This is a genomic window from Lacinutrix sp. 5H-3-7-4, from assembly GCF_000211855.2.
Taxonomy (GTDB): Bacteria; Bacteroidota; Bacteroidia; order Flavobacteriales; family Flavobacteriaceae; genus Lacinutrix.
The window spans coordinates 1895001-2125686 of record NC_015638.1; the positions used below are offsets into that span (position 1 = coordinate 1895001).

Annotated in this window: 206 protein-coding genes, 7 tRNA genes, 2 rRNA genes and 1 other RNA gene (2 of these 216 only partly in view); 135 read left to right on the plus strand and 81 right to left on the minus strand. The window is 31.3% G+C overall.

Translation table 11 applies throughout. From position 1 onward, the window contains the following. From LACAL_RS08390 to LACAL_RS08400, 3 genes are all read left to right on the plus strand, one after another. Positions 1 to 1625: ribosomal RNA gene (locus tag LACAL_RS08390) — 23S ribosomal RNA — on the plus strand (it extends 1196 nt beyond the left edge of the window). A 124-nt stretch (positions 1626 to 1749) separates the two neighbouring features. Further along, a 5S ribosomal RNA gene (gene rrf, locus LACAL_RS08395) occupies positions 1750 to 1857 on the plus strand. A gap of 87 nt (positions 1858 to 1944) precedes the next feature. Further along, positions 1945 to 4380, plus strand: coding sequence for a helix-turn-helix domain-containing protein (locus LACAL_RS08400; protein WP_013870297.1), 2436 nt, complete (start codon positions 1945 to 1947; stop codon positions 4378 to 4380). A 75-nt stretch (positions 4381 to 4455) separates the two neighbouring features. On the opposite strand, the gene LACAL_RS08405 is transcribed toward LACAL_RS08400, so the two are convergent. Beyond that, on the minus strand, positions 4456 to 5598 hold the full coding sequence (locus LACAL_RS08405) for an acyl-CoA dehydrogenase (protein WP_013870298.1): 1143 nt from the start codon (positions 5596 to 5598) through the stop codon (positions 4456 to 4458). Between the two features lie 93 nt (positions 5599 to 5691). Between LACAL_RS08405 and LACAL_RS08410 the strand changes: the two genes are divergently transcribed. From LACAL_RS08410 to LACAL_RS08460, 10 genes are all read left to right on the plus strand, one after another. Beyond that, a complete protein-coding gene (locus tag LACAL_RS08410; protein ID WP_013870299.1) occupies positions 5692 to 6756 on the plus strand; it encodes an anhydro-N-acetylmuramic acid kinase in 1065 nt (354 codons plus the stop codon). Positions 6757 to 6910: 154 nt separating this feature from the next. Next, positions 6911 to 8137 (plus strand): Glu/Leu/Phe/Val dehydrogenase dimerization domain-containing protein, encoded by a 1227-nt coding sequence (locus tag LACAL_RS08415; RefSeq protein ID WP_013870300.1) that lies wholly within the window; start codon positions 6911 to 6913, stop codon positions 8135 to 8137. Positions 8138 to 8166: 29 nt separating this feature from the next. Beyond that, a complete protein-coding gene (gene nhaB, locus LACAL_RS08420; RefSeq protein WP_013870301.1) occupies positions 8167 to 9636 on the plus strand; it encodes a sodium/proton antiporter NhaB in 1470 nt (489 codons plus the stop codon). A 72-nt stretch (positions 9637 to 9708) separates the two neighbouring features. Then, the gene (locus LACAL_RS08425; RefSeq protein WP_013870302.1) at positions 9709 to 10410 is read left to right on the plus strand and encodes a MotA/TolQ/ExbB proton channel family protein; all 702 of its coding nucleotides are present in this window, start codon (positions 9709 to 9711) and stop codon (positions 10408 to 10410) included. Positions 10411 to 10420: 10 nt separating this feature from the next. Beyond that, positions 10421 to 10813 (plus strand): biopolymer transporter ExbD, encoded by a 393-nt coding sequence (locus tag LACAL_RS08430; RefSeq protein ID WP_013870303.1) that lies wholly within the window; start codon positions 10421 to 10423, stop codon positions 10811 to 10813. 1 nt (position 10814) lies between these two features. Beyond that, a complete protein-coding gene (gene tolA, locus LACAL_RS15025) occupies positions 10815 to 11912 on the plus strand; it encodes a cell envelope integrity protein TolA (protein WP_013870304.1) in 1098 nt (365 codons plus the stop codon). 52 nt (positions 11913 to 11964) lie between these two features. Beyond that, entirely contained in the window at positions 11965 to 12843 is an 879-nt protein-coding gene (locus LACAL_RS08445; RefSeq protein WP_013870305.1) for a hypothetical protein, read from the plus strand. Positions 12844 to 12847: 4 nt separating this feature from the next. Then, positions 12848 to 14065, plus strand: a complete 1218-nt coding sequence (locus LACAL_RS08450) for a folylpolyglutamate synthase/dihydrofolate synthase family protein (protein WP_013870306.1) — start codon at positions 12848 to 12850, stop codon at positions 14063 to 14065. A gap of 64 nt (positions 14066 to 14129) precedes the next feature. Next, positions 14130 to 14204 (plus strand) — tRNA-Val (locus LACAL_RS08455). A gap of 136 nt (positions 14205 to 14340) precedes the next feature. Continuing rightward, positions 14341 to 15906 carry a hypothetical protein gene (locus LACAL_RS08460; RefSeq protein WP_013870307.1) on the plus strand — a complete coding sequence of 522 codons (1566 nt, stop codon included), beginning with the start codon at positions 14341 to 14343 and terminating at the stop codon, positions 15904 to 15906. An 18-nt stretch (positions 15907 to 15924) separates the two neighbouring features. On the opposite strand, the gene murF is transcribed toward LACAL_RS08460, so the two are convergent. Together murF and gldJ are read right to left on the minus strand one after the other, a co-directional pair. After that, complete coding sequence (murF, locus tag LACAL_RS08465; protein WP_013870308.1) at positions 15925 to 17208, minus strand: UDP-N-acetylmuramoyl-tripeptide--D-alanyl-D-alanine ligase; 1284 nt, start codon at positions 17206 to 17208, stop codon at positions 15925 to 15927. A gap of 82 nt (positions 17209 to 17290) precedes the next feature. Continuing rightward, on the minus strand, positions 17291 to 18967 hold the full coding sequence (gldJ, locus tag LACAL_RS08470; RefSeq protein WP_013870309.1) for a gliding motility lipoprotein GldJ: 1677 nt from the start codon (positions 18965 to 18967) through the stop codon (positions 17291 to 17293). Positions 18968 to 19233: 266 nt separating this feature from the next. Here gldJ and porU point away from each other — a divergent pair, with 266 nt between their 5' ends. The 7 genes from porU to LACAL_RS08505 all read left to right on the plus strand — a co-directional run bounded on the left by porU (position 19234) and on the right by LACAL_RS08505 (position 29605). After that, complete coding sequence (gene porU / locus LACAL_RS08475) at positions 19234 to 23112, plus strand: type IX secretion system sortase PorU (protein ID WP_013870310.1); 3879 nt, start codon at positions 19234 to 19236, stop codon at positions 23110 to 23112. A gap of 32 nt (positions 23113 to 23144) precedes the next feature. Further along, entirely contained in the window at positions 23145 to 24395 is a 1251-nt protein-coding gene (gene porV, locus LACAL_RS08480; RefSeq protein WP_013870311.1) for a type IX secretion system outer membrane channel protein PorV, read from the plus strand. A 95-nt stretch (positions 24396 to 24490) separates the two neighbouring features. Continuing rightward, positions 24491 to 24973 (plus strand): cytidine deaminase, encoded by a 483-nt coding sequence (gene cdd / locus LACAL_RS08485; protein ID WP_041301850.1) that lies wholly within the window; start codon positions 24491 to 24493, stop codon positions 24971 to 24973. 188 nt (positions 24974 to 25161) lie between these two features. Beyond that, on the plus strand, positions 25162 to 26163 hold the full coding sequence (gene pdhA / locus LACAL_RS08490; RefSeq protein ID WP_013870313.1) for a pyruvate dehydrogenase (acetyl-transferring) E1 component subunit alpha: 1002 nt from the start codon (positions 25162 to 25164) through the stop codon (positions 26161 to 26163). Positions 26164 to 26166: 3 nt separating this feature from the next. Further along, positions 26167 to 27831 carry a pyruvate dehydrogenase complex dihydrolipoamide acetyltransferase gene (locus tag LACAL_RS08495; protein ID WP_013870314.1) on the plus strand — a complete coding sequence of 555 codons (1665 nt, stop codon included), beginning with the start codon at positions 26167 to 26169 and terminating at the stop codon, positions 27829 to 27831. A gap of 99 nt (positions 27832 to 27930) precedes the next feature. Continuing rightward, positions 27931 to 28929, plus strand: a complete 999-nt coding sequence (locus LACAL_RS08500) for a M20/M25/M40 family metallo-hydrolase (RefSeq protein WP_041301852.1) — start codon at positions 27931 to 27933, stop codon at positions 28927 to 28929. Continuing rightward, the gene (locus LACAL_RS08505) at positions 28919 to 29605 is read left to right on the plus strand and encodes an SDR family oxidoreductase (RefSeq protein WP_013870316.1); all 687 of its coding nucleotides are present in this window, start codon (positions 28919 to 28921) and stop codon (positions 29603 to 29605) included. The genes LACAL_RS08500 and LACAL_RS08505 overlap by 11 nt, the downstream gene beginning before the upstream one ends. A 66-nt stretch (positions 29606 to 29671) precedes the next feature. On the opposite strand, the gene LACAL_RS08510 is transcribed toward LACAL_RS08505, so the two are convergent. Then, positions 29672 to 30094, minus strand: a complete 423-nt coding sequence (locus tag LACAL_RS08510) for a hypothetical protein (protein ID WP_013870317.1) — start codon at positions 30092 to 30094, stop codon at positions 29672 to 29674. A gap of 214 nt (positions 30095 to 30308) precedes the next feature. Between LACAL_RS08510 and LACAL_RS08515 the strand changes: the two genes are divergently transcribed. Continuing rightward, on the plus strand, positions 30309 to 30863 hold the full coding sequence (locus LACAL_RS08515; RefSeq protein ID WP_013870318.1) for a thioredoxin family protein: 555 nt from the start codon (positions 30309 to 30311) through the stop codon (positions 30861 to 30863). Positions 30864 to 30949: 86 nt separating this feature from the next. After that, on the plus strand, positions 30950 to 31882 hold the full coding sequence (gene ctlX, locus LACAL_RS08520) for a citrulline utilization hydrolase CtlX (RefSeq protein ID WP_013870319.1): 933 nt from the start codon (positions 30950 to 30952) through the stop codon (positions 31880 to 31882). Position 31883: 1 nt separating this feature from the next. Here ctlX and LACAL_RS08525 read toward each other — a convergent pair whose 3' ends face one another. Then, on the minus strand, positions 31884 to 33950 hold the full coding sequence (locus LACAL_RS08525; RefSeq protein WP_013870320.1) for an ATP-binding protein: 2067 nt from the start codon (positions 33948 to 33950) through the stop codon (positions 31884 to 31886). A 491-nt stretch (positions 33951 to 34441) separates the two neighbouring features. On the opposite strand from LACAL_RS08525, the gene argS reads away from it, so the two are divergent. From argS to LACAL_RS08545, 4 genes are all read left to right on the plus strand, one after another. Next, the gene (gene argS, locus LACAL_RS08530) at positions 34442 to 36229 is read left to right on the plus strand and encodes an arginine--tRNA ligase (protein WP_013870321.1); all 1788 of its coding nucleotides are present in this window, start codon (positions 34442 to 34444) and stop codon (positions 36227 to 36229) included. A gap of 147 nt (positions 36230 to 36376) precedes the next feature. Continuing rightward, complete coding sequence (locus tag LACAL_RS08535; protein WP_013870322.1) at positions 36377 to 36970, plus strand: SprT-like domain-containing protein; 594 nt, start codon at positions 36377 to 36379, stop codon at positions 36968 to 36970. 149 nt (positions 36971 to 37119) lie between these two features. Then, entirely contained in the window at positions 37120 to 38205 is a 1086-nt protein-coding gene (locus LACAL_RS08540) for a mannose-1-phosphate guanylyltransferase (protein ID WP_013870323.1), read from the plus strand. 21 nt (positions 38206 to 38226) lie between these two features. Further along, on the plus strand, positions 38227 to 39723 hold the full coding sequence (locus LACAL_RS08545) for a DUF389 domain-containing protein (RefSeq protein ID WP_013870324.1): 1497 nt from the start codon (positions 38227 to 38229) through the stop codon (positions 39721 to 39723). Between the two features lie 2 nt (positions 39724 to 39725). Here the strand turns inward: LACAL_RS08545 and LACAL_RS08550 are convergent, their stop codons facing one another. Both LACAL_RS08550 and LACAL_RS08555 read right to left on the minus strand, forming a co-directional pair. After that, positions 39726 to 40484: an ABC transporter ATP-binding protein gene (locus tag LACAL_RS08550; protein WP_013870325.1), complete on the minus strand. Its 759-nt coding sequence runs from the start codon at positions 40482 to 40484 to the stop codon at positions 39726 to 39728. Next, positions 40484 to 41221, minus strand: a complete 738-nt coding sequence (locus LACAL_RS08555; RefSeq protein WP_013870326.1) for an ABC transporter permease — start codon at positions 41219 to 41221, stop codon at positions 40484 to 40486. Before LACAL_RS08555 ends, LACAL_RS08550 begins: the two co-directional genes overlap by 1 nt. Positions 41222 to 41414: 193 nt before the next feature. Here LACAL_RS08555 and pafA point away from each other — a divergent pair, with 193 nt between their 5' ends. Next, positions 41415 to 43079 (plus strand): alkaline phosphatase PafA, encoded by a 1665-nt coding sequence (gene pafA / locus LACAL_RS08560; RefSeq protein WP_013870327.1) that lies wholly within the window; start codon positions 41415 to 41417, stop codon positions 43077 to 43079. Between the two features lie 51 nt (positions 43080 to 43130). Here pafA and LACAL_RS08565 read toward each other — a convergent pair whose 3' ends face one another. The 6 genes from LACAL_RS08565 to rsfS form a co-directional block, all read right to left on the minus strand. Further along, on the minus strand, positions 43131 to 43397 hold the full coding sequence (locus LACAL_RS08565) for an acyl-CoA-binding protein (protein ID WP_013870328.1): 267 nt from the start codon (positions 43395 to 43397) through the stop codon (positions 43131 to 43133). A 5-nt stretch (positions 43398 to 43402) separates the two neighbouring features. After that, positions 43403 to 44053, minus strand: coding sequence for a phosphatidylserine decarboxylase family protein (locus LACAL_RS08570; RefSeq protein WP_013870329.1), 651 nt, complete (start codon positions 44051 to 44053; stop codon positions 43403 to 43405). Next, on the minus strand, positions 44043 to 44864 hold the full coding sequence (locus tag LACAL_RS08575) for a phosphatidate cytidylyltransferase (protein ID WP_013870330.1): 822 nt from the start codon (positions 44862 to 44864) through the stop codon (positions 44043 to 44045). The genes LACAL_RS08570 and LACAL_RS08575 overlap by 11 nt, the downstream gene beginning before the upstream one ends. 3 nt (positions 44865 to 44867) lie before the next feature. After that, a complete protein-coding gene (locus LACAL_RS08580; protein WP_013870331.1) occupies positions 44868 to 45476 on the minus strand; it encodes an LUD domain-containing protein in 609 nt (202 codons plus the stop codon). Positions 45477 to 45592: 116 nt separating this feature from the next. Further along, positions 45593 to 47539 carry an ATP-dependent zinc metalloprotease FtsH gene (ftsH, locus tag LACAL_RS08585; RefSeq protein ID WP_013870332.1) on the minus strand — a complete coding sequence of 649 codons (1947 nt, stop codon included), beginning with the start codon at positions 47537 to 47539 and terminating at the stop codon, positions 45593 to 45595. Positions 47540 to 47548: 9 nt separating this feature from the next. Continuing rightward, positions 47549 to 47920 carry a ribosome silencing factor gene (gene rsfS / locus LACAL_RS08590; RefSeq protein WP_013870333.1) on the minus strand — a complete coding sequence of 124 codons (372 nt, stop codon included), beginning with the start codon at positions 47918 to 47920 and terminating at the stop codon, positions 47549 to 47551. Between the two features lie 107 nt (positions 47921 to 48027). On the opposite strand from rsfS, the gene LACAL_RS08595 reads away from it, so the two are divergent. Next, positions 48028 to 48759, plus strand: a complete 732-nt coding sequence (locus LACAL_RS08595) for a biotin--[acetyl-CoA-carboxylase] ligase (RefSeq protein WP_013870334.1) — start codon at positions 48028 to 48030, stop codon at positions 48757 to 48759. On the opposite strand, the gene LACAL_RS08600 is transcribed toward LACAL_RS08595, so the two are convergent. Next, on the minus strand, positions 48756 to 49151 hold the full coding sequence (locus tag LACAL_RS08600) for a hypothetical protein (RefSeq protein WP_013870335.1): 396 nt from the start codon (positions 49149 to 49151) through the stop codon (positions 48756 to 48758). The two genes, LACAL_RS08595 and LACAL_RS08600, sit on opposite strands and share 4 nt — an antisense overlap. A 54-nt stretch (positions 49152 to 49205) precedes the next feature. Then, positions 49206 to 49850 carry an orotate phosphoribosyltransferase gene (pyrE, locus tag LACAL_RS08605; protein WP_041301858.1) on the minus strand — a complete coding sequence of 215 codons (645 nt, stop codon included), beginning with the start codon at positions 49848 to 49850 and terminating at the stop codon, positions 49206 to 49208. Positions 49851 to 49980: 130 nt separating this feature from the next. Here pyrE and LACAL_RS08610 point away from each other — a divergent pair, with 130 nt between their 5' ends. Both LACAL_RS08610 and LACAL_RS08615 read left to right on the plus strand, forming a co-directional pair. After that, a complete protein-coding gene (locus LACAL_RS08610) occupies positions 49981 to 50562 on the plus strand; it encodes an NUDIX hydrolase (protein ID WP_013870337.1) in 582 nt (193 codons plus the stop codon). A gap of 230 nt (positions 50563 to 50792) precedes the next feature. After that, entirely contained in the window at positions 50793 to 52667 is a 1875-nt protein-coding gene (locus LACAL_RS08615; RefSeq protein WP_013870338.1) for a T9SS type A sorting domain-containing protein, read from the plus strand. Positions 52668 to 52719: 52 nt separating this feature from the next. Here LACAL_RS08615 and LACAL_RS08620 read toward each other — a convergent pair whose 3' ends face one another. After that, positions 52720 to 54450, minus strand: coding sequence for a M14 family metallopeptidase (locus LACAL_RS08620; RefSeq protein WP_013870339.1), 1731 nt, complete (start codon positions 54448 to 54450; stop codon positions 52720 to 52722). 98 nt (positions 54451 to 54548) lie between these two features. Here LACAL_RS08620 and LACAL_RS08625 point away from each other — a divergent pair, with 98 nt between their 5' ends. Continuing rightward, entirely contained in the window at positions 54549 to 56210 is a 1662-nt protein-coding gene (locus LACAL_RS08625; RefSeq protein WP_013870340.1) for a SulP family inorganic anion transporter, read from the plus strand. Positions 56211 to 56241: 31 nt separating this feature from the next. On the opposite strand, the gene coaD is transcribed toward LACAL_RS08625, so the two are convergent. The 3 genes from coaD to LACAL_RS08640 are packed head-to-tail and all read right to left on the minus strand — an operon-like array spanning position 56242 to position 58363. Next, positions 56242 to 56697 carry a pantetheine-phosphate adenylyltransferase gene (coaD, locus tag LACAL_RS08630; protein ID WP_013870341.1) on the minus strand — a complete coding sequence of 152 codons (456 nt, stop codon included), beginning with the start codon at positions 56695 to 56697 and terminating at the stop codon, positions 56242 to 56244. 39 nt (positions 56698 to 56736) lie between these two features. Continuing rightward, positions 56737 to 57342, minus strand: a complete 606-nt coding sequence (locus LACAL_RS08635; RefSeq protein WP_013870342.1) for a zinc-ribbon domain-containing protein — start codon at positions 57340 to 57342, stop codon at positions 56737 to 56739. 43 nt (positions 57343 to 57385) lie between these two features. Beyond that, positions 57386 to 58363 carry a D-alanine--D-alanine ligase gene (locus tag LACAL_RS08640; RefSeq protein WP_041301419.1) on the minus strand — a complete coding sequence of 326 codons (978 nt, stop codon included), beginning with the start codon at positions 58361 to 58363 and terminating at the stop codon, positions 57386 to 57388. A gap of 179 nt (positions 58364 to 58542) precedes the next feature. Here LACAL_RS08640 and LACAL_RS08645 point away from each other — a divergent pair, with 179 nt between their 5' ends. The 3 genes from LACAL_RS08645 to yaaA all read left to right on the plus strand — a co-directional run bounded on the left by LACAL_RS08645 (position 58543) and on the right by yaaA (position 61166). Then, positions 58543 to 59097: a PASTA domain-containing protein gene (locus LACAL_RS08645; protein ID WP_013870344.1), complete on the plus strand. Its 555-nt coding sequence runs from the start codon at positions 58543 to 58545 to the stop codon at positions 59095 to 59097. A gap of 2 nt (positions 59098 to 59099) precedes the next feature. Continuing rightward, positions 59100 to 60137 (plus strand): RluA family pseudouridine synthase, encoded by a 1038-nt coding sequence (locus LACAL_RS08650; RefSeq protein WP_013870345.1) that lies wholly within the window; start codon positions 59100 to 59102, stop codon positions 60135 to 60137. A 270-nt stretch (positions 60138 to 60407) separates the two neighbouring features. Next, on the plus strand, positions 60408 to 61166 hold the full coding sequence (gene yaaA / locus LACAL_RS08655) for a peroxide stress protein YaaA (RefSeq protein WP_013870346.1): 759 nt from the start codon (positions 60408 to 60410) through the stop codon (positions 61164 to 61166). Here the strand turns inward: yaaA and LACAL_RS15185 are convergent, their stop codons facing one another. After that, positions 61167 to 61298 carry a 30S ribosomal protein THX gene (locus tag LACAL_RS15185; RefSeq protein WP_013870347.1) on the minus strand — a complete coding sequence of 44 codons (132 nt, stop codon included), beginning with the start codon at positions 61296 to 61298 and terminating at the stop codon, positions 61167 to 61169. It abuts the gene before it with no gap. A gap of 79 nt (positions 61299 to 61377) precedes the next feature. On the opposite strand from LACAL_RS15185, the gene LACAL_RS08660 reads away from it, so the two are divergent. Next, complete coding sequence (locus tag LACAL_RS08660) at positions 61378 to 62100, plus strand: hypothetical protein (protein WP_013870348.1); 723 nt, start codon at positions 61378 to 61380, stop codon at positions 62098 to 62100. Positions 62101 to 62127: 27 nt separating this feature from the next. After that, positions 62128 to 62805: a uracil-DNA glycosylase family protein gene (locus LACAL_RS08665; RefSeq protein WP_013870349.1), complete on the plus strand. Its 678-nt coding sequence runs from the start codon at positions 62128 to 62130 to the stop codon at positions 62803 to 62805. A gap of 15 nt (positions 62806 to 62820) precedes the next feature. Here LACAL_RS08665 and LACAL_RS08670 read toward each other — a convergent pair whose 3' ends face one another. Next, positions 62821 to 63846, minus strand: a complete 1026-nt coding sequence (locus LACAL_RS08670) for a serine hydrolase (RefSeq protein ID WP_013870350.1) — start codon at positions 63844 to 63846, stop codon at positions 62821 to 62823. 216 nt (positions 63847 to 64062) lie between these two features. Here LACAL_RS08670 and LACAL_RS08675 point away from each other — a divergent pair, with 216 nt between their 5' ends. The 3 genes from LACAL_RS08675 to LACAL_RS08685 are packed head-to-tail and all read left to right on the plus strand — an operon-like array spanning position 64063 to position 65876. Beyond that, entirely contained in the window at positions 64063 to 65397 is a 1335-nt protein-coding gene (locus LACAL_RS08675) for a DEAD/DEAH box helicase (RefSeq protein WP_013870351.1), read from the plus strand. Positions 65398 to 65443: 46 nt separating this feature from the next. Next, positions 65444 to 65653, plus strand: coding sequence for a DUF6500 family protein (locus tag LACAL_RS08680; protein WP_013870352.1), 210 nt, complete (start codon positions 65444 to 65446; stop codon positions 65651 to 65653). Position 65654: 1 nt separating this feature from the next. Next, positions 65655 to 65876, plus strand: coding sequence for a VF530 family DNA-binding protein (locus LACAL_RS08685; RefSeq protein WP_013870353.1), 222 nt, complete (start codon positions 65655 to 65657; stop codon positions 65874 to 65876). 156 nt (positions 65877 to 66032) lie between these two features. Here the strand turns inward: LACAL_RS08685 and LACAL_RS08690 are convergent, their stop codons facing one another. The 13 genes from LACAL_RS08690 to LACAL_RS08745 all read right to left on the minus strand — a co-directional run bounded on the left by LACAL_RS08690 (position 66033) and on the right by LACAL_RS08745 (position 75337). Then, a complete protein-coding gene (locus tag LACAL_RS08690; RefSeq protein WP_013870354.1) occupies positions 66033 to 66290 on the minus strand; it encodes a hypothetical protein in 258 nt (85 codons plus the stop codon). 7 nt (positions 66291 to 66297) lie between these two features. Beyond that, entirely contained in the window at positions 66298 to 66612 is a 315-nt protein-coding gene (locus LACAL_RS08695; RefSeq protein ID WP_013870355.1) for a cytochrome c family protein, read from the minus strand. A 308-nt stretch (positions 66613 to 66920) separates the two neighbouring features. Further along, entirely contained in the window at positions 66921 to 67517 is a 597-nt protein-coding gene (locus LACAL_RS08700; protein ID WP_013870356.1) for a DNA alkylation repair protein, read from the minus strand. Between the two features lie 10 nt (positions 67518 to 67527). Further along, the gene (locus LACAL_RS08705) at positions 67528 to 67986 is read right to left on the minus strand and encodes a tRNA (cytidine(34)-2'-O)-methyltransferase (protein ID WP_013870357.1); all 459 of its coding nucleotides are present in this window, start codon (positions 67984 to 67986) and stop codon (positions 67528 to 67530) included. A gap of 70 nt (positions 67987 to 68056) precedes the next feature. Continuing rightward, a complete protein-coding gene (locus LACAL_RS15435; protein WP_013870358.1) occupies positions 68057 to 68200 on the minus strand; it encodes a hypothetical protein in 144 nt (47 codons plus the stop codon). A gap of 95 nt (positions 68201 to 68295) precedes the next feature. After that, positions 68296 to 68712, minus strand: coding sequence for a DUF805 domain-containing protein (locus tag LACAL_RS08710; RefSeq protein WP_013870359.1), 417 nt, complete (start codon positions 68710 to 68712; stop codon positions 68296 to 68298). 43 nt (positions 68713 to 68755) lie between these two features. Then, entirely contained in the window at positions 68756 to 69520 is a 765-nt protein-coding gene (trpA, locus tag LACAL_RS08715) for a tryptophan synthase subunit alpha (protein ID WP_013870360.1), read from the minus strand. 109 nt (positions 69521 to 69629) lie between these two features. Further along, the gene (trpB, locus tag LACAL_RS08720) at positions 69630 to 70811 is read right to left on the minus strand and encodes a tryptophan synthase subunit beta (RefSeq protein WP_013870361.1); all 1182 of its coding nucleotides are present in this window, start codon (positions 70809 to 70811) and stop codon (positions 69630 to 69632) included. A gap of 3 nt (positions 70812 to 70814) precedes the next feature. Next, positions 70815 to 71450: a phosphoribosylanthranilate isomerase gene (locus tag LACAL_RS08725; RefSeq protein ID WP_013870362.1), complete on the minus strand. Its 636-nt coding sequence runs from the start codon at positions 71448 to 71450 to the stop codon at positions 70815 to 70817. A gap of 4 nt (positions 71451 to 71454) precedes the next feature. Continuing rightward, positions 71455 to 72240, minus strand: coding sequence for an indole-3-glycerol phosphate synthase TrpC (gene trpC / locus LACAL_RS08730; RefSeq protein ID WP_013870363.1), 786 nt, complete (start codon positions 72238 to 72240; stop codon positions 71455 to 71457). 36 nt (positions 72241 to 72276) lie between these two features. Further along, positions 72277 to 73272 (minus strand): anthranilate phosphoribosyltransferase, encoded by a 996-nt coding sequence (trpD, locus tag LACAL_RS08735; RefSeq protein ID WP_013870364.1) that lies wholly within the window; start codon positions 73270 to 73272, stop codon positions 72277 to 72279. A 31-nt stretch (positions 73273 to 73303) separates the two neighbouring features. Next, complete coding sequence (locus LACAL_RS08740) at positions 73304 to 73867, minus strand: aminodeoxychorismate/anthranilate synthase component II (protein WP_013870365.1); 564 nt, start codon at positions 73865 to 73867, stop codon at positions 73304 to 73306. Positions 73868 to 73942: 75 nt separating this feature from the next. Continuing rightward, positions 73943 to 75337: an anthranilate synthase component I family protein gene (locus LACAL_RS08745; protein ID WP_013870366.1), complete on the minus strand. Its 1395-nt coding sequence runs from the start codon at positions 75335 to 75337 to the stop codon at positions 73943 to 73945. A gap of 316 nt (positions 75338 to 75653) precedes the next feature. Here LACAL_RS08745 and LACAL_RS08750 point away from each other — a divergent pair, with 316 nt between their 5' ends. From LACAL_RS08750 to LACAL_RS08765, 4 genes are all read left to right on the plus strand, one after another. Continuing rightward, complete coding sequence (locus LACAL_RS08750) at positions 75654 to 76163, plus strand: TlpA disulfide reductase family protein (protein ID WP_041301425.1); 510 nt, start codon at positions 75654 to 75656, stop codon at positions 76161 to 76163. 7 nt (positions 76164 to 76170) lie between these two features. Next, entirely contained in the window at positions 76171 to 76779 is a 609-nt protein-coding gene (locus LACAL_RS08755) for a thioredoxin family protein (protein ID WP_013870368.1), read from the plus strand. A gap of 118 nt (positions 76780 to 76897) precedes the next feature. Beyond that, positions 76898 to 77209: a rhodanese-like domain-containing protein gene (locus LACAL_RS08760; protein WP_013870369.1), complete on the plus strand. Its 312-nt coding sequence runs from the start codon at positions 76898 to 76900 to the stop codon at positions 77207 to 77209. Between the two features lie 22 nt (positions 77210 to 77231). Then, entirely contained in the window at positions 77232 to 77630 is a 399-nt protein-coding gene (locus LACAL_RS08765; RefSeq protein ID WP_013870370.1) for a rhodanese-like domain-containing protein, read from the plus strand. Here the strand turns inward: LACAL_RS08765 and LACAL_RS08770 are convergent. Next, the gene (locus tag LACAL_RS08770; protein ID WP_013870371.1) at positions 77620 to 78456 is read right to left on the minus strand and encodes an alpha/beta hydrolase; all 837 of its coding nucleotides are present in this window, start codon (positions 78454 to 78456) and stop codon (positions 77620 to 77622) included. The two genes, LACAL_RS08765 and LACAL_RS08770, sit on opposite strands and share 11 nt — an antisense overlap. A gap of 226 nt (positions 78457 to 78682) precedes the next feature. Between LACAL_RS08770 and LACAL_RS08775 the strand changes: the two genes are divergently transcribed. From LACAL_RS08775 to LACAL_RS08850, 16 genes are all read left to right on the plus strand, one after another. Further along, entirely contained in the window at positions 78683 to 79597 is a 915-nt protein-coding gene (locus LACAL_RS08775; protein WP_049791486.1) for a polysaccharide lyase family 7 protein, read from the plus strand. Between the two features lie 23 nt (positions 79598 to 79620). Further along, positions 79621 to 81924 carry a chondroitinase-B domain-containing protein gene (locus LACAL_RS08780; RefSeq protein ID WP_013870373.1) on the plus strand — a complete coding sequence of 768 codons (2304 nt, stop codon included), beginning with the start codon at positions 79621 to 79623 and terminating at the stop codon, positions 81922 to 81924. Between the two features lie 86 nt (positions 81925 to 82010). Continuing rightward, a complete protein-coding gene (locus LACAL_RS08785) occupies positions 82011 to 83039 on the plus strand; it encodes a polysaccharide lyase family 7 protein (RefSeq protein WP_013870374.1) in 1029 nt (342 codons plus the stop codon). Positions 83040 to 83041: 2 nt separating this feature from the next. After that, positions 83042 to 85321, plus strand: a complete 2280-nt coding sequence (locus LACAL_RS08790) for an alginate lyase family protein (RefSeq protein ID WP_013870375.1) — start codon at positions 83042 to 83044, stop codon at positions 85319 to 85321. Between the two features lie 61 nt (positions 85322 to 85382). After that, complete coding sequence (locus LACAL_RS08795; RefSeq protein WP_013870376.1) at positions 85383 to 85757, plus strand: cupin domain-containing protein; 375 nt, start codon at positions 85383 to 85385, stop codon at positions 85755 to 85757. A gap of 365 nt (positions 85758 to 86122) precedes the next feature. Further along, entirely contained in the window at positions 86123 to 89203 is a 3081-nt protein-coding gene (locus LACAL_RS08800) for a TonB-dependent receptor (RefSeq protein WP_013870377.1), read from the plus strand. Between the two features lie 27 nt (positions 89204 to 89230). Beyond that, positions 89231 to 90652 (plus strand): RagB/SusD family nutrient uptake outer membrane protein, encoded by a 1422-nt coding sequence (locus LACAL_RS08805; RefSeq protein WP_041301863.1) that lies wholly within the window; start codon positions 89231 to 89233, stop codon positions 90650 to 90652. 16 nt (positions 90653 to 90668) lie between these two features. Next, entirely contained in the window at positions 90669 to 91535 is an 867-nt protein-coding gene (locus tag LACAL_RS15595) for a PKD domain-containing protein (RefSeq protein WP_013870379.1), read from the plus strand. 24 nt (positions 91536 to 91559) lie between these two features. Then, on the plus strand, positions 91560 to 92477 hold the full coding sequence (locus tag LACAL_RS08815; protein ID WP_013870380.1) for a polysaccharide lyase family 7 protein: 918 nt from the start codon (positions 91560 to 91562) through the stop codon (positions 92475 to 92477). A gap of 134 nt (positions 92478 to 92611) precedes the next feature. Further along, positions 92612 to 93313, plus strand: coding sequence for a FadR/GntR family transcriptional regulator (locus tag LACAL_RS08820; protein ID WP_013870381.1), 702 nt, complete (start codon positions 92612 to 92614; stop codon positions 93311 to 93313). A 29-nt stretch (positions 93314 to 93342) separates the two neighbouring features. Next, positions 93343 to 94644: an MFS transporter gene (locus LACAL_RS08825; protein WP_013870382.1), complete on the plus strand. Its 1302-nt coding sequence runs from the start codon at positions 93343 to 93345 to the stop codon at positions 94642 to 94644. 72 nt (positions 94645 to 94716) lie between these two features. After that, positions 94717 to 95481, plus strand: a complete 765-nt coding sequence (locus tag LACAL_RS08830; protein ID WP_013870383.1) for an SDR family NAD(P)-dependent oxidoreductase — start codon at positions 94717 to 94719, stop codon at positions 95479 to 95481. A gap of 126 nt (positions 95482 to 95607) precedes the next feature. After that, on the plus strand, positions 95608 to 96630 hold the full coding sequence (locus LACAL_RS08835; protein WP_013870384.1) for a sugar kinase: 1023 nt from the start codon (positions 95608 to 95610) through the stop codon (positions 96628 to 96630). Between the two features lie 9 nt (positions 96631 to 96639). After that, on the plus strand, positions 96640 to 97308 hold the full coding sequence (locus tag LACAL_RS08840; RefSeq protein ID WP_013870385.1) for a bifunctional 4-hydroxy-2-oxoglutarate aldolase/2-dehydro-3-deoxy-phosphogluconate aldolase: 669 nt from the start codon (positions 96640 to 96642) through the stop codon (positions 97306 to 97308). A gap of 7 nt (positions 97309 to 97315) precedes the next feature. Then, positions 97316 to 97825, plus strand: coding sequence for a LacI family DNA-binding transcriptional regulator (locus tag LACAL_RS08845; RefSeq protein ID WP_013870386.1), 510 nt, complete (start codon positions 97316 to 97318; stop codon positions 97823 to 97825). 24 nt (positions 97826 to 97849) lie between these two features. After that, complete coding sequence (locus tag LACAL_RS08850; RefSeq protein WP_013870387.1) at positions 97850 to 98704, plus strand: DMT family transporter; 855 nt, start codon at positions 97850 to 97852, stop codon at positions 98702 to 98704. A gap of 163 nt (positions 98705 to 98867) precedes the next feature. On the opposite strand, the gene LACAL_RS15570 is transcribed toward LACAL_RS08850, so the two are convergent. The 10 genes from LACAL_RS15570 to ssrA form a co-directional block, all read right to left on the minus strand. Continuing rightward, the gene (locus tag LACAL_RS15570; protein ID WP_237700982.1) at positions 98868 to 99035 is read right to left on the minus strand and encodes a transposase; all 168 of its coding nucleotides are present in this window, start codon (positions 99033 to 99035) and stop codon (positions 98868 to 98870) included. 189 nt (positions 99036 to 99224) lie between these two features. Further along, entirely contained in the window at positions 99225 to 99518 is a 294-nt protein-coding gene (locus LACAL_RS08855) for a type II toxin-antitoxin system RelE/ParE family toxin (RefSeq protein WP_013870388.1), read from the minus strand. Further along, on the minus strand, positions 99509 to 99736 hold the full coding sequence (locus LACAL_RS08860) for a hypothetical protein (RefSeq protein ID WP_013870389.1): 228 nt from the start codon (positions 99734 to 99736) through the stop codon (positions 99509 to 99511). The genes LACAL_RS08855 and LACAL_RS08860 overlap by 10 nt, the downstream gene beginning before the upstream one ends. A 160-nt stretch (positions 99737 to 99896) precedes the next feature. Next, a complete protein-coding gene (locus tag LACAL_RS08865; RefSeq protein ID WP_013870390.1) occupies positions 99897 to 100748 on the minus strand; it encodes an IS3 family transposase in 852 nt (283 codons plus the stop codon). A 5-nt stretch (positions 100749 to 100753) separates the two neighbouring features. Beyond that, positions 100754 to 101119, minus strand: coding sequence for a transposase (locus tag LACAL_RS08870; protein ID WP_013870391.1), 366 nt, complete (start codon positions 101117 to 101119; stop codon positions 100754 to 100756). Between the two features lie 163 nt (positions 101120 to 101282). Next, on the minus strand, positions 101283 to 101807 hold the full coding sequence (locus LACAL_RS08875; protein WP_013870392.1) for a hypothetical protein: 525 nt from the start codon (positions 101805 to 101807) through the stop codon (positions 101283 to 101285). A 2-nt stretch (positions 101808 to 101809) separates the two neighbouring features. Then, positions 101810 to 102292: a hypothetical protein gene (locus LACAL_RS08880; protein WP_148256134.1), complete on the minus strand. Its 483-nt coding sequence runs from the start codon at positions 102290 to 102292 to the stop codon at positions 101810 to 101812. Positions 102293 to 102438: 146 nt separating this feature from the next. After that, positions 102439 to 102900: a hypothetical protein gene (locus LACAL_RS08885; RefSeq protein WP_013870394.1), complete on the minus strand. Its 462-nt coding sequence runs from the start codon at positions 102898 to 102900 to the stop codon at positions 102439 to 102441. Positions 102901 to 103055: 155 nt separating this feature from the next. Beyond that, positions 103056 to 104036, minus strand: a complete 981-nt coding sequence (locus LACAL_RS08890; protein WP_013870395.1) for a hypothetical protein — start codon at positions 104034 to 104036, stop codon at positions 103056 to 103058. A gap of 430 nt (positions 104037 to 104466) precedes the next feature. Then, positions 104467 to 104863: a transfer-messenger RNA gene (gene ssrA / locus LACAL_RS15195) on the minus strand. Positions 104864 to 105168: 305 nt separating this feature from the next. On the opposite strand from ssrA, the gene LACAL_RS08895 reads away from it, so the two are divergent. The 7 genes from LACAL_RS08895 to LACAL_RS08925 all read left to right on the plus strand — a co-directional run bounded on the left by LACAL_RS08895 (position 105169) and on the right by LACAL_RS08925 (position 110875). Next, positions 105169 to 105381 carry a DUF2945 domain-containing protein gene (locus LACAL_RS08895; RefSeq protein WP_013870396.1) on the plus strand — a complete coding sequence of 71 codons (213 nt, stop codon included), beginning with the start codon at positions 105169 to 105171 and terminating at the stop codon, positions 105379 to 105381. 60 nt (positions 105382 to 105441) lie between these two features. Further along, on the plus strand, positions 105442 to 106650 hold the full coding sequence (locus LACAL_RS08900; RefSeq protein WP_013870397.1) for an NAD(P)-dependent oxidoreductase: 1209 nt from the start codon (positions 105442 to 105444) through the stop codon (positions 106648 to 106650). Then, on the plus strand, positions 106637 to 107476 hold the full coding sequence (locus LACAL_RS08905) for an SDR family oxidoreductase (RefSeq protein WP_013870398.1): 840 nt from the start codon (positions 106637 to 106639) through the stop codon (positions 107474 to 107476). The genes LACAL_RS08900 and LACAL_RS08905 overlap by 14 nt, the downstream gene beginning before the upstream one ends. A gap of 75 nt (positions 107477 to 107551) precedes the next feature. After that, positions 107552 to 109753 carry a carboxypeptidase-like regulatory domain-containing protein gene (locus LACAL_RS08910; RefSeq protein WP_013870399.1) on the plus strand — a complete coding sequence of 734 codons (2202 nt, stop codon included), beginning with the start codon at positions 107552 to 107554 and terminating at the stop codon, positions 109751 to 109753. A gap of 83 nt (positions 109754 to 109836) precedes the next feature. After that, complete coding sequence (locus tag LACAL_RS08915) at positions 109837 to 110196, plus strand: hypothetical protein (protein WP_013870400.1); 360 nt, start codon at positions 109837 to 109839, stop codon at positions 110194 to 110196. Between the two features lie 59 nt (positions 110197 to 110255). Beyond that, entirely contained in the window at positions 110256 to 110510 is a 255-nt protein-coding gene (locus tag LACAL_RS08920) for a hypothetical protein (RefSeq protein ID WP_013870401.1), read from the plus strand. Continuing rightward, positions 110507 to 110875 carry a DUF1801 domain-containing protein gene (locus LACAL_RS08925; protein ID WP_013870402.1) on the plus strand — a complete coding sequence of 123 codons (369 nt, stop codon included), beginning with the start codon at positions 110507 to 110509 and terminating at the stop codon, positions 110873 to 110875. Before LACAL_RS08920 ends, LACAL_RS08925 begins: the two co-directional genes overlap by 4 nt. On the opposite strand, the gene LACAL_RS08930 is transcribed toward LACAL_RS08925, so the two are convergent. Both LACAL_RS08930 and kdsA read right to left on the minus strand, forming a co-directional pair. Continuing rightward, on the minus strand, positions 110872 to 111732 hold the full coding sequence (locus LACAL_RS08930; protein ID WP_013870403.1) for a hypothetical protein: 861 nt from the start codon (positions 111730 to 111732) through the stop codon (positions 110872 to 110874). The two genes, LACAL_RS08925 and LACAL_RS08930, sit on opposite strands and share 4 nt — an antisense overlap. 21 nt (positions 111733 to 111753) lie before the next feature. After that, on the minus strand, positions 111754 to 112572 hold the full coding sequence (gene kdsA, locus LACAL_RS08935) for a 3-deoxy-8-phosphooctulonate synthase (RefSeq protein WP_013870404.1): 819 nt from the start codon (positions 112570 to 112572) through the stop codon (positions 111754 to 111756). 273 nt (positions 112573 to 112845) lie between these two features. On the opposite strand from kdsA, the gene typA reads away from it, so the two are divergent. Both typA and LACAL_RS08945 read left to right on the plus strand, forming a co-directional pair. After that, positions 112846 to 114645 (plus strand): translational GTPase TypA, encoded by a 1800-nt coding sequence (typA, locus tag LACAL_RS08940; RefSeq protein WP_013870405.1) that lies wholly within the window; start codon positions 112846 to 112848, stop codon positions 114643 to 114645. 168 nt (positions 114646 to 114813) lie between these two features. After that, entirely contained in the window at positions 114814 to 115062 is a 249-nt protein-coding gene (locus LACAL_RS08945; RefSeq protein WP_013870406.1) for a hypothetical protein, read from the plus strand. A gap of 3 nt (positions 115063 to 115065) precedes the next feature. On the opposite strand, the gene LACAL_RS08950 is transcribed toward LACAL_RS08945, so the two are convergent. The 4 genes from LACAL_RS08950 to LACAL_RS08965 form a co-directional block, all read right to left on the minus strand. Beyond that, entirely contained in the window at positions 115066 to 116364 is a 1299-nt protein-coding gene (locus LACAL_RS08950) for a hypothetical protein (protein WP_013870407.1), read from the minus strand. A gap of 3 nt (positions 116365 to 116367) precedes the next feature. Further along, positions 116368 to 116559: a hypothetical protein gene (locus LACAL_RS08955; protein ID WP_049791489.1), complete on the minus strand. Its 192-nt coding sequence runs from the start codon at positions 116557 to 116559 to the stop codon at positions 116368 to 116370. A 590-nt stretch (positions 116560 to 117149) separates the two neighbouring features. Then, positions 117150 to 117899, minus strand: coding sequence for a bifunctional 2-polyprenyl-6-hydroxyphenol methylase/3-demethylubiquinol 3-O-methyltransferase UbiG (locus LACAL_RS08960; RefSeq protein WP_013870409.1), 750 nt, complete (start codon positions 117897 to 117899; stop codon positions 117150 to 117152). An 11-nt stretch (positions 117900 to 117910) separates the two neighbouring features. Beyond that, positions 117911 to 118522 carry a trans-aconitate 2-methyltransferase gene (locus tag LACAL_RS08965; protein ID WP_013870410.1) on the minus strand — a complete coding sequence of 204 codons (612 nt, stop codon included), beginning with the start codon at positions 118520 to 118522 and terminating at the stop codon, positions 117911 to 117913. Positions 118523 to 118623: 101 nt separating this feature from the next. Between LACAL_RS08965 and LACAL_RS08970 the strand changes: the two genes are divergently transcribed. The 5 genes from LACAL_RS08970 (at position 118624) to LACAL_RS08990 (ending at position 124805) form a co-directional block, all read left to right on the plus strand. Next, positions 118624 to 120393, plus strand: coding sequence for a hypothetical protein (locus tag LACAL_RS08970; RefSeq protein WP_013870411.1), 1770 nt, complete (start codon positions 118624 to 118626; stop codon positions 120391 to 120393). Positions 120394 to 120424: 31 nt separating this feature from the next. Next, positions 120425 to 121384 (plus strand): glycosyltransferase family 2 protein, encoded by a 960-nt coding sequence (locus LACAL_RS08975; protein ID WP_013870412.1) that lies wholly within the window; start codon positions 120425 to 120427, stop codon positions 121382 to 121384. Positions 121385 to 121495: 111 nt separating this feature from the next. Further along, a complete protein-coding gene (locus LACAL_RS08980; RefSeq protein ID WP_237700983.1) occupies positions 121496 to 122371 on the plus strand; it encodes a GNAT family N-acetyltransferase in 876 nt (291 codons plus the stop codon). After that, on the plus strand, positions 122368 to 123471 hold the full coding sequence (locus LACAL_RS08985; RefSeq protein WP_013870414.1) for a DegT/DnrJ/EryC1/StrS aminotransferase family protein: 1104 nt from the start codon (positions 122368 to 122370) through the stop codon (positions 123469 to 123471). Before LACAL_RS08980 ends, LACAL_RS08985 begins: the two co-directional genes overlap by 4 nt. Next, positions 123468 to 124805 carry an O-antigen translocase gene (locus LACAL_RS08990; protein ID WP_013870415.1) on the plus strand — a complete coding sequence of 446 codons (1338 nt, stop codon included), beginning with the start codon at positions 123468 to 123470 and terminating at the stop codon, positions 124803 to 124805. The genes LACAL_RS08985 and LACAL_RS08990 overlap by 4 nt, the downstream gene beginning before the upstream one ends. Here LACAL_RS08990 and LACAL_RS08995 read toward each other — a convergent pair. Then, the gene (locus LACAL_RS08995; RefSeq protein ID WP_013870416.1) at positions 124781 to 125917 is read right to left on the minus strand and encodes a glycosyltransferase; all 1137 of its coding nucleotides are present in this window, start codon (positions 125915 to 125917) and stop codon (positions 124781 to 124783) included. The two genes, LACAL_RS08990 and LACAL_RS08995, sit on opposite strands and share 25 nt — an antisense overlap. 35 nt (positions 125918 to 125952) lie before the next feature. On the opposite strand from LACAL_RS08995, the gene LACAL_RS09000 reads away from it, so the two are divergent. After that, positions 125953 to 127044: a glycosyltransferase gene (locus tag LACAL_RS09000; protein WP_013870417.1), complete on the plus strand. Its 1092-nt coding sequence runs from the start codon at positions 125953 to 125955 to the stop codon at positions 127042 to 127044. A 1-nt stretch (position 127045) separates the two neighbouring features. Then, the gene (locus LACAL_RS09005; RefSeq protein ID WP_013870418.1) at positions 127046 to 127462 is read left to right on the plus strand and encodes an FdtA/QdtA family cupin domain-containing protein; all 417 of its coding nucleotides are present in this window, start codon (positions 127046 to 127048) and stop codon (positions 127460 to 127462) included. On the opposite strand, the gene LACAL_RS09010 is transcribed toward LACAL_RS09005, so the two are convergent. Beyond that, positions 127459 to 128343, minus strand: a complete 885-nt coding sequence (locus LACAL_RS09010) for a glycosyltransferase family 2 protein (RefSeq protein WP_013870419.1) — start codon at positions 128341 to 128343, stop codon at positions 127459 to 127461. The two genes, LACAL_RS09005 and LACAL_RS09010, sit on opposite strands and share 4 nt — an antisense overlap. A 110-nt stretch (positions 128344 to 128453) precedes the next feature. Here LACAL_RS09010 and LACAL_RS09015 point away from each other — a divergent pair, with 110 nt between their 5' ends. Both LACAL_RS09015 and LACAL_RS09020 read left to right on the plus strand, forming a co-directional pair. Further along, on the plus strand, positions 128454 to 129869 hold the full coding sequence (locus tag LACAL_RS09015; RefSeq protein ID WP_013870420.1) for a hypothetical protein: 1416 nt from the start codon (positions 128454 to 128456) through the stop codon (positions 129867 to 129869). A 4-nt stretch (positions 129870 to 129873) separates the two neighbouring features. Then, positions 129874 to 131334, plus strand: a complete 1461-nt coding sequence (locus LACAL_RS09020; RefSeq protein ID WP_013870421.1) for a glycosyltransferase family 39 protein — start codon at positions 129874 to 129876, stop codon at positions 131332 to 131334. Position 131335: 1 nt separating this feature from the next. Here the strand turns inward: LACAL_RS09020 and LACAL_RS09025 are convergent, their stop codons facing one another. After that, the gene (locus LACAL_RS09025; protein WP_013870422.1) at positions 131336 to 132019 is read right to left on the minus strand and encodes a cell division ATP-binding protein FtsE; all 684 of its coding nucleotides are present in this window, start codon (positions 132017 to 132019) and stop codon (positions 131336 to 131338) included. Between the two features lie 245 nt (positions 132020 to 132264). Between LACAL_RS09025 and LACAL_RS09030 the strand changes: the two genes are divergently transcribed. The 4 genes from LACAL_RS09030 to LACAL_RS09045 all read left to right on the plus strand — a co-directional run bounded on the left by LACAL_RS09030 (position 132265) and on the right by LACAL_RS09045 (position 139422). Next, the gene (locus LACAL_RS09030; protein WP_013870423.1) at positions 132265 to 135282 is read left to right on the plus strand and encodes a tetratricopeptide repeat protein; all 3018 of its coding nucleotides are present in this window, start codon (positions 132265 to 132267) and stop codon (positions 135280 to 135282) included. Positions 135283 to 135375: 93 nt separating this feature from the next. Then, complete coding sequence (locus tag LACAL_RS09035) at positions 135376 to 137142, plus strand: TonB-dependent receptor (protein WP_013870424.1); 1767 nt, start codon at positions 135376 to 135378, stop codon at positions 137140 to 137142. A 97-nt stretch (positions 137143 to 137239) separates the two neighbouring features. Then, the gene (locus LACAL_RS09040) at positions 137240 to 138862 is read left to right on the plus strand and encodes an amidohydrolase (RefSeq protein WP_013870425.1); all 1623 of its coding nucleotides are present in this window, start codon (positions 137240 to 137242) and stop codon (positions 138860 to 138862) included. A 32-nt stretch (positions 138863 to 138894) separates the two neighbouring features. Then, positions 138895 to 139422 carry a DUF2059 domain-containing protein gene (locus LACAL_RS09045; protein ID WP_013870426.1) on the plus strand — a complete coding sequence of 176 codons (528 nt, stop codon included), beginning with the start codon at positions 138895 to 138897 and terminating at the stop codon, positions 139420 to 139422. Here LACAL_RS09045 and LACAL_RS09050 read toward each other — a convergent pair. After that, positions 139419 to 140117 (minus strand): bifunctional 2-polyprenyl-6-hydroxyphenol methylase/3-demethylubiquinol 3-O-methyltransferase UbiG, encoded by a 699-nt coding sequence (locus tag LACAL_RS09050; protein WP_013870427.1) that lies wholly within the window; start codon positions 140115 to 140117, stop codon positions 139419 to 139421. The genes LACAL_RS09045 and LACAL_RS09050 overlap by 4 nt on opposite strands. A gap of 87 nt (positions 140118 to 140204) precedes the next feature. Between LACAL_RS09050 and LACAL_RS09055 the strand changes: the two genes are divergently transcribed. The 3 genes from LACAL_RS09055 to LACAL_RS09065 all read left to right on the plus strand — a co-directional run bounded on the left by LACAL_RS09055 (position 140205) and on the right by LACAL_RS09065 (position 142944). Continuing rightward, positions 140205 to 140699 (plus strand): YkgJ family cysteine cluster protein, encoded by a 495-nt coding sequence (locus LACAL_RS09055; protein WP_013870428.1) that lies wholly within the window; start codon positions 140205 to 140207, stop codon positions 140697 to 140699. Between the two features lie 69 nt (positions 140700 to 140768). After that, complete coding sequence (locus LACAL_RS09060) at positions 140769 to 141599, plus strand: sterol desaturase family protein (RefSeq protein WP_013870429.1); 831 nt, start codon at positions 140769 to 140771, stop codon at positions 141597 to 141599. 298 nt (positions 141600 to 141897) lie between these two features. Beyond that, positions 141898 to 142944 (plus strand): hypothetical protein, encoded by a 1047-nt coding sequence (locus LACAL_RS09065; RefSeq protein ID WP_013870430.1) that lies wholly within the window; start codon positions 141898 to 141900, stop codon positions 142942 to 142944. Here the strand turns inward: LACAL_RS09065 and LACAL_RS09070 are convergent. After that, entirely contained in the window at positions 142941 to 144209 is a 1269-nt protein-coding gene (locus LACAL_RS09070; protein WP_013870431.1) for an exo-beta-N-acetylmuramidase NamZ domain-containing protein, read from the minus strand. The two genes, LACAL_RS09065 and LACAL_RS09070, sit on opposite strands and share 4 nt — an antisense overlap. A gap of 8 nt (positions 144210 to 144217) precedes the next feature. Between LACAL_RS09070 and LACAL_RS09075 the strand changes: the two genes are divergently transcribed. Further along, positions 144218 to 145456: an ABC transporter permease gene (locus tag LACAL_RS09075; RefSeq protein ID WP_013870432.1), complete on the plus strand. Its 1239-nt coding sequence runs from the start codon at positions 144218 to 144220 to the stop codon at positions 145454 to 145456. Between the two features lie 176 nt (positions 145457 to 145632). Beyond that, complete coding sequence (locus LACAL_RS09080) at positions 145633 to 146613, plus strand: PLP-dependent cysteine synthase family protein (protein WP_013870433.1); 981 nt, start codon at positions 145633 to 145635, stop codon at positions 146611 to 146613. Positions 146614 to 147064: 451 nt separating this feature from the next. Here LACAL_RS09080 and LACAL_RS15030 read toward each other — a convergent pair whose 3' ends face one another. Further along, a complete protein-coding gene (locus tag LACAL_RS15030; protein WP_013870434.1) occupies positions 147065 to 147736 on the minus strand; it encodes a hypothetical protein in 672 nt (223 codons plus the stop codon). Positions 147737 to 147865: 129 nt separating this feature from the next. Between LACAL_RS15030 and LACAL_RS09090 the strand changes: the two genes are divergently transcribed. From LACAL_RS09090 to LACAL_RS09205, 24 genes are all read left to right on the plus strand, one after another. Beyond that, the gene (locus LACAL_RS09090; protein ID WP_013870435.1) at positions 147866 to 149137 is read left to right on the plus strand and encodes a DUF2851 family protein; all 1272 of its coding nucleotides are present in this window, start codon (positions 147866 to 147868) and stop codon (positions 149135 to 149137) included. Positions 149138 to 149189: 52 nt separating this feature from the next. After that, positions 149190 to 149417, plus strand: a complete 228-nt coding sequence (locus LACAL_RS09095) for a PspC domain-containing protein (RefSeq protein WP_013870436.1) — start codon at positions 149190 to 149192, stop codon at positions 149415 to 149417. 4 nt (positions 149418 to 149421) lie between these two features. Next, entirely contained in the window at positions 149422 to 150447 is a 1026-nt protein-coding gene (locus LACAL_RS09100) for a TrkA family potassium uptake protein (RefSeq protein WP_013870437.1), read from the plus strand. Positions 150448 to 150538: 91 nt separating this feature from the next. After that, positions 150539 to 152155 (plus strand): sodium:alanine symporter family protein, encoded by a 1617-nt coding sequence (locus tag LACAL_RS09105; RefSeq protein ID WP_013870438.1) that lies wholly within the window; start codon positions 150539 to 150541, stop codon positions 152153 to 152155. Positions 152156 to 152191: 36 nt separating this feature from the next. Further along, positions 152192 to 153067, plus strand: coding sequence for a helix-hairpin-helix domain-containing protein (locus LACAL_RS09110; RefSeq protein WP_013870439.1), 876 nt, complete (start codon positions 152192 to 152194; stop codon positions 153065 to 153067). A gap of 11 nt (positions 153068 to 153078) precedes the next feature. Continuing rightward, positions 153079 to 154251 (plus strand): acyl-CoA dehydrogenase family protein, encoded by a 1173-nt coding sequence (locus LACAL_RS09115; RefSeq protein WP_013870440.1) that lies wholly within the window; start codon positions 153079 to 153081, stop codon positions 154249 to 154251. A 238-nt stretch (positions 154252 to 154489) separates the two neighbouring features. Next, entirely contained in the window at positions 154490 to 155908 is a 1419-nt protein-coding gene (locus LACAL_RS09120; RefSeq protein ID WP_013870441.1) for a carboxypeptidase-like regulatory domain-containing protein, read from the plus strand. A 191-nt stretch (positions 155909 to 156099) separates the two neighbouring features. Continuing rightward, positions 156100 to 156990, plus strand: coding sequence for a tyrosine-type recombinase/integrase (locus LACAL_RS09125; protein ID WP_013870442.1), 891 nt, complete (start codon positions 156100 to 156102; stop codon positions 156988 to 156990). Between the two features lie 34 nt (positions 156991 to 157024). Further along, positions 157025 to 157327, plus strand: a complete 303-nt coding sequence (gene hpf, locus LACAL_RS09130) for a ribosome hibernation-promoting factor, HPF/YfiA family (protein WP_013870443.1) — start codon at positions 157025 to 157027, stop codon at positions 157325 to 157327. 101 nt (positions 157328 to 157428) lie between these two features. Next, positions 157429 to 157502: transfer RNA gene (locus tag LACAL_RS09135), tRNA-Thr, on the plus strand. A 67-nt stretch (positions 157503 to 157569) separates the two neighbouring features. Next, positions 157570 to 157651 (plus strand) — tRNA-Tyr (locus tag LACAL_RS09140). 50 nt (positions 157652 to 157701) lie between these two features. Continuing rightward, positions 157702 to 157774: transfer RNA gene (locus LACAL_RS09145), tRNA-Gly, on the plus strand. 9 nt (positions 157775 to 157783) lie between these two features. Then, positions 157784 to 157855: transfer RNA gene (locus tag LACAL_RS09150), tRNA-Thr, on the plus strand. A gap of 67 nt (positions 157856 to 157922) precedes the next feature. Continuing rightward, a complete protein-coding gene (gene tuf / locus LACAL_RS09155; protein WP_013870444.1) occupies positions 157923 to 159110 on the plus strand; it encodes an elongation factor Tu in 1188 nt (395 codons plus the stop codon). Between the two features lie 65 nt (positions 159111 to 159175). Beyond that, positions 159176 to 159248, plus strand: a tRNA-Trp gene (locus LACAL_RS09160). An 84-nt stretch (positions 159249 to 159332) separates the two neighbouring features. Further along, positions 159333 to 159530 (plus strand): preprotein translocase subunit SecE, encoded by a 198-nt coding sequence (gene secE / locus LACAL_RS09165; RefSeq protein ID WP_013870445.1) that lies wholly within the window; start codon positions 159333 to 159335, stop codon positions 159528 to 159530. 7 nt (positions 159531 to 159537) lie between these two features. Continuing rightward, on the plus strand, positions 159538 to 160092 hold the full coding sequence (nusG, locus tag LACAL_RS09170) for a transcription termination/antitermination protein NusG (RefSeq protein WP_013870446.1): 555 nt from the start codon (positions 159538 to 159540) through the stop codon (positions 160090 to 160092). A gap of 72 nt (positions 160093 to 160164) precedes the next feature. Next, positions 160165 to 160605: a 50S ribosomal protein L11 gene (rplK, locus tag LACAL_RS09175; RefSeq protein WP_013870447.1), complete on the plus strand. Its 441-nt coding sequence runs from the start codon at positions 160165 to 160167 to the stop codon at positions 160603 to 160605. Between the two features lie 20 nt (positions 160606 to 160625). Further along, positions 160626 to 161315 (plus strand): 50S ribosomal protein L1, encoded by a 690-nt coding sequence (gene rplA / locus LACAL_RS09180; RefSeq protein WP_013870448.1) that lies wholly within the window; start codon positions 160626 to 160628, stop codon positions 161313 to 161315. 20 nt (positions 161316 to 161335) lie between these two features. Next, complete coding sequence (rplJ, locus tag LACAL_RS09185; RefSeq protein WP_013870449.1) at positions 161336 to 161857, plus strand: 50S ribosomal protein L10; 522 nt, start codon at positions 161336 to 161338, stop codon at positions 161855 to 161857. A gap of 53 nt (positions 161858 to 161910) precedes the next feature. Beyond that, positions 161911 to 162285, plus strand: coding sequence for a 50S ribosomal protein L7/L12 (rplL, locus tag LACAL_RS09190; protein WP_013870450.1), 375 nt, complete (start codon positions 161911 to 161913; stop codon positions 162283 to 162285). A 124-nt stretch (positions 162286 to 162409) separates the two neighbouring features. Then, positions 162410 to 166222 carry a DNA-directed RNA polymerase subunit beta gene (gene rpoB / locus LACAL_RS09195; RefSeq protein ID WP_013870451.1) on the plus strand — a complete coding sequence of 1271 codons (3813 nt, stop codon included), beginning with the start codon at positions 162410 to 162412 and terminating at the stop codon, positions 166220 to 166222. Positions 166223 to 166293: 71 nt separating this feature from the next. Further along, positions 166294 to 170595: a DNA-directed RNA polymerase subunit beta' gene (rpoC, locus tag LACAL_RS09200; RefSeq protein WP_013870452.1), complete on the plus strand. Its 4302-nt coding sequence runs from the start codon at positions 166294 to 166296 to the stop codon at positions 170593 to 170595. Positions 170596 to 170669: 74 nt separating this feature from the next. Beyond that, positions 170670 to 170990 (plus strand): DUF3467 domain-containing protein, encoded by a 321-nt coding sequence (locus LACAL_RS09205; protein ID WP_013870453.1) that lies wholly within the window; start codon positions 170670 to 170672, stop codon positions 170988 to 170990. A 221-nt stretch (positions 170991 to 171211) separates the two neighbouring features. Here the strand turns inward: LACAL_RS09205 and LACAL_RS09210 are convergent, their stop codons facing one another. Further along, positions 171212 to 172801 carry a peptide chain release factor 3 gene (locus tag LACAL_RS09210; protein WP_041301432.1) on the minus strand — a complete coding sequence of 530 codons (1590 nt, stop codon included), beginning with the start codon at positions 172799 to 172801 and terminating at the stop codon, positions 171212 to 171214. Between the two features lie 582 nt (positions 172802 to 173383). Between LACAL_RS09210 and LACAL_RS09215 the strand changes: the two genes are divergently transcribed. The 10 genes from LACAL_RS09215 to LACAL_RS09265 all read left to right on the plus strand — a co-directional run bounded on the left by LACAL_RS09215 (position 173384) and on the right by LACAL_RS09265 (position 190787). Then, positions 173384 to 179653 carry an Ig-like domain-containing protein gene (locus LACAL_RS09215; RefSeq protein ID WP_041301433.1) on the plus strand — a complete coding sequence of 2090 codons (6270 nt, stop codon included), beginning with the start codon at positions 173384 to 173386 and terminating at the stop codon, positions 179651 to 179653. Beyond that, a complete protein-coding gene (locus LACAL_RS09220; RefSeq protein WP_013870456.1) occupies positions 179650 to 181521 on the plus strand; it encodes an Ig-like domain-containing protein in 1872 nt (623 codons plus the stop codon). Before LACAL_RS09215 ends, LACAL_RS09220 begins: the two co-directional genes overlap by 4 nt. Positions 181522 to 181540: 19 nt before the next feature. After that, on the plus strand, positions 181541 to 182812 hold the full coding sequence (locus LACAL_RS09230; RefSeq protein WP_013870457.1) for an Ig-like domain-containing protein: 1272 nt from the start codon (positions 181541 to 181543) through the stop codon (positions 182810 to 182812). 38 nt (positions 182813 to 182850) lie between these two features. Next, positions 182851 to 186231, plus strand: coding sequence for an Ig-like domain-containing protein (locus LACAL_RS09235; protein WP_013870458.1), 3381 nt, complete (start codon positions 182851 to 182853; stop codon positions 186229 to 186231). 57 nt (positions 186232 to 186288) lie between these two features. Continuing rightward, positions 186289 to 187218, plus strand: a complete 930-nt coding sequence (locus LACAL_RS09240; RefSeq protein ID WP_013870459.1) for a type IX secretion system membrane protein PorP/SprF — start codon at positions 186289 to 186291, stop codon at positions 187216 to 187218. A gap of 18 nt (positions 187219 to 187236) precedes the next feature. Next, positions 187237 to 189153, plus strand: a complete 1917-nt coding sequence (locus LACAL_RS09245) for an OmpA family protein (protein WP_013870460.1) — start codon at positions 187237 to 187239, stop codon at positions 189151 to 189153. A gap of 144 nt (positions 189154 to 189297) precedes the next feature. Then, positions 189298 to 189837 carry an isopentenyl-diphosphate Delta-isomerase gene (idi, locus tag LACAL_RS09250; RefSeq protein ID WP_013870461.1) on the plus strand — a complete coding sequence of 180 codons (540 nt, stop codon included), beginning with the start codon at positions 189298 to 189300 and terminating at the stop codon, positions 189835 to 189837. After that, entirely contained in the window at positions 189818 to 190225 is a 408-nt protein-coding gene (locus LACAL_RS09255) for a 6-carboxytetrahydropterin synthase (protein ID WP_013870462.1), read from the plus strand. The genes idi and LACAL_RS09255 overlap by 20 nt, the downstream gene beginning before the upstream one ends. 164 nt (positions 190226 to 190389) lie before the next feature. Next, positions 190390 to 190656 carry a hypothetical protein gene (locus LACAL_RS09260; protein ID WP_013870463.1) on the plus strand — a complete coding sequence of 89 codons (267 nt, stop codon included), beginning with the start codon at positions 190390 to 190392 and terminating at the stop codon, positions 190654 to 190656. A 57-nt stretch (positions 190657 to 190713) separates the two neighbouring features. Then, positions 190714 to 190787, plus strand: a tRNA-Thr gene (locus tag LACAL_RS09265). 132 nt (positions 190788 to 190919) lie between these two features. On the opposite strand, the gene LACAL_RS09270 is transcribed toward LACAL_RS09265, so the two are convergent. The 5 genes from LACAL_RS09270 to LACAL_RS09290 form a co-directional block, all read right to left on the minus strand. Next, the gene (locus LACAL_RS09270) at positions 190920 to 191624 is read right to left on the minus strand and encodes a DUF4369 domain-containing protein (RefSeq protein ID WP_013870464.1); all 705 of its coding nucleotides are present in this window, start codon (positions 191622 to 191624) and stop codon (positions 190920 to 190922) included. A 54-nt stretch (positions 191625 to 191678) separates the two neighbouring features. Then, entirely contained in the window at positions 191679 to 192989 is a 1311-nt protein-coding gene (locus LACAL_RS09275; RefSeq protein WP_013870465.1) for a DUF819 domain-containing protein, read from the minus strand. A 433-nt stretch (positions 192990 to 193422) separates the two neighbouring features. After that, the gene (locus LACAL_RS09280; protein ID WP_013870466.1) at positions 193423 to 194349 is read right to left on the minus strand and encodes an alpha/beta hydrolase; all 927 of its coding nucleotides are present in this window, start codon (positions 194347 to 194349) and stop codon (positions 193423 to 193425) included. 375 nt (positions 194350 to 194724) lie between these two features. After that, the gene (locus LACAL_RS09285; protein ID WP_013870467.1) at positions 194725 to 195324 is read right to left on the minus strand and encodes an alpha-ketoglutarate-dependent dioxygenase AlkB; all 600 of its coding nucleotides are present in this window, start codon (positions 195322 to 195324) and stop codon (positions 194725 to 194727) included. A gap of 3 nt (positions 195325 to 195327) precedes the next feature. Continuing rightward, a complete protein-coding gene (locus LACAL_RS09290) occupies positions 195328 to 195687 on the minus strand; it encodes a MauE/DoxX family redox-associated membrane protein (protein WP_013870468.1) in 360 nt (119 codons plus the stop codon). Positions 195688 to 195729: 42 nt separating this feature from the next. On the opposite strand from LACAL_RS09290, the gene LACAL_RS09295 reads away from it, so the two are divergent. Continuing rightward, on the plus strand, positions 195730 to 196395 hold the full coding sequence (locus LACAL_RS09295; protein ID WP_013870469.1) for a M15 family metallopeptidase: 666 nt from the start codon (positions 195730 to 195732) through the stop codon (positions 196393 to 196395). 18 nt (positions 196396 to 196413) lie between these two features. Here LACAL_RS09295 and LACAL_RS09300 read toward each other — a convergent pair whose 3' ends face one another. Next, on the minus strand, positions 196414 to 197214 hold the full coding sequence (locus LACAL_RS09300) for an RNA methyltransferase (RefSeq protein WP_013870470.1): 801 nt from the start codon (positions 197212 to 197214) through the stop codon (positions 196414 to 196416). Between the two features lie 217 nt (positions 197215 to 197431). Between LACAL_RS09300 and LACAL_RS09305 the strand changes: the two genes are divergently transcribed. The 3 genes from LACAL_RS09305 to LACAL_RS09315 all read left to right on the plus strand — a co-directional run bounded on the left by LACAL_RS09305 (position 197432) and on the right by LACAL_RS09315 (position 203552). Further along, positions 197432 to 201805, plus strand: coding sequence for a T9SS type A sorting domain-containing protein (locus LACAL_RS09305; protein ID WP_013870471.1), 4374 nt, complete (start codon positions 197432 to 197434; stop codon positions 201803 to 201805). A 97-nt stretch (positions 201806 to 201902) separates the two neighbouring features. Further along, the gene (locus LACAL_RS09310) at positions 201903 to 202718 is read left to right on the plus strand and encodes a DUF6503 family protein (protein WP_013870472.1); all 816 of its coding nucleotides are present in this window, start codon (positions 201903 to 201905) and stop codon (positions 202716 to 202718) included. A gap of 36 nt (positions 202719 to 202754) precedes the next feature. Beyond that, positions 202755 to 203552, plus strand: a complete 798-nt coding sequence (locus LACAL_RS09315) for a DUF6503 family protein (protein ID WP_013870473.1) — start codon at positions 202755 to 202757, stop codon at positions 203550 to 203552. A gap of 75 nt (positions 203553 to 203627) precedes the next feature. Here LACAL_RS09315 and LACAL_RS09320 read toward each other — a convergent pair whose 3' ends face one another. The 4 genes from LACAL_RS09320 to LACAL_RS09335 all read right to left on the minus strand — a co-directional run bounded on the left by LACAL_RS09320 (position 203628) and on the right by LACAL_RS09335 (position 209545). Then, a complete protein-coding gene (locus LACAL_RS09320) occupies positions 203628 to 203993 on the minus strand; it encodes a hypothetical protein (RefSeq protein WP_013870474.1) in 366 nt (121 codons plus the stop codon). Positions 203994 to 204046: 53 nt separating this feature from the next. Next, positions 204047 to 205345 (minus strand): amidohydrolase family protein, encoded by a 1299-nt coding sequence (locus LACAL_RS09325; protein WP_013870475.1) that lies wholly within the window; start codon positions 205343 to 205345, stop codon positions 204047 to 204049. Positions 205346 to 205417: 72 nt separating this feature from the next. Next, positions 205418 to 208408 carry an amidohydrolase family protein gene (locus tag LACAL_RS09330; RefSeq protein WP_013870476.1) on the minus strand — a complete coding sequence of 997 codons (2991 nt, stop codon included), beginning with the start codon at positions 208406 to 208408 and terminating at the stop codon, positions 205418 to 205420. 69 nt (positions 208409 to 208477) lie between these two features. Then, on the minus strand, positions 208478 to 209545 hold the full coding sequence (locus LACAL_RS09335; RefSeq protein ID WP_013870477.1) for a DUF3810 domain-containing protein: 1068 nt from the start codon (positions 209543 to 209545) through the stop codon (positions 208478 to 208480). A gap of 97 nt (positions 209546 to 209642) precedes the next feature. Between LACAL_RS09335 and LACAL_RS09340 the strand changes: the two genes are divergently transcribed. Further along, on the plus strand, positions 209643 to 211103 hold the full coding sequence (locus LACAL_RS09340) for an aminoacyl-histidine dipeptidase (RefSeq protein WP_013870478.1): 1461 nt from the start codon (positions 209643 to 209645) through the stop codon (positions 211101 to 211103). 116 nt (positions 211104 to 211219) lie between these two features. Here LACAL_RS09340 and LACAL_RS09345 read toward each other — a convergent pair whose 3' ends face one another. The 4 genes from LACAL_RS09345 to LACAL_RS09360 all read right to left on the minus strand — a co-directional run bounded on the left by LACAL_RS09345 (position 211220) and on the right by LACAL_RS09360 (position 215112). After that, positions 211220 to 212146, minus strand: coding sequence for a PD40 domain-containing protein (locus LACAL_RS09345; RefSeq protein ID WP_013870479.1), 927 nt, complete (start codon positions 212144 to 212146; stop codon positions 211220 to 211222). A 172-nt stretch (positions 212147 to 212318) separates the two neighbouring features. Further along, positions 212319 to 213518: a peptidylprolyl isomerase gene (locus tag LACAL_RS09350; protein ID WP_148256136.1), complete on the minus strand. Its 1200-nt coding sequence runs from the start codon at positions 213516 to 213518 to the stop codon at positions 212319 to 212321. A 39-nt stretch (positions 213519 to 213557) separates the two neighbouring features. Then, the gene (gene gldI, locus LACAL_RS09355; RefSeq protein WP_013870481.1) at positions 213558 to 214100 is read right to left on the minus strand and encodes a gliding motility-associated peptidyl-prolyl isomerase GldI; all 543 of its coding nucleotides are present in this window, start codon (positions 214098 to 214100) and stop codon (positions 213558 to 213560) included. Next, complete coding sequence (locus tag LACAL_RS09360; RefSeq protein WP_013870482.1) at positions 214093 to 215112, minus strand: bifunctional oligoribonuclease/PAP phosphatase NrnA; 1020 nt, start codon at positions 215110 to 215112, stop codon at positions 214093 to 214095. The genes gldI and LACAL_RS09360 overlap by 8 nt, the downstream gene beginning before the upstream one ends. Before the next feature lie 87 nt (positions 215113 to 215199). On the opposite strand from LACAL_RS09360, the gene LACAL_RS09365 reads away from it, so the two are divergent. Both LACAL_RS09365 and LACAL_RS09370 read left to right on the plus strand, forming a co-directional pair. Then, a complete protein-coding gene (locus LACAL_RS09365; protein WP_013870483.1) occupies positions 215200 to 215619 on the plus strand; it encodes a nucleoside-diphosphate kinase in 420 nt (139 codons plus the stop codon). 102 nt (positions 215620 to 215721) lie between these two features. Further along, positions 215722 to 218295: a M4 family metallopeptidase gene (locus LACAL_RS09370; RefSeq protein WP_013870484.1), complete on the plus strand. Its 2574-nt coding sequence runs from the start codon at positions 215722 to 215724 to the stop codon at positions 218293 to 218295. A 76-nt stretch (positions 218296 to 218371) separates the two neighbouring features. On the opposite strand, the gene LACAL_RS09375 is transcribed toward LACAL_RS09370, so the two are convergent. The 5 genes from LACAL_RS09375 to LACAL_RS09395 form a co-directional block, all read right to left on the minus strand. Beyond that, positions 218372 to 218563 (minus strand): cold-shock protein, encoded by a 192-nt coding sequence (locus LACAL_RS09375; protein WP_013870485.1) that lies wholly within the window; start codon positions 218561 to 218563, stop codon positions 218372 to 218374. A 172-nt stretch (positions 218564 to 218735) separates the two neighbouring features. Continuing rightward, on the minus strand, positions 218736 to 218927 hold the full coding sequence (locus tag LACAL_RS09380) for a cold-shock protein (protein ID WP_013870486.1): 192 nt from the start codon (positions 218925 to 218927) through the stop codon (positions 218736 to 218738). Between the two features lie 103 nt (positions 218928 to 219030). Continuing rightward, positions 219031 to 219327, minus strand: coding sequence for a DUF721 domain-containing protein (locus LACAL_RS09385; protein ID WP_013870487.1), 297 nt, complete (start codon positions 219325 to 219327; stop codon positions 219031 to 219033). A gap of 19 nt (positions 219328 to 219346) precedes the next feature. Next, positions 219347 to 219763 carry a hypothetical protein gene (locus LACAL_RS09390; RefSeq protein WP_013870488.1) on the minus strand — a complete coding sequence of 139 codons (417 nt, stop codon included), beginning with the start codon at positions 219761 to 219763 and terminating at the stop codon, positions 219347 to 219349. 2 nt (positions 219764 to 219765) lie between these two features. Continuing rightward, positions 219766 to 220845, minus strand: a complete 1080-nt coding sequence (locus LACAL_RS09395; RefSeq protein WP_013870489.1) for a DNA replication/repair protein RecF — start codon at positions 220843 to 220845, stop codon at positions 219766 to 219768. A 125-nt stretch (positions 220846 to 220970) separates the two neighbouring features. Between LACAL_RS09395 and LACAL_RS09400 the strand changes: the two genes are divergently transcribed. The 8 genes from LACAL_RS09400 to LACAL_RS09435 all read left to right on the plus strand — a co-directional run bounded on the left by LACAL_RS09400 (position 220971) and on the right by LACAL_RS09435 (position 227506). Continuing rightward, positions 220971 to 221747, plus strand: a complete 777-nt coding sequence (locus tag LACAL_RS09400) for a tetratricopeptide repeat protein (protein ID WP_013870490.1) — start codon at positions 220971 to 220973, stop codon at positions 221745 to 221747. Positions 221748 to 221774: 27 nt separating this feature from the next. Beyond that, positions 221775 to 222257, plus strand: a complete 483-nt coding sequence (gene ribH / locus LACAL_RS09405; protein ID WP_013870491.1) for a 6,7-dimethyl-8-ribityllumazine synthase — start codon at positions 221775 to 221777, stop codon at positions 222255 to 222257. 204 nt (positions 222258 to 222461) lie between these two features. Next, the gene (locus LACAL_RS09410; protein WP_013870492.1) at positions 222462 to 222659 is read left to right on the plus strand and encodes a hypothetical protein; all 198 of its coding nucleotides are present in this window, start codon (positions 222462 to 222464) and stop codon (positions 222657 to 222659) included. A gap of 5 nt (positions 222660 to 222664) precedes the next feature. After that, complete coding sequence (locus LACAL_RS09415) at positions 222665 to 222940, plus strand: hypothetical protein (RefSeq protein ID WP_013870493.1); 276 nt, start codon at positions 222665 to 222667, stop codon at positions 222938 to 222940. Positions 222941 to 222946: 6 nt separating this feature from the next. Beyond that, on the plus strand, positions 222947 to 224809 hold the full coding sequence (mutL, locus tag LACAL_RS09420; protein ID WP_013870494.1) for a DNA mismatch repair endonuclease MutL: 1863 nt from the start codon (positions 222947 to 222949) through the stop codon (positions 224807 to 224809). A 26-nt stretch (positions 224810 to 224835) separates the two neighbouring features. After that, the gene (locus LACAL_RS09425; RefSeq protein ID WP_041301446.1) at positions 224836 to 225624 is read left to right on the plus strand and encodes a rhomboid family intramembrane serine protease; all 789 of its coding nucleotides are present in this window, start codon (positions 224836 to 224838) and stop codon (positions 225622 to 225624) included. Further along, the gene (locus LACAL_RS09430) at positions 225624 to 226484 is read left to right on the plus strand and encodes a rhomboid family intramembrane serine protease (protein WP_013870496.1); all 861 of its coding nucleotides are present in this window, start codon (positions 225624 to 225626) and stop codon (positions 226482 to 226484) included. Before LACAL_RS09425 ends, LACAL_RS09430 begins: the two co-directional genes overlap by 1 nt. A 2-nt stretch (positions 226485 to 226486) precedes the next feature. After that, the gene (locus LACAL_RS09435) at positions 226487 to 227506 is read left to right on the plus strand and encodes an endonuclease/exonuclease/phosphatase family protein (protein WP_013870497.1); all 1020 of its coding nucleotides are present in this window, start codon (positions 226487 to 226489) and stop codon (positions 227504 to 227506) included. Between the two features lie 15 nt (positions 227507 to 227521). On the opposite strand, the gene LACAL_RS09440 is transcribed toward LACAL_RS09435, so the two are convergent. The 4 genes in view from LACAL_RS09440 to dapB are tightly spaced (at most 60 nt apart) and all read right to left on the minus strand, a layout consistent with a single transcriptional unit that may run on beyond the window. Next, positions 227522 to 227836 (minus strand): DUF6122 family protein, encoded by a 315-nt coding sequence (locus LACAL_RS09440; protein ID WP_013870498.1) that lies wholly within the window; start codon positions 227834 to 227836, stop codon positions 227522 to 227524. Further along, on the minus strand, positions 227836 to 228453 hold the full coding sequence (locus LACAL_RS09445; RefSeq protein WP_013870499.1) for a WbqC family protein: 618 nt from the start codon (positions 228451 to 228453) through the stop codon (positions 227836 to 227838). Before LACAL_RS09445 ends, LACAL_RS09440 begins: the two co-directional genes overlap by 1 nt. A 30-nt stretch (positions 228454 to 228483) precedes the next feature. Next, positions 228484 to 230220: a signal peptidase I gene (gene lepB, locus LACAL_RS09450; protein ID WP_013870500.1), complete on the minus strand. Its 1737-nt coding sequence runs from the start codon at positions 230218 to 230220 to the stop codon at positions 228484 to 228486. Between the two features lie 60 nt (positions 230221 to 230280). Beyond that, positions 230281 to 230686: the 3' portion of a 4-hydroxy-tetrahydrodipicolinate reductase gene (gene dapB / locus LACAL_RS09455; protein ID WP_013870501.1), read on the minus strand. Its footprint extends 299 nt past the window's final position; only the last 406 of its 705 coding nucleotides appear in the window; its start codon lies beyond the right edge, outside the window; the stop codon is at positions 230281 to 230283.

A 230686-nucleotide genomic window follows, 5' to 3' on the forward strand; every position in this document is an offset into this window, starting at 1 on the left:
AAAGTGGTAGGGGAGCATTGTAGTGGCGTTGAAGGTGTGCTGTGAGGCATGCTGGAGTAGCTACAAAAGAAAATGTAGGCATAAGTAACGATAATGCGGGCGAGAAACCCGCACTCCGAAAGACTAAGGTTTCCTCAGCTATGCTAATCAGCTGAGGGTTAGTCGGGACCTAACGCGAACCCGAAAGGGGTAGTGGATGGACAACAGGTTAATATTCCTGTACCTGCTCACACTAAAAGTGACGGAGGCGAATAGTTAGTGCGCACAGACGGAATTGTGCGTTGAAAAGAGTGGTAACACCTTGATAGTACACTAAGACTACGGTCGCGGTGATAATCTAGCGAATCGACTTCCAAGAAAAGCGAGTGAAGCAGCCCGTACCCTAAACCGACACAGGTAGTTGGGATGAGAATTCTAAGGAGCTCGAGAGATTCATGGCTAAGGAACTAGGCAAAATAGACCTGTAACTTCGGGAGAAAGGTCGCCACCCTTCGGGGTGGCCGCAGTGAAAAGGTCCAGGCGACTGTTTATCAAAAACACAGGGCTATGCTAAATTGAAAGATGACGTATATGGCCTGACACCTGCCCGGTGCTGGAAGGTTAAGTGGAGTTGTTAGCTTCGGCGAAGCAATCAAATGAAGCCCCAGTAAACGGCGGCCGTAACTATAACGGTCCTAAGGTAGCGAAATTCCTTGTCGGGTAAGTTCCGACCTGCACGAATGGTGCAACGATCTGGACACTGTCTCAGCCATGAGCTCGGTGAAATTGTAGTATCGGTGAAGATGCCGATTACCCGCTGTGGGACGAAAAGACCCCGTGAACCTTTACTATAGTTTAGTATTGGCTTTGGATAAGTAATGTGTAGGATAGGTGGGAGACTTTGAAGCAGCATCGCTAGGTGTTGTGGAGTCATTGTTGAAATACCACCCTTTGCTTATCTAGAGTCTAACCCACAGAGTGGGAACAGTGCTTGATGGGTAGTTTGACTGGGGTGGTCGCCTCCAAAAGAGTAACGGAGGCTTCTAAAGGTTCCCTCAGCACGCTTGGTAACCGTGCGTAGAGTGCAATGGCATAAGGGAGCTTGACTGAGAGACCTACAAGTCGATCAGGTACGAAAGTAGAGCATAGTGATCCGGTGGTTCCGCATGGAAGGGCCATCGCTCAAAGGATAAAAGGTACTCCGGGGATAACAGGGCTGATCTCCCCCAAGAGCTCACATCGACGGGGGGGTTTGGCACCTCGATGTCGGCTCGTCACATCCTGGGGCTGGAGAAGGTCCCAAGGGTTGGGCTGTTCGCCCATTAAAGTGGCACGCGAGCTGGGTTCAGAACGTCGTGAGACAGTTCGGTCTCTATCTACAGTGGGCGTTAGAAATTTGAGTGGATCTGACTCTAGTACGAGAGGACCGAGTTGGACTAACCTCTGGTGTATCTGTTGTTCCGCCAGGAGCATTGCAGAGTAGCTACGTTGGGAAGGGATAAGCGCTGAAAGCATATAAGCGCGAAACCCACCACAAGATGAGATTTCTTTAAAGGGTCGTGGGAGATTACCACGTTGATAGGTCATAGGTGTAAAGGCAGTAATGTCATAGCCGAGTGATACTAATAACCCATAGGCTTATTGTACGCCTGTTTTTTTATTAAGTTCAATATTATTATTAATTATTATCATGTTTTAACACTTAGTGTTCTTTTTTCAATATGTTTTATATACGGTTAAGTATAATTATTATACATACACCGAAAGATTTAAGGTGATTATAGCGATAGGGCTCACCTCTTACCATTCCGAACAGAGAAGTTAAGCCTATTAGCGCCGATGGTACTACATTTGTGGGAGAGTAGGTCGTCGCCTTTTTTATAAATCCTCAACGTTTATTCGTTGAGGATTTTTTTTTGCCTTTTTGTAAGATTATATTTAAAAATCTTATTAAATTTATAATTTATGTTTATAAATAAGGAAATTGATTTAGCTTGGGATTTTATTAATAACACTGATAGAAATATATTTTTAACAGGTAAAGCAGGTACAGGAAAAACTACATTTCTTCATAAATTAAAAAAAGATTCTATAAAAAGAATGGTTATAGTTGCACCAACAGGTGTAGCAGCAATTAATGCTAAAGGAATGACAATTCATTCTTTTTTTCAAATGCCTTTTGGACCAATTGTTCCTGAAGATTATAACGTAAATTCTTCTGCTTTTAATAAGAAATTTAGTAAAACAAAAATCAATATTATTAAGTCTATGGATTTATTAGTTATTGATGAGATTAGTATGGTACGAGCTGATTTATTAGATGGTATTGATAAGGTTTTACGAAGGTTTAAAAACAGAGAGTTGGTTTTTGGAGGTGTTCAATTACTTATGATTGGTGATCTACAGCAGCTTTCTCCAGTAGTTAGAGATTATGAATGGCACATACTAAAGCCTTATTATAAAAATGCTTTCTTTTTTAGTAGTATTGCTTTTCAGACTAGTAATACTATAACTATAGAATTAAAGCATATATATAGACAAGACAATCCTACATTTATCAATATTCTTAATGAGATAAGAAATGACACATTATCTCATCAATCTGCTAAGGAACTTAATAAAAGATTTAAGCCAGACTTTAAACCTTCAAAGGAAGATGGGTATATTTCTTTAACTACACATAATAACAAAGCAGAATCTATAAATAATGAAGCTTTAAAAGCTATAAAAGAAAAAGAAGTTGTTTATAAAGCAAAAATAGAAGGTAAGTTTCCTGAGGTTTCTTTTCCTAATAAAGAAGAGTTAATATTAAAAATTGGAGCTCAGGTTATGTTTATTAAAAATGATAGTTCTGTAGAGAAACGTTATTTTAATGGAAAGATAGGGACTGTTATTTTATTAGATAAAAATGAAGTTGTAGTTAAATGTCCTGATGATGATTTCAATATTAATGCTAGCCATGAGATATGGGAAAATATAAATTATTCTGTAAACAAAGAAACTAATAGCATTACTGAAAATAAAATAGGTTCTTTCTCTCAAATTCCATTAAGATTAGCATGGTCTATAACAATTCACAAAAGTCAAGGTTTAACATTCGAAAAAGCAATTATAGACGCTCAAGGAGCATTTGCTCATGGACAAACTTATGTTGCGCTTAGTAGGTGCAAAAGTTTAGAAGGCTTAGTTTTAAAAACAAAAATAGGTTCTAATCAAATTATAAGTGATAGTAATGTAATAACGTTTAATAAACTTGCAGAACAAAATCAACCAAACGAAACTATTTTAATAGATAGTAAAGTAAATTTTCAACTTAAATTAATTTCTGAAATATTTGATTTTTTTAAATTTATATATCCAATAAACAGAATTTTAGATATTTTTTATAAAAATAGAAATAGTATTCAAGGCGATATAGAAGCACCTTTATTATTAATTAAGAAAACAATTACTACTTTACTAAAAGTAGCAAATACATTTAAAATTCAACTTCAAGAAATATCTCAAAACTCAATTTTACCAGAGAATAACAAAGTACTTCAGGAGCGCTTTTTAAAAGCATTAGATTATTTTTTAAAAGAATTAAACAATAATATTATCGTATCTTATAAAAGTTTAAGTTTTACTACAGATAATAAAACTATAGACAGTGACTTGTCTAAAATGTTAGATGTTATAGAGGAGCAAATAGAAGCAAAGAAATTATTTTTCAATAAACTGTCTAAAGGCTTTAATGCAGAAAAGTATTTAAATTTGAGAGCTAAATCTGTCTTTTTAGCTAAAGAGGCTCCCAAGAAATCAAGAAAATCTATTGTAGATGGCACCACAAATGTTGATTTATTTGAATTACTTAGAGAATTAAGAAATGAATTGGCCCAAACTAATGATTTAATACATTATCAAATATTTACTCAAAAGTCTCTTTATGAGATGTGCGAAACACTACCAACTAATAAAAAAGAATTATTAAAAGTAAATGGTTTTGGTAAAACTCGAGTTGATAAATATGGCAATGAAATTTTAAAAATTATTAGAGAATATTGTGATGAAAATAATATAGAAACATCTAAAGACATAGAAATATTTGAAGAAAAGAAGCCTAAACGAAAAGTAGGAGAAACAAAAACAATATCTCTAAATTTATTTAAATCTGGTAAAACTGTTGAGCAAATTGCTATGGAGCGTGATTTAAATTTAAATACTATAATTGGGCATTTGGCTAGTTTTATTCCTTCAGGAGAAATTAAAATTTTAGATTTAATGTCTAAAAAGCATTTTGATGAATTAATGGAAATTATACCAACTCACAAATTTGAAAACCTTTCAGATTTAAAACATCAAATAGACGATAAATATACTTTTGGCGAGTTACGTTTAGTGTTAGATAATATGTCTAAATAATTAGTATTTAAATTCTAAATACATTACATAAAAAAAGCAGCCATTTGGCTGCTTTTTTTATAGGTAAAAAAGATATTAACCTTTTATAACACCTCTTGATATTACAATTTTTTGAATTTCAGATGTTCCCTCATAAATTTGAGTAATTTTTGCATCACGCATTAAACGTTCAACATGATATTCTTTTACAAATCCATTTCCACCGTGTATTTGTACAGCCTCAACAGTATGTTCCATAGCTACTTTAGAAGCATATAGTTTTGCCATAGCACTAGACATATCGTAATTATTACCTTGATCTTTATCCCAGGCAGCTTTCATAACTAAATGTCTTGCAGCCGAAATATCTGTATACATATCTGCTAATTTAAAAGCAATAGCTTGGTGGTTACAAATTTCTGTACCAAAAGCTTTACGTTCTTTAGAGTATTTTAATGCTAACTCGTAAGCACCAGATGCAATACCTAAGGCTTGAGCAGCAATACCAATACGACCACCAGATAATGTTTTCATCGCGAATTTAAAACCAAATCCATCTTCACCAATTCTATTTTCTTTTGGTACTTTTACATCATTAAACTGTAAAGTATGCGTATCACTACCTCTAATTCCTAGCTTGTCTTCTTTAGGTCCAACATCAAAACCAGGTGTTCCCTTTTCAACAATAAAAGCATTAATACCTTTATGCCCTTTTTCTTTATCTGTTTGAGCAATTACAAGATAAACATCTGCTCTGCCACCACTAGTAATCCAGTTTTTAGTACCATTAATTATATAGTGATCGCCTTTATCTTCAGCCGTTGTTCTTTGTGAAGTAGCATCACTACCTGCTTCAGGCTCACTTAAACAAAATGCACCAACAAATTCACCAGTTGCTAATTTTGTTAAATATTTTTGTTTTTGTTCTTCAGATCCGTACGCTTCTAAACCGTAACAAACTAAAGAGTTATTTACAGATACAATTACAGAAGCAGAAGCATCTATTTTAGATAATTCTTCCATAATTAATACGTAAGAAGTAGCATCCATACCGCTTCCTCCATATTTTGGATCTACCATAATTCCCATAAAACCTAAATCACCCATTTTTTTAACTAACTCATCTGGAAAATGTTGTTTGTCGTCGCGCTCTATAACGCCAGGTAATAATTCAGTTTGTGCAAAATCACGAGCTGCGTCGCGTATCATTAAATGCTCTTCAGTTAAGCTAAAATCCATAGTTAAAGTTATAATGTTGATTTGATAAAATAAGAGTGCAAATATAGCTTTTTATTGTCTTTTTTTCAATAGATATTTCTATTTTTACTTTATATGATAAAAAATGAATATAATGTTGTTGGTGTCATGTCTGGTACCTCGTTAGATGGTATAGATTTAGCTTTAATTAATTTTAAATTTGAAGATTCCTGGACTTTTAAAATTATAACAGCTGAAACTGTTGATTATACTAAAGATTGGACAACTAAATTAAAAACTTTAGTAAACTATACAAAACCAGAATTAAAGTCATTAGATATAGAATATACAGCCTACTTGGCAAATACAATAAATGTATTTTTAGAAAAAAATAATATTTTTAGTGTTGATGCAATTTGCTCTCATGGACATACAGCACTTCATAAACCAGAAAACAAATTAACCTATCAAATAGGAAATTTACCTTCAATTGCAAAAATTACAAACCAATTAATTGTATGTGATTTTAGAGTTCAAGATATAGAATTAGGAGGTCAAGGAGCGCCATTAGTGCCAATAGGCGATGAGTTATTATTTTCAAATTATACCTTTTGTATAAACTTAGGTGGGTTTGCAAACATATCTACAACATTAAACAAAAACCGAATTGCTTTCGATATTTGCCCTTTAAATATTGTATTAAATAAATATGTATCAAATTTAGGGTTCAATTTTGATGATAAAGGTGAAATAGCAAAAAGTGGCTCCATAAATAAAGCTTTACTTAAAGAACTTAATGCGTTATCATTTTACAAAAAAAACTATCCTAAATCTTTAGGCTTAGAATGGGTTAACAAAAATATTTTTCCCTTAATAGATAGTTACAAACTTAGCACTCCAGATATATTAAGAACATTTGTAGAGCATATTGCAATACAAATAGAAACAGTAATAAATACAAAAACAAAAGCTTCAATACTATTAACTGGTGGTGGAGTGTTTAATTCATTTTTAATAAGTAGAATAAATTCACGCACTAACAATAAAATAGAAATACCATCTAAAGAAATAATAGAGTTTAAAGAAGCATTAATATTTGGTTTTTTAGGAGTTCTAAAACTTAGAAATCAAGTTAATTGTTTAGCTAGTGTAACTGGTGCAAAAAAAAATCATGCTTCAGGAGTAATATTTCATCCTTAAAAAAATATTAATTTTAAGAGTGTACATAATTTGTTTTTTATATTTGTTAAATCAAACTAACTAAAATTTCTTCTAAAATGAATCAGCTTTAGCTTTACTTACAGAAAAACAAAAAATGAAAATAAAAGTTATAACAAGATTCAATAGAATTTAAATGAAAGAATTACTAAAAAAGTACGAAAATAAAGAGCCAGAAATAATTTTTAACTGGAAAGATTCAGAAACAGAAGCCGAAGGCTGGACAGTTATAAACTCATTACGTGGTGGCGCTGCAGGTGGAGGAACACGAATGAGAAAAGGATTAGACATGAACGAGGTCCTATCTTTAGCTAAAACAATGGAAGTAAAATTTACAGTTTCTGGACCAGCAATTGGCGGTGCAAAATCTGGTATAAATTTCGACCCAAGTGACCCTAGAAAAAAAGGCGTTCTTGAGCGTTGGTACAAAGCAGTATCTCCATTATTAAAAAGCTATTATGGAACCGGAGGAGATTTAAATGTAGATGAAATTCACGAAGTTATTCCAATTACTGAAGAATCTGGTGTTTGGCATCCTCAAGAAGGTGTTTTTAATGGACATTTTAAACCTACCGAAGCCGATAAAATTAATAGAATTGGTCAACTACGCCAAGGTGTTATTAAAGTAATAGAAAATCCAGGGTTCTCACCAGATGTAACAAGAAAATATACTGTTGCAGATATGATTACGGGTTATGGCGTTGCCGAAGCGGTAAAACATTATTACGAAATTTATGGTGGTAGCGTTGTAGGTAAACGTGCAGTTGTTCAAGGCTTTGGTAATGTAGGTTCTGCTGCTGCATATTATTTAGCACAAATGGGAGCTAAAGTAGTTGGTATTATAGATATTTCTGGAGGCGTTATAAACGAAGAAGGTTTCTCTTTCGATGAAATAACAAACTTTTTTTTAAACAAAAACGGTAACACTTTACTAGCAGATAACATGATTCCTTTTGAGGAGATGAACCAGCGCGTATGGTCACTTCAAACAGAAATTTTTGCTCCATGTGCCGCTTCAAGATTAATAACGCAAGACCAAATCAATCAATTAATTAATACAGGATTAGAAGTGATTTCTTGTGGTGCAAATGTACCATTTGCAGATAAAGAAATTTTCTTTGGTAGTATTATGGAACATACAGATGAGAAAGTTAGTTTAATTCCAGACTTTATTTCAAACTGTGGTATGGCAAGAGTTTTTGCTTACTTTATGGAGAGAAAAGTACAAATGACAGACGAAGCTATTTTTAACGATACTTCAGAAATTATTAAAAAAGCATTACAAAATACATACGATAAAAACCCAAGCAAAACCGAAATTAGTAAAACAGCCTTCGAGATTGCATTAACACAATTAGTTTAATTCATTTTAAAACTTAATACTTCAAAATTATGATAAATCAGTTTTTAGGAAACAGTCCTAAATGGTTCAAATTCACGATGATTGCTTTTTTAATCATTAATATTCCTATCTTCTATATAAACCCTACTATATGCGCATGGTTGTTTATTGGTGAATTTATTTTCTGTTTAGCAATGGCATTAAAATGTTATCCATTACAATCAGGAGGATTACTGGCTATAGAAGCTTTAGCTTTAGGGCTTACAACTCCAGAAAATGCTTATCATGAAGTAGATGCCAACCTAGAAGTTATATTACTTTTAGTATTCATGGTTGCAGGTATTTATTTTATGAAACCTCTATTAATGTATATATTTAGTAAGGTTTTTACAAAAATTAAATCAAAACTAGTATTGTCAGTACTATTTGTAGTTTTATCTGCAGTACTTTCAGCTTTTCTTGATGCACTTACGGTAACAGCAGTATTAATTAGTGTAGCTGTAGGTTTCTATGGTGTATACCACAAAATACATTCTAGTGTTGATGCAGATTATGATGACGATAACATTCTAGATAGAAAAGAATTAAGTGGTGAAACATTCGAACAATTTAAAAGCTTTTTAAGAAGTTTAATAATGCATGGTGTAGTAGGTACGGCATTAGGTGGCGTTTGTACATTAGTAGGAGAGCCACAAAACTTATTAATTGGAGAACGTTTAGGATGGGATTTTGTTCAGTTTTTCCTAAAAATGGCACCAATTACAATTCCTGTTTTATTTGCAGGTATTATTACAACTATAATTTTAGAAAAAACTAAAATATTTGGTTATGGTGATAAATTACCAGAAGTAGCACGTAGAATAATTGAAAATTATACAGAAGAGCAAGACAAACAAAGAACCGAAGCTCAAAAATATGGATTAATAGTTCAAGGAGTTTCAGCATTATTATTAATAGCAGGTTTAGCATTACACATCGCTCCAGTAGGATTTATAGGGTTAGCTCTAATTATTGTTCAAACTGCATTTATGGGTATTACAGACGAGCACTCATTAGGTAAAGCATTCGAAGAAGCATTACCATTTACAGGTTTACTAGTAGTGTTTTTTGTAATCGTAGCCATGATACATGATCAACACTTATTTCAACCAATTATAGAATGGGCACTTTCAAAAGATCCTTCACAACAACCAGCAATATTTTATGCAGCAAATGGTTTGTTATCTATGATTAGTGATAACGTATTTGTAGCAACAGTATATATAGGAGAAGTTCAAAATGCATTTACAGCAGGAAACATTTCAAGATTACAGTTTGAGCAATTAGCAATAGCAATTAATACAGGTACAAATTTACCAAGTGTAGCAACACCTAATGGCCAAGCCGCATTTTTATTTTTACTAACATCATCAATAGCACCATTAATTAATTTATCTTACGGTAAAATGGCAAAAATGGCATTTCCATACACAATTGTTTTAGGTATTATGGGACTATTAGGCGTTATATATATGCTATAGTTTTAAACTTCTAAAAAGGAAAATATATTAAATTTTAAAAAAGCACGTTATACAGTTATCTAAACCTAGAATATGTTAAATACAATCTTACAAGAAGCAGCTCAAAACACTGACGGATTAGCCGAAGGAGAATCAGTTGAAAAAACACTCTCAATTATAGAATTAATAACAACTGGAGGTACAGCAGGAATAATTATTATAGCGTTGTTATTTGTGCTATTTGTAGTAGCATTATACATTTATTTTGAAAGAATTTTAGCCATAAAAGAAGCCTCTAAAGTAGACTCAAATTTTATGAATCAAATTCGAGATTACGTAAGTAATGGTAAAATAGATTCAGCTCAAAATTTATGTGCTCAAACAAACTCACCAGTATCAAGATTAATAAGTAAAGGCGTTTCAAGAATAGGAAAACCTTTAGACGATATTAATACAGCAATAGAAAATGCAGGACGTTTAGAAATTTATAGCTTAGAAAAAAATATTAGTGTTTTAGCAACCATTTCTGGAGCCGCACCAATGATTGGGTTTTTAGGTACAGTAATAGGTATGATTCTTTCAATTTTCGAAATAGCAAATTCAGGCGGTTCAATAGATATTAAAACCTTAGCAGATGGTTTATACACAGCAATGACAACAACCGTTGGAGGTTTAATAGTTGGTATTATAGCTTACATTGCATACAACCATTTAGTAGTAAAAACAGATAAGGTAGTATATAAAATGGAAGCTAATTCATTAGAGTTTTTAGACCTTTTAAACGAACCTAGCTAAATAAATATTTATGAATTTACGCGGAAGAAATAAAGTAACACCAGAATTCAATATGTCTTCAATGACAGATATTGTATTTCTATTACTAATATTTTTTATGATTGCTTCAACATTAGTTTCAGCTGAAGCAATAGATCTGTTATTACCAAAATCATCAAGTAAAACAACCCAGACAAAAAACATTTCGGTAAGCGTAGATAAAAACGTTAACTATTATATCGATTTAAAACAAGTGTCTAAAGAAACACTAGAATCAGAGTTGTTATCAAAATTAGGCAGTGCAGAATCGCCAACAATAACAATACGTTCAGATCAAGATGTAGAAATGAAACACGTAGTATATATAATGGATATTGCTAACAGAAATAAAATAAAATCTACCTTAGCAGTAAAGTCTCAGTAAAATGAAATACTTCGAAACAAAACACGAAATAAATTCGGCAAAAATCACTACTTTAATAGTAGTGATTATCGTTTTATTATGTTTTGTTGTTGGACAAAACTATCAAGATCCACCAGAAGAATATGGAGTAGCCATAAATTTTGGAAGTTCAAGTGTAGTAGATGAAAATATTAATTCTAATCCTCCAGAAAAACTTCAAGAATCAGAACCAGAACCAGAAGAAACAACACCTGAAGATATTGTTGAAGAAGAAACTATAGAAGAAGAAGTACAAGAGGAAGTAGAAGAAGAAACTATAGAAGAACTTGAAAAAGCAATAGAAGAATCCAAAGCACAAGAAGCCGCAGAAGCAGCTAAAGCAGAAGCTGCAGAAAAAGCTGCCGAAGCAGAAAAACTTTTGCAACAAGAACGCGAAGAAGCTTTAAGAATTAAAAAAGAAAAAGAAGAGCAAGAAGCTAAAGAAGCAAAAGAGAAATTAGAAAAAGAGCAAAAAGAAGCTGCAGCAAAAGCAAAAAAAGAAGCCGAAGAAAAAGCTGAAGCCAAACAAAAAGCTCAAAAATTAGCCGCAGAAAAAAAAGCAAGAGCATTAGAAGCCAAAAAGAAAGCCGAAAAAGCAGCGTCAGATGCTAGAAAAGCCGAAGCAGCACGAATAGCAAAAGCTAAAGCACAAGCAGCAGCCAAAAAAGCAGCAGCAGACGCAGCAGCAGCAGCGGAAGCTTCAAAAGAAAAAGGAAGTGGTAATCAAACCGTATCATTTGCTTTAATAGAAAATGTACCCGTTTACCCAGGTTGTGAAGGCGGTAATAATGCTGCTAAGAAAAAATGCATGAACGATAAAATCAAACAATTTCTAGGACAAAACTTTAATAAAAGTTTGGCCTCGAATTTAGATTTAAAAGGCATTCAAAAAGTAAATATTTTCTTTAAAATAGATAAAACAGGTAGAGTAGTTGGTATTAGAGCAAAAGCACCACATCCTAAATTAGAAGATGAAGCAAAACGCGTAACAAAATTATTACCAAAAATGAAACCAGGTATGCAGCAAGGCAAACCAACAACAGTTTCTTTTTACTTGCCATTAAACGTAAAGGCAAATTAGATTTTAAAAATATTCTGTCAAATTTTTCGTTTTAAAAGTAAATAATACAATAATGAAATATTTAGAAACAAAACACGAACGTAATTCAGCAAAAATAACAACCCTAATAGTTGTCATTTTAGTACTACTGTGTTTTGTTGTAGGACAAAGTTATCAAGATCCTCCAGAAGAATATGGAGTTGCCGTTAACTTTGGAAACTCATCTGTAGGTAGTGGAAATATACAGCCAGATCAACCTGTAAAATCTAAAAATTTAAATATTAATAAACCACCGCAAGAAGCTCAATCTCAGCCTACAGAAACTCAAGAAAGTGAAACTTCAGAACAAGTAGAAGAAAAAATTTTAACTCAAGAAACAGAAGAAGCAGTAGCCATAAAAAAGGCTGAAGCAAAAAAGAAAGCAAAAGCACAAGCAGAAGCTAAAGCAAAAGCCGAAGCAGCACGTATAGCAAAGGCAAAAGCTGAAGCTGAAGCTAAAAAGAAGGTAGAAGAAGCAAAAAAGAAAGCCGAACTTGATGCTATGATGGGCGGCATGAATAATTCTAATGGCGAAGCTGCTGGAAGTGAGGGCAACGATAATATTGCTGGAGATAAAGGGCAATTAAACGGTAATCCATATGCTCCAAGTTATTTTGGTAGTGGTAGCGGTAATGGTGGTGTTGGTCATGGTCTTAATGGTAGAGGTGCGCCAACTAAAACAGTTTATAAGCAAAACTGTAACGAATCCGGTTTAGTTGTAGTTAGAATAGAAGTAGATAGAAACGGTAAAGTTGTTAAAGCAGAACCTGGTGTCAAGGGTACCGAAAACACAGCATCATGCTTATTAGAACCAGCAAGAAAAATAGCATTATCTCATAAATGGAAAGCAGATTCTAAAGCACCTACAAGACAAGTTGGGTTTGTGAGTATAGATTTTAAATTAGGACAATAATATAATGACATATCAAGATACTGTAAAGTGGATGTTTTCTCAACTTCCTATGTATCAAAAAATAGGAAACAAAGCCTACAAAGTAGATCTAAGTAATACTCATTTACTAGCAAAACATTTAAAAAATCCAGAAGCAAAATTTAAAACCATTCATGTAGCAGGTACAAATGGAAAAGGTTCAACATCTCATATGTTGGCTTCAATTTTGCAAGATGCCGGTTATAAAGTTGGTTTATATACTTCTCCACATCTTAAAGACTATAGAGAACGCATTAAAATTAACGGCAAAGAGATTAGTAAACAATTTGTAATTCAATTTATAAAACGAAATAAAACATTTTTAGAAACTAACGCTTTATCTTTTTTTGAAATGACAGTAGGGTTGGCTTTTGAGTATTTTGCCAAACAACAAGTAGATATAGCAATTATAGAAGTTGGATTGGGAGGAAGATTAGATTCAACAAATATAATAACACCAGAAGTATCAGTAATAACTAATATAGGTTTAGATCACACACAGTTTCTAGGAAACACTTTAGAAGCCATTGCCAAAGAAAAAGGTGGAATTATAAAACACAATGTTCCTGTTGTAATTGGTGAGACTCATATTAAAACTAAAGAAATATTTAAAACACTAGCAAAAAATAATCAAAGTGACATTTTTTTTGCAGATCAATTAAGTGCTCATAATTATAAAAGTGATTTAAAAGGAGATTATCAAAAAAATAATATTCAAACTGTAGTACAAACTGTAAATCAAATTATAAAAAAAGGGTTTAAAGTATCTAATCAAAATATAAAAAATGGGCTTGGAAACGTTGTAAAAAATACAGGTTTACTTGGTAGATGGCAAATACTACAAAGCAATCCCAAAGTAATTTGTGATACTGCTCATAATTTTGAAGGATTAAATTTTACTATAAATCAACTCAAAAAAGAGAATTTCGAGAATTTGCACATTGTTTTTGGAGTAGTAAATGATAAAGATTTAAGTTCAATTAGTACAATTTTACCCAAAAATGCCAAATACTACTTTTGCAAACCAAATATTCCTAGAGGTATGAGTGAAAAAAAATTAAAATCAATTTTATTACAAAGTAATTTGGTTGGAGAGAGCTACAGTTCTGTAAATGAAGCTTATAAAAGTGCCTTGTCAACTGCCAAAGCAGAAGATATTATCTATATTGGAGGTAGCACTTTTACCGTTGCAGAAATTATTTGAAAATTTTTTCAAAAAAGTTTTTGCAAATCCAAAATCTGTCTTATATTTGCACACCTAATAATTAGGGCGCGTAGCTCAGTTGGTTCAGAGCACTTGGTTTACACCCAAGGGGTCAGGGGTTCGAATCCCTTCGCGCCCACAACATCAAAAAAATCCCGATAATTTTTTATCGGGATTTTTTATTTTAAAAAACTTCTTTTTTAGCTCTTAAATAGCGGTTTCTATTTTTAGTCTATTTAATTTTATAACCTAATTGTTTTTTATAACTTAAGTAAATGAAAAAGTGGTTGCGTAATAGTTTATTTGTCTTTTTAGGAATTCTATTTATAGTTTTTGGTGTGCTTTTCGCTTCAAATACTATAATTAAAAATAAAGTAGAATTTTTTCTTGAAAATAGATTGCCAGATTATATTTCTCAATCTTATTCAAACATCGATTTAGATTTGTTTGAAGGTACTATTACTGTAAATAAACCTATAGTAAACCTTAAAAATAGAAATGATAATAATATACATACTACTGTAAGTTTAGATAAAATTATTATTGAAGATTTAAGCTATTGGGATTATCTTTTTAAAGCTACCATTACAATAGAAGACATAAAGTTGTTTAAAGCTAATATTACTTATTTTAAAGACGTATTTAAGCCTTCTAAAGATCAAGATAAAACAAAAGGCTTAATTAAGTTATATAAGCCAATTTTAATTGAGGAATTAAGCATTGATAACGCCATGCTTCATATTTATGATAAAGCGTCAGATTCACTTTTATTATATGTTAAAAATAGTACTACAGAGATTGATGATTTAGTTATAAATAACGAAACCTTAAAAAAGCGTTTACCAGTTAATTTTAGTGAATACGAGTTTAAAGCCGATTCTGTGTTTTTAAAAGCTAATGATTTTGAAAATTTAGCCACTTCAAGTATTAGACTAAAGGATAATAAAGCAACTTTTAACAATGTTCAATTTAAAACAAAATATTCTAGAACAAAATTATCTAGAGTAATCAACAAAGAAAGAGATCATTTTAATTTAAAATTGGACAGTTTAAACATTTCAGGTCTGGATTTTGGCTTTATAAATAGGCAGTTATTTATAAACTCTAAAGCAATAACAATAGCAAACCCTAATTTAGAAATATTTAGAGATAAGTTGGTTGAAGATGATTTAACTATAAAAAAATTATATAGCGAATCTATAAGAGAAATTCCTTTTGATTTAACTGTAGATTCTGTATTAGTTAAAGATGCTAATATAGAATATACAGAAAAAGTTAAAGAAGAAAACAATGGCGGTAGTATTTCGTTTCAAAAATTTTATGCTTCTATTTACAATGTAAGTAATACCTATAAATCACCTATTAAAACAGAATTAGATATAACTGGTAAATTTATGAATGTCACACCTTTTAAAGCATATTGGAGCTTTGATGTCAACAATATTAATGACAAGTTTATATTTAAAATGAATATGGATGCTATAGCATTTAATGAAATAAATGAATTTACAGAACCTAATTTAAAGGTGCGCTTATCTGGAAATACTAATAAACTGTTTTTTACAATTAACGGAAATAAAAACAATGCTACAGTAGATATGAAAGTTAATTATGAAAACTTAGAAATTAATGTTTTAAATAAAAACGGAAACAAAAAAAACTGGCTACTATCTAAAGTAGCTAATCTATTTGTGTCTAAAGATAGTAAGGATAAAAAAGATAATTTTAGAGCAGCAAAAACTAAAGTCGATAGAGATAAAACAAAATCTGTATTTAATTTTATTTGGCTAAATACAAGCGAGGGATTATTAAAAAGTATGGCTGGTGATGGAGAAAAATAATACTAAAATTATAGTATTTTAAAACAAATCTACAATACGCTCTAAAGCCATGCCTCTTGAGCCTTTTATTAATAACGTAGCATTAGTTATATCAATTGTATTAAAACTCTTTTTTAAAGCTTCAAAAGTTTTATATTGCTTTATTTTTTTATTTTCAGTTTTTGTACTATTAAAATTCGTTCCAATTAAATACACGGTATTTATATTTAATGTGGTAATTAAATCTGTAATATTTTGATGTTCTGCTTGTGCTTCGTCTCCTAACTCAAACATATCTCCTAAAAAGGCAATTTTATAAGTAGCGTTAAGATTGCTAAAATTTTCTAACGCAGCCTTCATACTTGTTGGGTTTGCATTATATGCATCTAAAATGATTTTATTAGAATTCTTATTAATTATTTGAGAGCGATTATTAGTAGGTGCGTAATTTTCAATAGCCGCTTTTATATCACTAAATTTTACATTAAAATAACTACCAATTGTAATGGCCGCACTAATGTTTGTAAAGTTATATTTTCCTATAAGTTGAGATGTAATTATTTGGTCTTGAAATTTTAGTGTTACAAAAGGATTAGCTTCAAGAAAATTAATATTTAGTTGGTTTTGTGTTTGATTTGAAAATCCGCTTTTTAAATTATAGTTACTTAATTTTTCATTTTGAATAGTATCATCAGCATTAAAAAAAATATGTTTTTTATATGTAATTAGATAATTATAAAGTTCACTTTTTCCGTTAATAACTCCTTGAATACTTCCAAAACCTTCAAGATGTGCTTTTCCAAAATTTGTAATGTAACCAAAATCTGGTTTAGCGATATTGCTTAAAAACTCAATCTCTTTTAAATGATTTGCACCCATTTCTACTATTCCAATCTCTGTATCTTTTGTCATGGATAATAAAGTTAGTGGTACACCAATATGATTGTTTAAATTTCCTTTAGTAGCGGTAGTATTGTATTTTTTTGAGAGAACTGTATTTATTAATTCTTTAGTTGTGGTTTTTCCATTACTTCCTGTTAAACCAATAATAGGTATGTTTAAATACTCTCTATGGTATGTAGCAAGTTGTTGTAGAGTTTCTAAAACATTTTCAACTAAAATTGTTTGAGATGAAGTGTTATATTCTAATTCATCTATAATAACATACTTGGCACCTTTTTTTAAAGCTTCAGTAGAAAAAGTATTGCCGTTAAAGTTATCTCCTTTTAAGGCAAAAAACATTATGTTTTTTTTAATTGTTCTGGTATCGGTAGATACAGATTTACACTCTAAAAAGAGTTGGTGCAGTTGTTCTATTTTCATAAAATAAAAATATAAAAAAAGTCCTAACTAAGCGTTAGGACTTTTAATATTATTAATAAAAACTGGTTTTAGTTTTTAGTTTTTAGTTTTTAGTTTTGTTTTTAGATTTAGATTTAGAACCTACTCTAGACATCGCACATCTAAAGCCAATATAATCTGTAGCCATAGTTTGTGGGAAATAACGTCTTTGTGCTGGGTCTAACCAATATTCTCTATCTCTCCAAGATCCGCCTTTGTATACTCTAACTTCGTCGTTAATTAAAGATGTTCTCTTGTTAGATTTATCTCTTTCTCTTATTAAAGTTCCTGTAGAATCATACTCAACAGAATGCTTAGGTGAGTTGTACATTTTTCTTGTAACATTAGCATTATCACCATCTTCAGATTCATCAAAACCATCATCGTACATACGAGAAGATTGTCTATCACCATCTCTAAAGTTTCTATTGTCTGCTCTGTCAAAGTTTGTTCTTAAGTAAGTTTCATTTTCATCAACAGGTTGTTGTGCAATTTCTCCTGGTAATACTCTTACTACTAATTTTCCTGTAGGCAAAGTATCGTACTCAACTTCATCTGTTGTTACAACTTTAACAGTACCATCATCATTTAATACATTTTTAGTATAAACGTTACCACGGTAGTAGTTAAAATCATTAAATTCATCATCAACAATTGGTCTGTAAACATCTGCAACCCATTCTGCAACATTACCAGCCATATCGTAAAGACCGTAATCATTAGGAGCATAAGTTTTTACTTGAGCAGTAATATCTGCACCATCATCAGACCATCCAGCTATTCCACCGTAATCACCTTTACCTTGTTTAAAGTTAGCTAATTGGTCACCACGTACTTGGCGTTTTCCAGAACGAGTGTATTGTCCATCCCAAGGATATTTTTTACGACCTCTATATACATTGTAACTTCTAACTTCAGATAATCCTAAAGCAGCATATTCCCATTCTGCTTCTGTTGGTAGTCTATACTTTGGTGAAATAACACCAGTTTGTCTAGATGCAAAAACATTAATTTCGTTACCTTCTTTATCTGTTTGAGGTTTTAATTTCCCTCCTTTAAGTATCTCTTCATTACCTCCAAAAGTTTGTGTTGGAGCATTAATGTAAGTATCTGTGTTAAAGTTAGCGTCTGCAGTTGCTTCATACTGGCTATCTTGTTTTAAGTAACCTTCTTGCTGTAAATACATTTCGTTTACACGATCTGTTCTCCAGTTAGCAAACTCAACAGCTTGAATCCAACTTACACCAACTACAGGATATTCTGCATAACCTGGGTGACGTAAATAGTTTTCTGTCATTACTTCATTATAACCTAAACGATTTCTCCATACTAAGGTATCTGGAACAACACCTTCGTAAATTGCTCTAAAGTTTTCTTCTTCTGGTGGATAAACTCGTTTAATCCAATCTAAGTATTCCATATACATTAAATTGGTAACTTCTGTTTCATCCATATAGAATGATTGTAAGTGTTGTTGATTTGGAGTGTTATTCCAATCATGCATCACATCATCTTGTACACGACCCATGGTAAAGGTACCGCCTTCAACGAATACTAAACCAGGAGCAGTTTCTTGCTCTTTAAATTTTGTGTTGTATTGGAAACCTCCTTCTTTAGAGTTAATATCCCAACCAGTAGCTCTTGAAGTATTAGATCCTCCAGAACGTCCACAACTAACCAAGGTTAGCGAAATTGCTAATACTATTAGTATCCTTGATACGATTACTTTTTTCATATTCATACGTTTAAGTAAGATAAATTATGTTTTTGGAGACGCAATATAAGAATTAAAGCCAACTCTACAAGAGATTTTGTGAAAATTGATAAAAAAAATATTACAGTTCATCCTGTTTATTTACGTTACATCGATTCTTTTTTTGTCGTTTATCGACGTTTTGAATCACTATAACGTGCGTTTTTTTAATTTATTATTGTAATTTTGAAGTCTTTTTAAGAAATTTTTAAGAACCTAATAATAACAATGAAATAACTCCGTTATTAAAAGCAATGAAAAAGATTCTATTTGTAATTACAATGCTAATTTGTGCTGTAGTTTTTGCACAGCAAAAAAAGTTTAACCTAAATTGGCAAGGAGTAAAAACCTTTCATTCGGGAACTCATACCATTCAAGTTCCTGAGTTTTTACCTAAAAAAAACTTTAAATTTAGTTTAGCTCAAGGTATTCAGTTTGTATCACAATGGGAGTCGCCTACCTTAATAAATGAAAATAGTGTTAATCTTACTAATGTAACTTACAGTAATATAACTAAGTCTCAATTAAAAGGTATTAACCTTTCTACAGTTCCTTCCACTATACAAGTTGTATTAAAAAATGTGAGCGATAGAAATAAAAATTATGCGGTATTGCAAGTGTCTGCTATTGTTAAATCTGGTAATTCTTATAAGAAAGTTACTGGTTTTACAATTAATTATAACAATTCAAATTCTGGAAGATTGGCTAATAGAAATCCTTTAATATTTAATTCTGTTTTAAATACTGGAAGTTGGTATCGTTTTGCTGTAAAAGATACGGGAGTATTTAAACTGTCTAAGTCTTTTTTAAATCAATTAGGTATAAATGTTGAAAGCTTTGATCCTCGTACTATTAAAATATATGGTTCTGGAGGACAAATGTTACCTTATGAAAACTCAGCAAACTATCCTTATGATCCAGAAGAAAATGCAATTCAGGTTATTGGTGAAGATGATGGTTTTTTTCATGACAGTGACTATGTTTTATTTTATGGTGTTGGACCAAAAGGTAGAGTGGAAGACTCTAGTATAAATACAAATTTAAATCCATATATAGATACTGCTTTTTATTACATATCTATTGGTAGTGGTTTGGGAAAACGTATTTTGCCTTTTCAAGAACCTACTGGTGCAGCGACATTAACAATAAACAGTTTTCAAGATTACAAATTTCATGAGGTTGATGATTTTAATTTAGCATTTGTTGGTCGTCGTTGGTTTGGTGATAAATTTGATATAGAAACGTCTAAAACTTTCGATTTTAATTTTCCAGATTTAGATACTACAACCCCAATAAATCTTAAACTTATAGGCGTAACAACTTCTACTAGTGCAGCTAGTATGGCTATTAATATTAATGGCGCTCAGGTTTCAACTTTAACAATACCTTCAGCCACAGGAGCCAATGTAGCTTCAGAAGCTCTTTATCAAGATAATATTCCAGTAGCGAGTGAAAATGTTTCGGTTCAAATAAATTATGATAATCAAGGTGTTCCTGGTGGTGCTGGTTATATAGATTATTTAGCAATTGAAGCTACTAGAAATTTAAATTATAACGGTAATCAATTTCAGTTTAAAAATAATCAAACAGCACAATCTTCAGGAATTGGCGAGTATGTAATTACAGGAGCGGCAAATTTACCAGAAGTTTGGAATGTAACAGATAATTTAAACGTAACTAAAAAAGTAAACACTAGCAATGCAGCAACCTTTAGTTTTAAATCTACATTAGGAACTCTAAAAAAATATGTAGCGGTATCAACTTCAGATTTTAAAACACCTATAGTACCAGCATCTACAAAAGTTAATAACCAAAATATTAAAGGCACAATTTTTAATAACTCTCAAGGTGCTTTTCAAGATATAGACTATGTGATTGTAACTCCTACATCACATTTAAGTCAAGCAGAAAGACTGGCACAAATTAATAGAACAAAAAATAATTTAAATGTAAAAGTTGTTACTGCAGAAGCTATTTATACAGAGTTTAGTACAGGTAACCAAGATATTGCAGCAATAAGAAATTTTGTAAAATATGTTTATGAAAATGCTAGTTCTACTCAAAATAGATTAAAATATTTATGTCTTTTTGGAGATAGTTCTTTTGATTATAAAGCTAAAATAGCATCTAACACCTATAATTTACCACTTTGGAATGCGTATAGTAGTTTTAATTACACCAATTCATATATATCAGACGATTTTTATGGATTGATGGATGATAACGAAGGTGATATAGATGATGCCTCATCACTATACAAATTAGATGTAGCAGTAGGTAGAATTCTTGCAGATTCACCACAAAGAGCTAAAGAAATGGTAGATAAAGTAAATACTTACTACTCACAAGAAGCTTTTGGTAGCTGGAGAAATAATTTAATATTTGTTTCTGATGATGTTGATGAAGCCTTTGAAAAAATTCTTCAAGAAACAACAGATGAAATTGCAGATGAGATTACTACCGAAAAACCTTTTTTCAATGTCGTAAAAATTCATTCTGATGCATACCAACAAGAATCATCGGCTGGTGGAGACCGCTACCCATCTGTAAGAAGTGCCATTATAGATGCGGTAGAAAAAGGAGCATTAGTTGTTAATTATTTTGGTCATGGAGGCGAAGATGGTTTTGCTTTTGAAAGGATCTACGAAAAATCTGATGCGCCAGAACTTCGTAACGATTGTAAACTAACCACTTTTGTTACAATAACCTGCGATTTTACGAGATTTGATAATCCGTTAAGAGAAACAGCAGGAGAATTAACATATTGGAACAAGAATGCAGGAGCAGTAGCGTTAATAACTACAACAAGAGAAGTTTTTGTAAGTGTTGGTACAACATTTAATAAAAAATTAGAAGAATATTTATTCTCATATAGCGATAACGATACTTTTAGTGATTTTGAGTACCCAACAATGGCAGAAGCATTAAGGCTAACCAAAAATGATAACTCTATAAATGCACAAAAAGAATTAGTCTTTTTTATAGGTGATCCAGCAATGAAATTAGCAATACCAGAACCTAATGTTGTATTAACACATATTAACGATGTACCAGTTCAAGGTAATACAGAAGTTCTAGAAGCTTTGAGTTATGCAAAATTAGCAGGACAAGTAACAGATGTTAATGGTAACTTATTGTCAAATTATAATGGTAAGCTAGTAACAACAATTTACGATAAACCAATAGAAAGAGAAACACTAGCAAACGATGGTGTAGTAGAAAACGGTCAACTAATAAAACTAGAATACGAAACATTAGGCGAAGTAATCTTTAGAGGTCAAGCAACAGTAACAAATGGCATGTTTGAGTTCGATTTTATTGTACCTAGAGATATTGGAATTCCTGTAGGTTACGGTAAAGTAAGCTTTTATGCATCACGAGAAACACCATTAAGCGACCAAACAGGAGCAACAACTACAACATTACAAATTGGAGGCGTAAATGAAAATGCAGCAGAAGACAATCAAGGACCAGATATAATTTTACATATGAATGATGAAGCTTTTGTCTCAGGAGGCATAACAAATGCGTCACCAACACTATTGGTAAAGTTACAAGACGAAAATGGTATTAATACAGCCAGTGGAATTGGTCATGATATAGTAGCAACATTAGATGGAGACGAAGTAAATCCCTTTATATTAAACAGTTATTATGTAACAGAATTAGATGATTATACACGCGGAAGCCTAAGTTTTCCATTTAGAGATTTGGAGCCAGGATTACACACATTAAAATTAAAAGCTTGGGATGTCTACAATAACTCATCAGAAACAGAAATTCAATTTAGAGTATTTAACGAAGATGAAGTGCTTGTAATAGAAAACGTATTAAACTATCCAAATCCTTTTGTAAATTATACAGAGTTTTGGTTCTCTCATAATAGTTCAGAAACACTAAATATATCAGTTCAAATTTTTACTATATCAGGAAAATTAGTAAGAACTCTTAATGGACAAACAACAGGAGTTGGCTCTAAAATAACTAGCTCTACATCAAGAGATATTATTTGGGACGGAAGAGACGATTTTGGAGATAAAATAGGAAAAGGAACCTATGTTTATAAATTAACAGTACACTCACCAACAACAAATAAAACAGTCGAAAAAATAGAGAAACTTGTAATCCTCTAATAAAAAATTATATTTGCCTAATAAATTTATATATGAAAAATAGAATAATTTTTATAATTACCGCCATTTTTACCTTTAATTTAAATGCACAAAACCCTACAACTATAGTTCCAGATGCAGATTCTAGAGTTATAACAACAGGAATGCCTTTTTTATTAATAGCACCAGATGCCAGAGCAGCAGGTATGGGAGATATGGGTGTAGCAACCTCAGTAGATGCATTTTCTCAAAAATGGAATCCAGCAAAGTATGTGTTTTCTGAAGCTAAATCAGGTGTGTCTTTAAGTTATACACCATATTTAAGTAAATTAGTAAATGATATAGGTGTTGGTTATGTTTCGTACTTTAACAGAATAAATGAGCAAAGTGCTGTTGGAGCAAGTTTAACTTATTTTAGTTTAGGTGAAATTGAATTTAGAGAAACAGCAGACGATGTACCTTTAATTCAAAAGCCAAACGAATTTGCTTTAGACTTATCATATACTTTACGATTAAGTGATCAATTTGGTATGGCAGTAGCAATGCGTTATTTACGTTCAGATTTAAAAATTAGAGATAATAGTAATGTAGAAACTGATCCAGCAAGTACTTTTGGTGTAGATATTACAGGTTTCTATCAAAGTGAAGAAGAAGCTTATAACGATTTTAACGGCCGTTGGAGAATGGGATTTGCTTTACAAAATTTAGGTCCTACATTTACTTATACAGATGGAGGTCCAGATAACTTTCAACCTACAACCTTACGTTTAGGTGCAGGTTTCGATTTTATCTTCGACCAATACAATACATTAGCAGTAACAGCAGAGTTTACCAAATTATTAGTACCAACACCACCAGTAACAGGTACAGAACGTGAATTTAATGATGATAATGGAAATGGCGTTTACGAGCCAGAAGATGGAGAAACATTAGGAGCAGTGGTAGACGATCGTGTTATAATAGATGGTCAAGAAAATAGAGATGTAAGTTTTATCTCGGGAATATTTCAATCCTTTGGTGATGCACCAGGTGGTTTTAAAGAAGAATTACAAGAATTTACATACGCTTTAGGAGCAGAATATAAATATCAAGATGCTTTTGCATTTAGAGCAGGATATTTTAATGAGCATGAAGAAAAAGGAGCTAGAAAATTCTTTGCTTTAGGAGCAGGATTTAAATACAATGTTGTTAATGTGGATTTATCATACCTATTTTCAGCATCAAAAATTCAAAGCCCGTTAGAAAGTACATTACGTTTCTCACTAACATTTAATTTAGGAGCAGGTACATATAGCGAGTACTAATTTTAATAAAATAAATAATAAAAAAACTATTGCCAACAGCAATAGTTTTTTTGTCTAAAACCATTTCTAAAATAGTTTATATATTAGATTTTAATATGAAAGAAATAAAAATAGAATCAACACTTTATGCATTCAATTCGTTAAACGAAACGCCTAAAGAGATACAAGACTTAATGGAAATAGCTATAGAAGCTAGAAAAAAGGCTTACGCTCCATATTCAAAATTTAAAGTAGGAGCAGCAATTTTATTAGAAAACGGTGAAATAGTTTCAGGAAGTAACCAAGAAAACGCATCATATCCATCAGGTTTATGCGCAGAGCGAACAGCAATTTATTATGCTGGAGCCAAATACCCAAATGTAAAAATTGTTAATATGGCTATTACTGCTGCATCAGAAAATCAAGAAACATTAGAGCCTATACCTCCTTGTGGAGCATGTAGACAAGCCATAGCAGAATATGAAAACAATCAAGAAAATGCTATAGAAATTTATTTTATGGGCGTATCTGGAAAAGTGGTAAAGTCTAATTCTTTGGCTAATTTATTACCATTTGGTTTTAATAAATCCAATCTATAACGTTTTCGTAATTCTAACTTAAGTATTATACGCATTTTAGTTAATTTTCACTTTTGCTATACCAAATCAAAGTATTACTTTTGTTAGTGAAACTCAATTTTAAAAATAAATTGTACTCTTAATAAATTTTATAATTTATTTAATCATATAAATAAGGTTTATTATTTCTTTTAAAGAAACACCAAAATATGCAAAAAGTAACTAAAGAAGTGTACCTAAAATGGTACGAAGACATGTATTTCTGGAGAAAGTTTGAAGACAAACTTGCCGCAGTTTATATCCAACAAAAAGTAAGAGGATTTCTTCACTTGTATAATGGTCAAGAAGCAGTATTAGCAGGAGCTTTACATGCAATGGACTTAACAAAAGATAAAATGATTACCGCATATCGTAATCACGTACAACCAATTGGTATGGGTGTAGACCCAAAACGTGTTATGGCAGAATTATACGGTAAAGCCACAGGTACATCTAAAGGTTTAGGTGGCTCTATGCATATTTTCTCAAAAGAGCACCGTTTTTACGGAGGTCATGGTATTGTTGGTGGTCAAATTCCCTTAGGAGCTGGTATTGCATTTGGTGATAAATACCACGATAAAGACGCTGTAACTATTTGCTGTTTTGGTGATGGAGCTGCAAGACAAGGTTCTTTACATGAAACATTTAACTTAGCAATGTTATGGAATCTTCCTGTAGTTTTTGTTTGTGAAAACAATGGATATGCTATGGGAACTAGTGTTGAAAGAACAGCAAACCATACAGATATCTGGAAACTAGGTTTAGGGTACGAAATGCCATGCGGACCAGTAGATGGTATGAACCCAGTTAAAGTAGCCGAAGCTTTTGATGAAGCTATTTCTAGAGCACGTTCTGGTGGTGGACCAACTTTTCTTGAGTTAAAAACATATAGATATAGAGGACACTCAATGTCTGATGCGCAACACTATAGAACAAAAGACGAAGTAAACGAATACAAAAAAATAGATCCTATTACTCAGGTTAAAGAAGTTATTTTAGATAAAAAATACGCTACCGAAGATGAGTTAAAGGAAATAGATAAACGCGTTAAAAATTTAGTTTCAGAGTGTGAGAAATTTGCAGAAGAATCTCCATACCCAGAAAAAAATGTAATGTACGACGCCGTATACGAGCAAGAAGATTATCCTTTTATAGATCATAAAATAAAGTAAGCCATGGCAGAAATTATTAACATGCCGCGATTAAGCGACACGATGGAAGAAGGTACTGTAGCTTCTTGGTTAAAAAATGTAGGAGATAAAATTGAAGAAGGAGACATTTTAGCCGAAATTGAAACAGATAAAGCAACAATGGAGTTTGAGTCTTTTAACGAAGGTACTTTGCTTCATATTGGAATTCAAGAAGGAGAAACTGCAAAAGTAGATTCGCTTTTAGCTATAATTGGTGAAGAAGGTGAAGATATTTCAGGTTTGCTTAATGGCGATTCTCAAGATGATAAAACAAATGAGTCTTCTTCTGAAAAAACTGAAGATACCTCAAATAAAACGTCTAAAGAAGAAAGCCAAGATACTAACGAAGAAACAAATACAGAAACCCAAGATTTACCAGAAGGTGTAACCGTAGTAACAATGCCACGTTTAAGTGATACTATGGAAGAAGGAACTGTTGCAACGTGGCTAAAAAATGTTGGTGATGAAGTTGAAGAAGGAGATATTTTAGCCGAAATTGAAACAGATAAAGCTACAATGGAGTTTGAATCTTTCCAATCAGGTAATTTATTACATATAGGATTACAAGAAGGAGAATCAGCCAAAGTAGATGCTTTGTTAGCTATAATTGGTCCTGCAGGAACAGACGTATCGTCAATTGCTAAAAACTTTAAAGTTGGAGGTAGTGATAGTGCACCTAAAGAGAAAAAAGTAGAAGCACCAAAACAAACAAAAAAAGAAGATGCTCCTAAAGCTGCAGCTAAAACTGAAGCACCTAAAAAGGAGGTATCAACGTCAAACAATAATTCTAGTTCACAAAGAATTTTTGTATCTCCATTAGCTAAAAAGATGGCAGACGAAAAAGGCATACAACTTAACCAAGTAAAAGGTTCTGGTGAAAACGGAAGAATTGTAAAACGTGATATAGAAAACTTTACAACATCTGTAGCATCTTCTGCATCAGCAGCTAAGTTTGTGCCAACAGGACAAGAAGATTTTGATGAGAAATCTAACTCGCAAATGCGTAAAGTTATTGCTAAACGTTTAGGAGAATCTAAATTTACAGCACCGCATTACTATTTAAATGTGGAGTTTGATATGGAAAATGCCATTGCCTTTAGAGCACAGTATAATTCATTACCAGATGTAAAAATATCTTATAATGATATGATTATTAAAGCGTGTGCGCTAGCATTACGCCAACATCCACAAGTTAACTCACAATGGTTTAGTGATAAAATTAGAACAAATAATCACGTACACATTGGTGTTGCTGTTGCAGTAGACGAAGGTTTAGTAGTACCAGTTGTAAAATTTGCTAATGAGCAAAGTTTACCTCAAATTGGAGGAGAAGTTAGAGATTATGCAAAACGTGCAAGAGCAAAAAAATTAACTCCAGCCGAAATGGAAGGTAGCACATTTACTATTTCAAACTTAGGTATGTTTGGTATAGAAAGCTTTACATCTATTATAAATCAACCAAACTCAGCGATACTTTCAGTTGGAGCTATAGTTGCAAAGCCAGTAGTTAAAAACGGTCAAGTTGTAGCAGGTAATACAATGAAACTTACTCTAGCATGCGATCATAGAACAGTAGATGGAGCTACAGGAGCTCAGTTTTTGCAAACCCTAAAAGGTTTTGTAGAAAATCCAGTAACTATGTTAGTGTAAAAAAACCTTTTGCTAAAAGGAACTTTATATAATAATAAACCTGATTCAATAGATTTTGAATCAGGTTTTTTTATCTTTAAACTTCAAACAAAATATAATATGAAAACACTAACAATTTTAAGTGCTTTAACTTTATTAATAGGTTGTGGTACAGCACAAAATAACAACAAAAGTACTACTGTTAACAAGGGTGAAACCATTACTAAAGCAGAAGAAATAAAAAAAGATTTTGTAAACGCGTTAGAAATAAAAGAAGTTGTTTCTTTTTTAGCATCTGATGATTTACAAGGAAGAGATACAGGCACAGAAGGAATTAATGAAGCAGCAAACTATATAGAAACACAGTTTAAATCGTTTGGCGTAGAACCATATTTTGAAACTTATAGAGATAATTTTAAAGTAGAAAATATGGATGCTTATAATGTTGTAGGGTATCTAGAAGGTACAGATGCCAAACTAAAAAACGAGTTTATAATTATTGGAGCGCATTACGACCATATTGGTACAGCAAAAGATGTAAATGGTGATACTATTGCAAATGGAGCAAACGATAACGCAGCAGGTACAAGTGGTGTGTTGTTTCTAGCAAAATATTTTGCAAAAGAAAAAACAAACAAAAGAAGTATAATTTTTACAACATTCACAGCAGAAGAAAAAGGGTTGCTAGGTTCTAAACACTTAGCCGAAAGACTAAAAGAAAAAAATATTAATTTATATACAATGATTAATATTGAAATGATTGGTGTACCATTTAAAGACAGAGACTATCAAGCATTTATTACAGGACACGAACTGTCTAACTTAGGAGAGAAAATGAATAGTTATGCAGGCGAGAAACTTATAGGAGCATCAAGTGTTTCTAAAAAATATGGATTGTTTAAAAGATCAGACAATTATGCTTTTTACCAAGCTTTTAAAGTGCCAAGCCACACTGTATCGTCTTGCGATTTAACTAATTTTGATTTTTACCATCACGTTGATGATGAGGTAGATAAATTAGATTATAATTTTATGGCTAGTTTAATAAACAAATTAGCACCTGTAATTCAAGAAATGGCTAATACACCATCACAAGAAATAAAAATGAATGAAAACTAAAAATATAATAATAACAGGAACAAGTAGAGGTATAGGTTTTGAACTTGTTCACCTTTTTGCAAATCAAGGTCACAATGTTTTAGCTCTATCTCGAAACGAGCAAAAAGTGAGTAATTTAAACTTTGATAATATAGAATCTTTTTCTTTTGATTTAGGTAAAACCGAAGACTATAAACAGGTTGAAGAATTTATTAAAACCGAATGGAAACAGGTTGATGTTTTAATTAATAACGCAGGTACTTTATTAAACAAACCATTTGCCGAAACAACAATGGAAGACTTTGAGTATGTTTATAGAACAAATGTATTTGGGGTAGCAGAAATGACACGTACAGTAATTCCTTACATGAAAAAAGAAAGCCATGTAGTTACAATAAGTTCTATGGGTGGCGTTCAAGGCAGTGTTAAGTTTCCAGGATTAGCAGCTTATAGTTCAAGTAAAGGTGCAGTAGTAACACTTACAGAGTTGTTAGCTGAAGAATACAAAGAAACAGGACCAAGTTTTAATGCTTTAGCTTTAGGCGCAGTACAAACCGAAATGCTAGAAGAAGCATTTCCTGGTTATCAAGCACCAACTACAGCATTAGAAATGGCTAATTATATTCTAGATTTTTCATTAAATGGAAACAAATATTATAACGGCAAACTATTACAGGTGTCTAATTCTACACCATAAAATATAATTTAAGTTATAAAAAAGCCTGAAAAATATTAATGTTTTTCAGGCTTTTTTAGTAATATCTTATATCTGCTCTAAAGCAACATAGGCTTCGGCACTAGAAAATACTTCAGTTGGGAATACATTATATTCTAATATTTCAACAACTTTTATAAGCTGTTCAAAATCTTTCTTTTTGTAAATGCTTTTTAAGTTGTCATCGGCTTTAAAAAACATTTCAGATTTGTTGTTTTCTGTATCCATTCCGTAGAAAAACAAAATTTCGTTAGTCTTTGGGTTGAAAAAATGATAATCTTCAACAATACTCGAATCTTTTAAATAGTAAATTTTTAAATTTATTTTTTCGGCATTTATATCTTGCTGTAAATTTAATTCTTCAGGCTGTAGTTTGTAACGCGTAACTTGTAATTGGCTATCATTACTAAAGTTTTGAGAGAATGAGACATACGAGAATACAGAAAAAAGGAGTACAAGGGAATACTTCATTTTAAGGGAAAATATTAAGGGTTGCTATTAATCCTTGTCAATAACGTAATAATTTTCTTGTTTTTCAAATTATTTGATAGAAATTATGCTAAAACACCTATAATTTATAGGTTGATTATTGAGGTTTAACATTTTATGAAAAAATTAGTAAGTAAATATTTAATTGCCGTAGCTTTTTATCTAATTTTATTTTTTTTATAAAACACTTTATATAATGGCATTAACAGAATCTAATAGTTTTAAAAACGGAACATTGGCACCAAATTTTACTTTACCAGATGTAGTTTCAGGAAAAACCTTAGAATTACAAGACTTAAAAGGTGATTTAGCTACCGTTATTATGTTTATATGTAATCATTGTCCTTTTGTATTGCACGTGAACCAAAAAATTGTAAACCTTGCTAATACATATAAAAATAAAGGTGTAAATTTTATTGCAATTAGTAGTAACGATGTAGATAATTATCCACAAGATAGTCCAGAATTAATGAAGCAGGTTGCTTTAGATTTAGATTATCCATTTCCTTATTTGTATGACGAAAGTCAGGAAACAGCAAAAAGCTATGACGCTGCTTGCACTCCAGATTTTTATGTTTTTGATGCAGCTTTAAAAACAACCTATCATGGGCAATTAGATAATTCTAGACCTGGAAATAATATACCACTAACGGGAGAAGATTTAAAAGCTGCAATAGAAGCTATATTAAACAATAAAGCACCTTTAGAAAACCAAAAACCTAGTATAGGCTGCAATATAAAATGGAAGTAATTACTATTTTTAGTTTTTGTATTTAATTAAAATGAAATATTAATAATTGAACATAAATTTCAATTACTTTTGTGAAAAAATTGAATATGAAACAAACAACAAATACCATTTTAATGATTCGTCCAGTTCAGTTTAGAATGAACGAACAAACAGCAGTAAATAACTATTTCCAAGAAGATTTAGAGCTTAAAAATGCCGAAATAAATACAAAAGCTCAAGAAGAGTTTGATGCTTTTGTTGAAAAATTGAGAGCTGTTGGTATAAATGTTATTGTTGAAGATGATGATAAGTTACTAGATACTCCAGACTCTATATTCCCAAACAACTGGGTAAGTTTTCATGAAAATGGTAACGTAGGTTTATACCCAATGTTTGCAGAAAACAGAAGAAGAGAACGTCGTGAAGAAGTTTTTACTCGTCTTGAAAAAGAAGGTTTTAAAATAAATAATATAATAGATTATACTGAAGCTGAAGAAGAACATGTTTTTTTAGAAGGAACAGGAAGTTTATTATTAGATCGCGTAAATAGTAAAGCATACTGTGCATTATCACCAAGAGCAGACGAAACTTTATTTATAGAGTTTTGTGAAGATTTTGAGTATACACCAATTGTTTTTACTGCAAACCAAACAGTAGATGGTAAACGTATGCCAATATATCATACTAATGTGATGATGTGTCTTGCAGAAACTTTTGCTGTTATTTGTTTAGATTCTATAGACGACAAAAAAGAACGTAAAAACGTTATAAAAAATCTTCAGGATGATGGAAAAGAAGTTATAAGAATTACTGAAGCGCAAATGCATAATTTTGCAGGAAACATGTTACAAGTTAGAGGTAAAGATAATAAGCTTTATTTAGTAATGAGTCAAGCAGCACATGATGCTTTATCTCCGGCACAAGTGAAATTAATAGAAAATCATTGTGAAATACTTTCAAGCTCTCTAGAAACTATTGAAACTTGTGGAGGTGGAAGCGCTCGCTGTATGATGGCTGAGGTATTTCTACCGAAGGTGTAGTTCAAGTGTTTACTGGATTTTGAACTCTAGTTTTAGGAAGCTCCACAAAAAAGGTGCTTCCTTTATTTATTTCACTATCAACCCAAATTCGGCCTTCGTTTAACTCTATTAATTCTTTACAAATAGTTAAGCCTAAACCAGTTCCTTTTTCATTGCTAGTGCCAATAGTAGAGAAAGTGCTACTGTTAAAAAGTTTGTTTTGGTTTTCTATAGATATACCAATACCAGTGTCTGAAACACTAATAATAGCATTTCCATTACTTATAGTATTAGATATTTTAATTGTGTCTCCTGTTCTACAAAACTTAACGGCATTAGCTAGTAAATTTTGTATAACAATTTCTATCATGCTTCTGTCTGCATAAACAAAATCTCTTAGTGTATTGTCTATTAGTAAAATGCCTTTAATTTGCATTTTTTGTTCTACAAGTTTTATTTTATCTAAAAATACTTCCTGTACATCAAATAATGATGGTTTTGGCTCTAAAGACTGCATTTGCGATTTAGACCAGTTAAGTAAATTAAAAAGTAATAGTGATGCATTATTAGCGTTCTCACTTAATTCTGGTAATAAATTATGAAACTCTTCTTGAGATAATTGGCCTTCCTTTAATAAATCAATAAAACCTTTTGTAGAAGTTAAAGAATCTTTTAAATCATGAGAAACAATAGAAAATAATTTGTCTTTAACCTTATTAATACTTTCTAGATGTTTACTCTGCTCAAGTATGGCTTCGTTTTGTAATTCTATTTTTTTGTTTTTAGCTTCTAAATCTCTTGTGTATTTAACACGACCTTTACGTTTCATGTAAAAAAGTACAAAGAAAACCAATACTACTGCAAATGCTGCTAATAAAGCATAGAATACTAGTTTAAGTCTGTCTAAGCTTTTTTTGTTAACCATACCTTCTGTGGGTTGATTAACTATAATAGAGTTATTATTAGCGGTTAAAACTTCTTCTATAATTTCAGGTTCTTCAACAACAGGCTTAAATTGTATTTTCTCGGCATCAAGGCTATTTTTAATTTTAAAATACTCTCTTTGCCAAGCAAAAGCACTTTCAAAATCACCTTTAGTAGAATCAAGAGATTTCATTAACCTGTAATTTTGCAGTAAAGCGACTTTGTTATTTGATGATCGTCCAATTTTTCCTGCCTCTAATAATTGGTTTTCGGCAGTTCTAAAGTTTTTCTTTAAATAATTTAATTCTCCTAAATTGTTTAAAGACATTAATATGCCATTAGTCTTATTTAAGCTTCTATTAAGTTTTATGGCTTCAGCTAAATTATCTGCAGCTATTTTATAATTTTCATTTTTTATATAAGCGCCACCTAATTCTGGAAGAATTTCTGCTTTAAGTTCTAAATTATTTCCATTAGCATAATTAAGCGCATTTTCAAAATATCTAATAGCTTTATTGTAGTCTTCTTTTTTTAAATAAAGTTGAGCCAGATTTTTGTTAGAAATAATTAAGCCATTTTTATCGTTTGTAAGTTCTTCGATTTCTAAACTTTTTAAATTGTAGTCTATAGCTTTTTCAATAGATCCGTTATTTTGGTATGCTTTAGCTAAGCTTTTATAAGTACTAGAAAGTTCGCTGTTTAATTGTTTTTGTTCTAAAATTTTAATTCCAGAAAGCGCATATTTTAAACCAGTATTGTAATGACCACGTTCTATTTCTATAACGCCTAATTGGCTATTAACTTTGGCTATAGAAATAGTGTCTTGTAATGTAGTGAATAGAGATTTTGCTCTTTTGTATTGGTTTAAAGCGTTTATATAATCGTCTTTTTTATTATAAATTAAAGCTTTATAATAAATAACATTAGCAACACCTTTTTGGTAATTTAATGCTTCAGATATTTCTTCGGTTTTTCTAACAAATTTTAAAGCACGATCATAATCTTGCGTGTCGTATAAAATTTTAATAATTTTTAAAGACGTATTAACTTTTGTAGTATCATTCTCTTGAAAGGTTAAATCCAGCATAAGACTTTCTAGCTCATCACTTTGTGAGTGACCAGAACAAAAAATAATTAAGCAAAAAAGAACAATCAATCTTTGCATACTAGTTATAACTTATGTTAAAACTAGAGTTCTCGAAAGCATGTAATTTTTTAATTACAAGGGATTCAAACATTATTAGTTTTGAGTTAAAAAAAATAGTTAATTAGCGTAGCAACAAAAATTCAAAAAAGACCTTAAATAAACTAATTTATAGGATTTAAAGTCAATAAATTAGTTGAATTGAGAAGCCCATATTACACAAGTGCAATATACCGATAAAGTTGATTTGCTGTAGGAAATCACTCGGTTTTTCGTTAAAATGCACTTGTGAAGGATAATTACAGGTAATTTTCTGTTAATTAATTAGTTGTGAGTTGTTTTATATCAAGTTCAAAAAAGAAAATAAATAATTATTAATACTGCATTTTTTAATTTAAATATTAAAATTTTGTTTAATAGATAAAATAATATTGGTCTGTTTTCCTTTGTTTTAAATGTTAACATTTAACAAGATAAATACTATCTTTGTCCGTCTAAAAAAACAACTATAAATGAATTTGCAAGACACTTTATCACATCATGTAAAACAAGCGCTAAAAACTACTTACCAAGCGAATTTAGAAACAGTAGAATTTCAAGCCACTAGAAAAGAGTTTGCAGGAGATATTACTGTAGTCGTATTTCCAATGCTACGTGTTGTAAAAGGAAACCCAGTACAAATAGGAGAAACAATTGGTCAATACCTGATAGAAAATGTAGAGGTTGTAAAAGCATTTAATGTAGTAAAAGGTTTTTTAAATATAGAAATAGAAGATGCATATTATATTTCTTTTTTTAATGAGATAAAAGCTGATAATAAATTTGGTTATAAAACGCCAGATAGTACTAGTGCTGTAATGGTCGAATACTCTTCACCAAATACAAATAAACCTTTACACTTAGGTCACGTGCGTAATGTATTGTTGGGTTATAGTGTTTCAGAAATTATAAAGGCATCAGGAAAAAAAGTATATAAAACCCAAATTATTAACGACCGAGGAATACATATTTGTAAAAGTATGTTAGCATGGAAACGTTTTGGTAATAATGAAACTCCAGAATCTACAGGATTAAAAGGAGATAAACTTGTAGGTAACTATTACGTAAAGTTTGATCAAGAGTACAAAAAAGAAATTGAAACTTTAAAAGCTGAAGGTAAAACCGAAGAAGAAGCTAAAAAGAAAGCACCAATTTTAATTGAAGCACAACAAATGCTACAACAATGGGAAGCTGGAGAACCAGAAGTTGTTGCTCTTTGGGAAAAAATGAACCAATGGGTTTATAAAGGTTTTAATGCTACCTATGAAAATATTGGAGTTAATTTTGATAAATTATATTACGAAAGTCAAACCTATTTGTTAGGAAAAGAATTTATAGCTGAAGGTTTAAAAACAGGTGTGTTTTTTAAAAAAGAAGATGGTTCTGTTTGGTGTGATTTAACTAGCGATGGTTTAGATGAAAAAATTGTACTAAGAAGTGATGGAACAGCAGTTTACATGACTCAAGATATTGGTACCGCTATACAACGTGTAAAAGATTTTCCAGATATTGATGGTATGGTTTATACCGTTGGTAATGAACAAGATTATCACTTTCAGGTTTTATTTTTAATATTAAAAAAATTAGGTTTCGATTGGGCTAAAAATCTATTTCATTTAAGTTATGGTATGGTAGATTTACCTAGCGGAAAAATGAAAAGTAGAGAAGGAACAGTGGTTGATGCAGATGATTTAATAACAGACATGGCAGAAACAGCACAAACAATCTCTGAAGAATTAGGCAAACTTGATAGCTATAACGAAGAAGAAAAAAATACACTATATAAAACCATAGGTTTAGGCGCACTTAAATATTATATATTAAAGGTGGATCCCAAAAAGCGTATTCTTTTTGATCCAAAGGAGTCAATAGATTTTCAAGGCAATACAGGTCCATTTATTCAGTATACTTACGCTAGAATACAATCTATTTTACGTAAAGCCAAAGCTAATGGGACAGTGTCTTTAAATGCAATTGAAAGTAGTTTTAAATTACATGAAAAAGAAAAAACCTTAATAAAACAACTTCAGGTCTTTCCAGAAGTTATTCAAAATGCAGCCGAAAATCATAGTCCAGCATTAGTAGCTAATTATACTTACGAGTTGGTGAAAGATTTTAATTCATTCTATCAAAATGTTTCTATTCTTGGAGCAGATAACCAAACAGATAAGAATTTTAGAATCCAGCTTTCTCAAGCAGTATCCAATACTATAAAAAATGCATTTATCTTATTAGGGATTACAGTACCAGAACGAATGTAATAACATTATTTAATACAGTAATACTAAAAAAATCCCAAAACTAAAGGTTTTGGGATTTTTTTTAGTATTACAAAAGCACATAGATATTAGTAAATAACATGTAGTAATTATTAATAAAAATAAAAGACATTTATTATTTTAGCCTTAATGCAAAGCACATTTCAAAAATATATTCCAGTTCAAGCAGTACCAAAAGTAATAGAGCTTTTAAAACATGATAGTTTAGTTGTTTTAGTAAAAAAGGAACGTAAAACAAGACATGGAGATTATAGAATGTTGCCTAATGGTAAGCACCAAATTACAATAAATAACACGCTAAATAAATACCGTTTTTTAATTACGCTTATACATGAAATAGCACATTTTGAAGCTTATAATAATTATGGGAAATTAATAAAACCTCACGGTAAAGAATGGAAATATACATTTCAGCATTTAATGCTGCCATTTATAAATCCAGAAATGTTTCCTAAAGAAATTCTACCACTTTTAGCAAAACACTTTAAAAACCCAAAGGCAAGTAGTGATACAGATGTTGATCTTGCGAGAGCACTAAAACAATTTGATGCACCTAATGATAAAAACTATATTTTTGAAATACCAATTGGGACCATTTTTAAATTTAGAAACAATAGAATATTTAAAAAAGGAAACAAAAGAGTTAAACGCTACGAGTGTATAGAGGTTTCTACAGGAAAAATGTATTTGTTTAATGCCAATGCAGAAATAGAAAAAATATAATCTACAACATCAAAATAGCGTAAATAGAAAAAGATATTTTATATATTTAAGAACAAATTAGGTGAATATTGTATATGTAGCCTAAAATTGTATTCTAAAAAATGTTATTAAATTAAAAAACTACCTGTATTAGCAGGGTCACAAAACAGATGAAAAAAAACAAAAATTATTACGCAATTTTAATGGCTGGTGGCGTTGGTTCTCGTTTTTGGCCAGTAAGTACTCAAGATTTTCCTAAGCAGTTTCATGATATGCTTGGTACAGGAGAAACATTAATTCAAAAAACATTTAACCGTTTAACAAGTTTAATTCCAGAAGAAAATATTTTTATTTTAACAAACGAGCGTTATAACGATTTAGTTTTAGAGCAACTACCAAGTGTATCAAAAAGACAAGTTGTTTTAGAACCAGCAATGCGTAATACTGCACCTTGTATTTTATACGCTGCAATGAAAATTGAAAAAGAAAACCCAGACGCCGTAATGATTGTGGCACCAAGTGACCATTGGATAGAAGATGAAGACGCTTTTACAAATAATGTAGAACAAGCTTTTAATTATTGTGAAAACAACGATGCTTTAATGACATTAGGTATAAAACCTACATTTCCAAACACAGGATATGGTTATATAGAATATAATAAAGATGCTACAACACCAATTAAAAACGTAAATCAATTTAGAGAAAAGCCAGATTACGAAACAGCAAAAAGTTTTATAGCACAAGGAAATTTTTTATGGAATGCAGGAATTTTTATGTGGAGTGCTAAAAGTGTTATAACCGCATTTAAAAATAATCAGCCAGGATTGTTTGAGCTTTTTAAAAGTGGAATAAATGTTTATAATACAGATCTTGAAGACGAATTTATACGTGATAACTATGGTAAAGCCGAAAACATATCTGTAGACTATGCCATAATGGAAAAATCTAAAAATGTATTTGTATTACCAGCAACTTTCGATTGGAATGATCTTGGTACTTGGGGAAGTTTGTATGATAAATTAGATAAAGACCAAAACAAAAATGCTATTGTAAATGCCAGAACTCTAGTAGAAGACGCTTCTGGAAATATGATTAGAACAAAAACAGATAAAATTGTAGTTGTTGATGGCTTACAAGATTATATAATAGTTGATAAAGATGAAGTTTTACTTATATTTCCAAAAACAAAAGAACAAGATATTAAAGTAGTGCTAAAGCAAGTAAAAGAAAAATTTGGTGAGCACTACGGGTAATACGATTTACTATAAAATTATATGAGCGAAGAAAATAAGTTCAATTTCTCTGAAGATACACAGAAAAATGAGTCTGAAATAAAAGATGAAGCAGTAAAGCAGTCTAAAGAAACTGTAAAAAAAGATGCTTTAAACTTTTATGAAAGTATAAAAAAATTCTTTAAAGAATTATTAGACTTTAGGCATGATACAGACCGCGATGCAACAATAGAAGCTATCAAGGCAGATATTCCTTTTAAAGGCGCAACAGCCTGGATTTTAGTTTGCTCTATATTTGTAGCCTCTATAGGTTTAAATGCAGATTCTCCAGCAGTAGTAATTGGAGCCATGTTAATTTCACCATTAATGGGACCAATTTTAGGTATAGGATTAGCAATTGCAATAAACGATATAGATACATTAAAACGCTCATTAATAAACTTGGCAACCATGATTGGTTTAAGTTTACTAGCAGCATTTTTATTCTTTTATTTCTTTCCTTTAAGTGAAGATACATCAGAACTTTTGGGTCGTGTACGACCAGATATTAGAGATGTTTTAATTGCATTTTTTGGTGGTTCGGCATTAATAATAGCTAGAACTAAAAGAGGTACAATAGCTTCAGTAATATTTGGTGTTGCTATAGCAACAGCATTAATGCCACCATTATGTACAGCAGGTTATGGTTTAGCAAAAGGGAACTGGTTGTATTTTAGAGGAGCAATGTATTTATTTACAATTAATACCATTTTTATTGCTCTTGCAACATTTTTAGTTTTAAAAATATTACGTTTTCCAATGCTTAAATATGCAAATTCTGCAAAAAGAAAACGTATTGCTAGGTTTGCCTCTTTAATAGCCATTATAGTAATGATTCCTGCATCTATGACATTTTATGATGTGTTGCAAGAAAGCAGATTTGAAAGAGATTTTAACAACTTTGTTGCAAATGAAATTAGAGCAAATGAGAGTTTATGGTTAAATAGAGATCCTGTTTTAGATAGAGAAAATAAAAGAATTAACGTATATTTTTATGGAGAAATATCTGAGGCTACTATTACAGACTTAGAAAATGAATTAAAAAAAGGTGATGACTACGGAAATATTAAAGATTTTGATTTAATAATTAATGCAAATAAAACAAGAAGTGTTGATCGCTTATCAGAATCTTTAGATCGTGCTTATAAAGATTTAGATAGAAGTGATAATGTGATTTCGGGACTTCAAAAAGAAATTGAAGAACTTCAGGCAAATATTAATAAATTAAATTTAGAGTTAGAAAGTAGTAATGGTAAGTCTCAATTTTCGTTTACCACAATTGCTAAAGACGCTAAAATATTATTTAAAGACTTAGAGTATTTTAGTTTTGCTAAAATGTTAGAATCTAAAGATTTTATTAGAATAGATACTGTATCTGTAGCTAGAGTAACTTGGAGTAAAAGTTTAAACGACAGTTTAAGAACTGTAAAAGAAAAAGAGCTTAGTCAATGGCTTAAAAAGGAAGTAAAGTCTGATACTATTTTTATAAGCCGAAACTAAACTTAACTATTTAAAGATTCTCTAACTTTTTTAAATAAGTTTGAAGAGTAAACAAAATCGGTAACAATTTCGTTATCGGTTTTAAATATATTATGCTTAGTACCTTCCCATTCTTTTAATCCGTTTCTTAGAAATATAATTTTTTCACCAATTTCCATTACAGAGTTCATGTCGTGAGTATTTATAACAGTTGTTATATTATATTCTTCGGTAATTTCTTTTATTAAATTATCTATTACAATTGCAGTTTTTGGGTCTAAACCAGAGTTAGGTTCATCACAAAATAAATACTTTGGTTTATTAACAATAGCTCTTGCAATAGCAACACGCTTTTGCATACCACCAGAAGCTTCACTAGGCATTTTGTTATGTGCATCTTCTAGATTTACTCTTTTTAAAACAAAATCAGCACGTTCTTTCATTTCGGCTTTTTTCATTTTTGTAAACATACGAAGCGGAAACATTACATTTTCTTCAATAGTCATAGAGTCAAACAAAGCACTACCTTGAAAAACCATTCCTATTTGGGCGCGCATATCTCTTTTTTTGTCTTCGGTTAAATTAGAAAATATTTCACCGTTATATTCTATGCTACCTTTTTCATAATTAAAAAGACCTAAAAGGCATTTTAAAAAAACAGTTTTACCAGAACCACTAGTTCCAATAATTAAGTTAGTTTTGCCTTCTTCAAACGTTGCGCTAATACCTTTTAAAATATGTGCGTCTCCAAAAGATTTCTCTAAGTTTTTAACTTCAATCATTAGCTTAGTAGCATTTGGGTTAGTAAATAATTTAATAATATAATAGCAACACTTGTCCAAACAAACGATGTGGTACTGGCTTCACCAACCTCTAGAGCTCCACCTTTCATAAAATAACCATGATAAGATGGAATAGTCGCTAAAATAAAAGCAAAAATTATAGTTTTTATAAAGGCATAAGCAACATGAAAAGGTATTAAATCTATTTGTACACCAGTAATAAAGTCTTCTACAGAAGAGTAGCCGCCTAAAACACAGGCTGTAAGTCCGCCAAATATGCCTAAAAACATAGCTATAGATATTACAAAAGGATACAGCATCATCGCCACAAATTTAGGAAACACTAAATAGTTTATAGAGTTAATTCCCATAACTTCAAGAGCATCAATTTGTTCGGTAACACGCATAGTTCCAATACTAGAAGTTATAAACGAACCAACTTTACCAGCCATAATTATTGAAATAAAAGTAGGTGCAAATTCTAAAATTATAGATTGCCTTGTAGCAAAGCCAACAAGGTATTTAGGAATTAAAGGATTGTCTATATTTAGTGCTGTTTGAATGGTGATAACGCCACCAACAAAAAAAGCAATAAAAGCTACAATGCCTAAAGACCCTATTATTAAATCGTCTATATCTTTTAATATAAGTTGTTTCATTACCGACCATTTGGTAGGCTTTCTAAACATCTCTACAATCATTAAAAAATAAGAGCCAATATTGTGTAGGTACTGCATATCTAAATTTATAATGCTAATGTATAAAAATCTAATGCCATTTTAAATATAAAATTACGTTTTAAAAAAGAAACTATTGCATTGATAAAAATCAATTTTTGGAGCACTTAAATTTTATGTGTGAATTTAACGATTAATTGATATTGAGATAAAGTAAAAAATGTACTTTTAAAGCTTAAAAAAATATAATAAAATGAGATTTCTTTTAGCGTTATTAGTAGTACTGTCATTTACAAGCTGTAAAGCACAAGATAAAGTGTTAATAGATGATAATAAGCCTAATAATATTTCAATAAACACACAGCCAAAACTAGTAGTAGGTATAGTTGTAGATCAAATGAGATACGATTATATAACACGTTTTTATGCAAAATATGGTGAAGGTGGATTTAAGCGTTTAATTAATGATGGGTTTAACTGTAAAAACAATCACTATAATTATGTGCCAACTTATACAGGTCCTGGTCATGCATCAGTTTACACAGGAACAACACCAAAATATCATGGTATTATAGCAAATAATTGGTATAATAAATTTACAAAAGAAACTGTGTATTGTGCAGGAGATAAAAGTGTTACTGCTGTAGGAAGTGATACAAATAGAGAGCGTATGTCTCCTCATAGAATGAAAACTACAACATTTGCAGACGAAAATAGATTATTTACACAAATGAAAGGAAAAACCATTGGTATTTCTATTAAAGATCGTGGTGCAATATTACCAGCAGGACATTCTGCTAATGCGGCTTATTGGTTTAGAGGAAAAACTGAAGGTAATTTTATTACAAGCACATATTATATGTCTAATTTACCAAAATGGGTAAAAGATTTTAACACATCTAATACGGCAGAAAGTTATATTAAAGTATGGAATACATTATATGATATATCTACATATACCGAAAGTGGTACAGATTTAAATGCGTTTGAAGCAGGTTTTAAAGGTAAAGAAACAGCTGTTTTTCCTTATGATTTAGCAGCACTAAAAGATAATAATGCTGGTTTCGATATAATTAAAGCAACACCATATGGTAATAGTATTGTAACAGATTTTGCTATTGCAGCAATAGATGGAGAGCAATTAGGGCAAGATTTTATTACAGATGTATTAGCGGTAAGTTTTTCTAGTACAGATTATATAGGTCACAATTTTGGTGTAAACTCAAAAGAGATTCAAGATACTTATCTTAGACTTGATAAAGATTTAGAACGTTTATTTAAAGCTTTAGATACTAAAGTTGGAGCAGGAGAATATACTGTGTTTTTAACTAGTGATCATGGTGCAGTAGAAGTGCCTGCTTATTTAAAAAGTAACAAAATACCATCTGGGTATTTTGATAGAAAAGGCTTTAGAAAAAAACTAGATAGTTTTATGTTTAAAACTTTTAAAGCATCTAACTTAATAGAAAACATTAGTAATAGTCAAATATTTTTAAATAAGGAAAACTTAGCCAGTTCAAATATTAAAATAGAAGAAGTTCAAAAAGCACTAGTTAAAGAGCTTATTAATTATAAAGATATAGATAAGGTTTATGCATCTTCAACTTTTCAAGAAGCAGATTTTACTAAAGGAGTAGAAATGTTATTGCAAAATGGTTATAACCAAAAGCGTTCTGGTGATATTATTTTAGTAAATGATCCAGCAGTAATAAGTTACCCAAAAACAGGATCTACTCATGGTTCAAGTTTAAATTATGATACACATGTACCTTTATTGTTTTATGGAAAAGGTGTAAAAAAAGGAAGTACTTATTTAAGAACAGAAATTACAGATATTGCGCCAACAATTTCGGCATTATTAGGAATTAGTTTTCCTAATGGAGCAACTGGAGGCGTATTAGATTTTGTAATTGATTAATAAAATATAGGGTAAAAAGAAGTTATTGTTTTTATATAGAAAGTAGTGTTTCTATTTTCTATATAAAAAATAATTATTTACTAGATCTATATAAGTTTGTTTTGCTTCATCTTCCGTAATACCTTGTATTTGAAATAAAGCATTTGTTTTAAAAGCATTAATTATTGGTGTACGACTACTAGGACGTTCGTAGTTATTGGTAGCTTTTTTATAATAAGCATATAGCCGTAGTAAAAAATCTGCAGGAAAAGGTTCTGTATGATCGTTTATACGGTTTACTGCTTCATTAAAAGCTATGTCGATTTCTTTAGAGTCCATAAGTATTACATTTCAGCAATTATACTTTCGCCACCACGTACTTTTTGGTTTAATTCAACTTTAATATTAGTATCTAAAGGTAAATATAAATCTACTCTAGAGCCAAATTTTATAAATCCAGAATCGCTTCCTTGGGTAACATTTTGTCCTTCTACAGCATAGTTTACAATACGCTTAGCAAGAGCACCAGCAATTTGTCTATATAAAACTTTGCCATAGCTTTCACTATTAACTACAACTGTAGTACGTTCGTTTTCTTCACTAGCTTTAGGGTGCCAAGCTACAAGGTACTTTCCAGGATGGTATTTACTATATTCTATTTTACCTGCTATAGGATATCTTGTAACGTGAACATTTAGAGGAGACATAAATACACTTACTTGTAAGCGTTTTTCTTTAAAATATTCAGGTTCAAAAACTTCTTCTATAACTACTACTTTACCATCTACAGGAGAAACAACGGCATGGTTACCACTAAATAAGTTACGTTTTGGATTTCTGAAAAACTGAAGTATTAAATATAAAAATACAGCTAGAGTAGCGAATAATAAATACTGTAGCCAAGGTATGTTTATAAAACTATCTACAACTAGATATAAACCTATTACAATTATAAATGTAATAACAATTATTTTGTGTCCTTCTTTATGAAACATATTGTAAAATTCTTAAAAATAAATAAATAAAAGGTGCTGTAAAAATAATACTATCAAAGCGGTCTAACAAACCACCGTGACCTGGCATAATTACACCACTATCTTTTACACCTGCTTGTCTTTTAAACTTAGATTCTATTAAGTCTCCAAGAGTACCAATTACACTAATTATAACACTAAGTACTAACCAATTATTAAATGTAAGTGTATTTGTAAAAGTAAATATAAAGTAACTCGCTATACAAGAGAATAATAGCCCGCCAAGAAAACCTTCAACTGTTTTTTTAGGAGAGATTCTTGGAAATAATTTTTGCTTACCAAAGTTTTTTCCTACCAAATATGCAAATGTATCGTTTACCCATACAATAATAAAAGAACCTAATAATAACTTAGGAGTGAATTCATTTTTGTAATTAGAAATTAATATTAAAAAAATAAATGCACTAGAGATGTAAAATGTTGTAAGGATGTAGCGTTTAGATTCGAATAAAGGAATTACTTTTTCTGAAAATAAATCTTTTATTAAAAGTAAATGAACAAATATAGTAACTACTTGTAAAATTTGCGTTGCTTCGTCAAGTCCAACAGAAGAGTTCATAAACAGTCTCCAATATCCAAATACAAAGTATAGAATAGTAAAGATTACGTATGGTAAAATACTTTTAAGTTGTATTAACTTTTTAAATTCTGCTAGACAAATAATACCAAATACAAAGAATAATATTATTAATGCGTGCTGAAAAAATAGTGAGCCAACTAAAAGGGTTATATAAAGTAAACCAGAAAGTGATCTAGTGAGAGTTTCTTTCATTGCTTATAAATCTTCTAAAAGCAGCAAATATAGGTTTTTTGAAGCACTACCATAGGTTAAAAAATCTTTTTCCTCAACTGTTTTAAAATGCTTGATTGTTGTTATGTTAGTTGGAAGTTTTTGCTTGTTTTTAGTTTTAATTTGGCGTAAACCTTCGCCTATATTTGTAACTATTTGACTAGTTGTTGCAAAAACAATAAAATTATGTGGGAATTCGGCTAATTTTTTTTCGGCTATTTGATTTGACGATATCAACAGCGATCCATCATCAGCTATAAGGTTTTCGCAAGTTGTAATAAAAAAAGTAGATTCACTAAGATTATTAGATGTTAATAGCGCATTTTCCTTTAAGCGGCTCTCTAAATTTTTATCGTAAAAATATGCAGCTTCATTTGACCAGCCATTTTCTTTAACAATAGCATTTAAATTTTCTAATATTTCGTCAAAATTTTCGCAATACAAGAATTTGCCTCCATTAGATTTAAAGTTTATAGTAAAACTTTCATCTATTGGTAGCTTAACTTGAGGCATGTATTTACCTCTTTCGTCATTTTTAATTTCTTCTTTCTCTTTACTAGATTTAGAACGAAAAATGTTTCTAAATATACTCATTTATGGATTGCTATTATCAAAAAACTCAAAGGGAATTTCGTAAATATAAAAAATCTCAAATTAACTAAGCCGTTAATTTGAGATTTTTACTCTATTTATTATTGAACTAATGTTATTTACTCTTCTTCAGTAGAGATTACATGATCTTTTTTAAAGGCTCTTTTTCCAAATATTTTTTCTAAATTGTCTTTAAATATTACTTCTTTTTCAAGTAAAACTTCTGCCAGTTCTGTTAATTTATCTTTATTCTCTTCCAGTAATTTTACAGCTCTATCGTACTGTTTTTCTATTATTGCAGAGATTTCTTGATCTATAAGTTCTGCTGTTTGCTCACTGTAAGGTTTTGAGAAGCCATGCTCATTTTGTCCTGACGAATCGTAATAAGTTAAATTTCCTAGCTTGTCGCTAAGTCCATAAACAGTTACCATTGCTCTGGCTTGTTTTGTTACTTTTTCTAAATCACTTAAAGCTCCAGTAGAGATTTTATTAAAAATCACCTTTTCTGCAGCTCGACCTCCAAGTGCTGCACACATTTCGTCAAGCATTTGTTCTGGTCTTACTATTAATCTTTCTTCTGGTAAGTACCAAGCTGCACCTAACGATTGCCCACGAGGTACAATTGTAACTTTAACTAATGGTGCTGCGTGTTCTAACATCCAGCTTACGGTTGCGTGACCAGCTTCATGAAAAGCAACGGCACGTTTTTCTTCTGGAGTTATTATTTTGTTTTTCTTTTCTAAACCACCAACAATTCTATCTACCGCATCTAAAAAGTCTTGTTTATCAACAGCTTTTTTTCCGTTTCTTGCTGCAATTAAAGCTGCTTCGTTACATACGTTAGCAATATCTGCACCAGAGAAACCTGGTGTTTGTTTAGATAAAAATTCGATATCTAAACCTTCGGCCTTTTTTAAAGGTCTTAGGTGTACTTCAAAAATTTCTTTACGTTCTCTAACGTCTGGTAAGTCTACAAAAATTTGTCTATCAAAACGTCCAGCACGCATTAATGCTTTATCTAAAATATCTGCTCTATTGGTTGCTGCTAATACAATTACATTTGTATTTGTACCAAAGCCATCCATTTCTGTTAAAAGTTGGTTTAAGGTGTTTTCACGTTCGTCATTACTTCCAGACATGGCGTTTTTTCCTCTTGCACGACCAATGGCATCAATTTCATCTATAAATATAATAGAAGGTGATTTTTCTTTAGCTTGTTTAAATAAATCTCTTACACGTGAAGCTCCAACACCTACAAACATTTCTACAAAATCTGATCCAGATAGTGAGAAGAAAGGTACTTTTGCTTCTCCTGCAACTGCTTTTGCTAATAATGTTTTTCCAGTTCCTGGTTGTCCAACTAATAATGCTCCTTTTGGTATTTTACCTCCAAGCGATGTGTATTTTTCTGGGTTTTTAAGGAAATCTACAATTTCTTGTACTTCTTCTTTCGCTCCTTCTAAACCAGCAACATCCTTAAAAGTTGTTTTTACATCTGTTTTTTCGTCAAATAATTTGGCTTTAGATTTTCCAATATTAAAAATTTGACCACCAGCGCCTCCACCAGCTCCACCAGACATACGTCTCATGATAAAAATCCAAACACCTATTAAAAGTACAAATGGTAAAAGACTAATTAAAAAATCTGTCCAATCGCTACTTTCTGTATCGAAATCGTAATCAACAGTAAGATTATTGTCTTCTATAGTTTTTTTGAAATCGTTTTCAAAAATTGTTTCGTCACCAAATTGGTAATAATAGTTTGGAGCTCTAGAACTTAAAAAAGATATAGATTTTTGTACTGAGTTTTTATGAGCAGCAGTTTCTTCGGCTTCTTTTGTTAAAAAAACTTTTACTTTTCTAGTATTGCTAACAACATCAAAACTTTTTATATCACCATTTTCTAAATAGGTAAAAAATTCTTTTGTGTTAATCTCATTAGCGTCTGTAGTGTCGCTGCTTCCAAATATTTGAGCCGCAATAATTGCTGCTATAATAGCACCGTATAACCAATACATATTGAATTTTGGTTTTTTAGGTGCGTCCTTTTTTTTATTTTCTGCCATGAAATGGGTTTAAAATTTTGATTCTATTACTGTTGTTTTTGCGTCTCCCCAAAGACTTTCTATATCATAGTATTCGCGTATATGTTTTTGAAAAACATGTACTACGACATTTACATAATCCATTAAAACCCATTCTGCATTGTCTTCACCTTCAATATGCCAAGGTTTGTCTTTAAGTTCTTTACTTACTTTTTTTTGTACAGCACTTACAATTGCATTAACTTGAGTGTTAGATGTACCTTCACATATTATAAAGTAATCGCAAACTGTGTTTTCTATATCTCTTAAATCGAGAATATTTATATCTTTTCCTTTTACATCTTCTATGCCACTAATAATTGTAGTTATAAGCGCATCAGCATTAACTTGATTTTTAACCATTAATTAGATTTAAATTTGTGCAAAGTTATTATTTTTTAGTTCTTTATACTCTAAATGAAATCTAAAAGATTTTATAAAATATATTAGTACGAAGATAACCAATTTATATGCGTATAATCAAACTTGATGCCATCGATTCTACAAATACTTTTCTAAAACAAATTAGTAGTGCAGATGTTATTGAAGATTTTACAGTTGTTGTTGCCAAAGAGCAAACAAAAGGTAAAGGCCAAATGGGTAATGTTTGGAGTACAACACGTGGTGAAAACCTTACGTTTAGCGTGTTTAAAGATGTTTCTTTTTTAAATTTTGAACAAAACTTTTTTTTAAGCCTAATTACTGCATTGGCTTTAAGGCAAACTTTGCAAGGTTTTAATGTGCCTAAATTAACAGTAAAATGGCCTAACGACATTTTGTCAGCAGACAAAAAAATAGCTGGAATTTTAATAGAGAATGTCATAAAAAACAATAAACTGGTATCTTCTGTAATTGGTGTTGGTTTAAACGTAAACCAAACAACATTTATAAACTTGCCTAGAGCAAGTTCTATGAAATTATTAGTAGGTGCTAATTTTGATTTAGATGAAGTGCTTCAGAAGTTTTTATGCCAATTAAAATTGTATTTTAAAAAACTTAAAAATGGTGAGACTAAGGCATTAATGAAAGAGTATAATTCTAATTTATTTAGAAAAAATAAACCTTCAACATTTAAAAATATTGAAGGTTCTACATTTTCTGGTTTTATACAAGGCATTTCTAATAAGGGAAACCTTCTCGTATTATTAGAAGATAATATTATTAAAGAGTTTGCTTTAAACGAAATTACTTTAATGTATTAAACTGCTTTAGGCATATTAACAGCTAAAGTATCTATAAATTTACTTATTGGGCCTTTTATCATCATGGCCATCATAGCATTAAACTCGCCATTAAAAACTAAATGAACTTCGCTGGTATTGGCATCTATACTATTTATATGTCCAGTTAAACTAAAATCTATTTTTCCACCTGCAGCACCCAATACTATTTTACTATATTCAACTGCTTCTTTCTTTTTTAAAACAATTTCGGGCATACCTTTTAAGGCAAATAAAAACTTGTCTTCGCCTAAAACTTCAAATTTACTTATGTTTTCTGGCATTAAGTTTTCAAAGTTTTTAATGTCGCTTAAATAGTTAAAAGTGTCTTCGGCAGATTTTTGTACTGTTACTTTTTGTGATTCTAAATTCATTGTATTTTTTAATATATTAAATGTAATAGTATTACATTATTTTCTTTGTTGGTTTCAAAAAGCGTTCCATTCGCTTGGGTTAGCATTCCATTGTGATAATGTTTTTAGTTGCTCTTCTGTAATATAGTTAGTTGCAACAGCTTCATCTAAAAGATTTTCGTAATTACTTAATGTTTGTAATTCTATGTTTTCTGCTTTAAAATTTTCTTTTGAAACATCAAAACCGTAAGTAAATATGGCTATCATGCCTTTTACATTTACATTGGCTTCTTTTAAGGCGCGTACAGCATTTAAGCTGCTTTTGCCTGTGCTAATTAAATCTTCAACCACAACTACATTTTGCCCACTTTCAATAAAACCTTCAATTTGGTTTTGCCTGCCATGACCTTTAGCCTCTGGTCTTACATAAATAAATGGTAAGCCCAAATATTCTGCTACTAACATACCTATTCCTATTGCTCCTGTTGCAACACCAGCAATAGCATCTGGTTTACCATAATGAGCTTCTATAAATTTACCCATTTCTTCTCTAATATAATTTCTTATCGGAGGAAAGGACAAAATTATGCGGTTGTCACAATAAATTGGAGATTGCCAACCAGATGCCCATGTAAATGGATTGTTAGGTTGTAATTTAATAGCGTTTATTTGCAATAAAACCTTTGCGGCTTGTCTTGCGATGTGTTTATCAAAAATCATAGTAGCAAAAATAAGCATTAATTTAAATTTTTAACATACATGATTAACAAAAAAATATTTTTTTAGAATGTAGTTTCGTAAAATAAAAATGATATTTTTACATCAACCTAAAAGTCTCTTAAAACTATCCATGTATTGTATTTTTGTTGGCGATAAGCCTATAATTTTAACCACGAATATTGAGAAAGAAACTAATTTTAAAAATTTCTTACTTAAAGATGTGTCTATAGATGCTGTATTAGATACACTATCTAAAAAGAAAATAGAATCTGTTAGACTAATACACCATAATCCAAATACTATTTTAAAAAAGTTTTTATCTAAACTTCCTAATGTTATTGCAGGAGGCGGAAAAGTTTACAATAAAAATAATGAAGTACTATTTATATTTAGAAACAATAAATGGGATTTACCAAAAGGTAAAGCAGAAAAAAAAGAAACTATAGAGGAAACTGCAATTAGAGAAGTAGAGGAAGAGACTGGAGTTTCTGGGCTTAAAATTGAAAAACCTTTACAAACTACTTATCATATATTTAAGCGTAACGGAAAGCTTAAAATTAAAATTACTTATTGGTTTAAAATGAAAACCAACTTTGAAGGCGAACTTTTTCCTCAAGAAAATGAAGGCATAACTAAAGTAGCATGGTTAAAGGAAAAAGAGATTGAAGAAGCTATTGAAAACTCTTATGCCAATATTAAACTTTTAGTTTAATTTATTTTGTGCTAAAATTACAAATCTCTGTTTTTTAGAGGTTTGGTATATTTTAGTGTGTTTTTTGTCGAATAGTTGATTATTTATTCGATAGTATTTTCTTACAAGTTTTTTTAACAGAATTTTATCACTTAATCGAATATTCTCGTAAGTAAGCTAATATAATTTAAGGTAAATAATGGTTTAATTAATTTTCAACCGTTATTACCAAATTAATCCAATTTACAATTATGAGAAGAATTTTACTTAATCCAACTTGGAAAGCAACAATTTCAGCAGGTCTGTTTTTAATGTTTGCTTTTCTTTTTTCAACGTCTGCTATGGCTTACACACATTGTGGTAACATTTCAGGCTTTAAATTTTCTAATGGAAGTTCCTCGACTACCATTACAAACAACGGTACTTATACTATAGGAGATTTACCAAACAACTTTTTTGTTGATGTTAGAGTTAGCGGTTATTCTCAAAGTGCCAGAATTAGAGTTAAAAACCTTAATACAGGACAATACATAACTATACAGGAAAACTATTTACCATATACTTTTCCAGGTGGAAATGGAGCATGGAATTATGGTCCTGGAACTTATGAGGTTAAAGCAAAATTATATAAATATAATGGTTGCAAAAGTTATTCTTGTGATACAGAAACTATTCGTTTTACTTTAACAAATACTCCAACCTGTGGGCAAATTGATGGTTTAGCATTTTCTAACGGAACAAACACTGTAAACATATCTAACGGTGGAAGTTATGATATTTCTACTTTGCCTTATAATTTTTATGTAGATGTTTTAGTATCTGGAATGACCGAAAGTGCATACAATAAAATTATAAATTTAGATACCGGTGCTGTTTATACTAATGGAGAAAATGTTTTACCATATACATATCCAAGCGGTAATACGGCTTGGACTTTAGGTACAGGAACATTTCAGTTTTATTCTGAAGTTTATAAATACAATAATTGCTCAGGTACAAAATGTGATCATATATGCATAACATTTACTATTTATGAAGATACTTGCGGCGATATTACAGAATTTCAATTTACAAATGGCTCAGATCCTGCAACTACAATTGTAGATGGTGGTGTTTATAATTTAAACGATTTACCTAACAATTTTTATATAGATGGAATTGTAAACGGAGACTCAGATAGCTTAAGATTTGAAGTGACTAACACCACTACAGGACAAACTTATAGTACAATAGAAAACTATTTACCTTATACTTTTCCAGCAGGAAACGGCGCTTGGTTTTTAGGAGAAGGAACTTACCAAGTTAAAGGTTCGTTATTTACAGGAAACTATTGTAATGGCTCATTATGCGACCAAGATGTAGTAACCTTTACATTAGTAGATGCTGTAAATGAAGTTTGTGAGGCAAATGCAGGAACAACAAATACAGATGGTTCTATATTTTTACTTTCGCCATTTTTTAACCCAACAGTACAAGTAACACCAGGACCAAATGCTGTATTACCAGAAGGTTACAATTACTGTACGGTAATATCTACAGGTCCTAATAAAACTATTGTGTCTTGGGATACAGGATTATCTGCAGAGCTAACTCAACCAGGAATTTATGGTGTACACTTATTAGTTTACAAACCTTCTTTATTAGATTTAAATACAGTTACAGTTGGAATAACTACTGCATCAGATATTTTAAATACAATAACTAACAATAATGTATGTGCTTCTTTAGATGATGTTGGAGCTCAAATATCTGTTATTACTGGTGGCGTTAACGAAAGAGCAGCAAGCCAAGATGTTAAACAACCTTTAAAATTGAATACAGAAAAAGAAACAGTTGAAGTTGTTGCTAAAACAGAAGAGATTTTTGAAGATAAGAATGTTGATATTAAATTATACCCTAATCCAGTTGTAAATCAATTAAATGTAGAATTACTTTTATTAGATGCAGAGGTAATGCATTACCAAGTGTATGATTTAAACGGAAGACAAGTTATTAAAGGTATGTTTGATAATTCTACTTTTGGAAAAACACAAGTAAATACAAACGCATTATCTGCTGGACTTTACATTGTTAAATTCCAATCTAACTTTAGAAGCTTTAGTAAAAAGATTCAGGTTAGTAAATAATTTTTTTAAATAGTTGGTAAAAAAAGCCGTTGCACTTTGCAACGGCTTTTTTTTATTTAAGTTTATATATAGGATAATTTAAATGAGCCGATTCGTAATGTTCACTCTGTTTATGAATCCAATCCAGTTGCTGGTACCAATTCTTATTAAAGTTTATGTCTTGAGATTTTTTATTTTCAAAGTTCTGTTTTAATTCAGGATTGTTTTCTAAAATCTCTAAAGCTTTATCTTCCCACACATAAGGAGAAAAACCTTCTTTTTGTTGTAAAATAGTATCGAAAAAATTCCAATTAAAAAATGAATCTGGAGCTTGAGGTTCTAGTACTTCAATTAAATATCTTACGCCTGGTTGATTAGTAGTTGCAATATAATCTCCTTTTCTAAAAGTAATTGTTTCAGTTGTACTTGTAATAGTTGTATTGTAGTGAAGATAATGACCTTCGTAAGGTGATTTTCGACTTTTAAAATCTTTTATTTTATAACTTTCAACTTGTATTGTAGAATCTTTATTTAGTTCAATAAGTGCTATTTTATTACGTTTTAATCTTGCTATTACTTCATGCCATCCTTGTGGGATAATATATGCTTTAGGAATTGTAATGCTTAAAGTAGGTTTAAAGTAATTGTTGTAAGTTACCTTTTTAGTAAATGGTTGGTTTCTATCGTACTTTAATCTATTGCTTCCTGTAATTTTACTGGTTATTTGGTTTCCTTTGTAACCTTTAAAATTTAAAACCGTATTTTTTAAAGTATCAATTTCCCATTGTAAAGGATATTTTGAATTTGCTGTATAATTAGTATTCGCTTTCTCTCTTAAGTTTTTAATTGTTTGTCCGTTTTCTTCGGTGATTTCAATCATGCTTTTCATTAATTCGTATGTACCTTCTACACGCTGTTTGTAAGGTTTTAGCATGTGTGTTTCTACCATCATACCCAAGGTGTTAAATAGAGAAGTGTATCCGGTAGAGTAGCGAGGATAGTCCATAAATTGACTAAAACCTTTTTCGGGAACATTATTAAAAACATTAACATATGGTGTAATATCCCATGCTTTATCTTTTAATTTTTTTTCTAATTCAGGCATCATAAAAGTTTGTATATAATTACCCAATTCGCCACCCAGTTTGTTATGTTGCGTAAATAAATGTGTTAATGTGTATTGGTAGTCTGCTCCATTACTTACGTGGTTATCTATAAAAACATCAGGTTGTATTAGGTGAAAAATATCAGCAAATGTTTTTGCATTTTTGGTGTCAGTTTTAATAAAATCTCTATTCAAGTCGTAATTACGAGCATTACCTCTAAAACCGTAAGATTTTGGTCCGTTTTGGTTTGTTCTAGAATGAGAATTTCGGTTTAAACTACCACCAATATTATATATAGGTATGGTTGTTAAAACTGTGTTTTTTGGTGTATTAATTTTTCCATTAGCAAGGTCTCTGTAAAGCATCATTGTTGCATCTATACCATCACTTTCTCCAGGATGAATACCATTATTTATTAAAATAGTACGTTTGGTATTTCTTATGGTTTCAAAATTAAAATTCGCGGCTTTATTAAATGTGACTATATGTAATGGTTTTCCAGAATCTGTAGCACCAATAGAATCTATAGAAATCGTATTATATTTTTTAGCTAAGTTTTTATAAAAATTAATAGTTTGAGAGTAAGTTGCGGTTTCAAAACCTTTAGTTTTTTCAAACACTGTTGTAAAGTCGTATTCTTTTTTAGAGTCACAACTTAAACCAGATATTAGTAGTAAAGTGGCTAATATTTTCTTCATTTCAAACGATTTAGTAATTTTTAGTTTAACAAATATAGGAATATGCGTTTGTGAATCTCTTAATAATCGTACTTTTGCACCTTTAAAAAATAGAAATAATGACAGAGTTTGTTAGAAAAATTACACCAAATATAAAAGACGATGTATTAGCAGGAATCACTGTGTCTTTAGCAATGATTCCAGAGGTTGTTGCCTTTGCTTTTGTAGCTCAAATAGATCCGTTAATGGCTTTGTCTGGAGCATTTATTATAGGTTTAATTACTGCTATTTTTGGAGGTCGACCAGGATTAATTTCTGGAGCAGCAGGAGCAGTAGCCGTAATTTTTGTAAGTATGATTGCAGATGGTCATACAAAAGGTATGTTAATGGATACGCCTATAGAGAATATGGGTTTCTTTTACCTTATGGCTTGTGTAGTTTTAATGGGGATTATTCAAATTTTTGCAGGTGTATTTAAGCTTGGTCGCTTTGTAAGGTTAATACCGCATCCAGTAATGATGGGATTTGTTAATGGCTTATCTATAGTTATTTTTATAGCTCAGGTAAAAATGTTTTCTCATAAATCTTTAAAAGTTTCAGATGCAGGTGTAAAAGAATATGTAGGTACTTATATGCAAGGTACCGAGTTGTATACCATGATAGGTTTAGTGCTATTAACTATGGCTATTATTTGGTTATTACCTAAGCTTACAAAAAAATTACCAGCAGCTTTAACAGCAATTCTAGTTACTAGTTTAATCGTTATTGGTTTTAATATGGATGTTTCTACTGTTGGATCTTATATAATTGAAGGTGGTGGAACAGGTTTAAAAGGAGAATTTCCTACGCCAAATATGGAGCTTTGGGAAAAGCTTCCGTTTAATTTAGATACTTTAAAGTTTATTGCGCTACCTGCTTTTTTAGCTGCATCTGTTGGATTAATAGAGTCTTTAATGACAATGAATTTAGTTGATGAGTTAACCGAAACTAGAGGAAATGGAAATAGAGAATGCGTTGCACAAGGCGCAGGAAATATAGTTTCTGGATTATTTGGTGGCACTGGTGGTTGTGGTATGATTGGTCAAACTGTAATTAATATTAATGCTGGTGGACGTGGTAGATTGTCTGGTATAATGATGGCAGTAACGCTATTGTCGTTTATATTATTTGCAGATAAATTAATTGAAATGGTACCAATTGCAGCTTTAGTAGGTGTAATGTTCATGATGGTAATTGAAACTTTTGCTTGGTCTAGTTTTAGAATACTTAAAAAAATACCAATGTCTGATGCTTTTGTGTTAATCACCGTATCTTTAGTAACTGTATTTGTAGACTTAGCAGTTGCTGTTTTTATTGGCGTAATAATATCTGCATTAGTATTTGCTTGGGAAAACGCCAAGAAAATTAGAGCAAGAAAACGTTTAAAAGCAGATGGAACTAAAGTTTATGAAATTTGGGGACCATTATTTTTTGGAAGTATTCAAGCTTTTAATGAGAAGTTTGATGCTAAAAACGATCCAGAAAATATAGAAATTGATTTTGTTGAATCTCGAGTTAGTGATCACTCTGCAATAGAAGCTATTTTTAATTTAGTAGAAAAATATGAAGCTGAAGGAAAAAACATTAAGCTAAAACATTTAAGTGAAGATTGTAAAATCCTGTTATACAAAGCTAGTCCAAAATTTAGAGGTGTTATTTTAGAAGATGTTGATGATCCTCGTTATCATTTAGCGGCAAATCCAGAAGATTTCCCAAAACCGCTTTCAGAATATAAATTCTAATAAAAAAAGCGAGCCATTTGGCTCGCTTTTTTTATTTTACTCTTACACTATCTGGAACCAAAACGGTGTAGTCGCCATTATTTCTAATAACTTCTCTAACTATACTAGAACTTATAAATGATGTTCTTGCAGCGGTTAAAAGAAAAACTGTTTCTATTTTAGATAGTTTTCTATTGGTATGTGCAATAGCTTTTTCAAATTCAAAATCTGCTGGATTTCTTAATCCACGCAATATAAATTTGGCATCCATAGCTTTACAAAAGTCTATGGTTAAACCTTTATAAGTTACTACCTTTACTTTAGGTTCATCCTTAAAGGCGTCTTCTAAAAAACGTTTTCTATCTTCTAAAGAAAACATATAATTTTTTTCAGAGTTTACACCAATGGCTACAATAACTTCATCAAAAAGTTTTACGCCACGTTTAATAATATCGTAATGTCCAAGAGTGATTGGATCAAAAGATCCCGGAAAAAGTGCTCGTTTCATTGTGCTTTTGTTATCTACATTATAAACTAATGTATTTATTTAATCTCTATCTATATCGTAGATGATATTGTCTTTAAAAAGAGCTAAAATTTCGGCTCTAGAATAATTAAATCGACCTACAGTATAATTTTCATCTTTATCAATTTTATTAACACCTGTACGTTTATCGGTTTCATAATCGTTAAATATAAGGTGTAAACTATCGTTAGTAACTTTAGTTACTTTTGCTAAAGTATAATAACCTTCTTGATTACCTTTAACTGAATATACATCACCAACTTGTGGTGCGCTAATATAATCTTCATTATCTAAATCATTTTGTTTAGATAGCCAGAAAGCAATAAAAATAAGACCTATAATTATTGCTACGCCACTAAAGTACCAAATTGGAAAGTTGGGCTTATTTTCTAGGTCAAATTTATGTTTAATTTGTTGGGTTAGTTCTTTTTTTTCAAAGGAGCGTTTGCAGCTTGTACATTCAAAAACACTTTTTTTGCCAATAGGAAATGTTGGAATCCAATAAATATGCGCGTATTTACCAAATACAGAATAATCCATACTAGTTTGCAAATTACAACTTGGGCATTTTACATTGCTAATTCTTCCATCTTTTAGTTTTGAAGCTTTTCTTCCAAAAAATACCATTGACTTGCTGGTTAGGGTTATTGTTTTATAAATATAAACAATATTAACTTTTTAAAGCCTCTTCAATAGCACTATCAAATAAAGCTTCCATTGTTATACCAGCTTCAGCGGCTTGTTGAGGTAAAATACTTTCGTTGGTTAACCCAGGAATTGTATTCATTTCTAATAAATGAGGTTCACCATCTTTAAAAATAAATTCGCTACGTGTATAGCCTTTCATTTTCAAAACATTATATATCTTTTTTGCAACAGTAGTTACTTTGTTTTCTTGTTCTTTAGTAATTCTTGCTGGTGTAATTTCTTGAGACTTACCAAGGTATTTGGCTTCATAATCAAAAAAATCATTTTCACTAACTATTTCTGTAATAGGCAAAACTTTAGTTTCACCTTTATAAGTTATAACACCAACGGAAACTTCTGTACCATCTAAAAACGATTCTATAATTATTTCATTGTCTTCTTTAAAAGCAATGTCTATAGCTGCATTTAATTTCTCTTTTTCATGTACTTTAGAAATCCCAAAACTACTTCCGGCTTTATTCGCTTTTACAAAACAAGGTAAACCAACTTTGTTTATAATTTGGTCTTCATTAATTATATCACCTAAATTTAGGTAGTAACTCTCTGCAGTTAAAATGCCATAAGGTTTTAAAACACTTAAACAGTCTCTTTTATTAAAGGTTAATGCAGCTTGGTACGCATCGCAACTGGTTTGTGGTAAATTTATTAGTTTAAAGTACGATTGCATAAAACCATCTTCTCCAGGCGAACCATGTATGGCATTAAAAACACAGTCAAAAGTAATTTTAGTTTCGTTTACTAAAACCGAAAAATCGTTTTTATCTATGGCGTATTCTTTATCGTTAGCATCTACATAAACCCATTTGTTTTCAAAAATATGAATACGGTAAGCATTATATTTTTCTTTATTCAATGTATTATAAACCACATTTCCACTTTTTAGTGAAATTTGGTATTCGCTAGAGTAGCCACCCATTATAATGGCGATATTTTTTTTCATCTTAAAATTCCGCGAAAGCGGTAAAACTGTTTAATTATATAAATGTACTTGGGTTTTTATTGTAAATACAATAACTCTATATAAAATTGAGTTTGGTAAAAATATCATTTATTTGTATCAAACAAAAAACCTTTTAGTTTTTATATATTTGTCTCACTATTTTTAAAATAAATTCGTCAATGAGTATTGTTAAATTTTTAACCAGTAAAGTTTTTTTTAAGCAACTAGCTTTAGCTGTAGTCGCTATAGTTGTTTTGTGTTTTATCATACTTAAGTGGTTAAACATATCTACAAATCATGGTAATTTTGAAACGGTTCCAAATTTAAAAGGAAAATCTATAGACGTTGCTAAAATAGAATTAGATGAAAACAATTTGGTAATGGAAATTCAAGACAGTGCTAATTTTAATCCAGATTACCCAAAATACTCTGTAATTGATCAAGATCCCAAACCAGGATCAGACGTTAAAAAGAATAGAAAAATTTACATTACATTAAATCCATCTGGATATAGAAAAATAGCAATACCAAGTTTAGTAGGTAGAACGTTTCGTCAAGCCAAACCAACACTTGAGGCATTAGGATTTAAAATAGGAAAAATAACATATATAGACCACTTAGGAAAAGACGAGGTAAGAAGCATTCGTTATAAAAACCAAAGTGTAAAATCTGGCGAGTTACTCCCTAAAACATCAACGTTAGATTTGGTGTTAGGTAACGGTAATCGCTCATAATAATGGCAGACTACACACCACAATTACCAGATGAAGATACTGGTTTATACGAGCACCACTCTTTTATTGCAGATAAAGGTCAAGCACCTTTACGCATAGATAAATGGTTAATGAATAAAGTTGAAAACGCAACACGAAATAAAATACAAGCCGCAGCAAAAGAAGGCAATATTTACGTTAACGATCAACCAGTAAAATCTAACTATAAAGTAAAACCGTTAGATGTTATTAAAGTACTTTTTGAGCATCCACCATTTGAGAATTTATTAGTTGGAGAAGATTTACCATTAGACATAGTGTACGAAGACGATACATTATTAGTAGTAAACAAACCAGCAGGAATGGTAGTGCATCCAGGACATGGTAACTATTCAGGCACCTTAATAAACGCATTAATATATCACTTCGATAATTTACCAAAAAACTCTAGTGATAGACCAGGATTGGTACATAGAATAGATAAAGACACCAGTGGTTTGCTAGTAGTAGCAAAAACCGAACACGCCATGGCGCACCTCTCAAAACAGTTTAAAGACAAAACCAGCGAGCGAGAATATGTAGCCATTGTTTGGGGAAATATGGAAGAAGACGAAGGTACAATAGAAGGAAATATTGGCCGTCATCCAAAAAACCGACTTCAAAACACGGTCTATATGGATGACGACGCAGACAAAGGAAAACCAGCCGTAACACACTACAAAGTATTAGAGCGCTTAACCTATGTAACCTTAGTATCCTGCAAACTCGAAACAGGTAGAACACACCAAATTCGTGTGCACATGAAACACATTGGGCATACCTTATTTAACGACGAGCGATACGGCGGCGAGCGCATACTAAAAGGCACAACCTTTACCAAATACAAACAATTTGTAGACAATTGCTTTAAAGTATTGCCACGTCAAGCCTTACACGCAAAAACACTAGGATTCGAGCATCCAGAAACAGGCAAAATCATGCAATTTAATACACCAGTTCCAGACGATATGCAAGCCTGTATCGAGAAATGGCGCGGTTATGCTTCACATTTAGAACATTAGGGCGTTACCAAAACAAGCAGAAAAAACTTGTTTTGGTCGCGCTTTACACTATATCTTTTTTTGCCATATATGGCAGCAAAAAAAGGATGCCGTTGCAATCGCTAACGCAAATAAAATAACGATAATAAATTCAAATTTCATTATTAAAAAAAACGATAAGCACCATTTTTTTTAAGCTTATACTATTTGTAATTTAGTGCTATAATAAAAGTACATAATAAATTTAAAATTAAAACCCATAGTAAAAACTAGAGGTTACAACGTATACATATGAAATTAGTTATATCACCAGCAAAGTCATTAGATTTTGAAACCAGTTTGCCAACAACACAAACAACAGAATCTTCATTTTTAAATCAAGCCGAAAAACTAAATAAAGTTTTAAAAAAGAAATCTGCTAAAAGTCTATCTAAGCTTATGCATATAAGCGACAACTTAGGGCAATTAAACTACCAGCGTAATCAAGATTGGCAATTACCATTTAATAAAGACAATGCAAGACAAGCCATTTATGCCTTTAATGGTGATGTTTACAGAGGTTTAGATGCATATACAATACCAGAAAATAAAATAGAAACCTTACAAAACACTGTAAGAATACTATCTGGTTTATATGGCGTTTTAAAACCATTAGATTTAATACAAGCTTACCGTTTAGAAATGGGAACAAAAATGCCAGTTGGAACCAAAAAAAACCTATACGAGTTTTGGAAAAAAGACATAGTTGAAAATTTAAATAATGAACTAGAAGACGATGAGGTGTTTGTAAACTTAGCCAGTAAAGAATACTTTAAAGCCATAGATACAAAAGCATTAAAAGTACCAGTAACCAATATAGAATTTAAAGAATTTAAAGACGGTAAATATAAAATTATAGCCATTTATGCCAAAGTAGCAAGAGGTTTAATGGCAAGATATATTGTAGATACAAATGCAAAAACAATAGAAGATTTAAAAGGCTTTACAGTAGAAGGTTACGGTTTAAGTGACGAGTTGTCAAGCGAACACAATTTAGTCTTTACAAGGTAATTAAGGTTTAATTTTTTTATCGATTTCTATTTTAGTTTCAGGACGAACACGTTTTTTAATTTTAGGTCTGCGAGCACCAAAAGTACCACGACTAATTTTACCACGTTTCGATTTTTTATCTCCTTTTCCCATAGTTTTTGCTTTTTATAAAGGTAATAAATTAATTAGGGATTTGTTTTATTATCTTTAGACTTTAAACTTAATTTAACTAATGGCATACTACCTTATTGTTGCGTTTCAAGCGTTTTGTATATATCATCTTATTAAAAACCGTAACGATTATTACTGGATTTTTCTTATTATATTTTTACCATTAATAGGTTGTATAATTTACTTGGTAACCCAGGTTTATAACAAGCGAGATGCTAATAAAATTCAAGAAAACATTACTAATATTTTAGTGCCAACAAAACGGGTAAACGATTTAAAAAAACAATTAGAATTTTCAGATACATACCAAAATAAAGTCAATTTAGCCGATGCTTATTTCGAGATGAATGATTTTGAAAATGCTATAAAATATTATGAAGATGCTATAAAAGACGAAAGCCAAAACAATTATTTTTTAAAAGCCCAATTAGTTAAAGCAAATTATCATGCTAAAAATTATAAACAAGCAGTCGCTTACGCAAACGCTATAAAAAAAGACGCACAATTTAAAAAATCTAAAACTCAATTTACATACGGCTTAGCTTTAGAGCAATTGGGAGAAGTTAATGCTGCAGAGCAGCAACTAAAAGCAATAGATGTTCGTTACGATAATTACAACGAGCGCCTAGTATTGGCAAAGTTTTTAATTAATAGAAATAAAACAAACGAGGCAAAAGTGTTACTAGAAGAGATTTCAGACGAAGCAAAACACATGACAAAGCCTAACAAGCAAAAATTTAGAAGCACAGTTGCAGAGGTAGAGAAGTTGCTTAAAAACATGTAATTTTCCTATTGTCTCTGCTTAAATAATATGTTTAAACATAAACATCCATATAAACCATTTATAAAGCACGATACTACAAAATTAATAGTTGGTACTTTGCCACCGCCAAGATTTTCAACAGGCGAATTGTTAGATAAAGATGTTGACTTTTGTTATGGTAGTTACTATAATTCGCTATGGTTATTTATAGATAAAATTCATAATCTTAATTTGCTCTATAATAATTCACAAAAAGCAGTAGAACAGCGTAAAGCTTTTTTAATAGCTAATAAAATAGGTGTTTGTGATATTGTAGAAAGTGCCGAGAGAGATAAAATTAATGCTTCAGATTTAGGAATGAAAAACATTGTGCTTCGTGATATAGTATCGTATTTAAAACAATATCCTAAAATTGATACGCTTTTATTTACAGGAGGAAACTCTAAAAATGGTCCAGAATATTTTTTTAGAAAACATATAAAAACATACAACTTAAAATTAGAATTAATTTCAAAAGAAACGCCTAAAATGCATCAATTTGTATTGGCAGAACCTAAAAAGAAATTAAAAAAGAAACGTATAATTAAAACCATATCTCTAACTTCTGCATCTGGAGCAGCAAATATATCAATAGGTAGCAACCCTTTGTATAAACAGTTAAAATCTAAAAATCCAGACTTTTCAACTTTCGATTTTCGCGTCATGCAATATCGTGAGTTTCTATAATCACCAACTGCAATATCATTTATTTTCTACAATTTTTTTAATTCGAGAGTTTATTATTTCAGATAGGTTCCAATTATATAATTCTGCATCGGTTGTGCTGTAAAAAGCAACTATAACAGCATCAATATCTTCATAGTAGTTTGCAAAACTTTGGTAACCTGGAACCCAACCAGAATGTTTATATTTATAAATAGATGTATAAATTTCTTTTTCGCCAGGTTTAAAAACAGAGCCGTTATTTAATGCTCTTAAAAAAATACCAACATCTTCTGCAGTGGCAAGCATGCCATATTCATCTGCTCTTAAGTTATGAGGATAACCAACGTGATAACCACTCATAACACTATTTATATTTACTTCTTCTAACGATTTAAAAGTGTTTTTAAGGTTTAGAGGTTTTAAAATTTCTTTTTGAATAAAAACAAATTTATCGTAGCCCAAAACGTTATTCATTATTTCGTTTAATAATAGATAGTTAGTGTTACAATATTCGTAATCTTCACCAGGCTCAAAATTGGCAGGTTTATCTATAATTAAATCAAGACTTTCTTTAAACGTTTTAGTTGGGTTTGCCCAAAAATTTGGAGCATCAGAGTAATTAGGGATGCCGCTTTTATGTTGTATCATGTGTTTTAAAGTAATTTTTTCGGCATTTTCAATTCTACCAATAAGTTCGGGTAGATAATCGGCTAATGTTTTATTTAGAGAAAGCTTACCTTCACTTACTAATTTTGTAGCCGTTACAGCATCGTACAATTTACCAATACTTGCAATTTTAAATAGAGCTTTTGGTTTAGCAGGTGTTTTAGTTTCTTTATTATGCCAGCCAGATGCTAAAAATTGAGGGTTTTTATCTGTTTGGTCTATATATACAATCATGCCATCAAAGCCATGATTAATAGCTTGATCCATTTGTTTTTTTACGGTATTTGGTAAAGGCAATATCCAAGCTTTTACTAATAACCATGGCACAAAAAATAGCGAAGTTACTGTGCCTACTAATAAAACAATTCTAAAAATAATGGTTTTTTGTTTACTCATAATGTTTACAAAACTCGTATAATTATTTAATAATTAAAATATTAAGGTTCTAAACTGTTGTAAATTGTAGATGAAATGTTTTTAGAATTTATAAAATCACGTTCAAAAACACAAACATTTCCCAATTATAGGCTTAACCTATAAATAAGCACTACCTTTGCTTTTCAATTAAAAAGAGGTAGCCTGATAATAGAGTTTATCTCACAAACTTTATTTATGTCATTTAAACAATTAGGCTTGTCTGAGCCTTTATTAAAAGCTATTAGCAAAAAAGGATACGAAAATCCATCACCAATACAAGCCAAAGCAATACCTCCAGTTTTAGACGGATACGATGTTTTAGCATCTGCTCAAACAGGAACAGGAAAAACAGCTGGCTTTACTTTGCCATTATTGCATATTCTTAGTGAAAATCCAAAAGAAAAATTTAGGCCTATTCGTGCTTTGGTATTAACACCAACAAGAGAATTAGCAGCACAAGTTTATGCTAATGTAAAAGAATATAGTGAGTTTTTAAATTTACGAAGCGTTGTAATTTTTGGAGGTGTAAACCAAAAACCACAAGTTGCAAATATTAGAAAAGGAGTAGATGTTTTAGTTGCTACTCCAGGTCGTTTAATAGATTTAAACAATCAAGGTTTATTGTCTTTAAAACGTGTAGAAATTTTTGTTTTAGATGAGGCAGACCGTATGTTAGATATGGGTTTTTTACGCGATATAGAACGTGTAATGAAATTGATGCCAGATAAAAGACAAAATTTAATGTTTTCGGCAACATTTTCTAAAGACATTAAAAAACTAGCATTTAATATATTAAAAAACCCAGTACAAGTTGAAGCAACACCAGAGAATACAGCTGTTGAAGCAATTTCTCAAAAAGTATATCGTGTAGCAAAAGGTTTAAAAACAGGATTAGTAATTAAACTAATTAGTGATGGTAATTGGAAACAAGTTTTAGTTTTTACTCGAACTAAACATGGAGCAAATAAGTTAACTAAAAAAATGATTAGCTCTGGAATTACAGCCGCAGCTATACATGGTAATAAAAGTCAAGGAGCAAGAACAAAAGCTCTAAAAGGTTTTAAAGACGGAACTATTAGAGTAATGGTTGCAACAGATATTGCTGCTCGTGGTTTAGACATACCACTATTACCGCACGTTATTAACTTCGAGATTCCAAATATTTCTGAAGATTACGTACACAGAATAGGTAGAACAGGTAGAGCAGGAGCAAAAGGAGAAGCTATTTCTTTAGTAAGTGCAGACGAAACTCAATATTTAAGAGATATTGAAAAACTAATAGGAGAAAAACTTAAAGTTGAAATTCTTGAAGGTTTTGAACCAGATCCAAATGCTTCTACAGCACCAATAAAACCTGGTCAAAATAGACAAAAGAGAAATCCTAATAAGGCAAAATCTCAAGGCTCTAATTCTGGAAAGCGAAATGCTAAAAGTAGCGGAAATAGTTCTGGTAATGGTGGAAGAAACCGTAACCGAAATAAAAACAAAAGCCGAAATAGCGATAGACGCTCAAACACCTCTAGAAGTTAAGTTTAAATAGTAATATGTATTTTTGTATTTAAAGGCTAAAGATATTATGACCGAAGCTCTAAGAAACAAAATTATTGAAATTTGCGATAAAAAAATTGCTCAAAAAGGTGATACCGTAGGTTTGTCTTTTTATGCCTTTTTTAAAAATAGAAATGATAATCCAAAGTTGTTAATGGAGGCTGCAACATGGTGGATAGAAACCCACCAACTAGATCATTTTGAGAAAGCAACAAAAATAAAAAAAATGTTATCTTAATATGTCTCAACCTAATAACCCTCTACATGGTATTAAATTAGAACAAATTGTAACAGAATTGCAAGCGCATTATGGCTGGGAATATTTAGGCTATAATATAAATATTCGTTGTTTTAATGATAATCCATCTGTAAAATCAAGTTTGAAATTTTTACGTCGCACACCTTGGGCACGAAAAAAAGTTGAGGATTTTTATTTAGAATATTTAAAAAAGAATTCTTAAATAATTATCCGTTTTCGTTTAACGGTCTTGTGTATGATTTCGTTGCGTGTTTCAGCAACTAATTTAGCAAATACAAACCGAATAGAAAATCCGCGAGGATTTTCGTAAGTAGGCGAGCACTAGCAATAAAATATATGCATTGTTGTACGTAGTTTTTTATTTTAATATATAAGCTAATATAATTGCAATCGAAATGTAAAATATCATTCCAAATATTCTCATTTCAGACGCTTGTTTAATTTTACGTTCAAATCCGAATTTTTTAAATCGTTCTATTTCAGATTCATTAAAGTCAGTGTTTTTCCATCTGTTGAGTTTAGCAAAACCAATAGGAATGAAAAAGAAACTCAAAGCTTCTGAATTAGTCAAGGACGCATTTTTACGCTTTTCGGTATTTTCTTTTTCAAGGCTCATTTATAATTCATTCAGCATTTATGTATTCGTAAAGTCCAAGTAATTCAGTTGAACTTATTGATTCAGACCATTGTATTCTATGATAGTCAATTCCTAATTCGCTGAATTTTGAACTGTCAATTTGTTTATTATTCAACGTCATCCAATTCCAGAGTAGAGTAGAATCCATTTTTGCTAATGCTGGTCCAGTCATATTTTTATTCAGTTTGTGACAAGCAGCACAATTTGCGTTAAAAATCTGTTTTCCAATTCGTCCGTTTTCAGTCAATTCAGGCGAAACAGTTCCACAAAAGAATTCTGGTGTTTCAGTTCCGCATCCCAAATTTGTAGGCTTGTTAAAACTATATAAAACGTAAGAAATTCCGATTGTCAAAATCAAAAATCCGCTTGAAATTATCAAAATCCGATTTGTCAATTTTTTCATAGAATTTCCTTTGGTTTACGGTTAGCCAAAATTACGTACAATAGCTTATGATATCAAACCGTTTTAATGTTTAATATCATGTGTTAAACGAAGTTAGACTAAAAAAATAAGATTGTCAAGTAATTGCCAGAAGTTTAATTAATTAGCCTTAAAGCTTCTTTTTTGCTTAAATTACTTAAAGCGGTTTCTTTTGTGAAATTTAAAACTCATTCTGGATTTGTACGACTGTATTCTCTTAAAATCCAACCAATAGCTTTATTTATAAAAAAAGTTTTAGAGCCTAGTAATTGCGATATGGTATAAGCCATTAATTCAGGATTTAAATCTTTTTTATATTTTAATTGAAATAATAATGCTGAGCGTTGTAGCCACATATTATTAGATTTAAGCCATTTATCTATGTATTGCTTTTGTAACTCTGGATATACTTTAAAATAATTGCCTATTAATTTTACGGCAATAAAGTCTACAGTATCCCACCAAGATTTATTGCTTACCATAAACTCATATAATTCAATATCCTTTTCTTGAATATTTTTCAAATATTTAAAAGTTAATTCTTGGCCAAAATATTGAAATTCACGCTGCGGTTTACTCCAAAGTGTTTTAACAATGGTTTCTAAATTTTCTTGTTTAGGTAAGTACGCTTTAACTAAAAAGGGCTTTTGTATGCGTCTTCTGTTTTCGGTTTTAATACCAAATGTTTTAAATTGGTTACGCATATAAGCTTCTTGCTTTATAGCTAATTCTAAATTTGAGTTCTTTTCAAATTCAGTCTCTAAAACCGAAATGAAATCTAGCATAAGTTACTTTTTAAATGGTATTAATTTGTTTTAAACCTTCATACACAACAATACTAACAGCATTTGCTAAATTTAAACTGCGAATGTGTTCGCTGTAAAGTGGTATTTTAAACAACTTATCTTGGTGTTTAGATGTTAATGATTTTGGTAAGCCTTTTGATTCTTTTCCAAAGACTAAAAATAAATCGTCTTCAAATTTAATATCCCAATGTTGTTTTGTGCCATGACTAGAAAGAAAAACCATTTTTTTAGTTTTATTTTTTTCTAAAAAGTCTTCTATATTATCATAATAATGAAGGTTTAAATGTTGCCAATAATCTAAACCAGCACGTTTTAATCGGGTATCGGTAATTTCGAAACCAAAAGGTTTTACTAAATGTAAAGTTGAACCAGAGCCTAAAGCAAGTCTGCCAATATTTCCAGTGTTATTAGGTATTTCGGGTTCTATTAATACTATGTTTAAAGCCATATAATGTATAAAAAGTAAAGCCTAAACTTAAATTAAGCTTAGGCTTCACAAAATAATAATTTAAAATAAATTATTTCTTTTTTTGTTGATCTTTGATAGTTGACTCGTCAATATCAAATTTATTAGTCTCTACATTTGTGTTCCCAGTTGGGTTTGTAGGATTTGTTTGTGTTTTTGTAGTTTTAAATTTTCTTTTATCTGCTATAGTTCCCATAATTTTTTTTAGTTTTTAGATTTACTCTAAGTTATTAAAATAAAGCTATTTAACTATTAAAACTATTATAAGATTTTGTTGCAGAAACGTTAAAACTAGCTAATTATGTGTGTGTTTTTACGCTCTGTTTCACCACCTAAATTAGTAGGTTTTTTTGGATCTGGTCCATATTCGTTTGGTCCCACATCGCCTTCTGTAGCAAACAAAATAATTAACCAAATTCCTCCAATTAAAGGTATTAATGATATTAAATAATACCAACCACTTTTACCTGTATCGTGCAGTCTTCTTACCGCTACAGCTAAGCTAGGTATTACTACAGCTAAAGCATATATAAAATAAATAGCCATAAAAGCTGGAGCATCTAAAGAAGTTGCTAATACGCCACTTACTATAGCTAGTGCCATAATTATTAAAAAATTAAATAATGTAAACATCCAATATTCTTGACGTCTTGCTCTGCCTTCAAAATTTGCGTAATTATCTCTTACGACTTTTAAATACCATTCCATAAATTAAGGTTGTTAGTTGATTAATAATGTACCAATATAACTATTAATTTATAATAGATTTTATAAAATCGTCAATTTTCGATAAACCACTTTTTGTGAGATTTTTTATAAATGCTGAACCTATTATTGCACCTTTAGCATGTTGTGTAGCTTGAGAAAAGGTTTCATTATCTGAAATACCAAAACCAATAATTTGAGGGTTTTTTAGGTTCATTTTTGCAATACGTTTAAAGTATTTGGTTTGCTCGTCTCCAAAACCAGAATTACTTCCAGTAACACTTGCACTACTTACCATATATATAAATCCATTTGAAATAGAGTCTATAAAATTAATTCGCTTTTCGCTTGTTTGTGGTGTTATTAAAAACACATTTATTAGACCGTATTTTTCAAATACTGTTTTATATTTTTCGTTATAAACATCTACAGGCAAGTCTGGAATAATTAACCCATCTATACCAACATCTTGACATTTTTTACAAAATGCTTCTACACCATATTGTAGCATTGGGTTGAAATATCCCATAATTATTAATGGTATGGATACTGTTTTTCTAATATCTTTTAATTGTTTAAAAAGTACATTAGTAGTCATACCATTTTTAAGTGCTTGCGTTGAACTGGCTTGTATTGTTGGTCCATCGGCTAAAGGATCGCTAAATGGTAATCCTATTTCTATCATGTCTACACCGTTTTTTTCTAAGTTTTCTATTATTGTAACGGTGTTATTTAAGTTGGGATAACCTGCAGTAAAATATATTGAAAGAAGCTTTTTGTCTTCGTTTAATTTTTTATTAATTCTGTTCATGTTTTTTTCTATTTAATAGTGTTAATCGCGTTAAGGATTGAGGCTTTGTTGGAGCGCCTTGCAAAGCGCGACTGCCGAAAGCCTGACCCTTGTGGTAACGCCATAAAAATTAAATTTTAAAATAGTCTATGTAGTTTTGTAAGTCTTTGTCACCACGTCCAGATAAATTAATTACTACAATATCGTCCTCTTTAAATGTTTTTTTATTTAAAACGGCAAAGGCATGAGAGCTTTCTATGGCAGGAATAATACCTTCTAATTTGCATAATTCTAAGCCAGATGTCATAGCTTCATTATCTGTGACCGAGATAAATTCTGCTCTTCCAGATTTATATAAATGCGCATGCATTGGTCCAACACCAGGATAATCTAATCCTGCTGAGATTGAATATGGCTCGATAATTTGCCCGTCATTGGTTTGCATTAACAATGTTTTACTACCGTGAATAATACCTTCTTTACCAAGTGCTGAAGTTGCAGCGCTTTCACCAGAATGTACACCTTTACCAGCAGCTTCAACAGCTATTAAATTTACATTAGTATCTTCTAAATAATGATAGTATGATCCAGCAGCGTTACTACCGCCACCAACACAAGCAATAACATAATTTGGTGTTGTTTTGCCTTCTTTTTCTTTTAATTGCCATTGTATCTCTTCTGATACTACTGCTTGAAAACGAGCAACCATATCTGGATATGGGTGCGGACCAACAACGCTACCAATAATATAATGTGTATCTACAGGATTATTAATCCAATCTCTTATCGCTTCGTTTGTTGCGTCCTTTAATGTTTTACTTCCTGAAGTAGCAGGTATTACTGTTGCACCTAACATTTTCATTCTTGCAACATTTGGAGCTTGACGTGCAATATCTATTTCTCCCATGTAAACAATACACTCTAAGCCCATAAGCGCGCAAACAGTGGCAGTTGCAACACCATGCTGTCCTGCTCCAGTTTCTGCAATTATGCGTTTTTTACCTAAACGTTGCGCCATTAAAATCTGTCCGATTGTATTGTTTACTTTATGTGCACCAGTGTGGTTTAAATCTTCTCGTTTTAAATAGATTTTAGTTTTGTATTTATCGCTTAATCTTTTTGCAAAATACAATGGTGATGGACGCCCAACGTAATCTTTTAGTAATTGATCAAATTCCTTTTTAAATAATGGTTCTGCCATTACTTTTAGGTAGTTTTGGCGTAACTCTTCAACGTTAGGATAAAGCATTTCTGGAATGTATGCACCACCAAATTCACCGTAATATCCTTTGTCGTCAATATTATAGGTCATAATTTATCTTAAGTAATTAGTGTCTATTAGTTTTTGTTGAAATGTTTTAAGTTTTGTAGTATTTTTTAAACCGGCAGCTGTTTCAAATTTGCTGTTTAAATCGATAGCTGCACAAAATTCGGATTCTGGTCTTTTTAAAAACAGAAGTAAAGCGTCCATTTCTTTTGGCCCAATACCACCACTTAAAAAATATGGTTTTATTGATGGGTATTTTTTTAGAACGTTCCAATTAAAAGTGTATCCATTTCCGCCTGGCTCTTTGCCTTTAGTATCAAATAAATAATAATCGCAAACGTCTTCAAAAGGCTCTAAAACTTTAAAATTAAATTGGTTTTTTATAGAAAACACCTTAATTACAATTATGTCTAAATCTTTTAAGCTTTTACATAGTTCTGGTGTCTCATCACCATGAAGTTGTACACCTTGTAAATCGTGTTTTTCTATTTTACCACGAATAAAATCGAAAGTAGCATTAACAAAAACGCCTATTTTTTTTATGCTTTCTGGGAGCTCTGGAATTGTGGTGTTAAAATATCTTGGTGATTTCTCATAAAAAATGAAACCCATATAACCTGGGTTTAACTCTGCAACATCTAAAATGTTGTTTTCATTTTTCATACCGCATATTTTTAGTTTCATACTTTTATAAGTTTATTTGTTTTATAAATTGTTTTGCACTTTCGCCTGCGTTATTAGTTTTCATAAAGTTTTCTCCTATTAAAAAACCTTTGTAACCAAATGGTTGTAAGCTTTTTATGGCTTCAACACTGCTAATGCCACTTTCTGATACTTTAATAAATTCATTTGGTATAAGCTGACTTAATTGCTTGCTTGTTTCTAGGCTAACATTAAATGTTTTTAAATTTCTATTATTTACACCAAGCATATCTATACTAGGCATAATAGATTTATGTAATTCTTCCTCATTATGTATTTCTAACAAGACTTCTAAGTTTAAGCTTTTTGCTAGTTCCGAAAATTGCTTTATTTCATTTTTAGTAAGTATTGCTGCTATTAGCAATATAACATCTGCGCCGTACGCTTTTGCTTCAATAATTTGATAGCTGTCAATAATAAACTCTTTACGTAACAATGGTAAATTACAATTGGATCTCGCTGTAAGTAAATCGTCTAAAGAGCCACCAAAATATTTGCCATCTGTCAAAACCGACATACCGCAGACACCAGCGCTTTCGTATCCTTTTGCGACATCGAAAACATTTAAATCGTGATTTATAACTTGTTTTGAGGGAGAACGACGTTTATGTTCTGCAATAATACCAGAAGTGCTGTTTTTTAAATTGTTAACTAAAGAAACTGCTGTTTTGTTAAATAATATAGATTGCTCTAATTGTTTAATAGGTATTAATTGCTTTCTAAGATTAACTTCTATGCGTTTGTCTCTTGTTATTTTATCTAAGATATTCATCTTTTACAGTTTGTAGGTTTGTTTTAAAATAACTTGCTATTTTTTACTTAACTCTATGAGTTTTTCTAATGTTATTTTGGCTTTACCACTTTCTAAACTTTCTTTAGCGCGTTCAAATCCTTCTCTATGAGAAATACCATCTACCGTTGCAATAGCTAAACCTGCATTTGCACATACTACATTGTTTTGAGCTTCTGTGCCTTTACCACTAATAATATTTTTAAAAACTTTAGCTGCTTCTTTTACAGTAACACCACCAAAAATTTCAGACTGTTCTATTTGATTTACGCATAAATCTGAAGGCTTTAACATTAACTCACTATTATTGGTTATAATTTTAGTTTTTCCTGTTAGAGAAATTTCGTCGTAACCATCAAGAGCATGTACAATGCTATAATTTGTATTTGTATTTTGATATAAATAACCATATAGCCTTTGTAATTCTAAGCTAAAAACACCTACCATTTGATTTTTTGGAAATGATGGGTTTACCATTGGCCCAAGCATATTAAAAAATGTTTTTACACCTAACTCTTTTCTAATTGGTGCAACATTTTTCATTGCAGGATGAAATAAAGGTGCGTGCATTACACAAATTCCAGCTTGGTCTATTTGTGTTTTAAGTGAATCAATATCGTTAGTGAATTTTACGCCTAAAGCTTCCATTACATTAGAAGAACCAGATGAGGATGATACACCATAATTACCGTGTTTTGCTACTTTTACTCCTGCACCAGCAGTTATAAAAGAAGATAAGGTTGAGATGTTAAAAGTGTCCTTGCCGTCACCACCAGTACCACATAAATCTATGGCGTTAAAATTTGATAAATCTACTGGGATGCATAGTTCTAAAAGAGCATCGCGAAAACCTTGGAGCTCTTCTAAAGTAATGCTTCGCATCATAAATACGGTTAGAAATGAAGCAATTTGATTTTGGTTGTATTGGCCAACCGAAATATTTATTAAGGCATTTCTCGCTTCGTCACTAGAGATGCGTTCTTGGTTTATTAATCTATTTAGTATATGTCTCATTTAAATTTAAAATCTGATATTTTGAATGGAATTAATTATTAACCCAATTTTTTAGAATTTGCTTGCCGTTAGGCGTAAGTACACTTTCTGGATGATATTGTACACCTTTAACATCGTAAACTTTATGTCTTAAGGACATTATTTGCCCGTTTTCATCAACCGAAGTTGCTTCTAAACTATCTGGTAATTCTGCAGCAACAACCCAAGAGTGATAGCGGCCAACTTCAATTGTTTTTTCCATGTTATTAAATAGAGGTTCGTTATCTACAGTAATATTTACTTTAGTAGATACGCCATGATAAACGGTGTCTAAATTTAATAATTTTCCGCCAAATACTTCTCCAATAGCTTGTTGTCCTAAACAAACGCCTAAAATACTTTTAGTTGGAGCATACTTTTTTATTATGGCTTTAAGTAATCCAGCTTCATCTGGAATTCCTGGTCCTGGAGATAATACTATTTTGTTAAAAGGCTCTACATCTTCTAACGTTAATTTATCGTTTCTTTTTACGGTAACCTGGCAATTTAAGTCTTCTAAGTAATGGACTAAGTTGTAGGTAAAACTGTCGTAATTATCTATTACTAATACTTTCATTTTTTATAGCTATTTGCTTTTAGCTTGTGGCTTTAAGCGTTTATTTACACATTTTCTTCTTTGGGTATCTTTTTTTTAAATCTCTTTTGCTAATTCAATAGCATTTGTAAGAGCTCCAAGTTTATTATAAACTTCTTGTAGTTCGCTTTCTGGGTTTGATTTAGAAACGATTCCTGCACCAGCTTGCCAATGTAATTGATGATTTTTACTTAAAAATGTCCTAATCATTATCGCATGGTTATAATTACCATTAAAATCCATAAAGCCAATAGCGCCACCATAAAAGGCGCGACTTGTTTTTTCGTATTTTTCTATAAGTTGCATAGCGTTATGTTTTGGTGCTCCACTTAAGGTTCCTGCAGGAAACGTGTCTGCGACAACTTGCATAGTAGAGGTTTCACTGTTTATTTTACCTGTAATTTTACTTACTAAATGTATTACATGAGAGAAAAACTGGGCTTCTTTGTAAGTTTCAACTTTTACCTGTGTACCATGTCTACTTAAATCGTTTCTTGCTAAGTCAACAAGCATAACATGTTCTGCATTTTCTTTATCGTCATTTGCTAATTGTTTAGCTAATTCAGCATCTTTTTTATCATTACCTGTACGTTTAAATGTTCCTGCAATTGGGTGAATTTCTGCCATGCCCTCATTTACTACTAGTTGAGCTTCTGGAGAGCTTCCAAATATTTTAAAATCACCATAATCAAAATAGAATAGATATGGAGAAGGATTTATACTACGTAAAGCGCGATAAACATTAAACTCGTCACCTTTAAAATCCTGAAAGAATTTTTTTGAAAGGACTAATTGAAAAACATCACCTCTTGCACAATGTTTTTTTGCAAGGTTTACATGTTCTTTATAATCATCATCTGTTAAATTAGATTGAATACTTGATGTGGTTGAAAAATTATACGATGCATAATTTTTAGATTGAATAAGATGGAGTATTTCGTCTATATTATTTTCTGTATCATGGCAATGTGCGAAAATGTAAGCTTCATTTTTAAAATGGTCTATTGCAATAATATTTTGGTAAACAGCATAAAAAATATCTGGAATCTCTAAAGAGTCTGGTTTTTTAGAAATTTCTACATCTTCAAAATATTTAACAGCATCATAAGCTGTATATCCAAATATTCCATTGTTAATAAACTTAAAAGTTTTTGCAGAGTCAACTTTAAACCTTTTAGTGAATTTATGAATCATTTTTGGCACATCTGTAGTTCTGTTTCTTAATGTACTACCGTCTGGAAAACTTTGCTCTATTGTGTCTCCAGATACTTTAATAGTAGCAATTGGGTTAAAACAGATGTAAGAAAAACTATTGTCATTTGCATGATAATCGCTACTTTCAAGTAAAATGCTATTCGGGAATTTATCTCGAATTTTTAAATAGATACTTACTGGAGTTATAGTATCTGCTAAAATTTTTTTGTAATGTGTGTATAAACTAAAGGTTTTCATAAATTCTGAATTTATTTCAGTGTTTTTAATGTGTTTGTCTCTAATATAAAAATAAAACAAAGAAAAAGGCTTGTCGTGAATGACAAGCCTTTTTAATATTTAAAATAAATATACGTAGGAGTTTATTCACGAATCGTTTTTCGAGAAGTCCACCACCAAGTATGATTTAAAATTGAGTTCATTTTCTTAACGCACTAGCGTTTATAATTTTATTAAAGGTCAAAGATATAAATCTATATTATGTTAACAAATAAATTTTAACGTAATTATTTGTTAAATAATATTGAGGATGCTTTTCTGTTATTATTTTTATACCATGAAAACCTACCTTATTATTATAGTTTTAATTTTTTCTGGATGCAAATCTGATGTGAAAAAGAAAGATGCATTGGCAGACGACTACACAGTAGTATTAGAAGTTTATAATTTTAATGAGCTTGAACCATTATTAACAAAAAACGATGGAAAAATTTATGTTGTTAATTTTTGGGCAACTTGGTGTGCGCCTTGTGTAAAAGAATTACCTTATTTTGAAGATTTGAATAAAACATATAAGTCTAAGAACGTTGAGGTGTTACTAGTGAGTTTAGATTTTCCAAACCAATATGAAAATCGTTTAAAACCTTTTATTAAAAAACACAGGTTACAATCTAAAGTTGTAGCTTTAAACGATGTCGATTCTAACACATGGATTCCTAAAATAGATAAAGACTGGTCAGGAGCAATACCAGCAACTATTATATATAATAGTGAAGATAGTAAGTTTTATGAGCGTTCTTTTACTTATAAAGAGCTAGAAGAAGAAGTTAATAAATTTTTAAAATAAATATATTATGAAATCATTAAAAAAATGGAGTGCTTTATTGTTACTTGTAATTGCTGCAAGTGCATTTACAACAGTTGATAAAGGTTACAAAGTAGGAGATGTAGCCACAGATTTTAAATTAGAAAATATAGATGGAAAAATGGTGTCTATGTCTAGTTTTGAAGATGCTAAAGGGTTTATAATAACATTTACATGCAATACATGTCCATACGCTGTAGCTTATGAGGATAGAATTGAAGCTTTAAATAAAAAGTATGCTTCTAAGGGTTATCCTGTAATTGCAATTATGCCAAATAATATAGATGTTAAGCCAGGAGATAATATAGCTGCAATGCAAAAAAGAGCAAGAGAAAAAGGATTTACTTTTCCATACTTAATTGATAAAGATCAAGAAATTTACCCGCAATATGGCGCAACAAAAACACCTCATATTTATGTTTTAGAAAAAACTAAAAAAGGAAATGTTGTAAAGTACATAGGTGCGATTGACGATAATTATCAAGATGCTAGTAAAGTGAAAAATAAGTATGTTGAAAATGCTGTAAATGCATTATTAAAAGGAAAAGAAATTGAAGTTAAAGAAACAAAAGCTATAGGCTGTACTATAAAGGTTTAATTAATTTTTCTAAATATTATTTAGCCTGAAGTGTAACACTTCAGGTTTTTTTTCGTCTATATCATAATAAAACGTTAAATTGATTAACTTTGCAGTCTAAAAAAGTGTAAAAAAGAAAATGGCAGATTTATCACAAGAGCAATGGAAAGCACAGTTAGAAGCAGACGAGAATGCTTTTATTTTAGATGTTAGAACAGAAGAAGAAGTTGCAGAAGGCTATATTCCTAACGCAAAAAACATAAATATTTTTAAAGGCCAGGCTTTTATTTACGAATTAGAAGCTTTAGATAAAAATAAAAATTATTACGTGTACTGTAAAGCTGGTGGAAGAAGTGGACAGGCTTGTTCTATAATGAATCAATTAGGGTTTGAAAATGCTTATAACTTAGTCGGTGGTTTTCAAGAATGGACTGGCGAAAAAACACAATAATTACATTTAAATTAATAATAATATGAAAACTAAAATAATTGTACTTGCTTTATTTTTAGGTTTTACTTTACTAAACTGTGAAGATAAAAAAAACAATCCTGTTACTGTTGTTTCTGTTGAAGAAATGGACACGCTTCTTTCATTAGAGAATGTGCAATTAATAGACGTTAGAACAAAAGACGAATACGATAAAGGACATATTAAAAAATCTCAAAATATTGACTTTAATTCACCAACTTTTGATACAGATATTATTGGTTTAGATAAAGAGAAACCAGTAATATTATACTGCCAACGTGGCGGTAGAAGTGCTAAATGTGCTGAGAAAATGCAAAAAGCAGGTTTTAAAAAAATATACGATTTAAAAGGAGGTTTTTCTAAATGGCAATTTAAAACTCTAGATTTAAAAGTTAAATCTTAGTTTTATTTATAAAATTTACTATCTCATCATACCTTTTTACCCAAGGAAAAAAGTAATGAGACATCATAGGTACATGTTTTTTGTCTAAAACAATTTTTTCTAATTTTGGTTGATAAGGTTTTAGAGCTTCAACAAAAGCCGTATTAGATGTCATAATAGAAGGATAAGTTTTAGATCCTACATAAATTAAAAAAGGAGGCGTTTCATCATTTATAAAATAAATTGGTGAAGCGTCTTTCCAGTTTTTGGGATTTTTAGTCCAAGTTACATCATAATGATATTTGCTAGTTGGCGGATTTTCTTCTAAATAACTTTTCATATCTAATCCTGCCGCATCGTTTAAAATAACACCTTTAATATCTTTTTTGTTTTTTAAATATTTAGGATTTGTACTTATTAGTGCTACTAAGTGACCTCCAGCACTATGTCCCATAACATATATTTGGTTTGGGTCTCCTTTATATTTATCAATGTTGTTTTTTGTCCATTCAACTACTCGGGCTATTTGCTTAGCCATTAAATCATAGTTAGCATTTGGGCTTAAAGTATATCCTGGAATAACAGTTACAATATCATTTTTAGCAAAGTTTCTCCCTAAAAATCCATAGGTTTTTTTATCTCCATCTTTCCAATAACCGCCATGAACAAAAATAACTACAGCATTTTTGTCTGTATTTGTTTTTTTTGGTTCAAATACGTTTAGAGTAGGTTTATTGTCATTTGTTTTTTCTGTATTAGTTAGGTATGTAATGTCTTTAATTTTTCTTGAAGCACAATTAAAAAATAGTATGCAAATAAAAGGTATAATAAATAATTTTAATTTCATATAAGGATTTTAAATGCTAATTTAAATAATTACCAATTTAGACTACGTTAAGATAATTGTAAAGATTGATATATTAAGCGTTGTGATTTTATTATATTCTCTAAAATTTAACATTAAACTTTACTAGTTAAAAATTTGGAGAGCTATTAAATATCATTATATTTGGTAAACCAATCTGGTAAACCAGTTGATTTGTTTAGATGATTTTGGTGTTAATTTTTATAAAATGTATAAGTATTTACTTGTTTTTTCAATAGTGTTTTTTGTTAATTGTTCTAGTAATGATGAAGTTAATAATAGGCCAGAAGGCTCTCAAACTTCAATTTTACCTTCAGAAGAAACAGGTGATGATGATAATCCTGTTTATGCTCCAATAGATTTTTCAAATTGGAAAGTTACACTTCCTGTAGATGAAAATAGTAATGGTGGTCCAGACGAGTATCAACCGGCTCAATTAATTAATTTTGGTTATCAAACCTTAGAGCCTGTTATACCTTTTATGTATGATGATATAGAAGATAGTTCATTGGTCTTCTATACCTATTCAGGTGTTTCTACCACAAACAGTTCTTATTCTAGAACTGAGTTAAGAGAACTTATTAACCCTAGCAACTCAAGAGAGAATTGGACCTTATTAGAAGGTGGAGAGATGACTGGTCAATTAAAAATAGATTCTATCTCACAAAATACAGACTCAACCGATGAGTACCATAGAGTTATAGTCATGCAAATTCATGGTATTATATCTCAGGAAGATATGGATATACACAATTTTTCATCTAATAATGGTCCGCCATTAATTAAAATATATTGGAAAGATGGCTATATCTGGTCTCATAAAAAGTCACTTACAGATGAAGCTACTTCTGGAGACGATTTGTTAGACACTTCTAGTAGTACTTGGTATGATATTAAAGAAAATTTAGGCTATGTTGGTTTCGAAAGTTTTTCTTTTAGAATAACAGCTTCAGATGCTAGAGTAGAGGTACAATTAAATAATAACGAGGCTTTTGTTTATCAAGATGTAAGTCTAGATAAATGGCCTTTTGAAAATTATTTTAAAGCAGGTAATTATCTAAATTCAACAAATTCTAATGCTTTTTCTTACGTAAAATATTACAATTTACAGGTTACTCATTAATAATAAAAAATAATAATTTTTAAATGAAAAAATACTTTTTAATATGCAGCTTACTGCTATATTTCTTTTCTTGTAAGGAGAAAACAGTATCAGGTATAACAGTTTCTAATGTAGACGAATTACAAAATGCTATTTCTAGCGTTGAACCTGGAGATAATATTATTTTAGCTAACGGAACTTACAAAGATGTTGAAATCAAACTTATTGGTGAAGGAACCGAAAGCAATCCAATTACATTAAAAGCAGAAACGCCTGGAAAAGTTTTTATAGAAGGTACTTCAAGTTTAGAAATTAGTGGAAATTACATAGAAGTAAGCGGATTATTTTTTAGAAACGGACATTCGCCAAAAACAAACGTTATCGCGTTTAGAACAAGTGAAAAAGAAGTTGCCAATCACTCTAAAGTTACTAACTGTGTAATTTTAGATTATAATAATTTAGAGCGCGATCAAGATAACCTTTGGGTGCAGTTATATGGTAAACATAACGAATTTAGTAACTCTTATCTTGCTGGTAAAACAAATGGTGGTCCAACCTTAAGAGTCGATTTAAAAGGAAATCAAAGTATTAGAAACTATCATAAAATCATCAACAATCACTTTGGTCCAAGACCAAGAAAAGGTGGTGCAAGAGGCGAAACGATTCAGTTAGGTAGTAGTTTTACATCAATGAGTCCTAGTAATACATTAATTGCAAATAATTTATTTGAAGAGTGTAATGGTGAAGTAGAAATCATTTCAAGTAAAACCAATTTCAACATCATTAAAAACAATGTGTTTTATAAAAGTGAAGGTTCTGTGGTTACACGTCACGGAAACTACGTTACTATTGACGGAAATTATTTTATTGGAGATGGCGTAAACGATCAATATGGTGGCATTAGAATCATCAATACAGGTCATTGGGTAATCAACAACCTATTTTACAAAATAAAAGGTAAGAATTTTAGAAGTCCGATTGCTATTATGAATGGAATTCCGAAATCCCCATTAAACCGTTATAATCAAGTTACAGATGTTGTAGTTGCGTATAATACGTTTGTAGATTCTAGCTCGCCTTGGCAATTTGGTGTAGGTACAAATATTGCGCAAGCGGATGTTTTACCAAAGTCGGAAATTAGATCTGCAAGACCTTTAAGAACCGAAGTTGTAAATAATATTATCTATAATTCTGAAGGTGATCCAAACCCAATTATTGAACACGATAAAGCCGATGGCGTAACATTTGCAAGTAATATTATCGATAATAACGGAGTAGAAGTTAAAAACAGTCATAGTTTAATTACTAAAGATTTAACCTTAACAGATATTGGTTCAAACTTATCTGTACCAACTTCAGGATTCGATGATGTAGAAGTGTATAAAGGCTACGATTTCGAAACAATTACGAATGATTTATTAGGAAATTCTAGAGAAAAATCGAATACCATAGGAGCAATTTCAAAAGCTGGAGACATAAATTTAGAGTTGTTAGATAAATCTAAATATGGAGCAGATTGGTTTTCAAATGAAGTAGAAGCAAAAGAAGCAACAACACATACTGTTGCAAATGCTTCGGAATTGGTTAGTAAACTTGAAGCAGCAGAAAGCGGAGATATTTTAAGCTTAAATGAAGGTATTTACAATATTTCAGAATCGTTAATAGTAAATAAATCAATCACTATTCAATCTAAAGGAAATGCTGAAATTGTTTATGCAGGTGCAACAAATACACCAGCTATCGAATTGCATCCTTACGGAAAATTAACAGTAAAAAACATCAAGTTAAAAGGAACAGGTTCTCAGCAAGCATTCGCGAGTTTAAAAAAGAGCATGTCTAATCATTTTGGATTGGAAGTTTTAGATTCTGAAATCAGCAATTTCAATTATGCTTTAAAAGTGTACAAGCAATCTTTTTCTGAAGAAATTACATTTAAAAACACAACAATTTCAGATTGTGAAAACGGTTTAGAATTATCCGAAGAAACTAACGATAGAGGTGATTATAATACTGAATATTTAACTGTTGATAATTGCGAATTTACAAACGTAAAACAAAACGTTATCGATTATTATCGTGGAGGTTATGATGAGTCTACAATTGGCGGAAACTTATTGGTAACAAATAGTACGTTTATAAATTGTGGTGCAGCAGAAAAGAATGGAATGTTGCTTAATCACAGAGGAATTATAAATGTAAACATCAATAATAATACATTTAAAAATAATAAAGTACAATTTGTTTCAATTCTTTGGGGAGCAAAAAACAATGTAGAATCAAACAATACATTAATCAATTCTGGTCAAATTAAAACCGAAGAAAACTTAAAGCAAACCTTAATGTATTAACAAATTCCTGAGAAAGCAGGAATCTAAATTTATGCCATTTAAACGAAAGTGAAGAATCGCAATAGCTATAATCTTATATATTTCTCATGAAAAAACTACCTCTTATAATAGTTGCAATTTTAACAATTGTTGCATGTAAAAACGAATCAAAAAAGAAACAAGAATCTAGCGCTGTTTCAACTACAAATACTATTAAAAAAGCACCAAGCGATGTTATTCCGTTTATGGATAAATGGAAAATCCTTTTAGGAGATGGTACCTATGTTGACGATTTAGTAGGTTTTCAAAAAGATGATTTTTTCTATGTAGAAACTGAAAATAATACAGATTGGGTAGTTTATAAAACACCAAACTCTGGTATAACTTCTAGAACTTCTAGCAATACAAGAACAGAGTTAGGTGAAAAAAAACATTGGATTCCGGAAGAAGGCGGAAAACTGACAGGTACTTTAAAAGTTAAGCATGTATCAACTACGGGAGATGCTACAGCAGCCTCGTCATATTCGGTTGTTGTTGGGCAAATTCATAGTGACGAAGGGCATGAAAACGAACCTTTAAAAATCTATTACAAGAAATTTCCAGGTCACACAAAAGGTTCTGTATTTTGGAATTATGAAATTAATACAGAAGGAGATAATATTGGAAGATTCGATTATTCTACAGCAGTTTGGGGACACGATTTTTCTGTAGTTGGTAAAGATGCAACCACTTATCCTGAAGAACCAGAAAATGGTATTGCTTTAAATGAAGAATTTAGTTACGAGGTAAACGTCTTTAAAGGCATCATGTATTTAACTTTTAAAAGTGAAGGTCACGAAACGGTAACGTTTATTAAAAGTTTGATAAAATCAGAATTTGCAACAAGAGAAGCTGTTCCAGAACAAGTGAAACGCGTATATGCGAATAGAGAAAAAGGTGGAGGTATTGAAAGAGATACTGCCTATGCAGGCGAAATTAATTACTTTAAACAAGGTGCCTATAACCAAGCAAACTATAAATCGACAAAATCTGAAATTTATGGTGGTGATATTGCTAAACAATACGAAAACGGAAGTTATGCCGAAGTTTGGTTTAAAACTGCAACTGTAGGAGAAGCAACAGCACCAAAACAATAAAGATGAAAGAAATAAGAAACAACTCAATAAAATTAGTGTTGCTTGTATTAATTACAATACTGTTTTCATGTAAAAATGAAAATAATACTACTAAAGATAATACTTCTGAAGTAGTAACAACAGAGCAACATCCTAAACTTATTTTAACTGCTCAAGGTGTAAAAGATATTAGAGCACAATTAGGAACTATTCCTATTTTCGATAAATCTTTAGAAGCAGTAAAAAAAGAAGTTGATGCTGAAATTAAATCAGGAATCGATGTGCCAATTCCTAAAGATTATTCTGGTGGTTACACACATGTTGTACATAAAAAAAACTGGTTTATTCTTCAAAAAGCTGGTTTGTTATATCAAATTTTAGACGACGAAAAATATGCCAAGTATGTAAAAGACATGTTAATGGAGTATGAAGCGTTGTATAAAACCTTGCCTTTACATCCAAAAACAAGATCTTACGCAAGAGGAAAATTATTTTGGCAGTGTTTAAACGACTCCAATTGGTTAGTCTATGTAAGTCAAGCCTACGATTGTATCTATAATTACTTAACGGAAGAAGAACGAAACAAGCTAGAAACAAATTTATTTAGACCATTTGCAGATCACATTTCTGTAGATAGTCCGCAATTTTACCAACGTGTACACAATCACAGTACTTGGGGAAATGCAGCAGTGGGAATGATTGGTTTAGTTATGGATGACGAAGAATTAATCAATCGAGCGTTATACGGAATTAAAGATTTAAAATTAGATGCTAATAAAAAAGATGACGATGGTGGCTTTTTAAATAAAGACGGAAAAGCAGGTTTTTTAGCAAATATAGAAGAGCCTTTTTCACCAGATGGATATTATAATGAAGGACCATATTATCAACGTTACGCAATGTATCCATTTTTAGTTTTTGCAGAAGGATTACACAACGTAAAACCTGAACTTAAAATTTTTGAATATAAAGAAGGCGTACTTCTAAAATCTATAAATGCATTATTAAATTTAAGTGATGCCGATGGCGAATTTTTTCCATTAAACGATGGTCAAAAAGGAATGTCGTATTACACAAATGCTCTAGTAACTGCAGTAGATGTATCTTATCATTTTGGAGAGCAAGATCCTGGTTTATTGTCAATTGCCAAAGAACAAGATAAAGTCTTGTTAGACGATTCTGGTTTGGCAGTTGCGCTTGGCATTAAAAATGGAAAAGAAAAACCGTTCACTAAAAGATCTATCAACTTATCTGATGGTCCGGAAGGAAAACAAGGTGGTGTTGGTATTTTAAGAAATGAGAATTTAGAGCTGGTTTTTAAATATGCAGCACAAGGTTCTAGTCATGGACATTATGATAAATTATCGTATTCCTTTTATGAAAATGGAGAAGAAATCATTCAAGATTATGGATTATCACGTTTTGTAAATATCGAACAAAAAGGAGGTGGAAATTACCTAAAGGAAAACAAAACTTGGGCAAAACAAACCATTGCACATAATACAGTGACCCAAAATGAAACGTCTCATTTTAATGGTAAATACGATATAGGAAGTTTACATCATTCCGATTTAAATTATTTTTCTTCAGAAAATGAAATGGTACAAGTAGTAAGTGCAATTGAAAAAAATGCGTATCCAAGAACCACAATGCTTCGCACAATGGCTATTATTAAAGACGAAGATTTTGAAAAGCCATACGTGCTTGATATCATGAAAGTTACTTCCGCGACAGCGAATCAATACGATTTTCCTTTTTATTATTTTGGGCAAGTATTACAAACAAATTTTGAATATAATTCACCTGAAACATTGAAGCCATTAGGTGCTAAAAATGGATATCAGCATTTATATTTAGAAGGCTCAGGAAAAGCATCAGAAGAAAACACTAAGTTATCATGGTTCAATAATAATAAGTTTTACACCTTAACGACTATAACAAATACGAGAGACGAATTGCTATTTACTAGAATAGGTGCAAACGATCCTGACTTTAATTTACGTCGAGATCCAGCTTTAATGTTAAGAACTAAAAACGCTAAAAACAGAACCTTTGTTTCTATAATAGAATCTCACGGAAGTTATAGTCCAGTGTCAGAGTCTGCAGTAAACTCTAAAAGCAGTATTAAATCAATCAAAACTGTTTTAGATTCGGAAGATTATACAGCAATTGAAATTACTAATATAAAAGGTAATGTAAAGGTATTTATTACGATAAATATAAATACTTCAGAAAACACAAAACATAGCATAACAATTAACGGTAAGAACTATGAATGGTCAGGTTCTTATTATTTCAAATAAAATAAATGGTATTAAGAGCGTAGCAAAGAATATCAAAACAATAATTTAAAAAATAATTAAAATGAAAAGATTTAGCGAAAAGTACATTGTAGCAAAAGACATGGAATGGGAAAAACTTGGTGGAGGAGTTTCTAGAAAGTTTTTAGGTTATGACAACCAAATTATGATGGTAAGTGTAAAATTTGAAAAAGGAGCATTAGGTGCACCACATCAACATTTTCATACGCAAGCTACTTATTGTGTATCAGGTAAGTTCGAATTTGAAATTGATGGTGTAAAGCAAATTGTAGAAGCTGGAGATGGTGTTTACATTGAACCAAATTTGCTACATAGTGCAGTTTGTCTAGAGGAAGGACAATTAATAGATACATTTAGTCCAGTAAGAGAAGATTTTTTAACAGGAGATGGACCATCTTATTTTAGTGATAAAGAATAGTTGTAATATTTACAACAAATGAAAATGAATGCTTTATAAGTTTGTAGTAAAATACACTCTCAAATCACAGATATTAATTTTTTTAACACTAATAGATGTGGTTTTAACATAATATACTTACGAAAACGTTGTAATTAACAAATATTTATATATATTTGGTAAACCAATTTGGATAACCAATTTGGTTTACCAATTTTTTTTGGTAAAAAAAAGGATAGGTTGCAGCCTATCCTAATTTAAACTTCTATAGCGGAAGTATTATGTGTCATAACACATTATTGCAAAGATAATAAACAAATGGTTCTATTGTAGTAATTGTGTTTTAATAATCAATTATTAACTAACTTAAAACTTAAAGATTAATTATGAATTTGAAAGCTAAGTCGGCATTTGTTTTAATGCTATTAATTTGTGTCTCTGCATTTGCACAAGAAAGCTTAACCTTAAAAGGTCAAGTAATATCTGCAGAAGACAATATGCCTTTACCAGGTGTAAATGTTATTGTTGCAGGAACCAATAACGGAACGAGTACAGATTTTGATGGTGATTATGAGATAGCTGCTAAAGAAGGTGATGTGCTTCAGTTTACTTATGTTGGCTATGTAACACAGCTAATTCCTGTTACAACAAATACTACAATAGACGTCACATTAGCAGAAGATGCTAATAAATTAGATGAAGTTGTTGTAATTGGTTATGGTACTCAAAAGAAAAGTCAACTAACTACGGCAATCTCAAAAGTTGTAAACGAAGATTTAGATCAAATCGCAGTACCAAGGGTAGATGAAGCACTTGTAGGTCAGGTTTCTGGTGTAACAGTTGCGGCTACAGAAGGAGAAGCTGGTTCTGCTCCAACTATACGTGTGCGTGGTGTTGGTTCTATAACAGGTAAATCTTCACCAACTATTGTTGTTGATGGAGTTGTTGTAGATGATGATTTTTTAGGGTCATTAGATATGAATGAGGTGTCTTCTTTTGAAGTTTTAAAAGATGCTTCTTCAACAGCTATTTATGGAGCAAGAGGAGCAAATGGAGTTATTTTAATTACTACTAAAAGTGGTAAAGAAGGAAAAACAAGATTTACTTATAATGCTTTTACAGGTTTTAAAGAAGCAAGACAAAGTGACGATTACTATTTTACTGTAGCAGAAACGGCAGCAGCAGAATTAGCAGCAACAGGAGCTTTGTCAGACAGAACAAGAGTTAAGCAGTTAATAGGTGTAGATAGAGATTGGCAAGATGTAATTTTTGATGGTGGTACTATTAACAGTCATTCATTCTCTGCAAGAGGTGGAAGTCAAAATACTAAATTTAGTACATCTTTAAATTATGTGCACGATGAAGGTGTATTATTAACAGACGATTATAAAAAGTATGCAATTAGAGCGAAAGTAGATACTAAGCTTAACGATAAATTTTCTGTAGGTTTAAATGTGTCTCCAAGTTATACTAATAGACAACGTTTTGATGGTTCAACCCATGATATTTTACGTCAAACACCATGGTTGCCATTATATATAGACGAAAACAATATTCAGTTTGTAAATAGATTACGTGATAATGGTGCGTATGCAGATGTTCAAATAGGAGATTATGCTACACAACGTATGTTTGATGATTTCGATTTAAATACAATGATGCCAGTAGAATCTGGAGGAACAGATATTAGTAATACATCTAATACAAATCCAGCAGCAAAAGTTTTAGAGCGTGATAGAAACGATTATAAATTTAAATTATTTGGAAGTTTCTATGCTAAATATGATATCTCTGATGCTTTTAGCTTTAAAACCTCTTTATCAGGAGATTATCAAAACACAAAAAGAGATCGTTGGCAAGGTGTACAATCTAACAGAAATGGAGCAAGTGCAGCACAATTAGATTTATCAACTGAAAACCAAATACACATAGTAACAGATAATATTTTATCATTCGATAAATCTTTTGGTAATCATGATTTAAGTGCAATTGCTGGTTTCTCTGCAGAAAAATGGGATAATACTTTTGAAAGTATTCAAGGAGCTGGTTATACATCAGATTTAGTACAAACAATAAGCGCAGCAGACCCAACAACCGTTATTGGTGAATCTTATGAGTTTCCAAGACGTTTAATATCTTATTTAGGAAGAGTTAATTATGCTTACGATAATAAATATTTAGTATCTGTAAGTATGAGAGCAGATGGATACTCAGCATTTGGAGAAAATTCAAAGTATGGTTATTTCCCAGCAGCTTCAGCAGGTTGGATAGTAAGTAATGAAGAGTTTTTAAATGATAGTGATGTAGTAAATAACCTTAAAGTTAGAATGAGTTATGGTACTGCTGGTAATCCATTTTTTGATGTAGGAGATGATCAAATTAACAGTTTTCCTTACTTATCATTACTAGAGCCTTCAACAGCAGTAATAGATGGAACTTTAGTGCAAGGATTCAATTCATTAAACCTTGCCAATCCAGACTTACAGTGGGAGCGCTCAATAGAAATAAATCCAGGTTTAGATTTTGGGTTATTTAATAACGCTATTTCTGGTTCTTTCGATTATTATAATAGAAGAAGTGATCAATTATTAATAGATAATCCAGTATCAAGTACAACAGGTTTTTCTAGTGGATTAGTAAATATAGGAGAAGTACAAAACAGTGGTTTTGAAGTAGAATTAAGAACAAGAAATATTAGTAAAGAAAAGTTTAGATGGAGTACTACAATGTTAGCGTCTCAAAATAAAAATGAGCTAATTAGTTATGGAGATTCTAATGGGCAAATTCAAAATGTAGATTCTAAACGAGCAGCAGAGTGGATTAATTTAGTAGGTAATCCAATTTCTTCATACTACGGTTGGGTAGTAGATAGAGATATACCTTTAGAGTATATTAATAACCCTTACCACCCAGTCGGAGGTGAAGCTCAGGATGTATATGTTAAAGATTTAAATGGAGATGGTGTAATTGATGATGATGATAAAACAATTTTAGGAGATCCTTATCCAGACTTAGTATGGAGTATTACAAACGACTTTAAATTAGGACAGTTTGATTTAAGTTTCATGTTTCAAGGAAGTCATGGTGCCGAAATTAGAAATATGGGAGATCAATACCTGTTTAATCACTTTAACAGTTCTCAGGATTTTGATCCTGCAACAACTCCAAATCAAGAATTTATAAAAGAAAAGATTTTTACAAACGATATTATTCAAGATGCATCGTATGTAACATTACGTAACGTGAATTTAGGATTTTCAATTCCTAATGAGTTAGCCGAAAAATTAAAAATGTCTAAAGCAAGACTATACCTTTCAGGAACTAATTTATTGTATTTCACAGCAAGCGATTATACTGGTTTTAACCCAGAATCAATTAACGATACAAGTCCAACAACTTATGGTTACCAAAGAGCAGGCTCTCCTATTCAACAAACAGTAACTTTTGGATTAAATATAGAATTTTAATAAACAACAACTAAAATGAAAAATATTATGAAAACAATAAAAATAATGTTCTTGTTTATATTAGGAATTTCAGTTTCCTCTTGTGAAGAAGATTATTTATCACCACAATTAGAAACGTTAGTTAATGCCGAAATTTATTATACCAGTGAAGAAGAGCTACTAACAGGAGTAATAAACATGTATGATGGTATACAAGGAATTAACTCTACAAGTTCAAACGATTATCATGCATTGCAACAAGAGTTCTACTTAACTGAAATGCGAAGCGATAACACAAGAACTAAAAGTAGTGAAGGTGAAGCAGCACAGTTTGAAAACTACTCAATAACAGCTACAAATGGTATTGTAGAAGATTATTATAGAAGTTATTATAACGTAATTTTTAGAGCAAATATAGTTTTAGAAAATTTAGACGTTGCATCATCAGAAAATAGAGATAGTATAGAAGCCGAAGCTAAATTTGTTAGAGCATACGCATACTTCAACCTAGTAAGATTATATGGAGCAATTCCATTAGTAGACAGAGTAATTTCTTCTGCAGAGACAGAAATCTCTTTTACACGTGTAGACCCATCGAGTATTTACGAGTTAATTGTAAGCGACTTAGAAACAGCAGTAGATGGTTTAGATAATACTTATAAAACTAGAGCATCTAAAGCAGCAGCTCAAACACTACTAGCAAAAGTATATTTAACACAAGGCACTAATTACTTACAAGCACAACTTTTATGTGAAGAAGTAATGATGAGTGGTTATTCTTTAGAGCCAAACTTTAAAGATGTGTTTTTTAACGAATTAAATAGCGAAATTATTTTTGCTATAGGTTATGCGCCAGATGGAGTAGATAGTCAAAACTTTTCTGCTGAATGGTTAAACGCAGTTGGGCGTACAAGTGGAGTGAATTATACAACACAAGATGTAAGAGACGCTTTAGATATGTTAGGAGGTGATAGAACTCCATTTTCTTACCGTGTAGATACAGATCAACCAACACAATTTCAAGTAGTAAAATATATTCCAGATGGAGATGATTCCTTAGGTATCGCACCTACATCAAGCGATCCTACAAAAGCAGGAAACGATTGGATTGTATTACGTTATGCAGATGTTTTATTACTACACGTAGAAGCAATCATGGCAGGAGGAAACAGTACGTCAGCTCAGGCAGCTTTAGATTCTTTTGAAGAAGTAAGATTAAGAGCAGGCTTATCTGGAGATAGTGATGGAACAATAACTAAACAGGAATTAATGGATGAAAGAAGAGTAGAATTAGCTTTCGAAAATCATCGTTTATTCGATTTAATTCGTTTTGGTGAAGCGCAAACAGTACTTTCTGCATTCTCAAGTGCTAATGGAGGTAGTTTTACAGCTTCAGATTTATTATTACCTATACCACAAAGAGAAATTAACTTAAGTAACGGTGCTTTATCACAAAACCCAGGTTACTAATAAAAAAATAAATAAAATGAAAAATAAATTTAAAAATAGCTTTAAAACTGTAGTTGCAATAGTCTTTGCTGTTACATTTTATGCTTGCGAAGATTTAGAAAAGTTTCAACCAGCTGATGCTAATTCAATAGAAGATGCAACACCACCAACAGCAAGTTTCTCTTTTTCACAAGGAACTGGTGGAGATGAAACATGGAAAGTGTACACTTTTGCAAATGGTTCTGTAAGTGCCACATCTTACACATGGGATTTTGGTGACGGAAACCAATCAACAGAAGTAGATCCAGTAAACACATATCCTGGAGAAGGAATGTATACAGTAACCTTAACTGCTTCAGATGATTTAGGAGTAACAAGTACATTTACTGAAACTATAGAAGTTATCGAGCCAGAAGAGCCAATGGCTTTATTACCAGATATTTTAGAAGCAAGTTTTGAAGATTTAAGCTTACCAGATGGTACTGGTGATGGTAGAGATTCTTGGAGAAATTCAGATTTAGGAGGTGTAATTCAAATTACATCAAGTCCAGTTCATAGTGGTTCTCAAGCTGCTAAATTCCCTTCAGCAGGAGATCGTATTGGATATCAAGAATTAGTAATCTCTCCAAATACAGATTACACTTTAACATATTACTATACTTTAAAAACTAGTAACCCAGGATCTATTACAGTATCTGTTCTCGCTGGTGGAGGATATACAGATTTAGATGCAGCATTAACTGCTACAATCGAAGATTTTGAAGGTACAGATCAAACAAGTGCAAGTGATTACGTACAAGTAAATATTCCGTTTAATACAGGAGCAAATGATACTGTATCAATATTAATAACAAATCAAGGAGAAGAAGCTCGTGTAGACACTTTTTCTTTAACCGCTAATTAAAAAATAAATTAAAGACTGAATCATATGCTTATAAAACTTAAATACCTACTAACATTATTAGTATTTGCTTCAGTCTTTAGTATTAATGCCCAATCTGAAAACTCTAAAGAATCAGATAAAACAGAAATTAAAAAAAAGAAAAAAAATAAAAAAAAGAAGAAAAAGAAAAAAATAAAATTACCAGATATAGACCTAACGCATTGGAAAGTTACAACTCCAGCTGGTGATGGTAAAAAACCATTAGAAGTTTCACCACCAGAAATTTTTAACTATGCTACAAATAAAGATTTAATGCCTTATATGTATAATGATTCGACTAAAGGAGCAATAGTATTCCATGCATTCCCTAGTAAGGCAACTACAACAAATACAAAGTATTCAAGATCAGAACTGCGAGAGCAAATGGTGTCTGGAGAAAACAATGTAAACTGGACCTTTAAACAAGGTGGAAAATTAAAAGGAAAGTTAGCTGTAGATGAGGTGACAAAAGATAAAGAAGGAAAATATCATCGCATAATTATCATGCAAATACATGGTAGATTAACAAATGAGCAAAGAGATTTAATAGGAGAAGATGACAATAATGCACCTCCAATATTAAAAATATATTGGGATAAAGGTAAAATTAGAGTTAAAACTAAAGTACTTAAAAATCCAAATGCAACAGGAAAAGCTTTACTTCACGAAGAAGCTTGGGGAGACGATGAAGGTTTTAATTTTAAACAAAAAGTTGGATTTAAAAAATTTAAACTTGAAGTACAAGTGTCAGACGGTAAAATGGTAATTATTTTAAATAATAATGAATATAAAGTTTATGAAAATATTCATATAAAAAAATGGGGAGTATTTGAAAATTATTTCAAAGCAGGAAATTATTTCCAAACAAGAGATGAAGGTGCGTTTGCTAAAGTTAGATATTACGAGTTAGAGGTGGAACATTAGCATTATAATTAGTCTGTTAGGCACCTAACAGTTAAACTTTATAGGTCTAAAAAAGGCCTAAAAGTTTAACTTAATGTTTTAGCAATAATGAAGTATTTTTGAATTTGGTAATTTTTATTTAAAAAGCAGAGAAAATGAAATTAGAGATATTAACAAATAGAGAAAAAGTAAACACGCAAAACCTTATAATATCTGGAATTAGAGATTTAATAAATAATAAAAATCTTGAGCCAGGAGATAAGTTACCTGCAGAACGTGTACTTTCAGAAAAGTTAGAAGTATCTAGAAGTAATATACGTGAAGCCATTCAAAAATTAGAGTTTTATGGCATATTAAAATCTATTCCGCAAAGCGGAACATTTGTAGCAAACATTGGAGTAATTGCGATGAACGGGATGATTGATGATATCTTAGGCTTAGAAGACCCAGATTTTAAATCTTTAGTAGAAACAAGAATATTATTAGAATTAAAAACAGTGAGGTTAGCTGCTTTAAGAAGAACTGATGAAGATTTAATAAAAATGAAAGAAGCCTTAGAGGCTTATACTCAAAAGGTTATTGCAGGTGAAGATGCAGTACAAGAAGATTTATTATTTCACCTAGCAATATCAAAAGCCAGTAGAAATAGTACAATAAACACGCTAATGTTAATGATTACGCCAGAGATAATTACAAATTTTGAAACATATCATGTTTGTGATAAAGGCTTAGCTCAATTAGGAATAAAAGAACATGAAGCCATTTTTGAAGCCATAAAACTTCAAAATCCAAAATTAGCAAAACAAAAAATGAAAGAACATTTTAGCGAACTATATAAGTATTGCTATAACGTTTAGTAAAAACAATAAATTTATATAATAAATACATGAAATTTAAAGGATTAAGATGGTGGGTTGTAGGTTTAGTAGCTTTAGCTGCAGTTATAAATTATATAGATAGGCAAGCGTTTGGAGCGCTTTGGCCAGATATTGCAAAAGAGTTATTTCCAGGAATGGGACCAGATGATACAAAAGCAATTTATGGTACTATTTCCGCTGTATTTATTTTATCATATGCTGCCGGTCAAACAATATTTGGAAAAATATTCGATTGGGTTGGAACTAGAATAGGTTTTGCATTATCTATTGGTATTTGGTCTATAGCAACTATGGTTCATGCCTTTGCAAAAGGAATGATTAGTTTCTCAATATTCAGATCAATATTAGGTATTGCAGAAGCAGGAAATTGGCCAGGAGCAGCAAAAGCAAATGCAGAGTGGTTTCCTACTAAAGAAAGGGCTTTCGCACAAGGTTTGTTTAATTCTGGTGCAGCTGTTGGAGGAATCGTAGCTTATCCAATTATTGGTCTTCTTTCGGCTTATCTATCATGGCAAGGCATATTTATTTGTGTAGGTTTAATAGGGTTTTTATGGTTGCTACCATGGTTTTACATAGTTAAAGCATCACCAAAAAAACATCCTTGGTTATCTGATGAAGAGAAAAAATATATTTTATCAGGCCAAAAAAATCAAGATTTAGATGAAGACGGAAACTATGATGATGGTTATGCTCCAAGTACTGGAGAACTTTTAAAGCGTAAAGAAAGTTGGGGTGTTATAATTGCCTCAGCAGCTATAGACCCAATTTGGTGGTTATTTATAGTTTGGATACCAATATATCTTAACGAAGTTTTTGGATTAAATGTAAAAGAAATTGCATTTTCAGCTTGGGTACCTTATGTAGGTGCTATGTTAGGCGCTTGGTTTGGAGGCCTTTTAGCCCAAAATAGATTAAGTTCAGGATGGTCAGTAGATAAAACACGTAAAATGGTAATTACATTAGGTTGTGTAATTATGATTCCATGTTTCATTCTATTAAGAGACCCAGGAACTGTAATGACAGCAGTAATTATTATGGCAGTATTACTATTTGGTTTTCAAACAGCAATTGGAAATGTACAAACATTACCAAGTGATATGTATAGTGGTAAAATAGTAGGTACTTTATCTGGTTTTTCTGGAACAGCTGCAAAACTAGGAGCTTTTGGGCTTACAATATTAGTTCCAATGTTAACTATGGGAGGTAATTATTCTTACGCATTTTTAATAGGTGGAGCATTGGCAGCAATAGCATTACTAGCTGTTTGGATTTTATGTCCTAAAATCGAGCCTTTAAAGCCTAGAGAATAATACATACAATTAAGAAAAATTTAAATCTAGAAAAAATAAATTGAATTTTAAAACAAGTAAAAACAATTAAAAATGAGTGAAAATAAAGGAAAAGTAGCTGTGGTAACGGGAGCTACAGGAGGTATTGGGTTTGAAGTAGCAAAAAGATTAGGTCAAGATGGTTATACTGTTATATTAAACGGTATAGATGACGAATCTGGAGCAGAAAGATTAAAAGAGTTAACATCTCAAGGCATTACTGCAGAGTATCTTGGTTTTGATGTAACAAAAGAAGACCAAGTTACCTCAAACATTACTCAAATTGGAGAAAAATATGGAAGAATAGATGTACTTGTAAACAATGCAGGTGGATTAGGTGGTAGATCTCGTTTCGAAGAGATGACTACAGACTTCTATAGAAATGTAATGGCTTTAAACTTGGATTCAGTATTTTTTGCTTCAAGAGCGGCTATACCTTTTCTAAAAAAAGGAGAACATCCTTCAATAATTAATTATACCTCTAATGCAGGTTGGACTGCTGGTGGACCAGGAGCAGGAATTTATGGTACATCAAAAGCTGGAGTACATGCAATAACTAGAGCGCTAGCAAAAGATTTAGCAGAATATGGAATAAGAGCAAATGCAGTCTCTCCAGGAACTATAGACACGCCTTTCCATGCTCAAATTAAAGCAACAAAACCAGAGGTTTTTGCTTCGTGGGCAAATAATATTATGTTAGGAAGACTAGGTCAACCAGAAGATGTTGCTGGAGTAGTTTCTTTTTTAGCAAGTAAAGACGCCTCTTTTATTACAGCAGAGACAATCCAGATTGGTGGTGGTCAAGCTTTAGGTATATAAAAAATAAAAAATTAGTAAGTCAAATAGTTTTATTTTAAAAGCTATTCTTTTAAATTATAAAAGAATAAATAGATAATAAAACTATTTGGCTTTTATATAATATTGAATAGTAATTAAACTCAAAAAATGAATAAAATTGTCACTTTCGGTGAGATTATGCTAAGACTTTCAACAGAGCGTCATTTAAGATTTTCACAAGCCAAAAAATTTGCAGCTACTTACGGTGGCGGAGAATTTAATGTAGCAGTATCTCTAGCTAACTATGGTATTCCTGCAGAGTTTGTTACTAGACTACCAGAAAACGAAATTGGAGCTTGTGCATTAAAAGAAATGCGTAAATTCAATATAGAATCTAAAAATGTAGTTTACGGTGGAGATAGATTAGGAATTTATTTTTTAGAAACAGGAGCAGGAACCAGAGGAAGTAATATAGTTTACGATAGAGCAAATAGTTCTATGGCAACTATAGAAAGAGGTTCAATAGATTGGGAATCTGTATTTAAAGATGCAACATGGTTTCATTGGAGTGGTATTACACCAGCAATTTCAGAGTCTGCTGCCCAAGAATGTTTAGAAGCTTTAAAAGTGGCTCATAAATTAGGAGTTACTATTTCTTCAGATTTAAATTATAGATCAAAACTGTGGCAGTATGGTAAAGAACCAAATGAAGTAATGCCAGAACTTTTAAAGTATAGTAACATTATTTTAGGAGATATAGATACCGCATTCTTTATGTTAGGTAAAGATAAAGTAAACCCTAACTATCAAAACGAAACATCCTTACCTGTTTTGTATGATCAACTTTTTAAGTTATGTCCTAATTTAAAAACAGTAGCAACAACTTTAAGATATTCTGTAAGCGCCTCACACCAGCGTATTGGTGGGATTTTGTATGATGGTAAAAGTATTTATAATGCAGATATTAAAGAAGTAACACCAGTTGTAGATAGAGTAGGTAGTGGAGATGCATTTATGGGAGGATTAATCTACGGGCTTGTAAACGATGTTAATAATAAACAAAGAGCATTAAATATAGCAGTAGCAGCATGTTGTTTAAAACATACTGTTTCTGGAGATTATAATTTAATTACACTAAATGAAATTGAAAAATTACTTAATGGAGATTCTTCAGGTAAAGTTTCAAGATAAAAAAATAGAATGGCACAATATTCAAGAATAGAAGTAGTAGAAGTAATGCGTAAAACAGGTTTAGTGCCTTTATTTTATGATAGTAATTTTGAAACTTGTAAAACTATAGCACAAACACTTTACAATGCAGGTGCTAGACTTATAGAGTTTACAGCACGAGGAGATTTTGCTCAAGATGTTTTTGCCAAACTTGTTAAGTTTTCAATAGAAAATTTACCAGGAATGATATTAGGCGTTGGCTCTATAACAGACGCAGCATCAGCATCAAATTATATGGCTTTAGGTGCTAATTTTATTGTAACTCCAGTTTTTAGAGAAGATATAGCAATAGTTTGTAATAGAAGAAAAGTATTGTGGTCACCAGGATGCGGTTCTCTAACAGAAATAGCAAAAGCCGAAGAGTTAGGCTGTGAAATTGTAAAACTATTTCCAGGAGGAATATATGGGCCAAATTTTATTAAAGCAATAAAAGGACCACAACCATGGACCACGATTATGCCTACAGGAGGTGTTTCGCCAACAAAAGAAAATTTAGAAAGTTGGTTTAATGCTGGAGCAACATGTGTAGGCATGGGATCAAAGCTTATTGTAAAAGATACTCAAGGTAATTACGATTTAAGTAAAATAGAAACCCTTACAAAATCTTCAATAGCTATTATAGAAACACTTAAATCTTAAAAAGAAATTGGAAACTAAAATTACATTAAAAGAATTATCTCGTATATCAGGTTTTTCTGTATCTACAGTTTCCAAAGCAATAAATAATAAGCTAGATATTAGCGAGAAAACTAAGCAGTTAATACATAGTATTGCAAAAGAGCATAATTATATTCCAAATACCTATGCTATAGGTTTAAGAAAAAAAAGAACTCAAGCAGTAGCAGTCATAGTGCCACAGGTTAATACAAATTTTTATAGCTGGTTTTTATTTAATTTAGAAAAACTAGCTTATAATAATGGTTATAAAATAGTGTTGTATCAATCTTTTGAATCTCCCGAAAAAGAAAAGGAGTGCATTAAAATTAGTAGTGATGGTAGTGTAGATGGTGTAATATTATTATCTAAAAACAAGCCTAAAATCTCAAATAATAATTACCCATTGGAGTTTATTCAAATAACAGAGCATCAATCTAAAGAGCAACTTGAAAAATACTGTATACATAGTTTTAATACATTATTAAAAAACATAGCATAAATTTTAAAAAGTAAAGATTTTAATATGCTTAAAAAAGCAATACTATATATGGTTCTAAGTGCTATAGCATTTACATTTTTAAATGTATTTGTAAAATCTTTAGGCGATTTTAGTGTATATCAAATAGTTTTTTTTAGATCATTAGGCTCCTTGTTTTTTACGATTCCATTTATCATAAAAAATAAAATTCCCATATTAGGAAATCAAAAAAAAATCCTAATATTTCGTAGCGTTTTTGGTTTAATATCAATGACGCTTTTCTTTTTATCCTTAAAACACATAGCAACAGGAACGGCAGTATCAATACGTTACATAGCACCGGTTTTTGCAGCAATATTTGCAGTCTTTTTTTTAAAAGAAAAAATAAAAATAATGCAATGGTTTTTATTTGTTTTAGCCTTTATAGGTGTTATAATTTTAAAAGGAATAGGTAATAACTTGCAAACGCAAGGTATATTATATGCTTTAATTTCAGCAATATTCGCAGGTTTAGTTTACATAAGTATTAGAAAAATAGGAGATAAAGACCATCCAGTAATAGTAGTAAATTATTTTATGGTAATATCTGTAATAGTTGGAGGTTTATTGTCAATTAGCAACTGGAAAACACCAATAGGCTCACAATGGTTAACGTTGTTAAGTTTAGGCTTTTTTGGCTATTTTGCACAATTGTACATGACAAAAGCGATGCAGTTAGGCGAAACAAACCAAATAGCGCCATTAAAATATTTAGAAGTAATATTCACCATGCTAATAGGAGTAATATGGTTAAGCGAAAAATATACATTTTGGAGTATTGTAGGTATAAGCTTAATATTATTAGCATTAGTTTTTAACTTAATTATAAAAAATAAAAAACGTCCTAAAACTAATACTTAGAGCGTTGTTTTTTTTTTTTTTTGAGAAGCTTAAGATGTCATTTGGTCAATTTTAGACTGGAAATCAATAATTTCTTTCTAATGTATAATTTCAATTTTCATTTCGTTTTCTGTAATAATATTCCAATTCAGATTTGAGTTAAATTGTCAAATATCGTTCTCAATCAGTATTTACAATTATACTTTTTAATCCACTCATTGACTGTTGTTGGTGCAATAGAGTAGAGTTTACAAAGTTCGCTTTTTGTGTGTTTTCCGGTTGTAAGTTCGGCTAAAATTTTTAATTTAAAAGGTTCTGAATACCGTCTAATTACTTTGTCGTTTTTGTACATAATTGTGTTAAATTATGTAGCCTTTATTCAGGACGGGTCAAAATGACTCACAACGTGTTTGTATATGGTTTGTTGCGTGATCAAGTCACTAAGTTAGTAAATAAAAATCGAATAGAAAGTCTGTAAGGACTTTCGTAAGCAGGCTAGAACCTAGCAATAAAATATATGCATTGTTGGCTTTTAGTGCTTTTATTTTATCGGTTTTTGTTTCGTTCCTCTAAAGTTAATGATTTCAATTAATTCCTTTTTTGGTTGAATTCTGTAGATTATATAATTGTTTTTGTCAACCAATCCTTTGTGAACATTATTATACTTTCCAGTTTGAGGACAAATTTTAGGATATTTGCTTATTCGAGTTAAAAGGTCATTAATATTCTGTTCTAAATTCAGAATTTCCATTATAGTCCATTCTTTCTCTAAATAATCCAAAACCTTATCTAATCCATTTTCAGCTTGTGGTGTCCAAACGATTTTTAATGCCATTTATCAAATCGTTTCATTACTGTTTCATTAGCTTTATATTCCCCTTTATCAGCTTGCGATAAACCAATCTTGATTTCTTCTTGTTCTTTTTTAGACATTTCATTCCACCAATCCACTTGCTCTTCCTCAAAAACAGATTTGAGTTTTTTTAAAATGCTTTCTTTCTGTGTTTGAAGTAAAAGATGCATTAATTCTAATTTTGTGGTCTCTATATTCATAATCCTAACTTTTGTTATAACAAAGATAGTTTTTTATCTACAAACTTTATTCCGAATTAATTTGATAATAATATTTTTAAGTTTGGACTTAAAGTTTGATGATTTTCGATGTCCTCCAGCATGTCTAGTCCTGAAATATGGCTACAGTTTAAAATTGAATTTACGCTGATAATTTATATACCATATTAGGTGTTTTATAGTCTAAAGATAAATGTAATCTTATTTCGTTGTATAAATTAATTGCATTTTTTGCAGCTCTTTTAGCGTGAGCCACGTTATCAAAGGTTTGGTCGAGATAGAATTCATCTTTAAGTATGCCGTTTACGCGTTCAGCCATGGCATTTTCGTAACAATGATTTTCTTCAGTCATACAAATATCTATCTTTTTACTTTTAAGTATTTGGGTGTATTGATTGCTACAATACTGTATTCCTCTATCGGAATGATGAATAAGTTGTTTAATGTTTTTAGCTTGATAAATAGCTTTATTTAACGCTCTTACACATCCTTTTAGTTCCAAGCTATCACTAAGATCATAGCCAACAATTTTGCGAGAGTGCATATCTGTTATTAAAGCGAGATAACAAAAACCTTTAATAGTTCTTATGTATGTTATATCACTTACCCACACTTGATTTGGCCTTGTAATTTCCATATCTTTTATCAGGTTATTATATTTGTAAAAGCGATGATAAGAATTCGTTGTTTTGGCACTAGTTTTCTTTCTAAGAGTCAGCATTTGGTGTTTTCTAAGCACGTTAAACAAAGCATCTCTACCAACTTTTAAGTTAGCTTTGATAAAATCGTCTTTTAGTGATTTTTCGAGTTTACGCACGCCTTCTCTAGGAAGGGATTTACGTCTTTTACTTACAATTTCTATAATTTGTTGTTCTATTTTTAAACGTTTATCAGCTCTAGATTTGTATTTATAATACGCATCACGTTTAAGTCCAAAACAACTAGCTATAGTTGATAAAGAAGCAAATCCCTTAGCTCTATTTCTAGTTTTAATAAAGGCTAGATATTGAGTTTTTTTTTAAGTTGCTGAACATTTTTATATCCTAATTTTTCAGCAGCTACCTCCAGGTAAGATTCTTCTACCATAGCATCGAGATCCTTTTTAAGCAGTAGCTTTTTAAGTTTTTCATTCTCTTTTTGTAGCGCTTTAATTCTAGATATTTCGTCTTTAGTTTCCACTTTTACTCTGGTGTTCATTAAGTCTTTACGATTATACTTTTTAATCCACTCGTTAACAGTTGTAGGTGCAATAGAGTAGAGTTTACAAAGTTCGCTCTTTGTGTGTTTACCTTTACTAAGTTCATCCAGAATTTTTAATTTAAAAGGTTCTGAATACCGTCTAATTACTTTGTCATTTTTGTACATAATTGTGTTAAATTATGTAGCCTTTATTCAGGACGGGTCAGCATTAACAATAACGGTTTTGTGTATGGTTAGTTGCGTGGTTAAGCAACTAATTTAGCAAATAAATCACAAATAGAATATTCCGCAGGAATGTTCGTAAGTCGGCAGTGAACCAAGCAATTAATTATACACGGTGTTGTAAAACGTTTTTATTCAGTAACTCTTTTTCAATACTTGTCCGAAATCCAATATAAGTTATTTCGGCAATATTTATTTTCTTATTTTCAATCCATTCCGCATCTTCATTCATTAATTTTAATTCCGCTTCATTTTCTGTTAGATTTTTAATTTGTCCGACAAAATATGAATCATCATCAGCTTCTGTAAATACTGCAATCAACTCTTCGTTTTCCAATTCCGATAAACATTCGAACATATTGTTCATTTTTTCGAGTGGTAGTTTTCCGATAAATTCAGAGTAATTGTTATTCTTTATTTCACTTAATTCTTCTTCGTCCCATTCTCGATATTTTTCAATTTCGAAATTTCTAATAATTGCAAAACCATCAAATTCTTTTGTCTCGTCATTAAAACAGATAAATATGAAGATATTGTCGTTAGATTTTAGGCAAATTCCTGAATAAACTTCGTCACGATTTGGTGCTAAATCAACGTGAATAGGAATCCCATTTTTGATGGTTTCTTGCATTTTTATTTAAGTTTACTCAATTCAGTTATTCTCTCTAATGCACTTATAAAGTTTTCTTGTTTTTCCGTATCACACCAATCAAATAAATAAATATTATAAGAATTTGTCATTTTAAAAGTCATATTTCTTTTGTCAGAATATTGAATAACAGAATCTTTTTCAGTTGCTTTAATGTTTATTTGTTTCATTGTATCTGTCAATGAATGAATAAAATTTATATCCACATAAATATCTTGTAATGGAATTTCCCACTTCTGAAAGAATTCTGTTTTAGATTTACCAATAAAGAAAGTTAAAGTAGAATCGGTTGGATTGTATTTCGCTTTAGTGTGAACTTCTAATTGATTTGCGTCAGTACACTCAAACATATAGTTTTCTATAATTCCACCTAAATAAGTCATATCAGTACTTTTTTCAATCTTGTCTTTTTCGGAAGAGCAAGAAAGAATTAAGAAGAATGTTAGTATGCTGATTGTCTTTTTCAAATGTTTTACAACGGTCTCGTATAACCGTCAGTTACGGATTTAAAGTTAATAATTTTCGGTTAAGCACTGACGTTAGCAATTCCGAGTGGATTCGGACGTAGTCGAATCCGCCGTAATTGCGGTTATACATTGTTGTGCAACGTTTTTTATTCAAATCGATAAATTTTACTTTTCTCCAAAATTATTAATTCCGCTTTCTGTCCGATTGAGTTAATATTCTCAATAATTTCGTCCGCAATCTTTTTTGCTTTTTCATATTTAACTTCTTTATTAAAAGTGAATTGAATTCCAGGCATTTCCCACGAAAAACTAAACTCATCTTCTCCAACAACATAAAAAGGCCAGTCGTCTTTAAATATTTTTTTCCAATCAAATGAATTCGGTGTCATTATTCTGTCATATTCCTCGTTTGGAATTTCATCAACTCCGGATATCAGAAACTCAAAATTTTCACCAGTCCAATTCGTTCGGTCAATATTTTCAGTTTTTATTTCCGCTTTGGGTTCAGTTTCCGCAGTTGTTCTTTCCGTAATTTTTTCAGTCGGTTTTTCTTTTGGAATATTATCCAGCTCGTTCAGTTTTTTCTTTAAAAATCGGAATAGTTTCATTTTTTGGTCAAATGTTGCACAACGGTCTTGTATAAGATTAGTTGCGTGGTTTAAGCACCTAATTTAGCAAATACAAACCGAATAGAAAATCCGCGAGGATTTTCGTAAGTAAGCTTGCACTAGCAATTAATTTTATACGTTGTTGTAGCACGTTTTTATTTTTCGTTCAGTTGATATTTATACTCAAATATTTCTTTTTCAGTTCCGTCAATTTTAATTACTTTTTCTAAAAATCCGACGTTATTGTATATAAACTGATAAGATTTGTTTTTACCAGTTAATATATAATCCTGTGATTTGTTTATTAGAATCGTATCATTCCTGTATTCGTAATTTTCTTTTTTCCAAAGTCCGTTTTTTATTGAATAAAAGTCAGATGAGATTAATCGGTTTGCAGAATTGTATTTGTTTTCAGACACCTTAAAATCGCCAGAATAGTTAATGATTGTATTTCCGTTTTTGTCAATCACATCATTGTCTAATATTTTATTTGTCTCGATAATTTTTTCTCTGTTTTCAGGGTAGAATATTTTGTCCTCGTATTTTTCTCCGTCTTTTGAATAATAGATAAATTCTCGGTTTAATCTGCCGTTGGAAAATTCCTGTTTTTGTTTTAATTCTCCATTTGCATTAAATATTTCTATTTTTTTAGAAACAATTTCTTTGTCGGTTCCGTAATCGATGGAAATCTTTTGGTTTTTGTCCTTTATAAAAATGTCTTTGTTTTTAAGTATTCTTCCGGGATTTTCATAAGTCAGCTTTGTGTCTTTCAAATATTCATATTCATAACCATATTTAAAATTTCCATTTGGCGAATAATGTGATGTTTTGATAACTCTCCCTTTTCCATCGTATTGATATTCACTTTTGTTGATTATTGTGTTATCATTCTCAATTATGGTGATAACGTTTCCGTTTTTGTCAAAGTTGATGTCGGATGAAATTTGTCCATCTCTAAAGCAAAGAAGTTGTTTTAGGTTGTTCTTTAATGCAAACTCTGTAAATGCGTCATTACTATTCCTTGTGTTTTGAGGAACGTTTAAAGTCGCTACAAATAATTTTCTTGGTTCGTGTTGAATCGTTTGTCCAAAGGAAAAATTAAATGCAAAAAAAATGATGATTAATAGTCTGTTCATTGATTTGGTCAAATGTGCTACAACAATTATATATACCAAACATAATCATTTTTGTACCGGTTAGCAAACAAATTTGGCGGTATATACCAACTTTTATTAGAGTTTGTATATATTTTATTTTTGGCAGGTTATCGCAACTTTTTTAAACTGTAATAATTTAAAAATAGTATTAATGTTCATTTATTTTTTATACCCAAATAATAATTTTAGTTTAATAAAGTATGTAACTTGTTGTGTAATTATTTTTTATTAAGATCTAGTATGGTTCTAAATAAATTATTATTTTAAGAGCTCATACAGTTGTTGGTTCTAGACTTGTTTAAGACTAAATACCAATTCAAACATCCCAATAACAATTGATGAAGTTTTTATCTACTTAATTATCGACAGTAAAAATAAAACCCTGTAAAACAGTATTTTACAGGGTTTTTTGTGGAGCCGGAGAGAATCGAACTCTCGTCCAAACAAGTAACCAAAGAGCTTTCTACACGTTTATTCTTTTCTTGGGTTTTCGATTAAAAGCTGGTTAAAGACAACCCACTTTTAACTTATCTTTTTTAGTTTCAAATAAGCATCAAAGCACTACCTATTCTATCTTGACATTTACGATGCCTCAAAATGGAACGCCGCCAATCAAGGCTTTCCGGAGACATAAAGCTTGCTCACCTTGTGAGCCGAGGCTTAATCCTACTATAATTCAGATTAGGCAGCTAAAGCGTAGTTATTCTCGCCGTTTAAAAAGTTGATCTAGCCTTTAACGTGTTTCAAAATCATTACACGACGTGCTTACTATTTAATTAATCTCGCTGTCAAAACCAGTCGGCCCCAAATATAAATAGGAAAACAAAAGTCTCTCAATTCAAAAAATTAAAAGAACTCTAATATAGTAATTTTGGCGTTACCAATACAAGCAGAAAAAGCTGGTATTGGTCAGGCTTTCCGCTATATCTTTTGCAAAAAAAGCAAAAGGATGCCGCATCAATCCTTAACGCGCTTCACCAAGAAACAATAGTATAAGTTTCAAAGGATGGCGAAATTAATAAAAAAATTAAATCAAAAGGCATACCAAATAGGATTTTTAAAAATATTAAGATAAATTTGATAAGCTATTATCAAAAAACAATCAATAATTATGATTAAAACAGGAACTCAAGTAAAATGGGATTGGGCAAACGGTACCGCAAGAGGTAAAGTAGAACAAAGCTATACAAAAGCAGTAACAAAAACCATAAAAGGAATAGAAGTTACAAGAAAAGGAGAACCAAACAATAAAGCATTGTACATAAAACAAGACGACGGAGACTTTGTATTAAAGTCAGAAAGCGAAGTATCCAGAGTCAATTAACTTTATTTGCGCAACGCGATTAATAGAAGTATTTTAGCGAAAACAACTAAGATATTTTACATGAAATTTGCAGTAATAAAAGAACGTAAAAACCCGCCAGATCGTCGTGTCGTATTTTCACCTCAAGATTTAAAAACCTTAAAAAGTAATTTTCCCGAGGCAGAAATTGTTATCGAGTCATCAAATATTAGAGTTTTTAACGATTCAGAATATAAAAATTTAGGTTTTACAGTTTCAGAAAATGTTGCAGATGCTAATGTAATGTTTGGAGTAAAAGAAGTGCCAATAGAAGCACTAATACCAAACAAAAAATATTTTTTCTTCAGCCATACCATTAAAAAACAACCATACAATCGTAAACTTTTAAAAGCTATTTTAAATAAAAAAATAGAACTTTACGACCATGAAACAATTGTGCGAGAAAACGGAGCACGATTAATAGGTTTTGGCCGCTATGCAGGATTAGTTGGCGCTTACAACGGTTTTAGAGCCTTAGGGATGCGTGACGGCTTATTTAACTTACCAAAAGTAGAAACCTTAAAAGATTTAGAAGCAGTAAAAGCAGAATTAAATAAAATAACAATTCCTAATATTAAAATATTACTTACAGGAACAGGAAAAGTAGCACACGGTGCTAAAGAAATTTTAGACCATTTAAATATAAAAGAAGTTAGTGACGCCTTATACTTAACAAGTGAATTTACAGAACCTGTGTATTGCATGGCAGACGTTATGGAATATGCAAAACGTAAAGACGGTAAGGTAGGTGATAAATTTGAGTTTTATAAAGATGCATCAGGTTATAAAAGTAATTTTATGCCATATGCCAAAGTTACAGATTTTTTTATTGCAGGACATTTTTATGGTGATGGTGCACCATACCTATTTACAAGAGAAGATGCTAAACACCCAGAATTTAAAATAAATCTTGTAGCAGATATATCTTGCGATATAGATGGACCAGTAGCCTCTACAATACGTCCATCTACAATAGCAGATCCGTTTTATGGTTACGATCCTAAAACCGAAAAAGAAGTAGCATTTAATGCTAAAAATGCCATTACAGTAATGGCAGTAGATAATTTACCTTGCGAACTACCAAAAGATGCCAGCGAAGGTTTTGGAGATATGTTTTTGCAACACGTTATTCCAGCTTTTTTTAATAACGATAAAAATGGTATTTTAAGTCGCGCCCGTATGACTAATAGTAAAGGTGAACTAACACAACGCTTTGCTTATTTGCAAGATTATGTAGATGGTAAAGAATAATAAAAATAAAACAGCAATAGTTACAGGTGCCGCATCTGGTATAGGTTTAGAGTTTACACACTTATTAGCTAAAGACAATTATAATTTGGTTTTAGTAGATGTAGATTATACAAAATTAAATGCGGTTAAAATTAAAATTGAAAAAGAGTACAATATTAATACTCAAATTATAGTATCAGACCTAAGTAAGGTAGATAGCGCTAAACATGTATATAGCCAGATAAATAGCAAAACAATAGATGTTTTAATAAATAATGCAGGTTTTGGTGTTTTTGGGTCTTTTTCAAATACCTCATGGAGTAAAGAAGCAAATATGTTGCATTTACATGTAATAACAGTAACGCAATTAACAAAGCTTGTGTTGCAAAATATGGAAGCACAAAATTCAGGAAAAATTTTAAATGTTTCCTCATTAGCAGCATTTATGCCTGGACCAATGATGGCTTTATATTATGCCTCAAAATCATATTTGTTATCCTTTTCAGAAGCTATTGCAAACGAGCTTAAGCACACAGGTATAACTGTAACCGCTTTATGCCCAGGACAAACAAATACGGGATTTCAGGATGTGGTTTCTAGCGCCTCAACTGAAAATAAAATAAACTTTAATATAGCATGCCCTAACGCAGTTGCCGTTTATGGTTATAAAGCAATGCATAAAGGAAGAGTAGTGGCTATTCCAGGTATGTTTAATAAGTTTTTAGCTACTTTGCCAAGATTTTTAACTAGAAATAGAGTACGTACTATTGTAAGAAATGTTCAAGATAAAAACCGTAATTCTAAAAATAATAAGGTTAAATCTAAAACTATAAAAAAAGCATCTTAATACTTAAAAATAAAAAAAGCAGTTAGTAAAAAGTAAAAACTAGTTGTTATATTTAAAAGTAATAAATAAAAAAATATGAAATTTATAAAAAACATATTAGCAATAATTTTGTTAGTTGCTATTACAGCTTGTGAGAGTGATAATAATATACCAATTAATGAAAATACTGAGCAAGGTGAAATAAATCCGTTTTTAGAAAATTTTGGGTCAGATATACAAGCCCGATTTATTGGTAGTGTAGTTAATGAAGAAAATAATCCAATTGCAGGAGTAGAAATTAGAATAGGTAATGCATTTGCAGTTACAGATGCTAATGGTGTATTTTCAATTTTAGAAGCAACAGTTTATGAGAAGTTTGCATATGTTAAAGCTACTAAACCTGGATTTATAGATGGATCAAGAGCAATTGTTCCTACAAGCGGTACAAATAAGGTAAAAATAATGCTATTGTCTTTAGAACCTGTTGTAACGTTAACACCAGGACAATTATTAACTATAGATCTACCAGATGGAACAGAGGTTGATTTACCTGGAGATTATGTAGATGAGTTTGGGCAACCGTATTTAAATGGAGATGTAGATGTGTCTTTAAAAGGTTTAAATGTAGATAATGAAAATATGGCAATACAAATGCCAGGAATGCTAATAGCCGAAACTATAGATGGAGATTTAAGAGCCTTAGAAACCTATGGTATGATAGCCGTAGAATTACGAGGAACAAATGGAGAAGAACTAAGTTTAGCTCAAGGTTCTCCAGCAACAATTAGAGTGCCAGTTGGAGGTAGTATAGCAAATGCACCTGCAACAATACCGCTTTGGTATTTTGATGACGATAATGGGTACTGGAAAGAAGAAGGAACAGCAACATTACAAGGTAATAGATATATTGGAGAAGTAGCACATTTTAGTTTCTGGAATTGCGACGACCCATTTGCATCTATACAATTGTGTGTAACTGTAGAAGACGAAACAGGAAACCCATTAGGATTTGTACCAGTAGAATTGCAAAGAGAAATAGCAGGATGGAATTCTGCATCATCAGGTTATACAAATAGCACTGGTATTACATGTGGTTTAGTACCTGCAAACGAAACTTTAACTTTAACAATTGATAATTTTGGGTGTCCGGGAAATAATATAACCACTACAATTGGACCATTTTCTCAAGACGAAAATATAACAGTAACCCTTTCAAATACAGCTACATTATCTACAACATTAACAGCAAATTTTACGTCTTGTAATGATGCAGAAATAACAAATGGATATATACAATTAGTATACGCTAATCAAACTAGTGTTATACCAGTAACAAATAGTGAGTTTTCTCAAACTATAAATTATTGTGCATCAAACACAGCATACTCGATTCAGTTTGTAGATGTAAATAATGGGCAGTCCTCTGGTGTAATAACAGGAAATTTTAGTGGGCCAACAACAGATTTTGGTTCGCAAATGTCTTGTGAAAATGTTGGTGATGCAGATAGTGATGGCGTTTTAGATTTAGATGAAGATTTAAACAATAATAATAACCTGGAAGACGATGATACAGATCAAGACGGTACTCCAAACTATTTAGATGAAGACGATGATGGTGACGGTATTAATACAATTGATGAAGATTATGATTTTGATGGAGACCCAACTAACGAAGATAGTGATGGCGATGGTATACCAGACTACTTAGACCCACAAGATGTAATAGATTTTAATTCAGAAATTTATGCAAACAATTGTGAAGATAATGTTTTAGAGTACGATTTAACCGAAACTTATGGTGTAACCTACACAAACACAACATTTACTTATTTTGAAACACAAGCCGATGCAGAGGCAAACGTAAATGCTATAATAAATACAACAGCTTACGAAAATGGTGCAATGTTACAACAAGTTTATGTGAGAGCTACAAATACAGTAAGTAATCAATTTTCTGTAGGATTTATTTATTTTTTAGGAGCAAATAATACAGATACCGATAATGATGGATTAACAGATTGTGAAGAAACTACAGGTGTAAACGATCCAAATACACCACTTAATCCCAACGGTGTTATAACAGACCCAAACAATGCTTGCGATCCATTTACACCAAACTCATCACAAGATTGCGATGGTGATGGTTTAACAAATTTAGAAGAAACCAATGGGCCAGATGGCACAGCAGGTACAGGAGACGAAACAGATGCAACAAATCCAGATACCGATGGAGATGGCGTTAATGATGGAGACGAAATTGAAAACGGTACAGATCCCAACGACCCAAACGATTTTTAATTCATAATTATTTTTAAAAAAAAGGCGCAATTTTGCGCCTCTTTTTTTAAATTTAAACTTTAACCAATTAAAAAACAAATAACATGATTGTTACATTATTAATTATAGCAAACATTGCAGGAGGCATACTTCTAGGTTTAGCAACATTAGATAAATGGGATGGAGAACGTAATTTTTTTAATAAAATAGCAGGTGTTTTAGCGCCTTTTCAAACTATTATTGGCGCAGCATTAGTAATACTTGGTTTATTGCGTTTGTTTGGTTCTGGTAGCTTATTTTTTAATATAGTAAGTGTTTTAGGAGGTTTTTTGCTATTAACACATGTTATTGTAAAAGCACCTGCATTTAAAGATTCTTTACAAAAACTATCAGATAAACTAATGCCGTTTAAAGCTGTTATCGGGATAGCGATGATTGCTATTGGTTTAATTAGTTTATTTTAAACGTTAATTATTTGTTAATTGAATGTAAATTAATTTTCTTTGTGTAAACTCCATGTTACATGAAAATTAATTGGCAAAACCATTCTAACCTTACACATAAAGAGGTAGAAGAACTTACAGCCATAGAATATAATCTTAGAAAAAAGATTGTTAGTATTTTAATTGCTGAAGCTAAAGAAGAATATAGTGGAGATTTTTCTGGTTATGAATTTGATTTTGATGTAGAAACAAAACAAATTGAAATCTCAAATAAAACACCAGAACCTATGTATTCAGAATTTAAAGCCATTTTAAAGAAACGTGGTAATTTGTGAATCCTGCTGAAACATATATAAACAATCAACCAGAACCATATCGTGCAATATTAATGCATGTTCAAGCTATTATAGAGCATACTTTACCAGAGGTAGATTTAAAATACAAATGGAGTATACCGTGTTACTATGTTGGTAAACGCCCAATATGTTATTTAAATGCCAATCACAAAAATAAATTTGTAGATGTAGCTTTTTGGCACTCGGCTTATATTACTAAACATAAAGCGTTATTGGTAGGTGAGAACAGAAAGGTTGTAAAATCGCTTCGTTATAAAAGTTTAGAAGCGATTAACGATACTGTTTTAGTCGATATTTTAAAAGAAATTTATACTTTTAAAGATAGCAGTTTCTATAACCGTTAAAGCCTAAATATACCTCCTACAGAAATAACGCGTTGTAAAAACCAAAAATGTTGTGAAGCACTTTCGTTTGTATTACTCGTTGTTCTAATATCTGGCATATTTATAAAACCACCACGTAAATCGCCTTGAATATAAAAATGCTTGAAAAAAGTAAGGTTTAAACCTACATTTAAATGCAAACCGTAACCAGAAATATGAAATTGATCATACCTGTCTTTTAACAACAGTGTAGTATTTGTTTTTGGATATAATACACCAGCACCAAAGCCCTCGGTAATATTTACTTGAAACTTATCTGTATTTGGTAAATTAAAAAGGCTTGAAATATCATCATGTCTTGCAAATTCTAAATACACGTAGTTTAATCCGTTAGTATGTTCAAACTGTAAAAATTCTCTTGAAACAAAATAATCGTCACCATTGTAAATACCATTAAACTGGCTTCCTGGTTCATCTTCAGGTAAATTTATATAACCAGAAACACTTTTAGTTGTATTTTCTACTAGTACATATTTCATGTGGTCTACACCTAGTGAAATTGAGTACTTGTCGTTTATAAAATACCCAAGTTTAAAGTTTGTTTGTGGTATTGTAATACGTGTTGGGTTTATATAATCTATATGCCAACCTTTAGGTTTGTCTTTTGCAGAGGCATCTTTTACGGTAAAAGCATAGTTTTCTCCTTCAAATCTTATATCAGATTTAGAAAACGTTTCTCTGTTTCCTCCCCAACTAATATAAAATTTACCTTTGTTAGAGCTGGTGTATTTAGTTAAAACTTCTTCTTGAGAAAAAGAAAAAAGAGTAGCGAAAAATGAAACTAAAAGAAATAGTTTCTTAGTATGTAAATGTATCATTAAAGATAATGTAGAATAAGTTTAAAGTGAGTTAACAACTTTACGTATTGCTGTTAAATTAGTTAGTAGGGTTTCTAAATTATCTAAATGCAGCATATTTGCACCATCACTTTTTGCATTAGCTGGATCAAAATGTGTTTCTATAAATAAACCGTCTACATTGTTTACAACGCCTGCTCGTGCAATAGTTTCTATCATGTCTGGTCTTCCGCCAGTAACACCAACACTTTGATTTGGTTGTTGTAAGGAGTGTGTTACATCTAATACGGTTGGTGCATATTGTTTCATGGTTGGAATACCACGAAAATCTACAATCATATCTTGATAGCCAAACATAGTACCACGATCTGTAATCCAAGCTTTATCGCTACCAGAATCTTTTACTTTTTGTACAGCATGTTTCATGGCTTCAGGACTCATAAACTGTCCTTTTTTTAAGTTTACAACTTTTCCTGTTTTTGCAGCAGCTACAACTAAATCTGTTTGGCGTACTAAAAATGCTGGAATTTGTAAAACATCTACATATTGTGCAGCTAATGCAGCATCACTAGTTTCATGAATATCTGTAACTGTTGGTACATCAAATTTTTCTGAAACTTTTGCTAATATTTCTAAAGCCTTTTCATTTCCAATACCTGTAAAACTATCTATTCTACTTCGGTTGGCTTTTTTAAAGCTGCCTTTAAATACATAAGGTATTTGTAATTTGTTTGTTATTTCTACAACGCGCTCGGCAATTCTAAACGCCATTTCTTCGCCTTCTATGGCGCATGGTCCACATAATAGAAAGAAATTATTTGAGTTTGTATGTTTTATTTTTGGAATGTCTTGCAACTGCATAATCTATGTTCTTAATTAAGGCTGCAAAGATAATACTAAAAAACTGATTTTTGGCAAGCCCGCATTAGCGATAGTAACGGCATCCTTTTTTGTGTGCGCTTATGCACAAAAAAGATATAGTGAATAGCGCGACCTTTTGTAGCTTAGTCTTTTACAAGAATTTTAGTACAAATTTTAATTGGCTACAACAGGAAATGCCTAAAAAAAAAATAAAAGTATATAAATCAATAAAAATTAAGTACCTTTGCACGCTTAAAATAAGGCACTAATACTATGGCTAAAATTAAAAATATCGCAATTATTGCGCACGTAGATCACGGTAAAACAACTTTGGTAGATAAAATTATGTACCACTGCCAACTGTTTCGTGAGAATGAAAACACTGGAGATTTAATTCTTGACAATAATGATTTAGAGCGTGAGCGTGGTATTACCATTACGTCTAAAAACGTTTCGGTTGTATATAAGGATACTAAAATTAATATTATAGATACGCCTGGTCACGCCGATTTTGGAGGTGAAGTAGAGCGTGTTTTAAATATGGCTGATGGTGTTTTATTATTGGTAGATGCTTTTGAAGGCCCAATGCCACAAACGCGTTTTGTATTACAAAAAGCGATTGATTTAGGTTTAAAGCCTTGTGTAGTTGTAAACAAAGTTGATAAGGAAAACTGTACTCCAGAAGAAGTACATGAAAAAGTTTTTGACTTAATGTTTGAATTAGGTGCAGAAGAGTGGCAGTTAGATTTCCCTACAGTTTATGGTAGTGCTAAAAATAACTGGATGAGTGATGACTGGAAAAATGAAACTGAAAACATCGAGCCTTTATTAGATATGGTTATTGAGCATATTCCTGAGCCTAAAATAGAACAAGGAACAACTCAAATGTTAATTACATCTTTAGATTTCTCTAGCTTTACTGGGCGTATTGCTATTGGGCGTTTAACTAGAGGTGAATTAAAAGTAGGACAAAATATTTCTTTAGTTAAAAGAGATGGTTCTATTGTTAAAAATAAAATAAAAGAGCTTCATACTTTTGAAGGACTTGGTCGTTTAAAAGTAGAAGAAGTACAAACTGGAGATATTTGTGCAATTGTTGGTTTAGAAGGTTTTGAAATTGGTGATACTGTTGCCGATTTTGAAAACCCTGAAGGACTTAAAACTATTGCTATTGATGAGCCTACAATGAGTATGTTATTTACAATTAACGATTCTCCGTTTTTTGGTAAAGACGGAAAATTTGTAACATCTCGTCACATTAAAGACCGTTTAGCTAAAGAATTAGAAAAAAACTTAGCACTTAGAGTACAGGATACAGATAGTGCAGATAAGTTTATGGTTTTTGGTCGTGGTGTATTACACTTATCGGTTTTAATAGAAACTATGCGTCGTGAAGGTTACGAGCTTCAAATTGGACAACCACAAGTAATCATTAAAGAAATTGATGGTGTTAAATGTGAACCAGTTGAGGAAATGACTATAGATTTACCTGAAAATGTTTCTGGTAAAGCAATAGAAATGGTTACTATGCGTAAAGGTGAAATGTTAAGCATGGAAGCTAAAGGTGAACGTATGGTTTGTGAATTTATAGTGCCATCTCGTGGTATTATTGGTTTACGTAACCAGTTATTAACGGCTACTGCTGGTGAGGCTATTATGGCACACCGTTTTAAAGAATATCAACCATTAAAAGGTGGTATTCCAGAACGTCAAAATGGATCGTTAGTATCTATGGAAAAAGGTACAGCTATTCCTTACTCGATTGATAAATTACAAGATAGAGGTAAGTTTTTTGTAGATCCAGGTGAAGATATTTACGAAGGTCAAGTTATTGGAGAAAATTCTCGTGGTGATGATATGACTGTAAATATTACAAAAACTAAAAAATTATCTAACGTACGTTCTTCTGGTGCAGATGATAAAGCTAAAATTGTTCCTGCAATTAAATTCTCTTTAGAAGAAGCTTTAGAATACATCCAGAAAGATGAGTATGTTGAGGTAACGCCAAACCACTTAAGAATACGTAAAATATACTTAACTGAAAACGAGCGTAAAAGAAATAAAATTATATAATTTTTTTAAAATTATAATAAATAGTTTAAAGAGAAATACCTTGTGGTATTTCTCTTTTTTATGATATAAATTGTGATTTTTGCTATTGTAAAAAGTCACTAATTATAATTTAACTAAAAAAATACCGCTTGAGTTTGTTACTATGCGGAAAAGAAATACAAAAATATTATGGAATTATTTGGAATTACTGGTACAGAATATATAGGCTACTTAGCCTCATTTATGGTATTGTTATCATTTACTATGAAGGACGTAAAAAAACTTCGCTTAGTTAATATGACTGGTTGTATTTTATTTATAATCTATGGTTTTTTAATGCCTACTTTACGTATTGGTTTGCCTATTATAATTGCTAATGCAGCTATACTTATGGTGAATTTTTATTACTTGTTTTTTTCTAGACCAGTTAAAGAGTAAGTATTAACTAGTTTTATATTTTGTAAATACCATTCTTGAAACATAGAATAGTAATAATAAAATAAGTGCATAATGGTAGAACAAAAGTCTAACTATAGAGTAGCTACCAAACGATACTATTAATGCATTAGAGAGTATTAAACTTGATAATAGAAAAACTATAGCATAGTCTTTTGTAAATGCTTTAAATAGTTGCACAATACTAATAAATAAAAGTACTATTATGAATAATAATAGCAGCTGAGATTTAATACCATGTATTAAGTTTCCGTAGTATAGTTTAAAATAGTTTTTGTAGTTATTAAATACTAAAACAGGCATCATGTTTTTTGCTGCTTTTTCAACCTGAACTCTGGCTTTATTTAAAGTATAATTTTTGTTTTCTTTTAAATAAGCAGAGCCTTTGTAGTGGTATGCATAACTACATATTTTTGTAAGGTTACTATGAAAATCATTATAAAGTTCAGAAGCAGATTTTGTTTCATTATGGTCCATAAGCCAACCTTTTTCTTCACTGTAAGTTCTACTTAAATTAAATACTGCTTTGGTTTCTTCAGTTTTTAAATCCTTTATATCCTCTGCTTTACTAACATAAATTGCAGCTGTATTTGCTATAAAAAATGAAGAGGTAGAAGCGAATTGGTCTTTAGTTATTTTATGGTATACTTTGTCTACTAATACATTAAATACTAGTGAGAAAATGAGAAGAAAAAGAAGGGTGTTTTGTTTTGTTTTTTTGAAAGTTTTTCTAAATTTTAAAATATAAACAAAGGAAAAAATAATAGGAAGCAATAAAAATTGAGCACGTGTTAAACTCAATATAATTGAAGTGATTAGTAAATACCAAAAATTTTTATTTTCAATTATAAATGAAAAACCAAAACATAGCGTTAGTAAATATAATGGATAGCTAAAACCTTCAGAACAAATATTGTTACCAACCATTAACGGATTAAAATATGGAACAATTAAAACAATTAAAAAAAGAGCCTTAGCAATTTTTGGTAGTTGTAATAAATCACTTATTTTTTTATAAAAAACATGAACTGCGCTAAAGCCTAAAATTAACTGAAAAGCTACAGTTACCATGTTAAAATTAGCTTTAAAAATAAAATTAAAAATATATACAAACAATGAGTAAACTGGAGAACGCCAAATCTCTAACCTAAAATGGCTTGCAGTATCTGGAGAATATATAGCATCTTGAAATATTAAGTACAAAAAACAAATACAGTAAATAGAAATAAGTACTCTATTGCTTAAAATGAATTTTTTAATATTTAAAAATGTATTGTTTAGCATGTATTAAAAGCACTCCAAAATTATAGAAGTATAAGGTATATTAAAATATGAGTTGTCAACTTTTGAGTTAACAGTATTAAAATGTTTAGAGGCTAAAGCAATATATTTTTCTTCAGTTCTTACAAACTTTCCACGATCCATATCTAATAATTTTTTGGCAATTGGATTTTGTTTTTCAATATAGCAGCCATCCAAAGTTATTAATCTTCCGTTAGGTTTTAATGCTTTTTTAGCGAGCTCAAAATTAACAGATTTAATTGGAGATAATAAGAGTTCGTCTAATTTTTATTTTATTGAACAAATTCCTCCTGCTCATATAGCATCATTAAAATCATATTCTTAAGAAAAAGAAAATTATTTAATTAGGTTGAAAAAAAACTTATGTTTGGTTAAAAGAAATGACGAACTTAATAATAAGTGAAGATCCCGAAGCTTTAATCGTTCTTCTTACTGACCATGGTGGATTTGTTGGATTTGATACCACTGAGGAAAGTAGAACTAAACAAAAAGATTCTGCTTTAGTGAATTCTATATTTTCTTCATTATTAGTTATAAAGTGACCTGAAAATAATGTTCCTAGTTATGATGATAAACTAAAAACAAATGAGAATTTATTTAGAGTCATTAGCACATATTTATCAAATAAAATAGCTGTTTTAAATCATCTTGAAAAAGATAGTAGTTATAATATTATAGATAGTGAATCAGATTATGGTGTTTATGAGCTAATTGAAGAAGAAGGAAATTCAGCTTTTAATAAAGAGGAAAAATAATTTATTACCAAACTAGTTGTGATTTCCCTTTTTAACAATACAATAGGTGCTCACACCAAATGGAAATGTAATATACTTTAAAAGTTTGTTTTCTGTTTTAAGAATATTAAAAAGCAACCCATTAAAAAAAGTAATTTTATTAATATCACTTTGTTTTTCCTTTTTGTTAAAAACAATATTTAGAAGATTACTAATCAGTCTGTAGATTAAAACAGGAATAAAAAGCAAAATATTCCAATAACCAGATGTTTTAATTTGGAAGCCATTATTCTTTACTTTTAATATTAATTGTTTTCTGGTATATCTTCTATAATGCATATTAACATCGTCATGATTACTCCACAAAAAGTTAAAAGCCGGTACAAAAATTAATAGTTCACCATCATCTTTTAATAATCCTAACCAATTTTTTAATGCTTGTTCATCGTTTTTTAGATGTTCAAGTGAATCTGATGCTATAATAATGTCGAATTTTTTATCTAAAGAAATCTTTTCGGCATCCATAATAAAAGCGTTTTTCAAGCCATTGGTTTTACAATTTTTAATGGCTTCTGCGCTTATGTCAACACCATATAAGTTATTTTTTTTAAAGCCTTTTCTGTATAAATTTTCAAGTAAAATGCCTGATGAACAACCAATATCTAATATGTGTAAATCTTTCGATTTATTTTTTAAATACGAAGCGATATAATGGCGTCTAGCCTTAAACCAAAAATGATTGGTTTCATACTTATGGTATTTTTTTTCGAAGTCTTTTTCCAATCTATTTTATATTAGTTTTTGCATTCCATAATCATTAACGTATAAGGAATATGAAAATAATTGTTGGCTATTTTTGAATTTACATTAGAGAAAAAAGTACTAGTCAAATTAATATAAGCGTCTTCAGTTCTAACAAACTGTCCACGATCTATATCTAATAATTTTTTAGCAATTGGATTTTGTTTTTCAATATAGCAGCCATCCAAAGTTATTAATCTTCCGTTAGGTTTTAATGCTTTTTTAGCGAGCTCAAATAATCTTGAAGTTTGAGAATCTGTCAAATGGTGTATAACGCCAGCAGCTATAACCACATCAAAAGTATTGGGAGCTTCTAAATTAAAATCTTCAACTGCAGTACAGTAAAAAGTATCATTTGGGTAGCGTGTTTTAGCAGTTTTAATATAATTAGCGTCAATGTCAATACCAGTATAGTCTGTATTTGGTAAAAAATCTATTAAATAACCAGGACCACAACCAATATCTAAAATCTTTTGGTTGACTTGTAATCTTACATCATTTTCAACAAACAATCTTCTCGCTCTTACGCCACCAACAATATACTGGAAGGTATTGTAAATTATAGAATTTTCAAGAATACGTCTTGGGTCAAAAGATTTTGCCATTTTATAATAATCTGTAGATTTTTAAAAAACAAAATTACACTATTTTAAAACATTATGAATGTTATAAAGTTTTATATCTTTATCGCGAACTAACAGTAAAAATGATTAATCTTAAACAAACCAATAAATACGATTTAGTTGTTGTATTATTCGCTATAGTTGCGCTTCAAATAATTTTAGGATTTCAAGGTTTTGATATTTGCGACGATGGTTTTGCTCTTACATTTTACCAACAAATTTATAACAATCCTTCTAGCATAGAATTTAACTTTGTTTATTGGCTGTCTGGAGTAGTTGGTGGTTTATGGTATACTATTTTTCCTAATGGTGGTATTTTATGGTTTAAGTTTTTTACCGTAATAATTAATACACTTACTTTTTTAATAGGGTATAAAATATTTAAACCCTTTATGCCTAAACGTATTGTGTTGTTAGGTATGCTTATTATTTTATTTGTAAACGATTTTGGTTTTTTAATATTCTACCATAACCACTTAACAGCGCTATTAGCACTAATTAGTGTTTATTATCTTTTAAACGGATTAATTAAAAAAAAGCCTTTATTCATAATACTTTCTGGACTTATTATAGGCGCAAATGTGTTTACTAGAATACCAAACTTAACGTTATTTGTATTCATATTAGCAATTCCTTTTTACTACATTCTTAATAAAGAGCATTTAAAATACGCTTTAAAACCAATGTTGCATTACATTTTGGGTATTATATTGGGCTTTGGTGTTATTGCTTTGTTACTTGTTTCATTAGGCCAATTTAAAATTATGCAAAATGCAATTTTAGGTTTGTTTGATTTGGGCGTAACTAAAGACAGTACACATAATTTTGGAGGTTTATTAAAAACATATTACTACAATTACCGTGTGCTATTTAGTGTAATAGGAGAGTTGTTACTTATTATTTGTTCTTTTTTATTTATTCAAAATGGTTTAAAAAAGTACAATTGGCTTAAATATACATTACTTCTAATATGGTTAAGTTTTGTGTTTATATGGTTTAAAAACGGAAATTTATATACTACTTACGCTATTGCATATACAGGAAGCATTATTGCCATATTTTCAAAACAAAAGCCAGCTTTTAAAACATTAGCATTATTAGGTATTTTAATGCTAACGTTTTTACCAATGGGAAGCGGTGGCGCAATTGTAAGTAGCGGTTATATGTGTATTTGGCTTTCTGTACCTTTCTTTTTTAATTATTTTTATGACTTAGAGCATACCTCAATTACTTTTAAAAACACTCAGGTAAGTACTATTAAGTTAAATAAAAAAGGATTTACAACACTTGTTATTTTTATAGCAGTTGCTTTCTTTTTGGCTAAAGCATTAAATGTTTCTAGAGAAGCTTACTTTGACAAAGGCAGCCGATTAAAAAAAACGCACACCATAAACAGTGATTTGGCAAAAGGAATCTATACAACCAAACGCAGAGCAGAAATTACCAATGCTTTATTAGTTAATCTTGAAAAATATGTAAAGCCAAACGATTATTTATTGACGTACGATAAAATACCTATGATTCATTTCTTAACCGAAACAAAACCATACATGTACAATTCGTGGGTTTGGGTTTACGATAGCTATTCATTTGAAAAAAAAATAAGCAAAGCAGAAAATGAAATAAAAACCTATCCTATTGTAGTAACACAAAAGTTTGAAACAACACGTCGCTTTTCGCAACCTATACCTAATTATTTAGCCGAAGACTTAACCAATACAAAAGGTATTATAAATGCTTACGATGCTAAAAAAAATATAACCATGAATAGGTTTTTAGAGCAAAACGAATATGAAATTGTTTGGAGTAATGCTTATTTTAATATTCTTAAAACTAAAAAAACGCACAAATAATTAGATTTACTTTTTATATTGTGATTTAAATATGAAAACACCCGAAAAACTTTCTGTAATAATTCCCATATTTAATGAGTCTGGTATAATAGATACATTATATACTAGATTAGTAGCAGCAGTAACTAAAATAACAGATAATTACGAATTTGTATTTGTAAACGATGGTAGTAAAGATAATTCTATAAACGAAATTAAAGCAATTGCTTCACAAGACGAACAGGTTTTTTTTATAGATTTTAGTAGAAATTTTGGTCATCAAATAGCTGTGTCTGCAGGTTTAAAAAACGTTACAGGTGATAGTATTGTTATAATAGATGGCGATTTACAAGATCCTCCAGAATTAATACCAGAACTTTATAAAGCCTATAAATCTGGTTTTGATGTAGTGTATGCTAAACGAAAAAAACGTGATGGAGAAACTTGGTTAAAAAAAACAACTTCAAAATGGTTTTATAGAACACTTTCTAACATTACAAATTTTGATATCCCATTAGATACAGGAGACTTTAGATTAATATCTAAAAAAGTTGTAGATGCTTTAAATACAATGCCCGAGCAAAATAAATTTATAAGAGCTCAAATTGCCTGGTTAGGTTTTAAAGACACATCTGTAGAATTCGATAGAGATAGTAGAAAAATAGGTGTAACAGGATACTCATATAGCCGTTCAATTAAAATGGCTTTAGATGGTATTACAGGCTTTTCAGATAAACCTTTGCTTTTTGTAAGCCGTTTAGGGTTAATTATATCTCTATTATCTTTTGCAATAATTTTATACGCACTAATAGCTTACTTTTTCTTTAATCAACAAGTTGCAGGATGGACATCTTTAATAGTAAGTACAATGTTTATTGGAGGTATTCAACTCATTTCGGTAGGTGTTATAGGTGAATATATTGCACGTATAAATACAGATGTTAAAAAAAGACCGTTATACATTGTAAATGAAACAAATATCGCTTCCGCAGAAGTGTTAGACGCTAACTAAAAATTATTTTTTATTTTTACTGTTAAAACATATCAATCTAGTGATTACAAGCTTTGGAATAGCTTTGTAGCCGAAGCAAAAAACGCTACGTTTTTATTTCAACGTGATTTTATGGAATACCATAAAGATAGATTTACAGATGGTTCTTTATTAATTTTTAAAGCCGATAAACTAATAGGTATATTACCCGGAAACACCTTAGATTCAGTATTACATTCGCATCAAGGTTTAACTTATGGTGGTTTGGTTTTAAATAAAACATTAAAGCTAAACGATACTATTGAAGCTTTTAAAGCGCTTTTAAAGTTTTTAGAAACAAACAATATTAAAACTCTTCATATAAAAAATATCCCAAGTATTTATAATTTAGTTCCAAGTGAAGAGTTAGACTATATTTTGTTTTTGTTAAATGCAAGTATCACTAGAACCGATGTGCTTTCTGTAATCGAAAATAATACCGTTTCACAACCTGTGTCTAAAGTAAGAACAAGAGGTGTAAAACGTGCAGAGGCTTTAGATTTAGAAATAAAAGAAGACGAAAATTTTAAGGCTTTTTGGGAAGACGTTTTAAAACCAAACTTACAAGAAAAGTACAATAAAAAGCCAGTACATAGTTTAGAAGAAATAATACAATTACAGCATAAATTTCCTAAAAATATTAGACAATTTAATGTGTATTATAAAAATGAAATTGTAGCAGGAACAACAATTTTTGAAACAAAAAATGTAGCACATGCGCAATACATTTCGGCAAAAGAAAATAAACAAGAATTGGGTAGTTTAGACTTTTTATTTAACCACTTAATAAATACTACTTTTAAAAATAAAAAGTATTTCGATTTTGGTATTTCTAACGAAAACAACGGCAAAAAATTAAATCAAGGTTTGTTGTACTGGAAAGAAAGTTTTGGCGCAAGAACAATAACACAACAATTTTATAGTATTTCAACGAAAAATCATAAACTTTTAAATAACGTTATGCTATGATTAAGTTTTTAGATTTACAAGCCATAAACGCTAGGTTTGACACAGCGTTTAAAAATCAGTTTCAACAGTTTTTAAATTCTGGCCAATACATTTTAGGTAACGGTGTAAAACAGTTTGAAACAGCATTTGCAAACTATTGCGGTACAAAATATTGTATAGGTGTAAGTAATGGTTTAGATGCTTTAATTATTACGTTTAAAGCTTATATGCAATTAGGAAAATTGCAAAAAGGAGACGAAGTTATTGTGCCAGCAAATACATTTATAGCAACACTATTAGCTATAACAGAAGTAGGTTTAAAACCTGTTTTAGTAGAGCCAGATATAAACACTTTTAATATTGATGCTCAAGAAATAGAAAAGCATATAAATGCAAAAACTAAAGCCATAGTAATTGTGCATTTATATGGGCAATTGGCTAATATGGAAAGTATTAATTTATTAGCTAAAAAAAATAATTTATTAGTAATAGAAGATGCTGCACAGGCGCATGGAGCAATAAATAACAGCAAAAAGCGAGCAGGAAATTTAGGCGATTGCGCAACGTTTAGTTTTTATCCAGCTAAAAATTTAGGTGCTTTAGGAGATGCAGGAGCAATAACGACCAATAATAAAGATTTTGCAAATATTTGCAATGCTATTAGAAACTACGGTAGCAGTGAAAAATACATTCATAATTATCTAGGAAGTAACAAACGTTTAGACGAATTACAAGCGCTGTTTTTAAACGAAAAGCTTAAGGTGTTAGATGCAGATAATGAAGCCAGAAGAGACGTCGCTAATAGGTATTTAAACGAAATTAAAAATAAAAAAATAACGTTACCATACTATAATGGTTCTAAAAACCACGTATTTCATTTGTTTGTAATTTTAGTTAAAAACCGAAATAAGTTTATAAATTATATGGAAACAAATGGTATAGAAACGGCCATTCATTATCCTGTGGCACCACATAAACAAGAAGCTTTTAATACGTTCACACCGAAACATTTACCTGTTACCGAAAATATACACAACAATTGTGTTAGTTTGCCTATTAGTCCTATATTGTCTTCCAAAGCTATTACAACCATTATCGCCACAATTAATACCTATAATTGAAAAAACTTCTTAATTACATAAACAATAATGTTTTAGTTAAAGTTGCTTCCCTTAATTCGGTTTCCGTAATTATTAAGATTATAGCAGGTTTTTTAACCTCTAAATTTATAGCCATTTTTGTTGGAGCCGAAGGTTTAGCTTTAGTGGGTAATCTTAGAAACTTTGTAAGTTCGGCACAATCATTTTCTATTTTAGGTTTATACAATGGTGTAGTAAAATATATTGCACAAAATAAAAGCAATAGAGTAGAGCTCTCTAAAACATTATCTACAGCATTTTATCTAGGTTTTATAGCAACTGCTATAATTTGCTCGTTTATATATTATAATGCAGATTATATAAACGATTCTATTTTTCATGAGTATAATGACTATGCATACGTAATTAAAATATTTGCCATTGTACTGCCATTTTATGCGTTAAACATGCTTTGTTTTTCGATAATGAATGGTTTTTCAAAATTTAAGTTTCTAATTGTTTTTAACATATTTGGGCAGATTTTAGGAGCAGTTATTACCATTTTTTTAATCTGGCAAAACCAAATAGATGGTGCATTAATATCTGTAGTAATAGCAGAGTCACTATTGTTTTTAATAACCTTGGTAGGTATTTTAAACAGGAAAAATTTCACCAAACTAGTTAGAGTCACGCAATTTAGTTTAGCATATGTAAAAAAATTAAGCTCGTATTCTATAATGGCTTTATTTTCTGCAATTGTAATGCCTTTGGTAGCTATTGCAATAAGGTCGTACATAATAGATGAGGTAGGTTTAAAGGAAGCAGGAATGTGGGAAGCAATGAATCGTATTTCTAAATACTATTTAATGTTTGTGTATTCTCTTTTAACACTTTATATATTGCCTCGTTTTTCTGAAATTAATTCTACTAAAGGTTTTAGAAAAGAAGTTTTTGGGTTTTACAAAACTATAATACCAATTTTTGCAGGAGGACTTTTAATTATTTATTTGCTTAGAGAATACATAGTTCAAATTCTTTTTACATTCGAGTTTGATCCAGTAAGTGATTTGTTTTTATGGCAGCTATTAGGTGATTTTGTTAAAGTGTTATCTATTATTATAGCGTATCAATTTTTAGCCAAAAGAATGTTTTGGCATTATATAATTACCGAAGCTTTTTCTGTAATCATTCTGTATTTAACAAGTATGTTTTTTATAGATAATTTTGGTGTAAAAGGAGCGAATATTGCACACTTTGTTACTTACGTCATGTATTATGGAGTAATATTATTAATTTTTAGTTCGTCGTTATTTGGAGTCTTGCCAGATGCAGAAATTGAAAAAGAAGATTCTCAAGATTCCCAAAACTCTAAATAGCGTTTTGCGCTATTAATATAATTATGTTCTTTATTTACAAAGCGCTGCGCTGCATGTCCTATTTTGGTAATGTTATCTGGGTTTTCTATAAGGGCATTTAAATGTTTAATTATCGCATTAACATTTGGTGTAGCATTTATGGCAATGCTATTTTTTTCTAAATTATAGTGCAGTAAACATTCATTTTCTAAACCTGTAAAAACAACCTTGCCCTTAGCCATAGACTCTAAAGCATTATAACCTTGATCGTAACTATAAACCTGGTCTAGTATAATGTGTGCATCATTATAAGCTTTAATATACTCATTGTAAGGTAAATTATGAGTTGTAATTACCTTAACCTTATCGCCATGAGATTTTTGTATTTCCTTCAAAGCAATTTCAAATAAATCGTTACCTTTTTTGTAATAATTATTTTTGTTAATACCATGAAATATTACAATGGGATTTAAGTTTGTTAATGCTTTAAATTCTAAAACATCAACATTAATTGGGTTAGCAATCATACCTAAATATTTAGGATGGTTTTGTAATGGTAAATGGTAATCAAAATCTGAAGCAATAACACCTTCAATACCTTTAAAAACGGTATCGTGCAATTTTTTATATTCTGGTTTTAAGTATTTTAAAACAGATTGGTAGTTGCTTTTTTTTCCTTTTTCATTAAAAAACGGTGTAAGTATAGAGTATTTTAAGTTTTTATTATAGGCGTAGTTAACACTTGTATAGTCTGTACCACAAGAGAGCAAATAAATTTTACTATTGTTTTTTTGTATTGAATTAAAAATATACGCTTCAATATTAGGCGTGCACATAAAAGCACTTTCGTTAATAAATTGCACAACATCAAAACCACTAAGTTGTGGTAAAGCATTTTTAATTTGCCTTTTAATATCTAAAGAATATAAATCGATTTTACTAAGCTTATAAATAAGCACTTTTAGTTTTTTAAAAAATCCTTTTTGGTAGCGTTTTTTTAAAAGAATATCTACGGGAAAATTTTTAAAACCATCATTTAATCCAGCAATAACAACAGTGTGTCCTAACTTTTCAAGGCCAGCCTTTAAAGAATTGTGTAAATTGCTATATTCTCCTATTAATAAAATCTTCATTCACTATATTTGATGCATCCAATAAACTAAAACGCTTGCAAAGTAACAATAAAAAAAAAATATGCCTAGTCGTATCGTCTTTAGGTCAAGGTGGCGCGCAAAAAGTAGGTGCTTTATTATCTAAAATGCTTCATGATTTAGGTCATGAAGTGCACATTGTTAGTGTTTTAAATATTGTAGATTATAGTTACAAAGGCACATTATTTAATTTAGGAAAAATAAATGCGAGCAGATTTAAAAAATTACTAATTTTTAAAAACTATTTAAAAGCTCATAATTTTGACTGTATTATAGATAATAGATCGCGTGTTCAAGCTTTAAGAGATTTTATAATTAATAAGTTCATTTATAAAATTCCTACAATTTACATTGTACATAACTATAAAACATCACATGCTTTTTCAAAATACAACTGGCTTAATAAATATTTGTATAAAAATGAAATGCTAATTACAGTATCTCAAGCTGCAGAACATAAATTTAAAAGCTTATATAATTTAAAAAATTGCCGCACAATTTATAATCCTATAGATTTTATAGCGTTAAATAAACAAGCTGAAAAAACGCAACATTTAAATTCTAGTTTAACTAATTATATTTTGTTTTATGGAAGGCTTAATGAGCACCACAAAAACTTAAAATTTTTACTACGTACTTATAAAGCATCAATTTTAATAGAGAAAGGTTATAAACTGGTATTATTGGGTAATGGTAACGATACTGATACTTTAAAGGAATATACTCAAAATCTAGATTTACAAAAGCATGTAGTTTTTATACCATATGTAGAAAATCCTTTACCATACGTTAAACAAGCAAAGTTTACAGTGTTAACTAGTAATTTTGAAGGGTTTCCTATGGTGTTGTTAGAATCATTAGCATTAAAAACACCAGTTATTGCTGTAGATTGTAATTCTGGACCAAGAGAAATTATAGAACATAAATTTAACGGACTGTTAATTGAAACTAATAACGAAACAGCTTTTGAAAATGCTATGAATAGCTTTATATTAGACGACACTTTATATCAAAACTGTAAACAAAACAGTGTAAATAGCGTTAAGCAGTTTAGTATTAGTGAAATAGCAAAACAATGGGATAAAGCAATTACAGACCTTTTAAATTAAAATGAAAGACACCACAATAGAATCAGCCAGAATAATAGAAATTCCTAAAATTGAAGATCCTCAAGGTCGTGGCAATTTATCGGTAATTGAAAAAGATTGTGTGCCATTTAGTATAGAGCGTGTTTATTATTTGTACGATGTGCCAAGTTCTGCTTATCGTGGTGGTCATGCTCATAAAGAATTGCAGCAATTATTACTACCATTAAGCGGAAGTTTTGATGTGATTTTAAAAGATGGTAAAAACACAAAAACAGTAACATTAAATAAGCCAAACAAAGGCTTGTTAATTGTACCTGGAATCTGGAGAGAATTAGAAAATTTTTCGTCTGGAGCTGTATGTTTGGTTTTAGCTTCTGCTGTTTATAATGAAAACGATTATATTTCTAATTTCGATACTTTTAAGCGTATAAAAAGTTAAGTTTTTTCATTTACATATTGGTAACACATATAACTAATTCGATAAAACTGTAATAGTTTTATACTGGGTTTATTACTAAGTAAATTAGCTTTCATTTCTTCTTTAAATACAGCATGAATTTTACTAAAAATTCTTACTAATTTATATTTATTAAGCGTTACAAATAATTTTAAAAGGTCATTATCTGTATCAAGCGCCTTATTCTTTTTATAAAACCTTAATAAAGTATTAACTGCTTGTTCAACTTTATTTAAGTAAACCTCATTTTCATCAAGACCTAAGTGGTAAACCTCATTATCAATGTGTAAAACATTAATGTTATTAGTTTTTAAAAACGCGCCAAAATAATAATCAAAACCATAACCTTTGGCTTCATTAATTTTGGAGTTTATTAATTTAAAAGTCTCTTTTTTAATTAAATAGTTGGCAGATATTATAATTTTATAGGCTTTTTGGTTACGTAGTTTTGCAGGCTTTTCTTCTTTAGTTTTTCCATATGTCCAGCGTAAAGTTTTATTGTGATTTGGTACTTGTTTTTTGTAAGCAAAGCCGCCATAAATAGCTTTGTAATTAGTGCTCGTGGTTTTTAAATAATTTGTAATAAAACTTTTGTTTTTAGGCATAACATCTGCATCTAAAAAAAGTAACCAACTGTATTTAGCTTTGTTAGCTAATTCATTTCTAGCTCTTACACGACCAATATTTGTTGGGTTTGTAATAACAAAAGTATTACTCAAATCTATAGTGTTTAAATGATGAGTACTACCGTCTTCAAAAATTAAAATTTCAAAAGGTGTAGTTTGTAAACTAAGTTGTTTATGTAAAACACCAACTAAAGTAGAAACGTTATAATTATATGTAGGAATTAAAACTGAAAGCATATTATTTATAAGGCTAAAAATACACTAATTTCTGTATGAAAAAATATAAATTCAGGTTTTTAACTTACTTATTATAATTACTAATAAAATGCTAACTTGCAATTGTAATTATGTTTAAAAAGCAATTTTTATTAACCAGAAAAAACTATCCGCTAATTCATGGTTTTATTGAAAAACCTATTGGTGGATTTTATTTGCAATTTCACAAAAATTGTGTATTTACTACTGCACGAAACTCATTTTGTGAAGTTATAATTCTTGGAGAATTATTTAGTTATACAACTCCGGAATTAACAAATCAAAATATTTTAAATCAATTAATCGAGCAAGAAAATTTAGAAAGATTCCAAGCTGAAATTTCAAATTATTACGGACAGTACGTTGTTATTTATAAATCTAATACGCAATTTTCTGTTTTTAATGATGCTTGTGGTCAAGCAGAAATTTATTACACCAATAATTTTGAAAATTGTGCATCTCAAGTAAAATTGCTTCAGTATATATTACCATTACAACAAACAGATGAAACGTATTACACTTCAAAAGAGTTTAATAAATTAAAGCTGTTTATAAATAATTCAACACCATTTAAACAAGTAAAAAAGTTGTTGCCAAATCATGCTATTGATGTTGTAGCTAAAAGGTGTAGCAGGTTTTTTCCTATTAAAAAATTAGAACAAAGAGATTATAAAGCGGTTGCTGTAGAGGTTGCTAATATGCTTAAAGGGTATTTAAAAGCCATTTCATTAAGGCATAAAATATGTTTGCCTATTACGGCAGGTTACGATAGTCGTGTTTTATTTTTAGCAAGCCTGGATTTAGACTGCGAATACTTTGTAACTCAATTTAAAAACATGCCAGATACACATAACGATTTGGTGATTTCTAAACAATTGGCAGCAATTTATAATAAGCCGTTTAAGGTTATTAAAGATGTGGAAATGCAACCTAAGGATTTTGATTTAAATTACTCGGCGAGTTTAGATTTTCCGTTGTATTTGAGTCCAGATTTGGTTGGTGACAAGGTTATTATAAATGGTAATATTAGTGAAATTGGTCGCAACGGATTTTATTATTGTACTAAGCCAAACGCTAAAAATTTAAACATTATTAATTTTTTTAAACCTCATACCTTTATTCAAAATGAATATAAAAAATGGTTAGATAACAATAAGGCCGTTTTAAAAAAATATAAATACCATATTTTAGATATTTTTCTTTGGGAACAATTTATGGGTATTGTTCATGCAAAAGCAAAATCTCAAAATAAGCAATTAGGTGTTAATGTAATGACACCTTATAATTCTAGGGTTTTATTAAATACATTGTTGAGTGTAGATAGAGATAAAAGAGATAGAATGGATAATGTTTTATACAACGAAATAATTGCATATTTATCTAAAAATAATACAAAGGTTTTAAATTTACCTATAAACCCAAGTAAAGAAAAATCTAAATATTTAAAACTGAAAAAACTTGGATTGCATAAAGTATATAGTACAATTAAAGTGAAGCTAAAATCTTAATAATTTGAAATTTAAAACAAAAATTTATAGTATTTCTGCACTTGGTTTTTGCTTACTAATCTTACAATTCGCTGTAAATAGAAGCTTATGGCTTGACGAAGCAAAATTGGCTTATAGTATTGTAGATCGTAATTTTTTAGAATTATTGAAACCTTTAGATAGCGGGCAAATGGCACCAATTTTATATTTATGGTGTACTAAATTATTTGTTTTAATATTTGGTAGTAACGATTTGGCTCTTCGGGTTTTTCCGTTTTTAATGTCTTTATTATCAATTGTTTTACTTACTAAACTTAGTGTACTGTTAATTAAAGATAAAACGATAACATTAGTTGTTTTATTGCTGTTTTGTTTGTGTCCTTCTGTAATTTATTATAGTTCTGAAATTAAACAATACAGCACAGATATAATGGTGTTTTTATTGCTACTATATGCTTATTTTAAAACTTATAAAAGTGTAAAAAATCAATTGATAATTTTAAGTTTAGTTGGTATTTTAGCAGTAGCATTATCTAATGTATCTATAATAGCTTTTTTTATTTTAGGCTTATATACTTTAATTTTTAAGCTCGAAAAACTTAAACTATTAGTCTTTCCTTTTACAGTTTGGTTAATAGCTTTTGCGTTGTATTATTTTACGTTTTTATATAATCACCCATCTAAAGATTTAATGCAAAATTATTGGGAGTTTGCATTTATGCCATTAAATCCTTTATCTATAGATTTTTGGCTTTGGCACAAAACCAATACCACTTTGGTATTTACACAATTATTAAAATTTCCTCCACAATTGTATGTGTACTGTATTATAATTGCGGTGTATGGTTTTGGTGTTTTTAATTTAATTAAAAGTAAAAATTACAAGTTACTATACCTTGTTTTAGTTCCTGTATTGGTTCATTTAATCTTATCGGCATTTGGTTTGTACCCTTTTTATGTTAGAATCATTTTGTACCAAATACCATTGTACTTAATTACTATAGCATTTGGTTTAAGCTTTTTAGTAAAGCAGTTAAATAGAATAGTGGCAAAAAAAATAGCTGTATTATGCTTTTTGTTTCCTGTAGCTATATATACGTTTATAAATGTTGTAAAAATGCCTTATTTAAAAGAACATATAAAGCCTGTTTATAGTTTTGTAAACGCTAATATTAAACCCGAACATCAAGTATATGTATTTAGCGGTAATGTAGATGTGTTTGATTATTATAAAAAAATAGAGTACATAAATTTTAATAATCCAATTGTTTTAGGTGAAGCGCACCATTACGATTATACAGGTCACCATTCCCAATTAAACACATTAAAAGGTAAAGTATGGTTTGTGTTTTCGCATGTGTTTAGTCCTGGAAAAAGTGGCGAATTAGAGTCTAATTATATTATAGATTACTACAAAAATAAAGCGACCATTATAAAACAAGTACATCATGGTAGATGTGTAGCTTATTTATTAGATATTAAATAAATTAGGCTTTACGTTGTACAACTTCAAAAACTTGATTTTCATCACACTTTAAAGTTTTACTTGGGTACTTTAAAAGCAAAGCATAATCATGAGTTGCCATTAAAATAGTATTACCGTTTTTATTAATTTCTTGTAATACTTCCATAATTTCAACACTAGTTTGTGGGTCTAGATTTCCAGTAGGCTCATCGGCTAAAATTAATTCAGGATTATTTAAAAGGGCACGAGCAATTGCAACACGTTGTTGCTCTCCACCAGACAATTCATGTGGGAATTTAAAACCAGTGGTTTTCATGCCAACTTTATTTAACACTTCTTCCATACGCGCAGCCATAGCAGCTTTGTCTTTCCAACCAGTTGCTTTTAAAACAAACTCTAAATTTGCATTTACAGTACGGTCTGTTAACAGTTTAAAATCTTGAAATACAACACCAAGTTTGCGTCTTAAAAACGGGATGTCTTTTTCCTTTAAGGTTTTTAAATTAAAATCTACAATGCTTCCAGTGCCAGTTTTTAAAGGTAAATCGGCATAAAGTGTTTTCATAAAACTACTTTTTCCAGAGCCCGTTTTTCCTATTAAATAAACAAAATCTCCTTTATTAATTTGAACGTTAACGTCTTTTAAAACGAGACTTTCACCTTGAAAAATAGAAGCATCTTTAAACTCTAAAACAGTATTTGGCATAAATATATTGTTAGTATTTTTTAAACGTGATTTTTTTAAGAATAGTATAAAAAATGCACTGTGGTAAATGTATCATTTTTAGTTGAAACAATAAAAATAGAGATTAATTTTTTAAGAATATAATTAAGAATATACTTAGCTTTAAATTAACATTTAATAACTCGGTTTATAATTATAACAAAATTCTAACGTTAACATATTAACATTAATTTATCTTTGATTTTAAATAAAAAAACCTTCAGTCTATGACTAAAAATCACATAGCAATATTTCTTTTTTCAATTGTGTTAAGTATCAACGCTTTTGCTCAAAAATCTGAAACATATACCAATCCTATAACAGATTTTCAAAAAGCATTGTCTTTATATAATAACCAGCAATATTTAGCAGCACAAACTGTTTTTAGCAAAATAAAAAAGAATACTCAAGAAGATAATATAAAAAGTGATTGCGCATACTACATTGCTAATTGTGCGGTTAGGCTAAACCAGCAAAATGCCGATGAACTTATAGAAAGCTTTGTAGAAGATTACCCAACAAGCACAAAAAAAAATACCGCTTTTGTAGATGTAGCCGATTACTATTTTGAAAACGGAAAATATGCTTACGCACAAAAATGGTATGATAAAGTAGACGAGAGTGCATTAGCTAGAAAAGAACGTGAGAAGTTTTATTTCAATAATGGTTATACAGCATTTACAACTAAAAATTACGACGATGCTAAGACCTATTTAAATAAAGTAGAAAGCTCTCAAGAATATGGATCGCAAGCCAAATATTACATTGGTTTTATGGCTTATCAAGGTGATGATTATGATAAAGCAAATACCTATTTCGACCAAGTTAAAGATCAAGAAAAATATCAAGAGAAATTATCATATTATCAAGCCGATTTAAATTTTAAACTAGGTAAATTTAAAGAAGCAATCGCGCTTGCTAGTGCAAGATTAGATGATAGTAGTCCAGAAGAAGTTTCAGAATTATCAAAAATTATTGGAGAAAGCTATTTTAACTTAGAGCAATACGAAGAAGCAATACCATTTTTACAAGCCTATAAAGGCAAACGTGGAAAATGGAACAATACAGATTATTACCAATTAGGTTACGCTTATTATAAGCAAAAAGATTACAAAAAAGCCATTTCAGAATTTAATAAAATTATTGGCGGCGATAACAGTGTAGCGCAAAACGCTTATTATCATTTAGGTGAAAGTTATATTAACTTAAACAAAAAACAAGAAGCTTTAAATGCTTTTAGAAATGCATCTCAAATGGATTACGATCTTAAAATTCAAGAAGATGCTTGGCTAAATTATGCTAAAATTAGTTATGATATTGGTAATCCTTACCAATCTGTACCACAAGTTTTATCGGGTTATTTAGAGCAATACCCAGAAACAACTTACAAAGAAGAAGTTGAAAATTTATTAATAGACTCTTACATAACTTCAAAAAACTATAAAGAAGCTTTAACGCTATTAAAAGGAAAAAATAGCCAAAAAAATAAAGCAGCATACCAAAAAGTAGCATTTTATCGTGGCGTAGAATTGTATAACGAAAGTAATTATAATGAAGCCGAAAAATTATTTGATAATTCTTTAAAAGAACCTCAAGATCCCAATTATGTCGCAAAAGCAGCGTTTTGGAAAGCAGAGACAGATTATAACCTTACTAATTATAACGATGCTTTAAACGGGTTTAATACATATAAACAAACAGCTACTTCAAGCTTAAAAGAAACACAAAATTTAGATTACAATTTAGCATACACTTATTTTAAGCTTAAAGATTATGCTAATGCAACACAATACTTTAATAAGTTTATTTCTAAAAAGCCACAAGACCAAATAAGATTAAATGATGCTTATTTAAGATTGGCAGATGCACATTTTGTATCAAGTAGATATAATGATGCAATTATTGCCTACAATCAAGCAATAGAAATAGGAAAAATTGAAGCCGATTATGCTTACTTTCAAAAAGCAATTAGCTATGGTTATTTAGGTCAAGCTAATAAAAAAATAACAGAGTTAGAAACGTTTATTGATACATATAAAGCATCTAAATTAAGAGATGATGCCATGTATGCTTTAGGTAATGCTTATGTAAAAGCAGGAAGTAAAGAAAAAGCAATGGCTACTTATAATAACTTAACAGCCACTTATAGTACAAGTCCATTTGTATCAAACACACTATTGCGTCAAGGATTAGTGTATTATAATAATAATCAAAATCAAGAGGCTTTAACCAAATTTAAAACTGTAGCTAAAGATTTTCCGGCATCAGCAGAAGCAAACCAGGCAGTAGCAACAGCGCGATTAATTTATATAGATTTAGGAGAGGTAGAAAACTATGCTGCATGGGTTCAAACTCTAGATTATGTAGAAGTAACAAATGCAGATTTAGATCATGCATCATATCAAGCAGCAGAAAAACAATATTTAGACGATAATACTAACAATGCAATAAAGCAATTTGAAAAATATAATAGGGAATTTAAAAACGGATTGCATGCTACTCAAGCTCACTTTTATTTAGCTCAACTATATTTTAAAGAAAACGAAAACCAAAAAGCAGCACCAAATTACCGCTATGTTGTAGATGCGTCACAAAGTGAATTTACAGAAGAAGCTTTATTAAGGTTATCGCAAATAACTTTAGAAAAAAAAGATTGGGAAAACGCTTTGCCAATTTTAAAACGATTAGAAACCGAAGCAAACTTTCCTCAAAACAGTTTGTTCGCACAATCTAATTTAATGCAAGCCAACTATCAATTAAAAAAATATAATGATGCTGTGGCTTACGCCGAAAAAGTCCTGAGCCATTCAACTTTAGATAATAAAGTAAAAAGCGATGCTCAAGTCATTATAGCACGTTCTGCAATAAAAACAGGAAACGAAGCCAAAGCAAAATTAGCTTATGAGCAAGTAGAATTAACAGCAACAGGAGTAACTGCTGCCGAAGCCTTATACTATAATGCATACTTTAAAAATAAAGCCGGAGCATACCAAAACTCTTTAAAAGCAACGCAACGTTTAGTTAAAGATTTTTCCAGTTATAGATATTATGGAGCAAAAGGATTAATTGTTATGGCAAAAAATCAATATGCGCTTAACGATGCTTTTCAGGCTACATATATTTTAGAAAGCATTCCTAAAAACTTTGGCGAATTTGAAGATGTTGTTGCAGAAGCAGCAGAAGAGTTATCTAAAATTAAAGCAGAAGAAGCTAAAACAAATGCTTCAGTAGATACTCAAGATTAATTAGTTATAAAATAAAGCAGTTAAAACTGAATAAAAAAAATTAAATTTTTTCAACTTTAGAAATTTAAAAGCTATAAAAACAAACACTTTTTTATGTTTAATAGAAAAAAACAAATCATCTTATTAATTGCATCAATAGTTACAACTATTATGGTTGCTCAAGAGCGTGAGCAAGACACATTAAACCCAGATGTTATAAATGTAATTAAACCTTACACACCATCAATAAGTGATGCCTTTAAAGTAAAAGAGTCGCCAACTATAGATGACGACCAAACACAAACTAAAAAAGAAATAGAATACAATATATTTTCTTTTCCGGTAGCATCTACATTTACACCTGCAAAAGGTAAAGCAGCCGTTGTAGATAAAACGAAAAAAGTAAAGTTGTACGATAACTATGCGTCTTTAGGTTTTGGGTCTTATACAACTATTTTAGGCGAAGTATATTTAAATCACGAGTTAGGTCGTGGCGAAAATATTACAGCTTATGTTGGTCATCACTCATCAAGCGGTAATATAGATGGAAATTTTGTAGATGATAATTTTTTAGACTCTAAAATAGATTTATCCTACACTAAACGAGAAAGAGATCTCACCTGGATGCTAAATGGAGGTTTTCAATTACAAAAATATAATTGGTATGGTTTGCCAACTTTTTTAGTAGGTACAGAAATTCCTTTAGAAACGGTAAACGGTTTGGATGTTGGACATAATTTTACCAACGCATACATTGGTGGAGATATAGAGTTTAACGATGGTATTTTTAAAGGAGCAAATGTGCTTTTTAGACGTTTTGGAGACAATCAAGGTTCTGGAGAAAATAGATTTAAAATAAAAGGCTTTGTAGATGTTCCTGTTAATAACGAAACATTAAATACCGAAATTAAACTAGATTACTTAAGCGGTAGTTTTGAAAGAAATTATTTTAACACTAATGAGCTAAATTACAGCAATTTTCAAGTAGCAATTTCTCCAACGTATCAATTAAAGCAAGACGATTTAACGGTAGATTTAGGCGCTACAGTAACCTTTTTAAATGATGGAGAAGCTGGTGAAAATAAATTTTATATATATCCAAATGTAAGTGCGACATATAGAGTTTTAGACGAAACAGTTATTGCTTTTGGTAGTATAAAAGGAGAATTGCTTCAAAATTCTTATTACGACTATGCTACACTAAACCCATTTGTCTCTCCAACATTATTTATTGTACCAACAGACCAGCAATACAATGCCACAGTAGGAATAAAAGGAAAACTATCTAACGCTTTAAATTATGCAGTAAGCGCAAGTTATAAGTCGGAAAAAGACAAAGCTTTATTTCAAAATAATTTAATGCCTTATGGTTTTGCAAGTGAAGAAGCTTATCAATACGGTAACTCTTTTGGAGTTGTTTACGACGATGTTTCAACCTTTGGTTTTTCAGGAGAATTAAATGTAGATATTAATAGAAACTTTACTTTAGGAGTTAAAGGTGAATATTTTTCGTACAACACAAAAGCACAAGAAGAAGCTTGGAATTTACCAGAACTAAAAGCATCAATATTTATGGATTACCAAATTACAAACCAATGGTTTGCTGGAGCAAATGTATTCTATACAGGAGAACGTAAAGCATTAATTGGTTTTAACGATGTTATGAATCCAGATTTCCCAACATTTATTAACGCTACACAAACAGTTGTTTTAGGAGATTATTTAGATTTAAACGCACATGTAGGCTACCATTTAAACGACCGTTGGTCTGTATTTTTAAAAGGTAATAACCTTGTAGAAGGCACATATAACAAATGGCTAAATACAAGAGTGCAAAGTTTTCAGGCATTAGCTGGAGCAACATATAAATTCGATTTTTAAAAAATAAAAAATTGTATTAATTTTAAATAGGAAAAACGTCTGTATAAAAAAGACGTTTTTTTTATGCCTATCTTTATCCGAAAAATTTTAAAAAACCATGAAAAATCTTCTTACTTGTTTCCTTTTAATTATTTGTTTCAGTTGTACTTCTAGTAAAAAAGAAGTGGATACCATTGTAACCAATGCAAAAGTATACACGGTAAATTCAAATTTTGAAACAGCCGAAGCTTTTGCTATTAAAGATGGTAAGTTTGAAGCTGTAGGTAGCACTTTAGAAATACAAGAAAATTATTCAGCAGAAAATATAATAGATGCCCAAGGAAAAGCTATTGTACCTGGTTTAATAGATGGTCATTGCCACTTTTATGGTTTAGGTTTAAATAGGCAAACCGTTAATTTAGTTGGTGCAACAAGTTTTGATGAGGTAATGAAACGCGTTATAGATTTTCAAAACACCAAGCATACCAATTTTATTATTGGTCGTGGTTGGGACCAAAACGACTGGGAAGAAAAAACTTATCCAAATAAAGCATTACTAGATAAATTATATCCAAATACTCCAGTAGCATTAACACGTATAGACGGTCATGCAATGTTATGTAACCAAGCAGCATTAGATTTAGCAAATATTACTAGTAAAACCGAAGTCTCTGGAGGAGAAATAAAAAAAGAAAACGGAAAACTTACAGGTATACTAATAGACAATCCTATGGAGTTGGTAGAAGCTATTTTTCCAGAGCAGACGAGACAGCAGCAAATAGACGCACTTTTAGATGCACAATCATATTGTACAAGCTATGGATTAACAACAGTAAGCGATGCAGGATTAGATAAAAATGTTATAGAACTAATAGATAGTATGCAGCAAGCCGGTGATTTACATATGCGCGTTTATGCTATGATTAGTAATAAAACCGAAAACCTAGACTACTATTTATCTAAAGGTAAAATTAAAACCGAAAGATTAAACGTGCAGTCTGTAAAAGTTTATGCAGATGGTGCTTTAGGATCTCGTGGAGCTGCATTAAAACAACCTTATAGCGATGAGCATAATCATTTTGGAGTTATGGTAATTGGTACAGAAGCTTATAAAGAACTAGCAAGTAGAATTGCGAAAGCAGGTTACCAAATGAATACACATGCTATAGGAGATTCGGCAAACCGCTTTGTATTAAAAACCTACGAGAAAACTTTAAAAGGAAAAAGTAATAGACGTTGGAGAGTAGAACATGCACAAGTAATTACAGATAATGATTTCGATTATTTTAAAAATGAAAACATAATACCTTCAATACAACCAACACATGCTACCAGCGATATGTACTGGGCAGAAGATCGCGTTGGAGCAGAAAGAGTAAAAGGAGCTTACGCTTACAAAACACTATTAGAAAAAAGCGGAAAAGTAACCTTGGGTACAGATTTTCCTGTAGAGCAAGTAAATCCGTTTTATACTTTTTATGCAGCAGTAGCAAGAAAAGATTTAAAAGGATTTCCTGAAAACGGATTTCAAAAAGAAAATGGCTTAACAAGAGAAGAAACTTTAAAAGGAATGACTATTTGGGCAGCTTATGCCAATTTTGAAGAAGAAGAGAAAGGAAGTATAGAAAATGGTAAGTTCGCAGATTTTGTTATCTTACAACAAGATATAATGGAAATTCCAGAGAATCTACTACCCAAAACAAGCGTTTATAAAACCTACATTAATGGCGTGGCACAATAATTGTATTTGCCAATAAAACAATATTATACCAAATGAAAAAATTACTATCCCTCATTTTACTGTTTACAGTAACATTAGCTGTTAATGCTCAAGTTGATGATTATAGTGAAGATGTAAAAAAATGCATTACAAGTAATGGTACAATGTCTTATTACGAAGATGTAATGGAACAAATGTACGAGATGCTACAAGTACAATTTAAAGAAGAAAATGTGCCAGATACTGTTTGGGCTCAAGTAAAAGAAGGAAAAAGTGATGCTATGGATAAATTGGCACAAATGATAGTGTCTGCTTATCGAGGTCATTTTACGCATCAAGATGTAAAAAACATGAACGCTTTATATGCATCTCAAGCAGGAAAGAATATGTTTAAAAAAGATGGATTAACAGAAAGTGATAAAGCAGCTTTAAGTAAGTTTTATAGCAGCGAAACTGGTAGAAAAATAACAGGATCTCAAGATTCTATGAATGAGTCTATGAGTAAAATTTCTGAAACTTGGAGTAGCAATGTTTATCGTGGAGCTATTGCTTTCCTTTCTAAAAAAGGATATAATCTTTAAACGTAAATTTTAGCTAAATAATCAAAATGCTCGCCTTGTGCGAGCATTTCGCATTTTAAACCTACAGATGCACAAGCAATATTTAAGGTTGTAAAATCTAAATACAACCATTTCATAGGTGTTTCAGTTACACCTTTGTAGCTTAAAAAATAATCAAGTTCACCATAATAGCCAGAGTTTAAATCTTGCCAAAAGCCACCATCTTCATCTTCATACATATATTTAATATCACTAGAGTCAATTAAAATTTGTCCGTCTTTATTTAATAAACTTTTTAAATGTTTTAAATACTGTGGTAACTGCTCAATGGTTTGAAAAATTCCGGTGCCATTCATTAATAAAAGAATAGTGTCAAAAGTTTCAGTTTCATCTAAAAGAGAAATTTGCTGCGCATTAATAACACCTCTTTTTTTTGATACTGCAATTGCACCTTTAGAGACATCTATTGCTTTTACTTGTTTTCCTTTTTCTTGTAAGTATAAACTATGGCTTCCTGCGCCACAACCAACATCTAATATTTTTCCTTGAGAAACATCAAGTGCCTTTTGTTCAATTTTTGGCATGTTAGTATAGTCTCTAAAAAGGTAGTCTAATGGTAAGGTGTCTTCGTCAGATATATTTGTTGAGGTAATAATATCTTCTAAAGCGGTGTTGTTGAAGTAATCTAACAAAGCGTTTCCAAAAAGGTCTTTCATTTTAAATGTCTTTTTTATTTCTATAGCGCAAACTCAATTAACTTTTTCAAGCTATAAAACTCGTTTTAAAAGTATTATTTTTGCACGATGCAAGATTATATAAATAACCTACCAAAGCTCGCCAAAGATAAGCATAAGGAAAACAAAACCTTTTTTACAAAGCTTAAAAAAAAGCCGCCAAAACAGTTAGATTATATTATGCAGGAATTGCATGAAGAAGAGTTTACAAAAACCGATTGCTTGGAGTGTGCAAATTGTTGTAAAACAACAGGACCTTTATTTACAGATAGAGATGTAGAGCGAATAGCAAAACATTTTAAAATGAAAACAAAAAAGTTTATTGATCAATTTTTAAGAGTTGATGAAGATAACGACTATGTTTTGCAAAGTGTACCTTGTACTTTTTTAGGTGCAGATAACTACTGTTCTATATATGATGTTAGACCAAAAGCATGTAGGGAGTTTCCGCATACAGACCGTAAAAAGTTTCAGCAAATTTCAAATCTTACTTTAAAAAATGTAGCCATTTGTCCTGCAGCATTTAATATTGTTGAAAAAATGAAAGCACAAATTAAAGTTTAAAACAATTTCAGTTTTAAGATTGGTAAAACTCATTTTTATTTTTTCGTTATATTTATAAAAATTAAGATTTTGGAAACTATAATACATTATTTTGAAACCATACCATCATTACACAGAAGTATTCTATTAGTAGGTGGTATCACTTTGTTTTGGCTACTTGAAGGTGTATTACCATTATTTAATTTTAAGTATAAAAAATGGAAACATGCTTGGCCAAATTTGTTTTTTACAATAACCACTATAATTGTAAATTTTGCCTTAGCATTTTTATTATTAAAAACTGCAGATTGGGTAACCATAAATAATTTTGGGATACTCAATTGGTTACCAGATATGCCATTATGGTTGTTTGTAGTTTTAGGACTGTTACTTTTAGATTTTATAGGAGCTTATTTAGCACATTTTACAGAGCACAAAGTTAGCTTTTTATGGATGGTGCATTTGGTACACCATAGCGATCATGAAGTAGATACTACAACAGCAAATAGGCATCATCCACTAGAGAGCATCATTCGTTTTTTATTTACACTTTTAGGCGTGTTTATTATTGGAGCTCCAATAGGCGTAGTCATGTTATATCAATCAATATCTCTGGTTTTTGCACAATTAACACACGCTAATATAAAAATGCCAAAGCAGTTAGATAAATGGCTTAGTTACATAATTGTATCGCCAGATATGCATAAAGTACATCATCATAATGTATTGCCATATACAGACTCTAACTATGGTAATATATTTTCTATCTGGGATCGTATTTTTGGTACTTTTATGAGTTTAGATAGAGAAAAAATAATCTATGGTGTAGACACTTTTCCTAATGCCGAAGAAAATGCGAGTTTAAAGCATTTATTAAAGCAACCTTTTCACAAATACAGAAGACCAACAACCGAAAATTAAAACAGCATAAAATAAGGTTTTTAAACTCTAATTTTGTAATGTTTTTCAGGTTTAGTTTTTAATACACTAATGTATTAGTGAAACTCTTATAAATATGATAATTACTACGTAGAACTACGTACTAACTTATTGGTTATCAGATTATATTGCGCTTAAACGAATATTTTGTGTGTTTTGGCTAAATTCTTATAAATTCTACTTAAATAACTATGGTTTATCCTTGGTATGCGATAGTTTTACAGTCCCTAAACTAACAATCTATTTTTATTAAAATTAGACTAATTGTAAAGTTTTAATTATGAAAAAAATAAAAACATACTACTTATTCGCTTTAACAGTAATGTTAAGTTTTACTTGCTTTGCTCAAGAGCCTGCTATTACTACTCTTATAAAAAATATTAATGAAGACGCTAAAGGATTAGAGCAATATTTAAACGCTACGTTAGATACATTAATTCTTAAAAGTGACAAAGAAATTTCAGGTGTAACCATTATAAGCCACAAAGAAAAGGATAGTGAAATTATTGGTGTTGGAAACTTTGAAGTTAAAATACCTCTTTATCATTTACAAAAAGGCAGATACACCATTGCAGTTTATGGAGGAGGAAAAATTATACCATTAAGCGTAAATCGTGTAGATCCAATTCCTGTTCCTCAAAATGCAATAGCAGATTTAGAAGAAAGTATTTTAAGGTCAAGTTTAAGTCAAGAAGAGCAGCTTAATAGAAACATGCAGCCACTTAATAAGAAAAGTAATATTTCTAAAGGTAATGACAAAAACACACATTTGGCAGCAGCAAAACCAAAACGTGAAACAAATAATGCAGTTGCTAGTGTAAATACTAAGAGTCATGCTCACACCAATAGAAACACAAGGTATTCAAGATATAAAACAAACAACAAAAAAAGTACTCAAAACGGTATAGCTAAATCAAAGTCTAAAGCAGATGATAAAAAAAATACTGCAGTAGCTTATAATAACTCGGTAACAAAAAAAGAAGATAATAAAATAGCAAGTGCTAAACCTAAAAAAGAAGTTAAACCTAGACATAGTGCTAAAAAGAGACCAAATGCAGGCAAAAAATCGGGTTTTGCTTTAGCTTTAGAAAGAAAAGAAAAAGCAGCAAAAGAAGCTTTAGCTAATTTAGAAAAAGAAGAAGCGTTTAAAGACGTTGTTGCAAATAAAGAAAAAGAACAAACTCAAAAAACCGAAGGAACTTTAGTGCCAGTAACTAAAGTATCTTACAACTTAACAGATAAAAACGACGGTGTTATAGAAAAACAAACACGTGCCGAGTATAGAGCAAATAATTTAAGACCAAACGGTACAGCTTACGAAAACTAATTGTAAAGCAAATATTTGTTTCTAATAGTATTAAAACTATCTAAGCCATCTTTCCAGGTGGCTTTTATTTTGTCTTCCGTCCAACCAGCTTCAATCTGTTTTTGCAGTTTTTTAGTACCAGCTAATTTTGTAAAAAAACCATTTTTTATAAAAAAAGCACTCTTATCTTTAGTAGTGTTATAAGCCAAAATTAAATAACTTAAATTGATAGCATCAAGTCTTTTAGTATTAGTAAGGTTAAAACCATAACATAATGTATTTTTATGTTTTGGGTATTTTGCGCCATCATTAGGTTGAGGTGTAAACGTAAAATCGGTATCATTCTCGTTTAAAAAAGGAGAGCCATAAATTTGAAATTGTAAATCTGTACCACGACCAGCACTAACGTTTGTACCTTCAAAAAAACATAAACTAGGGTATAAGTTAATAGCAATATCGTTAGGTAAATTAGGTGAAGGTTTTATAGGTAAACTATAAGGTAAATCATGCGAGTAGTTTTTCATTTTAATAACTGTTATGTCGCATTTAATATTGTTATCCAGCCAATTTTCTCCATTAATCATTTTTGCATATTCGCCAATAGTCATGCCATGAACAATAGGTATTGGGTGCATACCAACAAAGCTCTTGTATTCAGGTTCTAAAACAGGACCATCAATATAATGACCATTTGGGTTTGGTCGGTCTAAAATAATCATTGGTATGTTGTTTTCTGCGCAAGCTTCCATTACGTAGTGAAGCGAAGAAATATAAGTATAAAAACGGGCGCCAACATCTTGAATATCAAAAACAACAACATCTAAATCTTGTAATTGCGAAGCAGTAGGTTTTTTGTTTTTGCCGTATAAAGAAACAATGGGTAAACCAGTTTTAGTATCAATACCATCTTTAACCACTTCGCCAGCATCTGCAGTACCACGAAAACCATGTTCTGGAGCAAATACTTTTTTTAAGTTAACCTGTAGAGCAACTAAGGAGTCTACAATATGCGTTTGCGAGTTATCTTTAAAAATCACACTCGTTTGGTTAGCAACAACACCAACACGTTTGTCTTGTAATAAATTTAAATAAGCATGAGTTTGGTTAGCACCAATAGTTAGAGGTTCTTCAGTTTCAGTTTGTTTCTCTAAACTTAGCTTAGAACGTTCACTTTTACTAGCAATAGTATTGTTAATAGTTTTATCTTCTACTTTATTAGCCTTTCCGCATGAAAATGCTAAAAAAAGAAATAATAAAACTGTATTTTTGAGCAAAATTAATTTCATATTATAATTTGAATTTCGAATACTTTATAGCTAAACGCATAATTGATAGTAAAGCGTATAAAAGTAGTATATCGGCACCAATAATAAAAATTGGTATAGCTGCAATTGCTATTGGTATAATAGTAATGATGATTGCTATAGCAACCGGTATTGGGCTACAACACAAAATTAGAGATAAAGTAGTAGCCTTTAACGGTCATGTAACCATTACAAATTACGATAATAATAATTCACAAGAAAGCGAAAACCCAATAAGTACAAATCAAGAATTCTATCCTAATTTTACAAATGTAAGCGGAGTTCGCCATATACAAGGCGTAGCAACAAAAGGCACAGTAATACGTTTAGAAGATAATGTAGAATATTTAGTAATAAAAGGTGTTGGTGCAGATTACGATTGGCAGTTTTTTAAAGAATATTTAATAGAAGGTCGTTTACCAGATTTTACAAAAAAAAGAAACGAAGACTTACTAATCTCAAAATATTTTGCAAACAGGCTTAAAATAAAAGTTGGCGATAAAATACAAGCCAATTTTATAAAAGAAAACCTAAACCAACCGCCAAGAATCATGCAATATAACATTGTAGGAATTTATGATTCTGGATTTAAAGAGTACGACGAATTATATGCCATAGGCGATATAAAGCACATACAACGTCTTAACAAATGGGACGACAACCAAGTAGGCAATTTTGAAGTATTTATAGAAGATTTTAATACCTTAGACCAAACAGGCCAAGCCATAAGGCATGAAATTCCATCTATTTTAGACTCTAAAACCATAACACAACGCTTTCCAACAATATTCGAGTGGATAAGCATATTTGTAAACAACATATTTGGCATAATAGGTATCATGATACTTGTAGCAGGAATAAACATGATAACAGCACTGCTGGTATTAATTTTAGAGCGCACACGCATGATAGGAATAATAAAATCGCTAGGCGGTAGCAACCTAAGCATACGAAAAATCTTTATTTATAATGCAACCTATTTAATAGTATTAGGCCTATTTTGGGGAAACCTTATAGGACTAGGCTTACTATTAGCACAAAAATATTTTCAGTTTATAAAATTCCCAAACCCAGAAAATTATTACATGACGTATGTTCCAGTATATTTAGACGTAAGCTACATACTAGCCTTAAACATAGGCACATTTATACTCTGTTTAGTCATGCTATTATTACCATCTTACATAATAACCAAAATATCACCAGTAAAAGCCATGCGCTTCGAGTAATTAAAAATTTGGGCGTTACCTAAAGGTCGCGTTTTCCGCAGTCGCTCTCTGCGAGGAGCTCCAACAATGCTACAACCGCTAACGCGGGCAAAACGATAAAGAATAGTTAATTATAAAGGCAATTCTCTTTTTAGTACTGCGGTTTTTACTACTTTTGCATAAGCAAAAAAACACATATGCAATACGCAAAAAATATTCTCGAAACCATAGGTAATACACCATTAGTAAAACTAAATAAGTTAACCCAAGAGTTACCGTGTTTAGTACTAGCAAAATACGAAACCTTTAATCCAGGAAACTCTGTAAAAGACCGTATGGCTTTGCAAATGATAGAAGATGCAGAAGCCGATGGTAGACTAAAACCAGGCGGAACCATAATAGAAGGAACCTCAGGAAACACAGGAATGGGACTTGCATTAGCAGCCATAGTAAAAGGCTACAAATGTATATTTGTAATGGCAGATAAGCAGTCTAAAGAAAAAGTAGATATATTAAAAGCCGTAGGAGCAGAAGTAGTAGTATGCCCAACAGCGGTAGAACCAGACGATCCAAGATCGTACTACTCAGTATCAAAACGATTAGGAGAAGAAACACCAAACTCTTGGTACGTAAACCAATACGATAACCCAAGTAATGCAAAAGCACATTACCAAAGCACAGGACCAGAAATTTGGAAACAAACCGAAGGTAAAATAACACACTTTGTAGTTGGAGTAGGAACAGGTGGTACAATCTCTGGAGTAGGTAAATATTTAAAAGAACAAAATCCAGATGTTAAAGTTTGGGGAATAGATACTTACGGTTCTGTATTTAAAAAATACCACGAAACAGGAGTTTTTGATGAAAATGAAATATATCCTTACGTAACCGAAGGTATTGGAGAAGACATATTACCAAAAAATGTAGATTTCGATATCATTGATGGCTTTACAAAAGTAACCGATAAAGATGCTGCCGTTTACACACAGCGTTTAAGTAAAGAAGAAGGCATGTTTTTAGGCAACAGTGCAGGAGCAGCAATAAAAGGAGTGTTACAACTTAAAGAACACTTTAAACCAGAAGATGTAGTCGTGGTACTATTTCATGATCATGGCTCACGTTATGTAGGTAAAATGTTTAACGACGAGTGGATGCGTGAATTAGGTTACATAGAGTAACAAATACCTGCAAATACAGTAATCTTATTTATAGAAAAGTAAAAGCACAGTTTAAAACTGTGCTTTTTTGTATATATAATGGAATGGGTTCGGGTTAATGTAGAGTTTAGTAGTGTGTTAACTAAAATAGTTTTTCATTTCAGGAAAAAATAACAGAAAAGAGACAAGCCATTAGATTAAATTTTTAACCATAATTTCGCTTGATAAAATTTTCTTCGATATAATTTAAAGGTTAGCGTAAAATGAATCTTATTTGTCTAACATTAAGTATATATAATATGTATAGTTTTATTGGTATAGTTGAGTTTAGATAAGCAATGTACTATTTCCAAGTATCTTTTTGTTAGTTTAAGATAATTATTTACATTTTTTTGATAAGAATAATATATAATTTAGTAGTCGCCTAAAAAAATATGAGCTAATATTTTTTATAACTATGTATAATATTAATTTATATTATTATTCCATTTTTCACGTCAATACTTAAATACCAATCCAAATCATATCTACCATCTTTAGCTAGTTTTCCGTTTAGATATACTTTATCTCCAGTTATATGTCCTCTAGGACTTAAACAACGAATTAAAAAGGTTCCATAATGATTTTTGTATTCTTTTATAGTCCAATCTCCTTCTAGTTCTTTAATAGTCCAATTTCCATTTTTATCTTTGCTTTTCCAGTATTCTTTTTCTTTAAGTGGAATTCTTTTTTTACTCTGATTATTAAATTCTATGTGTTTTTTGTTCAAAAAATCAAAAACTTTTTCAATAGAATTTAGTTCTCCATTATATTTATTTTCATTAATTAAAAAAGCATACTCATCTTTTCCATCAATTTTTAAAGCTAATATGTTTTTATCAAAAAAACCGTGTTTAAATAAAAACAATTCATTGTTCATATCAATGAGTATTGAGTCATTACCTAAATATTCCCATTTTGCTCTTTCAACTTTTCCATTTTGAGAAATTAATAAAGTGTTATCACTTCTAAAAATATATACATTTTTTGACGTAGTAATTTCATCTATTACTACCCAATGTTGATTCGTTAGTAAGGTTAAGTTGTCTAATTTTTGAGAAAATCGCTGAAGCTTAGGAATTATATCTGCTAAAAATGTTTTCATTATTTTATTATTATAAATAAGTCCTGATACTAAACGTTAATTATGTTTTATATCAAAAGCTAAACGAAGTTAGTAGAAAAAAATAACAAAGTCAACATTGTAATGCGCTAAAATTCGTACATTTAAAATATGCAAGAAGATTTTCTACATTACATTTGGAAGCATAAAAAAATAGAGACTTCAAACTTAAAAACTCAAAATAACGAGTTGGTAAGTATTTTAAAAACAGGAGAGCATAACCATAATACAGGACCAGATTTTTTTAACGCGCAATTAAAAATAGGTAATCAGCTTTGGGCAGGAAATGTAGAAATTCATGTGAAATCTAGCGATTGGTATTTGCATAATCACGAGACAGATAGCAATTACGACAATGTAATTTTACACGTTGTATGGGAGCACGACACAGCAATTTTTAGAAAAAACAATACAGAAATATCTACAGTAGAACTTAAAAATCATGTATCTAATCAAGCATTAAATAACTACCTAAAGCTTTTTAATAATTCTCAAAAATGGATAAACTGTGAAAACGATTTTGCATCTATATCCGGTTTTACAATGTCTAATTGGTTAGAGCGTTTGTATTTTGAACGTTTAGAACGAAAAGCAAAAGATATAAACATAATTTTAGAACAAAGTAAAAACAATTGGGAAGCAGTATTATTTAAATTACTTGCAAAAAACTTTGGTCTAAAAGTAAATGGCGATTCTTTTTTTAGTCTTGCCAATAACCTTGACTTTTCTATTGTTAGAAAACAACAATCTAAACAAGTTGGTTTAGAAGCTTTATTTTTTGGTCAAACTCAATTGTTGAGTGAGGATTGTCAAGACCCTTATTTTTTAGAACTTAAAAAAGAATATACTTTTTTAAAGCAAAAATTCAATTTAAATGAAATAGGTGTACTACCGTTACAGTTTTTTAGATTACGACCACCAAACTTTCCAACGATTAGACTATCTCAATTAGCAACATTATATACAACACATAATAATGTGTTTTCTAAAATTATAAAAACAAATAACATAATAGATTTTTATACTATATTTAAAATTGAAGCATCCCAGTTTTGGCAAACGCACTACACCTTTAATAAAGAATCTAAAAAGTCTAAAAAGCAACTTACAAAATCGTTTATAGATTTATTATTAATAAATACAGTAATACCTATTAAATTTAGTTATGCAAAACAGCAAGGTAAAAATATAGATGAGGAAATTGTTTTATTGCTTGAGCAAATAGGGCCAGAGAAAAACAGTATTGTTTCCAAGTTTAACAGTTTAAAAAATGTAGCAGACTCTGCATTGCAGTCTCAAGCATTAATTCAGTTAAAAAACGAATATTGCGATAAAAACAAATGTTTGCAGTGTGCAATAGGTAACCAATTAATAATTAAGTAGTGCCTAAACTTATTTTAATTAGAATTTTTAAAATTTATAATTAACTTGCAGCATGCAATTATTTCACAAGCCATTATTATATTTTCAAAAAAGAGGCTATTATGTTTGTCAGCGAATAGCCGATAAATTAGGTATTCGCGCAAAAATTGTTAGAACCTCTTTTATGTATCTAACCTTTGTAACGGTAGGTTTTGGTTTTGCTTTATATTTATTTCTGGCATTTTGGATACGTATAAAAGATATTGTTTATACAAAGCGAACTTCGGTTTTTGACTTATAAAAAAATGCTAAATCCCATACTATCATTTTTTAGAAAGAAAATTTATGTTGCACTAACATTACTACTTTTAGTGTTAATAATTGGCGTATTAGGATATAAACTAATTTCTGGATATACCTGGGTAGATTCAATATACATGACGGTAATAACTATTACTACCGTAGGATTTGGAGAAGTACAGCCCTTAGATGAAACATCAAAACTCTTTACGGTTTTTCTTATCTTAACCAGTGTAATAATTGTTGGTTACGCATTATCAATTATTACAGAATATATTTTAAGCAGAAATAACCTAGAAGACTTAAAACGAAAAAAAATGCAAAAAAAAATAGATAGCTTGCAAAACCACACAATAATTTGTGGGTATGGAAGAAACGGAAAACAAGCTGCAAAAAAATTAATGTCTTATAAAAAACCTTTTGTAATCATTGAAAAGGATAAAGAAATAATAGAAAAGTTTGAAAGTGAAATGATACCAATGGTTCATGGCAATGCAAATGAAGATGATATTTTAATGCTTGCAGGTTTAGATAGAGCAAGCACATTAATTTCTGCTTTGCCAAGTGATGCAGATAATTTATTTGTAGTACTATCTGCAAGACAATTAAATAAAAATGCTTGTATAATTAGTCGCGCATCTCAAGAAACATCTTATCAAAAGCTAAAATTAGCAGGAGCAAACAATGTTATTTTACCAGATATTATTGGTGGTGATCACATGGCGTCTTTAGTTGTTGTACCAGATTTAATTGAGTTTATAGATAATTTGGCAGTTGGCGGAAATGAAGATGTAAACATAGAAGAGATCGATGTAGACAGATTGTATAATACATCTAGTAAAGTGCAAACAATCAAAGATTTAGACTTGAGAAATAAAACGGGTTGCACCGTAATAGGTTATAAAAATTGCGATGGTGAGTATGTTGTAAATCCAGAAGCAGAAATAAAACTTGTGCCTAATTCTAAAGTAATTGTACTTGGTAGACCAGAGCAAATTCAGAAAATGAATTCTATTTACGAATTAGATTAAAGCAGCTTTTTAACAACTTCCGTTTTAAATATTCAGCATTTTTTTGCATATTGCTACATTAAATTTAACATTAAACTAACAAAAACTAATTATGAAGAAGTATCTTCTTTCAATTTTTACACTAATAATACCAATTCTAACTTTCGCACAAGACAGCACAGCAGACCAAATTGATGCGACATTTAAAAAATATACAGGCTGGTTTGTTGAAGGCATATTCTCAGAAATTCCATTTACAGACACAATAAAAATTCCTTGGGTATTAATAGTATTAATTGGAGGAGCTTTATTTTTTACTATTTATTTTAAGTTTATCAACTTTACTGGTTTTAGAACCGCAATAAAAGTAGTTCAAGGTAAATATGAAGATATCGAAAAACATGGTGTAGATTCACTTTATGGAGATCAAACTCCTGGAGGAGACATTATCGAAACTATGAAAAAAGAAGGTGCAGACGGTGAGGTTTCTCACTTCCAAGCACTTACAGCAGCCCTATCTGCAACAGTTGGATTAGGTAATATTGCAGGTGTCGCAGTAGCACTATCAATTGGTGGTCCAGGAGCAACATTCTGGATGATTGTTGCAGGATTGTTAGGTATGGCTTCTAAGTTTGCAGAATGTACTTTAGGTGTAAAATATAGAGATGTAGGAGAAGATGGTACCGTTTATGGAGGACCAATGTATTACTTAACTAAAGGATTAAAAGAAAAAGGTGCAGGAGGAATTGGTAAGGTTTTAGCTGTACTTTTTGCAATATTTGTAGTTGGAGGATCATTTGGTGGTGGTAACATGTTTCAAGCAAACCAAGCAGCAGCACAGTTTACAAAGTTATTTAATTTAACAGGAGAAAATGCTGGTATGTACTTTGGTATTGTTATGGCCGTTTTAGTAGCGATTGTAATTATTGGAGGAATAAAACGTATTGCATCTGTAACAGAAAAAGTAGTACCTTTTATGGCTGGAATATATGTATTAGCTGCTTTAATAATATTATTCGCTAATTTCACTTTAATAGATGATGCTTTCGCAGCAATTTTTAGTGGAGCATTTACACCGTTAGCCGGTTTAGGTGGTGTAATTGGAGTTATGATACAAGGTGTGCGTCGTGGTGCATTCTCTAACGAAGCAGGAGTTGGTTCTGCAGCAATTGCTCACTCTGCAGTACGTACTAAATATCCAGCAAGTGAAGGTATTGTAGCATTATTAGAACCATTTGTAGATACTGTAGTTATTTGTACAATGACCGCTTTAGTAATTGTAATTACTAATTTTGATGGTGGATTTATAGAATACGGAGTAGAAATTAAAGAAGGTGTTGAAATTACAGCTACTGCTTTTGATAGTGTAATACCTCATTTCTCAATTGTATTAACTATTGCAGTTATATTATTTGCTTTTAGTACTATGATATCTTGGTCTTACTACGGTATGCAAGGTTGGGTATTCTTATTTGGAAAAGGAAAAATAACAGACTTAGTTTATAAGGTGTTATTCTTATTTTTTGTAATTGTAGGAGCTTCAATTAGTTTAGGAGCAGTAATAGATTTCTCTGATGCTATGATTTTTGCAATGGTAGTTCCTAATATTATTGGTGTAGTTATGCTTTCTCCAATAATTAAAAAAGAACTTACAAAATATATGAATGCTATAAATAAAAAAGAAGAAGCGATAGAAGATGGCGCAACAGATTTAAGAGAAGAAATGTAAAATATACATTCTGTCTTATGCATTAAACATATAATTATGACATTTAAATCCCATTTCAAGTTTTCAAAACAACAACGAAATGGGATTTTTTTATTGTTACTTTTAATTATTGTGCTTCAATGTGTTTATGCTTTTGTAGATTTTAATTCAAAAGAAATAGCTGTTAATTCTAAAAAGTTAGAAGTGTTTCAGGCAGAAATTGATTCTTTAAAATTAGTAGAGATTGAAAATAGAAAGCCAAAAATTTATCCGTTCAATCCTAATTTTATTACCGACTATAAAGGCTATACTTTAGGAATGTCTAACAAAGAAATTGATAGATTACTAAAATTTAGAGCTAAAAATCAATGGATAAACTCAGCGAGACAATTTCAGCAGGTAACTAAAATTTCAGATACTCTCTTTAATAAAATATCACCATACTTTAAATTTCCAGATTGGGTAACAAACCCTAAAGCTAAAAAACAATACACAAAGTCTTTCAATACTAATAAACCAAAAACCGAAGAAGAGAAAATAGATATAAATAAAGCAACTTCTGCTCAACTTCAAAAAGTATATGGCATAGGAGAGTATTATGCAAATACTATTATAAAATACCGTTCTAGACAAAATGGCTTTATTTCTATGGTAGAATTAAATGAAGTATATGGCTTAAAACCAGAAACAATTGATGAAATTAAAAAGTCTTTTACACTAAAAACACCAAAAGCAATAAATAAAGTTAATATCAATACAGCTACAAAAGCACAATTAGTAACGGTTAGATTTATAGATTACGAAATTGCCCATAATATTATAGAGTACAGAACACTACATGAAGGTATACGTTCTCTTGACGATTTAATAAAAGTTAAAGACTTTCCTATTAAAAAAATAGAGATAATTAAGTTATATTTACAACTTAATTAGAATATAATAAAATGGATAACAGATACTTCACAGAAGAGCATAATTTATTTAGACAAAGTTTAGCAGATTTCCTTCAAAAGGAAGTTGTTCCTCATATCGAAAAATGGGAAAAAACAGGACAAATAGAACATTTTATTTGGGAGAAATTTGGAGAAATGGGATTCTTTGGTATTGCATACCCAGAAGCCTATGGAGGGATGGATTTAGATTTATTTTATACGGTTATATTTTTAGAAGAATTACAAAAAGTTAATTCTGGAGGATTTGCAGCAGCAATGTGGGCGCACGCTTACCTTGCTATGACTCATGTTAACGCAGAAGGCAGTGAAGAAATAAAACAAAAATATCTAACTAAAAGTATTACAGGAGAATACATTGGTGCCATGGCAGTAACGGAGCCTTTTGGAGGTAGTGATGTAGCAGGAATGCGAACTACAGCAGTTAAAAAAGGTGATACTTATGTTTTAAATGGCTCAAAAACATTTATTACAAATGGCGTGTATAGCGATTATATAGTTGTAGCAGCCAAAACAAGTCCAGAGCTTGGTAATAAAGGAATAAGCATGTTTATTGTAGATAGAGATGCAAAAGGCGTAAGTGCAACCAAGCTAGATAAATTAGGTTGGAGAGCAAGTGATACAGGAGAAATAGCATTCGATAATGTTACCATTCCAGCAAGTCACTTAATGGGAGAAGAAGGAAAAGGTTTTCCATACATTATGCAACACTTTGCATTCGAGCGTTTAATTATGGGAATCAATGCACATGCAAGAGCAGAATTTGCTTTAGAATATGCAGTAAAATATATGGGAGAACGTCAAGCGTTTGGTAAATCTATAGACAAGTTTCAAGCATTACGTCATACAATGGCAGATTGTTTTGCAGATATGGAAGTATGTAAAGAATTTAACTACACTGTAGCAGCGCGATTAGATAAAAATGAATACGTTGTAAAAGAAGCAACCATATCAAAACTGCGCTCAACTAAAATGGCAGACGAGGTAATTTATCAATGCCTTCAAATGCTTGGAGGTTATGGTTATATGGAAGAGTATCCAATGGCACGTTTATTGCGTGATAGTAGGTTAGGACCTATAGGAGGAGGAACTAGTGAAATTCTTAGAGAAATTATCGCTAAAATGGTAATTGATAAAAAAGAATATAAGCCAGCAGTTAAGCACTAAGTAAATTATAATTTTAGCGAAAATTGTTTACCAATTCGCTAAAATGGTAATTGATAAAAAAGAATATAAGGCAGCAGTTAAGCATTAATTACTATTTAAATAGTAATACCTATAATCGATTTTTATATAAATTAAAACCCTTATTTAAAGGGTTTTAATTTATAATTCAATAATTTATAAATAACTTCGTTTATAGAAAAGGTTGTAATAAAGTATAACACATTATTATTTTTTTAAAATGAAACACCCAAACAAAATCACCTACATTCTATTTTTATTATGCACAACACTTGCATTTTCACAAGTAGAATTAAAAAATAAAGTTGTCGATTTTCAAAAAGATGAACCAGTAGAAAGTGCTAGTGTATATATAAAAGGCACAGCAATTGGGACAATAACAAATGCAGATGGTAACTTTTCACTAAAAGTACCAAAAGAAAACATAAACGATACCCTAGTTGTATCCTCAATAGGATACTCAACCGAGAAGTTTCCAATATCACAATTCGATGCTCAAGCACCAATCTATTTAATAGAAGAAGTAGCCGCACTAGATGAAGTAACAATAGAATCAGACCCAAGACCAAAAACAGGAAACGATATTGTACTACGCGCATTAAGGCAATTGCCAGAAACAATGCCAGACTCATCATACATACAAAAAGGATTTTTAAGACATAAAGAAAGAAACAAAATAGAATTCAAATGGTTAATAGAAAGCGCTATTTCAGTTTACGATTCAGGATATAGTGTTCCAGCACAAGACTATCTCAAAATCAATGTAGACCAAATGCGAAAAAGTTATGATTTGCGAGATGTCGATAGTATTTTCGCATATGCTTCCTACTTAAATCAAACCACAAAAAGAAGAACAAACTACAGAAATTTAAAAAGAAGCCAGATTAAAACAGCTTCAATAGAAAAAGCAATAAAATGGAATGATAAACGAGTTAACGGACTCCAAAACATTTTTCAAGGCAAGCTAAACATATTTAGAAATTCAAACGTAAAAAAAGCACTCTTTGGAGAAAATTTATTAAAAACACACCAGTTTAAGCTAGACACAATATTAGTAGATAACGAGCGTAAACTCTATAAAATACAAATACTAAATGGAGAAGAATATGTAGGATTAGGAACAAAAGGTATCTACAACGAAGGTTTCGAGCCACAAGGTTGGGTATATATATACTACGACAATTACGCCATTAAAAAATTAGAATACGAGCTAATAGCAGCATCAAACGAACAAATAAGCCGAAGCAAACGATTATTTGATACCAAGCTAAACCACAAGCTAGAGATAACCTATAAAGAGTACAAAGAAAAAATGTACCCAAGTTACATCTATTACGAAACACCAAAACTAGTAAACGTAGGCTTTAAGCCCAAAAACAAAGCCGAAGAAGAATTAGAATCAAGGTTTAACCAAGAAGAACGTTTCTATTATACAGTTCAAGAAATACTATTTACAGATATTATTTTAGATAACGAAAAAATAGAAACAGCACTCCAACACAAATGGGATATGGATATATTTTCACCAAAACCATATAACAAAGAATTCTGGAAAACATACAATGTGCTTTTAGAAAGCGAAGACGAAGAAAAATTAATCGACGATCTAAGTCAGCGCGCATCACTATTTAAAGAATAAAATAAAGGCGTTACCAATACAAGCAAAAAAGCATGTATTGGTCGGGCTATCGGCAGTCGCTTCCAGGCAAAAAAGCCAGGAGAGCTTCAACAAAGCCTCTATCCCTAACGCAGGCATACCAGAAAAAGCAGTTTTAAACCCAAAAACAAAACCGCTTAAATTTGTTATATTTATAAAACAAACCCATAAAAATGTCTTTAAAAGCTTTTGTAGATTATCTAGAGTTAGAACGAAACTATTCACAGCTAACAATAAAAGCCTATTCAAAAGATATAGAAGCTTTTCAAAAATACCTAAAAAAAAATCACGAAACAACCACAATAAAAACAGCTAACTACTCACAAATAAGAAGCTGGATTGTACAATTAGTAGAAAGTAAAATTTCAAATAGAACAATAAACCGAAAAATCTCAGCATTAAACACCTATTATAAGTTCCTCTTAAAAATAGAGCAATTAAAAACAAATCCCTTAGCCAAACATAAAGCACTTAAAACAAGCAAAAAAATACAAGTGCCATTCTCACAAACAGAAGTAGCTATGGCGATAGACGATTTGCAACACGAAAACAATTTTAAAGGCTTAAGAAACAAACTAATAATAGAACTGTTTTATTCCACAGGAATACGTCGCATAGAACTAGTTAATTTAAAAATAAAAGACATTAACCAAGCCAATAAAACACTTAAAGTATTAGGAAAGAGAAATAAAGAACGCTATGTCCCACTATTAGATTCCGTAAACAAAACAATTAATCAATATATAGAAAAGCGACAAGAATTAAAAAACATAAAAGATCAAGAATATTTATTCTTAACAAAAAGAGGCGTTAAAATTTACGAAACTCTTGTTTACAGAATAATAAATGAGTATTTTAGTCTAGCATCCAATAAAGTGAAAAAGAGTCCACATATACTAAGGCACTCATTTGCCACACACTTATTAAACCAAGGTGCAGATTTAAATGCTGTTAAAGAACTCTTGGGGCATTCAAGCCTGGCAGCAACACAGGTATATACACATAATAGTATAGCTCAATTAAAAGAAGTTTACTTAAAAGCGCACCCAAGAAGTAAAAAATAACAGCCATTGTATAACTTAATTAATAGCAATGCTTATGAAAGTGAACACACAAGCAGTAAATTTCAATGCAGATCAAAAACTGTTAAACTTCATTCAAACACGAATGGATAAACTCGATAACTACTACGATAAAGTCATTAAATCCGATGTATTTTTAAAAGTTCAAAACACAAGTGATAAAGAAAATAAAATATTCGAAGCAAAAGTAAGTGTACCAGGCGATAGCTTAGTAATAAAGAAACAATGTAAAACTTTTGAAGAAGGTACAGATATGGCTGTAGCGTCACTTCAAAGGCAGTTAAAAAAGAGAAAAGAGAAATTAAGAGCACATTTATGAAAATAATTGTGAAAAATATTTTTGAATAACTAAATAAATATTTACATTTGCAGTCCGTTAGAAATAGCGGGCTTTTTTTATACGTAAAAAAAGTAACAAAAGCCGATGTAGCTCAGCTGGCTAGAGCAGCTGATTTGTAATCAGCAGGTCGTGGGTTCGAGTCCCTCCATCGGCTCTTAAAAATTAAGAAAGTGTAAAAGCTTTTTTGAAGTTCTTTAAAAAATTGAATAAAATTTAAAATTGGGGAGATACTCAAGCGGCCAACGAGGGCAGACTGTAAATCTGCTGACTACGTCTTCGCAGGTTCGAATCCTGCTCTCCCCACATTTTTTACCAAGAAAATGTAAGTTTTAAATTTGAGAATTTAAATAATTGCGAGAGTAGCTCAGTTGGTAGAGCGTCAGCCTTCCAAGCTGAATGTCGCCAGTTCGAACCTGGTCTCTCGCTCTATATTTAGCCGGTGTAGCTCAGAGGTAGAGCGTTTCCTTGGTAAGGAAGAGGTCACGGGTTCAATTCCCGTCATTGGCTCGATTTTTTAAAAAACAAAATTTGAACACTAATATTATTATATAACTAAGATTAAATTATTTAAAACATGGCAAAGGCAACTTTCGATCGTTCAAAACCACACTTAAATATTGGTACAATTGGACACGTAGATCACGGTAAAACAACTTTAACTGCTGCTATTACTAAAGTATTAGCTGATGCAGGTTTATCAGAAGCAAGAGATTTCGATACTATCGATAACGCTCCAGAAGAAAAAGAAAGAGGTATTACAATTAATACTTCACACGTAGAGTATCAAACAGCTAACCGTCACTATGCACACGTAGATTGTCCAGGTCACGCCGATTATGTTAAGAACATGGTAACTGGTGCTGCACAAATGGATGGTGCTATTTTAGTAGTAGCTGCGACTGATGGTCCTATGCCACAAACTCGTGAGCACATCTTATTAGGTCGTCAAGTAGGTATCCCAAGAATTGTTGTATTCTTAAACAAAGTGGATATGGTTGATGATGAAGAGTTATTAGAGTTAGTAGATATGGAAGTTCGTGAATTATTATCATTCTACGAATATGATGGTGATAATGGACCTGTAGTATCTGGTTCTGCTTTAGGAGCTTTAAATGGTGAGCAAAAATGGGTTGATACTGTTTTAGAATTAATGGAGCAAGTTGATGCTTGGATTGAAGAGCCTTTAAGAGAAGTAGATAAGGATTTCTTAATGCCAATCGAAGATGTATTCTCTATTACTGGACGTGGTACTGTAGCAACTGGTCGTATTGAAACTGGTATTGCTAACACTGGAGATCCTGTAGAGATTATTGGTATGGGTGCAGAAAAATTAACTTCTACTATTACAGGAATCGAGATGTTCCGTCAAATATTAGATAGAGGAGAAGCTGGTGATAATGCTGGTATCTTATTAAGAGGTATTGAGAAGTCTCAAATATCTAGAGGTATGGTTATTACTAAGCCAGGTTCTGTAACACCACACGCTAAGTTTAAAGCAGAGGTTTATATCCTTAAAAAAGAAGAAGGTGGACGTCACACTCCATTCCATAATAACTACCGTCCACAGTTTTACGTACGTACAACTGATGTAACTGGTAACATTGCACTTCCTGATGGAGTTGAGATGGTTATGCCAGGAGATAACTTAACAATCACAGTTGAGCTTATCAATACAATTGCAATGAATGTTGGTCTTCGTTTCGCTATCCGTGAAGGAGGAAGAACAGTTGGAGCTGGTCAGGTAACTGAGATTTTAGACTAATTTTTTAGTCTTTTAAATATAAAGGTTAAGGTGTCCCGTTATTCGTGGCACCTTGACTTATATTTACGGGTTTAGCTCAGTTGGTAGAGCACTGGTCTCCAAAACCAGGTGTCGGGAGTTCGAGTCTCTCAACCCGTGCTTAGAGAGTTATAGTTTTAGCTTTTAACTCTTACACAAATTAAATGCTTGTAAAACAAGTGTTAGTAAAACAAAACATTAAAAATGGCTGGAATAGTAAATTATATAAAGGAATCATTTGGAGAGTTAAAAAACAATGTAACATGGACTCCTTGGTCAGAAGTTCAAAGCTTAACTATTTTAGTTGCTGTGTTTTCAATTGTTTTTTCATTAGCTATATGGGGAATTGATACTGTATTCAGTAAAGTGATAGGTTTCTATTTTAATAATTTTGTAAACTAAGATTATTATGGCAGAAGTTGGAGAGAAAAAATGGTATGTTGTTAGAGCTGTAAGTGGTCAAGAAAATAAGATAAAAACTTATATAGAAAACGAAATAGCTAGACTTGGTTTACAAGATTATGTAGAACAAGTATTGGTACCAACAGAAAATGTAGTTCAAATACGTAACGGTAAAAAAATAAACAAAGAGAAAGTTTATTTTAGTGGTTACATAATGATAAAAGCAAATTTAACAGGTGAAGTGCCGCATATTATTAAAGGTATTACAAATGTTATAGGTTTTTTAGGAGCTACAAAAGGAGGTGATCCTTTACCATTAAGACAATCTGAAGTTAATAGAATGTTAGGTAAAGTAGATGAATTAACTGTAGAGGCAGATACAAATGTTGCAATTCCTTACACAAAAGGGGAAACAGTTAAGGTTATTGATGGTCCTTTTAATGGATTTGATGGTACAATAGAAAATATAAACGAAGAAAAACGTAAGCTTGAAGTAATGGTTAAGATTTTTGGAAGAAAAACACCACTTGAATTAAGTTACATGCAAGTTGAAAAAATATAATAATTGTTACAATAAAGATGGGATTGATTTTCGCTTCCAATTGAAAATCGATACCGAACTAAATTATTAAAAATGGCAAAAGAATTAGGTAAAGTAGTTAAGTTACAAGTAAGGGGAGGTGCAGCGAATCCGTCGCCACCGGTTGGACCCGCTTTAGGTGCTGCTGGAGTTAATATCATGGAGTTCTGTAAGCAGTTTAATGCTAGAACACAAGATAAAGCTGGTAAAGTATTACCAGTTGTAATCTCAGTTTACAAAGACAAATCATTTGACTTTGTAATTAAAACTCCTCCAGCTGCAGTACAATTATTAGAAGCGGCCAAGGTGAAAAAAGGATCAGGTGAACCTCACGTACGTAAAGTAGCAAAGGTTTCTTGGGATCAAATCAAAACTATTGCAGAAGATAAAATGGTAGATTTAAACGCATTTACTATCGACTCTGCAATGAAAATGATTGCTGGAACAGCAAGATCTATGGGTATAACTGTTAAAGGTGGAGACGCACCAAATTAACCTAAAAAGATTTAAAAGAGATGGCAAGATTAACAAAGAAACGTAAAGAAGCTGTAGCAAAATTAGAAAAGGATAAAGTATATTCAGTTCAAGAAGCTTCAGCATTAATAAAAGAAATTACCAACACAAAGTTTGATGCATCTGTTGATTTAGCAGTGCGTTTAGGAGTAGATCCTAGAAAAGCTAACCAAATGGTAAGAGGTGTAGTATCTCTTCCTCATGGTACTGGTAAAGATGTAAAAGTTTTAGCATTAGTAACTCCAGATAAAGAAGCAGAAGCTAAAGAAGCTGGAGCAGATTATGTAGGTCTTCAAGAATACCTTGATAAAATCAAAGGTGGATGGACAGATGTAGATGTAATTATTACAATGCCAAGTGTAATGGGTAAGTTAGGTCCTTTAGGACGTGTATTAGGTCCTCGTGGTTTAATGCCTAACCCAAAAACAGGTACAGTAACTATGGATATCGCTAAAGCGGTAACAGAGGTTAAGGCTGGTAAAATTGACTTTAAAGTTGATAAAACAGGTATCGTACATGCAGCAATTGGTAAAGCATCTTTTAGTGCAGATAAAATTGCAGGTAATGCAAACGAATTATTAACAACATTAATGAAACTGAAACCAACTGCGGCGAAAGGAGTATATGTAAAGAGCATTTATATGTCTTCTACAATGAGTCCTAGTATAGCAGTTGATACAAAAATCGGTTAGTAGTTAAATAACTTTATATCATGACAAGAGAAGAAAAATCACAAGTTATAGAAGAATTAACTGCACAATTAGCCGATAATGCTAATATTTATTTAGCTGATATATCAGGTTTAAATGCAGGTAGTACTTCAGATTTACGTCGTGCTTGTTTTAAAGCAAACGTAAAACTAGCAGTAGTAAAAAACACATTACTTGAAAAAGCAATGGAAGCTTCAGATAAAGATTTTGGAGACTTACCATCAACGCTTAAAGGAAATACATCAGTAATGTATTCTGAGACTGGTAATGCGCCAGCAAAAGTAATTAAAGCGTTCCGTAAAAAATCTGAAAAACCTTTATTAAAAGGAGCATTTATTGAGGAAGCAGTTTATATTGGAGATGAGCAACTAGATATGTTAGTTGATATCAAATCTAAAGAAGAATTAATTGGAGATATAATTGGATTATTACAATCTCCTGCTAAGAATGTTGTTTCTGCACTTAAATCAAGCGGAGGAAAACTTTCAGGAATTCTTAAAACATTATCTCAAAAAGAGGGATAATTTAAAAAGTACGCACTTTACACTTAAATATTAAAATTAAAAAATTATTACAAATGGCAGATTTAAAAGATTTCGCAGAACAGTTAGTTAACCTTACAGTAAAAGAAGTAAATGAGTTAGCAACTATATTAAAAGATGAATACGGTATTGAGCCTGCTGCAGCTGCAGTAGCTATGGCTGGACCAGTTGCAGGTGGTGGAGACGCTGCTGAAGAGCAAACTGAGTTTGATGTAATCTTAAAAGCTCCAGGTAGCGCTAAGTTAGCTGTAGTAAAGTTAGTTAAAGAATTAACTGGTTTAGGATTAAAAGAAGCTAAAGGTTTAGTTGATGAAGCACCAAGTGCAATCAAAGAAGCAGTATCTAAAGATGAAGCAGAAGCTTTAAAGTCTCAGTTAGAAGAGGCAGGAGCAGAGGTTGAGCTTAAGTAAGCTTAACAACCATAATTAACAAAGGTTTAGGTCTGGAGCAAGTGCTCTAAGACCTAGACCATTTGTCGTATATAGGTAATACTATGTACAAACCAATTTTTTTTAATCAAAATTTCGTCCATTGATGTTAGTAACACAAGCTGAAAGATTAAATTTCTCGTCTATTATTAATAGAACTGAATATCCAGATTTCATGGATATTCAAATAAAATCCTTCCAGGATTTTTTCCAACTTGAAACAAAATCTGAAGAAAGAGGTAATGAAGGATTGTATAATACCTTCATGGAGAACTTTCCAATCACAGACACACGTAATCAATTCGTATTAGAATTCTTAGATTATTTCGTCGACCCACCAAGATATGCTATTGAAGAGTGTATAGAAAGAGGACTTACGTATAGCGTTCCATTAAAAGCAAGGTTAAAACTATATTGTACAGATCCTGAACATGAAGATTTCGAAACCATAGTTCAAGATGTGTATTTAGGAACAATACCTTACATGACACCTTCTGGTACTTTTTGTATCAACGGTGCTGAACGTGTAGTAGTATCTCAATTACATAGATCTCCAGGTGTATTTTTTGGACAATCATTCCATGCTAATGGAACAAAATTATATTCAGCAAGAGTAATACCTTTTAAAGGTTCTTGGATTGAATTTGCTACAGATATCAACCAAGTGATGTATGCATACATCGACCGTAAAAAAAAGTTACCTGTTACAACATTATTTAGAGCAATCGGTTTCGAAAGAGATAAAGATATTCTTGAAATTTTCGACTTAGCCGAAGAGGTTAAAGTTTCTAAATCTGGACTTAAAAAAGTTTTAGGAAGAAAATTAGCTGCACGTGTATTAAATACATGGTATGAAGATTTTGTTGATGAAGATACAGGAGAAGTAGTATCTATTGAGCGTAATGAGATTGTCTTAGACCGTGATACAGAATTAGATAAAGATAACATTGAAGAAATTCTTGAAATAGGTGTAAAAACTATTCTTTTACATAAAGAAACTGCACAACAAGGAGATTACGCAATTATACATAATACGCTTCAAAAAGATCCAACAAACTCTGAAAAAGAAGCCGTAGAACACATCTATAGACAACTACGTAATGCAGAACCGCCAGATGAGGAAACAGCTCGTGGTATTATAGATAAATTATTCTTTAGTGACCAACGTTACTCTCTTGGAGAAGTAGGTCGTTATAGAATGAATAAAAAATTACAATTAGATATCGGTATGGATAAGCAAGTGCTTACCAAAGAAGATATCATTACAATAATAAAATATTTAATCGAGCTTATTAACTCTAAAGCAGAGATTGATGATATTGATCACTTATCTAACCGTCGTGTACGTACAGTAGGAGAACAATTATCTTCTCAATTTGGTGTTGGTCTTGCTCGTATGGCACGTACAATTCGTGAGCGTATGAACGTTCGTGATAACGAGGTATTTACACCTATCGACTTAATTAATGCAAAGACATTATCGTCTGTAATTAATTCTTTCTTTGGTACAAACCAGTTATCTCAATTTATGGATCAAACCAATCCATTAGCCGAGATTACACACAAACGTCGTTTATCAGCTTTAGGACCTGGAGGTTTATCTAGAGAAAGAGCAGGATTCGAGGTTCGTGATGTTCACTATACTCACTACGGAAGACTTTGTCCAATTGAAACTCCAGAAGGACCAAACATTGGATTAATCTCTTCATTATCTGTTTACGCTAAAGTAAACTCTATGGGATTCATTGAAACACCTTATAGAAAAGTTACAGATGGTGTAGTAGATATTAAAAGTACACCAACATATTTAAGTGCAGAAGAAGAAGAAGAAAAATTAATTGCGCAAGCAACTGTAGATGTAGATGAAAACGGAAAAATCCTACACGACAAAGTAATTGCTCGTATGGAAGGTGACTTCCCGGTAATGGATCCAAAAGACATTCATTATACAGATGTTGCACCAAACCAGATTTCTTCAATATCTGCCTCTTTAATTCCGTTTTTAGAACATGATGATGCCAACCGTGCATTAATGGGATCTAACATGATGCGTCAAGCCGTACCATTATTACGTCCGCAAGCACCAATTGTTGGAACAGGATTAGAAAGACAAGTAGCATCAGATTCTCGTGTATTAATTAATGCTGAAGGAAATGGAGTTGTAGAGTATGTTGATGCAAAAGAAATTATAATCAAGTACGAAAGAACAGAAGATGAAGCTAAAGTAAGTTTTGACAGCGATGTGAAATCTTACCCATTAGTAAAATTCAGAAAAACAAACCAAGGTACTTCTATTAACTTAAAGCCAATTGTTAAAAAAGGTGATAAAGTTAAAAAAGGCCAAGTTTTATCTGAAGGTTACGCAACACAAAATGGAGAATTAGCTTTAGGTCGAAATATGAAAGTAGCCTTTATGCCTTGGAAAGGGTATAACTTTGAGGATGCAATTGTAATTTCAGAAAAAGTTGTTCGTGAAGACATATTCACATCAATTCATATTGATGAATATTCTTTAGACGTAAGAGATACAAAATTAGGTAACGAAGAATTAACTAACGATATTCCTAATGTTTCAGAAGAGGCTACAAAAGACTTAGATGAAAACGGAATGATTCGTATTGGTGCAGAAGTTAAACCAGGAGATATTCTTATTGGAAAAATTACTCCTAAAGGAGAAAGCGATCCAACACCAGAAGAAAAATTACTACGTGCAATCTTTGGAGATAAAGCAGGAGATGTTAAAGATGCATCATTAAAAGCTTCTCCATCATTACACGGTGTAGTAATTAATAAAAAATTATTTTCTAGAGCAATCAAAGATAAACGTAAGAGAGCTCAAGATAAAGAAGATATTGCACAATTAGAAACAGTATACAATATCAAGTTTGATGAATTACAATCTGTATTAGTTGAAAAACTATTTGCTATTGTAAACGGAAAAACTTCACAAGGTATATTTAATGATTTAGGAGAAGAAGTTTTACCAAAAGGTAAAAAATTCACACTTAAAATGTTAAATGCTGTTGATGATTATACGCACTTAACAGGTGGAACTTGGACGACTGATGACCATACAAATAAATTAGTTGCAGATTTAATTCACAACTATAAAATAAAAGAGAACGATTTACAAGGTTCTCTACGTCGTGAGAAATTTACAATTTCTGTAGGTGATGAATTACCAGCAGGAATTATAAAATTAGCAAAAGTATATATTGCTAAAAAACGTAAGTTAAAAGTAGGAGATAAAATGGCAGGACGTCACGGTAACAAAGGTATTGTTGCACGTATCGTTCGTCAAGAAGATATGCCTTTCTTAGAAGACGGAACGCCAGTAGATATCGTATTAAACCCATTAGGTGTACCATCGCGTATGAACATTGGGCAAATTTACGAAACAGTACTTGGATGGGCTGGACAAGATTTAGGAAGAACATACGCAACACCAATATTTGACGGTGCTTCTATAGATCAAATTAATGAATTTACAGATGAAGCTGGAATTCCAAGATACGGTCATACTTACTTATACGATGGTGGAACAGGAGAGCGTTTTGACCAACCAGCAACAGTTGGAGTAATCTACATGCTTAAATTAGGGCATATGGTAGACGATAAAATGCACGCACGTTCTATTGGACCATACTCATTAATTACACAACAACCATTAGGTGGTAAAGCACAATTTGGTGGTCAACGTTTTGGTGAGATGGAGGTTTGGGCACTTGAAGCTTATGGAGCATCAAGCACCCTAAGAGAAATCTTAACAGTAAAATCTGATGATGTAGTTGGTAGAGCCAAAACTTACGAAGCAATCGTAAAAGGTGAACCAATGCCAGATCCAGGATTACCAGAATCTTTTAACGTACTTATGCACGAATTAAAAGGATTAGGATTAGACATTAGATTAGAAGAATAAAAAAACTAGTAATCAGTTATCAGTCTACAGTAAAATGTAGACTGAATACTGAGTACTGAATACTAGAACAAATGGCAAGAAAGCAAGATAAGAATACAGTACAGAGATTTAACAAAATCTCAATTGGTTTAGCATCACCAGAATCTATTTTAGCAGAATCTAGAGGTGAAGTTTTAAAGCCAGAAACTATTAATTATCGTACACATAAACCAGAAAGAGATGGTTTATTCTGTGAGCGTATTTTTGGTCCTGTAAAAGACTATGAATGTGCTTGTGGTAAATATAAAAGAATTCGCTACAAAGGTATTGTTTGTGACCGTTGTGGTGTAGAAGTAACAGAAAAGAAAGTACGTCGTGATAGAGTAGGACACATCAACCTTGTTGTGCCTGTTGCTCATATCTGGTACTTCCGTTCTTTACCAAATAAAATAGGTTACTTATTAGGATTACCATCTAAGAAATTAGATATGATTATATACTACGAAAGATATGTAGTAATCCAACCTGGTAATGCTAAAAATGCAGAAGGAGAACCATTACAAAAAATGGATTTCTTAACAGAAGAAGAATACTTAAATATTCTAGAAACGCTTCCGCAGGATAATAACTATTTAGAAGACACAGACCCTAACAAGTTTATAGCTAAAATGGGAGCTGAATGTCTAATCGATTTATTAGCACGTATAGATTTAGATATTTTATCTTTTGAATTACGTCACAAAGCAAATACAGAAACGTCTAAACAACGTAAAACTGAAGCTTTAAAAAGACTTCAGGTAGTAGAAGCTTTACGTGAGTCTAACCAAAATCGTGAGAATCGTCCAGAATGGATGATCATGAAGGTAGTGCCAATTATTCCACCAGAATTAAGACCATTAGTGCCTTTAGATGGTGGACGTTTTGCAACTTCAGATTTAAATGATCTTTACCGTCGTGTAATTATTCGTAACAACCGTCTTAAAAGACTAGTTGAAATAAAAGCACCAGAAGTTATTTTACGTAATGAAAAACGTATGTTACAAGAATCTGTAGATTCATTATTTGACAACACACGTAAATCATCTGCAGTAAAAACAGATTCTAACAGACCATTAAAATCATTATCAGATTCACTTAAAGGTAAGCAAGGACGTTTCCGTCAAAACTTACTTGGTAAGCGTGTTGATTATTCTGCACGTTCTGTAATTGTTGTTGGACCAGAATTAAAATTATTTGAATGTGGATTGCCTAAAAATATGGCAGCAGAACTTTATAAGCCTTTTATTATTCGTAAATTAATAGAAAGAGGTATTGTAAAAACTGTAAAATCTGCAAAGAAAATTATAGATAAAAAAGAACCTGTAGTTTGGGATATTTTGGAAAACGTTCTTAAAGGACATCCAGTATTACTAAACCGTGCGCCTACGCTGCACCGTTTAGGTATACAAGCATTCCAACCTAAACTTATTGAAGGTAAAGCTATACAATTACACCCATTAGCATGTGCGGCATTTAATGCCGATTTTGATGGAGATCAAATGGCTGTTCACTTACCATTAGGACCAGAAGCTATTCTTGAAGCGCAATTATTAATGTTAGCGTCTCATAATATCTTAAATCCTGCAAATGGTGCTCCAGTAACTGTACCTTCTCAGGATATGGTACTTGGGTTATATTATATGACCAAATTACGTACATCTACTCCAGAAGTTCCAGTAAAAGGACAAGGTTTAACTTTTTACTCTGCAGAGGAAGTAACAATAGCTTACAATGAAAAGCGTGTAGATTTAAATGCACAAATAAAAGTAAGAACTATAGACTTTAATAAAGATGGAGAATTAGTACCGCAAATAGTAGAAACAACTACAGGTCGTGTATTATTTAACGAAAAAGTACCAGCAGCAGCAGGTTTTATTAACCAAGTACTTACTAAAAAATCTTTAAGAGATATTATTGGAGATATTTTAAAAGTAACTAGTGTACCAGAAACAGCTGCTTTCTTAGATGAAATAAAAACTTTAGGATATAATTTTGCCTTTAGAGGTGGTTTATCATTTAGTTTAGGAGATATTATTATCCCACCAGAAAAACAATCAATGATTGATGCAGCAAATGCTAAAGTTGATGGTATTACTGGTAACTATAACATGGGATTAATTACAAATAACGAACGTTATAACCAGGTAATTGATATTTGGACTTCAACAAATGCAGAATTGACAGAGTTGTCTATGAAGCGTATTAGAGAAGATCAACAAGGATTTAACTCGGTATTTATGATGCTTGATTCTGGAGCCCGTGGATCTAAAGAACAGATTCGCCAGCTTACAGGTATGCGTGGATTAATGGCAAAGCCTAAAAAATCTACAGCAGGTGGAGGATCTATTATTGAAAATCCAATTCTTTCTAACTTTAAAGAAGGTCTTTCAATTTTAGAATACTTTATATCAACGCACGGTGCACGTAAAGGTCTTGCCGATACCGCACTTAAAACTGCCGATGCCGGTTACTTAACACGTCGTTTAGTAGATGTATCTCAAGATGTAATTGTAAACAGTGTAGATTGTGGTACTTTAAGAGGTGTAGAAGTTTCTGCACTTAAGAAAAATGATGAAGTTGTTGAAAAATTAGGAGCTCGTGTCTTAGGACGTGTTGCACTTAATGATGTTTACAACCCATTAACTGAAGAATTATTAGTTGAGTCTGGAAAATTAATTGATGAGTCAATTGCAGATAAAATTGAAAATTCACCAGTAGACTCTGTAGAAGTTCGTTCACCATTAAGTTGTGAAGCTAAAAAAGGTATCTGTGCACAATGTTACGGTAGAAACTTAGCAACTAATAAAATGGTTCAAAGAGGTGAAGCAGTAGGAGTTGTAGCAGCTCAATCTATTGGAGAACCTGGTACGCAGTTAACACTTCGTACGTTCCACGTAGGAGGTATTGCAGGAAACATTTCAGAAGAAAACAAGCTAGTAGCTAAATTTGATGGAGTTGCCGAAATAGAAGAACTTAAAACTGTAAAAGGTACAGATAGCGAAGGAAACGAAATTGATATCGTTATATCTCGTACATCAGAGTTAAAGTTAATAGATAAGAAAACCGGAATTACACTTAGTACAAATAATATTCCTTATGGTTCTACAATCTTTATAAAGAGTGGAGATGAACTTAAAACGGGAGATGTTGTTTGTCAATGGGATCCATATAACGGTGTAATTATTTCTGAATTTGCAGGAAAAGTAAGATATGAAAATATCGAACAAGGTGTTACTTACCAAGTAGAAATTGATGAGCAAACAGGTTTCCAAGAAAAAGTAATTTCAGAATCTAGAAACAAAAAATTAATTCCAACACTTATTGTTGAAGACGGTAATGGTGAAGCAATTCGTTCTTACAACTTACCAGTAGGTGCGCACATAATGATTGACGATGGAGAAAAAGTTGAGATTGGTAAAGTCTTAGTTAAAATTCCTCGTAAATCTGCTAAAGCAGGAGATATTACAGGTGGTTTACCAAGAGTAACAGAGTTATTTGAAGCTCGTAATCCATCTAATCCAGCAGTAGTAAGTGCAATTGATGGTGTTGTTTCTTTTGGAAAAATTAAAAGAGGTAATCGTGAGATTATTGTAGAGTCTAAACTAGGAGATGTTAAAAAGTACTTAGTAAAATTATCAAGTCAGATTCTTGTACAAGAAAACGATTTTGTTAAAGCAGGTATGCCTTTATCAGACGGTTCTATAACTCCAAACGATATCTTAAACATAAAAGGACCAGCAGCGGTACAACAATACTTAGTTAACGAAGTTCAAGAAGTATACCGTTTACAAGGTGTAAAAATTAACGATAAGCACTTCGAAGTTGTTGTAAGACAAATGATGAGAAAAGTTAAGATAATTGATTCTGGAGATACAATTTTCTTAGAAGATCAATTAGCTCATAAATCTGATTTTATCGAAGAAAACGATGCTATTTTTGGTAAGAAAGTAGTTGAAAATGCTGGAGAATCTTCTAAATTAAAAGAAGGACAAATTATAACGTCGTTCGAATTAAGAGATGAAAATTCTTTATTACGTCGTGAAGATAAAGCTTTAGTTGAAGCTCGTGATGCGAGACCAGCAACAGCAACACCAATACTACAAGGTATTACACGTGCATCTTTACAGACTAAGTCGTTTATTTCTGCAGCATCGTTCCAAGAAACAACAAAAGTTCTTAACGAAGCAGCTGTAGCAGGTAAAGTTGATTCTTTAGAAGGCTTAAAAGAAAATGTAATTGTAGGACATAGAATTCCAGCTGGTACTGGTATGCGTTCTTACGAAAACATAATTGTAGGGTCTAAAGAAGAGTTTGATCAAATGATGCAAGCTAAACAAGAAGTAAATTATAATTAGTAATTTAACTTTAATATAATAATTGAAAAGAATCCTGCTTAATAGCGGGATTCTTTGTTAAACACAAAAAAATTATGGACGATAATCAAAATAAAAAACCAAAACAAGGACAGATTAATATAGAGTTAGATGAAAAAGTAGCAGAAGGTACTTATTCTAATTTGGCGATAATAAATCATTCGGTTTCAGAGTTTGTTGTAGACTTTGTAAGTATTATGCCTGGCGCACCAAAAAGTAAAGTAAAATCTAGAATTATATTAACACCACAACATGCAAAACGTTTATTAAAAGCTTTAAACGATAATGTACAGCGATTTGAAAAAGCACATGGAGAAATTAAAGATTATGAACAACCACCTATACCATTAAATTTTGGGCCAACTGGTCAAGCTTAATTAAATATTAAAAAATCCCCAAATAACTATTTGGGGATTTTTTAATAACAGAATTAAAAATAATAATTTTCTATTTTAAATTATTTTAAAATAAATTTTAATTATTAATCAAAAAAAACAACACTTTAAAACGTTGTTTTTTTTTATTTATATTTTAATAACTATATGTGTGTTGTAAAATTTTATTTTAGCTATTAAATAGCTTTAAAATGAGTTTTTTGTTATTCAAACTCAGAAACGTAATGAAATTTTACATTTGGATATTTCTGTTCAGTCATTTGTAATGAGAAAGAAGAATCTGCTAAAAAAACTAATTGTCCTCTTTTGTCTTTCGCCAGAAAACGCTGTTTTACACGTTTAAATTCTTTAAATTCTTCACTTTTTGGGTCTTTAGGCTCTACCCAACAAGCTTTATATACATTTAAATTTTCATAAGTACATTTTGCACCATATTCATGTTCTAATCTATATTGTATAACTTCATATTGTAAGGCTCCAACGGTTCCAATTACTTTTCTACCATTTAATTCTAAAGTAAATAATTGTGCAACTCCTTCATCCATTAATTGGTCTATACCTTTATATAATTGTTTAGATTTTAAAGGATCGGCGTTATTTATATATCTAAAATGTTCAGGAGAAAAACTAGGAACACCTTTATAGTTAAGTACTTCACCTTCGGTTAAAGTATCACCTATTTTAAATGTACCAGTATCTTGTAAACCCACAATATCACCAGGATACGAGACGTCAACTATTTCTTTTTTCTCTGCAAAAAAGGCATTGGGACTAGAGAATTTTACTTTTTTATTATGTCTTACATGTAAATATGGAGTATTTCTTTTAAATTCTCCTGAGACTATTTTTACGAATGCTAATCTATTTCTGTGATTAGGATCCATGTTTGCATGAATTTTAAAAACAAAACCAGAAAAGTTTTTTTCATCTGGTTCTACTATACGTTCTTCACTTTGCTTTGGTCTTGGTTTAGGAGCAATTTCAACAAAACAATCTAATAATTCTCTTACTCCAAAACTATTTAGGGCAGAGCCAAAAAATACTGGCTGCAGTGTACCTTTTAAATACTCTTCGTTATTAAATTTTGGGTATATACCTTCTACAAGTTCAATTTCTTCTCGTAGTGTATTTGCAGATTTTTCACCAACCAAATCATCTAATTCTGAAGAGTTTAAGTTGGAAATTTCAATGGTTTCTTCAATGTTTTTACGACTATCACCACTAAATAAGTTTATGTTTCTTTCCCAAATATTATAGATCCCTTTAAATTCGTAGCCCATTCCAATAGGGAAACTTAAAGGTGTAACTTTAAGTCCTAATTTTTGTTCAATTTCGTCCAATAATTCAAAAGCATCCTTTCCTTCACGATCCATTTTATTTATAAAAACAATCATAGGAATGTTTCTCATTCGGCAAACTTCCACTAATTTTTCAGTTTGCTCTTCTACACCTTTTGCTACATCAATAACCACTATAACACTATCTACAGCAGTTAAAGTTCTAAAAGTATCTTCAGCAAAGTCTTTATGACCAGGTGTATCTAATATGTTTATTTTTATGCCATCATATTCAAATGCTAATACAGAAGTAGCAACAGATATTCCTCTTTGGCGCTCAATTTCCATAAAGTCACTTGTAGCACCTTTTTTTATTTTATTGCTTTTTACAGCTCCTGCTTCTTGTATTGCACCACCAAAAAGTAAAAGTTTTTCAGTTAATGTTGTTTTACCAGCATCAGGGTGGGATATTATACCAAAGGTTCTTCTTCTCTTTATTTCTTCTAAAAATTTCATCATTATAATTTGTACAAATATAATTGTATTGCTTTTATTATTTATAATATAATATTTCCAATACATTAAAAAAGTGAAACCTAATTTATTAAAGTTCCTAAAAACTAAAAAGACATTTTTCTTTTTATATATTTGTTAACATATGTATACAGTGTGACTTTTTATGATAATACATGAAATTGCACTTTAACGGTTATATTTGCGTTTTATCCAATATTTATGAAAACTTTAGTTTTTAAATTAACTAAAAGTGTTAATTGCTATAATTTCGTATTTAAATTTTTAAAAGGTACTTAAACGAAAAAAAAAATCTAATCGGCGTTTATTTTTAAAATGTTTATTTTTAATATATAAATTAGTACATATTATTTTTAGTTTTTTGAGTCTTTTTAATAAATATTAAATAAATAACAGAGGTATTTTTATATGACAAAAATTACTTATCGATTATTATTAGCTTCATTTCATAAAATTAAAATTCCTACAGTTTTGAAGGATCTATCATGCGCCAGTTTTACAACTGGCTTATTTCGTTATACAAAATTCCAAAAAAGTTTTCAATCAAATTATATTCATTCTAATATGAAAAATTCTACTCTATCAAGTAATAATTGGTTAAATAGCATATTGCTTTTTATTGCTTTTCTATTAATTACACCTAACGTGTTTGCTGATGGAACAAAGCAAGTAATGCCAAATCAAAACAATGGTACAGCATTATATATTGTAACAGATACTAATTTTGGAGGATCTCTAGTTGGACCATATTTAGGGACTTCGGAATCTCAACGTGTTTATTTTACAATTGCAGACGCTTCAACAGAAAATTTATATTTTGGTTTGCAAGCCCGAATGCGAAATAGTTTTGCAGGAGGAAATAATCCATTAGGGACTAATTTTTACTACCAGATTTTTAATGAAGCAGGTGTTGCTCAAACATCACCAATATTATTTGGTAATACTAGTGGAGAAAACGGGTTTATTGAGACTTATAATGAAGCTGTAGCAGGACCAAATATTGGTGGTGCGACTCCTACTGGTTATACTCCTTTAAGTTTTAATCCAACTGCAAATGGAAATTACTATATAGCACTTTATAGTAGTTATGATGGAGGTACAACTGTAGCTACAGGAGGAAATACTTTAAATGGTTTAGATCAATTAATGTTTTTACCTTATTTTGATTTTACAGTTTCTACAGCTGCTAATGTACAATCTGAAGGACGTATATGGTCTAGAAAATGGAGTTTTATTACTTATTTAGTGGAAGATGCAGATAATGATGTTAATACACCAGATGTACCTAATCCTACTGAAGCGGCCTCTTTTGAAGGAAACTTTTTTGCTTATACAGATGATCAAGTAATTTTAGAAGTAGATTTTGCTGAAGGTTTTAGGCCTTTTGGTTATCAATTAGCTATGAATAGATTTGGTGTGGTTGATGATGATTCAGACCCTTCAAATAGCTTTATAGCTTCTAGAACATCTAAAACTTATGGTTTAGCAGCTCCAGCTAATTTAGATAATGGATATCAAGTTTTTATAGCATCTCCAGATCAAAATGTTTTTATTCCTAGTCCTGAACCAAGTCCTGTTGTTGCTAACGGAATTGTTGGTTGTCCAGGAAGTTACTTTATTCCGGTTACTTTACAATTAGCTCAGGATACTGCAGTTTTATTAGAATTTAATGGAACTCCAGGTTATCAGTCTGGTACTACAGATGTTCTTTTAGAATCTTTTGAAAACGAACCAGGAGAAGTTTTTATACCATGGGATGGTAATGATGGTTTAGGTACGCCTGTAACGTCAAGTACAATTTCTGTTTCTGTAAATTCATTTATAGGTAGAACAAATGTACCGATGATTGATGCCGAATTGAATTTAAATGGTTTAAGTGTAACAGGAGTTGCTCCTAATACAAATAGCAGACTTTTACGTTGGGATGATAGAGATATAATTGTTACAGGTACAGTTTGTGATGGTTCAAATCAATTAAACAATTTAACAACTGTTGATGGCACGTTTCACCGTTCTGGCCTTTTAGATGGAATAGTAGGTCCTGCTCACGCGTGGAGTTCAAGTAATCCAGATGATTCTGTTCCAGCAATCAGTCAGGGTGGAAATGATAGTGATAACTTATTATGTAATGATTTTGGTAATACACGTGTAATTAATACTTGGACTTATGGAGCTACTGTAGAAACAGAACCAGTTACTTTAGATTTACCTAATTGTGATGGAGATACTGATGATGATGGAATTGATGATATTACCGATTTGGATGATGATAATGATGGTATATTAGATACAGATGAATTAAATTGCTCTCCTGGTTTTGTTGATTTAGGTCAAACTTTTAATGATAATACTTCAGATCCAGTAATTGTTAACAATGCGTATGTTTATAACAGTACAAATGTTGACATGACTTTTGAAATTGAAGGAAGTGCGGTTTGGGCAGGAGGAGTAAGTAACCAAACAGCAGCAGGTGTGTCAGGCTCTTATGTAAACACCCAGCCTTCTAATACAAATTTTGTTAATGGAGATGTTGGAGTATACACATTTACATTTTCACAAACAGTTTATAATATAAAATTTAAATTTGGAGGTTTAGATAATGAAGATAGAGCGGATTTTATAGCATCGGAATCAGGATTTAATGTTCCAGTACAATTAACAGATATTAATTTAGCAGGAAATGGAACTTTCAGTGGTCAATCTGTAGTAAGTAGTGCTAATTCAGGAAATGCTCCAAATAATAGCGTGCAATTAGAAATAGCAGCTGCAAATCAAATAATAATTAGGGTTGCTAAAGACAATGGAAATACGGGTAATGTAACTTTACAATTTTATGAATTAGAATATTGTTTGCCAATCAACTCAGATACAGATGGAGCTCCTAACCATTTAGATAATGATAGTGATGCAGATGGTTGTCCTGATGCTTTAGAGGGTAGTGGACTATATGAAGCAAGTACATTAGAGGGAGATGGTAGTTTAGGAGATAATGTAGATGCAAACGGAATCCCTGAAACATCAGGTTCAATTTCTTTACAACAAACAGATGTTAGTTCTACAGATTCTAATGTGTCAAGTGCAGAATGTGTTCCAGTAGCTTTAGATGATACGGGATCAAGTACAGCACCAGTAAGTGATGCTAATACAGTATCAGTAAATGTTGTATCAAACGATACCGATAGTAATGGAACAATCGATGTAAGTACAGTAGATTTAGATCCATCAACAGCAGGAATCCAAGACACCTTTACCAATGTAGACGGCACGTATACAGTAGATGCTAACGGCGTTGTGACTTTTGATCCAAACGCAGGATTAACAACAGACCCAACACCAATTACTTATACCGTAAATGATAATGATGGTAACACATCAAATGAAGCTAGTATCACTATAACTTATGGAGAAGGTCCAGTAGCATTAGGAGATAGTGCAACAACGGGATCAGATGAAGATGTTGTAATCGATATCACGTTAAATGATACAGATGGAGACGGAACAATTGATGATGGAACAGTAGATTTAGATCCAAACACACCAGGTCAACAAGGCACTTTCACCGTACCAGGAGAAGGAACGTATACGGATAATGGCGATGGAACAGTAACATTTGATCCAGAACCAGATTTTGATGGAGTAAGCACAATTAATTATACCGTAAATGATAACGATGGCAATGTTTCTAACACAGCACCAATTACAGTAACAGTAGAAGATGCACCAGTAGCTTTAGATGATACGGGATCAAGTACAGCACCAGTAAGTGATGCTAATACAGTATCAGTAAATGTTGTGTCCAACGATACGGATAGTGACGGAACAATCGATGTAAGTACAGTAGATTTAGATCCATCAACAGCAGGAATTCAAGACACCTTTACCAATGTAGACGGCACGTATACAGTAGATGCTAACGGCGTTGTGACCTTTGATCCAAATGCAGGATTAACAACAGACCCAACACCAATTACTTATACCGTAAATGATAATGATGGTAACACATCAAATGAAGCTAGTATCACTATAACTTATGGAGAAGGTCCAGTAGCAGTAGATGATAATGCAAGTACAACACCAGATACGAATGTTACTTTCCCAATTACAGATAATGATTCAGATCCAAGTGCAGGCGGAAGTATAGATGTTACAAGTGTAGATTTAGATCCAAACACACCGGGTCAACAAGGAACCTTTACCGTACCAGGCGAAGGAACGTATACGGATAATGGTGATGGAACAGTAACATTTGATCCAGAACCAGGCTTTACAGGCGTAGCAACACCAATCGATTACACTGTAAACGATAATGACGGTAACCCATCAAACATAGCAACTATAACAGTAACAGTAGCTTCATGTCCATCACCAATAGATAGTGACGGCGATGGGTTGACAGACTGTGAGGAAACGACAGGAATAGATGATCCAAGTACAGTAAATGTACCAGTAGGCGTAACGGATCCATCAGACGCATGTGATCCAATAGAAGGTAGTGATTTAACAGATAGTGATGGCGATGGATTAACAGATTGTGAGGAAACAACAGGAAACGATAATCCAAATACAGCTGGAGTACCAGTAGGGATAACCGATCCAAACAATCCATGTGATCCATTTACAGACGGATCAGGATGTACACCAATAGCAGTAGATGATAATGCAAGTACAACACCAGATACGAATGTTACTTTCCCAATTACAGATAATGATTCAGATCCAAGTGCAGGCGGAAGTATAGATGTTACAAGTGTAGATTTAGATCCAAACACACCAGGTCAACAAGGAACCTTTACCGTACCAGGCGAAGGAACGTATACGGATAATGGCGATGGAACAGTAACATTTGATCCAGACCCAGGCTTTACAGGCGTATCAACACCAATCGATTACACTGTAAACGATAATGACGGTAACCCATCAAACATAGCAACTATAACAGTAACAGTAGCTTCATGTCCATCACCAATAGATAGTGACGGCGATGGGTTGACAGACTGTGAGGAAACGACAGGAATAGATGATCCAAGTACAGTAAATGTACCAGTAGGCGTAACGGATCCATCAGACGCATGTGATCCAATAGAAGGCAGTGATTTAACAGATAGTGATGGCGATGGATTAACAGATTGTGAGGAAACAACAGGAAACGATAATCCAAATACAGCTGGAGTACCAGTAGGGATAACCGATCCAAACAATCCATGTGATCCATTTACAGACGGATCAGGATGTACACCAATAGCAGTAGATGATAATGCAAGTACAATAGAAGATGCACCAGTAGCTTTAGATGATACGGGATCAAGTACAGCACCAGTAAGTGATGCTAATACAGTATCAGTAAATGTTGTGTCCAACGATACGGATAGTGACGGAACAATCGATGTAAGTACAGTAGATTTAGATCCATCAACAGCAGGAATCCAAGACACCTTTACCAATGTAGACGGCACGTATACAGTAGATGCTAACGGCGTTGTGACTTTTGATCCAAACGCAGGATTAACAACAGACCCAACACCAATTACTTATACCGTAAATGATAATGATGGTAACACATCAAATGAAGCTAGTATCACTATAACTTATGGAGAAGGTCCAGTAGCATTAGGAGATAGTGCAACAACGGGATCAGATGAAGATGTTGTAATCGATATCACGTTAAATGATACAGATGGAGACGGAACAATAGACGATGGAACAGTAGATTTAGATCCAAACACACCAGGTCAACAAGGAACCTTTACCGTACCAGGAGAAGGAACGTATACGGATAATGGCGATGGAACAGTAACATTTGATCCAGAACCAGATTTTGATGGAGTAAGCACAATTAATTATACCGTAAATGATAACGATGGCAATGTTTCTAATACAGCACCAATTACAGTAACAGTAGAAGATGCACCAGTAGCTTTAGATGATACGGGATCAAGTACAGCACCAGTAAGTGATGCTAATACAGTATCAGTAAACGTTGTATCAAACGATACGGATAGTGACGGAACAATCGATGTAAGTACAGTAGATTTAGATCCATCAACAGCAGGAATCCAAGACACCTTTACCAATGTAGACGGCACGTATACAGTAGATGCTAACGGCGTTGTGACCTTTGATCCAAATGCAGGATTAACAACAGACCCAACACCAATTACTTATACCGTAAATGATAATGATGGTAACACATCAAATGAAGCTAGTATCACCATAACTTATGGAGAAGGCCCAGTAGCATTAGGAGATAGTGCAACAACGGGATCAGATGAAGATGTTGTAATCGATATCACGTTAAATGATACAGATGGAGACGGAACAATAGACGATGGAACAGTAGATTTAGATCCAAACACACCTGGTCAACAAGGCACTTTCACCGTACCAGGAGAAGGAACGTATACGGATAATGGCGATGGAACAGTAACATTTGATCCAGAACCAGATTTTGATGGAGTAAGCACAATTAATTATACCGTAAATGATAACGATGGCAATGTTTCTAACACAGCACCAATTACAGTAACAGTAGAAGATGCACCAGTAGCTTTAGATGATACGGGATCAAGTACAGCACCAGTAAGTGATACTAATACAGTATCAGTAAATGTTGTGTCCAACGATACTGATAGTGACGGAACAATCGATGTAAGTACAGTAGATTTAGATCCATCAACAGCAGGAATCCAAGACACCTTTACCAATGTAGACGGCACGTATACAGTAGATGCTAATGGCGTTGTGACCTTTGATCCAAATGCAGGATTAACAACAGACCCAACACCAATTACTTATACCGTAAATGATAATGATGGTCAGATGGAGACGGAACAATAGACGATGGAACAGTAGATTTAGATCCAAACACACCTGGTCAACAAGGCACTTTCACCGTACCAGGAGAAGGAACGTATACGGATAATGGCGATGGAACAGTAACATTTGATCCAGAACCAGATTTTGATGGAGTAAGCACAATCAATTATACCGTAAATGATAACGATGGCAATGTTTCTAACACAGCACCAATTACAGTAACAGTAGAAGATGCACCAGTAGCTTTAGATGATACGGGATCAAGTACAGCACCAGTAAGTGATACTAATACAGTATCAGTAAATGTTGTGTCCAACGATACTGATAGTGACGGAACAATCGATGTAAGTACAGTAGATTTAGATCCATCAACAGCAGGAATCCAAGACACCTTTACCAATGTAGACGGCACGTATACAGTAGATGCTAATGGCGTTGTGACTTTTGATCCAAACGCAGGATTAACAACAGACCCAACACCAATTACTTATACCGTAAATGATAATGATGGTAACACATCAAATGAAGCTAGTATCACTATAACTTATGGAGAAGGCCCAGTAGCATTAGGAGATAGTGCAACAACGGGATCAGATGAAGATGTTGTAATCGATATCACGTTAAATGATACAGATGGAGACGGAACAATAGACGATGGAACAGTAGATTTAGATCCAAACACACCAGGTCAACAAGGAACTTTCACCGTACCAGGAGAAGGAACGTATACGGATAATGGCGATGGAACAGTAACATTTGATCCAGAACCAGATTTTGATGGAGTAAGCACAATCAATTATACCGTAAATGATAACGATGGCAATGTTTCTAATACAGCACCAATTACAGTAACAGTAGAAGATGCACCAGTAGCTTTAGATGATACGGGATCAAGTACAGCACCAGTAAGTGATGCTAATACAGTATCAGTAAATGTTGTGTCCAACGATACTGATAGTGACGGAACAATCGATGTAAGTACAGTAGATTTAGATCCATCAACAGCAGGAATCCAAGACACCTTTACCAATGTAGACGGCACGTATACAGTAGATGCTAACGGCGTTGTGACTTTTGATCCAAACGCAGGATTAACAACAGACCCAACACCAATTACTTATACCGTAAATGATAATGATGGTAACACATCAAATGAAGCTAGTATCACCATAACTTATGGAGAAGGCCCAGTAGCATTAGGAGATAGTGCAACAACGGGATCAGATGAAGATGTTGTAATCGATATCACGTTAAATGATACAGATGGAGACGGAACAATTGACGATGGAACAGTAGATTTAGATCCAAACACACCAGGTCAACAAGGAACCTTCACCGTACCAGGCGAAGGAACGTATACGGATAATGGAGATGGAACAGTAACATTTGATCCAGAACCAGATTTTGATGGAGTAAGCACAATCAATTATACCGTAAATGATAACGATGGCAATGTTTCTAATACAGCACCAATTACAGTAACAGTAGAAGATGCACCAGTAGCTTTAGATGATACGGGATCAAGTACAGCACCAGTAAGTGATGCTAATACAGTATCAGTAAATGTTGTATCAAACGATACTGATAGTGACGGAACAATCGATGTAAGTACAGTAGATTTAGATCCATCAACAGCAGGAATCCAAGACACCTTTACCAATGTAGACGGCACGTATACAGTAGATGCTAATGGCGTTGTGACCTTTGATCCAAATGCAGGATTAACAACAGACCCAACACCAATTACTTATACCGTAAATGATAATGATGGTAACACATCAAATGAAGCTAGTATCACCATAACTTATGGAGAAGGCCCAGTAGCATTAGGAGATAGTGCAACAACGGGATCAGATGAAGATGTTGTAATCGATATCACGTTAAAATGATACAGATGGAGACGGAACAATAGACGATGGAACAGTAGATTTAGATCCAAACACACCAGGTCAACAAGGAACTTTCACCGTACCAGGCGAAGGAACGTATACGGATAATGGCGATGGAACAGTAACATTTGATCCAGAACCAGATTTTGATGGAGTAAGCACAATCAATTATACCGTAAATGATAACGATGGCAATGTTTCTAATACAGCACCAATTACAGTAACAGTAGAAGATGCACCAGTAGCTTTAGATGATACGGGATCAAGTACAGCACCAGTAAGTGATGCTAATACAGTATCAGTAAATGTTGTATCAAACGATACGGATAGTGACGGAACAATCGATGTAAGTACAGTAGATTTAGATCCATCAACAGCAGGAATCCAAGACACCTTTACCAATGTAGACGGCACGTATACAGTAGATGCTAACGGCGTTGTGACTTTTGATCCAAACGCAGGATTAACAACAGACCCAACACCAATTACTTATACCGTAAATGATAATGATGGTAACACATCAAATGAAGCTAGTATCACTATAACTTATGGAGAAGGCCCAGTAGCATTAGGAGATAGTGCAACAACGGGATCAGATGAAGATGTTGTAATCGATATCACGTTAAATGATACAGATGGAGACGGAACAATTGATGATGGAACAGTAGATTTAGATCCAAACACACCAGGTCAACAAGGAACTTTCACCGTACCAGGAGAAGGAACGTATACGGATAATGGCGATGGAACAGTAACATTTGATCCAGAACCAGATTTTGATGGAGTAAGCACAATCAATTATACCGTAAATGATAACGATGGCAATGTTTCTAATACAGCACCAATTACAGTAACAGTAGAAGATGCACCAGTAGCTTTAGATGATACGGGATCAAGTACAGCACCAGTAAGTGATGCTAATACAGTATCAGTAAATGTTGTATCAAACGATACTGATAGTGACGGAACAATCGATGTAAGTACAGTAGATTTAGATCCATCAACAGCAGGAATCCAAGACACCTTTACCAATGTAGACGGCACGTATACAGTAGATGCTAACGGCGTTGTGACTTTTGATCCAAACGCAGGATTAACAACAGACCCAACACCAATTACTTATACCGTAAATGATAATGATGGTAACACATCAAATGAAGCTAGTATCACCATAACTTATGGAGAAGGTCCAGTAGCATTAGGAGATAGTGCAACAACGGGATCAGATGAAGATGTTGTAATCGATATCACGTTAAATGATACAGATGGAGACGGAACAATAGAACAGTAGCTTCATGTCCATCACCAATAGATAGTGACGGCGATGGGTTGACAGACTGTGAGGAAACGACAGGAATAGATGATCCAAGTACAGTAAATGTACCAGTAGGCGTAACGGATCCATCAGATGCATGTGATCCAATAGAAGGTAGTGATTTAACAGATAGTGATGGCGATGGATTAACAGACTGTGAGGAAACAACAGGAAACGATAATCCAAATACAGTTGGAGTACCAGTAGGGATAACCGATCCAAACAATCCATGTGATCCATTTACAGACGGATCAGGATGTACACCAATAGCAGTAGATGATAATGCAAGTACAACACCAGATACGAATGTTACTTTCCCAATTACAGATAATGATTCAGATCCAAGTGCAGGCGGAAGTATAGATGTTACAAGTGTAGATTTAGATCCAAACACACCAGGTCAACAAGGAACCTTTACCGTACCAGGCGAAGGAACGTATACGGATAATGGCGATGGAACAGTAACATTTGATCCGGAACCAGGCTTTACAGGCGTATCAACACCAATCGATTACACTGTAAACGATAATGACGGTAACCCATCAAACATAGCAACTATAACAGTAACAGTAGCTTCATGTCCATCACCAATAGATAGTGACGGCGATGGGTTGACAGACTGTGAGGAAACGACAGGAATAGATGATCCAAGTACAGTAAATGTACCAGTAGGCGTAACGGATCCATCAGACGCATGTGATCCAATAGAAGGTAGTGATTTAACAGATAGTGATGGCAATGGATTAACAGACTGTGAGGAAACAACAGGAAACGATAATCCAAATACAGCTGGAGTACCAGTAGGGATAACCGATCCAAACAATCCATGTGATCCATTTACAGACGGATCAGGATGTACACCAATAGCAGTAGATGATAATGCAAGTACAACACCAGATACGAATGTTACTTTCCCAATCACAGATAATGATTCAGATCCAAGTGCAGGCGGAAGTATAGATGTTACAAGTGTAGATTTAGATCCAAACACACCAGGTCAACAAGGAACTTTTACCGTACCAGGCGAAGGAACGTATACGGATAATGGCGATGGAACAGTAACATTTGATCCGGAACCAGGCTTTACAGGCGTAGCAACACCAATCGATTACACTGTAAACGATAATGACGGTAACCCATCAAACATAGCAACTGTAACAGTAACAGTAGCTTCATGTCCATCACCAATAGATAGTGACGGCGATGGGTTGACAGACTGTGAGGAAACGACAGGAATAGATGATCCAAGTACAGTAAATGTACCAGTAGGCGTAACGGATCCATCAGACGCATGTGATCCAATAGAAGGTAGTGATTTAACAGATAGTGATGGCGATGGATTAACAGACTGTGAGGAAACAACAGGAAACGATAATCCAAATACAGCTGGAGTACCAGTAGGGATAACCGATCCAAACAATCCATGTGATCCATTTACAGACGGATCAGGATGTACACCAATAGCAGTAGATGATAATGCAAGTACAACACCAGATACGAATGTTACTTTCCCAATTACAGATAATGATTCAGATCCAAGTGCAGGCGGAAGTATAGATGTTACAAGTGTAGATTTAGATCCAAACACACCAGGTCAACAAGGAACCTTTACCGTACCAGGCGAAGGAACGTATACGGATAATGGTGATGGAACAGTAACATTTGATCCAGAACCAGGCTTTACAGGCGTAGCAACACCAATCGATTACACTGTAAACGATAATGACGGTAACCCATCAAACATAGCAACTATAACAGTAACAGTTCAAACAAATCCTATTGCAGAAGATGATGAAAGTTTAAATAACACTGTAAATACAGCTGTAACTGTACCTGTTATTTTAGATAATGGAAATGGACCAGATTCAGATGCAGACGGAACGATAGATGTTACAACTATAAGTATTATAACAGCAGGAGCTATAGATAATACAGGAGACGGAGATAATGATACATTAGTCGTACCAGGTGAAGGTACATGGGTTTTAGATGAGAGTGGAAATATAACATTTACTCCTGAACCAGGTTTTACAGGTGATCCAACTCCAATATCATATACTGTTGATGATAATGATGGAAATACCTCAAATCAAGCAACTGTAACAATTACTTATTCAGCAAATCCAATAGCAGAAGACGACAGTAGCTTAGATAATACTATAGGTTCTCCAGTTACAGTAATTGTTACTGCAGATAATGGAAATGGAGCAGATAATGATTTAGATGGTATTGTTGATGCTAGTACAGTTTCAATAACAACACCAGGAGCTACAGATACTACTGGAGATGGAGATAATGACACATTAGTTGTACCAGGTGAAGGAACTTGGACAGTTGATGAAAGTGGAAACTTAACATTTACACCAGAACCTGGTTTTGTTGGTAACCCAACACCTATTACATATACTATAGAAGATAATGAAGGTAACGTTTCCAATGAAGCAACTGTAGTTATAACATATGGAGATGTAGATTCAGATGGAGATGGTGTTTTAGATAGTGATGAAGTTTTAAATGGTACAGATCCATTAGATCCATGTGATTATAATGTTACAGATATTACAGAAGTACAAACAGAACCATTTTTATCTCTAGATTGTGATGGTGATGGAGTGTCTAATGGAGACGAAGTTCTAGATGGTACAGACCCATTAAATTTCTGTGAATTTGTGACAACTAATGTAACTTTACCTCAATCATTAGAATTCTTTAATGGAGATTGTGATAACGATAACGTACCAAATGGAATTGAATTTCCTTTAGGAGATACAGATGGAGATGGAACACCAAACTGGTTAGATACAGATGATGATAATGATGGTGTAGATACTATTAATGAAGATTATGAAGATGTAGATTTAGGAGATGGAGAAGTTGATCCAATTGGAGATAACGATCCAACTAATGATGATACAGATCAAGACGGTATTCCAGATTATTTAGATGTAGATGATGATGGAGATGGAATTTTAACAACAAATGAAAGTCCAGATCCTAATAATGATGGTATTGGTTTTGGTGGAGATTCAGTAGATAGTGATGGCGATGCGCTTCCAGATTATTTAGATATAAATAACGCTTCACCTTCTGAAGATGATTTAGAAGTATTTAATGCAGTAACACCAAATGGCGATGGAGATAATGATGTATTTATAATTAGAAACATAGAATTATATCCAGACAATACTCTTGAAATTTATAATAGATGGGGAGTTATAGTATACTCTACAGAAGGTTATGGACAAAATGGAAAATTCTTTAAAGGAGAATCTAACGGAAGAGTTACGATTCAAAAAGAAGAGCAATTACCAGTAGGTACTTATTTCTATGTTCTTAACTATAAAAAAGGTTCTGAAGATAAATCTAGAGCTGGATATTTATACATTCAACGTTAATTAATAAAAAAAAGGAGGCAGAAAAATCTGCCTCCAAAATAAATTATACCACTTATAATGAAAAATAGAATATTAATTTTAGTAATCCTTATTAGTTCTATCTTCGCTTTAGAAGGTACTGCACAACAGGACGCTCAGTACACACAGTATATGTATAATACTATTAGTGTAAATCCTGCTTATGCTGGATCGAGAGATGTAATTAGTATAGCAGGCTTGTATAGAACGCAATGGGTAGGTTTAGATGGCGCACCAGATACTCAAACCTTTAATATACATTCACCAATTGGAGATAGTAAAAAAGTAGGATTAGGATTATCAATTGTAAACGATAATATTGGTCCTACACACGAAACATATTTCGATATTGATTTTTCATATACAGTTAATACTTCAGAGGAAGGTAGACTTTCTTTTGGTGTAAAAGGAGGAGGGCATTTACTGGATGTAGCTTATTCTGAATTAAATCAATATACATCAGACCCATTATTACAATCAGATATTAAAAATAGATTTTCACCTAACGTAGGAGCAGGAGTTTACTATCGTAAAGGTGACAGATGGTATGTAGGTTTATCTGCACCAAATTTATTAGAAACAACACATTTTGAGGAGTCTTCTCTTTCTGAAGCTAAAGAGAAAATAAACCTATATTTAATAGGTGGTTATGTATTTGATATTAACCAAGATTTAAAATTAAAACCAGCTGTTTTATTCAAAGGTGTTCAAGGTGCTCCTTTACAAGCAGACTTAACAGTTAATGCATTATTAAAAGAAAAATTAACACTAGGTTTAGCTTATAGATGGAGTGCAGCATTTAGTGCTTTAGTTGGGTATCAATTTACAGATAAAATTATGTTAGGTGTTGCTTACGATAGGGAAACTACAGAGTTAGGTAATACTCAATTTGAGCAAGGCTCTTACGAAGTCTTTTTAAGATTCGAAATTTTCCAAAACCAAAAAATATTATCACCAAGATTCTTCTAATTTTAGAAATAAGTAATTATGAAAAATAGAATTTATATAGTATTAGCCATATTAGCTTTAACTTTTAATACTGCTTTTTCTCAAGAAGATGGAAAAGTAAATGCAAGCGTTGATAAAGAATACAATAATTTAAAATACAAAGAAGCTATTAGAGAACTGTCTAAACTTGTAAAAGATGGTAATAATAGTCCAGAAGTATTAGCAAAATTAGCAAATGCATATTATTTTAATGTAGAAATGGAAGAAGCTGCAAAGTGGTATGGAGAATTATTAGCTCAAGATACAGCCATAGATTTTGAATATTACTATAGATATGCAATGGCTTTAAAAGCAGCAGGTAAATATGAAGATGCCAATAAGTATTTAAAAAAGTTTGCAGTATTAAAACCAAATGATTCAAGATCAAAAAAATATTTAGAATCACCAGATTATCTTACAACAATAGATAAGATTTCAGGTGATTTTGTAATTGAAAACTTAGAGTTTAACTCTAGATTTTCAGATTTTGGAACTTCATTTTATAAGGACGGAATTGTATTTGCATCATCTAGAGGTGATGGAAGATTATATAAATGGAATGAACAACCATTTTTAGATTTATTTTATGCAGCTAATGATACTTTAGAACCTAAAAGGTTTTCAGAAAAAATAAATACAAAATTTCATGAATCTTCTACCACTTTTACAAACGATGGTAAAACAATTTATTTTACTCGTAATAATTATATTAATGGAAAAAAAAGAAAGAGTAGTGATAAGGTTGTTGGTTTAAAAATTTATAAAGCAACACTTAATGATAAAGGAGAATGGACAAATGTTGAATCTATGCCATTTAATAATGATGAGTATAATGTTGCTCATCCAGCATTAAGTTTAGATAATAAAAAGCTTTATTTCGCTTCAGACATGCCCGGAACAAAAGGAAAATCAGATTTATTTGTTGTAGACATCTTAGAAAATGGAGAATATGGAGAACCAAAAAATCTTGGAGAAGAAATAAATACAGAAGGAAGAGAGAATTTTCCATACATAAGTAATAATGGAACACTGTATTTCTCTTCAGATGGGCATCCTGGTTTAGGAGGCTTAGATGTTTTTTATGCAAATCTTGAAGGAAATAGAAAAACAGTAGCAAATTTAGGAAAACCAATAAATAGCTCTCGTGACGATTTTGAATTTATTATTGACGAGTTTACAAACCTTGGATACCTTACTTCAAACAGATACAATGGAAAAGGTGATGATGATATTTATAAATTCCAAAGACAAGTTTGTAATCAATTAATAGCAGGAACAGTTGTAGATAAAAATACAAATCAGGTAATCCCAGACGCCACAGTAATAGTTTATAACTCTGAGAATAAAGAAGTATATCGTTTTAACTCAGATCAAAACGGAGCATTTAGTTATAATTCAGATTGTAAAAAAGGAACTTACAAAGCAGTAGCAAGTAAAGAAGGATATGAACCAGAAGAATTAAAATATTCAATAGACCCAGAAATTAAGTTAGATTTAGCTTTAAAATTAAACCTAACACCAGAAAAACGAGCGGCAGAAGTTGGTACAGACTTATTTGTTTTACTAGATTTAAATCCTATTTACTTCGATTTCGATAAATCATATATTCGTCCTGACGCTCAAGTTGAACTTCAAAAAGTTATAAATTACTTAAATGAATATCCATCTGTAAGTATAGATGTACAATCGCATACAGATTCTAGAGGTCGTGATGCCTACAATAAATCATTATCTCAAAGAAGAAATACATCAACTAAAAATTGGATAATAGAAAAAGGAAAAATCTCTAAAAGCAGAATTTCAGGTAGAGGTTATGGAGAAACACAATTAGTAAACCGTTGTTCTAACGGTGTTAAATGTAGTGAAGAGGAGCACCAACAAAACAGGAGAAGTATGTTTATAGTTACTAAAAACTAAAACAGACTTAAAACAAAAATTAATATATAAAAAGCATTCTACAAAGTAGGATGCTTTTTTCGTTTAAAAGTAATACTAAAATAAACCAAAAAGCCAATTCAAAGTATTCTCTATTTTGTAAATTTGTTTACCTCAATAAAGATAATGATAGAAGAAAAAGTAATTTTAGTAAACGAAAAAGACGAACAAATAGGTTTAATGCCTAAAATGGAAGCGCACGAGAAAGCTTTGTTACATCGCGCATTTTCAGTTTTTGTATTTAATGATGATAATGAATTAATGCTACAACAAAGAGCGTTAGATAAGTACCATTCACCAGGTTTATGGACAAATACATGTTGCAGTCACCAAAGAGAAGGAGAAAGCAACTTAGCCGCGGGAAAACGACGTTTACAAGAAGAAATGGGCTTTGAAACAGAACTTGAAGAAAAAACCTCTTTTATATACAAAGCACCTTTTGATAATGGCTTAACAGAACATGAACTAGATCACATTATGGTAGGTACATATAACAAAGAACCTAATATAAATAAAAGTGAAGTAGCTGCCTGGAAATGGATGCCGTTAGAAGCTGTGAAAACAGATATTGTACAGCAACCAGAAATATATACAGCATGGTTTAAAATTATATTTGATAAATTTTATACATTCATAAACACATCAAATGAAAGTAACGGTAAGTAGACGAGCACACTTTAACGCAGCGCATAGGTTATATAGAAAAGATTGGAGCGAGACTAAAAATAACGCTGTTTTTGGTAAATGCAATAATCCCAATTACCATGGGCATAATTATGAGTTAATAGCGAGTGTTACCGGCAACATAGACCAAGAAACAGGTTATGTAATAGATATGAAAGTATTAAAGCAGATTATTAAAACTGAAATTGAAGATGCTTTCGACCATAAAAACCTAAATTTAGATGTGCCTGAATTTAAAACACTAAATCCCACAGCCGAAAATATTGTTGTAATAATATATAATAAGATTAAAGCTAAATTAGAATCCCATCTAGACCTTGAAATAACACTTTACGAAACACCTCGTAATTTTGTAACGTATTCTGGTTAATAATAAATAAAACAACACCTATATTTTTTTACCAAGTTTTAGCTTATTTAAAAGCATTTTATTGAAAATATATATTACAGTATATCTATAATTAAAATACTTAAAAAAAAGCTCTACAATTACAAGTTAATGTTTAATTTTGCCGTTAAATAAATAATTATATTATGGCAAATAAAAGAGACCTAAAAAAAGACATTAATTATGTTTTAGGAGACATTATTGAAGCAGTTGATGTGTGGGAATATACTAACCCAACAAAAGAAACTAAAGAAAGCGAAGCAATTATTGATGATGCAATTGAGACTTTTGACGTTTTAATAGCAAAAGTAAACGCAAAAGATGTAGAAAATAAAAAAGCACACTTTAAGTCAATTAACACAGAATTAGAGACTAAGGGTCGCGAACTTATAGAAAGAATAAATAAACTGTAAAAAGTTTAAAAAAAAGTTTGCAAATATAAATTACAAATTTATATTTGCACTCGCTTCGCCGATGTAGCTCAGCTGGCTAGAGCAGCTGATTTGTAATCAGCAGGTCGTGGGTTCGAGTCCCTCCATCGGCTCTTAATAAACCTTAATTACTTTTGTAGTTAAGGTTTTTTTGATTTTATATTCTTTCTTATAGTATTTAGAGCAATAAAAAAAGCCTGAGTTTTAATTTAAACTCAGGCTTTTTTATTTTTTATAAATCTTGCTTATTGTTGTTCTTTAACTTTAATATCGTTTATAAAACTTTGTAATTTTTTTCCGTAAAGTGATGCTTTTATTTCTGGAGTAAGAGAATTATTAATAGTATCTAATAACTTAATATTTGCATTATATAATTCACTTAGCGCTAAATAAGGAGCAACTTCACTATCTTTTATAGTAATCGCATAATTAGCAGTATACAAGTATTTTCTTTTTTCTAAATTTTTAGATTCTTTTTGTGCTTTGGCAACTGCTATTGTATCATTATTTTGCATTGCCTCTAAATTCTCTTTTATCAAATCTAAATACCTATTATTAAACTTTGTCAACATGTTACGGTAATCGTTTAATTTGTCTTGTTGTTCACTTCCATTTATAGTGGCGTCGTAAACAAAGTTTTTTAAAGTTGTATTAATCTCAGTTACACCTTTAGCTGCAAAAAATGAAATTTGGCTCTCATCGTTATCATTTTTATCTAACTCAAGGTAAAATACCTCAGGTTCTTCTATGTCACTTTCTAATTTAAAGTTTGAATCTCCATTTACAATTAAAGAATCTACAGTTACTAAAGTAGAATCATTTGCTTTTTTTAAGTAAACAGTTCCTTTTTTTAAACCTTTAATTTGACCTTTTACAGTCAATTTAGAACTGTCATCATTTCCGCAAGAGAAAATAAGTGAAAGACACAGTATTGTTATTATTTTTTGCATGAATTTTATTTAAAAAGTTAAGTGCGCAAATATGCTATAAAAAATAATTAAATACTAACCAGCAGCGGCTAATTCCATTAAAATTGTACAGCCAATTGCCGCAACAGTTCCAACAGCATATCCAAATACGGCTAATAAAACACCTACAGTTGCTAAGGATGGATGGAAAGCTGAAGCTACAATTGGTGCAGAAGCAGCGCCACCAACATTAGCTTGACTACCAACTGCTAAAAAGAAATACGGAGCTTTAATTATTTTGGCTACAAATATTAATAATACAGCATGAATAGTCATCCATACAATACCTACGGCAATAAGGCCAACATTGTCAAATATTAGTGTTAAATCCATTTTCATACCAATACTGGCAACTAATATGTAAATAAATACACTTCCAAATTTACTTGCTCCAGCACCTTCGTAAGTTTTGGCTTTTGTAAATGATAGTAGAATGGCTATTAATGTTGAAATACTTATCATCCAAAAGAATTTTGAACCTAAGAATGTAAATATATTTTTTGTAGTTGGAGATTGTATTCCTGCAACAACATTTTCGAAAAATGGTGCTAAAAAATCAGCTAAAAAATGAGCAATACTAACCGTGCCAAATGCAATTGCACCAAGAATTATCATATCTGTAACAGATGGATTTCTTTTTACTTTTTCAGAAAAAGTAGAAACTTTTACTTTTAGCTCTTCAATAGATGAAGTATCGGCCTTTAACCATTTATTAATTTTATCTCGTTTACCAATACCTATTAATAATATTGCCATCCATACATTAGCTACAACAATATCTACAAACACCATACCTCCATAAAGTTTTTGGTTGTACCCGTAAATTTCTAACATTGCAGTTTGGTTAGCGCCACCACCAATCCAGCTTCCAGCCAAGGTAGAAAGCCCACGCCATACAGCATCTGGTCCAATACCACCAACGGTTTCTGGAGAAAAAATTGATATTAATAAAATGGCTATTGGTCCACCAATTACAATACCTATAGTACCTGTAAAAAACATAATAAGTGCTTTCCAACCTAAATTAAATACGGCTTTTAAATCTATACTTAAGGTCATTAAAACTAAAGCTGCTGGTAATAAATAACGACTTGAAACATAATAGAGATTAGACTTTCCTGTTACAATTTCACCACTTTCTTTTATTGTTTCCCATTCTGGAGCTATTAACCCAAATGTTGTAAATATTGCAGGAATCATATAAGCTAAAAATAGGCCAGGAACAATTTTATAGAATTTTGGCCAAAATCCTTTCTCAATAGATTCTGTATAAAAAATAAATCCTAAGGCTAGCATTAATAATCCAAATACAATGGTGTCGTTTGTAAATAAAGGTGTAGTATCCATAGTTGTTAGTTTAAGTTTTGCAAAATACAGAATTAAAGGTAGGATAAAAAAAACAAGTAAATAAAGTTTGGCATACTAATTGAAATATACTAATAGTAAATAATTACAGCGACTATTTTAGAGTGTGGTTACTTTAAATTACGAGTGGTTATTTATCATATTTTTGGTTGGTTAGTATGAAAAAGCATTCCGTCTTGGAATGCTTTTTCTATTTATTAATTTATGATAATACTTTCTTAATATTCAGTTAATTAATAATGACATAAAAAAGTTTGGCACACATATTGTTTTATATTAAGTGTAGTTAAAAACAATGACTATTTTAGAGTGTGGTTACTTTAAATTACGAGTTTTAATTACATATTTTTGGTTGGTTAGTATGAAAAAGCATTCCGTAATGGAATGCTTTTTCTATTTTATGTAACTACTAAAATTATTTAGTTATAAACGCTGTAATAGTTTCTATTAGTTCTGGAGATAAAGCTCTTGCGGTTTCATTATAAGATTTAGAGTTTTCTAAATCGCCACCAGTGATTGGTACCATGATGTGATTCATGTTTTCAATAATTTCTAATGTAGACGCTTTAGCAGCATCATTTAATAATTTGGCTTCGGCCTCACTTACTTGTAAATCTTTTGTTCCATTAATAATTAAAATTGGCATTTCCAGTTTTTTTATTTCTTCTTGAGGCTTATAACTCATCCAGTTTGCAATAAACGGTTGTACATCTAAATTAAATATACTTGCTAAAGCAGGAGGAAAATTTGTAGTTGTTTTACCTTCTGCTAAAACACCAAAAATACGTTTAGTATCTTCTATAAACATTGGCGCTGTTTTTTCTATTTGTTCTATAATAACTTGATCTATTGCTTGTCCTGCTCCAGCAATAGAAATAAAACCATCGGCTTTATCTTTTGCAGCAATAATACCTACTAGACTTCCTTGGCTATGTCCTGCTACGTATATGTTTTTAAATGCGTAGTTTGTTTTAAAATAGTCTATTACAGCTTTAGCGTCTGTAACAAAATCATCAAACATAATATTTTTATCAACCTTATTTTTTCTAATTTGCTTTACAATACGTTTATCGTACCTAAAGGTTGCAATATTATTATTTGTTAAACCTAGTGCTAGTTTTTTTAAAGCATTGCTTTTTAAAAAATTTTGATTACCATCTCTATCTGTTGGTCCAGAACCAGCAATTATAATTACTAAATTTTGTTTGGATTCATTATTAGGTGTTAATAAAGTGCCATCTATTAATTTATTAATAGCAATTTCTTGTGAAGAGAAGTTTGTGTTTTGTGCAAATATAAATTGACTAAACAATAAAAGAAACACTATGTATTTTGTTTTCATAGTTATATAAAATTATATTTTAATATTTTTTTTAAGGTATATACCTATACAGTTCAACGCTAAATTACACTTAAATATTTAAACGGAAATATTATTTTTCAATATTTAAAACAGTGTATTTCATCGGTATTTAGTATATTTTTATCCGAAAATGTTAAAATTACGTGTATTTCATCGAAAATAAGGGTACTTAAACGTCCAAAATCTAAAAACTACCATACATTAGCAGAGTACTAAATATTATAATTTAGTTCAATGGATTAATTAATTAATATTTGCATCACTTAAGTTGATATAGAAACCCTAAATCTAACCTAAAATACATATTGCAAATAACAGAAAACCGAAGTTGAGGGACTTCGGTTTTTTTGTGTTTTAATGTTTTATTATTCTAAAAGTAAGATTGATTCTTGGTGCGACTTTCTTTTTTGTTTTAGGAATTTGGTGTAACCAGAAATGTTGCGTTTTACCTTGCATTAGTAGTAAACTACCATTTTCTAATTCTAATTTAGATGTAAGTGTTTTTTCAAACCTATGTTTTAAATTAAATCGGCGTACACCTCCAAAACTTACAGAGGCTATTATTGGGTTTGTACCTAACTCTTTTTCATTATCTGCATGCCAACCATTACTATCGTTTCCATCTCTGTAATAGTTTGCTAAACAAGTAGTAAAACTGGAATTAGTTATATTTTCTACTTTTAATTTTATGTCTAATAGAGCCTTAGAAAATGGTTTGGGATGCATTGTTATATTAGAGTAACTATAGGTATTGCTATTTTCTGCAAATAAAGCAGTTAATCTAGGTTGTAAATGTGTTTTACCAAAAACTGTAATATTGTCTTGCTGCCAATCTGTCTTTTTTAGTAAGGTATTAAAGAGTATGGAAGATTCTTTAGTATTAAAAACATTAGGAAAATAACTTATATCTGCATCTGGAAGATTTAGTTTTATTTCTTTGGAGGGAAATAACATGATTTAAAAATTAAGATACCAATACGCCCAATACATTAGAAAGAATTGTAATGGAAGTCTTAAAATTAAAATCCATTTAGGTATTCCGGCTGAAGCTTTCTCACCAGAAAGCATATAAAAATGTACTAGTAAAAAGACTGTTAACATTAAAATTATTCCATAAATTGAAATATTCTTCAAGGTAGGAATACACAAACCAATACCTAAAATAATTTCTGCAGCGCCACTAAGTTTAACCATTAGGTCATGATTAGGAATATATAACGGCATGATGCGTTTATACATTTTTGGTTTTATAAAATGCATGATACCAGCAAAAATATACATTGCAGCCATTAAGTAAAGGTGCCAAGGAAAACTCATAGTCAATAATTTTTCTCTAAATTAGCGTATAATTTTTGTTTTATGAGAGCTTTATTTTCCTTTTTACTAACAATATATTCATTATCTAGTTTTGCACAACTCCCAAAAGGTTTTGTTTATGTAAAAGATGTTGTACCAACGATACAGACAGAGTTACGCTATTGTAGCGATAATAACTTTGTAGGAGAAGTTATTGATGGTTATATAGAAAATAAAGCCATATTAACTTCTCAAGCAGCTACAGCATTAAAAAAGGTACAAGAGCAATTAGCAAAGCAAAATCTATCTATAAAAATTTACGATTCTTATAGACCGCAACGCGCAGTAAATCATTTTGTACGTTGGGCAAAAGTAGAAAGCGATACTTTAATGAAACAACAATTTTACCCAAATGTAGAAAAGAAAAACTTATTTAAATCTGGTTATATAGCTTCAAAATCAAGACATAGTAGCGGTAGTACATTAGATATTACAATTGTAAATATTGAAACTGGAGAAGAATTAGATATGGGATCGCCATACGATTTTTTTGGGAGTGCTTCATGGATAGAAAATAATAATCTAAATAAAGTACAGGCTAAAAACCGAGAACTACTACAAAAAGTAATGCTAGATAATGGTTTTAGAAACTACGCTAAAGAGTGGTGGCATTTTACACTACGAGGAGAACCTTACCGTAATCAATATTTTGATTTTTTAGTAGAGTAGTAACTGTAATATTTACTGTTATTTAAAATCGCGTTGTCTTTTTGCTTCAAAAATTAAAATTCCCGCAGCTACAGAAACATTCATAGAATCTATTGCACCTTGCATAGGTATTTTTATATTTTTTTTGGCAGCGTTTCGCCAGTAATTACTTAAACCAGTAGCTTCTGTACCAACTACAATTGCTGTTGGTGTTGTAAAATCTTGCTTGTGGTATTCTTGTGATTCTTGTAAAATAGCAGCATATATATTTATGCCTTTAGAGTTTAAAAAGTTAATGATAGCCTCGGTACTTCCAGTTGCAATTTGATTGGTAAATAAACAGCCTACACTAGAGCGTATAATGTTAGGATTGTATAAATCTGTTTTAGGGTTTGCAATAATTACAGCATCTATATTTGCAGCATCTGCAGTACGTAAAATGGCGCCAATATTTCCTGGTTTTTCGGGAGCTTCAGCAACTAAAATTAATGGGTTTTTGGTGTTAAAGCTTAAATTTTCAAAATTGTTTTCTTTAGTTTTCGCTATTGCTATAATACCTTCAGTGGTTTCTCGATATGCAATTTTAGTATAAACATCTTTACTTATCTCTATAATTTCAGCATTTAAATTACCTAGAGATTCTAAAGTATTTACATCGCAAAGTTCTGGATAGAATAAAATGGTCTTTAAATTATAATTCCCTTTTAGAGCTAATGTAATTTCACGAAGTCCTTCAACTATAAATAATCCTGTTTTTTTTCGTTCTCTAGATTTGTCTTTTAATAAAACAATTTGCTTAACTAAAGTATTTTGGGTGCTATTTATTTGTTTGTAAACCATTAATTTAAAACTATTAATTCTATATTTAGAGAATAGACAAATTTACGCTAAAAAGATTGTTTGAAAATAAAATATGTTAATATTTAATATAACCTAAATTTAATATAACCTAAACAATCTTCTTTTATCAATTAAAAATAATATAACAAGTAGGAAATTTCATTTTTTGGTTGTTATAATATTGTAACCAACAATCAATCACTAAACTAACGCTATTATGAAAAAACTATTACTTTTATTAGGACTTTGTTTAACCTCTGTTTTTAACTACTCCCAAATAGCAAATCAACCTACATCTTTTGATTTATGTGACGATGAAACGCAAGATGGAGTAACCGCTTTTGATTTAACACTTAAAGATGCAGAAATTTTAGGGAATCAAAATCCTAACGATTTTATTGTTTCATATCATTTAACACCAGGTGAAGCTAATGCAAATCTAAATGCATTAGCTAGTCCGTTTGTAAATTTTATAAATCCTCAAACGTTATATGTTAGAGTTGAAGAAATTATATCTGGAAATTTTGATTCAACAACCTTAATCATAAGGGTTTTGCCAAATCCGGTAGCAGGTGTACCAAATGTTTTAGAGGTTTGTGATGATGATAACGATGGATTTTCAACTTTCGATTTAACAATTAATGGAGCCATAATTTTAAATGGAGAATCTGGAAATACTATAAGTTATTTTTTAAGTGAAAGTGATGCGATTGCCAACACTAACCTAATTGCAAATCCAACTGCTTTTGCAAATACAACACCTAATTTTCAAACCATTTATGTAAGATTAGAAAATGCTACAACTGGATGCTTTAGCATAGTAGATTTTAATATTATTGTTAATGTCTTAAATATTAATGCACAAGCTTTTGATGTTATATCATGTGAATCTAGTAATGGTTTTGGAGTTTTTGATTTAACTATAAATGAAACTCAAATATTAAATGGAATTTCAAATTTAGAAGTTTCTTATTTTGAATCTTTAAACGATGCGTATTCAGGATTAAATCAAATAACACAACCAAACACCTATTTTAATACCCAAGCATACAACCAAACAATATATATGCGAATTTTAGACTTATCTACAGGTTGTGTTTTTGTAAGTGATTTGTTGGTTTTATATCTTGAAACTGAAGAGCTTATAATTAACAATCCAACAGCATTATACAGCCCAGATCCAGATGGAGATGGAATTACAAATTTTAATTTAGATAGTAAGATTAGTGAAATTGCAAACGGGAACACTAACTTAAGTATTACATTTCATGAAACACAAGTAGATTCTTATAACAATGTAAATGCAATTTCAAGTCCATATACTAACGTTGTAGCTTTTTCGCAAACCGTTTATGTAAGAGTCGAAAACTTTAATACTTTATGTAATGCTTTTACTTCATTAGATCTTGTTACACAGTCTAATTCATTTCAAGTAAATCCAGCAACATTAAATACATGTCAAGATTTTAGTGGCAATATTAGCTTTAATTTAACCACTGCAAATCCAGAAATTTTAAATGGGTTGGATCCTGCAAATTATACTATTGTTTATTATGAAGTTTATGATGACGCAGTATTAGAAAACAACGCCATTTCAAACCCGTTAAATTATATCTATTCGCCTAATATTCCTGTGATTTATGCAGGAGTAACAGAAGTTTCTACAACAGAATATGTGATTACTACTATAAATTTAAACTTGTATAATATACCAATAGCAGATTTTGATTATCCTGGATCTATTTGTGATAATAGTAGTGTTGTATTAAATCCAAATTCAAATCCAAATGCTACCTTTTCATGGAATACAGGAGAAAATACACCAACAATTACTATTAACATTGGAGGTTATTATGAGGTAACAGTTACAGATAATGTTACTGGATGCACCAATACAGCAGGTATTGATGTTATGGAATATCAAACTCCAGTTTTATCTACTCCAAACGATATAACAGCTTGTATTCAAGATGTTGTAAATATTGCATCTCAACTTGATGAGCTTATTCAAAATCCAAGCACAAGTAATGGTGCGTTTTATAATTTTGAACATTATTTAACCTTAAGTGATGCACAAAATCAAACAAATTTAATAACTAACCCAAGCCAATATGTAGCAATACAAAATGAAACAATTTATTTAAGAGTTTCTCCAATAGGAACAGAGTGTAATGCTATTACAAGTTTTAATCTTATTGTTTCAGACTGTGGCACACAACCAGAACAAGTTACTTGTGGGCAACCAGTAAGTAATTCCTTTTGTTATGATAGTGAAGATGGAGTACAATATACTTATACCAGTACAAATGGTTCTCCACTAGAATTAATTATAAGTTCTGGTCAAGTAGAAAATATTTACGATGAGTTAATTGTATTAGATACAAATGGCACAAATTTAAATGCAACAATACCTTATGGAAATAATGGCGATGTTTCAAACTTAAGCTTTCAATCTACAGGAGATACAATTACAATATATGTAGATTCAGACAATTCTATAAGTTGTCAAAGTAGTAATTATAATCCTATAACATATACTGTAGATTGTTTTGATACTACAGCAGTTCCAAATTGTGATTCAGTACTAATATCACCACAAGATTTAGAGGTTGATGTAAATGAAAATATAAATTTTACATGGTCTAATGCAACTGGTTTAGTTACTGGTTATAAAATATCGTTAGGCACATCTAGTGGCGCAACAGATGTTTTAAATTTATTAGATGTAGGAAATATTACAACTTACAATGTTGGTACTTTAAATTTTGCAACCAATTATTATGTAACTATTACACCATATAACGCAAATGGAGATGCAACAGGTTGTAGCGAAACTACTTTTACAACAAGAGCAGATCCAAACGTGTATATTGATTGCACATTAAATATACCTGTAAATACAACATTTTGCTATTCAAATAACGAAACGCAACAATATAACTTCTCGAGTAATGATGGATCTCCATTATATATTGTATTTAATTCTGGTAGTACAGAAAATAATTTCGACGAGCTAATTGTTTTAGATAGTGATGGTATCACAAATTTAAATGCAGATACTCCATATGGTAATTCTGGAGATTTAGCAGGCTTAACATTTACTACAACAGGAAGTTCTGTTACAATTTATATAGAATCAGATTTTAGTGTAATAGGATGTGAAGCAAACCCTATAGATTTTGATGTTTTCTGCGGAAGCAATATTGGGTTAATAGAAGTAAATGCTTTCTTAGACGAAAATAGTGATGGTATTTTTAATGCAAACGAAATACCATTTACAAACGGAACCTTTATTTATGAAGTTAATAACGATGCAGTAACTAATACAGTAAGTTCTAACACAGGAAGTTTTACCATAACAAATCAAGATGAAAACAATAGTTATGATATTTCATTTACCGAAACCAGCGGCTACGAAAACTGTTTTGATATAGCTACTTCATTATTCGAGAACGTAACAGTAGCAAATGGCAGTACTACTGTAATTAATTTTCCAGTAACAGAGTTAATGCCTTGCGAAGATGTATCGGTTTATTTAATACCATGGAGTGCGCCAAGACCAGGATTTAATTATTATAACGATCTTGTAATTGAAAACTTAGGCTCAACACCTGTAACATCTGGAGCAGTAACCTTTATTAGTGATCCTATTGTAAACTATGTAGGAGAAACAATTTTAGATGCAGAAACTACAGTAACACCAACAGCAACTGGAGCTACAGTAAACTTTACAAATTTACAACCAGGAGAATCAAGAATAATTTGGTTTCAATTATATACACCACCAACAGTAAGCTTAGGAGAGTTTGTAACAAGTTCTACAACGTATACAACAGCAGCAAACGATGTTAATACTGCAAATAATACATCTGTAATTACACAGGAAGTTATAGGCTCTTACGATCCTAACGATATTACAGAATCACATGGAGAGTCTGTTGTTTATCAGGATTTTACAAATTCAGACGAGTATTTGTATTACACCGTAAGATTTCAAAATGTTGGTACTGCAGATGCTATAAATGTACGTATAGAAAATACTTTAAATCCATTACTAGATGTTAGTACATTACAAATGCTAAGATCCAGTCACGATGTTGTAATGCTTCAAAATAATAACCAATTAACCTGGACATTTAATAATATAAATTTACCAGCACAATCGCAAGACGATAGAGGCAGTAATGGTTATGTGTATTATAAAATTAAACCAACCGCAGGTTATACTATTGGTACAACAATACCAAATACCGCAGAAATTTATTTCGATTTTAATGCTCCTGTAATAACCAATACTTTTATAACAGAGTTTGTAGAGTTTCAACTATCTGTGAATACATTCGAAACACAAAACTTTTCATTATATCCAAATCCTGCAAAAGATGAAGTTATAATAAAAAGTAATATCGCTTTACGCGGAAACACTTCTGTAACAATAATTAATGTTCAAGGAAAAATGGTTAATTCAAAAATATTAAACGTAAACAGTTTAGAAACCCAATTAAACATATCTAATTTAGAATCAGGATTGTATTTTATAAAACTGAAAAATGGTAAAACTGAAACTATAAAAAAACTAATAGTAAAATAAATTATAGTTAAATATTAATTAAAAAGCTTCAGTAAAAACTGAAGCTTTTTTTGTAATGTGTATTTTCGTTGTACGACAAATCTAAAAACCAATAAAAATGATAAAAAATAGTATTATAGCACTAATGTTATTGCTTATAGTATCGGCTTGTAAAAACAATACAGAACAAGTAGACTCTAAAAAGACTAAAGCAATAGAGACGCCAGAAACCGTAGAAGTAAAAACAGCTAATTATCCCGAAAATCTTGTGAAAGTATTTAATGCTCATGGAGGTATTGATAAATGGAAAACCATGAAGTCTTTAGAGTATACTCAAGAAAAAACTAATGGAAGCGAAGTAACACTTACAAACCTGTATACTCGAGAAGCATTAATAGATGCGCCAAACTATACTATAGGTTTCGATGGTGAAAAACCATGGCTATTAAATAAAACAGAAGAAGATTATAAAGGCTATGACCCTAAATATGGCTATAATTTAATGTTTTATTTCTATGCAATGCCATTTATACTGTCTGATGATGGTATTAATTATTCTAATACAGCGCCTTTAGAATTTGAAGGTAAAACGTACCCAGGAATACAAGTAACTTATAACGCAGGAGTTGGTGTAACACCAGAAGACCGTTACGTGCTATATTACAATCCAGAAACTTATATTATGGAATGGTTAGGTTACACAGTAAACTTTGTACCAGGAATAGATAAAAAAGAATTACATTTTAGAAAGTATGGAGATTGGCAAGAAGTTAATGGATTATTATTACCAAATACCATTACAGGTTATGGTTTTAAAAATGATAAACCAACAGTAGCAAAAGCACCTAATACATTTACAAATGTAAAAATTACAACAACGGCAGTAGATAAAAACAAATTTGCTAAACCTGAGAAGGCAGAATTTGTAGAGTAGTATTTAAACCAAAAAAACAAACTAAAAGAGATTAAAATGAAAAATAGCATTATTGCATTAGCCTTATTATTTATAGTATCGGCATGTAAAGAAAAAACCGAAACTGTAAAAACCGAAGACTATAAAACTAAAACACTAGATGTTACAACCTCTATATATCCAGAAAATGTAACCAAAGTATTTAATGCTCATGGTAGCATAGAGCAGTGGAATGAATTTAAAAATTTAGAATTTACTATAGCAAAAGAAACTGGTGACGAAAAAACTATTACCGATTTAAAAACACGTCGTTCTTTTATAGAAACAAATACGTTTGCTTTAGGGTTTGATGGTGAAAATGTTTGGTTGGATAAAAAAGGAGAAAACGAATACAACGGAAACCCTAATTTTTACTATAACCTTATGTTTTATTTTTATGCAATGCCATTTGTTTTAGGAGATGATGGTATCACATATGCAAACACTAATGCTTTAACATTAGAAGGCATAGAGTATCCAGGAATTAAAATAAGTTATGGTGCAGAAATAGGCTCGTCTCCAGAAGATGAGTATATTTTATATTACAATCCAGAAACATTTAAAATGGAATGGCTAGCATATACAGTTACTTATTTCTCTAAAGAAAAAAGCAAAAAGTGGTCGTTTATAAAATACAGTAATTGGCAAACAGTTAGTGGTATACAATTGCCAGAAACTTTAACGTGGTATAATACAGAAGATAGTTTACCAACAGAGCCAAGAAACAATGTACAGTTTAAAGCTGTAATGTTATCTAAAAATATGGCAGCAGATAGTGTTTTTGCTAAACCAGAAACAGGAGAAATAGTAGAATAATCTATTTTTTAAAATTTTAAATAAAAAAAGGCGTACCAATTGGCACGCCTTTTTTATATATAAGCTTTATAGTGTTTAATTGTTTTCGTTTAATAAAGTAGAAAAATGAGTTTCTTCAGGATTAAAAAAGTTTCCTGTAAACATAACATTATCTAATGCTTGATTTAAGTTTATTTTCGAGCTTAAATCTGAGAACTTGTAAATCTTATTATTTTTGCTAGTTAAAGCAACAAAGTTTCTATTATCAATATGCTTTTTAGATGTCGATATAGTTTTTATACTATTTGTGACTACACTTAGTTTATTATGTATAATATAAGATGTATCTACATCGATAGTAGAAATAAATAAAGGTGTATTATTTTTTTGCTCTTCTTTTTGTGTTTGAGAAAAAGAGAACAAATTAAACAAAAGAAAAAAGGTGATTAATAATGGTTTCATAATAACTCAATTTACTTAAATATAAGCTTTTTATTTAATAATTTAAAATATTATTATTGTTTATATTTATTACTATAACGTTTATAAAGTTCTGTTTGGTGAGATTCTAAACTTATATCACGTCCTTGAATATAGGCTTTAGATAATTTGTTAGTTCTCATATCAAGCGCATCTCCTTCACTAATAAAAAATGTAGCATCTTTTCCAACTTCTAATGAGCCAACTTTATCGTCAATACCTAAAATTTTTGCAGTATTTAGTGTAATTAAACTTAAAGCTTTTTCTTTATCTAAACCAAAAGCGGCACATGTACCTGCTAAAAAAGGTAAGTTTCTGGCATTCATACGTTCCATATCTCCTGAGTTCTCTAAGCCCACTAAAACACCGGCATTAACTAATGTATTAGCTAAAGTATAAGTTACGTCATAAGCGTCATCATCACTGTTGCTATTACTGTGTATACGTTGTAATAATACAGGAACGTTATTTTGCTTTAATAAAGGCATTACCTTATCTGCTTCTGCACCACCAACTATAACTAAACTTTTTACATTATTATCTTTAGCAAAAGCAATGGCATCTGTAATTCCTTTTTGGTCATCTACGTGAACAAATAATTTTTTAGTACCATTAAATAATGGTTGTAAAGCTTCAAATGGTAAATGTCTTGGCGATTTGTTACCAGCGTTATAAGCCTTACTTTCTAAAACATAATTTGTTAGATTATTTACTTGTTCGGTATATTTTTTATTAGGTTTTAAACCTGCTGGCTCACCTAACCACCAACGACCACGAGAATAAGGGTTTGGCCAGTTAAGATGGATACCATCATCTTCTTTTATAACAGCATCTTCCCAATTCCAGGCATCAAACTGTACAATAGATGAGGTTCCCGAAATGCGTCCGCCACGTGGTGTAATTTGTCCCATTAACACACCGTTTGGTCTCATAGATTCTACAACTTTAGACTCAGTATTATAAGCTATTAAACTTCTTACATGTGGGTTCATAGCTCCAACTTCTCTAATATCGTTAGATGCACGTACAGCATCAACTTCAACTAATCCTAAAGTTGAATTTGGTGCTATAAAACCAGGATAAATGTGTTTACCGTTTACGTTTATAACTTTACCTTGCCTAGCAATTTTCATGTTTGCACTACCAACAAAAGTTATTTTTCCTTCGTTAAACATTATCAGTGCATTTTCAATTACTTCACCATTTCCTAAATGTGCTGTCGCACCTTCAATAGAATAGGCTTGAGTTTGTTGTGGCGCAGGTGTTTGTTGCGCAATCGCAACTACAGATAGTAGTAGAGCAAAGGTTAGTAATTTGTATTTTAAATATTTCATTTTGAAATGTGTTTTATTAATTTGAAAAAAATATAAGGTCTTCCTATTTTAAGTAAGCCTTTTTATTGCTTACTATATTTCTGTATCACAGTGAAAGTGTTCTTTTTCTTTCTTTACAATAGGTTTTGTTTTTAAGCCCTTATTTTTTGCTTGTAACATTAAATTTGTAAGCTCATTTTTTTCTATTTTAATGGCTTCACGTTTTTGTTTATCTGTTTCAATATCAAAATAAGTTGCACCTTCAATTAGGGTTTTTTCTGCTTTTGCATAAATAGACATCGGGTGATCGCTCCATAATACAACATCTGCATCTTTTCCAACTTTTATACTACCAACACGATCGTCTATATGTAATAATTTAGCAGGATTAAGTGTTACAAATTTCCAGGCTTCTTCTTCGCTAACATTACCATATTTAACTGTTTTAGCAGCTTCTTGATTTAAACGTCTAGACATTTCGGCATCATCACTATTAATTGCAACGGTAACACCAGCATTATGCATTATAGCAGCGTTATATGGTATCGCATCATTAACTTCGTATTTGTATGCCCACCAATCACTAAAAGTAGAACCACCAACACCATGAGCTTCCATTTTATCGGCTACTTTATAACCTTCTAATATGTGAGTAAATGTATTTACACGAAAATCGAATTTTTCTGCTACTTTCATTAACATGTTAATTTCACTTTGTACGTAAGAGTGGCAGCTAATAAAACGTTCTTTGTTTAAAATCTCTGCAATTACTTCCATTTCAACATCTTTTCTATAAGGCTTTCCGCTTTTCTTTAAAGCATCATACTCTTTTGCACGTTGAAAATAGTCTGTGTACACTTGTTCAACTCCCATTCTAGTTTGTGGAAAACGTATTGTATTATTATCTCCCCAATTACTTTGTTTTACATTTTCACCTAAAGCAAATTTTATAAATTTTGGCGAGTTTTTGTATAACATGTCTTTAGCACTTTCTCCCCATTTAAGTTTAATTATAGCACTTCTTCCTCCAATAGGATTTGCAGAACCATGAAGAATTTGAATACTTGTAACACCACCAGCTAAGTTGCGATAAATGCCAATATGCTCTGGATTTATAACATCTTCTTGTGTTACTTCTGCTGTAGAGTTGTGTCCAGATTCGTTAACTGATGAGGTTGCAATATGCGAGTGCTCATCTATAATTCCAGCAGTTAAATGCTTGCCTTCTCCGTTTATTACTTTAGCGCCAGAAGCATTTAAATTTGTTCCTATTTTAGAAATTTTCCCGTTTTTAATTAAAACATCACTGTTTTTTAAAATACCTTCTTTTTCGTTAGTCCAAACCGTAACATTTTTAAATAAAATAGTTTCTTGTTTAGGTTGTGTTATATTTCCAAAAGCCATATTTGGATAGGTTACTGGAAAGAATTTTTGAGTTTTATTGTCTTTCTCTTCTTCATCTTTATCCTTTTCCTTTTCTACTTTGTCTTTTTTACTCTCTTTCTCGACTTTTTTAGCACTAAAAGTAGTTTCGTTTCCATTTGGAAAATATGCTTTACCACTAAAATTATTAGTGTCTGTAATATTAGAAACAAGTCTAATAAATTCTTGTTTTGTAGTATCTACTGTAGAGATTGTAAGGTTTAACCAATCGTCTTTAAAGCTTACTTTAGCACCTAACGTTTTATCGTTTGCTTTTGCTTTTGCTTTTAACTTTTCTAATTTACCAGAAATAGAAAGTTCATAGGTTGTGTTTTTTAAATTAAAAGTATAATCACCTCTAATGTCTGTAGTATTTAAAGCTTTAAATTCATCTTTTTCTCCGGTAACCCAGTTTTGATATATTGTAGTTTCTTTATCAAAAATATCTCCAGAAGTTACTAAGAAATTTGCATAAGCACCCGTTTTTAAGGTCCCTAAAAGATTAGATTTTCCTAGTATTTGTGCAGGAACTGTAGTTAATGCAGCTAAAGCTTTTTCTTTGCTTAGTCCAGCTTCTATGGCTTTAAGTACATTAGCCATAAATTCTTCTGGTTTTTTTAATTTGTGTGTAGTAAAGGCAAAGTTAATATTGTTTTCTGCTAGTATTTTTGGGTTATGTGGTTTTTGGTTCCACTCACGTAAATCTGCTAATTCAACAGCACTTGCTAAAAACGGATCTTCCATATCGTAAGCATCTGGAAAATCTACTGGTAATATAAACGAAGCGTTTGTAGCTTTAATATCGTTAATATATTCGTATTCATCACCACCACCAACAAAAACATATTGTGTATTAAATTGGTCACCAATATTATCTAAACGCAAGGCATTTAGTTTGCTACCAGCTTCCATAATTTGGACTTGGTTTTTATTTGCAATAAAAGCTTCTAAAGTACGGTCTTTTTCTTTTGCATTTCCAGTTGCATACCAATTGGCATCCATATTTACTTGGCGTAATAAAGCAAATGCACCCATAATAGAAGTTGGGTAGGCTTGACGTGAGCTTTTACTTTTACTTGTTCCTAAATATTGTCCAGATTTTTCGGCTAAAATTCTATTAGCATCTGTACCATTAGAGTTTAAAGCTATTAAAGTTCCTGTACCACGAATAATACCATCATCAATATGTGTGTTTACAGTACCAAAACCAGCTTTTCTTAATGTTTCGGCTGCTTTACTATCAAATTTAAAATGTGCAATGGCATCTTGTTCTGCTCTAATGTGGTCATTCCAGTAGTAGCCTTCACGACCAGCATCGTATTGTGGTCTTCTAGAATTACCGCTTGGAGATTTTGGTGTTTCTACACCAAAAGTAGAGTAGATGTCTATAAATGAAGGATATATACTTTTTCCTGTTAAATCTACTTTCACAGCATTTTTTGGAATTGAAACCGATTTTCCTACAGCTATAATTTTACCATCTTTAATAAGTAAAGTGCTTTTGTCCAACACTTGAGTAGGTGAAACGTGAATTGTAGCATTTGTTAATGCTGTGTAATTGGAATTTATGGTTTTTACACCATCATTTTTGGGCGCATAATCTTGCGCGAACAATGTTATACTAAAACATAGCATTGTTGTTAGTAATAATTTTTTAATCATGAGTTAGTTTGATATGAGATTAAGCATTAAATATAATACTTAGCCAAGATATTTTGCTAATTATGACTGTTAAAGTGTTTTGTTTTGAAGATAATTTACTAAAAGCGCTACAACGTAACTATAACTTTTCATACCTCCTTTTTGATTGTTAGCTTCTAAAAAAGAACTGTAAGTTGTTTGAAATAATGGCTCGATAGGATTTTTGTGGCTGTCCCAAAATACACGAACGTCTTGGTAGTTTTTTAAAATTCCAGGATTTAACTCCTGAAGCTTTGTGGTATATAATTCAGGATTTCTTCTATATATTTCGTGTAAACAATGTCTTAAAGCAAAGGTATAACCAGAGTATTTAAAATAAATATCGGTATTACTAGTTGCAGCTAAAAAACCTATAAAATTGGCTTCATTTTCTGCCGCATAACCTAATTGGTGCGCTACTTCGTGAGAGGCTGTTGTTGGTAATTTAAATATAGGAATCCAGCTGTTTACTTGAGCTTCGTTAGTTAAAGGATTTAAATAGCCACTAAATCCCATATAAGTTAATGGCATGCTAAGTAGTGATTTTTTTATACTTTTTCCGTCGTATTCTAAATGCGGAAATGTATTTTGCAATACTCTGTAACCATCTGGAACTTTTTTTAATAATTGAGGTTTAGTATAAGGAAACACAACTTTTACGGTGTCATTATTGGTTATTTGAAGCTGAATTTTATTAGACTTATCAATAAGTTTATTGGTAACTGCTACAAGTTCTTCGGTAGTGTAATCGGCTTTTAAATTAAGGTTTTTATGAAGTGGTAAACGGTAATAATTAATAGCCCAGAATACATGAAACGCAATATAAATAATAGCTAATGCAGCAAATACATCAATTAACCAATGTTTAAAATCTTTAATTATACGTTTACGATTTACAAAAAGCCATCTTAAAATAAAAATAATTGCAAAAGCATAAATAAAATCACCAAACGAAAAAGGTAACCAACCCAAAGTAAACCTAAGAATTTTTGAAGTTAATGGATACAAACCATTGCTATAATAGGTTTCTACAAATTCTGGAAACTGTGCTAATAGTTTTACAATTAAAATAGCAGGAATTATAGAAAGCGCAATAATTAATTTTTTTTGTTTCAGCATAGCTCAAAAATAGTTAATTTTCTGTTAGACCAACCAACAATTTTAATCCTGAAAACTCTTTTTCGTACTTTAGCAGTTCTTAAATAAAATTAGATATATGAATACTGAAATAAGAGCTTTAGAACCAAAACCATTATGGAATAAATTTGCAGATTTAAACGCTGTACCGCGACCTTCTAAAAAGGAAGAACGCGTAATAAAGTTTATGAAAGACTTTGGTGTTAACCTAGGCTTAGAAACTATTGAAGACGAAGTTGGTAATGTAATTATTAAAAAGCCAGCAACACAAGGCATGGAAGATCGTGTAACCATTGTAATGCAATCGCATTTAGATATGGTACACCAAAAAAATGCAGATACAGTATTCGATTTTGATACCCAAGGCATAGAAATGTATGTTGATGGTGATTGGGTAAAAGCAAAAGGTACAACGCTTGGCGCAGATAATGGTTTGGGTGTAGCTACAATTATGGCAATTTTAGAAAGCACAGATATTGCACATCCTGCAATTGAAGCTCTTTTTACTATAGATGAAGAAACAGGAATGACTGGAGCTATGGGATTAAAAGGTGGATTGTTAACTGGCGGTATTTTGTTAAATTTAGATACAGAAGAAGATGACGAAATAGGAGTAGGTTGCGCAGGAGGAATAGATGTAACAGCAACAAGAACTTACGAAGAAGAAGAAACTCCAGAATTTAAAATTGGTTACCAAATAATAGTAAAAGGTCTACAAGGCGGACATTCAGGAATGCAAATTCATGAAGGTTTAGGTAATGCAAATAAAATTATGAACCGTTTATTATTTGATGGTTTCGAGAACTTTGGTTTACGTATTTCTGAAATTGATGGTGGTAGTCTACGTAATGCAATACCAAGAGAGAGTAAAGCAATAGTCGCTATTGATGCTATACATGAAGAAGCTTTTAATACTGAAATACAACAATTAGCCAATAGTATTAAAGCCGAATTAAAAACTATGGAACCAGATTTAGAAGTTGTAGTTTCTAAAATTGATACTCCAGAAAAAATAATGAATTTAGGCGTGCAAGAAGGTTTAACACGAGCCTTATATGCTGCATTAAACGGTGTGTACCGCATGAGTGCAGATATTAAAGATTTAGTTGAAACTTCAAATAATGTTGCACGTGTTATTGTAAAAGATGGAGCTGTTAAAATTGGATGTTTAACAAGATCATCGGTTGAAAGTTCTAAGTTTGATTTAGCAAATACACTACGCGCTACTTTTGAGTTAACAGGATGTGAGGTTGAATTTTCTGGCGATTATCCTGGTTGGACACCAAATATGGAGTCTTCTATTTTAAAAGTGTTAGATAATTTATACCAAAAACTTAATGGCGAAAAAGCGCACATTGCTGCTTGTCATGCAGGTTTAGAATGTGGTATTTTAGGTCAAAACTATCCAGATATGGAAATGATAAGTTTTGGGCCAAATATTAAAGGCGCTCATAGTCCAGATGAACGAGCACAAATTTCATCGGCTCAAAAATATTGGAAGTTTGTTTTAGAGATTTTAAAAGAGATTCCTAAAAAATAATAATTTATAAAAAAAGCACAATCTCAAGATTGTGCTTTTTTTATTTTTATTTAAGTAAGTTTTTTTACTTGATTAAAATACGTTTTTACTACCACTAAGTGTTATACTACTTACAACTAAATTTTTATTTTGGTCATATAAATCTTGCTCAAGCCATTTTCATTTTCTTGAATGTATTTTTTGAACTCTAATATATTTTTAAATGTTTTAGGTTTTATATTCTGTCTCTTACTGGTAAAGTATAATATTCCATTTTTTTCATCGTAAAATGGGCAATACTCCATAAACTTAGTGTTAATAGGTATGCCTAGGTTTGTAGGTTTTTTCCAGCTTCCATTTATATCCTTTTTCGCAATATATAAATCACCACTTCCGTGTCCATCTTTTTCATTGTATTTGGTGTAAATTAAAATGTCTTCGTTTTTGGATATAAATGCATTAAACTCATAACCAGCACTGTTAATATTTTTATTTAGTAGTATAGGAGGTAGGTACTTGTTATTTTGCCATTTACAAAAGTAAATATCGTCTTTGCCATAACCGTCTGGTGAATCCATAGTAAAATATAAATTATTATTATCACTAATAGTTGGGTAAAATTCGTCTAGATTAGAATTAACTGGTTTGCCTATATTTTTAGGTTTAGACCATTTTTTACTGCTATTCGCTCTATCTACATACCAAATATCAAAATCTTTGCTTTTGTTAATAGAATCATTTAAAGGTCTATTTGAAACAAAAAACAACCTATTTTCATTGGTTGATAAAAAAGGCTCTAAATACATGTAAGAATCACAAAATGGTAGCAGTTTAGGTTCTAACCATATATTGTTTTCTTTTTTAATTGTAGCTAATTGAGAAATTTTACCATTTGGACTCTGGATGGTAAAAAATGCTTCGTCTCCTTTAGCAGAAATGGTGAAATCCCTAATGTTAGTAAATTGATTTAATATGCTGTTAAATTGAATAATTTCATTTTCTTTTTGTGCAGATATTAGATTTGAAATTAAAACTAAGAGGATTACTAATAAAGGTTTTTTCATAAAGATATTTTCTTTTCAATTTTAAGATTTAACTATTGTTAATGCGTTTTCATTTTTTAGTATTAAACGAAGTTAAACAATTTAGTTTTGAAATTTTTAAGTGATTATTGGGTATAAAAAAACCTTCAGCTTTTATTACTGAAGGTTTTTTAATTTCCGCGAAAGCGAAATATTACTTTATACTCATTAACTCAATATCAAAAATTAAGTTTGAGTTAGCAGGTATTGGTCCGTTTGCAGCAGCACCATAACCTAAAAACGAAGGAATAAATACTTTAGCTTTATCTCCAATTTTCATTCTTAAAAAAGCTTCTCTAAATCCTGGTATTAATCCAGCACTTGTGTTATATTTTCTATCAAAAGCCTTGTAAAAGCCATTTTCGTCTGCCTTTTCATCGTAAGTTCCATTAGCTTTGGCAACATCTTTCCAAGTTGTATAAAATAAAGTGCCATCTTCAAAATAACCAGCACAGTTAATATATACATTGTCTGATGGTTTTGGTTTTACACCATTACCTTCTTTTGTAGTAATCATTACCATACCTGTTGGAGATTCGTAAACTTCGCCTTTTAAATCGGCATTAGCTTTTTTAAAACTATCTGCAGCTATTTTAGCTTTTTCTTTAGCTATTTCTTCTTGTTTCTTTTTAATTTCTTCAATACGTTGTGGTAATAAAGGTTCTTGTTCTGTAAATACAGCAGGAGCATCAAAGGCTTTAGCTGCACTACCTTTACGTATAATTGTTAGTTTATTAATTACAACATCTTCTAACGGTTTGTTAGCACTAGAGCGCTCTTTAGAAACTGCAACATTAGATATAGAATCTTGAACTTCTAAACCTTTTACAAGCTCACCAAAAACAGGATGACAGCTTGTTCGTGGCGCGTTACAATTTTTTAAAGTTCCGTCTGCTAAAAAGGCATCTAATCTTTTTAAAGGGACTTCGGTTATAAAAAATTGGCTTCCGTTAGTTGCTAAACCTCCAGAATTTGCCATAGATAAAATACCTGCTTTATCGTGGCTTAATTCTTGGTCAAACTCACTATGAAACTTATAACCAGCACTTCCCATTCCTGAAGCAGTTGGATCACCACCTTGAATCATAAATTTATCCATAACGCGGTGAAAAGTAATACCATCGTAAAATGGTTTTCCTTTTAAAGAATCTGCTAAACTTGGGTGAGTACCTTCAGCAAGACCAACAAAGTTTGCTACTGTTACTGGTGCTTTTTCAAAATATAATTTGGCAACCATTGTACCTTTTGTGGTTTGAAACTCTGCATACAATCCATCTTCTAAATCTTTATAATTGTCTTGGCAAGAAGCACTTGTTATACCAACTACTAGTGCGACTATAAAAATCTTGATCATTTGTTTATAATTGTTCATGTTTAAAATATTGATTTTTTGTTATTGCTTTTTTTGAATAGAATTTACTGTTACTGTACTTTGTATAGGTATGTTAGAACCAATTTTATTTTCGTCTCCATAATAACCGTAGGCTTTTTGAGACGGAAAAATAAATTTATAAGTTTCTCCGGCTTGCATTAATTTTAAACCTTCGCGTAAGCCAGAAAATAACTCTTCTTGGTCCATAGCATAGTTTTTTGTTTTTAACGCTTCCGCGGAATAGATGGTAACACCATTTAAGTTAGATATATCATAATTAAAATTAACAATATCACCAAATGTTGCTTTAGGTGTATTTTCTTCTGAAGCTTTAACAACTGCATACCAGAAACCGTTTTCTGAAGCCTGATAATTGAGTATTGTATCTTGTGCTATAAGTGATTCTATTAAGACCTTTTCGTTTTGATAGAGCTGTTTATTTCTCTCGGCAGATTCTTTAATAAAAGAACCTGTTTTAGAAGATACAGGTTTTCTTGCTTCAGGTGTTGTTTTACAAGCAAAAGTTGTAAGTAATATTATTAAAAGGAAAATACCTTTATTCATTATTTAGGGCTTTACTATAGGTTGGTAATATACTAATAAATTTTTCAACTGTTGCTTCTAGAGATGTTGTGCTTTTTCCTCCAGCAGCATTAGTATGACCGCCACCTTCAAAATGAGCACGAGACATTTCGTTTACAGAAAAATCACCTTTAGATCGTAACGAAATTTTAATTATTCCTTGCTTTTTATCTTCTATAAAAATAGCAGCTAGAACTGTTTTATTTAGTGATAATGCATAGTTTACAAAACCTTCGGTATCTCCTTTTTTATAATCTAATTGTTGTAACTCGTCTTGCGATAATGTAATATATGCAGTATTATACTCTGGTAAAACTTTTAAATTACTAAGCGCACAACCTAATAATTGCATTCTATTAAACGAGTTTGTATCAAAAACATTGTTATGTATTTGTGTATTATCTGCACCTTTATCTATTAAGTCTGCAATTATACGGTGTGTTGTACTTGTGGTAGATCTAAATCTAAAAGAGCCAGTATCTGTCATAATACCAACATATAAACAAGTCGCAATATCTTTATCCACAACTTCTAAAGCTTCAAGTTTAGTTAAAAAGTGATAAACCATTTCGCAGGTAGAACTCATGCTAACATCGCTAAACATATATTTAGCATAATTATCGGGTTGTTGATGATGATCAATCATAATTTTAATTGCATCACTACGTTCTAAAACAGGTTCCATATTACCAGTTCTATGTAAAGCATTAAAATCTAGTGTAAAAATAATATCGGCATGGTTAATAATGTTTTCGCTTTCTACGGTTTGCGTATCGTATTTTAAAATAGAATCCTCTTTTGGTAACCACTTTAAAAACTCAGGGTAATCGTTTGGAGCAACAATTACTGCATCGTGATTTAATTTTAATAGGTAGTGTAATAACCCTAATGTAGAACCAATGGCATCACCATCTGGATTTTTATGAGGAATAACAACTATTTTTTTAGGCGTTGCTAATAGCGATTTTATATCTAATATATCTTGTGTTGTCATAGCGCACGAAGATACAATTTTTTAATATGAGAATGTATTGTTTTATTAAAGAAATACACTACTTTTGCACCTTAAAAAATTAATAAAATGGCAACAAATAGAACATTTACAATGCTTAAGCCTGATAGTGTAGAAAAAGGACACATTGGCGCAATTTTAGAAAAAATAAACGCTTCAGGTTTTAGAATCGTAGCAATGAAATTAACGCAAATGACTAAAGCAGATGCTGAGGCATTTTACGCAATTCACAACGAAAGACCTTTCTTTGGTGAATTAGTAGAGTACATGACACGCGGACCTATTGTAGCTGCTGTTTTAGAAAAAGAAAACGCAGTTGAAGATTTTAGAACTTTAATAGGTGCTACAAATCCTGCAGATGCTGCAGAAGGAACAATTAGAAAATTATACGCAGCTTCTATTGGAGAAAATGCTGTACACGGTAGCGATAGTGATGAAAATGCTGCTATCGAAAGTGCTTTTCACTTTTCAGGAAGAGAAATGTTTTAAGCATTTTATCGTAAAAAATATACACTTAAGCCTAATTTTAACACGATTAGGCTTTTTTTGTATTTGTCAATGAGTTACTTTAGCGTCTCTAAAAAATTGACAATGAATACCTTAAAACAATCGCTATACTTTCTTTTTTTCTTTTCAATTATAGCCAATGCTCAAAACTCTCAAGATGCATTAACTAATTTAAAAAAGAATACCAACGCTACAATTACTGTTAATACTCATTCTGGAGTTCCAGAGTTTATAAAATTCCCTAATGCTTCAGCTTTAAAAATTAGAGGTGCATCGCATGAAGAAAAAGCGCTTCAGTTTTTAAATGATAACAAATCTGTTTTTAAGCTTAACACTGTTGAAAGTGCCTTTAAAATAAATAAACCAAAACTGGATAATATTGGAAATTCACGTTTAATTTTAAATCAAATTCATAATGATGTACCAGTTTACGATGGTAAATTATTGTTTCATTTTAATTCTCAAGGAGATTTAACAGCTATAAATGGTAACTATATTCCGCAAATAAAAATAAATACTCAACCGTCAATAGGTGCAGCTTCAGCAAAATCAATTGCTATTCAGGAAATTATTAATCAAAACATAAATAATTCTGGAGAAGCTTTGTTTATAGAATCAAATATGTTATTTGTTTTCCAAAAGGGATTAGCCCAAGGTTATCAAGGAGCTAATTATTTAGTTTATAAAGTTGAGGTAACAAATGCTTTAGATGTAAGAGAATTTATATTTGTAAATGCTCATAGTGGTGAAATTGTAGAACAATTTACAGGAATCGCTCATGCATTAGATAGGGTGATTTACGAAAACGATACAAGCAATGTAGCCTGGCAAGAAGGCGATGCTTTACCCGGAACGTTAACCATTTGGCAACGTAATGAGGTTGAGGCTTCTGGTCATGTTTATCATTTTTTTAATAATGCTTTTGGTTTTGCTTCATACGATGGAGCAGATGCACAAATGCAAACTATAAATAATAACCCTAATATTAATTGCCCTAATGCAAGTTGGAATGGAGTAACAGCGAATTATTGCGATGGTACTGCTGCAGATGATGTTATTGCGCATGAATGGGGACACGCATATACACAATTTACAAGCGGCTTAATTTATCAATGGCAATCTGGAGCTATTAATGAATCATATTCAGATATTTGGGGAGAAACTGTAGATCTTTTAAATAATTATGAAGATACCGACGATGATAATTCTATTAGAACAAACGGTTGCGGTAGCAGTGATCGATGGCGTATTGCAGAAGATGCCACTGCGTTTTCAAGTGCTATTAGAGACATGTGGGATCCTACTTGTAATGGAGATCCTGGAAAAGTAACAGATGCAGAATATTTATGTGGTACTGCAGATAATGGTGGTGTGCATATTAACTCTGGAATACCTAATCACGCATACGCGTTATTAGTAGATGGAGGTAATTATAACGGACAAGTAATTATTGGAATTGGCTTTACTAAGGCAGCACATATATTCTGGCGTGCACAAAGCCAATATTTAACTGCTACTAGTGACTTTGTAAATTTAGCCGATGCTTTAGAGGCTTCTGCAAACGATTTGTTAGGCGTTAATTTAGAAGGTTTATCTACAACAAGTACACCTGTAGGACCATCTGGAGAAATTATAACTCCAGCAGATGTACAACAAGTAATAAATGCAATTTTAGCGGTAGAATTACGTGTAAATCCAGACGCTTGTGGCTATACACCTGTGTTGGTTGATACTGCTCCATTATGTGATAACGCAAATAATAATCCTATATTTTTTGAAGATTGGGAAAATGGTATTGGTAATTGGACATTAAGTCAAGACCAAACAGCAGGAACTTGGACTGCTAGAGATTGGGAAATTGAGACTAGTTTACCTAACGGAAGAACAGGAAGTGGTATTTATGCTATAAATGCACCAATTGGAGCACCACAATATGGAGGTGATTGTGCTTCAGATTTCCAAAACGGAATTATGCGTTTGCAAAGTCCTGTAATAACTTTGCCAGATTTTACAGATGGTAATTTTGAATTGGCATTTAATCATTACATTTCTATAGAGCCTAGCTGGGATGGCGGAAATATAAAAATGAGTATAAATGGTGGCACTTGGGATATTATACCATCTACAGCTTTTACAGCAAACCCATATAACGGTACATTAAATGGACCAGGACAAAACGATAATCCTATGGCAGGAGAAAATGTGTTTACAGGAACCGATGAAGGTTCTAATAAAGGCAGTTGGGGAACAAGTATAATAGATTTAGGAAGTTTAGGAGTTTTGGCAAATGATACGATACAATTTAGATTTGAAATGGGAACCGATGGATGTAATGGTCGAGAAGGTTGGTATCTTGATGAATTTAGAGTTTATAATTGTGCCTATGCATTATCAGTTTCAGAGTTTGAAAATCTAGAGAGTTATGTAACAGTATACCCAAACCCATCTAATGGTATTTTTACTTTACAAAATAAAAAGCCAACAACACTTGTAAATGCTAAAGTTTACGATATAAACGGACGTTTAATTAAAACAATAAACCTTAGCAATATGGCTTCAGAAAAAATAATAGATTTAAGTGAATTTTCTTCAGGTTTATATTTTATGTCTGTAGCTTCACAAACATCAACAACAGTAATTAAATTACTCAAGCAGTAAGGTGAGAAAAATATTTTAAAATAGAAAAGCCCACTCAATTGAGTGGGCTTTTGCTTAAAAAATTATGAAGTATATATTAAATAACTTTAACGTTAACTGCGTTTAATCCTTTTTTGCCTTCTTGTAAGTCGAATTCAACGTCATCGCCTTCACGAATCTCATCAATTATACCTGTAACATGTACAAAATGGTCTTTGTCTACACCTTCTTCTGTGATGAAACCAAATCCTTTAGTGTCATTGAAGAATTTTACTGTGCCTTTACTCATTGTAATAAATTTTAATATTAATTATTTAATTATTGGCAAAGATGATGCCATTAATTAACATGACCTATTTATTAGTTTGTTATTATTAAAATGTTTTCAAAATTACCATAAAAAAAAGCTCACTATAAAATAGTGAGCTTAATTGTAATAAGGTAAATTGAATATATATAGATTATATAACTTTTACGTTTACTGCGTTCATACCTTTACGACCTTCTTGAAGATCGAATTCTACTGCATCTCCTTCACGAACTTCGTCGATTAAACCAGAGATGTGTACGAAATGGTCTTTGTCTGATCCTTCTTCAGTTATAAAACCGAAACCTTTAGAATCATTGAAAAATTTTACTGTGCCTTGAGCCATTTTAAAAAAAATTTAATTTATAATAAGTTCCAAAGATAGTATTTTAATTTAACAATTGTTTTTTTAAACCTTTTATTTTGAATAAGTAACAATTTGTTAACCTCTACCTAAGTATTATTTTTTTTATTAAGTCTTTTTCTAGTGCCTCATTAAGCATTTTTACAATTTTTTCTTTTCCGTAACTAAGTTCTTCTCTAAGTACGCTAGAGCTTAGTTGTACAAACAAAGTATCGTTTTTAAGTTCTATAGCAGTTGTATAATTATTAACACCATTTCCCATTAAATTAGCCCATGCTTCACGAACATTAACTTTATCTAAACCTTTTTCTAAATTATTTGTTTCTACAAAATCTTTTAAGGCATCAGAGATGTTTAATAAATTGTTATTGCGTTTTGCCATCTTTAAGTAGGTCGTTTTTTTAATTAATGTTTATTGGAGTAAAACGTTTATAAGTATAGACTTTATTGTCTTTATTTACAATTTTAAGTTCTTTTTCGTTAGCTAATAATATGGTTTCTTTCCAGTTAGTATACTGTGTAGAATAGTAAATGTTTAAACTGTCGTTTTCAATTTTCAAGTTTAAAGTCTCTATGTTTTTAGACGTTTCATAACTACCATTATAATTTGGTGTCATTTTTTTTCTAAAACCTTTTAAACTGTCGTTTACTATAATATAATCTATAGTTTGATTTATTGTATATTCTTTTTTCGTGCCGTCTGGTAGTGTAACACTTTCAATTTCCCAATAACCATTTACGTGATCTATAAATGTTTCAGGAGAATTAGAGCAGTTTAATAGTACTAAAAATATTAAGCTAAAAATAATTTTTCTCATAATTATAGTTTAAAAATTTCATAAGATTGGTGTACTTGTTTTACAGCATTCTCTGTACGTTCGGCATGCGTATCACTAATAAAAAGTTGTCCAAAATTTTCATCGTCAACAAGTTTTATTATTTGTGTTACACGTTCTTCATCTAACTTATCAAAAATATCGTCTAGTAAAAGTATAGGATTAACACCACTTTGTTGTTTTATAAAATCAAATTGTGCCAGTTTTAATGCAATTAAAAACGATTTTTGTTGCCCTTGACTTCCAAATTTTTTAATAGGATGCTCGTCTATATTAAAAAGTAAATCGTCTTTATGTACACCAACACTAGTATATTGTACGGCTTTATCTTTATTAATCACCTTTTTTAAAAGTGACTCTAATTCATTATCAAAAAGATCACTTTTGTATACTAAATCTACTATTTCATTACCGTTGCTAATGGCTTGATATCTAGATTTAAAAATAGGTATAAAAGTTTCTAAAAAACTATTTCTTTTGTTAAAAACCTCTGTTCCAAAAGTATGTAGCTGAGCATTGTAAATGTCAAGCGTATCTTGATTAAAAGTATTATTTAAAGCAAAATATTTTAGTAGGCTATTACGTTGCGCTAAAGCTTTATTGTATTTAATTAAATGCTCTAAATAAAATTTGTCGCTTTGTGATATAACACTATCTATAAATTTGCGTCGGGTAACACTACCTTCTGTAATTAAATCACGATCGGCTGGAGAAATAATTACCAATGGTAAAAAACCAATATGCTCACTAAATTTCTCGTAAGCTTTTGCATTACGCTTTATAACTTTCTTTTGTCCGCGTTTTAAGCTAACAACAATTTTTTCAGATTTATTTTCTTTATTATATTCTCCATTTACAACAAAAAAATCTTCATCATGTTTAATGTTTTGAGAGGCAATTGGGTTAAAATAACTTTTACCAAAAGACAAATGATAAATAGCATCTAAAACATTTGTTTTACCAACGCCATTGTTGCCTACCAGACAATTTATGGTATCGTTAAACTCGAAAGTTTTACTGTCGAAATTCTTATAATTAAGTAATGAAAGAGACTTTAAAATCATAGATAAGGCTCAAAATTGAGGGAATACTAAAAGTGTAATTAAAATAGGTTGTGCAAAATAACAAATAAATAAACTTTTATATATGAAGAAAAATTTTATTTTTGCCACGCATAAATAAACTATACATGGCAACTTACAAGAAAAGAGGTTATAAACCAAAAACGGAAAAAGAAAAAGAAGTTATTGATCATGACTTAGGAGAAAACTCAACAACAGCTGAGGTTTTTGATACCTTAGATGAGACCGCTTCTAAAACCGAAGATTTTGTAGCCGCAAATCAAAAATATATATTTATAATCATTGGAGCAGTAGCTGTATTTGTTTTAGGATACTTAGGCTACAAAGAGTTTGTTACAAAACCAGCTCAAATTGAAGCAATGAACGAAATGTATCATGCGCAAAAACAATTTAATGATGCAGCTAACGGTATATCTAGTGATTCTTTATATAACGTAGCATTAAATGGTAGCGAAGGTAAATTTGGTATGCTTGATATTATGGATGAGTATAGCGGTACACCAGCAGCAAACTTAGCTAAGTACTACGCAGGTATGGCTTACTTAAATCTAAAAGATTATAAAAATGCAGTAGCAATGTTAGATGGTTACAAAGCCGAAGACGAAGCAACAGGACCATTAGCAAAAGGAGCAATTGGAGATGCCTTTGTACAATTAAATCAAAACGAAGACGCGCTTAAATATTATATTGAAGCAGCTAAAATGCGTGATAACGAATTTACAGCACCAACATACTACTACAAAGCAGGAACATTAGCTTTAGAATTAGGAAAAGCAAAAGAAGCTTTAGGATACTTTAATACAATTAAAGAGAAATATCCAAACGCAACAGAAGCTAGCTCTGTAGATGTGTTTATTGGAAAAGCACAAGCGATGTCAAAATAAAAAATACCGCTTTCGTGGAAAGACTTTATGGCAACAGTAAATAATAATTTATCAGAATACGATAAAACATCAATCCCAAACGCGAGTAACTATCGGTTTGGGATTGTTGTTTCAGAATGGAACGAACACATAACCGAAGGTTTATATAAAGGTGCTTTTGAAACGTTAATAGAAAATAACGTAGCAAAAGAAAATATTATACGTTGGGATGTTCCTGGAAGCTACGAACTTATTTATGGTAGCAAAAAAATGCAGCAACAAAATGTAGATGCAGTAATCGCAATAGGATCTGTAATACAAGGTGAAACCAAACATTTCGATTTTGTTTGCGAAGGTGTATCTCAAGGTATAAAAGATTTAAATGTACTGCATGATGTGCCTGTTATTTTTTGTGTTTTAACAGATAATAATGAGCAACAAGCCATAGAACGTTCTGGCGGAATACACGGTAATAAAGGAACCGAAGCCGCAGTTGCAGCCATAAAAATGGCATTTCTAAACAAGCAGTAATTCGTTTCTTTTTTTAGCTAAAAGCCACGCATTTTATAACTCTTTACTACTTAAAGTTTTAAAGTTAAATTTTACTTGTAGTATTATTTACTTCACAATTATACTTTAAAAACATGTGTTTGTTAACAATTTTTAGCACATGAGAGTCTAAACTCTGCTGTATTTTAAGTATTTTTGAGTGTATTTCAACGAGTAAAAATCACGATGCTTAAACCACAAAAAAAGAGACAGTTTAATTACAAACCAAGATTTTCAGAATCTCAAAAAGAAACTGAAAACTCATCGGTAAAAAAAGCATTTGAAAACAAACGTAAACCCAAGGCAAGTACATTGCCTATACTGTTGGTAATTTTAGGCTTGGTTATTGCATTAATGTATTACTTAGACGTTAAATTAAGATAAGGATTATGGGAATTATACCAAGTAAGAAAAATAAACGCTACAGTTATACACCACGATATTATAAAGGTGAAGGTAGCCCGTTTGAAATGAAGCATAAGTTTGATGACTATAGAACTACAGTAGGTTCTAATGGCGGCATTAAACAACGGTTTACATCTGCCTGGGATGAGTTTAGAAACTCACCAGATAAAGCAGTAAATAGGCGCGTGCTTATTATTATTTTAATTTTATTTTTTCTTTTTTTATTCTTTATAGATTTCGACCTGTCTATATTCTTATAATTATTTATGGCAGATATTATTCAACTGTTACCAGATCATGTAGCAAATCAAATAGCAGCAGGAGAAGTTGTGCAAAGACCAGCATCTGTTGTTAAAGAGCTTTTAGAAAACGCTATAGATGCAGGAGCAACACATATTAAACTAATTTTAAAAGACGCTGGTAAAACCTTAATTCAAGTAATTGATAACGGTAAAGGTATGAGCGTTACAGATGCTAGATTAAGTTTTGAACGACATGCAACCTCAAAAATAAAATCGGCAGACGATTTATTTCAGCTTAATACAAAAGGGTTTCGTGGAGAAGCTTTAGCAAGTATTGCCGCAATTGCGCATGTAGAATTAAAAACAAAACAAGAGCAAGACGAAGTTGGTACTTGCATTGTAATAGAAGGCAGTGAAGTACAATCTCAAGACGTTGTTGTTACGCCCAAAGGCACTTCTTTATCTGTAAAAAACTTGTTTTTTAATATACCAGCTAGACGTAACTTTTTAAAATCTAATCCTGTAGAGACACGACATATTATAGATGAGTTTCATCGTGTAGCATTAGCACATCCATCAATTGGATTTGTAATGTATCACAACGGGAGTGAAGTTTTTAATTTACCAGTAAGTAATTATAGACAACGTATTGTAAATATTTTTGGAGCAAAAACAAACGAAAAGTTAGTTCCAGTAGAAGAAGATACCGAAGTTCTTAAAATTTCTGGATTTGTAGGAAAACCAGAATTCGCAAAAAAAACACGTGGCGAGCAATTCTTTTTCGTGAATGATCGTTTTATAAAAAGCGCTTATTTAAATCACGCTATAGGTTCTGCTTTCGATGGTTTATTAAAAGATGGAGCACATGCCAGTTATTTTTTAAACCTAACTGTAAACCCGCAAACAATAGATATAAATATTCACCCAACTAAAACTGAAATTAAGTTTGATGATGAGCATACGCTATATGCTATTTTACGCTCGGCAGTAAAACACAGTTTGGGCCAATTTAATATAGCTCCAGTTTTAGATTTTGAACGTGATGCAAATTTAGATACACCATATAGTTACCAACAAAAAGGAACACCAAGTGTTACTGTAGATAGTAATTTCAACCCTTTTGCCGAAGAGAAAACAGTTAGTAACACATCGAGTACAGTAAGCAGTAGTAATACAAGTTTTAAAAAAACTCCAGCAGCTAATTGGGAAAATTTATATGTAGGTTTAGAAAGTAAAGGCAATAATATACAGCAGGATTTTAGCGAAGTACATTTTGAAAGTGAACAGCAAAATGCTTCAATTTTTGAAGATAAAAAAATAGAGCAGAAGCAAAGTACCTATCAATTTCATAATAAATATGTTGTAAGTACAATTAAATCGGGCTTACTATTAATAGATCAAAATAGAGCACACCAGCGTGTTTTATATGAAGATTTTTTAAAGCATATTACAGTAAAAGAAGGTATGAGCCAACAATTACTGTTTCCTTTAGAACTTCATTTTTCGCCACAAGAAATTGAAATTATAAAGCAATTACAAAGCGATTTAGAACATACAGGATTTGTTTTTCAAAAAATAGAAAAAGAACACGTTGAAATAACTGGAGTTCCAGTAATGGTTCCAGAAAGTGAAGTCTCTATTATTTTAGAGCAGCTAATAAGCGATGTAGAAAATGAAGTGCCAGATAGTAATTTTAGTGCTACAGATTTATTAGCAAAATCTATGGCAAAAAGTCTGGCAATAAAAACAGGACAAAGTTTAACGGCAGTAGAGCAAGAACATTTAGTAAACTCTTTATTTGCCTGTAAAGCACCAAGTGTATCACCAACAAACAGAACTACTTTTGTAACGATGACTGTTGATGAATTGGATAAGAAATTTGTATAAAACTGAAATAAATTCAGCTTAAAATTATGATGAAGATAACAGATACAGTAAAGCATTTAATAATAATTAATGTTATTTTCTGGATTGCAGCAATAAGCATTGGTACGTATGGAGAAACACTTGGCAATTTGTTTGCAATGCATTTTCCATTAAACGATACATTTAAGCCTTGGCAAATTATAACGCATATGTTTATGCACGCTACCTATAGTGGCAATCCTCCAACAATAACTATTATGCATATATTATTTAATATGTTTGCATTATGGATGTTTGGTTCTGTAGTAGAATATAAATTGGGATGGAAACGTTTTCTGTTTTTATATTTTATGGCAGGATTAGGAGCAGTAGCATTACAAACAGGATTTACATATTTTACTTTTAATTTAGATTTTTCTACATTAACAAATGCAGGCTTTGATTCTAATCAAATTTTAGAAACTTTAAATTCTGGTTATAGAATGCGAGATATGCGTTGGGATGCTATTTTAGGCGCAGAGGATTTAAGTCGTTTTTTAAGCGATTTTAATACGCCAATGGTTGGAGCTTCTGGTTGTATTATGGGTGTTTTAGTTGCTTTTGGAATGTTAAATCCTAATGCAGAATTAATGCTTATATTTTTACCAATACCTATAAAAGCAAAATATTTTATTCCAGGAATTATAGCGTTAGACGTTATTTCTGCTTTTACTGGAGCTTCATTTTTTAGCCCAAGTAACACAGCTTTCATGGCACACATTGGTGGCGCTTTAACAGGATTTCTTATTATGTTATTTTGGAAAAGAAAACAATTAAATAATTTTCAGCAGTATTAATGAGTACAATAAATGATTTAAAATATAGGTATGCAAAGCTTAATGTACTTGAAAAATTAATAGCATTAAATGTTATTATATTTATAGTCGCTTTAATTTTAAAAAGCACAGTACCACAAGTTTTAAAATACTTCGCTTTACCACCAGATTTTTTTAATGCGTTATTACAACCATGGTCTATTATAACTTACGCTTTTTTGCACTATAAAGTGCTTCATTTAGCGTTTAACATGCTTTGGTTATGGTTTTGCTCTAGAATGTTTTTAAATCTATTTAGCTCTAAAATGGCTTTAAATATTTATTTTCTTGGTGCTATTTCTGGCGGATTAACATTTTTATTATTTTATAATGTGTTTCCAACCTTTTTCTCAAATTCATTTTTTCCATTAGTAGGAGCAAGTGCTGCCGTAAGAGCTTTATTTATTTTCTTATGTGCTTATATGCCAAATAATGATTTAAGGTTTTTTAGTTTTAATATAAAACTATGGCATGTTGGAGCAGTATTAATAGGTTTTGATATTTTAGGAGTCTTTGGTTCTAATGGTGGCGGTAATTTAGCACATTTAGGAGGTGCTTTATTAGGTTATATTTATGCTAAACAACTTGGTAAAGGCAAAGATATTGGTAAAGGTTTTGAGCGCAGTGCAGATGCTTTTACTAGTTGGTTTAAAGCTGGAAAAAAAAGCAAGCTTAAAACAGTATATAAAGATAAAACTAAAGTAGGCGGATATACTAAAGGAGAATTTAGTGAGTTAAATAAACAAAAGCAAATAGACGTTATTTTAGATAAAATAAGTAAAAGTGGTTACGATAGTTTAACAGAAAAAGAAAAAGATTTCTTGTTTAGAGCAGGTAAATAAATATGAAGCGACTAAGGTTTTTTGAAAAAATAATTTTCTTCTTCAACTCTGTTGCGGCTTTTGCTCTTTTATTATCATACATATTACCGTTTTTACCTCCTAAAACTTTTGCAGCACTTTCTGTTTTAAGTTTAGGTGTTCCGTTTTTAATACTCTTAAATTTTGTTTTTTTTGTCTATTGGTTGGTTAAAGTAAAAAAGCAGCTATTATTATCATTACTTATATTAATTGTTGGTTATATGTATTTTGGCTCTATTTATAAGTTTTCTGAAAGTAAAACAATAGAGAATAAAGACAACTTATCTATAATGAATTTTAATGTGAGATTGTTTAATCTTTACAAATGGATTCCTGAAGATAATATAGAAAACAAATTAGTTGAATTTGTAAAAGAAGAGTCTCCAGATATTTTAGCACTTCAAGAATATCACCCACGTGAAACTGTAGATTTCTCATTTTATAAATATAAATATGAAAAACTTTCAGGTAAAAAAGTTAAACTTGGTCAAGCTATATTTTCTAAATACCCAATTGTAAACTCTGGTTCAATTGCGTTTCCTAATACAGCTAATAATGCCATTTTTGCAGATGTAGTAAAAGGAAATGATACTGTTAGAGTATATAATATTCACTTACAATCCCTACGTATTGACACTAGAGTAGAGCAGTTAACCACTCAAGATTCTGAAAAACTTTTTGATGGTGTTGGGCAGACTTTTAAAATGCAACAGTTTCAAACCGAGTTGTTTTTACTTCATAAAAGGCAATGCAAGTATAAAATGATTGTTAGTGGCGATTTTAATAATACAGCTTTGTCTTATGTTTATAAAGAAATTAAAGGAGATTTAGTAGATACATTTAAAGCTGCCGGAAACGGCTTTGGAAGAACTTATAATTTTAAGTTTTTCCCTATGCGAATAGACTTTATTTTAACACATCCAGATTTTAAAATTAATAGTTTTAAAACATATGACGTTGAATTCTCGGATCATTATCCAATAATGACTAAAGTGAGTTTTTAAAGTTTTAGTTTTTAGTTACAAACCCATCATCCAACAATCTACAGTATCTGCAATTATATGTATAATTAAGGCTAAACCTATAAGTCTTGTTTTTTTAGGAAACACTAATGCAACATATAATGGTATTAGGTAGTAGCTATGTAAAACATGAAAACCTATACTGCAACGGTTAGCTTGAAAAATGGGTGTTGCTATTAAATGATCAAGATCTATTATAATACCCAAAAACATAATTAAATATGCTTTTTTCCACTGTTGTCTAAAAAATAAACGTGCAAAAAATAAGGGAACTATAAAGTGAATACCATAATGTATAATTGGTTGTAACATTAAGGTAACTTTTGAGATTCTAAAAAGTTAAGTGTATTTGGGCCTTGGTTAAAAAGTAAGTCTAAAATACTTAAATTATTAATATAGCCATGTTTAGCTTCAAATACCTGTGTGTAGGTTTCTATGTTAAAAACTGGTTCTTTTTTTGCATTTACTAGACCTCGATAGTCTTTTAAATTATTTGATGTATGCTCAAAAGTTTCAGTTTTTTTTAATGTAACTTCAAGTTGTATGCAATCGCAAATTGTTTCAAAACATTTTAAATTAAAAGCCATTAATGTTTCAAAAGGTTCTTTAAAAAGTGGTTCTAATTCATCACAATAAAATTCAAAAAAAGGAGAAGTTCTGTATGCAGATTCTAAAGATTTCCAATGGTTTAATTGCCATTGGTAATTGTTAGCTATTTGTACTTCGCTGTATTTTTTTCTGTTTTTTTGAGAATATATAACAGGTATATTTAATTGTAGTTTTCCATTTGCAGCATATATATAATATCTGTTTCTATAGGTTTGCTTTTGAAAATTATCATGCATCTCTATTGTAACGCTTTCCGCTTTAGCGATAGCAATACATGTTGCTATGGTTGGGAAGCATGTAGGATGAATTAAAATATGCATAGCTATTATAAAAAACGGTTTACACTTAATTTAAGCCTTTTGTTTGCGTTTTTTAAACTTGTTATAGCCAATTAAACCTCCTATTAATATAAGCACAGGAATTAGTAACGATACCGGTTTACCGTCGCCGTGCACGGTTGTAAAAAGCCTGTTCCAACGTATTTTATTAATGCCGCTAGCGTTAGAGTCCCAACTCATCCATACCATTACAGGTTTTCCAACAACATGGTCAAAAGGTACAAATCCCCAATAACGTGAGTCTATAGAGTTTTGTCTGTTATCTCCCATCATCCAATAATAATCTTGCTTAAATGTGTAGCTTGTAGCTACTTCATCATTAATTAAAATTTGATTTCCTCTTGTAGTTACCTTATTGTCTTCGTATTCACTAATTACACGTTTGTAAAGTGGTAATACATTAATGTCTAATTTTATTGTTTTTCCAGCTTGAGGAATATAGATAGGGCCAAAATTATCTGAAGAAAATCTATATTCAGAATCGTGAGGAAATAATCGAGTGCTAGAACTTTTAGAGATGTCTTTTTCTACCAATTCTATTGCTGGATCTTTGGCTACTTGGGCGGCTAATTCTTCGGTCATATTAGCCATATATTTTTTTTCTGCAATACTCATATTTAAACGGTCAAAAACAGTTTGAGTAAGTGCACCAGCAACCTGAGTATTTAGTGAGTCTCTTGAAACTACAGTTAAATCTACATTTACATTTTGTTCTAAAGCTTGTTTTACATCTGGGTTATCCCAGTACTCGTTAGAGATACTGTATGTTTCGTAACCTCTATCTTCTGTAATGCCATATTTGCTTCTAAAATTGTTAATAGGCATTGTTGTTTTTATATTATAAAAGAACTGCAGTTTAGCACGTTCTGGCAATACATTTCGTTTTCCGTTAATGTAAACAACACCATCTCTTAATTCTAGAGAGTCTCCTGCAATACCAACGCAACGTTTTACTAAGTTTGTTTTTTTATCTATTGGCTTGTAGTAGTTTCTGTCTGGCGTAAAGTCATTCATATCCAATAATGTATCTGCTGGTTGATTGAATACAACTATTTCGTTACGTTCAATTTTTTCGAAACCAGGTATACGTAAATATGGTAACTGTAATTTATTTAAAAGAGATGTTTTTCTATTTTCATATTTATCGCTAAACAAGTAAGATTTTTGTTTTGTAAGCGGAATTGAATCGTGTACCATTGGTAATGCTACAGTTGTCATTGGTACTCTGGCACCATAATGAAATTTACTTACAAATAAGAAATCACCAACTAATAAAGATTTTTCTAAAGAAGATGAAGGAATAACAAATGGCTGAATAAAATATGTGTGTACAATGGTTGCAGCAACAACAGCAAATAGTATAGAGCTTACCCAATCTCCAGCACCTGTTCTTGGCATTAAACTTCTATCTTCAATATATATTACATCTTTAGCAGCGTAGTTTAAATAGAAATTATAGAAACCAAGTGTTATAATTGCTAAAAATGTATCAAGATTAGAGTTTTTACCAAAACTTCTTGCTGTTTCAACCCAAACAACCGGAAACATAATTAGGTTTACAATTGGTAAAAATAAAAGAATGGTCCACCACCATGGACGTCTAATAATTTTCATTAAAATAACAGCATTATAAACAGGAACAAAAGCTTCCCATGCTTGCCTGCCTGCTTTAATGTATAATTTCCATGTTGCTAAGCCATGAATAACTTGTATAACAAAGAAAAATATAATCCATTGTGTACCGTTCATAATCTATTTTTTATAATATTTTTAATTAGTAGTTTTATTAAAACTAATGTTACATTTTTTTTATTGACCTATATTTAATACGTCTTTCATTGTAAAGATACCTTTTTTACCAATAATCCACTCTGCAGCAATAACAGCTCCTAAAGCAAAGCCTTGTCTGCTGTGTGCTGTATGTTCGATTGTAATGGTATCTACTTCGCTGGTATAATTAATTGTGTGTGTTCCAGGAACATTTTCTATGCGTCTTGCTGTAATTGGTAAAACACTTTTAGCGTCTCCATCTAATTCCCAAGCGTTATAATCTTTATGGTTTTCTACAATATCATTAGCTAAAGAAATAGCGGTTCCGCTAGGTGCATCTAGTTTTTGTGTATGGTGAATTTCTTCAATATCTACATTGTAATCTGCCAAATTAGACATCATTTTGGCTAATGTTCTATTAAGTTCGAAAAATATATTTACACCT

Bases quoted from the DNA above. Each gene is read 5' to 3' on its own strand.
- LACAL_RS08450 (WP_013870306.1), top strand. From the start codon at position 12,848: ATGACATATCAAGATACTGTAAAGTGGATGTTTTCTCAACTTCCTATG.
- LACAL_RS08405 (WP_013870298.1), bottom strand. From the start codon at position 5,598: ATGGATTTTAGCTTAACTGAAGAGCATTTAATGATACGCGACGCAGCT.
- LACAL_RS09435 (WP_013870497.1), top strand. From the start codon at position 226,487: ATGAAGCGACTAAGGTTTTTTGAAAAAATAATTTTCTTCTTCAACTCT.
- rplJ (WP_013870449.1), top strand. From the start codon at position 161,336: ATGACAAGAGAAGAAAAATCACAAGTTATAGAAGAATTAACTGCACAA.
- LACAL_RS09360 (WP_013870482.1), bottom strand. From the start codon at position 215,112: ATGACAACACAAGATATATTAGATATAAAATCGCTATTAGCAACGCCT.
- LACAL_RS09280 (WP_013870466.1), bottom strand. From the start codon at position 194,349: ATGAAAACAAAATACATAGTGTTTCTTTTATTGTTTAGTCAATTTATA.
- LACAL_RS09350 (WP_148256136.1), bottom strand. From the start codon at position 213,518: ATGATCAAGATTTTTATAGTCGCACTAGTAGTTGGTATAACAAGTGCT.
- trpB (WP_013870361.1), bottom strand. From the start codon at position 70,811: ATGACCTATAATATTGACGACAAAGGATATTACGGTGAATTTGGTGGT.
- LACAL_RS08670 (WP_013870350.1), bottom strand. From the start codon at position 63,846: ATGAGTAAACAAAAAACCATTATTTTTAGAATTGTTTTATTAGTAGGC.
- LACAL_RS08875 (WP_013870392.1), bottom strand. From the start codon at position 101,807: ATGCAAGAAACCATCAAAAATGGGATTCCTATTCACGTTGATTTAGCA.
- porU (WP_013870310.1), top strand. From the start codon at position 19,234: ATGAAAAAGATTCTATTTGTAATTACAATGCTAATTTGTGCTGTAGTT.
- ftsH (WP_013870332.1), bottom strand. From the start codon at position 47,539: ATGGCAGAAAATAAAAAAAAGGACGCACCTAAAAAACCAAAATTCAAT.
- LACAL_RS08800 (WP_013870377.1), top strand. From the start codon at position 86,123: ATGAATTTGAAAGCTAAGTCGGCATTTGTTTTAATGCTATTAATTTGT.
- LACAL_RS09205 (WP_013870453.1), top strand. From the start codon at position 170,670: ATGGACGATAATCAAAATAAAAAACCAAAACAAGGACAGATTAATATA.
- LACAL_RS08820 (WP_013870381.1), top strand. From the start codon at position 92,612: ATGAAATTAGAGATATTAACAAATAGAGAAAAAGTAAACACGCAAAAC.
- LACAL_RS09245 (WP_013870460.1), top strand. From the start codon at position 187,237: ATGAAAAATAGAATTTATATAGTATTAGCCATATTAGCTTTAACTTTT.
- pyrE (WP_041301858.1), bottom strand. From the start codon at position 49,850: ATGATTTTTGATAAACACATCGCAAGACAAGCCGCAAAGGTTTTATTG.
- nhaB (WP_013870301.1), top strand. From the start codon at position 8,167: ATGATAAATCAGTTTTTAGGAAACAGTCCTAAATGGTTCAAATTCACG.
- LACAL_RS09410 (WP_013870492.1), top strand. From the start codon at position 222,462: ATGCTTAAACCACAAAAAAAGAGACAGTTTAATTACAAACCAAGATTT.
- LACAL_RS09300 (WP_013870470.1), bottom strand. From the start codon at position 197,214: ATGGTTTACAAACAAATAAATAGCACCCAAAATACTTTAGTTAAGCAA.
- LACAL_RS08430 (WP_013870303.1), top strand. From the start codon at position 10,421: ATGAATTTACGCGGAAGAAATAAAGTAACACCAGAATTCAATATGTCT.
- LACAL_RS08595 (WP_013870334.1), top strand. From the start codon at position 48,028: ATGCGTATAATCAAACTTGATGCCATCGATTCTACAAATACTTTTCTA.
- LACAL_RS08600 (WP_013870335.1), bottom strand. From the start codon at position 49,151: ATGAATTTAGAATCACAAAAAGTAACAGTACAAAAATCTGCCGAAGAC.
- LACAL_RS09315 (WP_013870473.1), top strand. From the start codon at position 202,755: ATGAAAAATAGCATTATTGCATTAGCCTTATTATTTATAGTATCGGCA.
- LACAL_RS08690 (WP_013870354.1), bottom strand. From the start codon at position 66,290: ATGAGCCTTGAAAAAGAAAATACCGAAAAGCGTAAAAATGCGTCCTTG.
- LACAL_RS09335 (WP_013870477.1), bottom strand. From the start codon at position 209,545: ATGCTGAAACAAAAAAAATTAATTATTGCGCTTTCTATAATTCCTGCT.
- LACAL_RS08910 (WP_013870399.1), top strand. From the start codon at position 107,552: ATGAAATTTATAAAAAACATATTAGCAATAATTTTGTTAGTTGCTATT.
- LACAL_RS08500 (WP_041301852.1), top strand. From the start codon at position 27,931: ATGAAAACACTAACAATTTTAAGTGCTTTAACTTTATTAATAGGTTGT.
- rpoB (WP_013870451.1), top strand. From the start codon at position 162,410: ATGTTAGTAACACAAGCTGAAAGATTAAATTTCTCGTCTATTATTAAT.
- LACAL_RS09385 (WP_013870487.1), bottom strand. From the start codon at position 219,327: ATGGCAAAACGCAATAACAATTTATTAAACATCTCTGATGCCTTAAAA.
- LACAL_RS08750 (WP_041301425.1), top strand. From the start codon at position 75,654: ATGAAAACCTACCTTATTATTATAGTTTTAATTTTTTCTGGATGCAAA.
- LACAL_RS09095 (WP_013870436.1), top strand. From the start codon at position 149,190: ATGCAATTATTTCACAAGCCATTATTATATTTTCAAAAAAGAGGCTAT.
- LACAL_RS08975 (WP_013870412.1), top strand. From the start codon at position 120,425: ATGAAAACACCCGAAAAACTTTCTGTAATAATTCCCATATTTAATGAG.
- trpA (WP_013870360.1), bottom strand. From the start codon at position 69,520: ATGAACAGAATTAATAAAAAATTAAACGAAGACAAAAAGCTTCTTTCA.
- porV (WP_013870311.1), top strand. From the start codon at position 23,145: ATGAAAAATAGAATAATTTTTATAATTACCGCCATTTTTACCTTTAAT.
- LACAL_RS09325 (WP_013870475.1), bottom strand. From the start codon at position 205,345: ATGAAATATTTAAAATACAAATTACTAACCTTTGCTCTACTACTATCT.
- LACAL_RS08870 (WP_013870391.1), bottom strand. From the start codon at position 101,119: ATGTACAAAAATGACAAAGTAATTAGACGGTATTCAGAACCTTTTAAA.
- LACAL_RS08850 (WP_013870387.1), top strand. From the start codon at position 97,850: ATGCTTAAAAAAGCAATACTATATATGGTTCTAAGTGCTATAGCATTT.
- LACAL_RS08635 (WP_013870342.1), bottom strand. From the start codon at position 57,342: ATGGTATTTTTTGGAAGAAAAGCTTCAAAACTAAAAGATGGAAGAATT.
- LACAL_RS08400 (WP_013870297.1), top strand. From the start codon at position 1,945: ATGTTTATAAATAAGGAAATTGATTTAGCTTGGGATTTTATTAATAAC.
- LACAL_RS09120 (WP_013870441.1), top strand. From the start codon at position 154,490: ATGAAACACCCAAACAAAATCACCTACATTCTATTTTTATTATGCACA.
- LACAL_RS08685 (WP_013870353.1), top strand. From the start codon at position 65,655: ATGTCTCAACCTAATAACCCTCTACATGGTATTAAATTAGAACAAATT.
- rplL (WP_013870450.1), top strand. From the start codon at position 161,911: ATGGCAGATTTAAAAGATTTCGCAGAACAGTTAGTTAACCTTACAGTA.
- LACAL_RS08535 (WP_013870322.1), top strand. From the start codon at position 36,377: ATGCAAAGCACATTTCAAAAATATATTCCAGTTCAAGCAGTACCAAAA.
- ribH (WP_013870491.1), top strand. From the start codon at position 221,775: ATGGCAACAGTAAATAATAATTTATCAGAATACGATAAAACATCAATC.
- LACAL_RS15435 (WP_013870358.1), bottom strand. From the start codon at position 68,200: ATGGGAACTATAGCAGATAAAAGAAAATTTAAAACTACAAAAACACAA.
- LACAL_RS08770 (WP_013870371.1), bottom strand. From the start codon at position 78,456: ATGAAATTAAAATTATTTATTATACCTTTTATTTGCATACTATTTTTT.
- gldI (WP_013870481.1), bottom strand. From the start codon at position 214,100: ATGAATAAAGGTATTTTCCTTTTAATAATATTACTTACAACTTTTGCT.
- LACAL_RS09105 (WP_013870438.1), top strand. From the start codon at position 150,539: ATGAAGAAGTATCTTCTTTCAATTTTTACACTAATAATACCAATTCTA.
- LACAL_RS09015 (WP_013870420.1), top strand. From the start codon at position 128,454: ATGTTTAAAAAGCAATTTTTATTAACCAGAAAAAACTATCCGCTAATT.
- LACAL_RS08550 (WP_013870325.1), bottom strand. From the start codon at position 40,484: ATGATTGAAGTTAAAAACTTAGAGAAATCTTTTGGAGACGCACATATT.
- LACAL_RS08830 (WP_013870383.1), top strand. From the start codon at position 94,717: ATGAGTGAAAATAAAGGAAAAGTAGCTGTGGTAACGGGAGCTACAGGA.
- argS (WP_013870321.1), top strand. From the start codon at position 34,442: ATGAATTTGCAAGACACTTTATCACATCATGTAAAACAAGCGCTAAAA.
- LACAL_RS08825 (WP_013870382.1), top strand. From the start codon at position 93,343: ATGAAATTTAAAGGATTAAGATGGTGGGTTGTAGGTTTAGTAGCTTTA.
- LACAL_RS08995 (WP_013870416.1), bottom strand. From the start codon at position 125,917: ATGAAGATTTTATTAATAGGAGAATATAGCAATTTACACAATTCTTTA.
- LACAL_RS08645 (WP_013870344.1), top strand. From the start codon at position 58,543: ATGAGTATTGTTAAATTTTTAACCAGTAAAGTTTTTTTTAAGCAACTA.
- LACAL_RS08665 (WP_013870349.1), top strand. From the start codon at position 62,128: ATGTTTAAACATAAACATCCATATAAACCATTTATAAAGCACGATACT.
- LACAL_RS09030 (WP_013870423.1), top strand. From the start codon at position 132,265: ATGACTAAAAATCACATAGCAATATTTCTTTTTTCAATTGTGTTAAGT.
- LACAL_RS15185 (WP_013870347.1), bottom strand. From the start codon at position 61,298: ATGGGAAAAGGAGATAAAAAATCGAAACGTGGTAAAATTAGTCGTGGT.
- LACAL_RS09100 (WP_013870437.1), top strand. From the start codon at position 149,422: ATGCTAAATCCCATACTATCATTTTTTAGAAAGAAAATTTATGTTGCA.
- LACAL_RS08545 (WP_013870324.1), top strand. From the start codon at position 38,227: ATGAGCGAAGAAAATAAGTTCAATTTCTCTGAAGATACACAGAAAAAT.
- LACAL_RS08710 (WP_013870359.1), bottom strand. From the start codon at position 68,712: ATGGAATGGTATTTAAAAGTCGTAAGAGATAATTACGCAAATTTTGAA.
- trpC (WP_013870363.1), bottom strand. From the start codon at position 72,240: ATGAATATCTTAGATAAAATAACAAGAGACAAACGCATAGAAGTTAAT.
- LACAL_RS08855 (WP_013870388.1), bottom strand. From the start codon at position 99,518: ATGGCATTAAAAATCGTTTGGACACCACAAGCTGAAAATGGATTAGAT.
- tuf (WP_013870444.1), top strand. From the start codon at position 157,923: ATGGCAAAGGCAACTTTCGATCGTTCAAAACCACACTTAAATATTGGT.
- LACAL_RS09305 (WP_013870471.1), top strand. From the start codon at position 197,432: ATGAAAAAACTATTACTTTTATTAGGACTTTGTTTAACCTCTGTTTTT.
- LACAL_RS09050 (WP_013870427.1), bottom strand. From the start codon at position 140,117: ATGAAAGACCTTTTTGGAAACGCTTTGTTAGATTACTTCAACAACACC.
- gldJ (WP_013870309.1), bottom strand. From the start codon at position 18,967: ATGAATATGAAAAAAGTAATCGTATCAAGGATACTAATAGTATTAGCA.
- LACAL_RS08415 (WP_013870300.1), top strand. From the start codon at position 6,911: ATGAAAGAATTACTAAAAAAGTACGAAAATAAAGAGCCAGAAATAATT.
- cdd (WP_041301850.1), top strand. From the start codon at position 24,491: ATGAAAGAAATAAAAATAGAATCAACACTTTATGCATTCAATTCGTTA.
- trpD (WP_013870364.1), bottom strand. From the start codon at position 73,272: ATGAGACATATACTAAATAGATTAATAAACCAAGAACGCATCTCTAGT.
- LACAL_RS08890 (WP_013870395.1), bottom strand. From the start codon at position 104,036: ATGAACAGACTATTAATCATCATTTTTTTTGCATTTAATTTTTCCTTT.
- LACAL_RS09065 (WP_013870430.1), top strand. From the start codon at position 141,898: ATGAAAAAAATAAAAACATACTACTTATTCGCTTTAACAGTAATGTTA.
- LACAL_RS09045 (WP_013870426.1), top strand. From the start codon at position 138,895: ATGAAAAAATTACTATCCCTCATTTTACTGTTTACAGTAACATTAGCT.
- LACAL_RS08950 (WP_013870407.1), bottom strand. From the start codon at position 116,364: ATGCTAAACAATACATTTTTAAATATTAAAAAATTCATTTTAAGCAAT.
- LACAL_RS08625 (WP_013870340.1), top strand. From the start codon at position 54,549: ATGACAGAGTTTGTTAGAAAAATTACACCAAATATAAAAGACGATGTA.
- rplA (WP_013870448.1), top strand. From the start codon at position 160,626: ATGGCAAGATTAACAAAGAAACGTAAAGAAGCTGTAGCAAAATTAGAA.
- LACAL_RS08835 (WP_013870384.1), top strand. From the start codon at position 95,608: ATGAATAAAATTGTCACTTTCGGTGAGATTATGCTAAGACTTTCAACA.
- LACAL_RS08765 (WP_013870370.1), top strand. From the start codon at position 77,232: ATGAAAACTAAAATAATTGTACTTGCTTTATTTTTAGGTTTTACTTTA.
- LACAL_RS09040 (WP_013870425.1), top strand. From the start codon at position 137,240: ATGAAAAATCTTCTTACTTGTTTCCTTTTAATTATTTGTTTCAGTTGT.
- LACAL_RS08515 (WP_013870318.1), top strand. From the start codon at position 30,309: ATGGCATTAACAGAATCTAATAGTTTTAAAAACGGAACATTGGCACCA.
- LACAL_RS15030 (WP_013870434.1), bottom strand. From the start codon at position 147,736: ATGAAAACATTTTTAGCAGATATAATTCCTAAGCTTCAGCGATTTTCT.
- secE (WP_013870445.1), top strand. From the start codon at position 159,333: ATGGCTGGAATAGTAAATTATATAAAGGAATCATTTGGAGAGTTAAAA.
- LACAL_RS08525 (WP_013870320.1), bottom strand. From the start codon at position 33,950: ATGCAAAGATTGATTGTTCTTTTTTGCTTAATTATTTTTTGTTCTGGT.
- LACAL_RS08580 (WP_013870331.1), bottom strand. From the start codon at position 45,476: ATGAGTATATTTAGAAACATTTTTCGTTCTAAATCTAGTAAAGAGAAA.
- rpoC (WP_013870452.1), top strand. From the start codon at position 166,294: ATGGCAAGAAAGCAAGATAAGAATACAGTACAGAGATTTAACAAAATC.
- LACAL_RS08620 (WP_013870339.1), bottom strand. From the start codon at position 54,450: ATGAAGAAAATATTAGCCACTTTACTACTAATATCTGGTTTAAGTTGT.
- LACAL_RS15595 (WP_013870379.1), top strand. From the start codon at position 90,669: ATGAAAAATAAATTTAAAAATAGCTTTAAAACTGTAGTTGCAATAGTC.
- yaaA (WP_013870346.1), top strand. From the start codon at position 60,408: ATGAAATTAGTTATATCACCAGCAAAGTCATTAGATTTTGAAACCAGT.
- LACAL_RS09395 (WP_013870489.1), bottom strand. From the start codon at position 220,845: ATGATTTTAAAGTCTCTTTCATTACTTAATTATAAGAATTTCGACAGT.
- LACAL_RS08640 (WP_041301419.1), bottom strand. From the start codon at position 58,363: ATGAAAAAAAATATCGCCATTATAATGGGTGGCTACTCTAGCGAATAC.
- LACAL_RS15570 (WP_237700982.1), bottom strand. From the start codon at position 99,035: ATGTACAAAAACGACAAAGTAATTAGACGGTATTCAGAACCTTTTAAA.
- LACAL_RS08815 (WP_013870380.1), top strand. From the start codon at position 91,560: ATGCTTATAAAACTTAAATACCTACTAACATTATTAGTATTTGCTTCA.
- LACAL_RS09345 (WP_013870479.1), bottom strand. From the start codon at position 212,146: ATGAAAAAACCTTTATTAGTAATCCTCTTAGTTTTAATTTCAAATCTA.
- LACAL_RS09270 (WP_013870464.1), bottom strand. From the start codon at position 191,624: ATGCAAAAAATAATAACAATACTGTGTCTTTCACTTATTTTCTCTTGC.
- LACAL_RS08915 (WP_013870400.1), top strand. From the start codon at position 109,837: ATGATTGTTACATTATTAATTATAGCAAACATTGCAGGAGGCATACTT.
- typA (WP_013870405.1), top strand. From the start codon at position 112,846: ATGGCTAAAATTAAAAATATCGCAATTATTGCGCACGTAGATCACGGT.
- LACAL_RS08445 (WP_013870305.1), top strand. From the start codon at position 11,965: ATGAAATATTTAGAAACAAAACACGAACGTAATTCAGCAAAAATAACA.
- LACAL_RS09035 (WP_013870424.1), top strand. From the start codon at position 135,376: ATGTTTAATAGAAAAAAACAAATCATCTTATTAATTGCATCAATAGTT.
- LACAL_RS08745 (WP_013870366.1), bottom strand. From the start codon at position 75,337: ATGAAAACCTTTAGTTTATACACACATTACAAAAAAATTTTAGCAGAT.
- kdsA (WP_013870404.1), bottom strand. From the start codon at position 112,572: ATGCAGTTGCAAGACATTCCAAAAATAAAACATACAAACTCAAATAAT.
- rsfS (WP_013870333.1), bottom strand. From the start codon at position 47,920: ATGGTTAAAAATCAAGTTAATGCTGATGCGCTTATAACTACAATTATT.
- LACAL_RS09210 (WP_041301432.1), bottom strand. From the start codon at position 172,801: ATGAAATTTTTAGAAGAAATAAAGAGAAGAAGAACCTTTGGTATAATA.
- LACAL_RS08615 (WP_013870338.1), top strand. From the start codon at position 50,793: ATGAGAAGAATTTTACTTAATCCAACTTGGAAAGCAACAATTTCAGCA.
- LACAL_RS08410 (WP_013870299.1), top strand. From the start codon at position 5,692: ATGATAAAAAATGAATATAATGTTGTTGGTGTCATGTCTGGTACCTCG.
- LACAL_RS09260 (WP_013870463.1), top strand. From the start codon at position 190,390: ATGGCAAATAAAAGAGACCTAAAAAAAGACATTAATTATGTTTTAGGA.
- LACAL_RS09425 (WP_041301446.1), top strand. From the start codon at position 224,836: ATGATGAAGATAACAGATACAGTAAAGCATTTAATAATAATTAATGTT.
- LACAL_RS08555 (WP_013870326.1), bottom strand. From the start codon at position 41,221: ATGCAGTACCTACACAATATTGGCTCTTATTTTTTAATGATTGTAGAG.
- LACAL_RS08895 (WP_013870396.1), top strand. From the start codon at position 105,169: ATGATTAAAACAGGAACTCAAGTAAAATGGGATTGGGCAAACGGTACC.
- LACAL_RS08805 (WP_041301863.1), top strand. From the start codon at position 89,231: ATGAAAACAATAAAAATAATGTTCTTGTTTATATTAGGAATTTCAGTT.
- LACAL_RS09290 (WP_013870468.1), bottom strand. From the start codon at position 195,687: ATGAGTTTTCCTTGGCACCTTTACTTAATGGCTGCAATGTATATTTTT.
- LACAL_RS08565 (WP_013870328.1), bottom strand. From the start codon at position 43,397: ATGGACTCTAAAGAAATCGACATAGCTTTTAATGAAGCAGTAAACCGT.
- LACAL_RS09010 (WP_013870419.1), bottom strand. From the start codon at position 128,343: ATGCTTTCAGTTTTAATTCCTACATATAATTATAACGTTTCTACTTTA.
- LACAL_RS09240 (WP_013870459.1), top strand. From the start codon at position 186,289: ATGAAAAATAGAATATTAATTTTAGTAATCCTTATTAGTTCTATCTTC.
- LACAL_RS09375 (WP_013870485.1), bottom strand. From the start codon at position 218,563: ATGAGTAAAGGCACAGTAAAATTCTTCAATGACACTAAAGGATTTGGT.
- LACAL_RS08840 (WP_013870385.1), top strand. From the start codon at position 96,640: ATGGCACAATATTCAAGAATAGAAGTAGTAGAAGTAATGCGTAAAACA.
- LACAL_RS08790 (WP_013870375.1), top strand. From the start codon at position 83,042: ATGAAAGAAATAAGAAACAACTCAATAAAATTAGTGTTGCTTGTATTA.
- LACAL_RS08760 (WP_013870369.1), top strand. From the start codon at position 76,898: ATGGCAGATTTATCACAAGAGCAATGGAAAGCACAGTTAGAAGCAGAC.
- hpf (WP_013870443.1), top strand. From the start codon at position 157,025: ATGAAAGTGAACACACAAGCAGTAAATTTCAATGCAGATCAAAAACTG.
- LACAL_RS09215 (WP_041301433.1), top strand. From the start codon at position 173,384: ATGAAAAATTCTACTCTATCAAGTAATAATTGGTTAAATAGCATATTG.
- LACAL_RS09295 (WP_013870469.1), top strand. From the start codon at position 195,730: ATGAGAGCTTTATTTTCCTTTTTACTAACAATATATTCATTATCTAGT.
- LACAL_RS08675 (WP_013870351.1), top strand. From the start codon at position 64,063: ATGTCATTTAAACAATTAGGCTTGTCTGAGCCTTTATTAAAAGCTATT.
- LACAL_RS08540 (WP_013870323.1), top strand. From the start codon at position 37,120: ATGAAAAAAAACAAAAATTATTACGCAATTTTAATGGCTGGTGGCGTT.
- murF (WP_013870308.1), bottom strand. From the start codon at position 17,208: ATGAAAATAGAACAACTGCACCAACTCTTTTTAGAGTGTAAATCTGTA.
- LACAL_RS09055 (WP_013870428.1), top strand. From the start codon at position 140,205: ATGCAAGATTATATAAATAACCTACCAAAGCTCGCCAAAGATAAGCAT.
- LACAL_RS08650 (WP_013870345.1), top strand. From the start codon at position 59,100: ATGGCAGACTACACACCACAATTACCAGATGAAGATACTGGTTTATAC.
- LACAL_RS09365 (WP_013870483.1), top strand. From the start codon at position 215,200: ATGGCAACAAATAGAACATTTACAATGCTTAAGCCTGATAGTGTAGAA.
- LACAL_RS08970 (WP_013870411.1), top strand. From the start codon at position 118,624: ATGATTAATCTTAAACAAACCAATAAATACGATTTAGTTGTTGTATTA.
- LACAL_RS09285 (WP_013870467.1), bottom strand. From the start codon at position 195,324: ATGTTATTTCCCTCCAAAGAAATAAAACTAAATCTTCCAGATGCAGAT.
- LACAL_RS09005 (WP_013870418.1), top strand. From the start codon at position 127,046: ATGAAAGACACCACAATAGAATCAGCCAGAATAATAGAAATTCCTAAA.
- LACAL_RS09440 (WP_013870498.1), bottom strand. From the start codon at position 227,836: ATGTTACAACCAATTATACATTATGGTATTCACTTTATAGTTCCCTTA.
- idi (WP_013870461.1), top strand. From the start codon at position 189,298: ATGATAGAAGAAAAAGTAATTTTAGTAAACGAAAAAGACGAACAAATA.
- LACAL_RS08680 (WP_013870352.1), top strand. From the start codon at position 65,444: ATGACCGAAGCTCTAAGAAACAAAATTATTGAAATTTGCGATAAAAAA.
- LACAL_RS08905 (WP_013870398.1), top strand. From the start codon at position 106,637: ATGGTAAAGAATAATAAAAATAAAACAGCAATAGTTACAGGTGCCGCA.
- LACAL_RS09390 (WP_013870488.1), bottom strand. From the start codon at position 219,763: ATGAGAAAAATTATTTTTAGCTTAATATTTTTAGTACTATTAAACTGC.
- LACAL_RS09320 (WP_013870474.1), bottom strand. From the start codon at position 203,993: ATGAAACCATTATTAATCACCTTTTTTCTTTTGTTTAATTTGTTCTCT.
- ctlX (WP_013870319.1), top strand. From the start codon at position 30,950: ATGAAACAAACAACAAATACCATTTTAATGATTCGTCCAGTTCAGTTT.
- LACAL_RS08510 (WP_013870317.1), bottom strand. From the start codon at position 30,094: ATGAAGTATTCCCTTGTACTCCTTTTTTCTGTATTCTCGTATGTCTCA.
- LACAL_RS09445 (WP_013870499.1), bottom strand. From the start codon at position 228,453: ATGCATATTTTAATTCATCCTACATGCTTCCCAACCATAGCAACATGT.
- LACAL_RS08785 (WP_013870374.1), top strand. From the start codon at position 82,011: ATGAAAAAACTACCTCTTATAATAGTTGCAATTTTAACAATTGTTGCA.
- LACAL_RS09025 (WP_013870422.1), bottom strand. From the start codon at position 132,019: ATGCCAAATACTGTTTTAGAGTTTAAAGATGCTTCTATTTTTCAAGGT.
- LACAL_RS08575 (WP_013870330.1), bottom strand. From the start codon at position 44,864: ATGAAAGAAACTCTCACTAGATCACTTTCTGGTTTACTTTATATAACC.
- LACAL_RS08920 (WP_013870401.1), top strand. From the start codon at position 110,256: ATGAAAATTAATTGGCAAAACCATTCTAACCTTACACATAAAGAGGTA.
- LACAL_RS08495 (WP_013870314.1), top strand. From the start codon at position 26,167: ATGGCAGAAATTATTAACATGCCGCGATTAAGCGACACGATGGAAGAA.
- LACAL_RS08965 (WP_013870410.1), bottom strand. From the start codon at position 118,522: ATGGCAAAATCTTTTGACCCAAGACGTATTCTTGAAAATTCTATAATT.
- pafA (WP_013870327.1), top strand. From the start codon at position 41,415: ATGAGATTTCTTTTAGCGTTATTAGTAGTACTGTCATTTACAAGCTGT.
- LACAL_RS09115 (WP_013870440.1), top strand. From the start codon at position 153,079: ATGGATAACAGATACTTCACAGAAGAGCATAATTTATTTAGACAAAGT.
- LACAL_RS08775 (WP_049791486.1), top strand. From the start codon at position 78,683: ATGTATAAGTATTTACTTGTTTTTTCAATAGTGTTTTTTGTTAATTGT.
- LACAL_RS09430 (WP_013870496.1), top strand. From the start codon at position 225,624: ATGAGTACAATAAATGATTTAAAATATAGGTATGCAAAGCTTAATGTA.
- LACAL_RS09380 (WP_013870486.1), bottom strand. From the start codon at position 218,927: ATGGCTCAAGGCACAGTAAAATTTTTCAATGATTCTAAAGGTTTCGGT.
- LACAL_RS08885 (WP_013870394.1), bottom strand. From the start codon at position 102,900: ATGAAACTATTCCGATTTTTAAAGAAAAAACTGAACGAGCTGGATAAT.
- LACAL_RS08740 (WP_013870365.1), bottom strand. From the start codon at position 73,867: ATGAAAGTATTAGTAATAGATAATTACGACAGTTTTACCTACAACTTA.
- LACAL_RS08460 (WP_013870307.1), top strand. From the start codon at position 14,341: ATGAAAAAGTGGTTGCGTAATAGTTTATTTGTCTTTTTAGGAATTCTA.
- LACAL_RS08980 (WP_237700983.1), top strand. From the start codon at position 121,496: ATGGAATACCATAAAGATAGATTTACAGATGGTTCTTTATTAATTTTT.
- LACAL_RS09080 (WP_013870433.1), top strand. From the start codon at position 145,633: ATGCAATACGCAAAAAATATTCTCGAAACCATAGGTAATACACCATTA.
- LACAL_RS08570 (WP_013870329.1), bottom strand. From the start codon at position 44,053: ATGTTTCATAAAGAAGGACACAAAATAATTGTTATTACATTTATAATT.
- LACAL_RS08795 (WP_013870376.1), top strand. From the start codon at position 85,383: ATGAAAAGATTTAGCGAAAAGTACATTGTAGCAAAAGACATGGAATGG.
- LACAL_RS08930 (WP_013870403.1), bottom strand. From the start codon at position 111,732: ATGATACATTTACATACTAAGAAACTATTTCTTTTAGTTTCATTTTTC.
- LACAL_RS09255 (WP_013870462.1), top strand. From the start codon at position 189,818: ATGAAAGTAACGGTAAGTAGACGAGCACACTTTAACGCAGCGCATAGG.
- LACAL_RS08860 (WP_013870389.1), bottom strand. From the start codon at position 99,736: ATGAATATAGAGACCACAAAATTAGAATTAATGCATCTTTTACTTCAA.
- LACAL_RS09110 (WP_013870439.1), top strand. From the start codon at position 152,192: ATGACATTTAAATCCCATTTCAAGTTTTCAAAACAACAACGAAATGGG.
- LACAL_RS08985 (WP_013870414.1), top strand. From the start codon at position 122,368: ATGATTAAGTTTTTAGATTTACAAGCCATAAACGCTAGGTTTGACACA.
- lepB (WP_013870500.1), bottom strand. From the start codon at position 230,220: ATGAACGGTACACAATGGATTATATTTTTCTTTGTTATACAAGTTATT.
- LACAL_RS08900 (WP_013870397.1), top strand. From the start codon at position 105,442: ATGAAATTTGCAGTAATAAAAGAACGTAAAAACCCGCCAGATCGTCGT.
- LACAL_RS09090 (WP_013870435.1), top strand. From the start codon at position 147,866: ATGCAAGAAGATTTTCTACATTACATTTGGAAGCATAAAAAAATAGAG.
- LACAL_RS09340 (WP_013870478.1), top strand. From the start codon at position 209,643: ATGAATACTGAAATAAGAGCTTTAGAACCAAAACCATTATGGAATAAA.
- LACAL_RS08945 (WP_013870406.1), top strand. From the start codon at position 114,814: ATGGAATTATTTGGAATTACTGGTACAGAATATATAGGCTACTTAGCC.
- LACAL_RS09330 (WP_013870476.1), bottom strand. From the start codon at position 208,408: ATGATTAAAAAATTATTACTAACAACAATGCTATGTTTTAGTATAACA.
- LACAL_RS08700 (WP_013870356.1), bottom strand. From the start codon at position 67,517: ATGCTAGATTTCATTTCGGTTTTAGAGACTGAATTTGAAAAGAACTCA.
- LACAL_RS08755 (WP_013870368.1), top strand. From the start codon at position 76,171: ATGAAATCATTAAAAAAATGGAGTGCTTTATTGTTACTTGTAATTGCT.
- LACAL_RS08505 (WP_013870316.1), top strand. From the start codon at position 28,919: ATGAAAACTAAAAATATAATAATAACAGGAACAAGTAGAGGTATAGGT.
- LACAL_RS09070 (WP_013870431.1), bottom strand. From the start codon at position 144,209: ATGAAATTAATTTTGCTCAAAAATACAGTTTTATTATTTCTTTTTTTA.
- LACAL_RS09275 (WP_013870465.1), bottom strand. From the start codon at position 192,989: ATGGATACTACACCTTTATTTACAAACGACACCATTGTATTTGGATTA.
- LACAL_RS09415 (WP_013870493.1), top strand. From the start codon at position 222,665: ATGGGAATTATACCAAGTAAGAAAAATAAACGCTACAGTTATACACCA.
- LACAL_RS08425 (WP_013870302.1), top strand. From the start codon at position 9,709: ATGTTAAATACAATCTTACAAGAAGCAGCTCAAAACACTGACGGATTA.
- LACAL_RS09310 (WP_013870472.1), top strand. From the start codon at position 201,903: ATGATAAAAAATAGTATTATAGCACTAATGTTATTGCTTATAGTATCG.
- LACAL_RS09370 (WP_013870484.1), top strand. From the start codon at position 215,722: ATGAATACCTTAAAACAATCGCTATACTTTCTTTTTTTCTTTTCAATT.
- LACAL_RS08660 (WP_013870348.1), top strand. From the start codon at position 61,378: ATGGCATACTACCTTATTGTTGCGTTTCAAGCGTTTTGTATATATCAT.
- nusG (WP_013870446.1), top strand. From the start codon at position 159,538: ATGGCAGAAGTTGGAGAGAAAAAATGGTATGTTGTTAGAGCTGTAAGT.
- LACAL_RS08610 (WP_013870337.1), top strand. From the start codon at position 49,981: ATGTATTGTATTTTTGTTGGCGATAAGCCTATAATTTTAACCACGAAT.
- LACAL_RS09125 (WP_013870442.1), top strand. From the start codon at position 156,100: ATGTCTTTAAAAGCTTTTGTAGATTATCTAGAGTTAGAACGAAACTAT.
- LACAL_RS09400 (WP_013870490.1), top strand. From the start codon at position 220,971: ATGGCAACTTACAAGAAAAGAGGTTATAAACCAAAAACGGAAAAAGAA.
- coaD (WP_013870341.1), bottom strand. From the start codon at position 56,697: ATGAAACGAGCACTTTTTCCGGGATCTTTTGATCCAATCACTCTTGGA.
- LACAL_RS08780 (WP_013870373.1), top strand. From the start codon at position 79,621: ATGAAAAAATACTTTTTAATATGCAGCTTACTGCTATATTTCTTTTCT.
- tolA (WP_013870304.1), top strand. From the start codon at position 10,815: ATGAAATACTTCGAAACAAAACACGAAATAAATTCGGCAAAAATCACT.
- pdhA (WP_013870313.1), top strand. From the start codon at position 25,162: ATGCAAAAAGTAACTAAAGAAGTGTACCTAAAATGGTACGAAGACATG.
- mutL (WP_013870494.1), top strand. From the start codon at position 222,947: ATGGCAGATATTATTCAACTGTTACCAGATCATGTAGCAAATCAAATA.
- LACAL_RS08725 (WP_013870362.1), bottom strand. From the start codon at position 71,450: ATGAAACTAAAAATATGCGGTATGAAAAATGAAAACAACATTTTAGAT.
- LACAL_RS08705 (WP_013870357.1), bottom strand. From the start codon at position 67,986: ATGGCTTTAAACATAGTATTAATAGAACCCGAAATACCTAATAACACT.
- rplK (WP_013870447.1), top strand. From the start codon at position 160,165: ATGGCAAAAGAATTAGGTAAAGTAGTTAAGTTACAAGTAAGGGGAGGT.